Genomic DNA, 220,398 nt, shown 5'->3' on the forward strand with positions numbered 1-220,398 from the left:
GCACCGATCACGCGCATCAGGTCGCGCAGCGCGGCGAAGCGCAGATATTGCTGCGGCAGGCGCAGCGGCAGGCCGGCCAGCAGCACGGCCACGACCACCCCGGGCACGGCGGCCACCCACCAATGCGCCGGCGGCCAGGCGCCGGGCGCTGCCGCCCAGACCGCGACCGGCAGGGACAACCCGGCCAGCAGCGCGTCGAGGCCGAGATTCATCAGGATGCGTTGCGGGGCCATGGGCGTGGCGTATAGGCGCGCCGCGAGCAGAGGTGAAGCGGCGGGGCGGCGGGGCGTGCGATGGCCGGTCTCCGCCGCCCGCGCGGCAGGCCGCGAAGCCCGGGAAACGACGCCCCCGGGCCGGGTTCCGCCGCGGGTACGGCTTCCGCAGGCGGCGGCGAACAGCCAAGGCGGGCCGGGGGCATTCCGCTCCGCGACCCGCGTCAACCGCCGGGACAGCGGAAGGCCCGTCATTCCGACGCGATCAACGGTGCCGGCAGCGGCGCCAGCCGGCGATACAATGCCACCAGCCGCGCCGCCTCGCCCGCCCAGCCGAAGCGGCCCAGCGCGGCCGCCCGGCCCCGCGCGCCCATCTCCGCCCGGAGCGCCGGGTCGGCCAGCCGCGCCACCGCACCGGCCACGGCGCCGGCGTCGGCGCTGTCCACCAGCAGGCCGCAGCCGGCCTCACGGATGATGGCGGCCACCTCCTCGGCAAAGGCGGGGGCGATCACCGGCAGGCCCGCCAGCATGCAGTCGAACAGCTTGTGCGGCAGCGCCAGGCGGTGGTTCTCCACGCCCGGCTGGAACAGCACCAGGCCGATGTCGGCCTGCGCGGCGGCGGCCAGCGCTTCGGCATGCGGCATCCAGCCATGGTGCTCCACCGCGCCGGCCAGCCGCAGCGCGGCGGCGCGGGCCATGAACTCCGGCTCGCTGCCATCCGTGAAGCGGCCGATCAGCCGCAGCCGCGTGCCGGCGGGGCACAGGGACAGCGCGTCCAGCATCTCGCCCGCGCCGCGCGCGCGGCCCAGGGCGCCGAGATGCAGCAGCGTGACCGGCCCCGGCCGGTGCTGGCGCGGCGCCACCGGCACGGCGGCGGCGTAGTTGCGCACCGCCACGGTGCGCGCCGGCACGCCGAAATCGGCGTCCAGCCCGTCCTTGGCCACCACCACCGCGTCGGCCGCCCGGCCCGCCAGCCGGCACACCAGGCGCAGCGCCGCCCGGCCCAGCGGGCGCAGCCGGGGCGGCAGGCGCGAATCCAGGCGGGACGGGTAGTGCTCGTGCACGTCCAGCACCACGCGGGCGCCGCTCCGGCGGGCGGCCAGCAGCGCGGCCAGCCAGGCATCCGGCTCGCTGGCGTGCAGCACGCCGGCGCCGGTGGCGGCGGCGCGGCGGGCCAGCGGCGGGATGTTGCGCAGCCTGCCGCGCCAGCCGGGAGCCCGGGCATAGGTCTGGATGGCGACGCCGGCATGGCTGGCGGGCACGCCGGCCGCCGGTGCCGCGCCCGCCGCCTCCCGCAGCGGGGCCGAGGCGTCCTGCCCCGCGGGGCGGGGGCACAGGTGCAGCACCGCCCAGCCGGCATCGGCCAGCGCAGCACCTTCCTTGCCCACCACGCGCACGTCGGCCGGGGGATGCGCGGCGGACAGCATGCACACCAGCGGGCCCTTCACGCCGCGGCCTCCAGCACGGCGGTGGCGAGGAAATCCCGCAGATGCGCCACCATGCGCGCGCCCACCGCGTTGTCCCACAGCGGAATGGGCCGGGCGGGCGGCCAGCCGGCCAGCACGCCGCGCAGGTCGGCGGCCAACCCGGCGGCGGTGCTCAGCCGGTTGGCGCCGCTGTGCAGCGTCACCGGCCGTTCCGTGGAAGGGCGCAACGTCAGGCACGGCACGCCCAGCGCCGCCGCCTCCTCCTGCACGCCGCCGCTGTCCGTGGCGGCCACGCGCGCCGCGGCCAGCAGTGCCAGAAAGTCCAGGTAGCCCAGCGGCGGCAACGGCAGCACGCCTGGCGGCATCGCCAGTCCGAATTCGTCCAGCCGCAGGCGCGTGCGCGGGTGCAGCGGCCAGGCCAGCGGCAGCAACCGCGCGGCCTCCGCCACGCCCGCCAGCAGCGCGGCCAGCGCCGCGCGGCCGTCCACGTTGGCGGCGCGGTGCAGGGTCAGCACGCCGAAGCCGCCCGGCGCCAGCCCGGCCGGCAGCGGCCGTGCCCGGGCTGCGGGCAGGCGGCGCAACAGCGTGTCCACCATGCTGTTGCCCACCGCGCGCACGGCGCCGGCGTGGTGCCCCTCGGCCAGCAACCGCGCCGCCGTGTCGTGGTCCGGCGCCCACAGCAGGTCGCTGATGGCGTCCACCGCGCGGCGGTTGATCTCCTCCGGCATGTCGCGGTCGCCGCAGCGCAGCCCGGCTTCCAGGTGCGCCACGGGAATGCCCAGCTTGCGCGCGGCTAGCGCCGCGGCCAGCGTGCCATCCACGTCGCCCGCCACCACCACCAGCGCCGGCCGCCGCGCCTGCCACAAACCGGCGCAGGCCATCAGCGTGCGGCCGGTCAACCCGGCATGGCCGCCGCCGGTGACGCCCAGCGCCACTTCCGGCGCCGGCAGGCCGAGATCCTCCAGGTGGCCGGCGAACATCGCCGCGTCGTGGTGCTGGCCGGTGTGCACCAGCACCGGGCGGCAGAAGGGGGCGTCCTCCGCCAGGGCGTGCCACAGCGCGGCCAGCTTCGGCAGGTTGGGGCGCGCGGCGGCGACCAGGTGGATCTCGGGCAGCATCACGGGAGGTCCTTGCCGGGCGAAACGAAGAAAGGGCGGGGGAACGAATTCCCCCGGACCCCCATGCTTCTTCTGTCTGTTTCCAGGGACCGGCCGTGGTGGCGGAGCGCCTGGCCGGCGGGCGGGCGCGGGCCACGGGCGGCGTCTTCCAGAAGGCCGACACGGAAGATGGGGTCCGGGGAAGCGTCCATTCGTCCCCGGTCCCGGGCCCTGACGGAGCGGAGCATCCTCAGGCCAGCGCCATCTCGGCCGCCGCCGCCGGCGCATGCGCCGCGGTTTCCACGGCGCGCACGAAGTCGGCCGCCAGCAGCCGGCGGTCCCAGCGGCGCTGCGCCTGGGCACGGCCGGCGTGGCCCATCGCCTCGCGCAGCGCGGTGTTGTCGGCCATCCAGACCAGCGCGTCGGCCAGGCCTGCGGCATCGCCCGGGGGCGTGGCGATGCCGCAGGGGCCGTGGCCATCCCCCGCCGCCAGCAGGCGCGCGGCCCGCCCGGGGAGGTTGGCCACAACGGGAAGGCCGGCCGCGAGGTAGTCCATCAGCTTGTTGGGGGCGGTCCATTCGGCGAATTCCGGCACGGGCGCCAGGCACTGCACGCCCGCCTGCGCGCCGGCCAGCAGGGCGGCCAGTCGCAGCTTCGGCAGCCCGTCCATGAAGGTGACGTTGGACAGGCCCCGCGCGGCGGCCTCGGCCCGCAGGCGTGGCTTCTCGGCACCCTCGCCCACCAGCAGCAGGCGGATGCGGCGGTCGCCGCGGCGCAGCAGCGCCTCGGCGGCATCCAGCAGCTGGTCCAGGCCGTTGGCGCGGCCATGCGCGCCGGCATAGACGGCCAGCATCTCCCACGCCGCCACGCCGTCCGGCCGCCAGGGAGAAACCTGTGGGCCGAACAGGTCCAGGTCGCAGCCATTGGGCACCACCGAAACCCGGGCGGGATCGGCGCCGCGTGCCAGGGCGGTCTCGGCCATGCCTTCGCTCAGGGCCACCACGCCGGCGGCCTGGCGGCAGGCGGCGGTGGCCAGCGGCTCCATGGCGGCCAGCGCCAGCGGTGGGGCGGCCCCCATGGCGCGCGGCAGTTCCGGCCAGGGGTCGCGGATCTCGAACACAAAGGGCGTGCCGCGCATGCGCCGGGCCACCAGCGCCGGCACCACGACGGTCAGCGGCGTGGACGAGGCGATGACCAGGTCCCAGCGGCTGCCCAGCGCCAGCCGGGTGGTGGCGGCGGCAAAGCGGCCGAAGGCCAGGGTGCGGGCGGCGAAGTCCTGGTGGTTGCCGCAGGGGATGGCGAATTCCACCAGCCGGATGCCGTGCAGCACGCCGTCCCGCCGGCCGTGGCGAAAGCCGCCGGCCAGCCCGGTCACCGCGCCGGCGTATTGCCCGCAGGCGATGGTGACGTGGTGCCCGGCGGCGACCAGGGCACGGGCCATGGCATGGCTGCGCGTGGCGGTGGCGCCGAGCGGGCCGGAATAATGCTGGTGCAGGTAGAGAATACGCACGGGGCGGCCTTTCAGGCGCGGCAGCAGGCGCGGATGGTGTCGATCACGTGGTCCTGCTCGGCCGGCGTCATGGCGCCCGACGGCAGGCACAGCCCGCCATCGAACAACCGCCCGGCGACGCCGCTGCCGTGGAAGGGCGCGCCGCGAAAGGCCGGCTGCAGGTGCAGCGGCTTCCACACGGGGCGGCTTTCCACCCCGGCCGCGTCCAGCGCCTGGCGCACCTGCTCGCGCGTCGCGCCGAAGCGGGCGGCGTCGATGGTCAGCGCGGTGAGCCAGCGGGAAGAGCGGCCCCAGCCGGGCTCGGGCATCATCACCAGCCCCGGCAGGTCGGACAGCCGCAGCGCGTAGCGGGCGAACACGGCGCGGCGGGCCGCCACCCGGTCGGCCAGCGCGCCGATCTGCGCCAGGCCCACGGCCGCCAGCACGGAGGACAGGCCGTAGGAATAGCCCGTCGTTTCATGCTGGTAGTGCGGCGCGACCTCCTTGGCCTGGCTGGCCAGGTGCCGCGCGCGGCTGATCAGCACCGCGTCGTCCGACACCAGCGCGCCGCCGCCGCCGGCGGTGACGATCTTGTTGCCGTTGAAGGAAAAGGCGGTCAGCGCCGCGCCCTTGCCGGCCGGGCGGCCACGGTACTCGGCGCCCAGTGCCTCGGCGCTGTCGGACAGCACGGGCACGCCCCAGCGGCCGCACAGCGCGATGATGGCGTCCAGGTCCGCGCATTGCCCGTACAGGTCCACCGGCACCACGGCGCGCGGCAGGCGGCCCTTGGTGGCGGCCTGGGCCAGGCGGTCTTCCAGCAGGTTGGGGTCCAGGGTCCAGCTTTCCGGCGCCACGTCCAGAAAGCGCGGGCGCGCACCCATCTGCACGGCGGGCGCCAGCGTGGCCACGAAGGTCAAGGTCGAGGTCCAGACCTCGTCCCCCCGCTCCACGCCCAGCACCCGGAAGCCGAGATGCAGGGCGGCAGTGCCGGACGAGGTCGCCAGCCCGTAATCGGTGCCGGCGGCGGCGCGCACCGCCTGCTCGAAGGCTTCCGGCACCGGGCCCGCGGGGGCGATCCAGCCGGCGGCCAGGGTGTGGTCCAGCGATGCCAGTTCACCGCCCGCCAGTTGCGGCGGGGACAGCAGGATGCGGCTGCGCGGCCGCGTTGCTGCGGCGGGACGCCCGGGGAAGAGGCAGACATTTTCGCCCAGCGCGCCGTTTCCGGTTGCATCGAGCCGCAGCGCCAAGGCCATCTGGAAGCTCACCGTTTTGTGAACAGAGCCACAACCAAACAGACAAGGCAGAGGTAATCAAGGAGTTTTGTCGTCAAACTTTACATATCACGACGAAATAAATCACCCTGTGGTTGAAACTTTTTCCTGAAGAACTGGCATGGTGGCGTGACCAGGGGCACTGACCCCCTGCCCGCGCAGCAGCACCGCCACCGTGCCCGCCACCGCCCGGGCGTCCCGCGCCAGGGTCGCGCGCGGTGCCTCGGCATAAGCGGCATCGAGTTCCAGCCGCTGGTCCCAGGGCACGCTGTTGCGGCCCGCCGCCTGCGCCACGCCGGCCAAACCCGGGCGCACCCGCAGCCGCAGCCCTTGGCGCGCGGAATACCGCGACAGGTAGGCCACCGGCAGCGGCCGCGGGCCGACCAGGCTCATCTCGCCGCGCAGCACGTTGAGCAATTGGGGCAACTCGTCCAGCGCGCTGGCCCGCAAGGCCCGGCCGAAGCGCGTCAGCCGCTCCGCGTCCTCGCCCGGGCCTTCGCGCATGCTGCGGAACTTCACCAGCGTGAAGGGCACGCCGCCGCGCCCGGCGCGTTCCTGAAAAAACAGCACCGGGCGGCCCAGCGCCGCCGCCACCGCCAGCGCGGTCAGCAGCAGCAATGGCAGCAGGAGCAGCAGCGCCAGCCCGGCGCCCAGGATATCCAGGCCACGCTTGCCGAAAGCCTCATACATCAGGCCGATCCTCGCCTTGTTTGATCGGCGGGCGGCAGCCATCCGCGCCGCCGCCGCGCCACCACGCCGCAGGACAGCACCAGCCCCAGGGCGAACCACACCATGCGGTTGCCCAGGTCGGTGGACACCATGGCCGCTAGCAGCACCGGCAGCGCCAGGGCCAGCATCCGCGCCAGCCGCCCCGGCGCCATGCGCCGCAGCCGCCCCAGCGGCACCAGCACGGCGCCGCCGAAGCACAGCAGCCAGCCCAGAAGCCCCGGCACGCCGCCTTCCGCCCAGGCTTCCAGCAGGTGGTTGTGCGGGTACAGGCCGCGCCGCTCGCCATAGCCCGCCGCCAGCGTGAAGCCGCCGGTGCCGAGCCCCCAGGGCAGCGCCGCGCTGCCCCATTCCATGGCCGCCCGCCACAGGGCCGGCCGGGCGGAGCTTTCCACGTCGCCCTGGGTGAAGCGCTCCAGCGTGCGCAACCCGTCCGCCCGCGCCGGGTCCAGCAGCAGCGCGCCCAGGGCCAGCAGGCCGCCCGCCGCCACCAGCGCCACCCAGCCCAGCGCCGCCGCCGGCCGCGCCGCAGACCACAGCCGCGCCGCCGGCGCCAGCGCCACGCACAACCCGAGCGACAGCAGCGCCGTGCGCCCCCCCGGCAACAGCACCGCCACGCCCATGGCAGCCACGTAGCCCAGCCAGAACAGCCGGCCCCGCCAGCCCGCCGCTTCCACCGCCCGCACGCCGCCCAGCCCCGCGGCACAGGCGATCACCAGCCCGGCCAGCTGGTACTGCACCCGCACCAGATCCGGATTGGCACCCACGGCACCGCCCAGCACCACCGCCCCGCTGGCCAGCCCCCAGGCGACCGAGGCGCCCACGAACGGCCCGGCCAGCAGCACCACCGCCACCATGGCGCGCCGCGCGCCGGCATCGGCACCCGCCATGGCGCCGGCCAGCAGCATGGGCGGCGCCAGCAGCACCACCTCCGGAAGCTTGGCGGACAGGATGTCGTGGCTGACGCTCCAGGTGCCGGCCACGACCAGCCACAGCCACAGCAGCCCCGCCCCCGCCAGGGCGGGCGCCAGCAGCGGATGCACCCACCAGCGCCGCGTCAGCCCGAGCAGCACCAGCAACGGCCCCAGGGACAGCAGGGACAACACCGTGATGTCGAAGGGCAAGGCCGCCACCAGCGGCGCGCCCTTCAAGGCGCCGGCGAACTGCAGCACGGCGGCGGCGAGCCCGGCGGCGGAAGCGATGGCGGCGGTGTCGATGCGGATGGCGCGGGCAAGGCCAGGGGCGCTGCCCCTGGACCCCGCCGGGGTGGCTGAGCCACCCCGGACCCCGGCATCAACGGCCGCTGTCATGTTGCGCGCCGGGGGTCGTGGACCCCCGGCGACTGCCGGCGGGGGGGCTGTGACAATTCAAGAAATGGCAGGCTGCAGGCGGGGTCCGGGGAAACACGGTCCCCCGGCGGGGAAGTCCAGAAGGGGCGGCGCCCCTTTTGGCCACGGCCGCCTTCACGCCCGCCCGCCCCGCAACAGCACAACGCAGGCGCCGCCGAACAGGCAGGCCATCGGCGCCGCCACCAGCAGCAGCACCAGCAGCAACGGGCGGTTGGGCACGGAAGGCTTCAGCTCCACCCCCGGGCCGGACACCAGCCGCGCCGCCACCGCCTCATCCGCCGCCAGCACCATGGCGGCGCGCTGGTGCTGGGCCAGCAGCTCGAAGATCGGCGTGCGGAGGTAGATGTCGCGCTCCGTCGCCAGGCGGGATTCCAGCACCTTGACGCGGCGGGTCACCAGCTCCTGCAGGTCGCCGCGCACCTTGGCCTCGGCGAAGGCATGCAGGCGGGCCAGCACCTCCTGCGCCAGCAGCCGGTCCGGCAAGGAAACCTCCAGCGTCCAGGTGACGGAGGCCAGCGACTGCGTGACGGCGAGGCCGCGTTCCAGCCAGCCTTCCGCGTCGTCCTGGTCCTGGTCCATGCGCAGGCCCAGCGTGTCGCGCAGCCAGCCGGCGGGGCCGTCGGCGCGGCGGGCGGCGAGGCCGGCCATCAGCCCGGTGTCGCGCGCCAGCATGGCCGCGGCCTCGGGGCTGCGCAGGGCCGCGAGATACACGGCGAAGTTGCCGCTGGGCCGCGTGTCCAAAAGGCTGCCGGGCGACAGCGCGCTGGCGGAGATCAGGGTGGAGATGGCCAGCCCGGTGGTTTCCGCCGGGGCAATCACGGCCTGCGCCAGATAGGCGCGCGGCCAGCTCAGGATCAGGCTGCCGCCGGCCAGCACCAGCAGCAGCGACAGCGCCGCCAGCCAGAGCTTCAGCCGCCAAACGCCGCGCAGCAGCACGTCCAGCGGCATCAGGGCAGCCCGACGCGTGTCAGCAGGTTGCGGACCGGCGCCCGCGCGCGGGCCACCAGGACCTCGCAGGGGTGAGCCACGCCGTAGGCCGGGCTGTGCCAGCCGGGCTCCAGGGTGATCGACAGGGGCGCATCCGCCTCCATGACGATGCGGGCCGGGCCGGCGGCGCCGTCCGGCGTGACGCGCCAATCGCCGGGGCCAAGGTGCCAGCGCAGCGACAGCGCGCTGAAGTGGCCGCCCACCGCGTCGGCGACCTGCCATTCGCGGCCCGCCACGGCCACGCGGCGGCTGTGGCGGTGGCCGTTGGCGTCGCGCATCGCGGCGCCGTCCGGCAGGGCGCGCAGGCGCGGCCAGCGGGCCAGCAGAAAGCGGCCGGCGCGCGGCATCGGCTCGCGCTCGTCGAAGGTGATGGTGTTGTGGGCCCGGGCGGCGGAAAAATGCTCCAGCCACCAGCGGTCGGCGGGCGGCGGGTTGTAGGCGCCGGTGCCGGCATCGGCCAGCAGAGGCCGGCCGCCGTCCCACAGCTCGAAATGCAGCAGGTCCGCCTGGCCGGGGCGGAAGCGCAGTGGGCCGCAGCGCAACAGGCCCCGCGCGCCCGCGGCCTCCCACCCCATGCTGCCGCCGGCGCGCCACCGCGCCGGGCGCGGCAGGGGCGGCGGGGCGGGCAGCCCGAGCCAGTCGCAGCCCGGCTCCTCCGCGAAGCCGGCCGAAGCCCCTGCGAACAGCCGCATGGCGCGTTCGGCGCTGCCGCGCGCATCCGCCGCGCCACCGAGCGACAGGTCCGCGAAGGCCGAGCCATCCTGATGGCCGAGCCGGGGCATGGCGCCATCCGCCGCCACCAGCCGGCCCAGCCACCGCGCGGCGGCGGCGGCCCGCTCCGCGAAGGGTGGCGGCAGGGGGGGGGCGCCATGCCGCCGGCGCAGCCATTCCACCAGCGACAGCACGTCCAGCAACAGGCGGTGATAACCGGTCGAGACCTGCGCGAAGCCGCCATCCGGCGCCACCAGCCGTTCCACCGCCGCCGCCAGCGCGCGCCCCGCCGGCCGCGCATCCTCCCCCAGCAGCAGGGCGATCACGTAAAGCCCGGCGGGCTCGCTGACCGCGTGGTTGTTGTCCTGCGCCTGGGCATACAACGCGGTGGCGCGGATGCGCCGGGCATGCAGCGCCAGCAACGCCCGCGCCCCCGGCGCCGGGGGCCGGTCCAGCAACGCCAGCGCCAGCGCCAGGTGCATGGCTCGCAGCGCCGCCTCCTGCCCGCAGGCCCAGTGGGGGCCGAGAAAGGGCGGGTTGGCGGCGCACCACGCGGCCAGCCGGGCATCCAAGGCCGCGGCATGCCCCTCGCCCGGCCATAGCCGCGCGGCCTGGGCCAGCGCGGGCAGGCAAGCCAGCCGCCCGGATTCCCACACCGGCCGGACGTCGCCGGGAGTGAACAGGTCCATGCCCAGCGCGGGGGCCGTGGCACTGAAGGGGCCATGGTGGCCGGCGGGCGGCAGGGTGGCGAGGCGGGCGCGCAGCGCGTTTGTCCAGCCCGAGGGCATGGGGCGGGCAGGGGGAAAGGTCGGGGGAAGGAATTCCCCCGAATCCCCTTCTTTCCTATGGCCGTTTTGCGGGCCCGGCTGAGGTGGCGTGGCGCATCCGGCTGCTGACGCGGCGCAGATTTCGCCGGGGCGGGACATGGAATCAGACAAACAAAAGAAGGGGGTTCGGGGGAATTCCTTTCCCTGGCCTTCTTCCGCCTCTCGATACCGCCGCTCGGCCCCCCGCAACCGCCGCGCCGGCACACCGCCCGCCATGAGCAACCGGTGGCCGCCGTAGCGGACCAGCACGCGCGGGCCGAGCCGACGGGCGGCGTCGGCCCGCAGCATCAACCGGAAGATGCGCGCTTGGATCGGCATGCGCGCGATGATAAGTGTTCATTCACGTTTTAGCGAGCGGCAACGCCGCCAGTCTGTTTCGCCTGGAAGGATTCCGGCCCGCCGTGTCGCTGAAGCATCGCAAGCTGAAGGCCGCCGGCTGGCCGCTCGCTGTGATCGCCGTCCTGGCGCAGCCGGCGGCGGCCGTGGCGCAATACGCACCGGTGCCGGGCGGCACCACGCCGAGTCCCCTGTTGTCGCCGCCGTCCCTGCCCTCGGTGCTGCCGGGCGGCATTCCCGTGCCGGCGCTGCCGCCGGCGGTGCAGCAGGACATCCTGCAACGCATCCTGGATGCCTCGGGCAGCGGCGGGGGCGGCATGGCCCCGGTGCCCGCCCGCCCGCCGATACCGCAGCCCCTGCCCGCCCCCGCCGCCGCGCCGCCCGCCGCCCTGGCCGCCGCGCCGGAAGCGCCCCTCTCGCATACCGAGGCCTTCTATGCCGCGCGGCTGGACGTGGCCCTGCGGCAGTTCGGCTACGACACCTTCCGCGACATGCCGCCCGGCGGCCCGGCGGCGGTGGGTGCCCTGCCCGACAGCTACGTGCTGGGCCGCGACGACGAGGTGATGATCGCCATCCGCGGCCGCACGCGCCAAAGCGTGACGCTGCGCATCAGCCGCGACGGCACGCTGCTGCTGCCCGACCTGCCGCCCTTCATGGCCGCCGGCCGCACGCTGGGCGCGCTGCGGGCCGAGATCGAGGCGCGGGTGGCGCAGGAGCTGGGCGGCTCGGAGGCTTTCGTGTCCGTGGGCCAGCTGCGGCAGATCGGCGTGCTGGTGGCGGGCGAGGTGGCGCGGCCCGGCATGCAGTCGCTGCCCGCCATGGCCTCCGTGCTGGACGCGCTGGCCATGGCCGGCGGCGCGCGCAAGACCGGCTCGCTGCGCGGCATCCGCGTGGAAGGGCCGCATGGCCGCCGCGTGGTGGACCTTTACGCCGTGATCACCGGGGAAGGCGCCACGCCCGACCTGCAGCTGCGCGAAGGCGAGCGGGTGGTGGTGCCGCCGCTGGGCGCCACCGTGGCGGTGGGCGGCGAGGTGACGCGGCCGGGCATCTACGAGCTGCCGGCGGGCGCGGCGCAGGCGCCGCTCAACGCGCTGCTGCGGCTGGCCGGGCAGCCGCTGCGCCCGGCGGGCAACCGCTTTCTGCTGCAGGGCACCGATGCGGGGGGCCGCCGCTCCTTCAGCGAGACGGGACCCGCCGCCGCCGTGCGGCGGGGCGATGCCGTGCTGGTGCAGCCGGGCGCCGACGTCGCCGCCGGTCAGGTGCGGCTGGCCGGCCACGTGACGGCGCCGCTGCTGCGGGCGCCGCGCGCCGGCGGGCTGCGCGACATGCTGCACGACCCGCGCCTGGTGAAGCCCGACCCTTACGTCCGCATGGGCGTGGTGTGGCGCGTGGACCCGCAAACCCGCGTGCGGCACTTCGTGGGCTTCGACCTGGGGCGGTTGCTGTCCGGCGGCGGCGACCTCCGCCTGGCCGAGAACGACGAGATCCTGCTGCTGTCCCAGGCGGACGTGCTGTGGCTGGCCAGCCCCCCCGTGCAGCGTGCCCTGCGCGGCGAGGTGCCCCCGGCCGCCGCCGCAGGCCAGCCCGCCCTGGACTGCCCGGCGCTGCAATCCCTGGCGGTCGCCGCCCGCTCCTCCCCCGCGCGCTTCGCCCATGCGCGCGGCGCGGGCTTTCCCGACCTCGGCGCGCCGCCCTGCCCGCAGGTGTTCCTGGACTACCCCGCCCTTCTGCCCTGGCTGCTGGACCAGTCGGTGCTGCTGTCCGGCGAGGCGCGGATGCCCGGCCTGTATCCCATCCTGGACGACACGGGGCTGGATCAGGTGCTGGCCGCCGCCGGCGGCGCCACGGACACGGTGGACCTGTCGGCCGTGGAAATGTCGCGCGAGCCGGCGGAGCAGGCCGGGGCCATTCCGCTGTCGCGCACGCTGCTGGACCTGCGCAGCCGCAACTTCGCCGCCATCCGCCTTTCCCCGCGCGACGCGGTGCGGCTGCCGCGCGGCTTTGGCGACCGCGACAGCGGGCCTGTCACCGCCATGGGCGAGTTTCTGCGGCCCGGCACCTACGACATCCGCCGCGGCGAGCGGTTTTCCGAGCTGATCGCCCGCGCCGGCGGCCTGTCACCCCAGGCCTATCCCTATGGCGCCGTGTTCACGCGCGAAAGCGTGCGACAGCGGCAGCAGGAGGGCTTCAGCCGCACGGCGCGCGAGCTGGAGCAAAGCCTGATCCAGGTGGCGGCGGGGCAGGCCATGGCCGGCAGCCGGGCCGGCGGCATGGACCTTGGCGGCGCCATCACGGCGGGGCGGGAGCTGGCCGGCGCGTTGCGCGACGCCCGCGCCGCCGGCCGCATGGTGGTGGAAGCCAACCCCGTGGTGCTGGCCGCGCGGCCGGAGCTGGACGTGCTGCTGGAGCCGGGCGACCTGATCGCCATCCCCAAGCGCCCCAACGAGGTGACGGTGGTGGGCGCCGTGCTGAACCCGGGCAGCCTGCAGTTCACCACCGGCTGGCGCAGCATCGACTACGTGCGTGCCTCCGGCGGGCAGCAGCGCTTCGCCGACGGCAGCCGCGCCTTTCTGGTGCTGCCCAACGGTCAAAGCGCGCCGGCGGGCCTGGGCTCCTGGCAATCCGGCGGCCCGCCGGTGCCGCCGGGCAGCCTGGTGGTGGTGCCGCAGGACCCAAGCCCCTACGAGACCTGGGGCTTCATCCGCGACATCACCCAGGTGCTCGGCCAGGTCAGCATCAGCGCGGCGGCGCTGTCGGTGATCGCCAAGTCGGCGCGTTAGCGCCGGCGGCGGCGCGTCACCATGCCAAGGCCGGCGAGGCCCATGCCGAACAGGGCGAGGGAGGCGGGCTCGGGGACGGCGGTGACGACGGCGGCGGCGGTGCTGGCCCGCACGACGGTGGCATTGGCCAGCGCGAAGAAGGCGCTGCCGTCCACGCCGTTCGGCGCATTGCTGTCCCAGGACACCGTGAGGCTGCTGGTGGGCTGGTCCAGCATCAGGCCATAGAAGGTGGAGGTGCCGGGCTGCCAGCCCGTGGTGTTGATGTAGCTGGCGATCTGCAGCTCGGTCATGTTGGTGGCATCCAGAAACGGAAAGCCACCCAGGCTGAGCTGGCCCGAAACGCCGACGATCTCATAGGGAAAGGTGAAGGTGACGCGAAGGGCGCCCAGGCACTGCTGCGTGTAGGAATCGCAGGTGAACTGGCTGCCCCAGGTGGAACCGCCATACGAACCTACGAACGGCCGGGACTGCACCAAGGTCGGGTCGGTGTAGGGATAGCCGGAAGTGCCGACCAGAACGGCATTGGGCTCGCCCGGACGCCAGGTGCCGAAGCTGTCCTGGTACTCGACCTTGTAGGTGGGCAGCTGCGACAGCGTGATGTTGCCGTATTGCGCCACCGCCTCGCCCAGGGCGCCATACCACCCCGCCGCCGTCAGATAGGCCGCGGCCTCGGCCCGTGGCGCGGCGGCGGCGATGCCTGCCGCCAAACACAGCGCCGTCACGCCAGTCTTGAAGATGGTACGCATCGTCCTTATCCCCCCGGATGTCCCAACCCACGCTTTCCTGCAAAATCCTTGCCAAAAAGAAATATTATTTGAATTCAATTCATTAATCGCGATTCCGTGAGCGGGGTGCCGGGCATCGTCAAATCCACCGACACGCCGCGCCGCTCGACAGCCTGCCCTGCCACGCCGATGCTGGGGGCCGCACCGCCAGAAGGCCCGCCGCCATGAGCGACCCAGCCCCCCTCCGCATCGGCATCCTCGGCGCCGCCAACATCGCCCGCGCCTTTTGCCGGGGTGTCGCCGGCTCCCCCCTGGTGGAGGTTGCCGCCGTAGCGAGCCGCACGCCGGACAAGGCCGGTGCCTTTGCCGCGGAATGCGCCATCCCGCGCGCCCACGGCAGCTACCAGGCCTTGCTGGCGGACCCGGAGATCGAGGCCGTCTACATTCCGCTGCCCAACCACCTGCATGCCGAATGGGCGATCCGCGCGGCCGAGGCCGGCAAGCACGTCCTGTGCGAGAAGCCGGTGGCGATCGGCGGCGCCGAGGCCCAGGCGATGTTCGATGCCGCCCGCGCCCACGGCGTGCAATTGGTCGAGGCCTATCCCTACATGGCCCAGCCGCAAACGCTGCGGCTGCGCGCGTTGATCGCGCAAGGGGCCGTCGGCCGGGTGCAGATGGTGTCGGCCAGCTTCGGCTTCGCCTTCTGCGCGCCCGACGGCACGGTGCTGCGCGATCCGGACGACATTCGCCTGGACCCGGCCCGCGGCGGCGGCGCCCTGCTGGATGCCGGAACCTATTCCATGAGTCTGATCCGCATCGCCACCGGCGAGCGCCCGGCGCGGGTGCATGCGGTGGGGCGCACCGGCCCCAGCGGCGTGGACCTGACGGTGGCCGCGACGCTGTGCTTTCCGTCCGGCGCCATCGCCCAGCTGGGTTGCAGCATGGCCACCGCCGGGCACCGCCATGCCACCATCACCGGCGACCTCGGCGTGATCGAAACCAGCTACGGCAACCACGCGCCGCAGGGTGCCGCGACGCTGCCGCTGCGGGTGAAGCGAGGCGCCGCCAACCCGGTGCCGTTCGAGGAGCTCACCGTTCCCGCCACCGACGGCTTTCGGGCGGAGGCGGAGTCCTTTGCCCGCATGATCCGCCTGGGGCCGCAACACTGGAGCGGCGCGAGCGAGGCGGAATCAGTCGACGTGGCGCTGGCGCTCGAAGCGATCGCGCTCAGCGCCCGTGAGGATCGCTGGGTGACGCTGCCGTCCGCGGAATAGACGGCCGGGCAAGGAAATTCCCCGACCCCGGATTGTCCTGTTCCAAGGCACGCCGATCATCGCGCCGGGCCGGTGGCTGCGGCGCCCCCGGAAACAGACAGAAAAAAAGAAGGGGGTCGAAAAGAGTCCCCTGCCCCCAGTCTTCGCTTCCGCACCGGCGCGGAAACAGCCCCCCGCGTTGTTTCTTGCTTCCGGCAAGCCAAGCGTGACCGTGGCGGAAAATGTCTTTTCGCCGGTTTTGCCGCTCCGCCACCTGTCCCGCGAATGAACTCGCCAATACTTCAACCCGACTCTGCTGGCGGCCCCGCCGGTGATGCTGCTACATCGGCCCCGCGTTCCTTTGCCTTGAAAGCGCCTCGCCATGCGGCTCCCTCGCGCTCTTGTTGTTTCCGTCCTGCTCGGCACCCTGGCGGCGGCCCCGCTGCGCGCCGAGCCCGCGCCGCCCAACGGCCTCGTCTACGTGCTCAATTCCGGCGAAGCCAACATCCTGGTGCTGGACGCCGCGACACGCGAGGAGGTGCGCCGCATCCCCGTGCTGCGCGAGGTGCACCACCTGACCCTGACGCCCGACGGCAAGCGGCTGATGGTGGGCGATTCCGGCGCCAACGAGATGCTGTTCATCGACCCCAAGACCGGCGAGATGTCCAGCCGCGAGGCCTTGTCCAACCCCTACCACCTGGGCTTCAGCCCGGATGGCAAGACGCTGGTCATCACCAGCCTGCGCCGCGACCAGGTGGATATCTATGCCTGGGACGGCGACAAGCTTTCGCTGTCCGCCCGCCTGCGGCTGCCGGACATGCCGAGCCACATCGCCTTCAGCCCCGACAGCAAGATCGCCTACGTGACGCTGCAGGGCACCAACGACATCACGGCCATCGACCTCGGCACCAACAAGCCGGTGTGGAACCTCAAGGTCGGGCCGCAGCCGGCCGGCATTATCTGGCACAACGACCGGCTGCTGGTCGGCATCATGGGCAGCGACCACGTGGCGGTGGTCAACCCGCAGACCCAGCAGGTGGAGCGCCGGGTCAAGGTCGGCCGCGGCGCGCATGCGCTGTTTCCCGGCCCGGCGCGCGGCACGCAGCCGGGGCTGCTCTACGTCACCAGCCGCGTGGACAGCCGCATCACGGTGCTGGACCCCGCCTCGCTCGACATCGTCCGCGTGCTGGACGTGCCGGGCGGGCCGGACTGCGTGAGCTTCGACCCCACCGGCCGCATGTGGGTGACGCAGCGCTGGCTCGGCCGCATCGCGCTGGTGGACCCGGAAACGGGCGTGGTGGCCAGCCAGCATGTCGGCCGCTCGCCGCACGGCATCCTGTTCGAGCCGACCGGCGGCGTGACGCCGGTGGCCATGGGCCCCACCGTGCCGGTGGCCGCCATGCCGCTGGCACCCGCCCCGACAGGCGCCACCGGCCAGGCCGAGGCGATGCCCGCCAGCAACAGCGACGTGACCGAGGACGAGCGCCCGCCCACCCCGCCGCCCGCCGGGCGCCGCCTGTTCACGCCGCGCTCGCAGCGGTAGGCCGTGGCGGGAAGGCCGGGGAATGAATGCCCCCCGCACCCCCTCTTTCTTGTGATCCATCATCGCGTCCGCCGCCTTCGCGCGGTCGCCAGAATTTCAAGGCGGCTTCCATGAACCGTCAAAGCGCGACGCCTCCTCGACCACGCCTGAAAACAGACCAGAAAGAAGATGGGGGTTCGGGAGAATTCCTTTCCCCGACCTCTTCTTCCCGCCGCGCCCTGCTCGCCACCGGCCTCGGCCTGCTGGCCGCCCGCCCCGCCCTGGCGCAGCCCGCCATTCCGCAATGCCGCGCCGGCACGCTGTATCTCACCATCGACACCGGCTGGGGCCGCGAGGCGGAACAGATCGCCGCCGTGCTGCGGGCGCGCGAGGTGCGCGCCACGCTGTTCCTGGCCGACGAGCCCGACTTCCGCGGCGGCCGCACGCTGGATGCCAGCTGGGCACCGTTCTGGCGGGCGCGCGCGGCGGAGGGCCACGCTTTCGCCAGCCACACCTGGCGGCACTGGTATTTTGGCGCCGACCCTGGCTCGGGGCGGGTGCGCTACAGCAGCCGCCGTGCCGGCGAGGGTGCCGAGGTGCTGGACGGCCCCGCGCTCTGCGCCGAGCTGGCCAAGCCGATGGACGCGCTGCGCGCCGTGGCGCCGGCGGCCCGCGTGCTGCCGCTGTGGCGGGCGCCCGGCGGGCGCACCACGCCGAATGCCCTGGCGCTGGCCGCCGCTTGCGGCCTGCGGCACCAGGGCTGGACCGCGCGCGGCTTTCTGGGCGACGAGCTGGATGCCAAGGCCAGCCCCAACGCGGCCCTGCTGCGCCAGGCGCTGGCCCGCACCCGCGATGGCGAGGTGCTGATCATGCACTGGGGCGTGCGCAGCCGGACGGAGCCCTTCGCGGAGGTCTTCGCACCGTTGATCGAGGGGCTGCAGGCCAAGGGCTTCTGCTTTTCCCTGCTGCCCGACAAGGGGGTTGCCTGATGTTCGACACCGTTCAGGACTGGTGGAACGCCTTGAACGGCTGGCTGTTCGAAGGGGTTGTGCAGCCGGCCCTCTACAGCCTGGGCCTGATGGCCTGGGCGGAAGACGCCTTCGACTGGATGGACTTCTTTCTGTTCGGGCTGGTGCAGGTGGCGATCGTCTATGCCGTCTGCCGCCCGCTGGAAGCCTGGAAGCCGGTGGAGCGCTGGGACGACCGCCGCGTGGTGCGCACGGATGTGCTCTACACCCTGCTGGCGCGCCTCGGCATCCTGCCGCTGATCGCCTTTATCGCCTTCTCCGCGCTGGAATCGCGGCTGGCGGGCCTTGTGGCCGACAGCGGCTGGGTGCCGCCGACGCTGGAAACCCTGATCCCGGCATTGCGCGATTCCCCGTTGCTGGCGCTGGCCGCCTATGTGGTGGTGCTGGATTTCGGCGAATACTGGCGCCACAGGCTGCAGCACACCTTTCCCTGGTGGTGGGCACTGCATTCCGTGCACCACGCGCAAACCCAGATGACCTTCTGGACCGACGACCGCAACCACATCATCGACGACATCATCGGCGCCGTGTGGTTCGGCGGCCTCGCCCTGCTGATCGGCGTGCCGCCAGGGCAGTTCCCCATCGTGGTCGTCATCCTGCGGCTGGCCGAGAGCATGAGCCACGCCAATATCCGCCTGTCCTTCGGCGCCATCGGCGAGCGGATCTTCGTGTCGCCGCGCTTCCACCGGCTGCACCACGGCATCCTGGAGCCGGGCATGGATGGCAAGAACTTCGCCGTGCTGCTGCCGGTCTGGGACTGGATCTTCGGCACGGCCGACTTCCGCCGCCACCACTTCCCGCCCACCGGCGACACCGACCTGCCGGACTCGCTGGTGCATGGCGGCTGGCTGAAGCAGCAGGCGGTGGGGGCCAGGCAATTCGCCCGCGCCCTGATCGGCCGGTCCCCGGCCCCGCCGGAACAGCCGGCAGCACCGGGCAAGGCGTCCGGCGCCGTGTGAACGAAAGGCCGGGGACGGAATTCCCCGGCCTTTCTTTTTGTCTATTCCGCGAGCACTCGCGCGCCGCGAGCGGACCCGAGAATCAATCAAAAACAGTAGGGGGCTCGGGGGAGTTCTCTTCCCCGGCCTTTTTTCCCGACGGCAGCGCCAGAATGGCCGGCAGCGGCAGCGCCGGCCATGGCCGCACCACCCCCGGCAAAGCCAGCTCCGTCCACAGCCCCGCCGGAATACCACGGGCCAGCGCCACGGCCGCCGGCACGCCGTGGCCCGCGCCGAGATCCGCCAGGGCCCGCACGCTGTCCGGCCCGGCCGCCGCCAGCCCTTGCGGCCAGACGGGCAGCACCTCTTCCGGCAGGTCGAGCCGGGCGCGCAGCCGGGCCAGGGGTTCCAGCGGCGGCGCGTCCACCACCACGGCCAGCTGCAGCCCGGCCCTGGCCGCCACCGGCAGCGCGGCGGCGATGGCGCGTGCCAGCAGGTCCGGCGGGGCGCCGATGCCGTCCAGCGCCAGCACGGGGGCCGTGGCGGACAGCGCCGGGTCCGGCACCGCCGGCACGCTCTCGGCCAGGGCCAGCCCGCCGGCGCGGTGGGCCCAGGCGGCGGCCTCGGCTTCCGTGAAGGGCAGCAGGGCGATGCCGGCTTCGGGCGGCAGGATGCGAAGCTGGTCCAGAAGGGCCGGGTCGTCCGCCAGCACCGCGCGCAGCCCGGGCACCCGAGCGGCGAGGCCCGCCGCCACCGCCTGCAGCCCATTGGCGACGCCGAACACCGCCGGGCCTGGCCGGTGCCGCCCGGGGCGGGGCGGCCAGCCCACCAGCAGGTCCAGCGCCACATGGCCCTCGCCCAGCAGCAGCAGGCGCGCCTGGTCCGGCTCGTCCTGCGGCTCCGGGCGGTATTCCAGCACGAAGCCGGTGGCCCCGCCCGCCGCGGGCAGCAGGGTGGCGTCCAGCCAGCGCTGGCCATCCGGGCTGAAGCGCAGGGCGGCCAGGGGGGCGGCGGCCCGGGCCTCGCCATGCAGCAGGCGCCAGCCATCGGCGATCGTGTCGGCGTGCAGGGTGCAGCCGGCCGCGGCCGCGGGCGGCGGCGGCGGGTTGTCCAGCCGCATCTGTTGCCGGAGCTGGCCGAATTCCCCGATGGCCCGCAGCACCACCGGGTGGCGGTCCAGGCCCGGCGGGGCGATCACCACGGCATCCACCACGTCATCCCCGGCCTGTGTCCAAAGCAGCGGCAGCACCGGGCCGCCGGGGCTGTGTGCCCGCAGCTCCCGCACCGGCCCGGGCCAAACGGCACGCAGGCTCAGCAACAGGTCGCCGCCGCTGGAACGGTGGGCGGCGCCCAGCCGCAGCGGCATCAGCGCGTTTTCCGACGATGATGCGGTGGCGGTGCCGGGGCGGGGCGCCACGGCCTCCGCGCCGCGCAGCAGGATGTCGGCCAGCAGGGCCGGGGCCGCGTCCGGCGGCCAGAGTTCCACGCGCCAGCCGGGGAGCGAGGCCACTACGGCCGTACCGCCCAGCAGCATCCCGCCCCCCGGTGCCAGGGCGGCGGGCCATGCCGGGGGCCAGTCATCCGGCTCCAGAAGGCAAAGCCGCGTGCCGGGCGCGCGGGCCAAGGCGGCGGCGATCATGTTATCGCCCTGCTCCGCCGGCGCGGCCAGCAGGAGCCAGTCGGGTGGCCCGGGCGGCAGGGCGGCCAGTGTCCTGAGCCCGCCCGGCGTCTCGGGCGGCAGATGCTCGGCCACCAGCAGCACGTCGCAGCCGCAGGCGGCCAGCGCCCCGGCCACGCGCAGCGCGTGCCGGCGTCCGGCCGCCCCATGGCGGGGCAGCGAAGGCACGACCACGGCGATGCAGAGGGCGGGGGGCATGGCGGCGATAGTGTCGCACGCGGGCGGCGGGGGGGGCCAGCCGGGGGGGGATCAAGCTCGGGGGAAACAATTCCCCCGAGCCGCCATCTCGTGTTCGGCGTGTCGGATCTGCCCCGGGTGAGCCGGGGCGCGGAGGCTCCCGTCCTCGGGGCGCTTACACCACGTAGCCCAGGGCGCGGTCGCGGGCCTGCTGCGCCTCGGGCCGCGCGTCCGGGGGGCCGAAGCCGCCGCCGCCGGAGGTTTCCAGGCGGATCACGTCGCCCCGTTGCAGGCGCAGGTTGTTGACCTTGGAGCCGAGCAAACGGGTTTCACCGTCGCGCAGCAGCGTCAGGCGGCCGGTGCTGCCGGGTTCGCCGCCATCCAGGCCGTAGGGGCGGAACTTGAAGCGCTCGCCATTGGCGGTGAAGACCGCCGCCGGGCAGTCCACCCGCCATTCGCGCACCAGGCCGAGGCCGCCGCGGTGCCGCCCGGCGCCGCCGGTACCGGGCAACAGGGCGTAGCGGGTGATGATCAGCGGCAGCTCGCTTTCGATCATCTCGACCGGGATGTTGGAATTGTTGTGCATGCCGGAGGTGAAGGCATGCAGCCCATCCTGTTCCGGGTGGCCGCCGCTGCCGCCGACCTCGATCTCCACCAGCACGCCGCGCGAGCCGTCTTCCCTCAGCGCCTGAAAGGAGCAGACGTAGGACACGCCGTAATAGGCCGCCGGCACCCGCCCCGGCACCGCCTGGTGCAGCGCGCCGAGCAGCGTGGTGGCGAGGCGGTGCGTGGCGGCGATGCGGTTGGCCACCGGCGCCGGGTGACGGGCGTGGACGATGCTGCCTTCCCGCGCCTCCACCGTGATGGGGCGGTAGCAGCCGGCATTGGCGGGGATCGGCTCGTCCGCCACCGCCATGACGGCGTAGGACACGGCGGAGGCGGAGGAAGCCAGGGTGGCGTTGACCGGCCCCAGCGCCTGGTCGCCGCAGCCGGAAAGGTCCACCAGCATCTCCTCGCCGCGCACGGTGATGGCGGCGTGGATGCGGATGGGGCGGTCCTCGATGCCGTCGTCGTCGAGAAAGTCCTCGAACTCATAGCGGCCATCGGGGATGCGGCCGATCATGGCGCGCATGGCGCGTTCGGAGCCGTCCAGCATCTGCGCGCAGGCCTGCACGATGGTGGCGCCGCCGAAGCGCGCGGCGAGCTTTTGCAGGTTAGCGACGCCAACAGCCAGCGAGGCCATCTGCGCCTGCAGGTCGCCCCACAGGATCTCGGGCTGGCGGACGTTCTGGCGCATCATCGCCAAAAGGTCCTCGTTCAGCGCGCCGCGCTTGTAGAGCTTCAGCGGCGGGATGCGCAGGCCTTCCTGGAACACCTCGGTGGCCGTGGCGGCGTAGGAGCCGGCGGCCATGCCGCCCATATCCAGGTGGTGGCACAGCGTGCCGACGATGGCGATGCGCGCGCCGTCCACGAAGACGGGGCGGAAGGCCAGGATGTCCGGCATGTGCTGGCCGCCGCAATAGGGGTCGTTGGTGACGACGACGTCGCCCTCTTCCCAGAGGTCCAGCGAAAGGTGGTCGCGCACCACGGAAAGCAGCCCGGCGCTCATGGAGTTCAGGTGCTGCGGGATGCGGGCGGATTGCGCGACGTTGTAGCCGTCGCGGTCGAAGATGGCGGTGGAATAATCCAGCAGCTCGCGCACCACCGTTGAGCGGCTGGTGCGCCACACCGTCACGTCCATCTCGGCGGCGGCGGCGGTCAGGCCGTTGCGCAGGATCTCCAGCTCGACAGGTCCGAGGGGGCTCATGCGGCATCCTTTCGCGCGACCAGCGTGGCGTCGGGGCCCGGCGCGCAGCGCCAGCCGGGGGCGACGTAGATGGTGGTGTATTCCTCCTCGATCAGCGCCGGGCCGGCGATGGCGGCGGTGACCTGCTCGCGCTGGTGCACCTCCGCCTGTTGCCATTGTCCGTCGAGGAAGATGCGCCGCGCCTCCGGCACCCGCGTGGCGCCGAGATGCTCGCCCCGTGCGGCGGCGACCTGCGGCAGCAGCCCCGTGGCGGTCAGGCGCAGCGCCACCATCTCCACCGGCGCGGCCTCGTTGCTGTAGGAGAAGCGGCGCTCATGCAGCGCGTGGAAACCATCGATGAGGGTGGCGAGGCTGTCCTCCTCCACCGCCACATCGCCCCAGGGCACCACCAGCTCGAAGGCCTGGCCGCGGTAGCGCATGTCGGCGGCCAGCGAGAAGCGGCGGTCGGCCTCCAGCACGCCGTCCTCGGCCAGCAGCGCCGCGCCTTGCGCGCGCAGCGTGGCGGCACCCTCGCGCAGTGCCGGCAGGCTGGCGGCGGTGGCCGGCTGCACACGGGACAGCGCCAGGTCGTGCACGATGTTGGAATGGAGGATGCCGAAGGCGGAAAAGGTGCTGGCGTCGGCGGGAAAGATCACTTCCGTTACGCCCAGCTCCTCGGCCAGCGGGATGGCGTGCAGCCCGCCGGCGCCGCCAAAGGACAGCAGGCTGAAGGCGCGCGGGTCCAGCCCCTTCTCGAACAGGCTGAGCCGGGTGGCGGAGGCCAGCGCCGCGTTGACCACGGTGAGGATGCCCTCCGCCGCCGCATCCGCGCCCAGCCCCAGCGACCGCGCCACGCGGGTGTCGATGGCCGCGCGCGCCCCCTCCTCGTCTAGCGCCATGGCGCCGCCCAGGAAGAAGCGCCCGTCCAGCCGGCCCAGCGCGAGGTTCACGTCCGTCACCGCCGGTTCCGTGCCGCCGCGCCGGTAGCAGACCGGGCCGGGGCGCGAGCCCGCCGAGCGCGGCCCGACGGTCAGCCGCCCGCCGCTGTCCACCGCCGCGATCGAGCCGCCGCCGGAGCCGATGGTGCGGATCTCGATCATCGGCAGCCGCACCGGCAGCCCGTCGATCTCGCCCTGGGTCTTCAGCGTCACCTGCCCGTCCTGCACCACGCAGATGTCGAAGCTGGTGCCGCCCATGTCGACGCCGACGAGGTTGGGCCGGCGCAAAAGCCCCGCCGCCCGCTGCGTCGCCAGCGCGCCGCCGCTGGGGCCAGACAAAAGCAGCCGCACCGGCTGGCGCGCCGCCATGGCGGGCGAGCAGACGCCGCCGTTGGACTGCACCAGCAGCAGCCGCGCTGAAAGCCCCGCCTCCGCCATGCGCTCCGCCAGGCGGGCCAGGTAGCGGCCCACCACCGGCATCAGCAGCGCGTTCAGCACGGTGGTCGAGCTCCGCTCGTATTCGCGGATTTCCGGGCTGACCTCGGAAGACACGCTGACCGGCAGGCCCGGGAAAGCGGCCTGCACCCGCTCGGCCAGCAGCGCCTCATGCGCGCGGCTGGCGTTGGCGTTCAGCAGCGTGATGGCGATGGCCTCCGGCTCGCAGCGCCGCGCGGCCGCGATGGCCTCGGCGATGGCGGCTTCCTCCAGCGCGGTTTCCACGCTGCCATCGGCGCGCATCCGCTCGCGCACGCCAAGCCGCCGGTCGCGCGGGATCAGGGGCGGCTCCTGGTGCTGCTTCAGCCCGTAGACATCGCGCCGCGTGTGGCGGCCAATCTCCAGCACGTCCTCGAACCCCGCCGTGGTCAGCAGCACGCCGCGTGCGAGGCGCCGCTCCAGCACCGCATTGGTGGCGATGGTGGTGCCATGCAGCAGCAGGCGGATGTCCGGCAGCGTGAAGCCGAAGCGTGCCGCGGCCTCCGCGATGCCGGTCATCAGCCCGATGGAGGGATCCTCCGGCGTGGTGGGCGTCTTCAGGCTGTGCAGGGTGCCGTTGCGCTCGTCGAGGATCTGCAGGTCGGTGAAGGTGCCACCGATGTCGATGCCGATGCGGATGTGCATTCAGGGCCTGTCCGGGAAAGATGGTGTCACGTGGCTCTCGAGAGGGGCGCTGCCCCTCTCGAACTCTCCCCGCCAGGGGCCTGAGGCCCCTGGACCCCCATTCTTTCAAAAGGGGGTGCAGGGGATTCAATCCCCTGCCGGGGGCGTTTGAGGGGGCAGCGCCCCCCCAAGGGCCACGAGCGCGTCAGATGCCAAGATAAGCGCGCCGCACATCGGCATGCCCTGCGATCTCCGCCGCCGGGCCGGACATGACGATGCGTCCGGTCTGCAACACATAGGCACGGTCGGCGATGGCCAGGGCCTCGACCAGCCGCTGCTCCACCAGCAGCACCGTGACGCCGAGGTCGCGGATGCGTGTCACGGCGGCCAGGATGTCGTCCACCAGCTTGGGCATGATGCCCTGGCTGGGCTCGTCCAGCATCAGCAGGCGGGGCTGGGTCATCAGCGCGCGGCCGATCGCCAGCATTTGCTGCTCGCCGCCCGACAGCGTGCCGGCCTGCTGCGGCAGGCGCTCCTTCAGCCGGGGGAACAGCTCAAAGACCAGCTCCAGCGGCTTGAAGCGGTCGGCGGTGCCGCGCTTGGCATAGGCGCCGAGGCGTAGGTTGTCCTCCACCGACAGGCGCGGGAACAGCCGCCGCCCTTCCGGCACCAGGTTGACGCCGAGGCGGGCGATCTGGTGCGAGGGCAGGCGCTTGAGGTCGGTGTCCTCGAAGCGGATGCTGCCCTCCGTCGCCACCTGCCCGGCGATGGCCTTCAGCAGCGTCGACTTGCCGGCGCCGTTGGCACCCACCACGGCGACGATCTCGCCATGGCCCACCGCCACGTCGATGCCCTGCAGCGCCTTCAGCCCGCGATAGCTGGCGGAGAGTCCCTCAAGCCGCAGCATAGCGGTCTCCCAGATAGGCGCGGATCATCTCGGGGTTCTTCACCACCTCCTGCGGCGCGCCGGTGGTCAGCACCTTGCCCAGGTTCAGCACCACGGCGCGGTCGATCAGCGGCAGCAGCACCTCCATCACGTGCTCAACCATGATGATGGTGACGCCCTGATCCCGCACGTCGCGGATCAGTTGCACGCCGGACTGCGCCTCGGCGGGCGTGAGGCCGGTCAGCATCTCGTCCAGCAGCAAGAGGCGGGACTTGGTGGCCAGCGCGCGCGCCACCTCTAGCTTGCGCTTCTCGGGCGGGGTCAGGGAGATGGCGGGGGTGTCGATGCGCCCGGTGAGGCCAGCGAAGTCTATCACCTTTTCCGCCTCCGCCATCGCCGCGGCGGCGCGGCGGGTGCGGGTGAAGGCGCCGACCATGACGTTCTCCAGCACCGTCATGGAATCGAAGGAGCGCACCACCTGGAAGGTGCGGGCGATGCCGCGCTTGGTCGCCTCCACCGGGCCGAGGCCGGAGATGCGCTGGCCGTCCAGCCGGATCTCACCGCTGTCCGGCGTGACCTCGCCCGAGATGGAGTTGAACAGCGAGGTCTTGCCCGCGCCGTTGGGCCCGATCAGCCCGAGGATCTCACCCTGGATGACATCGAAGCTGATGTCGCTGTTGGCCTGCACGCCGCCGAAGCGCTTGCTGACGTTGCGGACCTCAAGCAGCGCGGCCATGGGCGCCTCCCCCGGCTTGGCTCTTCACGCCGAGTAGGCTGACCAGCCCCTGCGGCCGGGCCAGCGCCACCAGCATGATCAGCGCGCCGTAGATCATCAGGTCCACGCCACTGCCCGACCCGCCGAGATAGGAGCGCGACAGCTCCGACACCGGGATCAGCACCGCCGCCCCCAGCACCGGCCCCCACAACGTGCCGACACCGCCCAGCACCGCGGGCAAGGCGATCAGGATGGAGAAGTGCCCGGCCAGGATGCTGTCCGGATCGATGTAGCCGACATACTGCGCGTAGATCGCGCCGCCCATGCCGGTGAGGAAGCCGCTGATCGCGGCCGCCGCCATCTTGGAGGGAAAGATGCGCACGGCGAGCGAACGCGCCGCCGTCACATCGTCCTTCACCGCGCGCCAGGAATAGCCCCAGCGCGAGCCCTCGATCACCCAGGCGACGATCCAGGCCAATGTCGCGAAGGCCAGCGTGATGTAGTGCCAGGGCAGTTTGGAGATGCGGAACTGCATGGTCACCCAGCTGTCCGGCCCCAGTGGCACATAGATGCCCGAGGCACCCCCCACCCAGTCCCAGTTGAGGAATAAGAGGTAGCCGATCTCGCCCACCACCACGGTCGCGATGGCGTAGTAGTGCCCGGACAGCCGGAAGCACGGCCAGCCGACCAGCAGCGCGCCCAGCCCGCCCACCGCACCGCCGAGGAACATGCCCAGCAGCGGCGGCACGCCGGCATAGACGAAGAGCATGGTGGAGACGTAGCCGCCGAGGCCGAAATACAGCGCGTGGCCCAGCGAGATCTGCCCGCAATAGCCGCCGAGGATGTTCCAGGCCTGGCTCAGCCCGGCGTAGAGCAGCGTCAGAATGATCAGGTTCTGCGCGTAGACGTCCGACACGCCGAGCGGCAGCGCGGCGAGCACCGCCAGCAGAACGGCGCCGACCAGCAGCTCCCGCCGCCGGCGCTTGACGATGGCGTTGGCGCGAATGGCGATGGTCATCACATCTTCCCGAACAGGCCGCGCGGGCGGACCGTGAGCACCAGCATGTACAGCACGAACATGCCGACCTGCTTCAAGGAGGGTTCCAGCACCAGCGCCGTCAGTGCCTCGACCAGCCCGACCAGCAGCCCGGCCGCCAGCGCGCCGGCCAGACTGCCGAAGCCGCCCAGCGCCACGGTGACATAGGCGATGGTCGCGAAGTTCAGCCCGACATTGGGCGAGATGTAGTAGAAGTTGGCGAGCATCACGCCCGCCACGCCCACCGCCGCCGCCCCCATGCCCCAGCCGATCGCGAAGATGCGGTCGCGGTCGATGCCGATCAGCGCCACCGCGTCCCGGTCCTCCCGCGTCGCTTCCAGCGCGCGGCCGAACTCGGTGCGGGACACCAGCATCATCGCGGCGAACGCCGCCAGGCACACCACCGAGGCGACCAGCTGCGGCAGCGGCAGAAAGATGCCGGCGAGGTTGACGGTCTTGTCGCTCAGCCAGGTGCCCGTGACGGAATGGAATTCCGAGCCGAAGACGAACTGCGCGGCGCCGCGCAGAAAGATCGCCAGCCCGAAGGTGACGAAGATCTGCGACATGCCGCGGTTGAAGGTGACCGACAGCGCCCGGCCGATCAGCCCGCGATAGATCGCGACGCCGACGCCGAACAGGATGACGCCCACCACCGGCAGCAGCAGCAGCGGGTCCAGCCCGCTGACCTGCGTCAGCACCAGGGTCGCGAACATCGCCAGCATCAGCAGCTCGCCATGCGCGAAGTTCACCACGTCCATCAGGCCGAAGATCAGCGACAGGCCGGCGGCCACCAGCGCGTAGATCATGCCCATCAGCAGGCCGCTGGCGACGGCCTGCAGCACCAGTTCAGCGGTCATGCGCCGGTTACTGACCGACGTTCCAGACCACCGGCGTCGAGGCCACGTCGAACGGCCAGACGGTGCGGTAGGCGCCGCTGGTGATCTGCTGGATCACCGGCGTGCCCAGCAGGTTGTTGCCGGCGGCATCGAACTTCACGCCCTTCCAGGGCATCAGCGTCTGGTCGCCGGGGATGTCGGTGGCCTGCAGCGCCTTCTGCAGATCGGTGGCCTTGGTGGAACCCGCGCGGTTGATCGCGTCGGCCGCCACCTGGAAGGCGGTGAACTCGCGCGAGGTGTTGTCGTTCAGGTCCTTGTTCTGCCTCGCCTTGTACAGCGCGTTGATCGCCGGGATCGCCGGGCGCATCGCCACCGCGTCGCCCGCGAAGGAGGAACGGCTCATCACCCCTTCCGCCAGCGCGCCGACGCCGTTGATGAAGGCGCTTTCCTGGAAGCCCGCCGCCTGCGCCATGATCGCCTTCGGCTTGTAGCCGATCTCGTTCATCGCCCGCAGGATCAGGATGGCGTCGGTGGTGTAGGAAGACGGCATCAGCACGTCGGCATTGGCCGCCTTCAGCCGCTGCGCCTCGGAGGACAGCGTCGGTGAATTGGCGCGGTACTTGATGTCGGCCAGGATCTTCATGCCCGCATCCGTCGCCATCTTGCGCTGCACGTTGCTGCTGTCGATGCCGAAGATGCTGTCCTCGTAGAACAGCGAGACGGTCTGCGGCGCGCGGCCGGTCTTGGCGCCGACTTCCTTGTAGAAGTTGAACATCGCCTCGGTGAAAGTGACGTCGTTGGGCGAGGGGCGGAAGAACCACTTCAGCCCGCGCTGCGTCAGCGTCGGCGAGGAGTTGTCCGCCGAGATATAGGGAATCTCGTAACGCTCGGTCACCTGGCTGATGGTCGCGGCCGTGGCGCTGCTGAAGCTGCCAATGATCATCGCCACCTTGTCCTGCGTGATCAGGCGCTCCGCCTCGGCACGCGCCTTCTGCGGGTCGTTCTGATGATCGGCGAAGACCAGGCGCAGCTTGGCGCCACCGAGCTTCGGCAGCCCGCCGCCCTCGCCCAGCAGCAGCGGCATGCGGTCATGCGTGCCGTTGATGATCTCGGCCGCCAGCTCCATCACCGCCTTGGCGTCCTGCCCCACCTGGGCGCTGTTGCCGGTCAGCGGGTAGACCGCGCCGATCACCACCTCCTCGGCCGCGCTGGCCCGGCGGATGGAAAACAGCGGCAGGCTGGCGGCGCCCAGAAGAGCAGTGCGGCGGCTGAACATGCGGAACCTCATGGAGAAAGGATCGATGCAGGCACGTCTCGGCCCCGGCTTGGCGCGCGGGTCCTCTCGCTTCCAGTCAAGCAACTATCGGACCAGTGCCGCCGGCGCGCGGCCACGGGCGGCGCGGCGACAGCAATGCCCAAGGATGGTGCAACACTCCGCGCCCGACTGGCCAGAACCGTTTGCGGCCACGCCACGCGCGGCGGGCCCGCCGCCCGTGGGGGCGGCAGGCGCGGTGGCCGGCGGACGATGCGGCGCGTCAGGTCAGCGCGCGCAGGCTCCGCTGCATGCAGGCCTGCCAGGCGGCACCGGGCACGCCGTTGTCCAGCGCCGTGGCTTCCGTCACCGGCAGGCCGCGCGTGTTGAACACCGGCACGCGCGGCGAGGCGATGCCGCCCCAGGCCGCCAGCTCGCCATCCGTGAAGACGCGGCTGACCAAGCGGTTGAAGCCGCCCACCCGCAGCCCGAGATCGGCCACCGACACGCTGCAGCGGCTGGCCATCTGCGTCAGCGGGTCGATCTCCGGCGCGCAGGCGGGCAAGGCCAGCGCCGCCAGCAGCGGCAGAAGGGCAAGACGCGGCGACATCGGGGCTGCTCCATGCGAAACCAGCCGCCACGGTGGCACCGCCCCGCCCCATCGCGCAACCTGGGGTTGTGCCTCATTGGCGGGACTGGCCAGCCGTGACAGACTCGGCGCTCACGGCAGGGAGCGACCAGATGCGCGCAGCAATCCGCGGCACCGAGATCTTCTTCGACGTCGAGGGCATGGGGCTGGTGCCCGACGGCCCGGCCATGCGGGAACGCCCGGTGGCCATGGTGCTGCATGGCGGCCCGGGCGGCGACCACAGCGGCTTCAAGCCCGGCTTCTCGCCGCTGGCGGAGCGGATGCAGCTCGTCTACGTGGACCATCGCGGCCAGGGCCGCTCGGCCAAGGGAGACCCCGCCACCTACACGCTGGACCAGAATGTCGAGGACCTGGAGGCGCTGCGCCGGCATCTCGGCCTCGGCCCCGTCGTCTCGATCGGTACCAGCTACGGCGGCATGGTGGCGCTGGCGCATGCGGCGCGCTACCCGGACTCGGTGTCCCATCTCGTCGCCGTGGTCACCGCCGCCCATTCCGGCTTCAACGAACGAGCGCAGCAGATCGTGCGGGAACGTGGCACGCCGGAACAGCAGCGTGTCGCCGCCATGCTGTGGAACGGCGAGCTGACGACGCTGGATGCCGTGCAGACCTATTACGCCGTGATGGCGCCGCTATATTCCGTGTCCCACACCCCGGGCGGCGGCGCCGATGCCCGCGCCCGCACGCTGCACGAGCCCGCCGCGCTGAACGCCGCCTTCCGCCCCGGCGGCTTTCTGCGGGAACACTTCGACCTGCGGCCGGAACTGTCGCGCATCACGGCCAAGACGCTGATCCTGGCCGGGCGGCACGACTGGATCTGCGCACCGGAATTTTCCGAGGAGATCCACGCACTGATCCCGGGCTCCGACCTGCGGATCTTCGAGCGCAGCAGCCACTCGATCCGTGCGGATGAGCCGGAAGCGATGATGGACGCGATCAAGGGGTTCATCGTGTATTGAAGCAAGGCTGGGGGAAGGAATTCCCCCAGGCCCCCATCTTTTTTTTGGTATACTTGCCTGTGTAGCGGCTCGGAAGTTCCGCCTCCGAACTCCACGAAAAGCGCCCCGATCCCACGAGCCGCATCCGAAAACGGATCGGAAAAAAGAAGGGGTTTCAGGGGAATTCATTCCCCTGACCTTTCTCCCCGCTTTCAGTAATGCGTATGTCCCCAGAATGTCGGCGGCAGCGCTTCAAAGGCCGCCTGCGTTCCCGTCCGGCGGATCGCTGCCTCGGCTTCCGCCTGCACCGCGCGCAGCATGTCGCGCCAGCCGGTGTCGAGGATCTGGCTGTTTTCCACGAGCAGCTTGCCATCCACCATGACCTCCGACACGTCGGAGCCCTGGGCGAAGCAGACCACGCGGTGCACCGGCATGTGCAGGGGCATCATGTGCGGCTTGAACAGGTCCACCGTGATGATGTCCGCTTTCTTGCCCACCTCCAGCGAGCCGATCTCGTGGTCCAGGTGCAATGCCTTCGCGGCGTCGATCGTCACCATCTCCAGCACCTTGCCGACCGGCATCACCTTGTCGTCGCGGAAGTGGCGGCGGTGGTAGTGCATGCACTGCCACATGTTGCGGAACTGGTCGGCCGAGCGGTCGGGCGCCGTGGCATCGGTGCTGAGCATCACCAGCACGCCCATGTCGATCAGCTCGGGCGCCGGGCAGCGGCCGCGGATGGAGAAGTTGGCGGACGCGTTGTGCGCCACGCGCGTGCCGCTGTCCGCCAGCAGCCGCATCTCGTGGTCCGTGATGTCGATGCAGTGGGACAGCCACACATCCTCGCCCAGCGCGCCGGTCTGCTCCTGCAGCGTGGCGATGGAGCCGGTGCGGTGGCCATCCTGATGGAACATCACGCCCTTGGCGCGGGACAGCTCGCGCATCGCGCGGGTGTGGGCGAAGGTCTCCTCCGCCAGCTCGGGCGGCGATCCGGCGTGGTGCACGGGGGACAGCAGCGCGATGCGCAGCCGGCCTTCCGCGCCGCCGTGCCACGTGTCCACGGCGGCGGCGCAGACATCGCGGAAGGTTTCGAACGGCACCGCCTTTCGGTGGCGCGTTTCGCCTTCCCAGATCGAGTAATCCGCCGGAAAAGGGCCGCGCGGGTGGCCGACCACCACGATCTCGCGCACGCCCACGGATTCGACCGCCTGGCAATGCACGTCGACAAAGCGCAGGTCGTCGCAGCGCATGGCGGAATCGCCGCCGCCCATCAGCGCGACCGCGGTGGTGGTGCCGAAGCGCAGCCGCTCCGTCGCCGCCATGGCCGCTTCCAGCCGCCAGAACTCGGGGCCGGAGCCGTGGTTGTAGATGGCGTGCACCGTGTCGTACCACGCCTTGCTGTCGCCGCCGCCGGCGGTGCGGACCATGGCGTGGCCGGCATGGGTGTGGCCGTCGATGAAGCCGGGCAGCACCGCCTTGTGCCGGGCGTCGATCCGCCGGGCGGCGTGCGGGTGGCTGGCCGCCACCTCGGCGGTGGTGCCGACGGCGACGATGCGCCCGCCTTGCACCGCGACCGCGCCATCCTCGATCACCCGCCGCGCGGGGTCCATGGTGATGACGGTGCCGTGCTCGATGATCGTGTCGGCCATGCTGCCCCTGCCCTGTTGCGCGCGCAGCACCGGCCAGGATGCGGGCGAACTGCATCCCACGAGGCAGCAGCTGCGTCCTTCGCAGGCAGCCGCCATCCGGCCCGGCGCTCCGGCACTGTTGCGGATGGTTGCGGGGCGCGGCGGGCGGCGCCTAGCATGACATCCCTGTCATTGAGCATGTGCGGAGAGATGGTGATGCGCAAGGCCCCGTTCCTGTCCCTGGCGCTGATGCTGATCGGGGGCGCGGCGCAAGCGCAGGGCCCCGCGCTGCGCATCGCGGTCGGTGGTGCCTTCACCTCCATGGACCCGCACTACCACACGCTGACGCCCAACAACGCCATGAACAAGCACGTGTTCGACCGGCTGGTGGACACGGACGAGAACTTCCGCCTCCGCCCCGGGCTCGCGGAGTCCTGGGCGCCGGTGGGCGACACGGCGTGGGAATTCAAGCTGCGCCGCAACGTGCTGTGGCACGACGGCGCGCCCTTCACGGCGGCGGACGTGGTGGCGACCTTCGCGCGCGTGCCGGAGGTGCGCAACAGCCCCGGCAGCTTCGTGCTCTACATCCGTTCCGTGCAGCGGCTGGAGGTTGTGGACGACCACACCATCCGCCTGCACACCGCGGCCCCCTTTCCGCTGATGCCCAACCTGATGTCCGGCCTGCCCATCACCAGCCGCAAGGCGTTGCCCGCCACCGACACGGCCGAGTTCAACAGCGGCCGCGCCGCCATCGGCACCGGCCCCTACCGGCTGGTGTCGTATTCCCCTGGCAGCCAGGCGGTCTTCACCCGCAACCCGGACTGGTACGGTGCGCCGCAGCCGTGGTCGCGCGTCGATTACCGCGTGATCCCCAACGACGGCGCGCGCATCGCGGCGCTGCGCGCCGGCGACGTGGACGTGATCGACACCGTGCCGACGCGGGACGTGGAAACGCTGCGCGCCATCCCGAACCTGGCGATCGCCAGCAAGCCAGGGCTGCGCAACATCTTTCTCTACCTGGACCACGCGCGCGAGCACCCCCCCGGCGTCAGCGGCCCGAACGGCGAGGCGCTGGCGAACAACCCGCTGCGCGACAACCGCGTGCGGGAAGCGCTGTCGGTTGCCATCAACCGCCCGGCCATCGCGCGGCAGGTGATGAGCGGGCTGGCCACGCCGTCCGGGCAGTTCCTGGCCGCCGGCGTAATGGGCCACGACCCGCAAACCACCGCGCCCGCCTTTGACATGGCGCGCGCGCAGAAGCTGCTGGCGGAGGCGGGCTATCCCAATGGCTTCCGCATCGTGCTGGCCGGCCCCAACAACCGCTACATCAACGACGAGCAGGTGCTGCAGGCCGTGGCGCAGATGTGGTCGCGCATCGGCGTCAAGGCGGACGTGCAGGCGATGCCCTCCAACGTCTACTTCGCCCGTTCGGCGCGAGACGAGTTTCCCGTCGGCCTGTCCGGCTGGGGCACCAGCAGCGGCGAGCCGGACAGCCCCATGGTGGCGCTGATCGCCAGCAAGGACCCGGCGCGCGGGCGAGGCACCTCCAACCGCTCGGGCTATTCCAGCGCGGAATTCGACGGGCTGCTGGACCGCGCGCTGGAAACCATCGACCCCGCGGCGCGCGAGGAATTCTACCGCCAGGCCACGCGCGTCGCGATGCGCGACCACGCCATCATCCCGCTGCACCACCAGGTCAACGTCTGGGCCTCGCGCCGCGCGGTGAAGGTGATCGCCCGCAACGACGAGGAAACCTACGCCATGTCGATGTCGCCCGCCGAATAAGGCGGTGGCCGCCTAGCCGCCGGGCAGCAGCGGCACGAAGCCCGCGATCAGCGCCGGCATCTCCGCCGGGGGCGCCGGCAGGCGCTCGGCCGGCAGCTCCAGGCTGTCCAGCACCTGCCCGGCGCGCGTCAGCACCGTCAGGCGCAGGGCGGCGGGCAGCACCTCCGCCCGGCACACCACCTCGGCCTCCGGCGCTTCCTGGCGCGCCATGTCCACGAAGTCGCGGATCTCCTGCAGCCCGCCGGTCTGCTCCCCCGCTTCTTCCAGGAAGTCCTCGATCTCGTCTGCGGTTTCCGAGAAGGGCACCAGCGCCAGCGGCACGCAGTCGCCGGCTTCGAAGGCCTTCGCGCGCCAGCGCTCGAACACCGCGCTGCTGGCGGCCTGCTCGGGCGTCTCGGGCGCGTCCTCGGCCGGCGGCTCGGGCAGGCCGTCGGCGACGATCTGTTCCCAGCCCGGCGTGTCCCAGTCCAGTTGCAGCCCGACCAGCGCACCGAAGCCGGCCTCGGACAGCGCGGCCTCGGCCGCCACCGGCAGATCCGCCGGCTCGCGCCCCGCCAGCAGGTCCAGCAGCACGCGGCGCACGGCGCCGGGGGCCAGCGCTTCCAGCGCCGCCGGGTTGCGCCATTCAGGCAGGAAGCGCAACTCCAGGCCTTCCGGCAACGCGCCGGACGCGACCAGGCTGTGGCCCAGCGACACGGCGTCCGGCACCGCGCCCGGCGGCAGGGCCACCGGCAGCGCCACCAGCTCCGCCCAGCCGGACGGGCCGAGGCGCGCGCCTTCCGCCACCACCTGCAGGTCGCGCGCCAAGTCGCCGGCGGCATCCTCGCCGTAGCGCTGGGCAACCTTGCGCATCGCCTGTTCCAGCACGCCGTCGCGCCCGGCGGCCACCAGCTCCTCGGCCAGACGGTCGAAGGCGCTGCCGTCCTCGTCCGCGAAGGCGCGCATCAGCCGGTCGGCGGGCGTGCCGGCCGCCCGGTCGCGCGGCGGCGGCGGCGCGGGCGGCAGGCCCAGCGCCGCCATGGCGGCATCGCCCTGCAGCAACCCGGCGCGGTCGCGCCATGCGCGGCGGGTGGCGGGGGTGTCGTCCCGCCCTTCCATCCAGCGTCGAAAGGCGCCGCGGCCGGCCCGCTGCACCAGCACCGCCACGCCGTGCTCCGCCAGCGCCGCCGCCACGGCGCGGTTGATGGCGGCCACCGTTTCCAGCGGCGGCGCGCCGGGGTGCATCAGGTCCAGCGTGTCGGCATCCGGGTATTCGGTCAGCACCACGGCGCCCAGCCGGTCGGCAATGCTGTGCGCCAGCGCCACGGCCTCGGCGACCGCATCGTCTTCAGCTTGGGTCATGGGAAAGACTGTCTCCAGATTGAATGGCGGGGGCCGCGGCGGCGGTGCGGCCTACCCCGCCGCCCGCCGCGGCGCGTTGATCAATTCGCGGATGCGCGCGCCCAGCGCATCCAGCGTGAAGGGCTTGGTCATCACCTGCATGCCCGGGTCGGGCCTGACGCCGGGGGCGGGCTGGCTCATCACCGCGCTTTCCGCGTAGCCGGTGATGAACAGCACCCGCAGGTCCGGCCGCAGGCTGCGCCCGGCATCGGCCAGCTGGCGCCCGTTCATGCCGCCAGGCAGCCCGACATCGCTGATCATCAGGTCGATGCGCGCGTCGGAGCGCAGCACGGCCAGGCCGCTCGGCCCGTCCACCGCCTCGATCGCGGCATAGCCGAGGTCCTGCAGAACCTCGGCCACCAGCATCCGCACGCTGGCCTCGTCATCCACCACCAGCACCGTCTCGCCCGCCTGCGCGGGCGGGGCGGGCGGCACGGCGGCCAGCGCGGCGTCGTCCACGGCGCCGTCGTGGCGCGGCAGGAACAGGCAGATGCGGGTGCCCTGGCCCGGGGCCGACTCGATATGCGCCTGGCCGCCCGACTGCCGCGCGAAGCCGTAGATCATGGACAGGCCGAGCCCGGTGCCGGCGCCCACCGGCTTGGTGGTGAAAAAGGGATCAAAGGCGCGCGCCATCACTTCCGGCGTCATGCCGGTGCCGGTGTCCTGCACGCACAGCGTCACAAAGGCACCGGGCGGCAGTTCCAGCAGGGCGGCCTCCGCCGCGTCCAGGTGGCGGTTGGCGGTGGTGATCCGCAGGCTGCCGCCGTCGGGCATCGCGTCGCGCGCGTTGATGCACAGGTTGAGCAGCGCGTTTTCCAGCTGGTTGGGATCGACCAGCGTGTTCCACAGCCCCTCGCCGCCCGCCGTTTCCAGGGCGATGCCGGGGCCCACCGTGCGGGCGATCAGCTCCTCCATGCCGGCCACCAGCCGGTTCAGCGCGGTGGGCTTGGGGTCCAGCGTTTGGCGGCGCGAAAAGGCCAGCAGCCGGTGCGTCAGCGAGGCCGCGCGCGCCGCCGCCGCCTGCGCGGCCGTGATAAAGCGGTCCAGCTCGCCGATGCGCCCCTGGCGCGCGCGGGCGGCAAGCAGCTCCAGGTTGCCGCTGATGCCGGCGAGCAGGTTGTTGAAGTCATGCGCCAGCCCGCCGGTGAGCTGCCCCACGGCTTCCATCTTCTGTGCCTGGCGCAGCAGCTCCTCCGCATGCTCGCGCTGCCCGATCTCGGCCAGCATGGCGTCGTGCGCCTGCTTCAATGCGGCGGTGCGCTCGGCCACGCGCTCCTCCAACGTCTCGTTCAGCCGGCGCATGGCGTCCTCGGCGGCGCGGCGGTCGGTGATGTCGGAACACACGCCGACCAGCCGGACCCCGCGCCGGTCGCGCACCGAGCGGGCGCGCACCTCCGCCCAGTGCAGCCCGCCGTCGGGCCACACGGTGCGGTATTCCAAGGTGAAGTCGGTGCCCGCGTGCAGGGCGGCATCCACGACGGCCACCATCGCCGGGCGGTCCTGCGGGTGAATGGCGGCCAGCATGGCGCTGAAGTCCAGCGCGGCCTCTGGCGGAAAGCCGAACACCGCCTTGCCAGCGGCGGAAATGTCCAGCGTGCCGTTGGCCATGTCCAGCTCCCAGGAGCCGAGCCGCCCGGCGGCCAGCGCGGTGCGCAGCCGCTCCTCGCTTTCATGCAGCTGCTCGATGCGCATGCGCGCCTCGAACTGCCGCGCGCGGGCCTTCAGCGCGCTGCGGGCGATGCTGGCAAAGGTGGTGGGGTGGAAGGGCCGTTCCAGAAAGGTGGCGTTGCCCAGCAGCTCGGACAGCCGCGCCGCCGCGGGGTTGCGTTCCGGCCCGCCGCCCGAGCGGGTCAGCACGATGAAGGGCAGGTCGGACCAGGCGGGCTGCCCGGCCACGAAGCCGGCCAGCGGCCGCAGGTCGGCGTCGTTCAGCGCTTCCTCGGTCACCACCGCGAAGCAGGCATCCTCGTTCAGCGCCGCGATAAAGCCGCCGAGGTCGGGGCAGATGCGCGGATGCGCGCCGACTTCCGACAGCAGGGCCGCGGCGATCGCCGCATCGCGGCCCAGCGGGGCGTACACCAGGGTCGGCGGCCGGTGCGACAGCGGAATCGAGCCTACTCCTCGGGCTCTGCGGTCAGCAGCGGGCCGCCCGTGCCCACGAACTGCGGAACGCCGCGCAACACGCCCTGGAACTGTTCCAGCGGCTCGCCCAGGCCCAGCCCGCCCCGCCCGATGCGGTATTCGCGGATGGTGTCCTCATGCAGGCCGGTGCGCTTCTTGATCACGGAAACGGCGCGCCGTACCCGCCCCATCGCCTCGAAATAGCGCAGCAGGATCACGGTGTCGGCCAAGTAGGTGATGTCCACGGGGGACTTCATGTCCCCCACCAGCCCGTGCTGCGCCACCGTCAGAAAGGTCGTGGTGCCCTGCCGGTTCAGGTACTGCAGCAGCTCGTGGATGTGCAGGATCAGGGCATTCTCCTGCGGCATCGCCGCCTGGTAGCCGTTCAGGCTGTCGATCACCACCGTCCGCGCGCCGGACCGCATGACGCATTCGCGCACCCGGTCGGCGAACTCGCCGGGCGACAGCTCGGCGGCGTCCACCTGCTCGATATGCAGCAGGCCGCGGTCCTGCATCGCCGCCAGGTCGAAGCCGATCGCCCGGGCGCGCCGGAACAGCAGGCCCAGTTCCTCGTCGAACACGAACACCGCCGCGCGCTCGCCGCGCGCCACGGCGCTGGCGACGAACTGCAAACCGAAGATGGTCTTGCCGGTGCCGGCCGGCCCCAGGACCAGCGTGCTGGAGCCCTGCTCCACGCCGCCGCCCAGCAGCGTGTCCAGCGAGGGCAGCCCGCTGGTGACCGGCGCGCGCATCCCCTCGCCGCGGTGCTCGGCGGCCACCAGGCGGGGAAACACCACCACGCCGCCGGTGCGGATGGCGAAGTCGTGGTAGCCGCCGCGGAACTTCTGGCCGCGGTACTTCAGCACCCGCATCCGCCGCCGCTCGGCCCCGTACACCGGCGCCAGCTCCTCCAGCCGGATGACGCCGTGCACGACGCTGTGCACCGTCTTGTCCAGCATGTCGGAGGTCAGGTCGTCCAGCAGCAGCACCGTGGCGCCGAAGCGCACGAAGTAATGCTTCAGCGCCAGGATCTGCCGGCGGTAGCGCAGCGAGTTCTGTGCCAGCAGGCGGATCTCGGACAGGCTGTCCAGCACCACGCGGCTTGGCCGCACGCGCTCGAACATCTCGAAGATCCGCCGGGTCGCCTCGCCCAGTTCCAGGTCCGAGGAATACAGCAGGCTTTGCTGCTGGTCGGCGTCCAGCAGGCTTTCCGGCGGCACCAGCTCGAACACCGTGATGCCGGGGCCGAGGGTCCAGCCATGCGAGGCCGCGCCCGCGCGCAGCTCCGCCTCGGTTTCCGACAGGGTGATGTAGAGGGTGGATTCGCCCCGTGCCTCGCCTTCCAGCAGAAAGCGCAGCGCCACGGTGGTCTTGCCGGTGCCGGGGTTGCCTTCCAGCAGAAACAGGTGGCCGGTGGCCAGCCCGCCGGCCAGGATGTCGTCAAGCCCCGGCACGCCGGTCGCCGCCTTGGCGGAATGCGGAGTTCCGTTCATCTCAGCATCCATCGGCGGCTCCGATCCAGAACATCGCTCGGCCAGGGCAGCGGAACGCGGGCCGGCCCTGTTGCGCTGTAACGCCGGGGGCGGCGGCGGGCAACGGCCAAGCGTGGCACCGCCCTCACCATGCCGCGGCATCCCGCCCCAGCGGCACCGAGGGCCGGGCATAGCGCGCCGGCGTCGCCGCCAGCATTCCCGCCGGGCGCGTCGCGCAAAGCCGCCCGAAGCCGGACTCCGTGTTTTCCAGAAAGCCCAGCAGCGCGTCCCGCGACGGGTCCGCCACCGCCAGCCCCCGCGGCACCCGCCCCAGCCCGCGCAGCCATCGCCCGGTGCCCGCCAGTGACACCTCGACAGACCAGGAACCGCCTTGCAGCAGCCGCCGCCGCAGCGCCGCCAGGATGCCGAAGGCCAGCAGATAGCCGCTGGCATGGTCCAGCGCCTGCGCCGGCAGGGGGCGCGGCGCGGCCTGCCCGGCGGCCTCGGCTTCCGCCATGTTGAAGCCGCTGGCCGTCTGCACCAGCGAGTCGAAGCCGCGCCGCCCCGCCCACGGCCCCGCCGTGCCATAGGCCGACAGGCTGGCGCAGACGATGCCCGGCCGCAGCGCCGCCAGGGCCTGCGGCGCCACGCCATGCGCGGCCAGCGCGCCGGGGCGGTAGCCCTGCAGCACCACGTCCGCTGCCGCCGCCAGGGCCTGGAACCGCTGCCGCCCCGCCGCCGCGCGCAGGTCCAGCTGCGCCGAGCGCTTGCCGCGCCCTGTGTCGATCACCAGTGGCAGCACCGCCGGCAGGTGCGGCGCCGTGATCAGCAGGACATCCGCCCCGTGCGACGCCAGCGCCCGCCCCGCCACCGGCCCGGCGATGATGCGCGTCAGCTCCAGCACCCGGACGCCTTGCAGCGGCTGCGCCCCCGCCGGCAGCGGTTGCGGCGGCGCGTCGCCAATGCGCGTGATGCGCAGCGGCCAGTCCGCCACCGCGCGGCCCTGCGGGCTGGCATCCCAGTCCGCGAAGCTGCGCAGCGCCGCGACCACCATGCCGGCGTCCGCCGCCGCCTGCTCGAACTCCAGCGCCCCCCAGCCGAGCAGCGCGCCCGCCACCGCCGCCCTGTCGTTCGCCACTCCCAGCAACCGCAGCACGCCGTCCCGGTGGTGCGGGAAGTTGGTGTGCAGCCGCACCCAGCCATCGGCCGTGGGATAAAGCCCGGCGATGCTGTCCCACAGCTCCGGCGCCGGCTGCCCGTCCACCCGCAGCAGCCGCTCGGAGCGGAACTCCGCGCAGGCGTGGCGCATGTCCACCGACACCGCCTGCCGGGGCGCGCCGCGCGCGTGGTGCAGCTCCGCCGCCGCCAGCGCCATGGCGGCGATGCTGGCCTGCGCCGCCGTGCCCACCGCGAAGGAAGAGGGCAGCACCGGGTCCGCGCCGGTCAGGGTGAGCTGCGCCAAGGCTTCGGGCGGAAGCGCGGCGTGCTGCCAAAGGGCCTCGGTGGGGGTCATGGCGGGCGTCCTGTTGCAGGCTTGGCGGGAAGGTCGGGGGAAAGAAATCCCCCGAGCCCCCATCTTCTTTTACCGGCTTTTCGCGGGCCGCTTCGTCACCGGAGCGCGACAGGACCGGTGGCGTTGTGACAGTCAGACAGAAGATGGGGTCCGGAGGGAATTCATTCCCCCTGCCTTTCCGCCTCATCAGCCGAAGAACCGCGCCACCCCCACTGCCTCGGCTTCCGCCAGCGTCGGCGGCGTCCAGCGCGGCGCGTTGTCCTTGTCCACCAGCAGGGCGCGGACGCCTTCGGCGAAGTCCGGGTGCGCGGTCATGCCACGCGCCAGGGCGGTGTCCATGGCCAGGCAGGCGGGCAGGTCCAGGTCGCGGGCGCGGCGCAGCATCTCGTGCGTCACCAGCAGGCTGGTGGGGGACACGCGGTCCAGCACCGACAGTTGCTCGCGCGCCCAGTCGCTGTTCTCGGCACGCAGCGCCGCCAGGATGGCCGCGACGGAGCCGGCGCCGAAGCAGCGGTCGATGGCCGGGCGCAGCGCCGCCAGCGCACCGGGCCCGGCCCGCCGCGCCATGCGGTCGATGGCGCCGGCATCGCCCGCCAGCAGCGCGCCGCGCAGGGCGGGCAGGTCCTGGCGGGCGATGAAGTGGGTGGCGAAGCCCGCTTCCACCGCGGCCTCGCCCTGTAGCCGCGCGCCCGTCAGGCCGAGCCAGACGCCCAGTGCGCCGGGCATGCGCGACAGCACGAAGCTGGTGCCGACATCGGGAAACAGGCCGATGGTGGTTTCCGGCATCGCGAAGACCGCCGCCTCGGTCGCCACGCGGTGGCTGCCATGCACCGAAACGCCGATGCCGCCACCCATGCACACGCCGTCGATCAGGCTGACCCAGGGCTTGGGCAGCGCCGCGATGGCGCCGTTCATGCGGTATTCCTCGGCCAGAAAAGCGTTCACGCCCTCGGCGTCGCCGTCCAGCAGCATGCGCCGCGCGGCACGCACGTCGCCGCCGGCGCAAAAGGCGCGGCCGCCCTCGCCCTCCACCAGCACCATGGACACCGCCGGGTCGCTTCGCCAGGATTCCAGGTGGCGGGCGATGCCGGTGATCATCGCCGGGTCCAACGCGTTCAGCGCCCCGGGACGGTTGAGCCGCAGGTTCGCCACGCCGTTCCCCTGCTCGACGATCAGGCTGTCCGCTTCCGTCATCCGCGTTCCTCCGATGGAGCCACGAGGGTCGCGGCCGATGGCACGGTTGACAAGGGGGCGCCGCCGCCCCTGCATGGCGGCCAGGATGCGGGGGGCTGGCATGGCAGAGGCGCTGGTACGGTTCGAGGGCGTGCGCAAGGCCTATGGCCCGGCCAGCGGCGGCTATGCCGTGCGGCAGCTGGACCTGGAGGTGCGGCGCGGCGAGCTGCTGACGCTGCTCGGCCCTTCCGGCTCCGGCAAGACCACGACGCTGATGATGCTGGCGGGCTTCGAGCAGCCGAGCGAGGGCCGCATCCTGCTGCAGGGCCGCGACATCGCGCGGCTGCCGCCGCACAAGCGCGGCATCGGCGTGGTGTTCCAGTCCTACGCGCTGTTTCCGCACATGTCGGTGGCCGAGAACGTTGCCTTTCCGCTGGAAGTGCGCGGCGTGTCCAAGGTGGAACGCAAGGCGCGCGTGGCCAAGGCGCTGGCCGCCGTGCGGCTGGACAGCTTCGGCGACCGCCGCCCGGCGCAGCTTTCCGGCGGCCAGCAGCAGCGCGTGGCACTGGCCCGCGCCATGGTGTTCGAGCCGCCGATCGTGCTGCTGGATGAGCCGCTGGGCGCGCTGGACAAGGCGCTGCGCGAGGAGATGCAGTTCGAGATCCGCGACATCCACCAGCGCCTCGGCGTGACCATGATGTACGTCACCCACGACCAGCAGGAGGCGCTGACGCTGTCTGACCGCATCGCGGTGTTCGAGGGCGGGCTGGTGCGCCAGCTGGCCACGCCGCGCGAGATCTACGACCGCCCGGCCAACGCCTTCGTGGCCGGCTTCGTGGGCGAGAACAACCGCCTGCCTGGCCGCGTGGTGGCGGTCGAGGACGGCGAGGCGCGCGTTTCGCTGGATTGCGGCCCCGAGGTACCGGCCCGCCCCGTCGGCACGCTGGCCGCGGGCGGCCGCTGCGTGGTCACCATCCGGCCGGAACGCGTGGGCGTGGTGCCCGTGCTGGCCGCCGACATCGGCGACGACGCCATGGCCGGCATCCTGCGCGAGGCGATCTTCCAGGGCGACCACGTGCGGCTGAAGCTGGCGCTGGGCGACAACGGCGACATGGTGGTCAAGCGCATGGTGGCGGGCGGTCGGCTGCCGGAGCCGGGCAGCATGGTGTCCGTGGCGTGGAACCCGGAGCATGCGCTGGCTTTTCCGTCGGAGTGAAGCAAAGCCGGGGAAAGGAATTCCCCCAGGCGCCAGCCCGCAGCAGCAATCCATGTGATTCTTCGGGCACACCGCCGCCACGGCCCCCCCGGAAAATCAACCAAAACGAAGATGGGGGCTTGGAAGATTCCTTCCCCCGACCTTGCCCCCGTCAGGACGCCGAAGGTGGCCGCCGCCCCACCTGCACCGCGATCTCCTGCTGCCGCCCGTCGCGCAGCAGTGTCAGGCGGATGGTCTGCCCTGGCGGCACGATGGATACGGAGCGGATCAGCGTGCGCGAGGTTTCCATGCGTTCGCCATTCAGCGCCAGCAGCACGTCGCCCTGGCGCAGGCCGGCCCGCGCGGCGGGGCTGTTGCGCTCCACCCCCTGCACCTGCGCGCCGCGCCGCGCGCCGGGCTCGGTGCCATAGTCCAGCACCGCGATGCCCAGCCACCCGCGCTCCACGCGCCCGTCGCGCCGCAGCTGGTCGATCACGCCGCGCGCCAGGTCGGATGGCGTCGCGAAGCCGATGCCGGCGGAGGCATTGGTGGGGGAGAAGATGGCGGTGTTGATGCCGATCACCTCGCCCGCCACGTTGAACAGCGGGCCGCCGGAATTGCCGGGGTTGATGGCCGCATCGGTCTGGATGAAGTCGTCAAAGGGCCCCGCGCCGATCTCGCGCCCGCGGGCCGAGACGATGCCGCTGGTGACGGTGCCGCCCAGCCCGAAGGGGTTGCCGCAGGCCAGCACCCACTGGCCCACGCGGGTGGAGGCGCTGCTGCCCCACGGCACGGCGGGCAGCGCCGCGCGCGGCTCCACCCGCAGGAGTGCCAGATCCGTCAGGTCGTCGGTGCCGACCACGCGGGCCGGCAGCTCCGTGCCGTCCTGCAGCGACACCACCACGCGCGTGGCGTTGCCGACGACGTGGTTGTTGGTGACCACGTAGCCCGCCGGGTCGACGATGAAGCCCGACCCCGCGCCCTGCACCTGCTGGCGGCCGCGCCGCTCGCGGAAATACCGCTCGAACGGCGTGCCGCGCAGCTCGGGCGGCACCTGCGTCGTGGTCTGCTCGCTCAGCACCGCGATGTTGACGACGGCGGGCATGACACGCTCGGCGAGGTCGGCGAAGTCGGGCAGCGCGCCGCGCTGCGCGGCGGCGGGGCGGGGCAGCAGCGGCAGGGCGGCGGATGCCAGCAGGCCACCCAGCACCAGGCGGCGGGACGCGGCAAAGGATCGGGCAGTCGGCATGGTGGCATATCCTGGCGAAGGCCCTGGAGTGTGGGGCGGGACGCGGTAGCGCTTCAACGGGGGGGTTCGCCGGCGAGTTGCGTTTCGGGCGGGGTGTGTCTTTCGGGGAAAGACAGGCCGCGCAGCCTTCAGCCGGTGCGCGACGGGTCCTCCGGCCAGTCGTGCCGCGGGTAGCGCCCGCGCATGTCCTTGCGCACGTCCGCCCAGGCCCCGCGCCAAAAGCCCGGCAGGTCCGCCGTCACCGCGATGGGCCGGCCGGCCGGCGACAGCAGCGCCACCTGCAGGGGAATGCGCCCGCCGGCCAGCGCCGGCAGCGACGCCAGCCCGAACAGCCATTGCGCGCGGGCTTCCAGGCGGGGGATCTCGCCTTCGTAGTCGATCAGGGCGGAACGGCCGCCGGGCAGGTCGGCGCGGGTGGGCAGGGCGATGTCCAGCGCGCGGGGCTGCGGCAGCAGCGCCCGCAGCAAGGCCACCGCATCCAGCCCCCGCAGCTCGGACAGCTTGCTCAGGCCGGACAGCCAGGGGGCGAGCCAGGCGGCGCCGTCGGCCGCCAGCGCGTCGTCCGACACGTCGGGCCAATGCTCCGGGTCCAGGGCGTGCATGCGGGCCATGCGGGCGCGGAACTGCTTGGCGGCCGTGGTCCAGTTCAGGTCGCGCAGCGCGCGGCCGGCGGCGGCGCGCGCCAGCTCGGCGGCCACGGCGGCGGGGTCGGCATGCGGGATGGTGCTTTCCTCCAGCACCAGGGGTCCGAGGCGCAGCCGCCGGCGCGCCACCACGGCGCCGAGTCGCGGGTCGAAGGCCGCCCCTTCCTCCCGCACCAGCCGGTCGGGGAAGCGGGCTTCCAGCGCGGCGCGGCCCAGCGGCGCGGCCATGCGGATGCGCGCCTCGGTGCCCGCCAGCTCCAGGTCCGCCACCGCCAGCAAAGGAGATTTCGCCAGCTTGTCCGTGGGCGGCAGGCGGGCGCCCTGGCCGCCCCCGGCGGCACCGGACAAGCCGGCCAGGCGGAAGGCGCCGTCCATCACCCCGCGCTTGGCGGCGATGCGGTCGGGAAAGCCGGCGGCCAGCAGCAGCCCGGCATCGCCCGCCGCCTCGGTGCCGCCCGGCACGTTCAGGCGGCGGCGGTGCAGCGACACGGCGCGCCGCACCCGCCCCAGCGCGGCGCGGTCGGCATTGGGGTCGTCGGCGCCGGCCAGCAGGTCCAGGCGGAGCTGGATGTCGGCCGGTGCTTCCCGCCCCCGGATGGGGTCGCGCTCCTCCAGCAGCGCCGCCAGCTCGGCGGCGAGCGCCGCCTCGGCGGGGGTTTCGGCCGCCACCATCATGCGGGCAAGGCGCGGGTGGGTGCCGAGCCGGGCCATGCGCCGGCCGGTGGAGGTCACGCGCCCCTCGCCATCCAGCGCGTCCAGGTCCCGCAGCAGGGCGCGGGCGGCCGCCATCTGCCCGGCGGGCGGCGGGTCCAGAAAAGGCAGCGCGGCGGGCTCGGCGCCCCAGGCGGCGCAATCCAGCGCCAGCCCCGACAGCTCGCTTTCCAGGATCTCCGGCCGGTCGGCCAGCGGCAGGCCGCGGTGCAGCGCTTCCGTCCAGAGGCGAATGGCGACGCCGGGCTCCGTGCGCCCGGCGCGGCCCGCGCGCTGCTCGGCGGCGGCGCGGGAAATGCGCAGGGTGGCGAGGCGCGCCAAACCCGTCGCCGGGTCCAGCCGCGGCGCCCGGCGAAAGCCGCCATCCACCACGATGCGCACCCCCGGCACGGTGAGCGAGGTTTCCGCGATGGAGGTCGCCAGCACGACCTTGCGACGCGGCCCGGGGTTCAGCGCGCGGTCCTGCTCGGCGGGCGGCATCTCGCCGTGCAGCGGCAGCACGTCGGCGTCCAGGCCGCCCAGCCGGTCGGCCGTGCGGCGGATCTCGCCCCAGCCGGGCAGAAAGGCCAGCACGTCGCCGGGGTGGGCGCGCAACGCCTCGCGGATCGCACTCGCCATCGCCTCCGGCAGTTCCCTGGCGTCCTTCAGCTCCCGCGCGCGGTAGTGCACCGCCACGGGAAAGGCGCGGCCCAGGCTTTCCACCACCGGCGCCCCGCCCAGCAGCTCGGCGAAGCCCCTGGCTTCCAACGTGGCGGACATGGCCAAAAGCCGCAGCTCCGGCCGCAGGGCACGCTGCAGGTCCAGGCAAAAGGCCAGGGCCAGGTCGGTGTCCAGGTTGCGCTCGTGCGCCTCGTCGAACAGCACGGCGGCCACGCCGTCCAGTCCCGGGTCGGATTGCAGGCGGCGCACCAGCAACCCTTCCGTGATCACCTCCACCCGCGTTTGGGCGGAGGTCGCGCGCTCCAGCCGCGTCACCAGCCCGACGGTGCCGCCCACCGCCTCGCCCAGCAGGTCGGCCATGCGCCGTGCGGCGGCGCGGGCGGCCACCCGGCGCGGCTCCAGCACCAGGATCTTGCCCTGCGCCGCCCAGGGCTCGTCGCGCAGCATCAACGGCACCAGCGTGGTCTTGCCGGCACCGGGCGGGGCGACCAGCACGGCGTTGGAGCCATCGCGCAGCACCTGCGCCAGGCGGGGCAGCGCCTCGGACACGGGAAGTTCGGGGAGAAGCGTCATGGGCGCGGGTTGTACAGGCAATGGCGGGGGTTGGGCATCGCCCGCAACGCCGTCGTGTTCCCCGCCCCCCTTGCCCGCGCCGCCCGCCGGCGTCTTGATCCCGGCGTCCCACACGGAAAAGGAAACAGTCCCCATGGATTACGCAAAGGACATGGCCGGCAAGCGGGTGCTGGTCACGGGCGCCTGCGGCGTCATCGGCCAATGGCTGGCGCAGACCTTCGGCGAGGCGGGCGCCAAGCTGTGCCTGACCGATGCGCGGGCGGATGCGCTGGACGCCCTGGCGCGCCAGCCCTGGTTCACGCCCGGCAGCTTCACCATGCCGGCCGACCTGCGCGACGCCGCCGCGATCGAGGCGCTGGCCGCGGCGGTGGGCGATCGGTGGGGCGCGGTGGACGTGCTGATCAACAACGCCGGCGTCTACCCCAGCGGCTTTCTGCTCGACATCGACGCGGAGGAATGGGACCGCATCTTCGACATCAACCTGCGCGCGCCGTTCCTGACGGGCCGGGCCTTCGCGCGGCAAATGGTGGCGCAGGGCGTGCGCGGCTCGATCATCAACATCTCCTCCGGCGCCGCGCGCAAGATGCGCCGCACCTCCTGCCCCTACAGCACCAGCAAGACGGCGCTGGACCGCCTGACCAAGGGCTTCGCCATCGAGCTGGCGGAATACGGCATCCGCGCCAACGCGCTGGAGCCCGGCTTCACCCCGGGCAGCGAGGTCAGCCGCGTCAGCCAGGCGCATGTGGACAACGTCCTGGCCAACATCCCGGCCGGGCGCGGCACCTCCATGCAGGATGTCGGCAACGCCGCGTTGTTCCTGGCCAGCCCCGCCAGCGGGTACATCACCGGCGCCTCGCTGCCGGTGGACGGCGGCAACTCCATCGGGTCGCTGGCGGTGTACCAGGACAAGAAGAGCGCGCTGTGAGCGGCCCCACCCCGCACCCCTGGCCCGCCTACCGCTGGCCGGACGGCCAGCGCAGCGCCTTCTGCTTCACCGTGGACGTGGATGCCACCGGCCCCTACCTGTGGGGCCAGCGCGCGCCGGACGCGCCGCGCCGCCTGGGGCAGCTGGAACAGCGCCACTTCGGCCAGCGCAGCGGCGTGTGGCGGCTGATGGACCTGCTGGACCGCTTCGGCATCAAGGGCACGCTGTTCGTGCCCGGCGCCATCGCGGAACAGAACCCGGGGCTGCTGCCCGCCATCCTGCAGCGTGGCCATCAGGCCGGGCTGCACGGCTGGTTTCACGAGCTGGTGGCCGACAGCACGGACAGCGAGTTCACGGCGGCGCTGGAGGCCTCGGTGGAGCTGTTCCGCCGGCAAACCGGCACCGCCCCGCAGGGCTTCCGCTCGCCCGCCTGGGAAATGACGCCGCACATGCTGGCGGAGCTGCAGCGCCTCGGGCTGTGGGACAGCTCGCTGATGGGGGCCGACCACCCCTACGAGATCGCGGGCGTCACGGAAGTGCCGGTGCAATGGGCGCTGGACGACGCCATCCTCTACAAGTTCAGCGCCCTGCCCGGCGACCGCACGCCGGTCACGCCCGGCGCCGTGCTGGACAGCTGGTCGGAGGAATGGGAAGGCCAGCACCAGTATGGCGGGCTGACGATGTTGACCGTGCATGACTGGATCTCCGGCCGCGTGCAGCGGCTGCGCGTGCTGGAAAAGCTGCTGGCCCGCGTCACCGCCGCGCCCGACTGCTGGGTGGCCACGGTGGGCGAGGTCGCGGCCTGGCACGCCGCCGGCAACAGCGGGCGCTTCGTGGCGGAGGCGACCATCCCGGAACCGATCGAGCCGCGCCGCTTCCGGTGACGGGGCGCGGGCGGGGGAATTCCACTCCCCCGCCCTTCCCCACCCCTCCCGTTCGGGCATCATGGCGGTTCGCGCAGCAAAGGCCCGCCGCATGACCACCGCCCCACCCCCCACCTGCCGGCAATTGTTCACCGGCTTTCTGACCCTGGGGCTGATCGGCTTCGGCGGCGTGCTGCCGCTGGCGCGCTCCATGCTGGTGGAGCACCGGCGCTGGCTGTCGCCGGAAGCCTTCACGGAGCTGCTGGGGCTGTGCCAGTTCCTGCCGGGCGGCAACATCATCAACCTGTCCGTCGCGGTGGGGCTGGAATTCCGCGGCGTGGCGGGGGCGGTCTCGGCGCTGCTGGGGCTGATCCTGGGGCCGACGGCGGTGGTGGTGGGACTCGGCGTCATCTACGAGCGGTACCAGGACGACCCGGTGCTGCAGCACTTCTTCGCGGGGCTGGCCGCCGCCGCCGCCGGGCTGCTGGTCGCCACCGCCATCAAGATGCTGCTGCCGCTGGGGCGCAAGGCCCTCGCCCTCGGCGTCGTGGTGCTCTGCGTGCTGGCCATCGCGGTGCTGCGGACGCCGCTGCTGCCGACCATGCTGCTGCTGGCACCGCTCAGCATCGCGGCCGTGTGGTGGAGCGGCCGATGGGCACGCTGATCACGCTGGGGCTGCTCTTCGCGCAGCTTTCGGTGCTCGCCTTCGGCGGCGGCAACACCATCCTGCCGGAAATGCAGCGCCAGGTGGTGCAGGTGCAGGGCTGGATGTCGGCGCAGGAGTTCAGCGCGCTCTACGCCCTGGCCCAGGCGGCGCCGGGGCCGAACATGATGGTGGTGCCGCTGATCGGCTGGCACGTGGCGGGGTGGAGCGGGCTGCTGGTTTCCGCCCTGGCGAAGTTCGGCCCGTCCTCGCTGCTGACGGGGGTGGTGCTGGGGCTGTGGCGGCGCTTCCGCGACCGGCCCTGGCGCAAGCTGGTGCAGGCCGGGCTGGTGCCGATGACGGTGGGGCTGGTGGCCGCCAGCGCCATCCTGATCGCGGAAAGTACCACCACCGGCTGGATCACCGGGGCCATCACGGCAGCCAGCGCGCTGGGGATGCTGCGTACGAAACTGCATCCGCTGTGGCTGCTGGGGGGCGGCGCGGTGCTGGGGGCGGTGGGGCTGGGGTTGTCCTGATCGAAGGGAAAGGTCGGGGGAAGGAATTCCCCCGAGCCCCCATCTTCTTTTTGTGTGTTTAAAAATCCTGCTGGTCAGCGCTGGTACTTTTTGCCCGGCCTTCGAAATTCACGGCGTGCCGGTCCCACCAACCTTCCCGGAAACCAGACAAAAAAAGAGGGGGCTCGGGGGAGTTCACTCCCCCGGCCTTTGCAGTATCACCCGCAGCGGCGCCGCCGCGTCCTCGATGCTCACCGGCAGCCCGCCGCAGCAATCGCCATCCGCCTGTGCCGGCACGCCGGCACCGTCCAGCGCCACATGCGACGCCGGGCGCAGCACCAGCCCCGGCAGACGCGGCAGCAGCCCAAGCGGCAGCAGCGCGCCCGCCAGCGCCGCCCGCGCCGCGCCGCCGCGGATCAGCGCCACCTGGAAGCCCGGCCGCAGCGGCGTGGCGCCCGGGGCCAGCAGGAACGGCCCGGCGTAAAGCCGCCCCTTGGTCACCACCACCGCGCCGGCGGCCAGCGGCGCGCCGCCGTCCAGCCGCGCCGTAACGGGCGGAAAGCCGTAGCGCGGCAGGGTGGCCAGGGTCTGCCACACATAGGCGGCGCGGCCGGTGGCACGCTTCAGCCGGGGGTCCAGCCGCCGCACCACCTCGGCATCGAAGCCGGCGCCGAGCATCTGCACGAAGAGCCGGCTGCCGCCATCGGCGAAGCGCGCGATGCCGGGCCACAGCGGCATCGCATGGCCGGCCAGCAGCAAGCGTGCCGCCGCCTCCGGCGCATGCGGCAGGCCAAGTTCCAGCGACAGCACGTTGGCGGTGCCCAGCGGCAGGATGCCGAGCGCGGTGGCATGGCCCAGCAGCCCGGCCGCGACCTCCGCGATGGTGCCGTCGCCGCCGGCGGCCACCACGCAGTCCTCGCCCGCCTGCGCCGCGGCGCGCGCCAGAGCCTCGGCATGGCCGGGGCCGGCGGTCTCGGCCAGGCGGGCCGCCGGCAGCAGCGCCATGGCGCGCAACAGGCGGGAACGGCGGCGCGAGCCGGCGACGGGATTGAAGACGATCAGCATGCGCGCGGGTGTAGAGCACACCGCCGCCGCGCGCGGCAGGTCGTTTCACGGTGTCGCCAAAGCTTCATGCCCTTTCGCGCGCCGCGCGCGGTATCCAGGCGACGCAGCATCGCGGGACCTGCCGGCATGACCATGAACGGCCCGATTGCCACCAAGCGCCGCTACCGGGCGGTGTTCCTGTCCGACATCCACCTCGGCACGCGCGGCAGCCGCGCGGATTTCCTGGCGGATTTCCTGAAACAGATCGAATGCGAGCAGCTCTACCTGGTGGGCGACATCGTCGACGGCTGGCGGCTCAAGAAGACCTGGTACTGGGACGCGCACCATGACGAGGTGCTGCGGCTGATCCTGCGCCACGCCCGCGCCGGCACCGCCGTCACCTACATCCCCGGCAACCACGACGAGATGTTCCGCGCCTGGCTGGGGCTGGAGGTCGCCGGCGTGAAGCTGGCGATGGACGCGGTGCATGAATCGGCCGACGGCCGCCGCTTTCTGGTGATGCATGGCGACGAATTCGACAGCGTCGTGCGCTACTACCGCTTTCTGGCCCTGCTAGGCGACAGCGCCTACACCCTGGCGCTGGCGCTGAACCGGCACTTCAACACGGTGCGGCGCCGGCTGGGCTACTCCTACTGGTCGCTCAGCCAGTGGCTGAAGCGGCAGGTCAAGGGCGCCGTCATGGCGATCGACCGCTTCGAAACGGCGCTGGCGGCGGAAGCCCGCAAGGGCGGCCACCACGGCGTCATCTGCGGCCACATCCACCACGCCGAGATGCGCGAGATCGGCGGCGTGCTCTACATGAACGACGGCGACTGGGTGGAAAGCTGCACCGCGCTGGCCGAACATGCCGACGGGCGCTTCGAACTCATCGACTGGGCCGCCGAGCAGCGGCTGTCCGCCACCGCCCTGCCGGTGCCGCTGCCGGCATGACGCCGGGCCAGCCGTCGCGCATCCTGATCGTCTCCGATGCCTGGATGCCGCAGGTCAACGGCGTGGTCCGCACGCTGTCCGTCGTCGTCAGCCTGCTGCGCGCCGGCGGCGACACGGTGGAGGTGATCGGCCCCGACCGCTTCCCGACCATCCCCACCCCCGGCTACGCCGAGATCCGGCTGGCATTGGCACCGCGCCGCAGGCTGCGCCGGATGATCGAGGCCTTCCGGCCCGACGCCATCCACATCGCCACCGAAGGCCCGCTTGGCTGGGCGGCGCGCGGGCTGTGCCTGAAGCACGGCTGGCGCTTCACCACCTCCTTCCACACGCGCTTTCCGGACTACGTGCACGCCCGCACGCGCATTCCCCGCGCCTGGAGCTGGGCCCTGATGCGCCACTTCCACCGCCCCTCGGCGGCGGTGCTGGTCGCCACGCCATCGCTGGCGGCCGAGATGACGGCGCGCGGCTTCCGCAACCTCGCCGCCTGGTCCCGCGGCGTGGACCTGGCGCGCTTCCGCCCCGAGCCGCGCGCGCCGTGGGAGGGGCTGCCCCGCCCGGTCTTCCTGTATGCCGGGCGCATCGCGGTCGAGAAGAACATCGAGGCCTTCCTCGCCCTCGACCTGCCCGGCAGCAAGGCCGTGGTCGGCGACGGCCCGCAGCGCGCCGCCCTGCAGGCGCGCTTCCCCGAGGCCCACTTCACCGGGCGGCTGGAGAACGGCAAGCTGGCGGCGGCCTATGCCGGCGCCGACGCCTTTGTCTTCCCTTCCCGCACCGACACCTTCGGCCTGGTGCTGCTGGAAGCGCTGGCTTCCGGCACCCCCGTCGCCGCCTTCCCCGTCACCGGCCCGCTCGACGTCATCGGCCCGGCGCCCGAGCCGGTCGGCGCGCTGTCCGAAAACCTGCGCGACGCCTGCCTCGGCGCGCTGGACGCCGACCGCGCCACCTGCCGCCACTACGCGGAACGCTGGTCCTGGGACGCCTGCGCCGCCCGCTTCCGCGAGACCCTGACCCCCGCCATCGCTTGACAGGCGGCGTTGGCCAGGGGGCGCCGCCCCCTGGACCCCCGCTGGGGTGGCAGTGCCACCCCAGACCCCGCCATCTGTTTTCAGCGCCCCGAGGGCCGGTGGCGCTCGACGACTGACCATTCCGCGCGAGCGCCTATTTTAAAACATCACGTTGTACAGCACGTGACTCGCCTGACCCTGAAAGCCCCGAATGCTGTCTGATGGCGGGGTCTGGGGGGACACTGTCCCCCCAGCGGGGAAGTCCAGAAGGGGCGGAGCCCCTTTTGGCCCACCGCTACGGCAGTTCCCGCAACTGCTGTTCCAGCATCCCCCGCCACGGCGCATCCGCCGGCGTATCCGCCAGCAACCCCTGCCACACCACGCGGGCATTCGCCGGCCGCCCGGCACGGGCTTCCACCATGCCGGCCAGGAAGCGCAGGCGTGGGTCGGTGGGGGCGGCTTGCAGCGACTGCGCCAGCAGCGCGGCGGCCGGCTCCAGCGCGTTGCGCTGCACCTGCAATTCAGCGAGCTCGGCGGCGATGCCGGGGTCGAAGCGGATGGCCAGCACGCGGGCGAAGGCCTCAGCGGCGGGGTCCAGGCGGCCACGGGCGCGCTCGGCGTTGCCGAGCAGCAGCCAGCCCTGGCGGGCGCCTTCGCTGGCGGGCGGTACCTGGGCAATGCGGGCGCGGAGCTGGGCCAGCAGGGCGTCGTCGCGCGCGGCCTCGGCGGCGCGTTCCACAAAGGGGGCGGCGGGCACGTCCGGCGTGCCGTTCCACAGGTAAAGGCCGATGCCCAGCGCCGGGATCAGGAACAGTCCGGCGGCAAGCGTGGCGGCGCCGCGCGGGTGGGGGGCGGGGGCATCGGCGGGGGCGGCCAGCAGGCGGCGCTGCACCTCGGTGCGGGCGGCGGCGAAGGCGGCCTCGTCCAGCCGGCCGGCGGCACGCTCGCGGTCCAGCTCCGCGAGCTGGGCGCGGTACAGGGCGAGGTCGGCATCGTGCCGGCCCCGGGCGGCGCGGGGGCGGGCCAGCGACCAGCCAAGCGGCGCCAGGGCCAGGGCGGCAAGCGCCAGGAACAGCAGCCAGATCATCGGGCGGCGTCTTGCTCCAGCGCGGCCAGGCGGGCCTGCTCGTCGGGGGACAGCGGCGCCACGGCCAGCGGGTCGGGGCGGCGGCGGCGCAGCATCAGGATGGCGAGCAGCCCGCCGCCCAGCGCCACGAAGGGCGCGCCCCAGAGCAGGGCGGTCGCGGCGGTGAAGGGGGGGCGCAGCAAGACGAAGTCGCCGTAGCGGTCGTGGACGTAGGACACCACCTGGGCGTTGTCCTCGCCCATCGCGACGCGCTCGCGCACGATGCGGCGCAGGTCGCGGGCGAGGTCGGCCTCGCTTTCCTCGATGGACTGGTTCTGGCAGACCAGGCAGCGCAGCTCGTGGCCGATGTCGCGGGCGCGCTGCTCCAGCGCCGGGTCGCGCAGCATCTCGGACGGCAGGCCGACGGCCAGCGCCGGGCCGGCCAGCAGGCACAGCGCGAGGGCAAGCCTGCGCATCAGCTGTAGCGCTTCAGCAGGGGGCGGATGTCCTGCTCCAGCACCTCGGGCGTCACCGGGCCGGGCCAGCGCCAGCGGACGATGCCCTGGCGGTCCAGCAGGTAGGTCTCGGGCACGCCATAGACGCCCCAGTCGATCGCGACGCGCCCGGGCTCGTCGCGGCCCAGGCGCCGAAAGGGGTTGCCATGGCGGGCCAGGAAGCCGGCGGCGTCGGCCGGCTTGTCCTTGTAGTTGATGCCGAGCACCGGCACGCCCTCGCGCGACAGGCGCATCAGCTGCGGGTGCTCGACAATGCAAGGCACGCACCAGGAGGCCCAGAAGTTGACCAGCACCGGCGCGGGCAGGTCCGTCAGGTCGGTATTCGCCAGGGCGGGCTGGCCTTCCAGCGGCGGCAGGCTGAAGGCGGGCGCCGGCTTGCCCACCAGCACGGAGGGCACGCCGCGCGGGTCGTAGCTGCCGGAGCCGAGGCCGCGCAGCATGGCATAGAAGCCGGCACCGCCGGCCACCGCCACGCCCAGCGGCGCCAGCATCAGCCACCGCCGCTTCATGCCGGCGCCCCCGCCGCGCCGGCGGCGCGCTTGCCGCCGGGGGCGGAGACGCGGATGCGCCGGTCGCTGAGCGAGATGCCGCCGCCGAGCGCCATCACCGCAGCGCCCAGCCAGATCCAGGGCGCCAGCGGGTTGTGGTGGATGCGCAGCACGGCGCGGCCGGCCTCCTCCTCGCCCAGCACGACGTAGAGGTCGGCGGACCAGACGGGGTGGATGGCGGCTTCCGTGGTGGTTTGGCGGGCCAGCGGAAAGAAGCGGCGCTCCGGGTGCATCACCGTGACCGGCGCACCGCCATGGGTGATGGTGACGGTGGCGCGGCGCGCGGTCCAGTTGGGACCGACCGCGTCCACGATGCCGTCCAGCCGGTATTCATAGCCGGCGAGGTCCGTGCGGCCGCCGGGGGTCAGCGCCACCAGCTTGTCGCTGGCCAGCCCCATGCCCGCCATGCCAGCGATGGAAAGCCCCAGCCCGGCATGAGCGATGGCGGCGCCCCAGGCGGCGCGGGGCAGGCCGCGGGCGCGGGCAAAGGCAGCGGACGGGCGGCGAAACAGCGCCGTGCGGTCCGCGAGGTCGGTGAGCGCGCCGGCGACCAGCCAGATGGCGGCGGCAAAGCCCAGCGCCGGGCCGACGCGCACGCCGGCGAAAGCGAGGCACAGCGCGGCGGCGGCGGCGGCCAGCAACAGCGCGGCCCAAAGGCGCTGCAGCACCGGCCACAGCGCCGCGCGCTTCCAGGGCAGCAATGGGCCGGCGGCCATGACCAGCACCAGCGGCACCGCCAGCGGCAGGATGGCGGTGTTGAAGAAGGGCGGGCCGACGGAGATCTTCTGCCCGAACAGCAGGTCGGCGAACATCGGCCACAGCGTGCCGGTCAGCACCACGGCGGCCATGGAGCAGAGCAAGAGGTTGTTCAGCACCAGCCCGCCTTCGCGCGACACGGGGGCGAAGATCCCCGTCGGCGCCATGGCCGGCGCGCGCCAGGCGAAGAGCGCGAAGGCACCGCCGATGTAGATGGCGAGCAGGCCAAGAATGAAGACGCCGCGCTCCGGGTCATTGGCGAAGGCGTGCACCGAGTTCAGCACGCCCGACCGCACCAGAAAGGTGCCGAGCAGCGACATGGCGAAGGCCAGCAAGGCGAGCAGCACGGTCCAGATCTTCAGCGCCTCGCGCTTCTCGACCACCGCCGCCGAATGCAGCAGCGCGGTGCCCGCCAGCCAGGGCAGCAGCGACGCGTTCTCCACCGGGTCCCAGAACCAGTAGCCGCCCCAGCCCAGCTCGTAATAGGCCCACCAGGAGCCGAGCGCGATGCCGAGCGTCAGGAAGCTCCAGGCCGCCAGCGCCCAGGGGCGCACCCAGCGGCCCCAGGCGGCGTCCACCCGCCCCTCCAGCAACGCGGCCACCGCGAAGGCGAAGGTGACGGCGTAGCCGACATAGCCGAGGTAGAGCAGCGGCGGATGGAAGGCGAGGCCGGGGTCCTGCAGCACCGGGTTCAGCCCCTGCCCGTCCGGCGCCGGCGGCCAGACGCGGCCAAAGGGGTTGGAGGTGGCCAGGATGAAGGCCAGGAAGCCCAGCGCGATCAGCCCCAGCACCGCCAGCACGCGGGCCTGCAGGGCGGTGGGCAGCCGCCGGCCGAAGCCCGCCACCGCGCCGCCGCAGAGCGCCAGGATCAGCACCCAGAGCACCATCGAGCCCTCGTGATTGCCCCAGGCGCCGGCCAGCTTGTAGAGCATCGGCTTGGCCGAGTGGCTGTTCTGCACGACGTTCTGCACGCTGGTGTCGTTCACCGCGAAGACATACAGCAGCGCACCGAAGGCCGTGGCGCAGGCCAGCAGCGTGCCCGCCGCCAGCGGGCTGCCTGCCGCCATCAGCCGCGTGTCACCCTTGGTCGCGCCCCACAGCGGCAGCACCGCCTGGGCCAGCGACAGCGCCATGGCCAATGCCAGCGCGAAGTGGCCAAGCTCCGCGATCATCCGCCCTGCCCCGCGTTGCTGGCGTTCAACGTGTTCCAGGTGGCGGCCGGCGGCGGCGCGCCCTTGGAAGGTTCCCAATGGCCGCTGCGCTTCAGCGCGTCGGCGACCTCGGGGGGCATGTAGGTCTCGTCGTGGCGGGCCAGCACCTCGCTGGCGCGGAAGGTGCCGTCGGCACCGAGCTTGCCCAGCGTCACCACGCCCTGCCCCTCGCGGAACAGGTCCGGCAGCACGCCAACATAGACGACCGGCACCGTGGCCGGGCCGTCCGTCACGCGGAAGCGCGCCTCGGGCCGGCCGGCGGCGGTGATCTCGCGCTGCACGCTGCCGGCCTCGACCAGCCCGCCCAGGCGGAAGGCGCGCTCGGGGCCGGGGTGCTTGGCGGCGATCTCGCTGGGGGCCAGAAAGAACACCAGGTTGTCCTGAAAGGCGGTCAGCGCCAGCGCCGCGGCGCTGCCGAGGCCGAGACCGCCCAGCAGCAGCATCCACATCCGCCGCTTCTTGCGCGACAGGCTCATGGCGAGGTCCTCCCGGAGGGGCGGCGGGTTTCCAGCAGGGCCAGGCGTCGGCGGGCGGCGGACTGGCGGCGCAGCGTGTCGGCCAGCAGCGCGCCGAACAGCACGGCCCCCAGCCCCCAGGCGACGGACACGAACCACCAGTGCTGGCTCATGCCGCGCTTTCCTGCCGCCGGGCCTGGGCCAGCTGCAGCTGGCGAATGCGCTTTTCCATCACCGCCGCCCGGGTGCGCCCCAGCACCAGCGCGGCGAACAGCGCCGTGAAGCCGGCGGCGCAAACCAGCAGGGGATAGAGGATATCCACGTGCAGGCTGGGCCCGCCCAGCCGCGCCACGGAGGCCGGCTGGTGCAGCGTGTTGAAGAAGTCGACGGAGAACTTGACCACCGGCACGTTGACCGCGCCCACCAGCGCCAGGATGGCGCCGGCCCGCGCGCCGCGCTCGTCCTCGTCAAAGGCGCGCACCAGCGCGGCATGGCCGACCCACAGAAAGAACAGCACCAGCACGGAGGTCAGCCGCGCGTCCCACACCCACCAGGTGCCCCACATCGGCCGCCCCCACAGGCTGCCGGTGGCCAGGCACAGCGCGGTGACGGCGGCGCCCACCGGCGACAGTTCCCGCGCGAAAAGGTCGGCCAGCGGGTGGCGCCAGATCAGCGCGGCGGCCGAGGCCAGGGCCAGCGTCACGTAGCCGGACATGGCGAGCCAGGCCATGGGCACGTGGATGTACATGATGCGCACCGTCTCGCCCTGCTGCCAGTCGGGCGGCGACAGCAGCAGCGCCCAGGGCACCCCCACCCCCAGCAGCAGCGCCGACAGCGCCCAAAGCCAGGGCTGCACGCGGCCGGACAGCCGCAAAAAGCGGCCCGGATTGGCGAAGCGGTGCAGCACGCCGGCGCCGCGCGGCACCGTGGCGGGCGAGGAGGACAAGGACGGGGGCAGGGTCACGGCTGGCAAACTAATCCGAAAGCCGGGCCGCGGAAACGGCCTGCCGCGTAACCCCGTGTTGCGCTGCGCGCGCGCGGCCGGGGCGCCGCCCCTTGAAGCCGCGCCCGCGCAGCGGTAGGCCGGAAGCCGCACAGGCCGGCCACGGCCGCGACACAAGGAAGGACGCCCCATGCTCTTCGCCATCTCCTGCCAGGACAAGCCCGGCGCGCTGGACCTGCGGCTGGCCACCCGCCCGGTGCACCTGGAATACCTGGACAGCCAGGCCGAGGTGATCGTGGAAGGCGGGCCGGTGCTGGATGCCGAGGGCAAGCCCTGCGGCAGCCTGCTGCTGGTCAACCTGCCCGACCAGGTGGCCGCCGAGCAGATGGCCGCCAACGACCCCTACGCCAAGGCCGGGCTGTTCGAGACCGTGACCATCCGGCCCTTCCGCTCCGTGTTCAAGGACGGCAAGCGCATCGGCTGACAGCATGGCGCAATGGCTGGTGAAGTCCGAGCCCGACGCCTTTTCCTGGCAGCAGCAGGTGGAAAACGGCGTCGAGCCCTGGACCGGCGTGCGCAACGCCCAGGCGGCGAAGTTCCTGCGCGCCATGGCGGTGGGGGAGCGCGCCTTCTTCTACCATTCCAACATCGGCAAGGAGATCGTCGGCGTGGTCGAGGTCGCCCGCGCCGCCTATCCCGACCCGACGGAGGACACCGGGCCCAAGGGCATTCAACGCTGGGCCTGCGTGGACATGCGGGCCGTGGGCCCCATGCCGCGCCCGGTGACGCTGGCCACCATCAAGGCCACGCCGGGGCTGGAGGAGATCGGGCTGATCCGCCAGTCCCGCCTGTCGGTCATGCCGGTGTCGGACGCGCATTGGGCGATGCTGTGCGAGATGGGCGGCTGGCCAGGGCGGTGACGCCGCTGCGCCCCCTGTGCCGGCTGGAGGAGATCCCAGACGGCGCCGCGCGCGGCTTCGGGCCGCTTTTCGCCATCCGCCGGGGGGAGGCGGTCTTCGTCTACGTCAACGCTTGCCCGCATCTGGGCGTGTCGCTGGACCTGATCCCGGACCGTTTCCTGGACCACCGCGGCACTGCCATCGTGTGTGCGCTGCACGGCGCGCTGTTCCGGATCGAGGACGGCTTCTGCACCCAGGGCCCGTGCTGGGGGGACAGCCTGGAGCCCGTTTCGGCGGAGATCGACGGCGCCGGCACCGTGATGGTGCCGGTGGATGCGGGGTTGTGACACGGCGGCGGGCGCCGGAGGCTCACAGAAAAAAGATGACGCCCCGGTAAATTCCTTCCCCCCGACCGCCGCCTTGCCGCGTTCCCCCCGCATCGCCACACGCGGCAAGGGGAGCCCCGCCATGACCAAGAGCCTGTCCGACCTGTCCCAGAAGATGCGCGAGATCGACATCTGCACCCTGGCCACCCACACGGAAGGCGGCGCCATCGCCTGCCGGCCGATGAGCAACAACGGCGAGGTGAACCAGCAGGGCGACTCCTACTACTTCACCTGGGAACAGTCGCTGATGGTGTCGGACATCGAGGCCAACCCCAAGGTCACCCTGTCCTTCCAGGGCAGCAAGCACTTCCTGGTGGCGGTGGAAGGCGAGGCGGAGCTGGTGCGCGACAAGTCGCGCTTCCAGCAGCACTGGACGCCGGAGCTGGACCACTGGTTCAAGGACGGCATGGAAACGCCGGGCGTGGTGATGATCAAGGTGCACGCCACCCGCGTCCACTACTGGGACGGCGAGGAGGATGGCGAGGTCAAGCTGCCCTACTGAGCGGCCACCTGGCCGGGGCGCGAAGCCCCGGCCACCCGCCCGCTACCGCACCGGCAGGTCCCAGACCTCGTCGGCATATTCGCGGATCGTGCGGTCGGACGAGAACCACGCGACGTTGGCGGTGTTCAGCACCGCCGAGCGCCACCATTCCACCGGCCGTGCCCAGCGCCCCATCACCTGCCGCTGGGCCGCCACGTAGCTGTCGAAGTCGGCGGTGACCAGGAAGTGGTCGTGCGCCAGCAGCCCTTCCACCAGCCCGCGGTAGCGGTCCGGCTCCTCCGGCGAGAACACGCCGTTGCTGATGGCGTCCAGCACCGCGCCGAGGTCGGGCGAGGCTTCCACCACCGCCCGCGCGTCGAAGCCATCGCGCCGCATGGGGCCGGCCTGGTGCGCCTTCAGGCCGAAGATGAAGATGTTCTCCAGCCCCACGCGCTCGCTGATCTCGACATTGGCGCCGTCCAGCGTGCCGATGGTGATGGCGCCGTTCAGCGCGAACTTCATGTTGCCGGTGCCGGAAGCCTCCAGCCCGGCGGTGGAGATCTGTTCCGACAGGTCGGCGGCCGGGATGATGCTTTCGGCCAGCGTGACGTTGTAGTTGGGCAGGAACGCCACCTGCAGCAGCCCGCGCACCGTGGGGTCGCTGTTGATGACGCGCGACACGTCATTGGCCAGGCGGATGATCAGCTTGGCCTGGTGGTAGCTCGGCGCCGCCTTGCCCGCGAAGATCTTCACCTGCGGCGCCCAGGGGGCCATCGGCCGGGCGCGCATGGCGTTGTACAGCGCCACCGTGTGCAGGATGTTCAGCAGCTGGCGCTTGTATTCGTGGATGCGCTTGATCTGCACGTCGAACAGCGCGTCCGGGTTCAGTGTCACGCCGATGCGCTCGCGCACCACTTTGGCCAGATGCTCCTTGGCGGTGCGGCGCTGCCGGGCGAAAGCCTGCTGGAAGGCGGCGTCGCGCGCATGGGGCGCGAGGTCGGCCAGCCGCTCGGCATCGTCCAGCACGCGGGGGCCGATGGTGTCCACGATCAGCCGGGTCAGCGCCGGGTTGGCGCGCATCAGCCAGCGGCGGAAGGTGATGCCGTTGGTCTTGTTGCAGATGCGCCCGGGCAGCGCCCGGTCCAGCTCGGCGAAGACGGTGGTCTTCATCAGCCCGGTGTGCAGGGCGGACACGCCGTTGATCTTGTGCGAGCCGGCGAAGGCGAGGTGCCCCATCCGCACCCGGCGGCCATGCTGCTCGTCGATCAGCGAAATGGCGGAAAGCTGCGTGTCGGTGGCGCCGTGGGCGCGCGCCGCTTCCAGGTGCCGGGCGTTGATCAGGTAGATGATCTGCATGTTGCGCGGCAGCAGGCGCTCCATCAGCGGCACCGGCCAGCTTTCCAGCGCCTCGGGCATCAGCGTGTGGTTGGTGTAGGAGAAGGTGGCGCGGCTGATCTCCCACGCCTGCTCCCAGTCCAGCCCGTGCACGTCCACCAGCAGCCGCATCAGCTCCGCCACGCCGATCGCGGGGTGGGTGTCGTTGAGCTGCACCGAGGTCTTCTCGGCCAGGGTCAGGATGTCCCCGTGCAGGCGCAGGTGGCGGCGGATCAGGTCGTGCAGCGAGGCGCTGGCGAAGAAGTATTCCTGCCGCAGCCGCAGCTCCTGCCCCGCGGCGCTCTCGTCGCCCGGGTACAGCACGCGGGAGATCGCCTCGGCCCGCACGCGGTTGGCCTGGGCGCCCACGTGGTCGCCGCTGTTGAAGGCATCGAGGTGCAGCGGGTCCGTGGCGCGGGCGGACCACAGGCGCAGCGTGTTCACCCACTGCCCCCGCCAGCCCACCACGGGCGTGTCGTAGGCGATGGCGCGCACCGTCTCGCCCGGGTGCCAGACCATGCGGGCATCGCCGTCCGCGGTCACGTAGCCGCCGAAGCCGATGTCGTAGCCGATGCCGGCGCGCTCGAACTCCCAGGGATTGCCGAGGCTCAGCCAGTCCTCCGGCACCTCGCGCTGGCGCCCGTCCTGGATCAGCTGGCGGAACAGCCCGTGCTCGTAGCGGATGCCGTAGCCGATGGCGGGGACGCCGATGCTCGCCATGCTTTCCATGAAGCAGGCGGCCAGCCGGCCCAGCCCGCCATTGCCCAGCGCCGCGTCCGGCTCCTGCGCGAAGGTTTCCTCCAGCTCGACGCCGAGGCCATCCAGCGCCTGCCGCATGGTGTCGGTCAGGCCGAGGTTGCCCAGGGCGTCGGACAGCAGGCGCCCGATCAGGAATTCCATGGACAGGTAGCAGACCTGCTTGTGGCCCTGCGCCGCCGCCTCGTCGTTGGAAGCGCGCCAGCGGTCGACGATGCGGTCGCGCACGGCCAGGGTGGCGGCCAGAAACCAGTCGCGCGGGCTGGCGCGCTCATCGCGGCCGCCGACCTCGTACATCAGCTTGTTCAGCACCGCCTGGCGCAGCGCCACCACTTCGGCTTCAACCGTCACGCTGTCATCGGTCACGCGTTGGAATCCCCAAGGTCGTCGGACGTCACCATGGCCTTTGCAAACCATGCATGTCGAGAGGGCGGTGGATTACGCCTTGCGTAAAAAGTAGCTGAGGCCCCCGCCTCAGCCCTGCGCCACGTCCCGGTACAGCGCGGCATAGTGCCGCGCCGGGCGAGTCCAGCTCACGTCGCTGCCCATGGCATTGCGCTGCAGCCGGCGCCACGCGTCCTGGTCCTGCCACAGCGTGGCGACGCGGCCCAGCGCGCCTTGCAGCGCCTCGGCCGAGGCCTCGTTGAACACGAAGCCGGTGCCCCAGCCCTCGGCCAGCGCCATCTCGTTGGCGTCCACCACCGTGTCGGCCAGCCCGCCGGAGCGGGCCACCACCGGCAGGGCGCCGTAGCGCAGGGCGCACAGCTGGGTCAGGCCGCAGGGCTCGAAGCGCGACGGCACCAGCAGGGCGTCGCACCCGGCCTGGATGCGGTGGGCCAGGGCCTCGTCATAGCCCAGGAACAGGCCCACCTGCCCGGGGTGGGCCTCGGCGGCCGCGCGGAAGCCGGCTTCCAGGTCACGGTCGCCCGCGCCCAGCACGGCCAGCCGCATGCCGAGCGACAGCAGGGTGGGCAGCGCCGCCAGCACCGCGTCCATGCCCTTCTGCCAGGACAGCCGGGACACGATGCCAAGCACCGGCGCGCGCGGGTCGTCGGCCAGGCCGAGCGCTGCCCGCAGCGCGGCGCGGTTGGCGGCGCGGGCATCCAGCGTGGCGGCGGAAAACGCGGCGGCCAGCGCCGGATCGTCGGCGGGATTCCAGACGGCGGTGTCGATGCCGTTGAGGATGCCGGCCATGGCGCCCGCGCGGTCGCGCAGCAGGCCGGCCAGCCCCATGCCGCCGGCTTCCGTGCGGATCTCGGCGGCGTAGGAAGGGGAAACGGTGGTGATGCGGTCGGCCAGCTTCAGCCCCGCCTTCAGAAAGCCGATGGACTGGTAGTATTCCACGCCGTGGATGGACAGCGCTTCCGGCGGCAGGCCCAGTTCGGCCAGCAGCGATACGTCGCACTGCCCCTGGAAGGCCAGGTTGTGCACGGTCATCACGGTGCCGGGGCGGCGGCGGCCGCCAGCCCAGTAATGCAGATAGGCCGGCGCCAGCCCGGCCTGCCAGTCATGCGCGTGCACCACCGCCGGCTGGAAGCCGGGTAGCTCGCCGAAGCCGAGCCGCGCCGCCGCCTGGGCCAGCGCCGCGAAGCGCTGCGGGTTGTCCGCCCAGTCGCCGTCCGGCCCCGCGTAAGGGGTGCCGGGGCGGTCGTAGAGATGCGGCGCGTCGAGCACCAGCAGGTCCAGGCCATGGGCCTCGGCGGCCAGCAGGCGGGCCGGGCCGCCGAACATCCAGCCGAGTTCCAGCACCGGCCGGGCGCCCTGCAGCGCCGCCAGCACGCGGGGATAGCCGGGCAGCAGGCTGCGCATCGCGACGCCCTCGGCCGCCAGCGCCACGGGAAGCGCGCCGGCCACGTCCGCCAGCCCGCCGGTCTTGACGAGCGGGTAAAGCTCGGAGGCGACCGAAAGGACCGGCAGGCTCATGCGCCGAGGGCTGCGATCATCGGCTGGGTGATCAGCGTCACGCCCTTGGCGCTGGTGCGGAAGCGCCGGGCATCGGCCTCGGCGTCCTCGCCCACCACCAGCCCGTCGGGCAGGTGCACGCCACTGTCCACCACCACGTTGCGCAGCCGCACGTTGCGGTTGACGATGACGCCGGGCAGCAGCACCGCCCCCTGCACGTCGCAGAAGGAATGCACCCGCACGTTGTTGGACAGCACCGAGCGCATGACGCGCGAGCCGGACACGATGGTGCCGCCGGCCACCAGCGAGTCCACCGCCGTGCCGCGCCGGCCGTCGTCGTCGAACACGAACTTCGCCGGCGGCGTCAGCTCGCTGTAGGTCCAGATCGGCCAGTCGCGGTCGTACAGGTTGAGCGAGGGCACCACGTCCGTCAGGTCGATGTTGGCCTGCCAATAGGCGTCCACCGTGCCGACATCGCGCCAATAGGCTTCCTCCTCCACGCCGGAGGTGACGCAGGAGGTGGTGAAGCGGTGCGCCACAGCATGGCCGTGCTTGACGATGTAGGGCACGAGGTCGGAGCCGAAGTCGTGGCTGGAATGGCTGTCCGCCGCGTCGCGCCGCAGCTCGCGCGCCAGGAAGTCGGTGTTGAACACGTAGATGCCCATGGACGCCAGCGCGGTGTCCGGCTTGTCCGGCATGCCGGGCGGGTCCTTGGGCTTTTCCAGAAAGGCGGTGATGCGGTCCTCGGCGTCCACGTGCATGACGCCGAAGCCGGTGGCCTCCATGCGCGGCACCTCGATGCAGCCGACCGTGACGTCGGCGCCGGACTGCTCGTGCTGCGCCAGCATCACCTCGTAGTCCATCTTGTAGACGTGGTCGCCCGCCAGCACGACCATGTAGCGCGGGTTGTAGGACTCGATGATGTCGAGGTTCTGGTACACCGCGTCCGCCGTGCCGGAATACCAGCCGGCTTCCGACACGCGCTGGCTGGCGGGCAGGATGTCGAAGCTCTCGTTGCGTTCCGCCCGCATGAAGCCCCAGCCGCGCTGCATGTGGCGGATCAGGCTGTGCGCCTTGTACTGGGTGGCGACGCCGATGCGCTTGATGCCCGAGTTCATCGCGTTGGACAGGGCGAAGTCGATGATGCGCGACTTGGCGCCGAAATGCACCGCGGGCTTTACCCGCCGCTCGGTCAGCTCCATCAGCCGGGTGCCGCGCCCGCCGGCGAGGACATACGCCATGGCATGACGGGCAAGAGGCGACGGGCTCGGCAAGGGTGACATGCGGGCGTTCCTGGCGGACGGTCTTCTGGGCCGCCAGGGCGCCGTTTTCCGGGCCTGCGCGGATGCGCATCTTAGGCCGAGCCGGGCTCCCGACGTAGAGGGGATGCCGAGCATAAATTTTTTTGCCGCCATGAAACTTTGGATGAACTCGACAATACTTGTGTGAAAGGCAACAATTTTTCAGAAATGGATTTTCGGCAGCTGGCTTGCGCCAGTTTCGCGGAATGGCGGCCCCGCCGGACCACTGAACATTTCTCCGCCGGCCTGGCGCGCCCGGCCGGAACCCCGGGCCACGAGAGACAGGCCGCCGGGGCCATGTTGAATTCCCCCGCCCATCCGTCACCGGCCGTGGCGCCCTTGACGCCGCCCGGTCATGCTTGCCCCAATACAGGCAAGAGTATCCGCCCCAGGGAGGCGCAGCATGACGGACGACACCCGGATTCCGGTCCGGCCGGAGATCGCCACGACCACGCAGGTGGACGCGGCACGGTTCCAGGCGATGAGCGAGGAGGCACGGCGCGACCCCGACGGCTTTTGGCGCCGTGAAGCGCAGCGCGTGGCCTGGATGACGCCCCCCACCCGCATCAAGAACACCTCCTTCGAGGGCGATGTCCAAATCAAGTGGTTCGAGGACGGGGTGCTGAACGCCTCCGCCTCCTGCCTGGACCGGCACCTCGCCGAGCGCGGCGACCAGGTGGCGATCATCTGGGAAGGCGACGACCCGGCCAGCGACGTGAAGGTGACCTATCGCGACCTGTACGGGCGCGTCTGCCGCATGGCCAATGCCATGAAGGCGCTGGGCGTGCGCAAGGGCGACCGCGTGACGCTGTACCTGCCAATGATCGTCGAGGCCGCCGTCGCCATGCTCGCCTGCGCGCGCATCGGCGCGGTGCATTCCATCGTCTTCGGCGGCTTCTCGCCGGACAGCCTCGCCTCGCGGCTGGTGGACTGCGACAGCACCCTGCTGATCACCGCCGATGAGGGCCGCCGCGGCGGCCGCCGCGTGCCGCTGAAGACCAATGCCGACGAGGCGCTGAAGGCGGCGCCCGGCGTGCGCGGCGTCATCGTGGTGCGCAACACCGGCGGCGCGGTGCCGATGCAGGCCGGGCGCGACCACTGGTACCATGAGGTCACCGAGGCAGCCGACAGCACCTGCGAGCCGGAGCCGATGAACGCCGAGGACCCGCTGTTCATCCTTTATACCAGCGGCTCCACCGGCAAGCCGAAGGGCGTGCTGCACACCACCGGCGGCTACCTGGTCTGGGCCGGCTTCACGCACCAGCACGTCTTCGACTACCGCCCCGGCGAGATCTACTGGTGCACCGCCGACGTGGGCTGGGTGACGGGCCACAGCTACATCGTCTACGGCCCGCTCGCCAACGGCGCGACCACGCTGATGTTCGAGGGCGTGCCCAACTACCCGGACAACAGCCGCTTCTGGCAGGTGATCGACAAGCACCAGGTCAACATCTTCTACACCGCCCCCACCGCCATCCGCGCGCTGATGCGCGACGGCGACGCGCCGGTGAAGAAGACCTCGCGCAAGTCGCTGCGCGTGCTCGGCTCCGTCGGCGAGCCGATCAACCCGGAAGCATGGCTCTGGTACCACCGCGTGGTGGGCGAGGAGCGCTGCCCGATCGTCGATACCTGGTGGCAGACCGAGACGGGCGGCATCCTGATCTCCCCCCTGCCCGGCGCCACGGAACTGAAGCCCGGCTCGGCCACCCTGCCCCTGCCCGGCGTGCAGCCAGCGCTGGTGGACGGCGAGGGCAACATCCTGGACGGCGCCACTGAGGGCAACCTGGTGATCCTCGACTCCTGGCCCGGCCAGATGCGCACCGTCTACAAGGACCACGAACGCTTCATCCAGACCTACTTCGCCACCTTCCCCGGCAAGTACTTTTCCGGCGATGGCGCGCGGCGGGACGAGGACGGCTACTACTGGATCACCGGGCGCGTGGACGACGTGCTCAACGTGTCCGGCCACCGCATGGGCACCGCCGAGATCGAGAGCGCGCTGGTGGCCCACCCCAAGGTGGCGGAAGCCGCCGTCGTCGGCATGCCGCACGACATCAAGGGCCAGGGCATCTATGCCTATGTGACGCTGAATGCCGGCGAGGAGCCGACCGACGCGCTGAAGAAGGAGCTCGTCACCTGGGTCCGCAAGGAGATCGGCCCCATCGCCGCGCCGGACGCCATCCAATGGGCGCCGGGCCTGCCCAAGACCCGATCCGGCAAGATCATGCGCCGCATCCTGCGCAAGATCGCGGCCAACGAGACGGGGGGCCTGGGAGATACCTCGACGCTGGCGGACCCGACGGTGGTGGAGGAGCTGATCGAGAACCGGGTCAGGTAGGAAGCAAGGCTGGGGGAAGGAATTCTCCCAGACCCCCATCTTCTTTTTATCCGATGTTCGGTTGCAGGCATGACACGCGGCCGCCGTGTCATTCAGGTGCACCGGCGCCGCAGCCACACGCGAAAATAGAACAGAAAAAGGGAGGGGGTTCGGGGGAATTCTTTCCCCCGACCTTCACGCCGCTTCCGACCGCCCCTCCCCTGGTCCAGACTGGGTGGCATCCCGGCTCAGGAACCGATGCCATGACCCCACCCGACGACGCACCCCGCTTCAACTCCGCCGCCGCGCGCGACATCGAATACGCGCTGCACCCCTACACCAACCACAAGGCGTTCCGTGAAACGGGGCCGCTGATCATCGACCATGGCGAGGGCGTGCGGGTCTTCGACGATGCAGGCCGCAGCTACATCGAATCCGTCGCCGGCCTGTGGTGCGCTTCGCTCGGCTTCGCCAACCAGCGGCTGGCGGACGCGGCCTATGCGCAGATGAAGAAGCTGCCCTTCTACCATGCCTTCGGCGGACGCAGCCACGACCCGCTGATCGACCTGTCGGAGATGCTGATCCAGCGCGCGCCGCTTTCCGCCGGCGACCGGCCCTTCAGCAAGGTGTTCTTCGCCAACTCGGGTTCCGAGGCGAATGACAGCGCCATCAAGATGATCTGGTTCTACAACAACGCCATCGGGCGCCCGGCCAAGAAGAAGATCATCGGCCGCATCCGTGGCTACCACGGCATCACCGTCGCTTCCGGCTCGGCCACCGGGCAGCCGGTGAACCACAAGATGTTCGACCTGCCGATCGCGGGCTTCCACCACGTCTCCTGCCCGCACCACTACGGCTACGGCCTGCCTGGCGAAAGCGAGGAGGACTTCGCCACCCGCATGGCGCAGGAGCTGGAGGACCTCATCCTGCGCGAGGGGCCGGACACGGTAGCCGCCTTCTTCGCCGAACCCATCCAGGGCGCCGGCGGCGTCATCCTGCCGCCCGCCACCTATTTCGAGAAGGTGCAGGCCGTCCTGAAGCGCCACGACGTGCTGCTGGTGGCCGACGAGGTGATCTGTGGCTTTGGCCGGACCGGGCGCTACTGGGGCAGCCAGACCTTCGAAATGCGGCCGGACATCCTGACCTGCGCCAAGCAGCTTTCCTCCGCCTTTCTGCCCATCTCGGCCGTGATGATCAGCGAGCAGCTTTACCAGGGCATTGCCCAGGGCTCGGACGCCGCCGGCACCTGGGGTCATGGCTTCACCTATTCCGGCCACCCGGTCCCCGCCGCTGTCGCCATCGAGACGCTGAAGATCTATGACGAGCTGGACCTGCCCAACCTGGTCGCCACGCGCGGCGCCTATCTGCAGAAGGCGATGCGCGCCCGCTTCGCCGACCACCCGCTGGTGGGCGAGGTGCGCGGCACCGGCATGATCGGCGCCATCGAGCTGGTGGCCGACAAGACCACCCGCGCCAAATTCGACGCCACCCGCAAGCTGGGCGCGCGCTGGCAGGCGCTGGGCCAGGAACACGGCGTGATGATGCGCGTGATGCTGGGCGAGATCGCCGCCGTCTCGCCGCCGCTGGTCATCAGCGAAAGCGAGATCGACGAGATGCTGGATGGCATGCACCGGGCCCTGGAAGCGCTCGGCGCCGAGATCTGAGAAGTGGGCCAGGGGGGCGCCGCCCCCTTAGGTCTCCAGCCGGGGTGGCTCAGCCACCCCGGCGGGGTCCAGGGGCAGCGCCCCTGGCCTGCTACTTTTCCGGCGCCAGCAACCGGATCAGCCCATCCAACTGGTCCAGATCCTTGTACCCGATGGTGATCTGCCCGCCGCGCGCGCCGTGGCGGATCGCCACCTTCAACCCGAGCTTGCCGGTCAGGTCGCGTTCCAGGGCGCGGCTGTCCGGGTCCTCGGCGCGCCCGGCGGGGCGGTTGCGTTCGGCGGCGGCGGCAAGCGCTTCGGTCTGGCGCACGTTCAGGCCGCGCGTCACCACCAGATCGGCCAGTTTCAGCGGGTCCTGCGCCGTCAGCAGGGCACGCGCATGGCCGGCGGACAGGCTGCCGCGGCCCAGCAGCTCGCGCACCCTGTCCGGCAGGCCCAGCAGGCGCAGCGTGTTCGCCACATGGCTGCGGCTCTTGCCGACGGCGCGGCCGAGATGCTCCTGCGTCAGGCCGAACTCGTCGGTCAGGCGGCGGTAGCCCTGGGCCTCCTCCAGCGCATTCAGGTCCTCGCGCTGCAGGTTCTCGACCAGGGAGGCGGCCATGGCGGCACGGTCGTCCAGCTCATGGATGACCACCGGCACCTCGTGCTTCTGCGCCAGCTGGGAGGCACGCCAGCGGCGCTCGCCACCGATGATCTGGTAGTGGCCGGCCTTTCCAGGCTTGGGCCGCACCAGGATCGGCTGCAGCACGCCGTGCTCGCGGATCGAGGCGGCAAGCTCCGCCAGCCCGGATTGGTCGATCGGGCCGCGCGGCTGGAAGGGGCCGGGTTCCAGCACCTCCACCGGCAGGGTGCGGGGGATGGTGGCGCTGGCCTGGGCTTTGTCATCACCCAGCAGGGCGGAAAGGCCCATGCCGAGGCGGGGGGTCTTGCGGCCACTCATGCCCTGGCTCCAGCGAAGCGGTTGGCGGCGCGTTCGCGCCGCAGCAGTTCGGCGGCCAGTTGGATATAGGCCTGGGCGCCGGTGGACTTCATGTCGTAGAGCAGCACCGGCAGACCGTGCGAAGGCGCCTCGCTGACCCGGATGTTGCGCGGGATGACCGTGTCGTAGACCTTGTCCCGGAAAAAGGCGCGCACATCGTTAGCCACCAGCTCCGACAGGTTGTTGCGGCGGTCGAACATGGTCAGCACGATGCCGTCCAGCCCCAGCCCGGGGTTGAGCGCGCGCTTCACCCGCTCGATGGTGCGGGTGATCTGCGACACCCCTTCCAACGCGAAGAATTCCGTCTGCAAGGGAATCATCACCGACTGCACGGCCACCAGCGCATTCAGCGTCAGCAGGCCGAGCGAGGGCGGGCAATCCACCAGGATGAAGTCGAACCCGGCCAGGACCTCGGCACCGGCGTCCAGCGCGCGTTTCAGGCGGTGCTCCCGGTCGTCCATGCCCACCAGTTCCACCTCGGCGCCGGCCAGATCATTGTCGGCGGCCAGCAGAAAGAGGTTGGGCACGGGCGTCTTCTGCATCAGCTCGGCCAGCGGGCGCTCGCCCAGCAGCAGGGCATAGGTCCCCGCGCCGCGCTCGGCGCGCGGCAAGCCAAGTCCGGTGGAAGCATTGCCCTGCGGGTCGAGGTCAATGACCAGGACGCGCTTCTTGGAAGCCAGGGCGGTGGCCAGGTTGATGGCGGTGGTGGTTTTGCCCACGCCGCCCTTCTGGTTGGCCAGCGCGATGCGGCGTGGTTGCTTGGAGTCAGGCCCCGGCACGGTGGATCCCGGAAAGGCGGAGGATGGAGGCATCGGTGTCGGTGCTGCTCTTGAACCGCTCCACCGCCATTGTCCAGCCCGGGGCGGCGGCAAGTTCGTCCAAGGCATTGCGACCCTTGGGGAAAATCGCGATCCCGTCGGGTGCCAGCAGGCGTGCCGCCCAGTCCAGCATTTTATCCAAAGGCGCCAGCGCGCGCGCTGTCACCACGGCGATGGGCGGCAGGCGCACGGCCTCGATCCGCTCGGCATGCACCGTGACGTGGGTGAGGTTCAGCTCGCCGGCCACGGTCTGCAGGAAGGCGGCCTTGCGGCGGTCGGATTCCACCAGATGCACCGGTCGGGTCACCGCCATGGCCAGCACCAGCCCGGGAAAGCCGCCGCCGGTGCCGAGGTCGGCCAGCGGCCCCTCGCCCGCCGGCAGCAGCGGCAGCAACTGCAAGGAATCCGCGATATGGCGCTGGCGCAGCACGAATTCGGATAGCGGCGCGATCAGGTTGATCTTCGCGTTCCACTTCAGCAGCAGCGGGATGAAGGCCTCGATCTGCTCCTCTGTTTCACGTGAAACGGTCAGGGGTGGCAGCGGCTGGGCCGTGTCGTGTTTCACGTGAAACGCTCCTTGCGCAGATGCACCGCCAGCGCGGCCAGTGCCGCCGGGGTGACGCCGGCCACCCGCCCCGCTCCGCCCAGCGTGGCCGGGCGGGCGGCACCCAGGCGCTGGCGCATCTCGTTGGACAGGCCGGGAATGGCGGCGAAGTCGAGGCCTTCAGGAATGCTGGCGCGCTCCTCCTTTTCGATCAGGCGAAGCTCGGCGGCTTGGCGCGAAAGATAGGGGGCGTAGAGCGCCTCGGCCTCCACCTGGGTGCGGATGCCGGCGGGCAACGCCGCCAGCCAGGGAAAGGCGCGGTCCAGCGCGGCGGCATCGGTTTCCGGCAGGGCCAGCACCTCCAGCAGGCTGCGCCAGCGGCCGTCTTGGTTGATGGCGATGCCGGCGGCCTGCAGGGCGGCGGGGGTGCCACCCTCGGCCCGGGCACGGGCCAGCGCCTCGGCCACGCCCTGCGCGAAGGCCCGATGCCGCGCCGCCCGCTCGGGTCCGACGCAGCCCCAGGCGATGCCCTGCTCGGTCAGCCGCAGCCCGGCATTGTCGGCGCGCAGCAGCAGCCGGTGCTCGGCGCGCGCCGTCAGCATGCGGTAGGGCTCGCTGACGCCTTGCAAGGTCAGGTCGTCCACCATGACACCGAGATAAGCCTGGGTCCGCCCCAGGCTCCGCGGCGGGGCGCCCCCGGCCAGAGCCGCCGCGTTCAGCCCGGCCAGCAATCCCTGCGCGGCCGCCTCCTCGTAGCCCGTGGTGCCGTTGACCTGCCCGGCCAGGAACAGTCCCGGCGCGGCACGCACCTCCAACGAGGGCTTCAGCGCCCGCGGGTCCACGTGGTCATATTCGATGGCGTAGCCGGGCCGCAGGATCACGGCGCGCGCCAGCCCGGGGATGGAAGCGATGAAGGCGCGCTGCACGTCTTCCGGCAGGCTGGTGGAAATGCCGTTGGGGTAGACGGTCGGGTCATCCAGCCCCTCGGGCTCCAGGAAGATCTGGTGCCGCTCCCGGTCCGCGAAGCGCACGACCTTGTCCTCGATCGAGGGGCAGTAGCGCGGTCCCACGCCCTGGATCTGGCCGGAATGAATGGGCGCGCGGTGCAGGTTGGCGCGGATCAGCGCGTGGCCTTCCGGCGTCGTGCTGGTGATGCCGCATTCCACCTGGCGGTTGCCGATGCGCTCCGTCATCCAGGACAGCGGCTCCGGCTGCGCGTCGCCCGGCTGCATCTCCAGCGCCGCCCAGTCGATGGTGCGGCCGTCCAGCCGCGGCGGCGTGCCGGTCTTCAGCCGCCGCATGGGCAGCCCCAGCGCCTCCATCGCAACCGCCAGCCCGACCGAGGGCGCGTCGCCCACCCGGCCCGCCGGCAGGCGCGTCTCGCCGATGTGGATCTCGCCGCGCAGAAAGGTGCCGGTGGTGATCACCACGGCCCCGGCGCCGATGCGCGTGCCATCGGCGGCCAGCACCGCCACCACCCGGCCGGCGGCATCGCGTTCCAGCCCCTCGGCCGCCAGCGGCAGGATGGTCAGGTCCGGTTGCGCCGCCAGCAGCGCCTGTACCGCCTGGCGGTAGAGCTTGCGGTCGGCCTGCGCGCGGGGGCCGCGCACCGCCGGGCCCTTGGAGCGGTTCAGCAGCTTGAAGTGGATGCCCGCCGCATCCGCCGCCCGCGCCATGATGCCATCCAGCGCATCGATCTCGCGCACCAGGTGGCCCTTGCCCACCCCGCCGATGGCGGGGTTGCAGGACATCTCGCCCAGCGTGTCCAGCCGGTGGGTCAGCAGCAGGGTGCGGGCGCCGCAGCGGGCGGCGGCGGCGGCGGCCTCGGTGCCGGCATGCCCGCCGCCCACCACCACCACGTCGAAATTCATGTCGCGCATGGCGCGGGGTATAGCGCCCCCGTGGTATTTTCCCCCGCGCTATTTTCCAATGCAGAAATCCCCGAACACCACGTCCAGCACTTCCTCGACGCCCACCCGCCCGGTCAGCCGCCCCAGGGCGCGCAGCGCCGCCCGCAGCGCTTCCGCCCCCAGTTCCGGCAGGGGTGCTGCCCCGGCTTCCGCCAGCCAGCCCGCCGCTTCGCGCAACGCGGCACGGTGCCGGGGGCGGGTCAGCGGTGCCTCGCCGGAGTGCCCAGCGCGTGCCGCCACCGCCGCTTCCAGCGCCGCCCGCAGCGCATCCAGCCCCGCTCCCGTGCGGGCCGAGACCGGTAGCGGCGCGACGCCGCCGAGTTCGGCCGGCGCCGCCGCGAGGTCCATCTTGTTCGCCAGCACCAGCACACCTGGGGCGAGCAGCTCCAGCGTCGCCGCGTCGGGCGCCTGATCCGCGGCGAAGACGGCGACCACGAGGTCCGCTTCCGCCGCCCGCCGCCGCGCGCGGCGCACGCCCTCCGCCTCGATCGCGTCCGATGCCTCGCGCAGCCCCGCCGTATCGGCCAGCCAGACCGGCACGCCGGCCAGCTCCAGCCGCACCTCCACCACGTCCCGCGTAGTGCCCGCCTGGGCCGAGACGATCGCCGCTTCCCGCCCCGCCAGGGCATTGAGCAGCGAGCTCTTGCCGGCATTGGGGGCGCCGACGATCGCCACCCATACCCCGTCCCGCAGCCGCTCCCCGCGCCCGCCATCGTCCAGGTGCGCGCCGATCTCGGCCGCCAGCGCCGCCGCCCCGGCGCGCATCCGGTCTTCCAAATCGTTGGGCAGCCCGTCCTCGGCGAACTCGATCGCCGCCTCCTGGTGCGCCAGCAGGCGGGTCAGACGTTCGGCCCAGCCGGCATACCGCTCCGCCAGCGCGCCGCCCGCCTGCCGCAGCGCTTGACGCCGCTGCGCCGCCGTCTCGGCCTCGATCAGGTCGGCCACGCCTTCCGCCGCGGTCAGGTCCATCCGGCCGTTAAGAAAGGCCCGGCGCGTGAATTCGCCCGGCTCGGCCGGGCGCGCGCCCGCCCCCAGCAGCGCGGCGCTCACACCCGCCAGCACGGCGGGGCCGCCATGCAGGTGCAGCTCCGCCGAATCCTCGCCGGTGTAGGAGCGCGGGCCGGGGAACCACAGCACCAGCGCCTCATCCAGCACCTCGCCCGCCGCATCGCGCAGCGGTCGCAGGCTGGCATGGCGGGGCGGCGGCAGGCGCCCGGCCAGGGCAGCGACGATGAGGGCGGTGTCGCTTCCCGTCAGGCGCAGCACGGCGATGGCGGCACGGCCGGCGCCGGAAGCCAGGGCGAAGATGGTGTCGGTCATGGAGAGCATATCTAGCGCGGCGGAGAGCATGGCCAGAGAGGGCGCTGCCCTCTCCGGACCTTTCCGCCGGGGTGGCTGAGCCACCCCGGACCCCGGCATCGGAAAGCGAAGGGTGCTTTCGGGGCGGAAGCCAGTGCCGTGAGTTTATTACTGCAGCAAGAGCTGCGGCTTCAGCCGCTGGGGGTTCAGGGGGCAGCGCTTCCTGGCCTTTACCCCTTGGGGGGCGGCACGTCCTTTTCCGTCAGCATCAGCCGCGTGGCGCGCCCGCCCTGCACCAGATGCGCGGACAGGATCTCGTCCACGTCGTCCCGCGTTTCGGCACGGTACCAGATGCCGTCCGGATAGACCACGATGGCGGGGCCGAACTCGCAGCGGTCCAGGCAGCCGGCGGTGTTCACGCGCACGCCCTTCAGGCCGAGCTCCTTGGCGCGCGCCTTCATGTAGTCCTTCAGCGCCTCGCTGCCGCGCGCGGCGCAGGAGCCGCGGCGGTGGCCGTCCGGGCGCCGGTTGCAGCACACGAACACATGGGCCTGGAAGAAGGGGGGTGGGTCGTTCTCAAGCATGGGGCAAAGCCTTGCGCGGGGGTCGGGCGGGTTTAGCACGCGCCCGGCCACTTGGCCCACGCAGCTGGGGGGAAAGCAGGCTCCCCCCGGCCGGCCGGTGTCAGCGCATCGGCGGGGCGTATTGCACGCCACCCTTGCTCCACAGGTTGTTGATGCCGCGGGGGATGCCCAGTGGCGCCAGGTTGCGGTCCCACACCTCGCCGTAGTTGCCGACCGCCTTGATGACGCGCACGGCCCAGTCCGGCTGCAGACCCAGCATCTTGCCGAGGTCGCCGGTCTTGCCCAGGAAGCGCTGGATGTCGGGGTTGGTGCTGTCGGCGAAGCTGTCGATGTTGGCCGCCGTCAGGCCCAGCTCCTCGGCCGTCAGCAGCGCGAAATGCGTCCAGCGGACGATGTCGAAGAACTTCCAGTCGCCCTTGCGGATGGCGATGCCGAGCGGCTCCTTCGAGATGATTTCCGGCAGCACCATGTATTGCGACGCGTTGTCGCCCTGGTTGTAGCGCATGGCGGCCAGCGCGGTGGAATCCGTGCTGTAGGCGTCGCAGCGGCCGGAGAAGAAGGCCTTGCGGGCTTCCTCGATGTCCTCGATCAGCACCGGCGTCATGCGCAGGTTGTTGGTGCGGAACCAGTCCGCGGCGTTCAGCTCGGTGGTGGAGCCGGGCTGCATGCAGATGGTGGCGCCGTCCAGCTGCTTGGCGGAAGTGATGCCGAGCGAGGTCTTCACGATGAAGCCCTGCCCGTCGTAGACGTTGACCCCCGCGAAGGCGAGGCCGAGCGAGCCTTCGCGCGACAGCGTCCAGGTGGTGATGCGCGACAGCACGTCGATCTCGCCCGACTGCAGCTGCGTGAAGCGCTGCTGCGTGGTGGTCGGCACGATGCGCGCCTTTTCCCCGTCCCCCAGCAGGGCGGCGGCGACCGCGCGGCAGTAGTCGGCGTCCAGCCCGCGGAAGCGGCCGGCGGAATCCGGCGTCGCGAAGCCGACGGTGGAGGGCGCGGTGCCGCAGACCAGCGCGCCGCGGGCGCGGATGGCGCCCACGGCATCCGTCGCGGGCTGCGCGGCGGCGGGGGTGGCGAGGCCGGCGGCCAAGGCCAGGGCGAGGCCGCCCAGCAGGGCGGGAACGGGCAGGCGCATGATGATGTTTCCTCCGGAAGCGTGCGGATTAAGCGGGCGCCGGAGCGGCCCGGCAAGGGCGTCGTGCGAGAATCGTGACAATCCCCGCCCCGGTCCCGCGGCCACCCCGTCCGGCCTTGTGGCGGCGGGGCGCGGCGGGGCAGATTGGCGGGGCATGCTCACCGATCCGCTGATCCTCCACCTGCCCGATCTCGCCGCCACGGAGGCCCTGGCGGGCCGCGCCGCGCGGCTGGCCCGGGCCGGCGACGCGCTGCTGCTGGAAGGGCCGCTTGGCGCCGGCAAATCGGCCTTCGCGCGGGCCTTTCTGCGCGCGGCGGCGGGCGATGCGACGCTGGAGGTCCCCTCGCCTTCCTTCACGCTGGTGCAGGCCTATGCGCTGCCGGCCGGCCCCGCGCATCATTTCGACCTGTATCGCCTGTCCGGCCCGGACGAGCTGGAGGAGCTGGGGTGGGAGGAGGCGCGCGATGGCATCGTGCTGGTGGAATGGCCGCAGCGGCTGGAGCATCTGGCGCCGCCGGACGCCCTGCGGCTGCGCCTGACGCCCGGCGAAGGCGACGCCCGCAGCGCCGAGATGTCCGGCTGGGGCGCGCGGCTGGCACGGCTGGCCCCATGACGTGCCCCCTTGGCAAACCCCGCCTGGCCCGGCAGGAACCGGCCGCAGCATGACCACCGAACCCTTTCTCCGGGCTGCCGGCTTCGGCGCCGCCACCCGCACCCCGCTGCCGCAGGATGCCGGCCACCGCCGCTACACCCGCCTGTCCGGCGCCGTGCCCCGCCCGGCGCTGCTGATGGACTGCGCCGATGCCCCCCGCGTCGGCCTGACGCCGGAGCGCGACCTGCTGCCCTTTCTGGCGGTCGGCGCGCATCTGCGCACGCTCGGCCTGTCGGCGCCCGAGGTGCTGGCGGAAGACCGCGCCGCCGGGTTGCTGCTGGTCGAGGATCTGGGGCCCGACACCCATGCCTCGCTGCTGGACGCCGGCGCCGACCCGCTGCCGCTTTACGTCGCGGCGGCCGAGGCCCTGGCGGCGATCCACGCGGCGCCGCCCCCGGCCGGCCTGCCGGACTACGAGGCCCCGCGCATGACCGAGATGGCGGGTCTGACCTTTCTGGACTGGTGGTGGCCCGCCGCCTTCGGCACCCCGCCGGCCGATGCCGTGCGCGCCGAGTTCACGCAGGCCATGCGGGCCATGCTGGACCCCTTCCAGGGCGCCCACGGCTTTGTGCACCGCGACTACTTTCCGGCCAACCTGATCCCGCTGCCGGATCGCGCCGGGCCGCGCCGGGTCGGCATCATCGACTTCCAGGATGCCGGATACGGCCACCCGTCCTACGACCTGGTGAGCCTGACGCAGGACGCGCGGCGCGACGTCGCGCCGGATGTCCGGCAGGCGGCGGTCGCGGCCTATCTGGCCGCGCGGCCGGGGCTGGATGCCGCTGCCTTCGCGGCGGCGACCGCCGCCATGGCGGCGCAGCGCCACCTGCGCATCGCCTCGCTCTGGGTGCGCCTCGCGCGGCGCGACGGCAAGCCGCGCTACCTGCAGCACGGCCCGCGCTGCTGGGCCCTGCTGGACGAGGCCCTGCGGCACGAAGCCACGGCGCCGCTGCGGCGCTTCCTGGACCGCCACGTGCCGCCGGACCTCCGCCGAAACCCCGCCGTGCTGAAGGATGCCGCCGCGTGATCACCCTTTCCTCCGCGATGGTGCTGGCCGCCGGCTTCGGCACCCGCATGCGGCCGCTGACCGAGGCCCGCCCCAAGCCGCTGCTGCCGCTCGCCGGCCGCACCCTGCTGGACCACGCGCTGGACCGCATCGACGAGGCCGGCATCGGCCATGTGGTGGTCAATGCCCACTGGTTCCCGGACCTGATCGACGAGGTCTGCGCCGCCCGCCCGCATCCGCCCACCGTGCTGCACGAGGAGCCGGTGCAGGAAACCGGCGGCGGCGTGCGCGACGCCCTGCCGCTTTTGGGCGACGACCCGTTCCTGGTGGTCAATGGCGACGCCTTCTGGCTGGATGGCCCGGCCTCCACCATCGCGCGCCTGGCCGCGCGCTTCGACCCCGAGACGATGGACGGGCTGCTGCTGATGGTGCGCGCCGCGCAGGTGGACAGCGATGTCGGCCAGGGCGACTTCCTCCTGGACCCGGTGGGGCGCGTGCGGCGGCCAAAGGAGAAAGAGGTTTCCCCCTACGTGTATGGCGGCATCCAGATCCTGCATCCGCGGCTGATGCGGGACAGCCCGGAGGGACCCTTCTCCATGAACCGCCATTGGAACCGTGCGATCGCGGACGGGCGGCTGTTCGGCACGGTGCATGACGGCGCGTGGTTCCACCTGTCCCGCCCCATCGACCTGCGCCGCGCGGAAACCGCGCTGGCCACCGGCCTGGTGCGGGCGATGTTCTGATGGACCTGTTCGCGGACCAGGCCACCCCGCTGCCGTCGCCGCCGGCGCGGCCGCGCCGCGACCTGGGGCTGTACAACATCCCCGCCCACCTGCCCTTCCTGGACACGCTGGCCCGCGGCGTGATCGAGGAGATGGGGGTGGCCGACGGCAACTGGGCCACCGACCCGCTGGCGCTGGCGCGCGTCACCATCCTGTTGCCCACGCGCCGCGCCGCCATGGCGCTGCGCGAGGCCTTTCTGCGCGCCGTCGATGGCCGCACCCTGCTGCTGCCCACCATGCGGGCGCTGACCGGCCTGTCGGTGGAGGATGCCGACGAGCTGGCGCTGCCCGGCCTCCTGGACCTGCCGCCCGCCGTGGACGCGCCCCGCCGCCAGGCGGTGCTGACCGCGCTGGTGCTGCGCCTGCCGCCCCGCTACGGCGGCCCCAACGGCCCCGAGCAGGCCTGGCGCCTGGCCACCGCCCTGGCCGAGCTGCTGGACGAGATGGCGCTGGAAGGCTGCGACCCGCAGAAGCTGCCCGACCTGGTGCCCGAGGAGTTCGCCACCCACTGGCAGGTCACCATCGCCTTTCTGCACGGCGTGCTGGACGCCTGGAACGCGTGGCTCGCCGAGCAGGGGCTGATGGACATCGGCCCCCGCCGCGTGGAAGCCCTGAAGGCCCAGGCCGCCAAGTGGCGGGCCGAGCCGCCGCGCGACCCGGTCTTCGCCGCCGGCATCGGCGCGGGCGGCACCATTCCCGCCGCCGCCGACCTTTTGCGCGTGGTGGCCAGCCTGCCGCGCGGCGCCGTGATCCTGCATGACGGCGTGGAGCCGATGACGCAGGAGCTGTGGGACAGCATCCACGACAATCCGGCCCACCCGCTGTCCGGCCAGTGCCGCCTGTTGAAGCGCATGGGCGCCACCCAGGCCGACGTGCGCCCGTGGCACGGGCTGTCCGGCCCGGACCTGGAGCCCAAGGGCGTGGCGCCCTCCGGCGACCTCGGGCTGGCGCGGCGCACGGAGCTGCTGGCCCGCGCTCTGCGCCCCGCCGCAGGCCTCGCTGACTGGCTGCACCGCGACCCGGAGCACTGGACCCCCGGCCTGCGCGGCCTGTCGCTGCTGGAAGCGCCGGACGTGCAGGCCGAGGCCGTGGCCATCGCCCTGCTGCTGCGCGGCGCGCTGGAAACCCCCGGCACCCGCGCCGCGCTGATCACGCCCGACCGCGACCTCGGCCGCCGCGTCGCCGCCGAGCTGACCCGCCACGGCGTGCTGGCCGACGATTCCGCCGGCCAGCCGCTGGGCGACACGCCGGCCGGCGCGTTCCTGCGCCTGTTGTCCCGCGCCGTGGCCGAGGACTTCGCCCCCGTGCCGTTGCTGGCGCTGATCAAGCACCCGATGGCCGCCGGCGGCATGGCGCGCGCCGCCTGGATGGAGGCGGTGCGGCTGATCGAGCGGCGGGCCCTGCGCGGCCCCCGCCCCGCCCCCGGCTTGGCCGGGCTGCGCGCCCGGGTGCTGGAAGCCTTCCGGCGGGAAAAGGATGCCGGCCTGCTGGCCCGCGCCACCACCCTGCTGGACGCGCTGGAAAACGCGCTGGACGGGTTTTCCGAACTGCCCGACAGCCCTGCCCGCCCGCCGGCCGACCTGCTGGACGCGCATCTGGCCGCCGCCGAGGCACTCGCCGCCACCGACGCCCGCCCCGGCGGCCTGCGCCTGTATGCCGGCGAGGAAGGCGAGCCGCTGGCCGTGCACCTCGCCAGCCTGCCGCCCGCCTTTCGCGAGCTGGCGCCGATGTCCCCCGCCTCCTGGCCCGCGCTGTTCGACGTGGCGCTGGAAGGGCCGCTGGCGCCCAGCGTGCGCATCGGCCGCGGGCGGGAAGGCGGGCGGCACCCACGCGTCGCCATCCTCGGCCTGCTGGAAGCGCGGCTGCAGCACTACGACCTCGCCATCCTCGGCGCGCTGGAGGAAGGCGTCTGGCCGCAGGCCACCGACCCCGGGCCCTGGATGAGCCGGCCGATGCGCGCCGATTTCGGCCTGCCGGAGCCGGAAGCGCGCATCGGCCGCGTCGCCGCCGACTTCCTGCTGGCGGCCGCCTCCGCCCCCCAGGCCGTGCTGGCGCGGGCCCGCAAGCGCGCGGGCTCCCCCACCGTGCCGTCCCGCTGGCTGACGCGGCTGGACACCTTTCTGGGTGGCCAGAAGGACGGGCATGGCCAGGGCCTGGCCCTGCCGCGCGACCCCGCCGTGGGCTGGGCCGCGCAGATGGACCTGCCAGAGCATGTCCGCCCCTGCCCCCGCCCCGCCCCCGCGCCGCCTTCCGAGGCCCGCCCGCGCGAGATCAGCGTCACCGAGGTGGCCGACCTCGTGGCGGACCCTTACGGCTTCTACGCCCGCCGCATCCTGCGCCTGACACCGCTGGACCCGCTGGATGCCGAGGTCGGCGCCAGCGACTACGGCAACCTGGTGCACGACACCATGGCCGGCTGGCTGAAGCGCCTGGACGGCCAGCCCTGGGACCCCGTGCAGGCCTCCGCCTGGTTCGGGGAAGCGATGGAGGAGCAGCTCGCCGCCGCCGCCGCCCGCCCCGGCCTGCTGGCCTTCTGGCGGCCACGCCTGGCCCGCATCGGCGCCTTCGCCATCGCGCAGGAGGAAGCGGGCGGCCACCGCGTCCTGCACCGCCATGCCGAGGTGGCGGGCCGGCTGGAGCTGCGCGGCACCGGCCTGACGCTGAAGGTGCGCGCCGACCGCATCGACCGGCTGGCGGACCGCAGCCTGTCCATCATCGACTACAAGACCGGCACACCCCCCAGCTCCGCCGAGGTGGCCGATGGCCGCGCGCCGCAGCTGCCGCTGGAAGCCGCCATCCTGGAGCATGGCGGGTTCGAGGGCGTCGCCCCCGGCCCCGTTTCCGCCCTGACCTACTGGCGCCTGTCCGGTGGCAGCACGCCGGGCGAGGTGAAGCCGGTGAAGGGCGACGCCGCGACCCTGGCTGCCGACGCGCTGGACAACACCGAGGCGCTGCTGCGCGGCTTCTTGCTCGGCTCCCGCCGCTTCATGGCCCGGCCGCATCCACGCCGCAGCCCGGTGCGGCGGGACCACGACCACCTGGCCCGGGTGGCGGAATGGGGAAACGCGGAAGAGGAGTGAGCGGCTTTCCCGAGCCGTGGTCCAGAAGGCACCGCCCCCTGAGCCCTCCCCCGGCATCCGACAGCATGCCGGGCCCCGAGGCCCCGCGTGGTGTGGATGGCGGCCGCTGATGCTGCCGACCGGAACGGCGGCATGCTGGTTTTGTCAGGGGCCGGTGCTGGCGGGACACCGTTTGCCCAGTGGGGGTCCGGGGGCGGCGTCCCCGGGGCTGTTTTCCCAGCAAATCCCTCAAAAACGCGACCGATGCAGATTTTTGCCGGAGGTCGCTTGACGGGTCGCCCGCCCCCCCATAAAAGCCCCTCCACGCCGCTGAGGCGTATTCGACCCCTTGCCCAGGTGGTGGAATTGGTAGACGCGCTGGCTTCAGGTGCCAGTACTCGCAAGGGTGTGAAGGTTCGAGTCCTTTCCTGGGCATATTACCCTCCCGCAGTACGGCGGGTGCGGACGCGGCAGCCGGGATCGCGGAAATGGCAAAGACCCTTTTCGCTGCCCCCCTCTCCTCTCCCCGGCGACAATCCGACAGCATGATCAAGCTCCATCGCCATGACCTGCCCGATGGTCTGGACCTTGGCCCCGTGGTGGCCATCGACACCGAAACCATGGGCCTGGACCCGCGGCGCGACCGGCTGTGTTTGGTGCAGCTCTCGGCCGGCGACGGCAACGCGCATTGCGTGCAGATCGTGCCGGAGCGCCTGGGCGGCCGCGGCGCCGATTGTCCCAACCTGAAGCGCCTGCTGGCCAACCCGGCGCAAACCAAGCTGTTCCACTTCGCACGGTTCGACGTCGCCATCCTGCGCGCGGCCCTGGGTGTGGAGGTGGCGCCGGTCCGCTGCACCAAGATCGCCGCCAAGCTGGTGCGCACCTTCACGGAGCGGCACGGCCTGCAGGCCCTGTGCCGCGACCTGCTGGGCGTGGAAATCTCCAAGCAGCAGCAGACCTCCGACTGGGGCGCCGCCGACCTGACCCCGGAGCAGCTGGCCTATGCCGCCTCCGACGTGCTGCACCTGCATGCGCTGTGGGCCCGGCTGGAAGGGCTGCTGCTGCGCGAAGGGCGGCTGGAGCTGGCCGAGGCCTGCTTCCGCTTTCTGCCCACCCGGGGCGCCCTGGACCTGATGGGTTACGACGAGCCGGATATCTTCGCGCACTAGCGGCCTTGCGGCACGCGTTGCCGCGCCGAATGTGTCAAAGTGTTGGCACGATTCTTGAAGGGGCATTGCACTCCGGCGTTGACCGGCCGGGGGCGCCACCCCATACAAGGCGCGTGAGGTTGTCCCTTTTCCAGCCCGGCTTCCTGTGCTGCCGTGCTTCCGGTCGTCCTGCCCTTGCGGGCGCGGCGCCGGTCGCGGCGTTGGCGCGTGGCCCGGCGCAGCCCCTTGGCCCTGCCGCATGACGTTGCCCTTTCCGCCCCGCGACACGCTGGCCGCATCCACGGTCACCCCGATCGTCGCCGGCCCCGACCGTGCCGCCGCGGCCCGCCGGGCGATCCTGCCGTCGCGCTCGCGCGTGCAGGTCAGCTCCGGTTCCATTATCCGCCGCCGGGTGGCGGTGCGGCTGGCCAAGCTGCTGCTGCCGGTCGGCGCGCTGACGCTGCTGGCAGCCATCGCCCTGTGGCCGGAGATCGACGGCGCCGCCGACCGCGGCCGCATGGCCTTTCGCCGCGCCACCCAGGCGACCGCCGATGCCATGCGCATTTCCGGCGCCCGCTTCCAGGGGGTGGACGAGCAGAACCGCCCCTACAACCTCACCGCCACCTCCGCCGTGCAGCGGGACCAGACCGGGATGATCGACTTGGCCAAGCCGCGTGCCGACATCCTGCTGACCAACGGCGCCTGGATGCTGCTGGAATCGCAGGACGGCCAGTACAACCGCCCGGACTCCCTGCTGGACCTGCAGGGCAATGTGACGCTGTGGCACGACAACGGCACCACGTTGAAGACCGAGGCCGCGCATATCGACGTGCATGCCGGCGAGGCCGAGAGCGACGTGGCGACCGCCGCCCAGGGCCCCTTTGGCACGCTGCAAAGCGAGGGCTTCAAGCTGCGTGAGCGCGGGCAGGTGGTGTTCTTCACCGGCCGCAGCCACGCGGTGCTGGAGGGCCGGCAATGAGACGCCGCCTCGCGCTGCTGCTGCTGGCGCCGCTGGCGCTGGCCACGCCCGCCTTTGGCCAGGCGCTGGACATGACCAAGGGTGGCCCGGTGGACGTCACCTCCACCAACGGCATCGAATGGCGGCAGGCGGAGCAGGTGGTGATCGCCACCGGCAACGCGCGCGCCATCCGCGAGGGCGTGACGCTGGAAGGCGACCGGCTGATCGCCCGCTACCGCCCGCGCGCCGGCGCCGCGCCGGCGCCCGCCCCCAGCTCGCCGGCCGCCGCCGCCGAGGGGCCGAGCGGCGGCAACGAGATCTGGCGGCTGGAAGCGGAAGGCAACGTCCGCATCAGCACCGCGACCGACACCGCCGTGGGCGACCGCGCCGTCTATGACATGGACCAGGGCGTGATGGTGCTGACCGGGCGCAACCTGAAGCTGACCACCCCGACCGACGTGCTGACGGCGCGCGACAGCATGGAATACTGGCCGGCCAAGCGCATGTCGGTCGCGCGCGGCGCCGCCGTGGTGGTGACCAGCGACCAGCGCCGCATCGCGGCCGACACGCTGGTGGGCTACTTCCTGGAACAGGGCGCGGCGCCGGCGGCCCCCCCGCCGCCCCGGCCGGCCGCCAACGGCGCGCCCCGCCAGGTGCCTGGCGCCGGCAGCCAGCTGGAGCGCGTGGAAGCCTTCGGCAATGTCGAGATCCGCACGCCGGCCGAGGTGGTGCGAGGCGACCGTGGCGTCTACAGCGCCGTCACGGGCATGGCGCGGCTGCTCGGCGGCGTGCGCATTACCCGCGGCGAGAACCAGTTGAATGGTCAGGAATCCATCGTGAACATGCGGACCGGCGTGGCCCGGCTGGTCAACACCCCGGGCCAGCGCGTGCAGGGGCTGATCGTGCCGAATTCCCAGAGCCAGGACGCGGTGCGCCCGCGCGGCAACCCCGCCCCCGGCGGAGCCGCCCGGTGAACGACCTTCCCCGCCCTGCCCCGGGCCTGAAGGTCGTCCCTGGCGAGGGCGGGCTGGTCGCCGTCGGCCTCGGCAAGCGCTTCAAGAAGCGGCCGGTGGTGCGCAACGTATCGCTCAGCGTCCGGCGCGGCGAGGCGGTGGGGTTGCTCGGCCCCAACGGCGCCGGCAAGACCACCTCCTTCTACATGATCACCGGGCTGGTGCGGCCGGACGAGGGCCGCGTCTTCATGGACGGCCACGACGTCACCATGCTGCCGATGTACCGGCGCGCGCGCATGGGCCTCGGCTACCTGCCGCAGGAGGCCTCGATCTTCCGGGGCCTCAGCCTGGAGGACAACATCCGCGCGGCGCTGGAGGTGGTGGAGCCGGTGCGGGCGCGCCGCGAGCAGATGCTGGATTCGCTGCTGACGGAGTTCGGCATCTCCCACCTGCGGCGCGCGCCGGCGCTGGCGCTGTCGGGCGGCGAGCGGCGGCGCTGCGAGATCGCCCGCGCCCTGGCGACGCACCCCGCCTACATCCTGCTGGACGAGCCGCTGGCCGGCATCGACCCCATCGCGGTCGGCGAGATCCGTGATCTGGTCAAGCATCTCAAGAACCGCGGCATCGGCGTGCTGATCACCGACCACAACGTGCGCGAAACGCTGGAGATCATCGACCGCGCCTACATCCTGCATGACGGGCAGGTGCTGATGGAGGGCACGCCGGAGGATATCGTGGCGCATGAGGGCGTGCGCCGCGTTTATCTCGGCGAGCGGTTCAGCCTCTAGGCAATGGCTGGCGTGGGGTTGGAGGACAGCAAGGTCGGGGAAAAGAATTCCCCTGAGCTTCCATCTTTTTCCCGGCTTTCTTCGCATTCGCCCGCTGAGAAGCGGTGCTTCACGGCCGAGGTCGCCGGCGCCGCGTCGCCAGGGCCGCTGCCGGATGGTGGACATAAAGAAGACGGGGGTTCGGGGGAATTCTTTTCCCCGACCTTTCCCGCCTAGCCATGGCCCTCGGCCCCCGCCTCGACCTGCGGCAAACCCAGTCGCTGGTCATGACGCCGCAGCTGCGGCAGGCGATCAAGCTGCTGCAATCCTCCAACGTCGAGGTCACCGCCTTTATCGACGAGGAGCTGGAGCGCAATCCGCTCCTGGAGCGTGACGAGGGCATCGAGGTGCCGGTACAGGCGCCAGAGGCCGTGGCCCCCGCCCCGGCCCCCGCCGACAGCTTCGACACCACCACCGCCACCACGCTGCCGGCCGAGGCGGAGGCGCCGCTCGACATCGGCGACTGGAGCAACGTCTACGACGCGGAGGCGCCCTCGCGTGGCGGCCGCGCCGACTTCGAGACGGACGATCGCGGCATCGACGAGATGGCCGCCGGCCGGCCCCGCAGCCTGCGCGAGGAGATCGGCGAGCAGTTGCGCCTGACCTTCGCGGACCCGGGCGACCGGCTGATCGCGGCGCAGCTCGTGGCGCTGCTGGATGGTGCCGGCCGGCTGGCGGTGGAGGATGCGCGCATCGCCGCCGCGCTGGGCTGCGAGGAAGCGCGCGTCGCCGCCATCCGTGCCCGCATGCAGCGCTTCGAGCCGGTGGGCATGTTCTGCCGCGACCTGGCCGAATGCCTGTCCGTGCAGCTGGCCGAGCGCAACCGGCTGGACCCCGCCATGGTGGCGCTGCTGGCGAACCTGGAGCTGCTGGCGCGGCGCGAGATGCGCGTGCTGATGCGGCTGTGCGAGGTGGACGCCGAGGACCTGGCCGACATGGTGGCCGAGCTGAAGCGGCTGGACCCCAAGCCCGGCGCCGGCTTCGACGACGACCCCACCCCCGCGCTGGTGCCCGACGTGCTGATGCGCCCCGCCCCGCTGGCTTTGGAGCCGGAAGAGGGCATGGAAGCCGAGTGGATCCTGGAGCTGAACCCCGAGACGCTGCCGCGCGTGCTGGTCAACCGCGGCTTCCACGCCCGCGCGCAGGTCGGCGCCAACCGCGAAGTGCGCGCCTTCCTGGCCGAGCAGATGCAGGCCGCCAACTGGCTGGTGAAGAGCCTGGAGCAGCGCGCCAGCACCATCCTGAAGGTTTCGGCCGAGATCGTGCGGCGGCAGGACGGCTTTTTCCGCCACGGCGTCGCGCATCTGCGGCCGCTGATCCTGCGCGACGTGGCGGAGGCGGTGGAGATGCACGAATCGACCGTCTCGCGCGTCACGGCCAACAAGTACATCGCGACGCCGCGGGGCAATTTCGAGCTGAAATACTTCTTCACCACGGCGATCGGCGGCACCGGCGGTGAAACCTTCAGCGCAGAGGCGATCCGCCATCGCATCCGCAGCATGGTGGATGCGGAATCCGCGGCGGACATCCTGTCAGACGACGCCATCGTCGCCATCTTGAAGCGAGAAGGGGTGGACATCGCCCGCAGGACGGTGGCCAAATATCGCGAGGCGCTGCGCATTCCTTCTTCGGTGCAGCGCAAACGGGAGAAGGCCGTCCCGGCCTGATTCAGGGGTGGGTTGCACCCCCACCTCGCCGTCCCCCGGGACGGCCCCTCCCCTGAACAGGGAAAGGGGATCGCTCACCATGCACATCACCGTGGCCGGCAAGCAGGTCGAGACCGGCGATGCACTGAAGGTCCATGTGGCCGACGGGCTGAAGATCGTCACCAAGAAGTACTTCGACCATGCGCTGGAAGCGCGCGTCACCTTCGCCAAGAACCGGTCCTTCTTCACCTGCGCCATCGACGTCCATGCCGGGCGGGGCCTGAGCGTGCGCGGCGAGGGCGAGGGCGCCGATGCCCACCGCGCCTTCGACGAGGCGGCCGCGCATATCGCCAAGCGGCTGCGGCGCTATCGCCGCCGGGTGAACGAGCATTCCCGCGACATGGCGGAGGAGCGCCTGCCCGCCACGGCGGAAACCGCGCGCCAGGTGATCCTGGCCGGCCCCGTGGACGTGCCGGAGGATGACGAGGGCGAGGCCCTGGTGCCCGCCAACCCGGATGACGGCACGGTGGCCGACGGCCTGACGGCCAAGGAACACGACGACCTGCTGCACAAGCACGACGGCGAGGGCGCGATCATCGCTGAAACGCCGACCGAGATTTCCCGCCTGACGGTGAGCGAGGCGGTGATGCGGCTGGATCTCGGCCAGATGCCGGTGATGATGTTCCGCAACCGCGCCAGCGGCCAGCTGAACGTCGTGTACCGCCGGCCGGACGGCCATGTCGGCTGGATCGACACCACGGCCGCGCAATAGCCGCGCCAAGGGCCGCCGCCGGTCAGGACCGGCGGCGGCGGTGCCTCAGCGGCACATCAGGACCGGGATGTCCGCGTTTTCCAGCACGTGGCGGGTGACGCCGCCCAGGATCAGCTGCCGCAGCCGGGAATGGCTGTAGGCGCCCATGCACAGCAGGTCGGCGTTGAAGTCGCGCACGGCGCCGAGCAGGCCGGCACCGACCTCGCGCGTTTGCGGCTTGAAGGCCTCGATCTCCGCCTGGATCTCGTGCCAGCGCAGATAGGCGCGGATGCCTTCCACCGCCGGCCCGCGCCGCTGGTAGTCGGTGGAATGCAAGAGGCGCACGGCCTCCGCCCGGTGCAGCCAGGGCAGCGCGGCGTTGACGGCGGCGGCGCTTTCCGCCGTGCCGTTCCAGGCGCAGGCGACGCGGGTGCCGATGGTCGGCGGCGCGACGCGCGGCGCGATCAGCACCGGGCGGCCGGAATCGAACAGCACGGCGTGCAGCGCGTCGGACGAGGACACGTCGTCATCGGCTTCCGGATGCGGCACCACCGCCATGTCGTACAGGCGCGACTGCTGCGCCACCACGTCCTCCTCGCGCCCGGCGATGCTTTCAAAGGACAGCGTCGGGCCTTCGGTCTTCAGGGCGCTTTCGGCGTTCAGCGCGATGGTGACGTCGCGGCCCTGCACGAAGCGCTCGAACAACGCATGCACGCGGCCGGCACGTTCGCCGCTTTCGCGTTCCGTGGCCGCCATCATCTCCTCGATCATGGCGCCCGACAGGCCCTCGCCCGCCAGCGGCGCGACGTCGCGCGCATCGACGCGCACATGCAGGCAATGCACATGCGCGTTCCAGATGCGGGCGACCATCAGCGCGGTATGCAGGGCGGCCTCGCCCGCGGCGGTTCCGGTCAGCGGCAGCAACAACCGACGATAGGCCATGAATCGGACCTCCTCATGCGGCCCGGGTCCCGGGCCTCTCCGGCGGCAGGCTACCATAGAGGCGGCGGCGGAGTCTGCCCTTGGGCAGCAGCTTGAGCCTGACGGACACGATCAGGCCAGGAGCGCCGCTTTCCAGCCCCGGGACGCCTGGCCGTCGATGCCCCGGCGGCCGGAAGCTTCATGATGGCTCCCGGGGGCCGCGCCTTCAGTTTCCGGCCACCGTCGCTTCCAGTCCCACGGGCTGCGAAACATCCCCCGCGGTGGTGGCGATGCCGCTGTCGCGCGTGGCCAGGATGCGCTCCATGCGCAGCTTCAGGTCCGGTGCCTCGTGCAGCAGGCGGTTCAGGTCCGCGACATCGAGCTCCAGCAGGTGGCAGAAGCTGCCGGCACGGGCGCGCGCCGCACGGCGGTCCAGCCCCGCCAGCAGCTCCGCCTCGCCAAAGAACTCGCCCGTGCCCAGCACCTGCTCGCCACCGCTGCGCCCGCTCTTGAGCGTCACCATGCCGCGGCTGATCAGAAACAGCGACCCCGCCTTGGCGCCCACGCGGTAGATGCGCTCGCCCGGCACCGCGAAGCGGGTGGTCACGCTCATGGCCAGGTCGTGCAACAGGGCTTCCTGCAGGTCGGCGAAGATCTCGAACTCGCGGATGCGGCGGTCGATGCCGGACTGGATGTTGAACTGCAGCGGGCGCGCCACCTGCTGGCGCAGCGTTTCCAGGCCGCGCAGCAGCTCGTCGTGCAGTTCCTCGCCGATCAGGGATTCGCGCCGCAACCCGGCGTATTCCTCCGATTCCAGGCGCAGCCCGATCTGGCGCAGCATGCGCGCCTCCAGCGCCTCGGCGTAGCCGGGGTATTGCAGGCGCAGCACGTCCATCGCGTCCTGCAACAGGTCCTCGCGCCGCGCCACGATGTCGCCCACCACCTCCGTCACGCGGCGGCCCAGCACGGGTTCCATGCGGCGGCGCATGAAGCGGCTCATGGACACGGCGACGAGGTGGGTCAGCAGCAGCGTCTCGAACCGCTCGGCCATGCAGTGCATCAGCGGCGTGTCGATGCGGAAGCGGCGGTGCAGCCACTGGGCGGCGGAAAAGCGCAGCGTCGGCTGCAGGCGGCGGCGGGCGGCCTGGATGTAGCCGTAGCGGCCTTCCGCCCGCGCGCCGTCGATCATGCTTTCCGCGCTCCACAGCAGGCTTTCCATGACGCGGCGGGTCAGCACCTGGTCCTCGAACATCGCCAGCAGCACGGAGCGCTCCTGGCTGGCGAAGGTGATCAGGCCGAGGGTGACGCGCTCGCGGTCGCCGATCGCGCTGTCAAAGGTGTTGGCCGCCGTCTCGGCCCGCATGCGGCGGTCGTAGCTGTCCAGCACGTGGGAGCTGGCGGGGGCGGAAAAGCCGAACTCGGCGGCGGTGTGGCGCAGCTTGTCGCGCACCTCGCCCAGGCCGATGGCGACCACCTGGTTGCGCAGCGCCTGATCGGAAGCGGACAGGTGGTCGAGCTTCAGCCAGCGCACGAGGTAGCGCAGCGTGGTGCCGTTCACCAGCAGGGTGAACAGCACGTAGCCCGTGGCCAGGATGGCGACAAAGCGCTGCACGGGCGCCGGCACGCCGCCATGCTCGGTGACGGACAGCGCCAGCGCCAGGGTGATGGCGCCGCGCAGCCCGCCCCACAGCATGGTGGCCTTCACCGCCGAGGGCACGCGGGGCGAAAGCTTGCTGCGCTCCAGCAGCGGCAGGATGCCGAACAGCACGCTGGCGCGCGCCGCCATGGCGGCCAGCATGACGACGGCCACCAGCACCATGTCCCATTGCGTGGCGCCCAGCAGCAGCTTGGGCACCAGCATGGAGGCCAGCACGAAGACCATGGAGCTGGCCCAGAAGGACAGCTGCGCCCAGACATCCTGCAGGAACTGCCAGCTTTGCGGCCGGAAGGTCGACGGACCCATGGCGCTGACCGTCAGCCCCGCCACGGCGGCGGCGACCACGCCCGACACATGCAGGAACTGGTGGCAGACGATGTAGGCGACATAGGGCAGGGCCAGCGTCAGCGTCACCTCCGCCGTGCGGTTGCCGCCGAGCCACGGTACCGCCGCGACCATCAACCGCGCAAAGGCGAAGCCCACCGCGATGCCGCCCGCGAAGGAGCCCGCGAAGGCGATGGCGGCCGGGAGCCACTGCACCGGCTGGTTGCCCGTGACCTGTGCCAGCAGGATGGTGAAGATGGAGATGGCGGCTGCATCGTTGAGCAGGCTTTCGCCTTCTACCAGCCGCGTCAGCCGGCTGTTGGCGCCGATCTCGCGGAAGATGGCGACCACGGCGGACGGGTCCGTGGTGGCGACGATCGCGCCCAGCATCAGGCACACGGTGAGCGACATACCGGCGATCGGCGCCAGGGCGAAGCCCACCGCCGCGGTGGTCACCAGCACCGCCACCACCGCCATGACCAGCACCGGCGTCGCGTCCCGCGCCAGGCGCCGCACGTCGATCTGCAGCGAGCCGTGGAACACCAGCAGCGGCAGGAAGATGTAGAGAAAGACGTCCGCGTTGATCGGGAAATCGAGCATCGCGCGCGCCGCGTCGTCGAAGGCCTTGGTGTGGGAAGTGTTGAGCAGCAGGGTGGCGCCGCCGCCGATCACCACGCCGACGCCGGCCAGCAGCACGGTGCTGGACAACTCCAGCCAGCGTGCGAGGGGCTGGATGGCGCTGATGACGATCAGCAGCACCGCCGTGGCCAGGAGCGTTTCGGGGAGGCTGGTCAACATCGGGGATCGGTCCGCACTGTCCTGGCCCTGCGGGAAGCACGCCCCGGCACGGCATTGCAAGCCGCCACGCGGCGCCGGCGGCGCGCATGGCATGGCATAGCAACGCCCGAACGGCGCGAGGCTTCAGAACATGGAGGTTTTGTCAGAACAGCGGGGGGGCCGTGCGCCCCCCTCCGGTCAGCGCAACCGCGCTTCCACCACCGCCAGCGCGCGGGCGAAGGCGGCATCGGCATCCAGTTCCGTGGTGTCGATCAGCGTCGCGTCTTCGGCTGGCTTCATCGGCGCCACGGCGCGGGCGGCATCCTGCGCGTCGCGGGCGACCAGGGCGGCGAGCACCGCCTCGCGGTCGCCGGTGCCGCCCTGCTCCAGCCAGCGGCGGCGGGCCCGTTCCTCGGCGCTGGCGGTGACGAACAGCTTCACCCGGGCATCGGGAAACACCACGGTGCCGATGTCGCGCCCGTCCAGCACCGCGCCGTGGGTGCGGCCGAAATCGCGCTGCCAGTCCAGCAGGGCGGCGCGCACCGCCGGCTGGGCGGCGACGGCGCTGGCGGCGCGGTCGGCTTCAGGGCCGCGCAGGTCGCCCCGCGCCAGGTCGGCCGGGGTCAGGCCCCGGGCGGCGGCCTCGGCGGCGGCGGCATCGGCGGGGTCGGCGGCGCTGTCCAGCACGCGCCGGCCGGTCGCGCGGTACAACAGGCCGGTGTCCAGGTAGGCGAGGCCCAGATGCGCGGCCAGCCGCCGCGCCAGCGTGCCCTTGCCGGCGGCGGCCGGGCCGTCCACCGCGATCACCACCGCGCTCATGCGCCGAGCCCGAGCAGGACGGGGGGAAGAAGGCCGTCGATGCCGGCCCCCCCCGGGGCGGCGAGGCCGATGACCCAGGCGCTCATCATGATGCCGTGCTCCTTTAACGTGGTGTGGCCGCCGCCGGGGGGCGGGGCGGTGCCGGACAGTATCAGGTCGTCGCCATCCTGCCGCGCCGTGGCACCCTGGGTCGCGAGCAGCGCCAGGGTTGCGGCGGCGGCAGGATCGGCGGCGGCGCCGCAAAGGCGGCTGGGGCCACGGGCAAAGGCGCAGGCCGTGGCCAGCAGCGGCAGCGCGCCTTCCGGCAGCGCCCCGGCGTGCAGCACGGCGCCGCGCAGCGGGGCGTGGCGCGCGGTGCCGTCGCCGATGTCGGCGCCCAGCGCGCGCAAGGCGGCCAGCAGGCCCGGGTCGGCGCCGGGCGCGCGGAGCTCGGACCCCGGCACCAGCGACGCGGCCAGCAGCGCCGCCGCCGCCGCCAGCGGGTCGGGCGGCAGGGCATGGGTGACGGCGTGCAGTTCCGGCTGGCCGCGCAGCGTGAGGTGGCGCCCGGCCGCCACGGTGCCGGCATCCAGCACGGCGCCGAAGCAGCGCAGCAACGCCTCGGCCGGGTGGGGCGCGGGGCCGGGCAGCCGCAGGTGGGTGTGGCCCCGCGCGGCGAGGCCGGCCAGCAACAGCGGCGGCGCCAGGTCGCGGGACACCGGGCCTTCCGCCGGCAAGGGATCGGCCGCGCCCTGGATGGCCAGGGGCGGGCGGTGCCCGGCACGGCCGGCCACCCGGGCCCCGACGGCGGAAAGCGACTGGGCCAGGGTTCCGAAGCAGAGTCCGGGCAGGGCCTCCAGCACGGCGAAGACCGGATGGCCGGCCGCCAAGCCGCCGAGCAGCCCGGCGACCATGGCGCTGCCGCCCGCCCGCAGCACCGCCGCCGGCTCCACCAGCCCGCCGATGCCACGGCCGGCGATGCGCCAAACGCCGGGCGCGAGCGAAACGACCTCGGCGCCCAGCGCCCGCAGCCCGGCGGCGAGATGCTGGGTTTCGGGGCCGTCCGGCAGGTTGGACAGGGTGCTGCGCCCGGCGGACAGGGCGGCGAGCGCCATGGCGAGGCAGGCGGCCTCGGGCGCCGCCGGCAGCGCCGCATGGCCGCGCAACCCGTGGGCCGGCGGCATGATGCGGCATGCCGGCGCGGCCGGCTCGGGTTCCGCGGCAGCGGGCTGGGACATGGCCACGGGGTTTGACATGACCCCATGTGCGTGGCAATGCGCGCCCTTGCCCGGCCGCCAGCACCGTTCGCGCGGCGGCCACCCCCCTATGTCTGCGGGAATTCCACGCCGATGGCCAAGCCCGAACTGGGTATGAAGCGCACCTGTGTCGCCTGCGGCGCCAAGTTCTACGACCTGGGCAAGCAGCCGGCCGTGTGCCCGAAATGCGGCACCGAGCAGCCCGCCGAACAGCCCCGCGCCCGCCGCGCGCCGCTGCCGGTGGAGGACAAGGTGAAGAAGCGCGCCGCCCCGGTGGATGCCGATGCGGACGAGGTGGAGATCGAGGACGTCGAGGCCGACGAGTCCCTGGAGGACGCGGAAGAGCTGGACGACGCCGAGGACGACATCGAGGTCGAGGTCGAACAGGACCGCGACGACGACAACTGAGTTGCCGGGGGCGCCGCCCCCGGAACCCATGCGCCGGTGACCGAGAAAGGGGCTGAGCCCCTTTCTCGGTCACCCCGCCGCCAGGGAATCGCATTCCCTGGACCGCCCGCCGTCGTCAGGGCCGCCGCCCGCTCGGTGCCCCCTTCGCCCGGTGTCCCGGGCAGGCGGGGGTGCGCGGCCTTCCGCCGGGAAAGCCCGAGGGGGCAGAGCCCCCTTCGGACGTCATGAAGACCGCCGTTTCGCGCTAGCGGCGCGCCGGTGCCCCCACCCCATCTTCCGCGAAGATGTCGCGATTCTTGGTTTCGGGGATGAAGAGGGCGCCGATCACCACCGTCGCGGCGGCGATCACCACCGGGTACCAGAGGCCGTAATACACGTCGCCCGTTTGCGCGATCATGGCAAAGGAGGTGGCCGGCAGCAGCCCGCCGAACCAGCCGTTGCCGATGTGGTAGGGCAGCGACATGGAGGTGTAGCGGATGCGGGTCGGGAACAGCTCCACCAGGGCCGCCGCGATCGGGCCGTAGACCATGGTGACGTAGATCACCAGGATGGTCAGCACCAGGATGCTGACAAAGGGCTGTTCCCGGAACACGTCGAACGGATGCGCCATCTTGACGACGGACGGGTTGGACGCCGCGGGGTAGCCCGCCGCCGTCACCGCGGCGCCCAGTGCCTGCGCGAAGTTGGGGGCGTTGGCCGGGATGCTGGCTTGGCCGATCCGCACCGTGGCCACGCTGCCGGCGGGCGCGTTCTCGACCTTGTAGTTGACCGACAGGCGGGCCAGCGCGGACTTGGCGATGTCGCAGCTGTTGGTGAAGCGCGCGGTGCCGACCGGGTTGAACTGGAAGGAGCAGTCCGCCGGGTCCGCCTGCACCACCACCGCGATGTTCTGGTGCGCGGCGTGCAGCGCGGGGTTGGCTTCCGCGCTCAGCAGCTTGAACAGGGGAAAGTAGGTCAGCGCCGCCAGCAGGCAGCCGCCCAGGATAATCGGCTTGCGGCCGATCTTGTCCGACAGCCAGCCGAACAGCACAAAGCCGCCGGAGCCGAGAAGCAGCCCCCAGGCGATCAGCAGGTTGGAGGTGTAGCCGTCCACCTTGAGGATCGAGCTGATAAAGAACAGCGCGTAGAACTGGCCGGTATACCAGACCACCGCCTGCCCGGCGACCAGGCCGAGCAGCGCCAGGATGGCGACCTTGGCGTTCTTCCACTGGCCGAAGGCTTCCGACAGCGGCGCCTTGGAGCCGGTGCCTTCCGCCTTCATCTTCTTGAAGGCCGGGCTCTCGTCGAGCTGCGTGCGGATCCAGACGGACACGGCCAGCAGCAGGATCGACACCAGAAAGGGCACGCGCCAGCCCCAATCCAGAAAGGCTTCCTCGCCCATCGCGCCGCGAGTGAACAGGATGACCAGCAGCGACAGGAACAGCCCGCCCGTGGCGGTGATCTGGATGAAGCTGGTGTAGAAGCCGCGCCGGCCCTGGGGGGCATGCTCGGCCACGTAGGTGGCGGCGCCGCCGTATTCGCCGCCAAGCGCCAGCCCCTGCAGGCAGCGCAGGATGATCAGGATGACGGCGGCGGTGATGCCGATCTGGTCCGAGGTCGGCAGGACGCCGACGATGAAGGTCGAGGCGCCCATGATCAGGATGGTGATCAGGAAGGTGTATTTGCGCCCGACCAGGTCGCCCAGGCGCCCGAACACCAGCGCGCCGAAGGGCCGCACCAGAAAGCCCGCCGCGAAGGCCAGCAGCGCGAAGATGTTGCGCGTGCCCTCCGGGAACTGGCTGAAGAACTTGGCGCCGATGATGGTGGCCAGCGAGCCGTAGAGATAAAAGTCGTACCACTCAAAGACGGTGCCGAGCGAGGAGGCGAGGATCACCTTCCTTTCGCCCGCGGTCATGGGCCGTTTCCCGGCCGTGGTGGTGGCGATGGCCATTGGTTGGAAGAATCCCTGCCCCTGTCCCGGCAAAGCCGCCGGGCGTTTGTTGACGGTGCCTGTCGTCCCCGCGTCTGTGGCGGGGTTTGCGCGGCGGGCTGCCCGATGCCGGGGCAACCGCCTGTGCCGGAGTGTGACGAGGCCCGGCGGGGGGTGGAATCATGGAAGCGTGGACCGGTCCGTTTTCACGAAAAAGTGATTTCTGGTGCCAATCCAGGCGCCAGAAGGCTTCCACCCGCCGAAGGGAAAAACGCCGGCGGAATCGCCTTGCGGCCCCTGCAACGCTTCCCCCGCCGCCAAGTTGGCCCATATGATCATCTGAACTGATTGCCCGCCTGCGGCGCGGCAGCCCGGGGCATCGTCCCGGTCCGGCCGGCAGGATGGAAAGGGGGCCTCTGATGGATACGCTCCGTGACATCGCCGACTACGCCATCCGGCGCGGCATGGGCTATGCCGCGCTCGGCATCGGCCTGGTGATGCTTGTCCTGGCAGCCAATCCGTTGCTGGCCCTGCAAAGCGGCGCATTGATGACCGCGGCGCTGTGGCTGGCCATGTGGGGCATGGCGTTGCGGCTGCCGCGCATCGACCTGCGGCATACTCGCCTGTGGAATGCCTTCGCCCCGGCCGTGGCCGGGGAAGCCGGGCGCCGGCTTCGGGAACGCGAAACTCGCCGCCAGCTTTCCGTCGTCCTGGCCGAGCGGCTGATGTGGCATGCCGACCGCGCCGGCATGGTGGCCCTGGGGCTGGGCGGGCTGACGCTGGCCATGCTCGGCTACCGCGCCCTGCCGGGCTGACCCGCGCCCGGTTGACGCTGCGCCCCCGCGTGCCGATGCTGCACCCGCGCTGTGGGGCGCCGGGCTGAACCGGCGCCGGGCGGCATCGCAATAGGGGCATGGGCATGGGCCAGACGCAATTCTCGATCGTCGTGGCCGAAGCGGCGGAGCCTCCGCCGGCGGTGGTGCCCTATCGCCTCGATGAATCGGTCGGCCATCTGCTGCGCCGCGCGCACCAGCGCCATGCCGCGCTGTTCCAGGACCGCGGCGCCGTGGGCGGCCTGACCTCCACCCAGTTCGCCACGCTGCTGCGGCTGGCGGAACTGGGCCGTGCCACGCAGAACGCCCTGGGCCGCGCCGTGGCGCTGGACCCCGCCACCATCCAGGGCGTCGTCGCCCGGCTGCGAGACCGCGGGCTGGTGGATGCCGGCCGCGACCCGCTGGACCGCCGCACCGTGGTGTTGTCCGTGTCCGCGGCCGGGGAAACCGCGCTGGCCGACGCCGTGCGCCAGGGCCAGCAGGCCAACGAGCGCCTGCTGGCGCCGCTCAGCGCGGAGGAGCGGCGCGTGCTGATCCGGCTGCTGCGGCGCGTGCTCGGCTAGCGCTGGACCCTTCTGCTGGGCTCCCGGCTGATCTAGGATCGCCCGCATGACCCAGACCACGGATTTCGGCTTCCGCACCGTCGAGCGCGAGGCCAAGGCCTCCATGGTGCGCGACGTGTTCGACAGCGTCGCGCCCAAATACGACGTGATGAACGACCTGATGTCGCTCGGCCTGCACCGCGCCTGGAAGCAGGCCTTTGTCGCCGCCATCGGCGCCGGCACGGGCGACACGCTGCTGGACCTCGCCGCCGGCACCGGGGACGTGGCGTTCCTGGCCAAGAAGCGCGGTGCGAAGAAAGTGATCCTGGCGGACATCAACGCCGCCATGCTGGGCGTCGGCCAGGGCCGCGCGCTGCAGAAGGGCATGGTCGAGGGCCTCGACTTCATCTGCTGCGACGCGGAGAAGATCCCGCTGCCGTCCGGCAGCGTGGAGCGCGTGTCCATGGCCTTCGGCCTGCGCAACTGCACGGACAAGGATGCGGTGCTGCGCGAAGGCTTCCGCGTGCTGCGCCCGGGCGGGCGGATGTGCGTGCTGGAGTTCTCCAGCCTGGAGGTCGAGGCGCTGAAGCCGGTCTACGACACCTGGTCCTTCAAGGTGCTGCCCGCCATCGGCGCGCGCATCGCTAACGATGCGGACAGCTACCAGTACCTGGCCGAAAGCATCCGCATGTTCCCGGACCAGCCGACCCTGGCGGGGATGATGGAGCGCGCCGGCTTCGAGCGCGTGAAGTGGCAGAACCTGACGGGCGGGATCGTGGCGATCCATACCGGGTGGAAGTTCTGAAGCTGCTTTGACAGGCGTCGGCCAGGGGGGCAGCGCCTCCTGGTCACCATCTCAGTCCAGCGCCCGCCAGATCGGCTCCTTGAGCTTCCCCAGAAATGCCGCATGCGCGTCCAGTTCATCGGCCGAGGGCGTGATCGGCCGTGGCGTGCGGACCACCGGCGCGGCGTCCAGCAGCACCGGGGCGTGGCTGGCGGCGGCGCGGTTGCCGGCCAGTTCCAGGCCGGGCTGCTTGCCGCCCATCAGCTCCAAGTAGACCTGCGCCAGCAGCTGCACGTCCAGGAGCGCGTTGTGCGAGGTGCGCATAGAGTTATCGATGCCGTAGCGCCGGCACAGCGCGTCCAGGCTGTTGGGCAGGCCAGGAAAGCGCTTCTTGGCCATCACCAGCGTATCGACCATGCGGGTGCGGGGGATGGGCGCCTGCCCAGCGCGCTTGAACTCGTGGTCCAGGAAGTTGAAGTCGAACACCGCGTTGTGGGCGATCACCGGGTCCTCGGCCAGGAAGGCCAGCAGGCCCGGCAGGATCTCGGCGAATTTCGGCTTGCCGAGCAGCATCTCCCGCGTGAAGCCGTGGATGCGGCTGGCTTCCTCCGGCACGTCGCGCTCGGGGTCGATGAGCACGTGGAAGCTGCGGCCGGTGGGCACCAGGTTCATCAGCTCCACCGCCGCCACTTCCAGCACGCGGTCGCCAGTCGCGGGGTCGAGGCCGGTGGTTTCGGTGTCCAGGATGATGGAGCGTTCGGTGCGGGGCTGCATGCGGGTGATCTAGGGTGCGCGGGCCAGCAGCGCCAGCAGTTGCCGGCGCGTGGCGTGGCGGGACAGCCCGGTGCGGATCAGGTGGTCCGCTCTGCGCTGGCGCAGCGGGTCGGGCGTTTGGCGCTTCAGGATGGCGGCCAAGCGCTCCGGCGTCATGCCGGGGCGGGCCAGCACGCGGGCGCGCTGCGTGGCGGCGGGGGCGGACACCACCAGCACGGCGTCGCAGCGCCGCTCGCCGCCGGTTTCCATCAACAGCGGGATGTCCAGCACCGCGAGCGGCCGGCGGCGGCGGCGCGCGGCGGCCAGGAAGCGGCGTTCCTCGGCGCGCACCAGCGGGTGCATCAGCCGTTCCAGCCGGCGCAGCGCGGCGGGGTGGCCCAGCACGGCGCGGCGCAGCGCCTCGCGGTCCACGGCGCCGTCGCGGGTGGTGCCGGGAAAGGCGGCGGCGATGCGGGGCACGGCGCGGCCGCCGCGCCCTTGCAGGGCATGCACCGTGGCATCGGCGTCGAACACCGGCACATGGCGGCGGCGCAGCAGGGCGGTGGCCGTGGACTTGCCCATGCCGATGCCGCCGGTGAGGCCCCAGACGATCATGTTGTCTTCTCTGGAGGGCAGCGGAAGGTTGGGGGAGTGAACTCCCTCAAACCCACTCCTTTTTTCTGTCTGTTCTTCGGTTCCGGCCATGGGGGCGGGGCGCCAGGGCGGAAGCGTGCCAATGGCGCAACCGAAGATGAATCAGAAAAAAGAAGGGGCTCGGGGGATTCTTTCCCCAACCTTCCTGCAACGCGACCCGTCGGGGGACAGCCCTTCATGCCGTGCGGGGAATATCGGCGGCGACGACCTCGCGCAGCGCCGCGTCCACCTCGGGCATCGTGCCGAACCAGCGGGCGAAGCCGGGGCGCGCCTGGTGCAGCAGCATGCCCAGCCCATCCACCGCGCGCAGCCCGCGCGCCCGGGCGGCGGCCAGCAGCGGCGTTTCCAGTGGCACGTAGACGGCATCCGCCACCACGGCATGGCCGGGCAGGGGAGCGAGGTCGATCGCCAGCGGCGGCTGGCCGACCATGCCGAGGCTGGTGGCGTTGACCAGAAGGGCCGCGCCCGCCAGCGGCGGCGTGGCCGCGACCGAGACGGGGCCGCCCAGCGCCTTCGCCAGCGCCTCGGCCCGCGCCACGTTGCGGTTGACCAGGATCAGCCGGGGGCAGCCGGCATCCAGCAACGCGCTGCCGATGGCCCGCGCGGCGCCGCCGGCGCCCAACAGCACGGCCGGGCCGTCCGCCGCAGCCCAGCCCGGGGCCTGCTCGGCGATGCTTTGCAGAAAGCCGAAGCCGTCCGTGTTGGAGCCGAGGATGCGGCCCTCCTCGAACACCAGGGTGTTGACCGCGCCCATGCGGCGGGCGGCCTCGTCCACCGCGTCGCACAGCGCGAAGGCGGCCTCCTTGTGCGGGATGGTGACATTGGCGCCGCGGAAGCCCAGCGCCACCAGCCCGCGCACCGCCGCCTCGAACCCTTCCGGCGCCACGGGCAGCGGCAGGTAGGCGCCGTCGATGCCGTGCCGCCGCAGCCAGAAGCCGTGCAGGCGGGGGGAGCGGGAATGCGACACCGGCCAGCCCAGCACGCCGGCCAGCCGCGCCTTGCCGGTGATCAGCCCAAGGGAGGTCGTCGCATCGTCGGTCATGCCTGCCTGCATGCCGCCGGCGGGCGGCGCCGGTCAACGCCCAGCAGTAACGGCCCCCCTGGTCATCCGGCCCCCGCGATGCCACCACTACCAGCGACGCGCTACCCCGAACCAAGGACTTCCCATGACACGTGCCTTGCAGGTCGCGGTCCAGATGGACCCGATCCAGAGCATCAACATCGACGGCGACAGCACCTTCGTGCTGATGCTGGAGGCGCAAAGCCGCGGCCACAGCCTGTGGCACTACCACGTGCGCGACCTGACCCTGCATTCCGGCACCGTGCGCGCCCGCGTGCAGCCGGTGGAGGTGCGCCGCGAGAAGGGCAACCACTTCACGCTCGGCGAGGCGCGGGAGGTCGACCTGTCCACCATGGACGTGGTGCTGATGCGCCAGGACCCGCCCTTCGACATGGCCTACATCACCGCCACGCACATCCTGGAGATGATCCACCCCAAGACCCTGGTGGTGAACGACCCCGCCAGCGTGCGCAACGCGCCCGAAAAGCTATTCGTCATGGAATTCCCGGAGCTGATGCCGGACACCATGATCACCCACGACCCGGCCGAGGTGCGGCGCTTCCGCGAGAAGCACGGCGACATCATCGTCAAGCCGCTGTTCGGCAACGGCGGCGCCGGCGTGTTCCACCTGCGGCCCGACGACAGCAACGTCAACTCCCTGCTGGAGCTCTTCGCCGAACGCTCGCGCGAGCCGCTGATGATCCAGCAATACGTCCCCGCCGTGCGGCTGGGCGACAAGCGCATCATCCTGATCGACGGCGAGCCGCTGGGCGCCATCAACCGCGTGCCGGCGGCGGGCGAAAGCCGCTCCAACATGCATGTCGGCGGCCGCCCGGAACAGGTGGCGCTGACGCCGCGCGACCGCGAGATCTGCGCCCGCATCGGGCCGGAACTCAAGAAACGGGGCATGATCTTCGTCGGCATCGACGTGATCGGGGATTACCTGACGGAGATCAACGTCACCTCGCCCACCGGCCTGCAGGAAGTGGCGCGCTTCGACGGCGTGCACTTGGAGAAGGCGATCTGGGACGCGATCGAGCGGAAGCGCGCGGGCTGAGGCGTTGGCCAGGGGGGCGCTGCCCCCTGGACCCCCGCTGGGGTGGCTGAGCTACCCCAGACCCCGGCATCAGAAAGCATTCTGGAGCTTTCAGCCGCAGTGGGCACCGGGCCGCAGGCGGAAATTTTTATGAAATCCCGGTTTGCCGTCGCGTCGCGCCCAATCCCCGAGGCCCGAATGCTTTCTCCCGGCGGGGTCCGGGGTGGCACTGCCACCCCAGCGGGGGGTCCAGGGGGGCGGCGCCCCCCCTGGCCACGGCCGGCCATCTCAGCGCACCACCACCCCATGTTGCCGCAGGAAGTCGATCAGCGGCAGCATGGGCAGCCCCAGGATCGCCGCGTGTTCCCCGGTGACATTCCGGAACAGGTGCATCCCCAGCCCTTCCAGCCGGTAGACGCCGACCGAGTGGGTCACCGCCTCGCCCTCGGCCGCCAAGTAGGCGTCGAGGAAGTCATCGGAGAACTCGCGCATCGTCAGGCGGCAAGTGGCGGCGTGGTGCCAGATGCGCGCGCCGTGGCGCCAGCAGACCACGGCCGAGATCAGCTCGTGGGTGCGGCCGCGCAGGGCCTGGAGCTGGGCGCGTGCGCCGCGCAGCCCCTCGGGCTTGTCGAACCACCGGCCTTCGCAGACCAGCAGGGAGTCGGCACCGATCACCAGGGCATCCGTGTTGTCGCGCAGCAGGCGGCGGGCGATGCGCTCGGCCTTGGCGTCGGCCAGCAGCACGGCGGCATCGGCGGGGGGGATATCCTCCGCCTGGGCGGCCTGCTTCAGGCTGTCTTCGTCCACCGCGGCGGGCTGCGCCGCGAAGGGCAGGCCGGCGGCCCGCAGCAAGGCGGCGCGGGTCGTGGAAGAGGAAGCCAGCACCAGGGGCGGGGCGCCGGGGGTGATCAGGCTCATACGCCGATGCTGCCGGGGGTGGGGGCGTGGCCGCCGCGGCGGGCGTGCCAGGCTTCCATCAGTTGCAGCACGGTGGCCGCCGTTTCCTCGATGGAGCGGCGGGTGACGTCGATGACGGGCCAGCCGCGCGCGGTGCAAAGGCGGCGGGCGGCCAGGATCTCGGCCTTCACCGCCTCGTGGTCGATGTAGTCGTTGGTGTCCTGCCGCACGCCGCCGGCGCCGATGATCTTGAGCCGGTGCCGGCGGATGTCGATCAGCGCGCCCACGTCGATGGTCAGGCCGATCACGGGGCAGGGGGGGTCCTCCAGCTCCGTGGGCAGGGTGGCGCCGGGGACGATGGGCACGTTGGCGGCCTTGATGCCGCGGTTGGCCAGGTAGAAGCAGGTGGGCGTCTTGGAGGAGCGGGACACGCCGACCATCACGCAGTCGGCTTCCTCGATGCCGGCCACGCCCTGGCCGTCGTCATGCGCCAGCACGTAGTGCATGGCGTCGATGCGGCGGAAGTAGTCGGCGTCCATGACATGCTGGGCGGCGCGCTTCTCGCGCGCCTGCTCGCCCAGCTGGGCCTGCAGCAGGTCGATCACCGGGTCCAGCACCGACAGGCAGGCGACGTCCATCTGCTTGCAGACCTCTTCCAGCGAATGGCGCAGCGAGCGGTCGACCAGCGTGAACATCACCGGCCCCGGCTCCGCCTTGATGCCTTCCAGCACCTGTTCCAGCTGAAAGCGGGAGCGCACCAGGGACCAGCGGTGGTGGATGACGTGCGAGTCGGGAAAGCGCGACAGCACGGCGCGCGCCATGGAATTCAGCGTTTCCCCGGTGCTGTCCGAGACAAGGTGCAGGTTGATCGTGCGGTGCGGCATCGGTCCCCGGTTTCCGCCACTGGGCGGGCTATGGGCGGCTGTGGGAAGAGCGGGGATGGAGGTGGAAATTGGGGACAACCGCAAGCCCCGGATCGCACCCCTGGGTGAATCGGGGAGCGAATCCACATTTGATGCCCCTGGGGGAAAAAACATGGGAACGGTCGGTTCGAATCAACCATAACCCCCTCAACCCTAAGGAATGTCTCGCTTTTCCTTCCGAGTCGCGCTGTGGAGGAAGCTGTGGATGAAAAGCGCCGCCGAATGCGTCCTACTTATCCACAGGGCCTATCTACCCCCCCACTTTTCTTAAAGACTCTTTTTCTATGAAAGAGGGCCCATGGACCCTGTGCAAAAGCCCCTCCTGCGCGCCCTGGCCGGCGAGGCCGTCTGGCCGCCCCCCTTCTGGCTGATGCGCCAGGCCGGGCGCTACCTGCCGGAATACCGGCAGCTCCGCGCCCAGGCCGGCGACTTCATCTCGCTGTGCAACAACCCGCCACTGGCGGCGGAGGTGACGCTGCAGCCGCTGCGCCGCTTTGGCATGGACGGCGCCATCCTGTTCAGCGACATCCTGATGGTGCCCTGGGCGCTGGGGCAGGGGCTGCGCTATGCCGAGGGTGAGGGCCCACTGCTGGAGCCGGTCCGCGATGCCGAGGCCTTTGCGCGGCTCGACCCCTCCATGCTCAGGGGGAAGATCGCCTCGATCATCGAGACGGTATCCCGCGTCAGCGCCGGCCTGGCGGCCGAGGCGCCCAAGGCCGCGTTGATCGGTTTCGCCGGCAGCCCCTTCACGGTCGCCTGCTACATGGTCGAAGGCAAAGGCGGGGGCGAGTTCGCCCATGCGCGCCGCATGGCCTATGGCGACCCGGTGCTGTTCGGCAAGCTGATCCGGCTGCTGGTGGATGCGACGGTGGAATACCTGCTCGCCCAGGCCGATGCCGGGGCCGAGGCGCTGATGCTGTTCGACAGCTGGGCCGGCTTGCTGCCCCCCAACCAGTTCCGCCGCTGGAGCATCGAGCCCAGCGCCGCCATCGTGCGCGCCATCCGCAAGGTGCGGCCCGACATCCCCTTGATCGGCTTTCCGCGCCTGGCGGGGCCGCTGCTGCCGGAATACGCCGCGCGCGTGGGCGTCGGCACGGTCGCCATGGACACGGGCATGGACCCCCGCTGGGCCGTGGCCAACGTGCCCCCCGGCATCACCCTGCAGGGTAACCTGGACCCGCAGGTGGTGGTCGCCGGCGGCGAGGCCATGGAGGCCGAGGCGCGCGCCCTGCTGGCGGCGATGCGCGGGCGGCCCTTCGTGTTCAATCTGGGACACGGCATTGTGCCGCCGACGCCGCCGGAGCATGTGGGGGCGCTGGCGCGGATCATCCGGATGGGGTGAGGGAGCAAGGCTGGGGGAAGGAATTCCCCCAGACCCCGTCTTCTTTTTCCATGAAAGCCCCCCGCCCCGCGGAGAATATCTCCAGTAAAATCAGTATTCTAATATCTCCGACAGGTGGGGCACTCCGCCTTCACGGCCACCCCCAGATACCAGACAGAAAAAAGAAGGGGGCTTGGGGGAATTCCTTCCCCCAACCTTCCTCCCCGCCCCGAAAGCCGGCGATCCCCATGACCACCATGCTCCTGATCACCACCGGCGCGCTGCTGCTCGAAGCCCTGGCGGGCTATCCGCCGTGGCTGTTCCGGCTGGTCCGCCACCCCGTGGTCTGGATCGGCGCGCTGATCGGCCGGCTGGACCGCACCCTGAACCGCGAGGCGGCCTTGCCGGCCGCCAGGCGCGCCTGGGGGGTGGTGGCGCTGCTGGGGCTGCTGGCGGTGGTCGTGCTGCCCGCCGTGGCGTTGCAGGCGGCGCTGTTGCCGCTGGGGTGGGCCGGCATCGGCGTGCTGGCGGTGCTGGCGGCCAGCCTGCCGGCGCAGCGCAGCCTGCACGAGCACGTGGCGGCCGTGGCCACCGGGTTGGAGGAAGGCGGGCTGGACGGCGGCCGGGCGGCGGTGAGCCTGATCGTCGGCCGCAACCCGGCCAGCCTGGACGAGGCCGGCGTGGTGCGCGCGGCAACGGAAAGCCTGGCGGAGAATTTTTCCGATGGCATCGTGGCGCCCGTGTTCTGGGGCCTGCTGGGCGGGCTGCCGGGGATGCTGTTCTACAAGGCGGTCAATACCGCCGACAGCATGATCGGCCACCGCACCCCGCGGCACGCGGCCTTTGGCTGGGCGGCGGCGCGGCTGGACGACGTGATCAACCTGCCGGCGTCGCGGCTGTCCGCGCTGTGGATCGGGCTGGCGGCGGCGATGACGCCGGGGGCCAGCGTGGGCGATGCGGCGCGGGCGGTGTGGCGCGACGCCGGGCGGCACCGCTCGCCCAATGCCGGCTGGCCGGAAGCGGCGATGGCCGGGGCGCTGGGGCTGCGGCTGGCCGGCCCCCGCATGTATGGCGAGGCGGTGGTGGATGATGGCTGGATGGGCCATGGCCGCGCGGCGGCGACGGTGGAGGACCTGCGCCGCGCCCTGGCGTTGTTTCGCCTGGCCTGCCGGATGCAGCTGATCGCCCTGGCCTGGGGAGCGGCGCTGCTGCTCGGCTGAGGCCGCCCGGCGCATCGGAATTTCGGCCCGCCACGGGGGGCCTTCGCTTTGTTCCGGCTTTCGGAACTGTGCTGTTGCCAGCGCTGCGAAGGAATGCCTAGGCTCCTGGCACAAGCCTGCGCGAAGCAGGCGGCTGAGGGAGTTCAGGACAGATGCGCCATTGCGCAAACGGGCGCGCATGCCCGCATGGGGTCGTGTGAATGGCGACCGTCCAGATTCGTGACGTTCGCAAGAGCTTCGGCAGCACCGCCATCCTGCATGGCGTGAATGTCGGCATCGAGGATGGCGAGTTCGTGGTGCTGGTCGGGCCGTCCGGCTGCGGCAAGTCCACGCTGCTGCGCATGATCGCGGGGCTGGAGAACATCTCGGGCGGCGACGTTTCCATCGGCGGGCGGGTGGTGAACGACGTGCCGCCCAAGGACCGTGACATCGCGATGGTCTTCCAGAACTACGCGCTGTACCCGCACATGACGGTGCGCGACAACATGGCCTTCTCCATGAAGCTGGCCAAGGCACCCAAGGACGTCATGGACAGCGAGGTGCTGCGCGCCGCGCGTATCCTGGGGCTGGAAGCGATGCTGGACCGCTATCCGCGCCAGCTTTCGGGCGGCCAGCGGCAGCGCGTGGCGATGGGCCGCGCCATCGTGCGCCACCCCCAGGTGTTCCTGTTCGACGAGCCGCTGAGCAACCTGGACGCCAAGCTGCGCGTGCAGATGCGCGCGGAGATCAAGGACCTGCACCAGCGGCTGAAGACTACCACGATCTACGTCACGCACGACCAGATCGAGGCCATGACCATGGCCGACAAGATCGTGGTGATGCATGGCGGCCACGTGGAGCAGATCGGCGCGCCGCTGGAGCTCTACGACCGCCCGGCCAACGTGTTTGTTGCGGGGTTTATTGGCTCGCCGGCCATGAACCTGTTGAAGGGCGTGGTGACGCAAGGTGCCTTTCAGCCCGATGGCGGCGCCGCGAGCTGGCCCCTGCCGGCCGGTGCCAAGGCCACCGAGGGGCAGCGCGCCACCTATGGTTTCCGCCCGGAGCACCTGCTGCTGACCGACAATGGCGTGCCGGTCACCATCACGCTGATCGAGCCGACGGGGTCGGAAACCCAGGTCACCGGCCGCAGCGGCGAGGCCGTGGTGGTGGGTGCCTTCCGTGAGCGCATCGGCGCCCGTGTCGGCGAGCGGATCCATGTGATGCCGGACCCGGCGCAGGCGCATCTGTTCCATGGTGAAACGGGGCAGCGGCTGCACTGATCCAACCGAGAATGGGCGCACCAGAAAAACCCGCGCCCCAGCAGGAGGAATGACGAGCATGTTTGACCTGACCCGCCGTGGCGCATTGGGGCTCGGTGCCGGGGCGCTGGCCGCCGGGCTGCTGCCCGGCGCCGCCCGCGCCGCCATCCCGATGGCCGATGTGCAGCCGCCGCGCCAGCCGATCGAGCAGGGGGCGACGCTGCGCGTGCTGCGCCCCACCAAGTTCGTCGATGCCGACGAGACGGTGTTCCGTGCCAACACCGCGAAGTTCACGCAGGAAACCGGCGTGCAGGTGCGCGTCGACTTCGCGGGGTGGGAGGATTTACGGCCGCAGACGGCGGTGGCCGCCAACACCGGCGCGGGGCCGGACGTGGTGGTGGCCTGGGCGGACGACCCGCACATTTATTCCGACAAGGTGCTGGACCTCACGGAGCTCGCCAGCTACCTCGGCCAGAAATACGGCGGCTGGCTGGCGCTGCCGCAGCGCTTCGGCAAGAAGTGGGGCACGGAACAGTGGATCGCGCTGCCGATGGGCGGCTCAGGCGGTCCCTGCGTGTATCGCACGTCGTGGCTCAAGGAAGCGGGCTTCGACACGCTGCCGACCGACCATGCCGGCTTTCTCAAGGCCTGCCAGGGATTGAAGAAGAACGGCCACCCGGTCGGCTTCGCGCTGGGCAACGCGGTGGGCGACGGCAACGCCTATTGCAACTGGCTCTTGTGGAGCCACGGCGGCATGGTGGTCGACGAAGCCGGCAAGGTCGCGATCAACACCCCGCAGACCATCGCCGCGCTGAACTATGCCAAGGAGCTGTACCAGACCTTTATTCCGGGCACGCTGGGCTGGGGCGACATCAACAACAACCGCGCCTATGCGGCGGGCGAGATCGGGCTGACGCAGAACGGCGTCTCCATGTACTTCTCGCTGAAGAACGACCCCAAGACCGCCGCCATCGCGGAAGACACCACCATGGCGCGCATGCCGCTCGCGCCCGGCGGCAAGATGGCGGAGAACGTGCTGCTGCTGAACGCGCTGGTGTTCAAGCATTCGCGCTATCCCAACGCCGCCAAGGAATACCTGCGCTACATGATGGAGGCGCCGCAGTATGACGCCTGGCTGACCGGCTGCGGCGGCTACTGGTCGCACCCGCTGGCCGCTTACGCCGAAAGCGAGGTGTGGAAGGGCGACCCGAAGCTGGCGGTCTACCGCGACACCAACACGGTGGAGTTCTGGTCCGGCTACAAGGGGCCGATCAGCCAGGCCTCGGGTTCCGTCGCGGCCGACTACGTGGTGGTGCAGATGTTCGCCGCCGCTTCCTCCGGCCAATCGACGCCGGAGGAAGCGGTGCGCGAGGCCGAGCGCCGCGCCCGCCGCTATTATCGCTGACGCCGTGCCGGCCGTGGGAAATCTCCCACGGCCTGGCTGCAGGAATCCTGAATCATGTCCGTAAGTTCCGCTGGGACCACGACCACTGGACCCGTGACCAACTGGCGGCGCCCGCAGGTGAAGCAGGGCTGGCTGGCACGGCTGTTCGACAACAAGGCCTTTCTGGTCGTCGCCTGCCTGACACCGGCGCTGGGGCTGCTGGCGGTGTTCCTCACTTATCCGCTGGGACTTGGCATCTGGCTGGCTTTCACCGACACGCATATCGGCCGCGGCGGCGTGTTCATCGGCCTGGAGAACTTCGAATCCCTTTGGTACGACAGGGTGTTCTGGGGCGCGGTGTTCTATACCGTGTTCTACACCGGCGTGGCCACGGCACTGAAGTTCGCGCTCGGCCTGTGGCTGGCGCTGCTGCTGAACGAGAACCTGCCGTTCAAGTCGCTTCTGCGCGCCATCATCCTGTTGCCCTGGATCGTGCCGACGGTGCTGTCCGCCATCGCCTTCTGGTGGATCTTCGACGCGCAATTCTCCATCATCTCCTATGTGCTGGTGGACAAGCTCGGGCTGCTGGACCACTACATCGACTTCCTCGGCACGCCCTGGGCGGCGCGGTGGTCGCTGGTCTTCGCCAATGTCTGGCGCGGCATTCCCTTTGTCGCCATCAGCCTGCTCGCCGGGCTGCAAACCATCTCGCCCTCGCTCTACGAGGCCGCGCTGCTGGATGGCGCCTCGTCCTGGCAGCGCTTCACGCGCATCACGGCGCCGCTGCTGATGCCGATCCTGGCGGTGGTGCTGACCTTCTCCGTGCTCTTCACCTTCACGGACTTCCAGCTGGTCTACGCCATCACCCGCGGTGGGCCGATCAACTCCACGCATCTGATGGCGACGCTGGCCTTCCAGCGCGGCATCCCCGGCGGGCAGTTGGGCGAGGGCGCCGCGATCGCCGTGTCGATGATCCCGTTCCTGATCCTGGCCACGCTGTTCAGCTACTTCGCGCTGTCGCGCCGCAAGTGGCAGCAGGGGGAAGACAATGAGTAAAGCCGCCTCCACCGACGACGGCGCCGCGCTGTCCTGGCAATCCGGCCAGCGGCGGGTGGTGACTGTCTACCTGCCCATGCTGTGCTTCGTCTTCATCCTGCTGTTTCCTTTTTACTGGATGACGATCACGACGTTCAAACCGAACGCGGAGCTCTACGACTACAAGACCTACAGCCCGTTCTGGGTGGTGAACCCGACGCTCGACAACATCCGCAAGCTGCTGTTCGAGACCAGCTACCCGCACTGGCTGTTCAACACGATGCTGATCGCGATCTGCGCGACGGTCATCTCGCTGTTCGCATCCGTGCTGGCGGCCTATGCCATCCAGCGGCTGCGCTTCAAGGGCTCCGCCTATGTGGGGCTCGCCATCTACATCGCCTACCTGGTGCCGCCGTCGATCCTGTTCATCCCGCTGGCGACGCTGGTCTTCCAGGTCGGGCTGTTCGACAGCCCCTTCGCGCTGATCCTGACCTATCCGACCTTCCTGATCCCGTTCTGCACCTGGCTGCTGATCGGCTACTTCAAGTCGATCCCCTACGAGCTGGAGGAATGCGCGCTGATCGACGGCGCGTCCCGCCTGCAGATCCTGCGGCAGATCACGCTGCCGCTGGCCGTGCCGGGGCTGATCAGCGCGGGCATCTTTTCCTTCACGCTGTCCTGGAACGAGTTCATCTACGCGCTGGCTTTCATCTCGTCGTCCGAGAACAAGACCGTGCCGGTCGCGATCCTGACGGAGCTGGTGCAGGGCGACGTCTACCAGTGGGGCGCGCTGATGGCGGGCTCGCTGCTCGGCTCGCTGCCGGTCGCGATCTTCTATTCCTTCTTCGTGGATTACTACGTCTCGTCGCTTACCGGGGCGGTGAAGGAATAGCGGCGGCGGGGGAGAAGGTCGGGGGAAAGAATTCCCCCGAGCCCCCAACTTCTTTTTGCTGAGTCTTCGGATGCACGGCCTTCCAGCGTGTCGCGCAACGTCCACGTCCAATCTTTCGAGGGCGTGGGGGGCGTAAACGCGAAGGGTCGTGAAGGGGCATGTTCACCGGGCCTCTGCTGCCTCGTCATGACAAGCCATCGCTCATACTGGCGATTGAGACTAATTCTCAGTCATTTTGAAGTTGAGAATTAGTATCACTTAGAGAAATCGTGAAATAATACTTGGCTTCGGGAACTTCCGGCGGCATTGTGGGCTTACATCGTCAGTCTATCGACACAGGAGCTTCAATATGTCCCTCGCGCAGCACACCGATGTCGCCTGCACCAAGTGCAAGTTCTTTGACAGCCACGCCAACAAGCCGCAGGCCGAGGACGGCCTGTGCCGTTACAACCCGCCGGTGACGCAGCCGAGCGCCGAGGCGCATGGCCTGTGGCCGGTGGTGTCTTCCGACGACTGGTGCGGCCACTTCAGCAACGATGTCAGTGGCGGCACCGCCGATTGATGGCCAACCGGGCGGGGCAGCGATGCCCCGCCCGTCTTGCACTTAGCCTGCCAGTGCCAGCAGCGCATCGATATCGACATGCTGCTCCAGATGCGCCGCCAGCGCGTCCAGCACCGCTTCCACCTCCGCATCGTGGTTCCGTGGTGCCGCATCCGCACCCAGTCGCGCCAGCCATGCCGCGCGCTGCGCATCGTGGCCGAACAGCCCATGCGCATACGTGCCACTGACCAGCCCGTCGGCCGATGCCGCGCCGTCCAGCCGGCCATCCGTCAACCGCAGCACCGGGCGCGCCGTGTCCGGCCCCGCCGTGCGGCCGATATGCATCTCGTAGCCACTGAAGGCCACGCCGTCGGCGATGCTTTCGCCGGTCACCGCCTCCAGCCGCTTGTCGCCGGCCAGCATCGTCTCGATCTCCAGCAGTCCCAGGCCTTGCACCGCGCCGGGGGGGCCCTCGATGCCCTCGGGGTCGTCGATCCGCTGGCCGAGCATCTGGAACCCGCCGCACAGCCCCAGCACCGCGCCGCCGCGCCGGCGATGGGCCAGGATGTCGGTATCCCAGCCTTCCCGCCGCAGGGCCGCCAAGTCGGCGATGGTGGCTTTCGATCCTGGCAGGATCACCAGCGCCGCCTCGGCCGGCACTGGCTGGCCGGGGCGCAGCAGCCGCAGGTCCAGGCCCGGTTCGGCCGCCAGCGGGTCCAGGTCGTCGAAGTTGGAGATGCGTGGCAAGAGCGGCACGGCGACGCAGGGCTTGCCCGGCCGGCGCGGCGGCAGCGCGTCGCGCAGGTCCTCGGCATCCTCGGCCGGCAGGCGGCGGGCGTTTTCGAAGAACGGCACCAGCCCCAGTGGCGCCCAGCCGGTCCGTTCGGTGATGCCGGTCATGCCATCGGCAAACAGCGACAGGTCGCCGCGCATGCGGTTGACGATGAAGCCGCGGATCATCGCGCGGTCTTCCGGCGCCACCACGGTGTGGGTGCCGACCAGGCTGGCGATCACGCCGCCGCGGTCGATATCCCCCACCAGCACCACCGGCACCCCCGCCGCGCGGGCGAAGCCCATGTTGGCGATGTCGCCGGCCCGCAGGTTGATCTCGGAGGCCGAGCCGGCGCCTTCCACCAGCACGATGTCGGCCTCGGCCCGCATTCGCGCGAAGCTTTCCAGCACGAAGGGCATCAGCGAGGGCTTCATCGCCTGGTATTCGCGCGCCCGCGCCGTGGCATGCACGCGGCCCTGCACCACCACCTGGGCGCCGGTCTCGCTTTGCGGCTTCAGCAGCACCGGGTTCATGTGCACCGAGGGCGCCACGCGGGCGGCACGGGCCTGCAACGCCTGCGCCCGGCCGATCTCGCCGCCGCCGGGTGTCACGGCGGCGTTGTTGGACATGTTCTGCGGCTTGAACGGCCGCACCCGCAGCCCGCGCAGCACCAGCGCCCGCGCCAGCCCCGCCACCAGCAGGGATTTGCCGACGCTGCTGCCGGTGCCTTGCAGCATGATGGCGCGTGCGGTCAGAACTCGATCCCTTCCTGCGCCTTCACGCCCTGCGCGAAGTGGTGTTTCACCAGCGCCATCTCGGTCACCAGGTCGGCGGCCTCGACCAGCGCCGGCGGCGCGTTGCGCCCCGTCGCCACCACGTGCAGCCCTGGCGGCCGCGCCTGTAGCGCCGCCACCACCGCGGCGGTGTCGAGGTAGTCGTAGCGCAGGGCGATGCACACCTCGTCCAGCACCAGCAGGCCCAGCCCCGGGCGCGCCATCAGCGCCATGGCCTTCTCCCAGGCGCGCTGCGCCGCGGCGACGTCGCGCTCCCGGTCCTGCGTTTCCCAGGTGAAGCCCTCGCCCATGCTGTGCCATTCCAGGCCCGGCATGGCTTCCAGCGGCGCGCGCTCGCCGGTGCTCCAGGCGCCCTTGATGAACTGCACCACCCCCACCGGCCGGCCGCGCCCCAGCATGCGCAACGCCAGCCCGAAGGCCGCCGTGCTCTTGCCCTTGCCCTTGCCGGTGTGGACCATCAGCAGGCCCTTCTCGATGGTTTTGCCCGCCACCTCCGCATCCTGCACCGTCTTGCGCCTGGCCATCTTCTCGCGATGGCGCGCGGCTTCCTCCTCGCTCACGGCAGCTTTCCCTTCAGCAGCAGCGGCAGCCCGGCCGCGATGAAATGCACATGGTCCGCCCGCGCCGCGATGCGCTGGTTCAGCACCCCCGCCGCATCGCGGAAGGCCCGCCCCAGCTTGGTATCGGGCACGATGCCCAGCCCCACCTCGTTGGCCACCAGCACCGTGGGCGCCAGGCGCGCGGCTAGAGCACTCTCCAGCGCCGTTGTCGCCGCCGCCACGTCGTGCCCGCCCAGCATCAGGTTGGTCAGCCACAAGGTCAGGCAATCCACCAGGGCCGGCCCCGCGCCGGCCAGCGCCGCCGGCAGGTCCAGCTGCGCCGCGACGGTGCGCCAGCGCGCGTCCCGCCGTGCCTGGTGCTCGGCGATGCGGGCGCGCATCTCGTCGTCCCAGGCCTCGGCCGTGGCGATGTAGGTCCAGGGCGTGGGGTGCGGGGCCAGCAGCGCCTCGGCATGGCGCGACTTGCCGGAACGCGCGCCGCCGAGGACCAGGGTGATGCTCATGCCAGCCAGGACTAGCCGAAAGCCGCCCCGGCTGGCTATCACCCCCGCAGACAGCCCAGGAGCCCCCGCCATGTCCGACGCCACCACCCCGCCCGACCGCCTTTCCAACGACCCCGCCAGCCCGTTCTTCAACGAGGCGATCCTGGAGCGCGGCATCGGCATCCGCTTCAAGGGCGTGGAAAAGACCAACGTCGAGGAATACTGCGTCAGCGAAGGCTGGGTGCGGCTGGCGGTGGGCAAGGCCATGGACCGCAAGGGCCGCCCGCTGACGATGAAGGTGACGGGCACCGTGGAGCCCTATTTTCGCGATACGGCGGCCTGAGATTGCGGGCGTGGCCAGGGGGCACTGCCCCCTGGACCCCCGCTGGGGTGGCAGTGCCACCCCAGACCCCGCCCTCTGTTTGCCGCCCCGAGGGCCGCTGGCCCTCGGCGACTCATGGTGCAGCGCTGGTGGCCTTTCCATAAAAATCTAGGCTTTCGGCCCCGCGCCCGTGTTGTCGTTCAAGCCCCCCAATGCTTCCTGACGGCGGGGTCTGGGGTGGCACTGCCACCCCGGCGGGGGGTCCAGGGCGGCGGCGCCCCCCTGGCCAAGGCCGGGCCGGAAGCGTTTGACAACCCCCCCGCGCACCCCTAACCCAGCCCCACGATGGTCTCCCCGAAAGGGGGGTGAAAAGGGAACTGCGGTGTTCAAGCCGCGGCTGCCCCCGCAACTGTAGGCGGAAAGCAGGCTGCCGTTCGCGCCACTGGGGGCACCACCCCCGGGAAGGCCGTGCAGCCCGCGTTTGATCCGTGAGCCAGGAGACCTGCCATCGCCCATCGAGACCGAGCCGCCGGGCGGGGTGCCCCGGAGGGCTGAAGCGTGGGGCCGCCGTGCCCGGCGCTGACCCTGGCGGTTGCCCGGGCGGTCGGCACCTCGTTGGACGTGCGGAGGTGCGGCATGGCGAAAGCGGAAACAACGGGCGGGGCGGTGCTGCATGTCTGCGTGACCTGCCGGGCGGGGCGCGACCTGGCGCCGGAGGACCGCCGGCCGGGGCGCGACCTGCTGGACGCCGTGGCGGCCGCGCTGCCCGCCGGGGGCCCGGTGGAGCTGCGTGAGGTCACCTGCCTCGCGGTCTGCGAGCAGGGCTGCGCCGCCGCCATCACCGCGCCGGGCAAGTGGGGCTACCTGCTGGGCCGCCTGGGCGTGGAGCACGCCGCCGATCTCGTCACCTACGGCGCCACCTATGCGGCCAGTGCGCATGGCGCGGTGCTGCCGTCCCGCCGCCCGGCCTCGCTGCGGTCCGTCATGCTGGGCCGCATTCCTTCGTTGCAGGAGCTTCCATGAGCCAGTCCCTCGCCAAGGTCCCCGCCACCATCGTTTCCGGCTTTCTGGGTGCCGGGAAGACCACGCTGGTGCGGCACGTGATGTCCCAGGCGCGGGGGCGGCGGATCGCCATCATCGTCAACGAGTTCGGCTCGCTCGGCATTGATGGCGACCTGCTGGCCGCCTGCGGCATTCCGGGCTGCGAGGCGGAGAACATCGTGGAGCTGGCCAACGGCTGCATCTGCTGCACGGTGGCCGACGACTTCCTGCCCACCATGGCGGCGCTGCTGGACCGCGCCGAGCCGCCGGAGCACATCCTGATCGAGACCTCGGGCCTCGCCTTGCCCAAGCCGCTGATCAAGGCCTTCAACTGGCCCTCCATCCGCTCCCGCGTCACGGTCGATGGGGTGGTCACGGTGGTTGACGGGCCGGCGGTGGCCGAGGGCCGCTTCGCCGACGACCCGGAGGCCGTGGCCGCCCAGCGCGCGGCCGACGACAGCCTGGACCACGACAACCCGCTGGCCGAGGTGTTCGAGGACCAGCTCAGCGCCGCCGACCTCGTGGTGCTGAACAAGGCCGACCTGCTGGACGAGGCCGCGCTGGCGCGGCTGCGGACGGAGATCGCGGCACGGTTGCCGCGCGCGGTGAAGGTGGTGGCGGCGCGCGAGGGCGCGCTCGACATCGCCGTGCTGCTCGGCCTCGGCGCGGCGGCGGAGGACGACCTCGCCGCCCGCCCCTCGCACCATGATGGCTCCGACGACCACGAGCACGACGATTTCGACAGCTTCGTCGTGCCGATGCCGGAGGCGGCGAGCCCCGAGGCGCTGGTGGCCAAGCTGGCCGAGGTGGCGGCGCGCTTCGACGTGCTGCGCATGAAGGGTTTTGCGAGTCTGCCGGGCAAGCCGATGCGGCTGGCGGTGCAGGGCGTGGGCGCGCGCTTCCGCCACCATTTCGACCGCCCCTGGGCGGCGGGCGAGGCGCGCGACGGCCGGCTGGTGGTGATCGGCCAGAGCGGGCTGGACAAGGCGGCGATCGCCGCCGCCATCGCCGGGTAGCACGATGCACCTGCTGCCGCGCGAAACGCTGAGCCTGGACGCCGCCGGCGAGGCGGTCGATCTCGGCCACGCGCCGGCGGATCTGGTGCTGCTGTCCTTCACCGACAGCGACCTGGCGCAGGCGGCGGCGGGCTGGGCGATGCTGCCAGAGCCACGCCCGGCGCTGCGGCTGGCGAGCCTCGCCCAACTGCGTCACCCGATGTCGGTGGACCTTTATGCCACGCAGGTGCTGGGCCACGCGCGGGTCATCGTGCTGCGGCTGCTGGGCGGGCTGGACTACTGGCGCTACGGCGCCGAGGAAGTGGAAAGCCTGTGCCGCCAGCAGGGGATTCCGCTGGCAGTCCTGCCCGGCGATGGCCCCGACGACGCGCGCATGGCGGCGATGTCCACCATGGAGCCTGGCCTGCGCGCGCGGCTGCTGCGCTGCTTCCGCCATGGCGGCGCGGTGCAGATGGCGGCGGCGCTGCGCGTGGCGGCCGAGGCGGGCGGGCTCGGCGCCGCGCCGGCCGAGGACCCGCCGCCGCTGCCGGAGTTCGGCGACCACGACTTCGGCGTGACGGCCGCGGGCCCCGACGTGGCGCTGGTGTTCTACCGCTCCCACCTACTGGCCGACGACGTGGCGCCGCACCGCGACTTGGCGAAGGCCCTGGCGGCGCATGGCCTGAACCCGTGCGGGCTGTTCGCCGCCAGCCTGAAGCAGCCGGACGCGGCGCGCTTCGTGGCGGCGCGGCTGGCGGCGATGCGCCCGGCGGTGGTGCTGAACGCCACGGCCTTTTCCTCGGGCGCCGCGCCGCTGGATGCGGCCGGGGTGCCGGTGTTGCAACTGGTGCTGTCCGGCTCGCCGCAGGAAGCCTGGGCGGCCAGCACGCGCGGGCTGTCGCAGACCGACCTGGCGATGCAGGTGGTGCTGCCGGAACTGGACGGGCGGCTGCCCACGGCGGCGATCGGCTTCAAGGCGGAGGCCGCGCCGCTGCCGGGCCTGGACTTCCGCCCCACCGTGCTGCGCCCCTGCCGCTGCGGCATCCGCCTGGCCGCCGAGCGTGCCGCCGGCTGGGCGCGGCTGGGCGCCACGCCCGCCGCCGCGCGCCGCGTGGCGCTGGTGCTGTCGGACTATCCCGGCGTCGCCGGCAGCGGGCAGGTGGGCCACGCGGTGGGGCTGGACAGTTTCGCGAGTGCCGCCGCGCTGCTGCGGGACTGGCAGGAGGCCGGCTACGACACGCAACCGCAGGAGGCCGCCGCGCTGGTGCGGGCGTTGACCGTGGCGGAACCCGCGCCGTTGCTGAGCTTGCAGCGCTACAAAGCCTTGTTCGCCACCTTGCCGCTGTCCTTGCAGAACGCCGTGACCGAAGCCTGGGGCGAGCCGGACGCGGATTTTACGCTGCGCCACCTGCGCCTTGGCAACATCCTGCTGGCGGTGCAGCCGGACCGTGGCACCGCCGCCGACCGCCGCGCCAGCTACCACGACCCCAACCTGCCACCCTGCCACGCCTTTCTGGCGTTCTACCTGTGGCTGCGGGCGGAATTCGATGCGCATGCGCTGCTGCATCTCGGCACGCACGGCTCGCTGGAATGGCTGCCGGGCAAGGCGGCGGCACCCGGTCCCGGCTGCGCCCCCGCCGCGCTGCTGCGCGGCGTGCCGGTGATCAACCCCTTCATCGTCAACAACCCGGGCGAGGCCGCCGTGGCCCGCCGCCGCCTCGGCGCCGTCACCATCGGCCACCTGACGCCGCCGCTGCGCGCCGCCGGCAGCCATGGCGCGGCCGCCGAGCTGGAGCGGCTGATCGACGAATACGCCGCCGCCGACGGGCTGGACGCCCGCCGCACCGCGCTGCTGCGCGACGGCATCCTGGAGCGCGCGCGCGAAACGGGGTTGCTGGCGGAAAGCGCCATCCCCGACGGTCTTCCCGAGGATGAGACCCTCGCAAAACTCGATGCCTGGCTCTGCGACGTCAAGGAACTGCAGATCCGCGACGGGCTCCACGTGCTGGGCTGCGCCCCGGCCGGGCGGGACGCGCTGCTGGGGGCGCTGCACGCCGCCAGCCCCGGCGTGCCGGACCTCGCGGCGCGGCTGGATGCCAGCGCGGTCGCCGAACAGGCGGCGGTGCTGGCGGCGCTGGACGCGCGCTTCATCCCCCCCGGCCCCTCCGGCGCGCCGACGCGCGGCCGGGCGGACGTGCTGCCCACCGGGCGCAACCTGTATGCCGTCGACCCGCGCGCCGTGCCCAACCGATCCGCCCTGCTGCTGGCACGAAAAGCGGCCGACGAGCTGCGCCGCCGCCACCTCCAGGACCAGGGCGAGCCGCTGCGCCGCGTGGTGCTGGACCTTTGGGGCAGCGCCACGCTGCGCACCGGCGGCGAGGATTTCTGCCTGGCCCTGATGCTGATGGGCGCGCGGCCGGTGTGGGACGCGGGCTCGGCCCGCGTTTCGGGCATCGAGGTCCTGCCGCTGGCGGAGCTGGAGCATCCGCGCGTCGATGTCACGCTGCGCATCTCTGGCTTCTTTCGTGATGGCTTCGCGCAACAGATCGCGCTGTTCGATGCGGCGGTGCGCGCCATCGCGGAACGGGACGAGGCGGCGGACTGGAACCCGCTGGCGGCCGCCGCGCGCGGCCTGTCCGGTGCCGCGCTGCGCACCGCCACCACGCGCGTCTTCGGCGCCGTGCCCAGTGCCTATGGCGCGGGGCTGGATACCGACTTTGCCGCAAGGGGCTGGGAGAACGCCGCGCGGGCCTGGCTGGACGGCGCGGCGGCCGCATACGGCGAGGGGCTGGACGGCGCGCCGGATGCCGCCGGGCTGGCCGAGCGCCTGCGCGGCGCCGACGCCTTTCTGCACACCCAGGACCATGCCGAAACGGACCTGCTGGACAGCCCCGAATATGCCGCGCACGAAGGTGGCTTCGCCGCCGCCGCCCGCCTGCTGGGCGCCGCCCCCGCGCTGTACCACCTGGACACCAGCACCCCCGACGCCCCGCGTGCCCGGGCGCTGGCCGAGGAGGTAGCGCGCGTGGTGCGCGGCCGCGCCGCCAACCCCGCCTGGATCGCCGGCCAGATGCGGCACGGCTACCGCGGCGCTGCCGAGATCGCCCGGCCGCTGCACAGCCTGCACGCCTTCGCCGCCACCCTGCCCGCGCGGCTGGACCGGCAGTTCGAGCTGATCTTCGAGGCCACGCTGGGCACGCCGCCGGTGCGCGACTTCCTGGCACGCGAGAACCCGGCGGCGCTGGAGGGCATGCGCGCCGCCTTTGCCCAGGCGATCCGCGACGGGTTGTGGCACCCGCGCCGCAACGACGTGAAGCCATGACCGCCCCCGCGCCGCGCGGCTGGTGCCCCAGCCTGCACGAGCCGATGGAATCCGGCGATGGGCTGCTGCTGCGCGTCCGCCCGCCCGCGGCCGGCCTGCGCGCCGCCGATGCACGCTTGCTGGCCCGCATGGCGGCGCGCCACGGCAACGGGCGCATCGACCTGACGCAGCGCGCCAACTTCCAGCCGCGCGGCTTCTCGCCCGCCAGCGCCAGGGCTTTCGCCGGGGCGATGGTCGCCGCCGGGTTGGCGGCGGCCGACCCGGTGGTGGAGCGCGGCCGCAACCTGCTGGCCCCGCCCCTGCTGGGCGTCGACGCCACGCTACACCCCGGCACCGCCGCGCTGGTGGCGGCGATGGCGGCCGCGATGCGTGCATGGCCGGTTCTGCCCGCCAAGTTCGGCGTGGTGGTGGATGGCGGCGGGTTGCTGCCGCTGCCCATGCAGGCCGACATCGGTGCCCGCCCCGGCGAGATCCATGTCGGCGGCGCCATGGCGTCCTGCGACGACATCCCGGCCGCCGCCACGCGGCTGGCGCAGTGGTTCGCCGGGCGCAGCGAACCCCGCATGCGCCACGCCGTCACGGTGCTGGGGGCCGGGGCCATCCTGCGGGCGGTGGGTCTGGCGCCACGGCCCGCGCCGCCCGCGCCGCCGGCGCCGCGCAGCGTGGGCCGGCTGCCGGGCGCGCTGGGCGTCGCCCCCGCCTTCGGCGCGCTGGAGGCCGCGCAGCTGGAGATCCTGGCCGACTTGGCCGAAACAGGCGACGGCACGTTGCGCCTCACCCCCTGGCGCACGCTGCTGCTGCCCGGCGTCATCGCGCTGCCCGAGGGCCTGATCACCGACGCCGATGACCCGCGCCTGCGCATCCGCGCCTGCACCGGCGCGCCGGGATGCGCCAGCGGCTGGATCGAAACCCGCGCCGCCGCCGCCCAGGCCGCCACGCACGGCATTCCCGGCTTGCTGCATGTCTCGGGCTGCGGCAAAGGCTGCGCGCATCCAGGGCCGGCGCCACGCCTGCTGCTGGGCACCGCGCGGGGCTTCGCCGTGGCGCGCGATGCCCGCGCCGCCGCGCCGCCGGAACAGGATGGCCTGACCCTCGACGCCGCGCTGGAAGCCCTGTCATGACCGACCGCACCGACTACATCCGCGACGGCGCCGCCATCTACCGCCAGTCCTTCGCCACCATCCGCGCGGAGGCCGACCTGTCCCGCTTCACGCCCGAGGAAGCACGCGTCGCCGTGCGCGTCATCCACGCCTGCGGCATGGTGGAGGTGGCCCGCCACATCCGCTTCGACCCGCGCTTCGCCCAGGCCGCGCGCGATGCCCTGCTGGCCGGCGCGCCGATCCTTTGCGACGCCAAGATGGTCGCGCACGGCATCACCCGCCCGCGCCTGCCGGCCGGCAATGAGGTACTCTGCATGCTGGGCGACGAGGGCGTGCCGGAGCTGGCGCGGCGCATCGGCAACACCCGCTCGGCGGCGGCGCTGGAACTCTGGGGCGAGCGGATGCGCGGCGCTGTCGTCGCCATCGGCAACGCGCCCACCGCGCTGTTCCACCTGCTCGACCTGCTGGACCGCGGCGCGGCCCCGCCGGCCGCCATCATCGGCGTGCCGGTCGGCTTCGTGGGCGCCATGGAATCCAAGCAGGCGCTGGCGGAAGACGGCCGGCTTCCCTGGATGATCGTGGAAGGCCGGCTCGGCGGCAGCGCCATGGCCGTGGCCGCCGTCAACGCGCTGGCGAGCGAAGCGGAATGAGCGGCGCGCTGCACATCCTCGGCCTCGGCCCCGGTGACCCGGAGCTGGTGTCGCTGAAGGCTGCGCGGCTGCTGGGCAGCGCGCCGGTGTTCTGCTTCTTCGCCAAGCGCGGCCGCACCGGCCATGCCCGCGCCATCGCCACGCCGCACCTCAACCCGGCGGCCGAGGAACTGCGCTTCGACTACCCCTTCACCACCGACCTTTCGGTGGAGGACCCGCGCTACCTGATCGAGATGGGCGCCTTCTACGACCGCTGCGCCGAAACCATCGCCGCCCACCTGGATGCCGGCCGCGACGTCGCCCTGCTCTGCGAAGGCGATCCCTTCCTCTACGGCTCGGCGATGTATCCCTTCGACCGGCTGCGGCACCGCTACCGCGTCGAGGTCGTGCCCGGCATCACCGCCATGTCCGGCTGCTGGTCGCAGGCCCAGGCCCCCATGGTGCATGGCGACGACATCCTCACCGTCCTCCCCGCCACGCTGGACAGCGACAGCCTCGCCGCCCGGCTGCGCACGGCGGATGCCGCCGTCATCATGAAGCTCGGCCGCCACCTGCCCCGCCTGCGCGGCATCCTGAACACGCTCGGCCTCACCGGACGCGCCCTGTATGTCGAGCGCGGCACCATGCCCGGCGGCCAGGCCGTGCCGCTGGCGGCACGCGACGACAGCCCCGCCCCCTACTTCTCCCTCCTCCTCATCCCCGGCCGGCAGCGGCCGCGATGACCGGCTCCCTCGCCATCCTCGGCCTCGGCCCCGGCGGCCCCGCGCAGCGCACCCCGGAAGTCGACGCCGCCCTGGCCGGGGCCACCGACCTGATCGGCTACCTGCCCTATGTCGAGCGCATCCCCCCCCGCCCCGGGCTGCGCCGCCACCCCACCGACAACCGCGTGGAGCTCGACCGCGCCCGCCACGCGCTGAGCCTCGCGCAGTCCGGCGCGCGCGTCGCCGTCGTGTCCGGCGGCGACCCCGGCGTCTTCGCCATGGCCAGCGCCGTCTTCGAGGCCATCGACCACGGCGACCCCGCCTGGCGCGCCCTCGACATCCGCGTCCTCCCCGGCATCTCCGCGATGTTCGCCGCCGCCGCCCGCATCGGCGCGCCGCTCGGCCACGACTTCTGCGCCCTTTCGCTGTCCGACAACCTTAAGCCCTGGCCGCTGGTCGAGCAGCGCCTCGCCGCCGCCGCCACGGCCGGCTTCGTCATCGCCCTCTACAACCCCATCTCCCGCGCCCGCCCCTGGCAGCTCGGCGCGGCGCTGGACCTGTTGCGCCAGCACCTGCCCGGCACGGTGCCGGTGATCTTCGCGACCGCCGTGACGCGGCCTGACGAGCGCATCGCCATCACCGACCTGGCGAAGGCCGAGGCATCGTCTGCCGACATGCGGACGCTGGTGATGATCGGCACGGCGGCGACGCGGCTGGTGACGCGCGGTGAAGGGGTGGCGCCGTGGGTCTACGCGCCGCGGTCGGTGACGGCGTGAGGGTGGCGGGCGTGGCCAAAGGAGGCTCCGCCTCCTCTGGACTCCTCCGCCGGGGGGACAGTGTCCCCCCGGACCCCGCCATCGGAAAGCATTTTGGGCGTGAAGCCGAACGTGCCGCGCATGGGCAACAGGATTTGGAAAAGCCTTCTGCGCGGAACCGGCAGTCGCCGAAGGTCCACGACCCTCGGCGCACCCCATGCTTCCTGATGGAGGGGTCTGGGGTGACACTGTCACCCCAGCGGGGGGTCCAGGGGGGCAGCGCCCCCCTGGCCACGCTCCCCGCACCGCACCAGCCACTCCACCGCCGCCTCTACCGTCTCCACCCGCGTGCCCGCCACGCCCTCCGGCCGCCGCACCATGACCACCGGGATGCCGAGCACCCGCGCGGCCCGCAGCTTGGCGAAGGTCGCGCCGCCGCCGGAGTTCTTGGAAACGATCACCTGCACGTCATGCGCCCGCAACAGGGCCGTCTCGGCCTCCAGATGGAACGGTCCGGCATCGGTCAGCACCACCGCGCCGGGCGGCAGGCTGGCGGAATCAGGTGGGTCGATGCTGCGGACGACGTAGCGGTGCGCGACACCGTCGCGAAACGGCGCCAATTCCTTTTGGCCGACCGTCAGCAACACGCGGCGGGGGGTTTCGCCCAGGGCGCGCGCGGCGGCTGGCATGTCCGGCACGTCCAGCCAGTGGTCGCCTGCTTCCGCCACCCAGGCCGGGCGCTCCAGGCGCAGCAGGGGCACGCGGCCGGCGGCCTCGGCGGCGTGGCGGGTCATCTGCGCGGCGAAGGGGTGGGTGGCGTCGACCAGCGCGCCGATGCGCTGCTCGGCCAGAAAGCGGCGCAGGCCATCGACGCCGCCGAAGCCGCCGGTGCGGACCGGCACGGGCTGCGGGCGCGGGTGGCGGGTGGCGCCGGCCAACGACAGCGTCACGTCGAAGCGGCCGTCGCCGGCCAACGCGCGCGCCAGGGCCGAGGCTTCTGTGCTGCCGCCAAGCAGGAGCACGCGCAATGACACGGGATGGTTCTCCGCAGTGGCTCGCCGTGCTGGGCATCGGCGAGGACGGCGTAGAAGGCCTGTCGCCCGCCGCGCAAGCCCTGCTGCGCGGGGCGGCGGTGGTCTATGGCGGGCGGCGGCACCTGGCGCTGGCGGCGGGGCTGATCGGCGGCGAGGCACGCGCCTGGGCCAGCCCCATGGAGGACAGCTACGCGGCGCTGCTGGCCGAGGCGCCGCGCCCGGTGGTGGTGCTGGCTTCGGGCGACCCGTTCTGCTTCGGCGTGGGTTCGGTGCTGGCGCGGCTGGTGCCGGGGCTGCTCTGCATCCCGGCGCCGTCCGCCTTCGCGCTGGCCTGCGCGCGGCTGGGCTGGGCGATGCAGGACTGCGCGACGGTGAGCTTCTGCGGCCGGCCGTTGGCGGCGCTGCGGCCGCTGTTGCAGCCCGGCGCGCGCATCCTGGCGCTGTCGGCCGATGCGGCGACGCCCGCCGCCGTGGCCGCGCTGCTGCGCGACGGGGGCTTCGGGCCGACGCGGATGCATGTGCTGGAGGCGCTGGGCGGCGCGAACGAGCGCATCGGCAGCACCACGGCGGCCGAATTCGCCGCCACGCCGGGCGCGCTGAACATGCTGGCGCTGGAGGTCGTGGTGGCACCGGGCGCGCGCGTCATCCCGCTCGCCGCCGGGCTGCCGGATGCCTTCTTCGAACATGACGGGCAGATCACCCGTTCGGAAATCCGCGCCATGACCCTGGCGGCGCTGGCGCCGCGCCAGGGCGAACTGTTGTGGGACATCGGCTGCGGTTCCGGCTCGGTCTCCATCGAATGGCTGCTGCGCCACCCGGCCAACATGGCCATCGGGCTGGAGCGGAACGCGGCCCGCGCGGCCCGCGCGGCGCGCAACGCCCTGGCGCTGGGCGTGCCACGGCTGCAACTGGTGCAGGCGGCGGCGCCCGGGGGGCTGGCGGGACTGCCGCCGCCGGACGCGGTGTTCATCGGCGGCGGCTGCGACGGCGCGGTGCTGGACGCCGCCTGGGCCGCGCTGTCCCCCGGCGGGCGGCTGGTGGCCAATGCGGTGACGGTGGAAACGGAAGCCCTGTTCCTGGCGCGCCACGCCGGGTTCGGCGCGCGGCTGACGCGCATCGCGCTGTCCCGCATGGATGCGGTGGGCACGCGGCACGGCTTCCGGCCGGGAATGGCGGTGACGCAGTTCGTGGCGGTGAAGCCATGATCAGCAATGTTGCAGGAAGGTCAGGGAAAGAATTCCCCGAGCCCCTGCTTTTTTTTGCTTCCCTTTCGCGACGGGCCGTGGCGGCGGGGGGCGCCTGCGTGCCACCCGCGCACGCGGAAACAGGCCAAAAAAAAGATGGGGGTCCGGGGGAATTCTTTCCCCCGGCCTTGATCATCGCCGGCCTCGGCCTCCGCCCCTATGCCACGCCGGAGGCCCTGCTGGCATTGCTGGCCGAGGCGCAGCGCGGCCTGCCGCCCTTCACCCACCTCGCGGTGCCGGAGTTCCGCGCGGATGCGCCGGCCGCGCGGCAGGCGGCGGCGGCGCTGGGGCTGCCGCTGCTGGTGGTGCCGCGCGCGGCGCTGGAGGCGGCACAGCCGCGCTGCCCGACGCGCTCGGCCACGGCGCTGGCGGCCACCGGCCTCGCCTCGGTGGCCGAGGGCTGCGCGCTGGCGGCGGCGGGGGGCGTGCTGCTGCGGCCGCGCATGGCGGGCGAGGGGGTGACCTGCGCCGTTGCCTCTGGCGTAGCGGCCGCGCAGGCGGCAGGAAGCGCGGCATGACCGTGCATTTCATCGGCGCCGGGCCGGGCGCCGCCGACCTCATCACCCTGCGGGGGCGGGACCTGCTGGCGGCCTGTCCGGTGTGTTTGTTTGCCGGTTCCATCGTGCCCGCCGCGCTGCTGAGCCATTGCCCGCCCGGCGCCCGGCTGGTGGATACCGCCTCGCTCGACCTCGATGCGATCGAGGCGGAATACCTGCGGGCCGAGGCTTTGGGGCAGGACGTGGCGCGGCTGCATTCGGGGGACCTGTCGGTCTGGTCGGCGATGGCCGAGCAGGTGCGGCGGCTGAAGGCGCGCGGCATCCCCTATACCGTCACGCCCGGCGTGCCGTCCTTCGCCGCCGCGGCGGCGGCGCTGGGGCAGGAGCTGACGCTGCCGCGCGTGGCGCAGTCCCTGGTGCTGACGCGCATCGACGGCCGCGCCAGCGCCATGCCGCCGGGCGAGACGCTGGAGAATTTCGCGAGGTCCGGCGCCACGCTGGCGATCCATCTGGCGATCCACGCGCTGGAGCGGGTGGTGGAACGCGTGCTGCCATTCTACGGCGCGGACTGCCCCGTGGCGGTGGTGGTGCGCGCCTCCTGGCCGGACGAGCGCATCCTCCGTGGCACGCTCGCCGACATCGTGGCCCGCTTGGCCGAGGCGCCGGCCGAGCGCACCGCGCTGATCCTGCTCGGCCCCGGGCTGGGCGAGGCGACCACCGACAGCGCGCTCTACAGCACCGACTACGTGCGGCGGTTCCGCGGCGGCGATCCGGCATGACCGATCAGCGCGCCGTCCCGGTCGAAGATCGCGACATCCAGCGCCATGCCGGTGCCCTCCACCACCGCCTCCGCCACGCCCAGCGCGCGGGTGGCGACCGCGTCGCCCAGCGCCAGCCCGGCCGCCGTGGCGTGCGCGAAGGCCTCCGGCGTGGTGTTGGCTTGCGCGATGCGCCCGGCCAGCGCGTCGTCGCCGCCGAGGTCGCGCGCCAGCGCCGACAGCGCCGCCATGTCCACCACGCCGCGCCGCGAATGCAGGTCCAGCCGCCCCTGCGCCAGCTTGGTGATCTTGGCGATGCCGCCGGCCACCGTCACGCGCGGCACCGGGTGCGCGCGCAGGTATTTCAGCATGCCGCCGACGAAGTCGCCCATGTCGATCAGCGCCTGCTCGGGCAGCGCATGGAAGGCGGCGACCGCGCGCTCCGAGGCATCGCCCGTCGCACCCGCCACATGCGTGAGCCCGGTGCCGCGCGCCACGTCCACGCCCCGGTGGATGGAATGAATCCAGGCGGCGCAGGAATAGGGCACCACGACGCCCGTGGTGCCCAGCACCGACAGCCCGCCGAGAATGCCGAGCCGCCCGTTCATGGTGCGCAGCGCGATCCGCTCGCCATCGTCGATGCCGATGGTCACGGCGGCATCCACCGCGCCCAGCGCGGCGCGGATCATGCCGCGCGGCCCGGGATTGATGGCGGGCTCGCCCACCGGCAGCGGCAGGCCCGGCAGCGTCACGGTGCCCACCCCCGGCCCGGCCGCGAAGGTGATGCCCGCCCCCGGCGGGCCGCGCCGCACCCACACCCGCACCAGCGCGCCATGCGTCACGTCCGGGTCGTCGCCCGCATCCTTCACGATGGCCGCCATCGCCACGCCATCGGCCAGCCGGCTCTCAGCCAGCACGAAGGCCGGCCGCTCGCCGCCCGGCAGCAGGATCTCCACCGGGTCGGGGAAGTGGCCGTCCCGCAGCGCCAGCCAGGCGGCGCGCGCCGCCGCCGTGGCGCAGGCACCTGTGGTCCAGCCGCGCCGCAGCGTTTCCTTGGGGGGCAGGTCGGGGGCCATCACGCCGCCGATGCTACACCCGCGTCATGATGCCGGCCACCGAACGCCTCGCGCTGCTGGAGCAACTCACCGGCCTGCCCGCCCCGCGCCTCGCCCCCGGCCATGTCTGGCTGGTCGGCGCCGGCCCGGGCGACCCGGGCCAGCTCACCCTCGATGCCCTCGCCGGCCTCGCCCAGGCCGACTGCCTGGTGCATGACGACCTGATCGACCCCCGCGTGCTGGCGCTTGCTCCGCAGGCCGAGCGCATCTTCGCCGGCAAGCGCGGCGGCCGCCCCTCCGCCGACCAGGCCGACATCACCGCCACGCTGATCGAGCGCGCGCGTGCCGGCTACCGCGTGCTGCGCCTGAAGGGCGGCGACCCCTTTGTCTTCGGCCGCGGCGGCGAGGAGGCGCTGGCCCTGGCCGATGCCGGCATCTCCTGCCGCATCGTGCCGGGGCTCACCGCCGGCCTCGCCGCCCTGGCCCAGGCCGGCATCCCGGCCACCATGCGCGGCATCAACCACGCCGTGGTGCTGGCCACCGGCCACGGCGCGGGCGAGGGCGGCGGCGGGCTGGACTGGGCGGCGCTGGCCCGCCTCGGCCAACCGGTCGTGCTGTACATGGCGCTGCGCCGGCTGGACGCGATCTGCGACGCCCTGCTCGCCGCGGGACTGGACCCCGCGACACCCGCCGCCGCCGTACAATCCGGCACGCTGCCGGGGCAGCGCGTGGTGGTGGGAACGCTGGGCGGCTTTCCGGCCCTGGTGCGGGCGGAGGCGGTGGAATCGCCGGCCATGGTGGTGATCGGGGGGGTGGTGGCGATGCGCGGGAAGCTGGCGCCATGAGGGGCGGGTGCGGACCAGGGGGCGCCGCCCCCTGGACCCCCGCTGGGGTGGCAGTGCCACCCCAGACCCCGCCGTCAGACAGCATTCTGGGGCTTTGGGGCCGGAACGGGTGCCTAGCCGCTGCTGATGACTTTCATAAGAAGCCACCGCGTGCTGCGCCCTCAGTCGCCGAGGGTCACCGGCCCTCGGGGCGGCACCAAAACCGAATGGCGGGGTCTGGGGGGACACTGTCCCCCCAGCGGGGGTCCAGGGGGCAGCGCCCCCTGGCCGGACCATGACCACCAAGGCCCTCATCATCGCCGCCCCCCGCTCGGGTTCCGGCAAGACCACCGTGACGCTGGCGCTGCTGTCGGCGTTGCGGCGGCGCGGCGTTCCCGTGCAGGCGGCGAAGTCGGGTCCCGACTACATCGACCCGGCGTTTCATGCGGCGGCCACTGGCCACCCCAGCGTCAATCTCGATAGTTGGGCGATGCCGCCGGCGCTGCTGGACGTGCTGGCCGCGCCCGGCGGAGGTTTGAAGATCATCGAGGCCTCGATGGGCCTGTTCGACGGCGCGGGCGAGGCCGAGGGGCGGCAGGGCAGTGCCGCGGACCTGGCCGCGCGCTGGGGGGTGCCGGTGGTGCTGGTGCTGGATGTCTCAGGGCAGTCGCAGTCGGCCGCCGCCGTGGCGCGGGGCTTTGCCGCGCATCATCCGGGTGTGCGGGTGGCGGGGGTGGTGCTGAACAAGCTGGCCAGCCCGCGGCACCGCGCGGGGGCGGAGGGTGCGATGCGCGCGCTGGGCCTGCCGGTGCTGGGCGCGGTGCCGCGCGAGGCGGCGATCGCGCTGCCGGAGCGACACCTGGGGCTGGTGCAGGCGCGGGAACTGGACGGGCTGCCGGCGATGCTGGCGCGGCTGGCCGACCTGGGCGAGGCGCATCTGGACCTTGAAGCCATCGCGGCGCTGGCCACGCCGCTGCCGGCGGCGGGCGGCGCGCCGCCGGCAGCGCTGCGGCCGCCGGGGCAGCGCATCGCGCTGGCGTCGGACGCTGCCTTCGGCTTCGTGTACCCGCATGTGCTGGCGGGCTGGCGGGCGGCGGGGGCGGAGCTGGTCCCGTTTTCGCCGCTGGCGGACGAGCCGCCGCCGCCGGGCTGCGATGCCTGCTGGCTGCCGGGTGGCTACCCCGAGTTGCATGCCGGCGTGCTGGCCGGGGCCGGGCGTTTTCTGCGCGGGCTGCGCGGCTTCGCCGGGCGGGTGCATGGCGAGTGCGGCGGCTTCATGGTGCTGGGGGAAGGGCTGGAGGACGCAGCCGGCCAGCGCCACGCCATGGCGGGGATGCTGGGCCACGCCACCAGCTTCGCGAAGCGTCGCATGAACCTCGGCTACCGCGAGGCGACGCTGCTGGCCGATTGCGCGCTGGGGCCGGCCGGCACACGGCTGCGGGGGCACGAGTTCCATTATGCCAGCGTCACCGACCCCGGCCGGGACGCGCCGCTGGCCGCGCTGGTGGATGCCAACGAGGCCGCGCTGCCGCCCGGCGGCGGGGTGCGGGGCCGGGTGTCCGGCAGCTTTTTCCACGCCATCGCCCGCCAGGACATCGCATGACCCTTTCCGAGATCCGTGCCCTGTGCGCCGCGCCGCTGCCCGGGGACGAGGCCGCCGCCCAGGCCGTCGCCGCACGGCAGGCGAGCCTGACCAAGCCGCCCGGCAGCCTGGGGCGGCTGGAGGAGCTGGCCGCCTGGCTGGCCCGCTGGCAGGGGCGCGAGATGCCGCGGCTGGAGCGGGTGGCGGTGCTGGTCTTCGCCGGCAACCACGGCGTGGTGGCGCGCGGCGTGTCGCCTTATCCGCCGGCGGTGACGGCGCAGATGGTGGCGAACTTCGCGGCCGGCGGCGCGGCCATCAACCAGCTTTCCGCCGTGGCCGGCGCCACGCTGCGCGTGCTGCCCCTGCAGCTGGACCGGCCCACCGCCGACTTCACCACCGCCCCGGCGATGACGGAGGCGGAATTCGCCGCCGCCTTTGCCGCCGGGCACGATGCGGTGCTGCCGGACATGGACCTGCTGTGCCTGGGCGAGATGGGCATCGGCAACACCACCGCCGGCGCGGCGCTGGCGGCGGCGCTGTTCGGCGCGGATGGCGCGGCCAGCCTGGGGGCCTTCTGGGCCGGGCGCGGCACGGGGGTGGACGACGCCGGGCTGCGCCGCAAGCGCGCCGCCATCGACGCCGCCATCGCCTTGCACGGCGCGGCGCTGGGCGACCCGCTGGAAGCCGCGCGGCGCCTGGGCGGGCACGAGATGGCGGCGATCCTGGGTGCCACCCTGGCCGCCCGGCGGCACCGCGTGCCGGTGCTGCTGGACGGCTTCGTGTGCACCGCCGCCGCCGCGCCGCTGTTCCGCCTTTCGCCCCGGGGACATGACGGCGGGCTGGACCATGCCATGGTGGCGCATGTGTCGGCCGAGCACGGCCATCGCGCCTTGCTGGGCCGCCTGGGCATGGTTCCCCTGCTGGACCTCGGCCTGCGCCTGGGCGAGGGGTCCGGCGCCGCGCTGGCGGTGCCGCTGCTGCGCGCGGCGCTGGCCTGCCACGCGGGCATGGCCACCTTTGCCCAGGCGGGCATATCCGGCGCCGCGGAATGATCCGCCTGCTGCTGGCGGACGTATCGGCGGCGCTGGGGTTGCTGACGCGCCTGCCCGTCGGCTGGCTGCCGCAGCACGACGGCGCCGCCGGTTTCGCCCGCAGCGTCTGGGCTTATCCACTGGTGGGCTTCGGCGTTGGGGCCGCCGGGGGGGCGGTGCTGGCGGGCGGGCTGGCGCTCGGCCTGCCGCCGGGGGCGGCCGCCTTGTGGTCGCTCGCCGCCACGCTGCTGCTTTCCGGTGGCTTGCACGAGGATGGCTTGGCCGACACCGCCGACGGCTTTGGCGGAGGCCGGGGACGCGAGCGCAAGCTGGCCATCATGCGTGACAGCCGCATCGGCAGCTATGGGGTGCTGGCCCTGGTGCTGGCGCTGGGGCTGCGGGCCGCGCTGCTGCCGTCCCTGGCCCCTGGCCTGCCGGCCGCTGCGGCGGCCTGCGGCGCCGCGGCGGCACTGGGCCGCGGTGCGATCCTGCCTTTGCTGCGCTGGCTGCCGGCGGCCAGGCCGGATGGCCTCGCCGCCGGCCTGGCCCGCCCACCCGGCGCGGCATTGCTGGCCGGTGGTGCGCTGGCGCTGCTGCCGGCCTGGGCATTGCTGCCAAACCCCATGGCGCTGGCCGCGACACTGGCCGCCGGCGGCGCCCTGCTGCTGCTGGGCTGGCTGGCCCACCGTCAGATCGGCGGCCAGACGGGCGACGTGTTGGGCGCCGCCGTGGTGGTGGTGGATGTCGTCGCGCTGACCGTGCTGGCGAGCATGGGCGCCTGAGGGGCGGGCCGCCAGTAGTTTCGTGGCTGGCCCTTTCACTCCTGCGGGTTTTCCCGCCGTGACAGCTTCACCCTGATGCCGGCTGCATCCTCGGTCACGACGAAGTTCTGACCTTCCGCCAGAACCATGCCGCGTTCCCGCGCCACGGCGACAGCATGGTCCAGCACGGCTTGGTCCGTTGTCTGCAGCTCCATCTCCAGCAGCCCGGTCAGCCCGGCCGGCCGGCGGGATGCATCGCCGCCGGCCCAGGCGTTGGCCGCCACATGGTGGTGATAGCCGCCGGTGGCCAGAAACGCCGCCTGCGGCATGCGCTGCATCACCGCCATGCCAAGCGTGGCGTAGAAGGCCTCGGCCGCCGGGACGTCGTGGCACCGCAGGTGCACGTGGCCGATCACGGTTGCGGCGCCGGGCAGCGCCGGGCCGGCGGCCTCGGCCATCAGGGCGCGCAGGTCCAGGCGGCGGGTGAACATCGCCACGCCGCCGGCGGGGGCGGCCGGCCAGGCGGCGCGGGGGCGATCGGCATAAACCTCGATGCCGTTGCCTTCAGGGTCCGACAGGTAGATCGCCTCGCTGACGCCGTGGTCCGACGCGCCCTGCAGTGTGACGCCCAGCGCGGCGGCGGAATGCAGCCAGGCGGCCAGCGCCGCGCGGTCCGGAACCAGAAAGGCGGTGTGGAACAATCCCGGCTCGCGGCCATTGTCCGGCCGGGCCCCGGGCGCGTGCACCAGGTGCAGCAGCGGCCGCCCGCCCGCCGCCAGGGTCAGCCGCCCCGGCAAGGTGGCGGGCTGCCGCCGCAGGCCGAGCAACTGCTCATAGAAGGTGGCGATGCCTTCCAGGTCATGCACCGCGAGGGAAACGCTGGCCGCGTGCAGCGGCGCGCGCAGCGGGGATTCGGCAGGCAGGGCGGCGGGTGTGGTCATGCCGCCATGATGCGCCGGCCGCCCCCGGCGGGGGAAATGCGATCCGGCAACGCCGGTCATTGGCGCGGTCAATGAGCCGGCGTAGGGTCTGCGCCGATGACCCGCCCCAAGCCCCGCTGATGCCCGACGCCCCCCCGCCCCGGGGCGCCCGCGCCGCCGGGGCCGAGCCCGCGCCCACGCTGCTGTTGCTGCACGGCGCCGCCTGCGGCGCCTGGATCTGGCGACAGGGCTTCGCCGCCCGCTGCGAGGCGGCGGGCTTCGCGGTTCGGGACCTCGACTTCCAGCGCCTGGACCGGGACGGCCGCCCCGTCGGGATCGCCGGGTTCGTGGCCCAGGCGCGGACAGCGATCGCGGCGATCGGCGGCCCGGTGGTGCTGGTCGGCCATTCGCTGGGTGCGCTGGTGGCGCAGCTGCTGCTGCTGGACGCACCGGTGCGCGGCGCCGCCCTGCTGGCGCCCGTGCCGCCCGAGGGGCTGTGGTTCAGCAGCACCCGCCTGGCCTGGAGCGACCCCTCGCTGTGGTCCGAGGCCGCGCGCATGGATGCGCCGGTGGGCGGGGCCGACCCCGGGCTGGTCGCCAGCCTGTTCGGCCCCGCCATGCCGCTGGCCGAGGCACGGCGCTTTCTGGCGCTGATGGGCGGCGAATCCCGTACGGCGCTGCTGGAAGCGCAGTCGCCCCAGCCCGTGCCGCATGGCTGGCTGCACCACCGCCCCGTGCTGGTGCTGGGCGGCGGCGAGGACCGGCTGATCGCCGCCGATGCCGTGCAGCGTTGCGCCCTGTGGCACAACGTCGGCGCCACCCTGCTGCCGGGCATGGGCCACCTGCTGATGCTGGAGCCGGGCTGGCCAAAGGTCGCGGAACAGGTGCTGCGCTGGCTGGAACGGTTTTGAGCACGGCGGATCATTCCCGCCTCGCCCTGCGTCCCGCCCGCCGGCGGTCCTGACGCCGATCCCCTTTGCACCCAACCGGGGGGCGGTCTAGGAAGCCCGGATGCAACCCGCCCCCGCCCGCATCGCCGAGATTGCCCGCACGACCAGCGAAACCGAGATCCGCGTCCGTCTGGACCTGGACGGCGCCGGGCGGGCGGAGATCGCGACGGGCATCGGCTTTCTGGACCACATGCTGACGGCCCTGGCGCGGCACAGCCTGATCGACATGGCGGTGGCCGCCCGGGGCGACCTGCATATCGACGGCCACCACACCACCGAGGATGTCGGCATCGTGCTTGGCCAGGCGGTGCGGCAGGCGCTCGGCGAGAAGCGTGGCATCCGACGCTACGGTTCCGCGTTGGTGCCGATGGACGAGGCGCTGGTCGAGGCGGCGATCGATATCTCCGGCCGTCCCTTTCTCGCCTGGTCCGCGACCTTCACGCGCGACAAGGTGGGCGAGATGGACACCGAATTGTTCGAGGAATTCTTCCGGGCCTTCGCGGTCAATGCCGGCATCACGCTGCACGTGACGCAGAAGGCCGGCACCAACGCCCACCACATCGCCGAAGGCTGCTTCAAGGCGCTGGCCCGCGCGCTGCGGATGGCGGTGGAGCCGGACCCGCGCATGGCCGGCGCCATTCCTTCCACCAAGGGCTCGCTGGAAGGGTGATGCGTCTGCTCGTCCCCCAAGGCCGGCCGGAGCCGGCGCCATGAAGGTCGCGGTGGTCGACCCCGGCTCGGGCAACCTCGCCTCCGTGCTGCGAGCGCTGCGCCGTGCGGCCGCGGAAGGCGGCACCGGGGCGGAGATCACGGTGGAAACGCGGGCCGAGGCCGTGGCCGCGGCGGATGCCATCGTGATGCCCGGACAGGGCGCCTTCGCCGCCTGCCGCCGCGGGCTGGACGCCATGCCCGGCATGGTCGAGGCGGTGGACAGCGCCGTGCTGAAGCGCGGCATTCCGTTTCTCGGCATCTGCGTCGGCATGCAGCTGATGGTGGAGCGCGGGCTGGAGCACGGCATCACCCCCGGCCTCGGCTGGATCGGCGGCGAAATGGCGCCGATGGACCCGCGCGACGCGGCGGGCCACGCCCTGCCGCTGCCGCAGATGGGCTGGAACGCCTTGCGCTTCGAGCCCGGCCGCCACCCCGTGCTGGCCGGCATCGCCCCCGGCGACCACGCCTATTTCGTGCATTCCTTCGCGCTGTCCGGCGGCCGGGCGGGCGAAACGCTGGCCACCGCCGACTATGGCGGCCCGGTCGCCGCCGTGATCGGGCGCGACAACATGGTGGGCACGCAGTTCCACGTGGAAAAGAGCCAGTTTCTCGGCCTGCGGATGCTGGCCAACTTCCTGGAATGGCGCCCATGACCAGCGCCACCCACGCCCTGCTGGTCGAGCGCGTCGAGGCGCTGGACGATGCCGAGCTGGCCGACCTGTGCGAGGCCACGGACGCCGCCATCATCGAGGGCGGCGGTTTCGGCTGGGTGGAGCCGCAGGGGCGCGAGGCCCTGGCGCGGCATTTCCGCGGCGTGCTGCTGGTGCCGGCGATCGAGCTCTTCGTGGCGCGGCTGGACGGCGTGCCCGTGGGTTCCGCGCAGCTGCTGCGGCCGCCGCGCAACAACGAGGCGCAGTCCTTTTCCGCGCAGCTCACCCACGCCTACATCGCGCCCTACGCGCGCGGCCACGGCTTGGCGCGGCTGCTGGTCAGGCGCGTGGAGGAACGCGCCTCCGCCCTCGGCCACCGCGTGCTGAACCTGGACGTGCGCGACACCCAGACCACCGCCATCACCTTGTTCGAGGCGATGGGCTACACCCACTGGGGCACCCACCCGGCCTACGCCCGGGTGCGCGGTGCCACGGTGTCCGGCCGCTACTACCACAAGCTGCTGGAGCCGGCGCGCGGCCGCGCGCTGGACATCCGCGCCACCCACAACAAGGGCTAGAACCGCCGTGGCCTTCACGCTTTACCCCGCCATCGACCTCAAGGGCGGGCAGGTCGTGCGCCTGAAGCGCGGCGACATGGACCAGGCCACCACCTATGCCGAGGACCCGGGGCTGCAGGCCGCCGCCTTCGTCGAACAGGGCTTCGAATGGCTGCACGTGGTGGACCTGGACGGCGCCTTCGCCGGCAGGCCGGCCAATGCCACGGCCGTGGACCTCATCCTGGCCGCGACCAAGGCCCCCGTGCAGCTCGGCGGCGGCATCCGCGACATGGCCACCATCGAGAACTGGCTGTCGCGCGGCATCGCCCGCGTGATCCTGGGCTCGGCGGCGGTCAAGAACCCGGCCTTCGCGCGCGAGGCCTGCCGCGCCTTTCCCGGCCAGGTGGCCGTCGGCATCGACGCGCGCGACGGCATGGTGGCGACCGAGGGCTGGGCCGAAACCAGCGACGTTTCGGCGCTCGACCTCGCCCTGTCCTTCGAGGATGCGGGCGCCGCCGCCATCATCCACACCGATATCGACCGCGACGGCATGCTGGGCGGCGTCAACGTCGCCGCCACGGCGGCGCTCGGGGCAAAGCTGACCACGCCGGTGATCGCCTCGGGCGGCGTGGCGGGGGTGGGGGACATCACGGCGTTGATCGCGGCCGGGCACGTGGCGGGCACCATCATCGGGCGCGCACTGTATGACGGGCGGCTGCGTGCGGACGAAGCCATGGCGGCCGCCGCCCGGGGGTAGGACCAGGGGGGCGCTGCCCCCTGGTCTCAGCCGTCCAGCGAAAACGGCAACGCGCGCGTGTAGATCAGCGCCTGGTACAGCTTCAGCGCCATCAGCCGCGCCTGCACCGGAATGCGCCCCTGGGCCAGGGCCACGCGGCGCAGCGTGGGCGCCAGCCCAGGCTTGGTTTCCACCCGGCGAAAGCGGCGGATCAGCTTGAACAGCCGGTGGCGGCGCACGGCGTCCGGATGCAGGGCGAACAGCCGGCGGTAGTTGGTGGCCGAGCGTTCCAGCCGCCCCAGCCAGTCGGCGTCCCGGTGGTGCTCCATGTGGGACACGCTGTTGTCCACGTGGCGGATGGAGGCGACGCGCGCGATGCGCAGGGCCCATTCGGCGTCTTCCCATCCCCAGCCCTTGAAGGCGTCGTCGAAGGGATGGGCCAGGAACATGTCGCGCGACGCCATGAAGTTGGCGGACATGAAGGTGCCGGCGGGGTCCTGGTTGCGGGCAGCAGCCGGAATCCATTCGCGCTTGCGGCTGTGATGCTCGAACAGCTTGGCATCGGCCGGCGCGGGCGGGCAGCGCCGGCCGGTGCGGCCGCCGCACACGATCTCGCCGGGGTTGCCGGCCTCGGCCAGGGCACGGCCGACAAAGCCCGGGCGGTCGGGCATGCCGTCGGCATCCAGGAACAGCAGCGTCTCGCCGCGCGCCAGCCGGGCCAGGGTATTGCGCGCCTCGCCACGGCCCAGATTGTGCGAAAACGGCGCCAGCGTCGCATCCAGCACCATGCCGGGGCGGGTGGTGGAGGCGGCCTCGATCACCGCGCCCTGGCCTTCCAGCGTCGGGTTGCCGTCGATCAGCACCAGCAGCTCGACCGACAGGGGGTCGTCCAGCGTGGCGATGTCGGCCAGCAGCTCCTGGCACAACGGCACCACGTCACGGTCATAGGTGGGAACCAGGATGGACAGGCGCGGGACGGTGTTGCCGAGCGGGCGGCTGCGCAGCAGGTCATCAGGATGCATGGGGAGCGAAGCCTTCTTGGCAGGCGGGCAGCACCGGCGCCTGGGGCGGGGCCGCCATGGGGGCGGCGGCGACAAGCACGGCGAACAACGGGGCGGATCCGGCCGGGGCGGCGGCGGAAGGGGCCGGCTCCGGGGAAGCCCGGGCCGCCTGGCCGATGCGGGGGGCAGGCCCGCGGCCAGCGGGCGGCGCGCAGCCGGACGCGGGAAGGCGGAATCCGGCCGGCTGCGTCGCGCGGTGGCGGCGGTGCTGCGCGATGTCCGGCCGGTCGGTCAGATCCCAGGACTGCATGACACCAACATAGGGATGCGCCACGGCAGCATTGTGCGCATGCCATGTCCGCTGCATGGCACGGCGGCCGGCATTGCGGTCGGACCGGGGCGAGGGCGCGTGGCAGGGGCCGACGCGGCCGGGCGGCGGCCAGGCGCCGGCAACGGCTGGCGCCCCGGAGCCGGCAAAGGAATTCGCAGTGACGCTGAAGCTGGACATCGCCGGCCCTTTCGGAGGGCCCCTGCAGGCCTTGCGGCCTCCTTTAGCTCATGCGTGATGACCGCGAATACGCCTCGGAAAACTTAATTGCACCAGATGTAAATTTATCACGCAAAAGCGAGCATGGCCCTCAGTCTTCCCTTTGGACAAAGCCGGCGTGCCGGCCGCGACAGAAGCGGGGCGCGACGGAAACGCCCTGTCCTGCTGCCGCCCGGCCGGAAGCGGCAGCGGGGTGGGGAGCCGGTTCGAAGCCGTTTCCCCTCGCCGGTCTCTGGGTTTCTAGTAGAGGCCGCCCAGCCCGCTGTCCGCGCCGGCCGAGGAATTGACCATGCCGCCACCCTCGCCGCCGCCGCCGCCCCCGCCGCCGATCGGCGCGCGGGCGGCGTTTTCCGTACCGGGGCGGAAGGGCTCCAGGATGCTGTCGCCGTTGCTGGCCTGGGCGCGCACCAGGGCGATGCCCGGCGGCGCGCGGAACGGCACGGGCGGCGTGTCCTTCAGCGCGGCGGCCAGCACGTCGTGGAAGATCGGCGCGGCGTTGCCGCCACCCGTTTCGCCTTCGCCCAGGCTGTGCGGATCGTCGAAGCCGACCCACACGGCCACCACCACCTCCGGCGTGAAGCCGACGAACCAGTTGTCGAAATAGTCGTTGGTGGTGCCGCTCTTGCCGGCGATCGGGCGGTTCAGCCCCTTGCCCGCGGCGGTGCCGGTGCCGCGCTGCACCACGCCCTGCAGCATGGACACCATCTGATAGGCGGAGATCGGGTCGGTGATCTGCTTGCGCTCGTCCACCAGGCGCGGCGGCTCGGCATTGGCGGCGTTGCCGCAGCCTTCGCAGCGGCGGTTATCGGCGCGCCACACCAGCCGGCCGAAGCGGTCCTGCACGCTGTCGATCAGCGTCGGCGCCACGGCCTTGCCGCCGTTGACGAAGGAGGCATAGCCGGCGGCCATGCGCAGCACCGTGGTTTCGCCGGCGCCGAGCGACATGGCCAGCACCTTGGGCATGTGCGGGATGATGCCGAAGCGCGCCGCGGCATCGGCCACCTTGTCGATGCCGATTTCCTGCGCCAGGCGGATGGTGACGAGGTTGAGCGACTTTTCCAGCGCGGTGCGCATGGTCACCATGCCGTTGGTGCGGTTGGTGTAGTTGCCGGGGCGCCACAGGCCTTGCGGCGTCATGATCTCGATCGGCGCGTCCAGCAGCCGCTGGTTGGGCGGGATGCCCATCTCCAGCGCCGGCAGGTACACGAAGGGCTTGAAGGAGGAGCCGGGCTGGCGCATCGCCTGCGTCGCGCGGTTGAACCAGCTCTGCTCGAAACTGAAGCCGCCGGCCATGGACAGCACGCGGCCGGTGGCGGGGTCCAGCACCACCACGGCGCCCTGCACCACGGGGATCTGCCGCAGCGCCAGACGCTCGGCGCGCGGTGTGGCCGCGCGGGCGGCCTGGGGCTCGACCATCACCACGTCGCCGACATTGACCACGTCCTGCATGCGGCGCGGCGCGCCACCCATGCGGCCATCGCGCACCGGGCGGGCCCAGCCGGACACGTCCTCGAAGGCCAGGGTGCCCTGGCGCGGCTGGGCGGGGCGGCCATCGGCGGGCTTGTCCAGCCAGGACAGCTTGGCGCCGCGCGGGTCGACATCCAGCACCACCGCCAGCTTCCAGGCGGGCAGCGCGCCGGCGGGGCGGGCGGTGGCCTCCAGCGCCGGCATCCATTCCGTGGCGGCGGCGGAGATCTTGGCCACCGGCCCGCGCCAGCCGCCACGGCGGCGGTCATAGCTCATCAGCCCGTCGCGCAGCGCCTTCTCGGTGGAGGTCTGCAGGTCCGGCTCCATGGAAGTGCGGACCACCAGCCCGCCCATGGTGGTCTGGTCCTGGCCGAAGCGCGCCACCAGCTCGCGCCGCACCTCCTCCGTGAAGTACTGGCCGGTCGCCACCATGTCGGGGCGGGTGCGGCCGCGGATGACGATGGCATCCTGCTTGGCGGCCTGCGCCTCGGCGGCGGTCACCACCTTGTCGTCCACCATGCGGTCCAGCACGTAGTCGCGGCGGGCGCGCGCGGCCTCGGGGTAGCGGGCCGGGTTCAGGTTGTTGGGCGCCTTGGGGAGTGCGGCCAGAAAGGCCGTCTCGCTCAGCGTCAGCTCGTCCAGCCCCTTGTTGAAGTAGTTCATGGCGGCCGAGGCCACGCCGTAGGCCTGCTGCCCCAGGAAGATCTCGTTGAGGTAGATCTCCAGGATGCGCTGCTTGGACATCGCGCTTTCCAGGCGGAACGCCAGGATCGCCTCGCGCACCTTGCGCAGGATGGTGCGGTCGTTGCCGACCAGCATGTTCTTGGCGACCTGCTGCGTGATGGTCGAGGCGCCGATGGCCCGCCGCCCGGTGGCCATGCCCTCCACGTTGGTCACCACCGCGCGCGCCAGGCCCACGGGATCGACGCCGTGGTGTTCCCAGAAGCGCTGATCCTCGGCGGCGACGAAGGCCTCCTGCACACGCCTGGGGATGGCGTCGATCGGCAGGAAGACGCGCCGCTCCAGCGCCATCTCGGCCATCAGCTGGCTGTCGTTGGCGTACATGCGGCTCATCTGCGGCGGCTGGTAGTCGGCCAGCCAGGCGTGGTCCGGCAGGTCCCCCGCACCCTGGCGGTAGATGGCATAGGCGCCGATGCCGGCGATCACCGCCAGGGCCAGAGCCAGCGACAGGCCCCAGCCCATCAGCCGGCGCACCCAGCGGCCGAAGCCGCCGCCCCCGCCGCGCGGCGGGCGGGGCGGGCGGCCCGGCGGCGCGCCGCCGCCGGTCGTGGCATCGGCGGTGGCGGGAAGGGCGGTGCGGGCGCCGACCAGGGGGCGGTCCGCGCGGAGATCATTCAGTGCCATGGCACGTTCCCCTTACACCCGCGCGGCGCCGGGCGCGAAGGACAGTTTCGTTTGGTTGCGCCGCGCGGCACGCGGAACGGCCCCCGCCCGCGGCGGCACGGGCCTTGGCCCGCCCGGCCGCAGGCCCCATTGTGGGGGCGCGGCGGCCCGCCACCCTGACGGCCGGACGGAACGGGAACCTTGTTGATGATCCACAGGCGCCAACTGCTGCGGGCCACGGCCGTGCTGGCCGCGGCGCCGGCCCTCGCCCGCCCGGCCCTGGCGCAGGGGGCGCCGCTGAAGATCGGCATGATCACCACGCTGTCCGGCCCCGGCGCCTATCTGGGGCAGGACATCCGGGACGGCTTTCTGCTGGCCATGCAGATGGAAGGCGGCAAGCTGGGGGGGGCCGCCGTGCGGCTGCTGGTAGAGGACGACGAGCTGAAGCCCGCCCAGGGCAAGCAGATTGCCGAGCGCTTCACGGACACGGAAAAGGTCAGGCTGCTGACCGGCATCGCCTTTTCCAACGTGCTGGGCGCGACCGTGCCGGACGTGCTGGAGGACGGCAACATCTACGTGGGCACCAATGGCTCGCCGTCGTTCCTGGCGGGCAAGGACTGCGACCGCAACTACTGGTCCGTGGCGTGGCAGTTCGAGGGGCCGCACGAGGCGGCGGGGCAGGCGGCCAATACCCTGGGCTTCCGCCGCGTGTTCCTGCTGGCGCCCAACTACCAGAACGGCAAGGACGCTTTGGGCGGCTTCAAGCGGATGTTCCGCGGGCAGATCGCCGGCGAGGTTTATACCCGGCTGGACCAGACCGACTACGCGGCGGAGCTGGCGCAGATCCGCGCCGCGGCGCCGGACGCGGTGTACCAGTTCCACCCCGGCGCGCTGGGGCGCGCCTTTCTGGCGCAATACCTGGGGGCCGGCATGCTGGCCCGCCTGCCCATGGTGCTGCCCGCCCCGTCCATGGACGCGACCACCCTGGCGGCGGTGGGCGAGGCGGCGGTGGGCCTGCATGTCGCCGCGTGCTGGAACGGCGACTTCACCAACGCGGCCAACCGCACCTTCGTGACCGCCTTCATGAACAAGTACAACCGCGTGCCCACCCTCTACGCCCAGCAGGGCTACGACGCGGCGCTAGCCATCGCCGCCGCGCTGCGCGGCACCGGCGGCAAGCTGGACAGCACGGACGCCTTTCGCGCCGCCATGCAGCCGGCCCGGTTCGAAAGCACGCGCGGCAAGTTCAGCTTCGGGTCCAACCAGCATCCGGTGCAGGACTGGTTTCTGTTGAAGGCCGGGCTGGACAGCCAGAAGCAGCCGATCCTGGTGACCCAGCCCGGCAAGCTGCTGGAAAACCAGGGTGATGCCTATTCGGTGCAGTGCCGGCTCTAGGCCGCCCGGCCGTCAGCCGCCGCGATAGCCGCGCGGGTGCGCCACCCGCCATTCCCAGGCGGTGCGCACGATCTCGGACAGGGAAGAATGGCGCGGCCGCCAGCCGGTTTCCTCCCGCAGCAGGGCATTGGAGGCGACCAGCACCGGCGGGTCGCCCGGGCGGCGCGGACCGGTGCGGAAGGGCACGGGCCGGCCGCACACCCGGCTGACCTCGTCGATCACCTGCCGCACGGAATAGCCGTTGCCGTTGCCCACGTTGTAGCGGGCGCTGCGCCCCTGGCCGAGCACGTCCAGCACCCGCAGGTGGGCGTCCACCAGGTCGGTGACGTGCACGTAGTCGCGGATGCAGGTGCCGTCCGGCGTGTCGTAATCCGTGCCGAACACCGTGAGCGCGGGGCCCAGGCCCAGCGCCGCGTCGATCGCCAGCGGGATCAGGTGGGTTTCGGGGTTGTGGTCCTCGCCCAGCCGGCCGCCCGGGTCGGCGCCGGCGGCGTTGAAGTAGCGCAGGCTGGCCGAGCGCAGGCCGTGCACCCGGTCCGCCCAGTCCAGCCCCCGCTCGGCCATCAGCTTGCTTTCGCCGTAGGCGGACACGGGGTCGAGGCGCGAGCCCTCATGCATCAGCTCGCTGTCGGGGTAGCCGAACAAGGCGGCGGTGGAGGACAGCACGAAGCGCAGGCAGCCCGCCTGCACGGCCGCTTCCGCGAGGGTCAGGGTGTTGGACAGGTTCTCGGTGATGTAGCGCAGCGGCTGCGCCATGCTTTCCGCCACCAGGGACAGGGCGGCGAAGTGGAACACCGCGTCGAACCGCCAGGCGGCGAAGACCTCGGCCACCTGTCGGCGGTCGGCCACGTCGGCCACCACCAGCTCGGCCCCGGGCGCCACGGCGCCGCGGTGGCCCTGGCGCAGGTCGTCGATGACCACCACCTCGTCGCCCCGCTGCACCAGCGCCAGCACCGTGTGGCTGCCCACATAGCCGGCGCCGCCCGTAACCAGGTAGCGGGCCATCAACGGACCGTGGCGGAGTGGAAGTCAGGGGACAAGGGGCGGTGCGTCCAGGTTGCGACCCGGAGGCTGTAATATCACTGTGCCGCCGATGGCAACCCGGGGTGGGAGCGGCGGCCCGGCGGCCGGAGGACCGAATGCCCTCCGGCCGCAGGTTCCGCGCGCCCGCCGGACCGGGCGAAACGCTCCCCGGCCTAGCTTGCCAGCTCGGCGCCGAGCACCTTGTCGATGGTGATCGGCAGGCTGCGCACCCGCCGCCCGGTGGCGTGGTGGATGGCGTTGGCGATGGCCGCGGCCGTGCCGACGATGCCGATCTCGCCCAGGCCCTTGACCCCCATCGGGCTGGTCTTGCTGTCGTTCTCCTCGACGAAGATCACCTCGATGCCCTGGATGTCGGCGTTGGAGGGCACGTGATACTCGGCCAGGTTGTGGTTCATGAAGCGGCCCAGGGCGTGGTCCGCCATGGTTTCCTCGGTCAGCGCCATGCCGATGCCGAAGACCACGCCGCCGATGATCTGGCTGCGCGCCGTCAGCGGGTTGAGGATCCGGCCGGCCGCCACGGCGTCCACCACGCGGGTGACCCGCACCACGCCCAGTTCCTCGTCCACCCGCACTTCCACGAACACCGCCGAGTGGGTGTAGGAGGAAAAGGATTTCTGCACCTTGGGGTCGGGCTTGACCGTTTCCTCCACCGCCAGCGTGTCCAGGCCGGCGGCGCGCATGGCGTCCGCGTAGCTCACCGCGCGGGCCGCATCGTCGCGCAGCGTCATGCGGCCGTTGGCGAAGACGACTTGGTCCGCCGTGGCATCGGCCAGCGGCGAGCCGTCCATCTTCTGCGCCGCGTCGAGCAGGCTTTCGCGCGCCTTGAAGCAGGCCGCTTGCACCGCGGCGCCGGCCGAGGCAGCGGTCCAGGAGCCGCCCTGCACCGGCGAGGTCGGCAAGGAGGAATCGCCGATCTTGACCGACACCTGATCCATGCCGACGCCGAGCGAGTCGGCGGCGATCTGCGTCAGGATGGTGTAGGTGCCGGTGCCGATGTCGGCGGTGGCGCAGGCGACTTCCAGGCGGCCGTCCGGCCACAGGGTGGCGCGGGCGCTGGTCTGCTGCATCTGCGCTTCCCACATGCCGGTCGCCATGCCCCAGCCGACCAGCTCATGGCCTTCCTTCATGGAGCGGGGCGTGTGGTTGCGCCTGCTCCAGCCGAACTGCTCGGCCCCCTGGCGGTAGGCTTCGCGCAGCGCCTTGCTGGTGAAGGGGTTGCCGGTGTTCTCGTCGGTTTCCGCGTAGTTGCGCAGGCGGAATTCCAGCGGGTCGAGGTGCAGGGCCTCGGCCATCTCGTCCATCGCCGATTCCAGGGCGAACATGCCGAGCGGCGCGCCCGGCGCGCGCATGTCGGCCGGCGTGTAGGTGTCGAGCTTGGCGAGCTTGTAGTCGAACGACACGTTGTCGCAGTGGTAGGTCCCGCCGGACCAGTTCACCACCACTTCCTGGTAGTCCTCGAAATGCGAGGTGCCGGCCACCGCCTCATGGGTGATCGACTGCAAGGCGCCCTGCGCGTCGGCGCCGAGCGACAGGGTGTTGATGGTTCCCGGGCGGTAGCCGAAGGTGAACATCTGGTCGCGCGTCAGCACCACGCGCACGGAACGCTCCAGCGCCAGCGACGCCATGACGGCGAGGTAGAGCTGGTACTGCGGCCGCAGGCCGGACCCGAAGCCGCCGCCCACGAAGGGCGACACCACGCGCACCTTGTCCTTGGACAGGCCGAAGACGTTGGTGATGTAGGTCTGGCTGTTCTGCACGCCCTGGATCTTGTCGTGCACCGTGATGGCGCCGTCCCCGTCCCACACCACGGTGGTGGCGTGCGGCTCCATCGGGTTGTGGTGCTCCGGGCTGATCCGGTATTCCTGCCGCAGCTTGAAGGGGGCGGCGTCATAGGCCCCGGGCGCGTCGCCGCGCGGCTTGGGCGGCGGCTCGATGCCGCTGCGCTTCTTGGGCGGCACGTAGGCCTTGGCCCGTTCCTGGTCCAGGTCGGTGGCATGCGCCTCGGTATCGTAGGTGACGCGCACCAGGGCCGCGGCATCGCGCGCGGTGTCGAAGTCCTCGGCCACCACCAGGGCCACGGGCTGGCCGCTGTAGACGATGTGCTTGTCGTAGAGGGCGCGGAAAGGCGAGCCCGGGGGCGCCACCTCGTCGCGGAAGTTGCTGCTGAGCCACGCGGTGCGCGGCCGGTTCTCATGCGTGAAGACGTGCAGCACGCCGGGCATGGCCAGCGCCGCGCTGCTGTCGATCGCCGTGATGGTGCCCTTGGCGATGGCACCGGACACCACGTAGCCATAGGCCAGGTCGGGCGCGGTGAATTCGGCGGCATAGGTGGCGGCGCCGGTCACCTTGGCGCGGCCGTCCACGCGCTGGCGCGGCGTGCCGACATAGGTCTCGTTCGGGATGGTCATGATGCGGGTTTCCCTTACGCGATACGCTTGTCGGCCACGCCCTGCGGCGTGCCGGCGGCGGCCTGGGACAGCGCGCGGCGGATGGCGCGGCGGGCCAGCTCGATCTTGAAGTCGTTCTCGCCGAAGCCCTGCGCGCCCTGCAGCAGGCGGGTGGCGACGGCGTCGAAGGTGTCGCGGCCGGCCGGCTGGCCTTGCAGCAGCGCCTCGGCTTCCGGAACGCGCCAGGGCTTGTGGGCGACACCGCCGAGCGCGATGCGCGCGGTCTTCACCGTGCCGCCCTCGACCTCCAGCCCCACCGCGACGGACACCAGCGCAAAGGCATAGGACAGCCGGTCGCGCAGCTTCAGGTAGGTGTAGTGCGTCGCGAAACGCGGCTTCGGCAGCTCCACGGCGGTGACGATCTCGTCGCGCGCCAGGGTGGTGTCGATCTCGGGCGTGTCGCCGGGCAGGCGGTGGAACTCGCCCATCGGGATGGCGCGCGCACCGCGCGGGCCGGAGACATGCACGACGGCTTCCAGCGCCGCCAGCGCCACGCACATGTCGGAGGGATGCGTCGCGATGCAGCTGTCGCTGGTGCCGAGGATGGCGTGGATGCGGTTGACGCCACTCTTGGCCGGGCAGCCGCTGCCGGGCTCGCGCTTGTTGCAGGCGGTGGCGGTATCATAGAAATAGTAGCACCGCGTGCGCTGCAACAGGTTGCCGCCGGTGGTGGCCGCGTTGCGGAGCTGCGGGCTGGCACCGGACAGGATGGCGCGCGACAGCAGCGGGTAGTCGCGCTCGACGCGCTCGTCATGGGCGAGGGTGGAGTTGGTCACCATCGCGCCGATGCGCAGCCCGCCCTCCGGCGTTTCCTCGATCCGGTCGAGCCCGGCGACGCGCGCGACATCGACCAGCGCCGTCGGCGTTTCGACGTTGTACTTCAGCAGGTCGACGAGGTTGGTGCCGCCGGCGATGAACTTGGCGCCCTCGGCGCCGATCGCCTGCACGGCCTGGTCCACGCCCTCGGGGCGCGCATAGGAAAAGCGGATCATGCGCCGGCCCCCCCGTTGCGGACCTGCTGGATGGCGGCGACAATGTTGGGGTAGGCGCCGCAGCGGCAGATGTTGCCGCTCATCAGCTCGCGGATGTCCTCGTCGCTTTCCGCGCGGCCTTCCTTGAGAAGCCCGGCGGCGGAGCAGATCTGCCCGGGCGTGCAGTAGCCGCACTGGAAGGCATCGTGCTGCACGAAGGCTTCCTGCAGCGGATGCAGCGTGCCATCCGCGTCGGCCAGCCCCTCGATCGTGGTGATCTCCGCGCCGTCCTTGGTGACGGCGAGCATCAGGCAGGAATTCATCCGCACGCCGTCCAGCAGCACGGTGCAGGCGCCGCACTGGCCGTGGTCGCAGCCCTTCTTGGTGCCGGTCAGGCCCTCGCCCTCGCGCAGCAGATCCAGCAGCGTGGTCCAGGGCTGAACCGTCAGGGACCGGCGCGTACCGTTGATGGTGAGGGTGATCGGGATGCCGGCGGGGGCACTGTGCTGCGCAGGGCCGGCCTCGGCCTGGGTTGCTTGGGACATGGCGGAATCCTGCATGGGGTCGCCCGCCGGCCCGCATGACGGCGCGGCCGGCATGCCTTGGCGATGGATGGAAACCCGTGTGTTTTGCGAAACCCCGGCGCGGACGGGCAGGTCCGGCCGGAGCGATAGTCGGCGAGTCAACGCACCAAGCGTGACGAAGTTGACCGCACGGTCACATCGGCCCCCGCCGTCACACCATGAAGGCCCGGAAGCTGGTCCGCCCCGTGGCTTCGCGCAGCACGCCGGCCGCCACCAGCCGCTTGATGATCAGCAGCGCGCCCTGGGGCGTGGCGCCCAGCGCGGCGGCCAGCCCCGTCGCGGTCAGCACCGGCTGGCGCAGCGCGATCTCGGCCGCCTTGCCGGCCTGGCCATGGCTGCGCTCCCGCGCCGCCAGGGCGGCGGCCCGGGTGGCGGCGGCATTGAGCCATTCCAGCTCCGCCAGCCCGCGCCGGGCGGCCTCGGCCACCGCCAGCAGAAACAGGGCGGGCCAGTCCGGGTGCAGCGGGTCGGGGCGGCGGCGGGGCGGCTGCGCGAAGCCGGCCCAGAAGGGCAGCGGCACGTGCGGCGCCCGGCCGCGCTGCCGCAGCACGGCGGCGGCCAGCAGCAGTGCCTGGGCGGCGGCGGGGCGGGCGGGCTCAGCTTCCCCGGCCTGGCGCATCCAGCCGGCGGCGGCCAGCGCCGCGGCCAGCAAGGCCGGTGCCCCGGCCAAAGGATCGAGCAGCGCCCCGCGCCAAGCCGCGAACGCCGGCGCAGCCACGCCGGCCACCGACGATTCCGCGGGCCAGCGGGCGGCGCCCAGCGGGGCCAGTGCTGCGGAAAACGCGGCCGCCGAGGCGAAGGGGTCCACACGCCGCCGCAACGCGTCCACCAGCGGCAATGCCTGCTCGATCGCGGCATCGCCGGGTGCCTCGGCGTAAAGCGCCGCCTGCGCGGTGGCGGGCAGCGCGCTGTCCAGCCGGTCGCGCAGCAGCGCGGCGCTGGCCGAGCCGGTCAGCCGCGCTTCGCGCAGCGCCAGGTCGCGCGGGTCGATCCACAGGTCCTCCACCGCCAGCCAGCCGGCGCCCTCGGCCAGGGCCATGCGGGCCACCAGCCCCTCGCGCACCGCGCCGCCCGCCGCGCCGGCCAGGGCATCCAGGCGGGACAGCGCGTCTTCCGCCTCGGCCAGGGGGCGCAGCAAGGGGGCGGCCAGGGCAGGGTGCATCGGCGGACTCCGGCAGGGTGGCCCATGACAGGGGTGGCGCGGCGCCGGCGCAAGCCTCGCCGCGCGGCACGATCCGGCTTAGCCTTGGCGCATGCCGCGCCCCGACACCAGCCGCTTCGCCACCCGCACCGAAGGCCATGCCACGGTGATCGAGATCCGTCCGGCCCGTCCGGATACCGCCTTTCTCGCCGCATCGGTGTTGCTGGGGGGGCTGTTCGGCCTGCCGGCACTGGCGGTGCTGCTGAACCCGGCCCGGCACGACGCATTGTCGCTGTCCGCCGCTGGCTGCGCCGTGCTGATCCTGCTGCTGGCAGGCTGGGCCCTTCGGCGCGCCCTGCGCGGGCGCCGGCCGGTGACGCTGCGGCTGGACCCGGCCGGCCTTGCCGCGGGCGAGCAGCGCTGGGCCTGGCCGGCGCTGGCCGCCCGCACGGTGGAAGCGCCGCCCCCGGTGGTGGCGGTGGGCGGGGTGCACGGGCTGGCGGCCACCATCGCCACCCGCCAGCGCGCCGCCGAGGCACGGGTGATGCAGCATTTCACCGATGGCATGCCCCCGGTGGTGCTGGCGGGCGGGCTGGACGCGGGCGTGGCGGAACGGCTGCTGCAGGCACTGGCCGTGGCGGAAACAACCGCGAGGTCGGGGGAATAGCTCCCCCGCGGCCCCTTGTTCCTTCCGATGCGGGCCACTGCGGACAGGTAGACGGGAGCCCGGGGGGCTCCTGCCCACGGCCCTCAATAAGGCAGCACGCGGTCCATGACCTGTTGCCCCCAGCGCGGCCGCTGCAGGTCCGACGAGGTGCCGCGCCCGCCATAGGAGATGCGTGCCTCGGCGATCTTCTCGGAAGCGATGCGGTTGTTGGGCCGGATGTCCTCCGGCCGGACCAGGCCGCGCAGCTGCAGCTCGCGCAGCTCGTCGTTGACGCGGATTTCCTGCGAACCCGCGATCTCCAGGTTGCCGCTGGCCAGCACGCGCACCACGGTGGCCGCCACCTGCAGGCGGATCTTCTCGTTGCGCCGCACCTTGCCTTCGCCAACCGAGCTGCTGTTGGCGCCGACCGACAGCGCCGGGTCCAGCGCGCCGCCGAAGGCTTGGCTCAGAAAGCCTTGCAGGCCGAACAGGCCAGGCACCTTGACCCCCTGGGTGGAGGTGCGGTCCAGGTCGGTCTTGTTGTCGAACTGGGCGCTGTCGTCGATCTCGATCTCCACGGTCAGCAGGTCGCCCACCGTGCGGGCGCGCTGGTCGCGAAAGAAGGTGCGGCTGCCCGGGCGCCACAGCGAGCCGGGGGCGGTCGGCCCGGTGCCTTCCAGCCGGGGGCGGAGCGCGACAGCAAGCGGGCTATCCGGCTCGCCCGCCGGCGGAATGCCGCCCAGCGCGCCGGGGGCGGAGATGGAGGGCGGCCGCTGGATGTGGCCCAGCGTGTCGCAGCCGGCCAGGGCCAGCAGGCCGAGCATGGCGAGGCGCGGGAGGATCATGGGCTTCTGCCTTCGATTGTTTTTCGCATAACTATGGCGTGCCGCGTACCTCGGCCGTGCCCTCAGCCACCACGGAAGCGCGCAGGGTGCGGCCGCTGCCGGGGTTGTGGACGCGGATTTCCTGCCCCTCGGCGCCGCTTTCCAGCGCCTTGCCCTGCAACTCCAGCGTCATGCCACCGGACTTCCAGAACACCCGCACCGGCTGGGTGGCGCGCACCAGCGCGCGCTCGCCGATGTCGCGCAGCGGGATGGCGGCGCCGGCGCGGATGCGGCGCTTGACCTCCTGCCCCACGATGTCCTGCGCCGTCTCGATGAAGGCGGGGTTGTCGCGGCGGGGCTCGGCCGGGTCGATGTCCTGCGGCCGCAGCAGGTCGCCCGGCTGCAGGTCGCGCGTGGCGTGCCACACCTCGCGCGAATCCGCGGGCGGGATGTGACACAGCGAGGCGACCAGCAGAGCGGCGCCGATGGGGAGGGAGCGCATGGTCGGGAACCTTCCGGTCAGCGGATGTTGTTGGCGGTCTGCATCATCTGGTCGCTGGCCTCGATGACCTTGGAGTTCATCTCGTAGGCCCGCTGCGCCTGGATCAGCTGCGTGATTTCCTGCACCACGTTGACGTTGGAGGCTTCCAGGTAGCTTTGCCGCAGCTTGCCGTAGCCGACATCCGACGGCAGGCCACGGTTGGGCTGGCCGGAGGCCTCGGTTTCCGTGAACTTGTTGCCACCCGTCGCTTCCAGCCCCGCCTCGTTGGCGAAGAGGTACAGCGCGATGCGCCCGGCGTTCTGCTGCCGGCCATTGGCTTCCGTGACGATCACCTCGCCCGCCTGGTTGATCGTGACGTCCTTGGCATCCACGGGCACGTTGATGTTGGGCTCCAGCGGATAGCCTTCCGTGGTGACGAGCTGCCCCTCGGGCGACAGCTTGAAGGAGCCGTCACGCGTATAGGCGACGGTGCCGTCCGGCAGAGTGATGCCGAAGTAGCCGCGGCCTTCCAGCGCCAGGTCGTACTTGTTGCCCGTCTCGGTCAGCGTGCCCTGGGTGGTGATGCGGTTGACCGCCGAGCCGCGCGTGCCGAGGCCGATCTGCGTGCCCACCGGCAGCACCGTGCCCGCCTCGGAGGAGGAGGAGCCGACGCGCTCGGAGGACTGGTAGATCAGGTCCTGGAACTCCGCCTTGCGGCGCGAGAAGGCGGTGGTCGAGACGTTGGCGATGTTGTTGGCGATGACCTCGACATTGGTCTGCTGGGCCTGCATGCCGGTGGCGGCGATACTCATGGCGCGCATGATAGGTTCTCCTGTTTCTGGCTCAGTTGGGGCGCCCGAGCGCCTCGATCATCTTGCGGATTCGGCTGTCGTCGTCTGCGACGATGCGCTGCACGTTGTCGTAGGCACGCTGCAGCGCGGACAGGTTGGCGATCTCGGCGATCGGCTGCACGCCGGAGGATTCCAGCGCCCCTTGCACCAGCCGCACGTCGCGCGCGCCCGGCTCCACCGGGCGAAGGTCGGCGGGCGGGATCTCCATCAGCCCGTCGCCGCCCTTGCGGATGGCCCGCATGTCGCCGGCGCGGAACAGCCCGATGCGGCCCACCTGCTCGGCACGGCCCTCGCTGCTGGCCAGGATGGTGCCGTCGGCGCGGATCTCCAGGCTGCTGAAGCGTTCCGGCAACAGGATGCGGGCGCCGCCCTCGTCCAGCACGGGGCGTCCGCTGCTGTCGGACAGCGTGCCATCGGGCGCGATCTTCAGCCGGCCATCGCGCGTGTAGCCGCGCCCGGCGTTGCCCGGGCGGTCCACGGCCAGAAAGGCCTCGCCATCCACCGCCACGTCCAGCGGATTGCCGGTGGAGGCGATGCTGCCGGCGCGCTGATCCACGTAGGTCGCGCGGTCCTGCACAAAGGCCACCTCGCGCCCCGGCACCGCCAGGCGCGACACGTGCGATTGAAACAGCGTGCGGTCGCCGCGATAGGCCGTGGTGCTGGCGTTGGCGACGTTGTTGGCCACCACGTCCAGCTGCGCGCGCAGCGCCATCTGGCCGGACAGGCCGACCATGCTGGGCCCTTCCATGGGTCAGGTCCCCCCGACCGGCGGCAAGAGCGCCTCAATCTGCTTGCTGCGCTCGATGGCGTTGCGCACGTTGGCAATGCCGTTGCCCGGTGCCGCCGGCGTTTCGGTCAGCTGCAGCAGCGCGGCGGTGGATGCTTCCGGCGCCAGCAACTCGGGCGCCACGCCGGGGCGCTCGCGCGCCAGGGCGCTGGCATTGGCCAGCCGCGCCGTGGCTTCCGCCCGCGCGGGTGCCGGCAGGTCGGCATCGCGCAGCAGGGCACCATAGGCGGTGCCGGCGGCGCGCCAGGCGCGCCCTTCGAACAGCAGCTCGGCGCGGCGGGACAGGTCGGCGGTGCCCCGCAGCGGTTCCAGCTGGGCGGCGGCCTCTTCCTTGCGGCCGAGCCGGGCATAGGCCTCGGCGCTGGCGCGGCGGGTGTGCTCGTCCGGCGGCAGGCCGGCCAGCAGCGCCAGGGCGCGGCGTGGGTCGCCCTGCGCCGCCAGCGCCTCGGCGCGCGCCAGCAGCAGTACGGCGGCGGGCGCGCGGGCGCTGGCCGGGCTGACCTGCTGGCCGAGGTCGCGCGCCGCATCCGCCAGCCCCTGCTGCAGCAGCAGGCGCATGGCGGCCAGGCGGATGTCGTCGCCGCGCTCGCCCGGGGTGGCGTAGCCCTCGTACTGCCAGAACAGGCCGAGCTTCTCGTCGGCCGGCAGCGGCTGGTCCTCGGCCAGCAGGCGGCGCAGGGCACCGGCGGCCAGCACGGCGCCGCGGCTTTCCACCCGCCGGGCGGAAGCCTGGCTCGCCCCGTCGGCCACCGCCAGCGCCTGCGCCAGCGCCCCCTGGTCCAGCAGGCGGGTGGCATAGGCGACCGCCGCCTCCTCGCCCACCGTGTCGTGGCGGTAGGTGCGCAGGAGGTCGTTGATCTGCGCCTCGGCACGCCGCCCCTCGGCGCCGGGGCGGCCGAGGTTGACGGCGGCCAGCCGGGCGCGGGCGAAGATCTCCGGCAGCGTGCGGCCGGGGCCGCGCGCGGCCTGCTCCAGGTACTGCGCCTCGTCCGCGCGGTTGCCTTCCTGGCGGGCCAGCCGGGCGTATTGCCAGTTGCGCGCGGCGGCCTGCGCGGGCGTCAGCCCCGTGGCCGGGCGGATGGCGCCGAGCAGCGTGCGCAGCGTGGCGGGGTCGTTCTCCACCGCGTCCGCCAGGCGCTGCACGAAGGCCAGCCGCAATGGCTGAGGAATGTCGCGCAGCGCGGCGCGGGCGCGGGGCGCCAGCGCCGCCAGCATGGCGCTGTCGCCCGAGGCGGCGGCGGCCAGGGCGCGCCACAGGGGCAGGTCCTCCCGCGCGCAATCCGGCGTTTCCGCCAGCAGGGTGGAGCCGGGGGCGATGGGCCGGCCCAGCAGCAGGCGGGCGATGTCGCGCACGCGGTCCAGGCGCTCGCGCAGCGCGCCGGCGGGCAGTTCCGCCTGTGGCGCGTTCAGCACGTCCAGCGCTTCCCGGCTCAGCTCATGGCCGGCATAGAATTCGGCCAGGTCCGCCGCTTCCGCCGCACCCTGGTCGGATCGGGCCAGGGCGGTGCGCAGCGCCGGCAGCCGCTCGGCAAAGGCGTCGTCGCCCCGCCAGCCTTGCAGCGAGAAGGGCGCCGGGCAGGACGGGCGTTGTGCCACCGGAACTGGCGCCGGCACCGGCTCGGGCCCTGCCGCCGGGGCAGCGGGCTGGGGCGCCGCGGTGGCGGCCGGCAGCGGCGGCAGGGTGTCGGCCGGGCGCAGGCCGTTCAACACGGCCAGCTTGGCCAGCACCGCCTCGCGCAGGCCGGTCAGCTCGCCGGCCGGCGGCGGTGGCGCGGCGGGTGGCGGCGGGGCGGGGCGGCTGGCCAGGGCGGCGGCGTCATCCGCCGCCGGCGCGGCGGGATGCGGCGCGGGGACGGCGGCGGGGACGGGGGCGGGGGCGGGCGCCCCCCCCTGGGCCGCCTGCAGCATGAGTCGCGCCTGCTCGGGCTGCAGCAGACCGAGCTTCACGGCATCGTCCAGCGTGCGGCGCTGCGCCACTTCGCGGGTGGGCGGGGCCGGCGGCGCGGCGGGGCCGCGCAGGTCCACGTACAGCATGCCGCCGAAGGCCCCGGCCTCGGCCACCGCATCGGCGCTGGCGCGCAGCAGCAGCACCGTCTCGCCCGCCTCCTGCCGCGGCTCAATGGCGGACAGCTCGGCCAAACGGCGGATGCCGGAAAGGTCGAAGCCATATTGCCCGCGCAGCCGCAGCTCGACGCCGCCGGCTACCTTGCGCAGGCTGTAGCCGGGCACCTGTCCGAGATGCAGCACCACGCGGCCGCGGTCGGCATGCTGGCCGGTGCGCACGCGCACCGCGGCGGCCTCGGCGGCCGGCTGCGCCAGGGCGGGCAGGCCCAGCAGCAGCGGCGTCAGCAGCGTGGTGGCGAGCAGCGTGGCGCGGCGCACGGGGCTCACTCCCCGCCGCCGGCGGATTCAGTGGAAGCGCGGCCGGCATCGCGCAGCTGCTCCTCCATCTGGTCGAAGGAGGGCTGCAGCTTGGTCGGCACCGATTGGCGCCCGACCTCGACGCAGATCTGCGGCGACAGATTCTGCAGGTAGGAGGTGATCACGGCGCGCGCCACGTCCAGCATCTTGCGCTCCTCCTCGACGATGCCCTTGAGCCGCGCCGCCATGGGGCCCACCAGCCCGTAGGACAGGAACACGCCCAGAAAGGTACCGACCAGCGCGGAGCCGATCATGTGTCCCAGCACCTCGGGACTTTCCGAGATGGCGCCAAGCGCCTTGATGATTCCGAGCACGGCGGCGACGATGCCCAGCGCGGGAAAGGCATCGGCCACCGTTTGCAGCACCTTGGCGGGCTTGACGTTCTCGGCCGAGCGTTTCTCGGTGGTCGCCTCCATCATCTCGCCCACCAGGTGCGGGTCCTTGTTGTTGAGCGTGATGGTGCGCATGGTGTCGCACACCAGCCCGCTGACCGCCGCATCCTTCACGATGCGCGGGTAGCGCGAGAAGATCGGCGAGGTTTCGGGCTTCTCGATGTGCTTTTCCAGCTTGGCGGCACCCTCCTTCTGGTGCGTGCGCAGCAGCAGGTAGAGCAGGCTCAGCAGGTCGCTGTAGTCGGTCCGCTTCCAGCGGGACCCCTTGAACACGGTGCCGAGCGACTTCATCACCTTGCCGACGGTGGCGCCGTCATTGGCGATGAACATGGTCATCACGCCCGAGCCGCCGATGATGATCAGCTCCGGCCCGACGGCGCCGAGGATGACGCCGAGCTTGCCGCCGGCGATGAGGTAGCCGCCAAAGATGGCGACGAAGACTCCGACAATTCCGGCGATCTGGATCATCGATGCGGTGGCCTTGCGCTGTGGTGCGGGACTTCCCGGGGGAAGCGGTCGCGAAGCCCATACCATTTCGCATTGCCGTCTGCTACAAACATTTTTCGCATAACCATGCCCGGAACCCTTGCCATGCCCACCCCGGTCACTTTGCAGGATGGCCTGCGCCGCGCGTCTGGCCTGATGGACAGCCTGCCGCAGAACGAGATCATGGGTCGCTACAACGTGCCCGCGCCGGTGCACCGCGCGTTGCGCGGCGCGGCCGAGCGCACAGGCGTTGGCTTCGAGGTGCTGGCGGCCAAGGCGGCGATCGAAAGCGGCTTCCAGCCGGCGGCGCAGGCCGGCACCTCCTCGGCGCGCGGGCTGTTCCAGTTCATCGACCAGACCTGGCTGTCCGTGGTGCAGCAGCATGGCGCGGCGCACGGGCTGGCGGAGGAGGCGGCGCAGATCACCCGCGGCGCCGGCGGGCGGCTCGGCCTGTCGGACCCGGCGATGCGCGAGCGCATTCTGGCACTGCGCGACAACCCGGAAATCTCCGCCCGCATGGGCGCCGAGCACCTGAAGGATATTTCCGACCGGCTGGCCACCACCACCGGCAGCCGGCCCGATGTCGGCGGGCTGTATCTGGGGCATTTCCTCGGCACCGCCGGGGCCGGCAAGCTGTTGCGCGCGGCGGCCGAGGACCCGGGGCAATCCGCCGCCGCGCTGCTGCCCGAGGCCGCGCGCGCCAATGCCACGTTGTTTCGCGGTGCCGATGGCAAGCCGCTGTCGGCGGCGCAGTTCATCGACAACATCCGTGGCAAGGTCAGCAAGGTCTATGACCAGCTGGGCCTGCAGGCACCGACCGGGCCGGTGGCGTTCGGCCCTGTCGGCGCGGAAGCCAAGCCGGGCGAGGCGATCGCGAGCAGCGAGCCGTTCTGGTGGGGCAGCGGCGCCCCGGCGCGGGTGGCGCATGCGCCGGAGCGGATGATGGCCTCGGCACTGGTCGAGGTGTTCAACCGCATGGGGCGGGGCCAGGCGGCGCAGGACGCCGGCGCGGGCGATGGCAACGCGATGCCGGCGCCGTTGCTGGAAGCCTTGCGCGAGCCGGGCCTGCCGCCTGCGGCCCAGGCCGCGCGGCAGGCCTATGGCGGCGCGTGATCAGCCCCGGCGGCGGGACTTTTCCCGCCGCACGTCGCCGCCGTGGTGCAGCCCGGCGGCGTAGCACTGGCGCACCGCCGCCAGCATCAGCCGGGAATGCGTGATGCCAAGCGGCGCGCCCGGCATGGCCGCGCGCTGCACCGTGTCGATCACCGCCATGCCGCCCGGCGTTTCTTCCAGCGCGAAGTCCCGCACATGGCCGGCCAGCCCGTCGCGGCGGCCGAGAGCCGCGGCCTTGGCCATCGCGGCCTCGCTGATGGCGGGCCAGGGGGCGTCGGGAGTGGCGGGTTGGATTTGCATGATGGGCATATTCCAGCGGGTTGCGGGGCTTTCTTCGTCGCAGCCCGGAGGCGCCGCGTCAAACATTTTTCGCATTACCTGATCGATTCGAATTTCTTTGCGAAATATTTCCAAATCCTGGCGATGCTGCGTGTTCTCGAATCCATCCGCGGAGACTTTCGCCATGCCACGGCCACGCCAAAACGGCTTCAGCCTGCTCACCGCCACCGGCCTGGTCGGCCTTGCCGGGTGGGGCGTGGCACTGGGCGCCGTGCCGGAACTCGCCGGCACGCCGGACCCCTGGGGCGCCGCGCCGCTGGCGGTGCTGGGACTCGCCGCCTGGATGCGGCGGCGGCGGGAACAGCGCATCGCCGCCCGGCTGCGGGACCTGCGCATCAGCGTTTGCCTGCCTGCGGCCCCGGCCGCCGGGCTGCGTGACCAGGAGCTGGCCTTCTCCCTGGCCGGCCAGGGCTGCTGGCATGCCCGGCGCGCCGGCTGGCAGGTGGAACTGCGGCAGCAGGCGGCGACGGCCCCGGGCTGGCATCTCAGCCTGATCCGGCTGGACTGCACCGACCCGGCCTTGCCGCTGGCGGCGGCGGCTTCGCTGGATGCGCTATTGCGGCTGTCGCGCGGGCTGCTGGCGGGCATGGAGCAGCCGGGGCTGCGCGAGCTGCTGGACTGCGACCTCGCCTTTCCCCTGCCGGGGCTGGCGGCGGCTGGCATCACCGCCCTGGCGGAAGGTGGTTTCGCGCTGCACGAGGCCGAAGGCTGCCGTGCCATCGCCCCCGAGCAGGCGGAAGCCCTGCTGCTGCGCGGCAGCGTGGTGACCGCGTTCTGAAGTGGCGGCCGGGACGGGGAGGGGATTCCTTCTCCGTCCCGGAACCCGGGCCACGGGTCGCCATGCTGCCCGGTGGCCTCAAGCAGAAAGGGCCCGGGGAACCATTCCCCCGGGCCCTTTCTGCCTTCAGCGGCGGAACACGTCCCGCCGCCCGGCGATCTCTTGCGTCACGGCCAGGGCGGAAAGCTGCTCCATGTTGGCCAGGATCGGCCCCGCCTGGCGCTCCGGGATCTTCAGCAGGATGGTCGCGGCACGCGGTGCTTCCAGCTTGTCCAGCACCTTGGCGGCCTGCTGCGGGCGCATGTTGACGTAGAGCGCCACCAGCGCGTCCAGGTCGGCCTCGGCGGCGGAGCCTTCGCGCACCACCAGCCGCTCCACCTCTTCGCGCAGCCGGGTCAGCTCGCCGATCTGGCTGCGCGCCATGCCTTCGGCGGCCTGCACGCGTGCCTCGCGCAGGTCCAGCGCGCGTTCGCGGCGCTCCACCTCCGCCTGGCGGCGGCCGATCTCCAGCAACAGGCGCCCCTCGCCGGGGCGGTCCTCGCCCAGCGGGTTGGGGCGGGCGGGGCCGGCCAGGGTGTCGGACACCCGGGGCAGGGCCACCACGCCTTCACGCAGCGCCACGGGCCGCAATGCCGGCGGCGGCGGCGCGGGGGCGGCCGTCGCGGTGGCATCGGGCCAGGCGGGCAGCAGCGGCGCCAGCCCTTCCAACCGGCCGGGCAGCAGCGCCGCCAGCCCCAGCGCCATCAGCGGCAGGCCCATGCGAGGGCCCAGCAGGCGGTCGCGCCAGCGGGGCGGGGGTTTTTGCGGGCTCATGCGCGCATTCCTCAATCAAGCGTCAGGCGGAACACCCGCCGTTCGGCCGCCGCTGGCTGTTCCGCCGGCGGGGCGGGAAAGATCATCTCGGCCGCCAACAGGCGCTCCACCGCGGCTTCGGCCAGGCGCTCGGGCGAAAGCGCCGGCTCGGGCAGCACCAGCAAGGGCTCCGGCGGCGCGTGCTCCAGCACCGCGGCGGTGGCGGGGCGGCCGGCCAGGCGCTCGGCCAGTCCCAGCGGCTCGGCCAGGGCGCGCGGCGGGGCGGCGGCGCGGGCGGCCTGCAGCTTGCGGTTCTGCCGCAGCGCCTGGTCCAGCCGCGTGGCCACCTCCTCCGCCTGGCGGGATGCGGCGTTCAGCTCCTGCGCCACGCGGCGGCAGGCGGTGATCTTGCCGTCCACCTCGCCGATGCCGTCGCGCACCTTCTGCGCGATGCCGCCGGCCGAGGCGTCGAGCCGCTTGGAAGCGGCGTCGAGCTGGCCGATCACGTCGCCGGCGGAGTCGAGCGCGCTGCGCAGCCGCCCCATGCGGCGGTACAGCAGCCCGATCCAGCCGGACTGCGCGGCCAGCACCGCCAGGGCTGCCGCGTCCAGGATTTGCGTGGTGTTCACAAGGCTTCTCCTCAGTGCTCGGTGATGGCCGGCGTGTCGCCGGGCCAGTCCTTCTCGATCACGCACTCCTCGACGCGCAGCACGACGCGCTCGTCCTTGGCCGCCATGCGGGCGCGGCACACCAGCAGCCCCTGGCAAAAGACGTCGAGCGGCTCTTCCTGCCGGCGGTCCAGCTCCACCACCGTGCCGGGCTGCCAGCGCGCCACGTCGGCGAAGGACATCACCCGCTGCTCGATCACCGCCGTCAGGTCGGCGCTGGCGCGCGGCAGCTCCTCGGCCAGATGGGAGCGCCAGATGGTGTCGCCGCCGCTTTTCTTGCCCAGCACCTCCTGGCTCAGCAGGTCGCGCACCGGCTCGATGGAGGCGTAGGGCAACAGGAAGTCGATGTGCCCGCCGCGCCCTTCCATGGTGATCTCGGCACGGAAGGTCAGCGCGGCGGCGGTGGGCTTGGTGATCAGCGCGTAGCCGGGCGTGATCTCGAAGCGCTCCAGCCGGAAGGTGGCGGGCGAGACCGCCTCGAAGGCGCGGCTCATGTCCTGCGTCAGCAGGCCCACGAACTTTTCCACGAAGGCCCGCTCGATCGGCGTGTAGGGGCGGCCCTCGATCGGCTGCACGGCGTTGCGCCGGCCGCCCAGCAGGATGTCCACGATGGAGCCGATCAGCTGCGAATCGAGCGCCGCGAGGCAATAGCCGTCCCATTCCTCGATGCGAATGATGCCGATCATCGCGGGCAGGGTGATGGTGTCCAGAAAGGCACCGACGCGCACCGGGCGCATGCGGTCGATCACCGCGTCCGCGTTGTCGGCGGTGAACTTGCGGATGCTGGTGGTGAGCAGGCGGGCAAGCCGGTCCACCACGATGTCGAGCATCGGCAGCTTCTCGTAGCGCACCGCGCCGCCGACCAGGGCTTCCAGCCCGCTCCGGGGTGCTTCCGGCTCGGCCGATTCGCCGCCGCCGAACAGGTCGTCGATGTCGTTCTGGCCCATGGCGACGCCGGCGGCGCCCCAGTCGGCCATCATGTCATCCACCGGCGGCGGGGCGTCCGGCGGCGTGGGTTCGGTTCCGCTCATGGTGCTCAGGCCACCACGAAGCCGGTGACCAGCACGTCCCGCACCCGGCCCTCGCCGAGCAGCAGGTCCAGGCGGCGCAACAGGTCGCCGCGCAGCCGGTCCATCGCCAGCGCGCCTTCCATCTCGCCGTCGCGCAGCGTGCGCAGGTACAAGACCAAGCTGTCGTAGACGCGCGGATTGCCGATGTCGGGCACGGGCTGCGCCGGATCGGCGGCGACCTCCACCGCCAGCTTCAGGCGCAGCTGGCGTGGCCGGCCGCCATTGGGCAGCGTCACCGTCATTTCCGGCAGCTCGACAAAGACCGGCCGGGTCAGCGGCGCCACGGCGGGCGCAGCGTCGGATGCTTCGGCAGATTGGCCAGAGATAATTTTTCGCACGGCATCGGACACGCCGGGCACCAGCACAAAGGCGGCAGCGCCGCCACCGCCGAGCAGCAGCACGGCTGCCAGGCCCAGCACCAGGGCCTTGCCTCCCTTCTTTCTGGATTTTTTCGCAGAAGTCTCTGTGGTGGCCGACATAGCAGGGGATCTCCCGGCAAAAGCGATTTTTCGCGCGACAAGCGGTGTGCTGCTGGGTATAACCCGACGCGCTTTCGCATTCCATGCCAAAAACACTTGGTGCCGAAGACAGTTCGGTCCCGCCAGGACGGCGGGGGAGAATGCGAAAGATGGACGGCCAGAACGGGACGACAGTATCGATGCAGCAAGCCAGCACGCTCCGACCCGGCTTCGACCTGGGTGCCATGGGTCCCGCCCTGGCCCGCCTGGGGCCGACGAAGCTGGGCGCCATGGGGGTGGTCGCCGCCGCCGCCATTCTGGCCGTGGTGATGGTGGCGCGCGCGCCGCAATCGGCCAACGGCCTGCTTTATGCCGGGCTGGACCCGTCCGAGGCCGGGCGCATCGTCGCCCGGCTGGAAGAGATGAAGGTGCCGGTGGAAGCGCGCGGCGATGGCAGCGTGATGGTGCCGGCCGAGCAGGTGGCCCGCCTGCGCATGCAGATGGCGAGCGAGGGCCTGCCGCGGCAGACCGGCGCCGGCTACGAGCTGCTCGACCAAGCCAACCCCATGCAGATGACCTCCTTCATGCAGCGCATCCAGCGGGTGCGGGCGCTGGAAGGGGAGCTGGCGCGCACCATCATCACCATGCAGGGCGTGCGCACCGCCCGCGTGCACATCGTGCTGCCCGAGCGCGAGAGTTTTTCGCGCGATGCGCCGCCCCCCACCGCCTCGGTCACCGTCACCACCAGCATCGGCGCGCGGCTGGGCGCCGGGCAGGCGCAGGCGATCCGCCTGCTGGTGGCCGGTGCGGTGCCGCGGCTGCGGCAGGAAGACGTGTCCGTGGTCGACCCCACCGGCATCGTGCTGGCGGCCGATGGCGGCATGGGCGCCGCCGCCGGCCGCATCGGCGAGCTGCGCGCGGCGCAGGAGCATCTGCTGCAGAAGTCGGTCCTGGACCTGCTGGAGCCGATCGTCGGCCGCGGCAAGGTACGCGCCATCGCCTCGGTCGAGATCGAGGGCGCGCGCACCGTGGCGCGGGCCGAAACCTTCGATCCCATGGGCCAGGTGGAGCGCGGCCGGCAAAGCCAGACGGAAGCCGAAAGCAGCGAGGAAGGCCGCGGGCAGCAGCCGGTGACGGTGGGGCAGAACCTGCCCAACCAGCAGACCGGTGGCAACCAGGGCCGCAGCAGCAACAGCACCAGCCGCAACAACGAGACGGTGAACTACGAGATCTCCTCCAAGGTGGAGGAAACCACGCGCGAGCCGGGGGCGGTCAAGCGCGTCAGCGTCGCCGTCGTGGTGGACGGACTGACCGCCGCTGACGGCAGCGCGCAGCCCCGCCCCAAGGAGGATCTGGACCGGCTGGCGGCGCTGGTGCGCTCGGCGGTCGGCTTCAACCAGCAACGCGGCGACATCGTGACGGTGGACACCCTGCGCTTCATCCCCGACGAGGGCGCCGGCAGCCTGGCCAGCGTCGAGGCGGAGGGCGGCACGCGCGTCAGCACGACACAGCTGGTGGTGGCGGGGCTGCTGCTGCTGGCCACCCTTGGCACCGCCGGCGTGCTGATGCGCCGCCGCCGCACCCGCCTGCGCCGCCTGGCTGCCGACCTGGCCGCCGCGGAGGCCGCCGCCGCCGCCGAGGCCGCCATGGCGCTGGACCCGATGGAAGAGGCCATCGCCACTGTGGGCCAGGACATCCAGATCCGCATCTCCTCGCTCAATGCCTTGAACGAACTGGTCGACCAGCGGCCGGACGAGGCGCTGGCGGTGATCCGCACCTGGATCGAGGAAGGGGCGCCGGCATGAGCCTGCACCTCGCCCCCCGGCCCTATCTGCCCCCCTCGCTCGGCTTGCTGCTGGAAGACGAGCACGGCACCGCCGCCGGCCGCCGGCAGGAGGAGGAGCGGCTGCGCTCCGGCGCCTTTGACGCCGGCCGCCGCCGTGGCCTGGAGGACGGGCTGGCCCAGGGCCGCGCCGAAGGGGCCGCCGAGGCCGCCGCCGAAGCCGCCCGCGTGCTGGAGCAGGCGGTGGCCGAGCGGGCGGCGCAGGGCGCCGGCGCCGCGGTGGCCGCGCTGCACCGCCTGCTGGAGCGGCGGGCGGAAGACCGGCGCACGCTGGATACCGATGCCCGGGCCGCGCTGATCGCCGCCCTGCAGGCGGTGTTGCCGGCGCTGCTGGCGCGCGAAGCCGGTGGCGAGATCGCCGCCATGCTGGCCGAGGTGCTGTGCGAGCGGGGCGAGGACGTGATCCTGCTGTCCGCGCATCCCGACACGCTGGACGCGATGCGGCGCGAGGGCTTTCCCGCGCTGCAGGCGCAGCCCGCCCGCATCCGCCTGCTGCCCGAGCCCGCGATGCCCCCGGGCGCCGCCGAGGCGTCCTGGGTCAGCGGCGGCCTGATCCATCGCCCGGAGGCCCTGGTGGCCCGGGCCCTCGCCATCCTGGCGCCGCCCGTGGCGGTGCCGTCCGAAACCTTGCAGGAGCAAGCGCCATGAACGCCGAAGTCAACGCCGAGAACCCGTTCCTGACCGACCGCAAGCCGCGCATCATGGACATTCCGGTCAACGTGCAGGTGGTGCTGGGCAGCAAGCGCCTGCCGATGGCGGCGCTGTTCAACCTCAGCCGGGGCTCCGTCATCGAGTTCGACAAGAAGGTGGGCGAGCCGGTGGACCTGCTGGCCAACGAGCGGCTGATCGCCCGCGGCGAGATCCAGATCACCGACGACGGCCGGCTGTCGATCTCGATCACCGAGATCGTGTCCTCCGCCGCCTGACGCCGAACCTTTTGCTGAAAGCAGGCAGAATGCCGCTTCCGAGAAGCCTGGCCCTCCCCCTGGCGGGCGCGATGCTGCTGCTGGCCGGGCCCGCCCTGGCGCAGAGCGTGTCGCTCAGCCTCGGCCCGCAGGGCGCCAACGCGGTGGCCAGCGGCGGGCAAAGCCTGACCACCAACGTGGTCGGGTTGATCGTCGCCACCTCGCTGCTGGCCATCGCGCCCGGCATCCTGGTGGTGGCCACCGCCTTCACGCGCATCGTGGTGGTGCTGTCCATGCTGCGCACCGCGCTCGGCCTGCAGCAGTCGCCGCCCAACACCGTGATCGTCAGCCTGGCGCTGTTTCTGTCCGCCTTCGTGATGGCGCCGGTGCTGGAGCGCACCTGGAACGACGCGGCGCGGCCGCTGATCGAGGGTGCCATCACCGAGGAGCAGGCGGCGGAGCGCGCCATCCGCCCGTTCCGCGACTTCATGGAACTGAACGTGCGCGAGCGGGAGCTGGCGCTGTTCATCGACATCGCCAAGTGGCAGCCGCCCGCCGGCACGCCGGCCGGCCCGCTGCCGCGTGCCCAGCGCGCCGAGGTGCCGCTGCATATCCTGGCGGCGGCGTTCCTGGTGTCGGAGCTGACCAAGGCCTTTCAGATCGGCTTTCTGCTGTTCCTGCCCTTCCTGGCGATCGACATGGCCATCAGCTCCGTGCTGATGGGCATGGGCATGATGATGCTGCCGCCCGTGGTGGTCAGCCTGCCGTTCAAGCTGATCTTCTTTGTGCTGATCGATGGCTGGGCGCTGGTGGCCGGCGCGCTGGTGCGGGGCTTCTCCACGTGAGCGGCGGCCTCCGCATCCGCCGCAGGCGCCGGCTGGCCTCGGCGCTGCGCTGGTGCGCGGCGCAGGAGCCACCGCCGCCGGCCGCGGCGCTGGCATCGCTGGCCGAGCGGCTGGACGCGATGGGCGTGCCCGCCGAGGGCGCGAACCTGCCCGAGCGCCTGGCGCGGCTCGACCCCGGTGGCGCCGCGCCGCCCGAGGTGGTGGCGATGCTGGCTGCCATCCTGCAACCCCTGATGACCCTTTCTGCCCGGAGCAGCGACCCATGAGAGCCCCCGAGGCGCGCCGCGCCATCCGCCCGGTCGAGGCCGGCACCGCCAAGGTCGACCCGCTGGCCGATGTCGCCGTGCTGTTCATGACCCTGGACGAGGACCGCATCCAGTCGCTGTTCGGCCGGCTGGAGGAGCAGGAGATCCGCCGCGTGTCCCGCGCCATGGCCAATCTGGGCAAGGTGGACATCGACACGGTGGAGCGCGTGATCATGCGCTTTCGCGCCGAGGTCGGCCGCACCGGCACCGTGATCGGCACCGCCGAGACCACCGAGCGGCTGCTGAAGCGCCTGCTGCCCAACGAGAAGGTCAGCGAGATCATGGACGAGATCCGTGGTCCCGAGGGCAAGACCATGTGGGAAAAGCTGGCCAACATCTCGCCGGAAGTGCTGGCAACCTATCTGCGCACGGAGCTGGCGCAGACGGCCGCGGTGATCCTTGCGAAATTGCCTGCCATGCACGCGGCCCGCGTGCTGGCGCTGCTGCCGGCGACCTCGGTGGACGAGATCGTGCTGCGCATGGTGCGGATGGACAGCATTCAGAAGGGCGTGCTGCAGGACATCGAGCAGACGCTGCAGAAGGAGTTCATCACCAACCTCAGCCGTTCCTACGAGCGCGACAGCTCGCAGATCGTCGCCGAGATCATGAACCGCGCCGACAAGGGGCTGGTGGACCACCTGATGAAGCACATCGAGGCGCGCGAGCCGCACGCGGCCAGCCGCATCAAGCGTATCATGTTCACCTTCGACGACCTGATCCGCGTGGACCGCACCACCTTCGCGACGCTGGTGGCCGAATGCCCGGCCGACAAGCTGCAGGTGGCGCTGACGGCCGCCAGCATCGAGCTGCGCGACCTGTTCCTCGGCAGCATGTCCGAGCGCGCGGCCACCATGATGCGCGACGAGATCGAGAACATGCCCGCCCAGCGCAAGAAGGCCGTGGAGGAAGCGCAGACCGACATCATCACCATCGCCAAGCGCCTGGCCGACGAGGGCCGCATCTTCATCCTCGACGAGGATGAGATCGGTGCCGCCGAATAGCCATGACGGAGGGCGCGCCCAAGCTCACGCCCCTGGCTGGGCCGCCGCCGCAGGAAGCCGGCCTCGGCTATGCCGCGGCGGCGCGCGTGGTGGGCCATGTGCCGGCACGCGGCGCCTGGGTGGACGAGCCCGAGCTGCCGGACCCGATGCCGGTGCCGCCGGGGCTTGGACCGCTGCTGCCGGGCGGCGCGGCGGGGCTGGCGCTGCCGCTGGCGCTGGCGGCGCTGCGGCCCGACCTCCGGCGCTGGCTGGGCGAGCCCCGGCTGCTGGACATGGCGCGCCTGCTGGGCGTCGAGCCGAAGCTGCTGCTGGCGACGCTGGCCGCGGCACCCCCGCCGCCGGCTTCGCTGGGCGAGGCCGCGCTGTGGTCCGGCCAGCGGGTGCCGCTGGGCGGCGCCGGCTGGGTGGAGCTGTTCTGGCGGCCCGACCGCGGCATGGCGGGGCAGGGGCGGCACGCGGCGCGGGGGGCCTTCGCCATCCGCTTGGCCGTGCCGGCCGCCGGGCGCATCGAGCTGCGCGGCCGCCTGGAAGACCGGCGGCTGGACGCGGTGATGGAAAGCGCCCGCCCGCTGCCGCGCCTGGCCGCGCTGGCGGTGGAGGAGGCCTATGCGGCGGTGCTGTCGCGGCTTGGCCTGAGCGGCGACCTGACGCTGAGGCACACGCGGCAGGATCGTCGCTCTTGAATGCGAAAAATCATCAAGGTAGTATCCCCTCCATGAACCCTGGCAGCCCCGTGACATGAGCGCCGATCCCGACAAGCGCCCGATCATCATCAAGAAGATCCACGCCGCGCATGACGACGATCATGGCGGGCAGTGGAAGATCGCCTACGCCGACTTCGTGACGGCGATGATGGCGTTCTTTCTGGTGATGTGGCTGCTGTCCTCCACGACGGAAGCGCAGAAGGACGGCATCGCGCAGTTCTTCAACGCGTCCAGCGTGGTGGCGCTGCCGGCCGGCAACGGCGTGCTGAGCGGCGGCCCGTCCATGCAGATCGCGGGCGACAGCTCGCAGCAGACGCTGACGCCGGCCAGCGACGGCGGCCTGCGCCCCGACGCCGATGGCGGCGAAACCGCGCGCGACGGTGCCAGCGCCCAGGCCGCCGGCGCCAGCCAGGATGGCGGCGCATCGCGCGACCCGATCGAACGTCAGCGCATGGAGGCCATGAAGGCCGAGATCGAGCGGCAGATGGGCCCCGAGGGCGCGCTGCGCGACCACGCGCAGAACCTGCGCGTCGAGATGACGCCGGACGGCCTCCGGCTGCAGATCTTCGACCGCGACGGCGCCGCGATGTTCGCCCCCGGTGCCACCGAGCCGACGCCGCGGCTGGCGCGCATCCTGCAGGTGATCGGCGGCGTGCTGGCCACCGTGCCCAACGCCGTGGTGCTGTCCGGTCATACCGATGGGCAGTCGTTTTCCCGTGGCGCCTACGGCAACTGGGAGCTGTCCTCCGACCGCGCCAATGCCGCCCGGCGGGTGCTGGAACGCGACGGCGTGCAGGCCGCGCGGATGTTCCGCGTGGAAGGCAAGGCCTCGGTCGAGCCGCTGCTGGCGGAAGCACCCAACGATCCGCGCAACCGCCGCATCGCCATCACGGTGATGCGTGCTGACCGCACGGCCCCCCGTGCCCCGGAACCCCGGCGGTGAAACCGCCTTTCCATCCCGGCCCGCCGGCAGAAGCCGGCACCGGTCCCGCCCAAAACGGGCCGGGCTGCTGCAGCCCGACTGCGAACGCCTGACTTTCCTTCCGACCCCCAGACACAGCAGGGACCGCCATGACGGCCATCAACGCACTCCGCACCAGCGTCTCGGGCCTGAACGCCCAGGCCACCAAGCTTTCCGGTATCTCCAACAACATCGCCAATAGCTCCACCGTCGGATACAAGCGCGTCGACACGCAGTTCGAGAGCCTGGTGCTGGAAGGCTCCTCCAACGGTGGCTCGGCGCTGGCCGGAACCAGCTCGCAGAACCGGGTGGAGATCAGCAAGGTCGGCCAGCTGCAAAGCACCGGCATCGACACCGACATCGCGGTCAACGGCAACGGCTTTCTGGTGGTCAACGACGCCGCCGGCAGCACCGGCAAGTATCTGGCCACCCGCGCCGGCTCCTTCCGCTCGGATGCCAACGGCAACCTGGTGAATGCCGGCGGCTACTTCCTGCAGGGCGTCAAGCTGGGGGCGGACGGGCTGCCGGTCGGCAATGTCGGCGACAACAACGTGGACAGCCTGACCACGGTCAATGTCAACAACATCAGCGTCGCCTCGGCGCCGACCACCAACATGACCTTCTGGGCCAACCTTCCGGCCGGGCAGACCGCCTACACGGACACCCCCCAGAACGTGAACACCAACATCAGCAGCGTCGACTACTACGACGCGCTGGGCGCCACGCAAACGCTGACCTACCGCTTCATTCCGCAGACCGCCGCCGCGGCCGGCGACCCGAACACCAACACCTGGCTGGTGCAGGTGTTCGACAGCGCCACCGGCGGTGACCCGACCAAGGCCGCGACCGACGAATCCCGCTTGGTCGGGCAAGTGAAGATGCAATTCTGGGGTGCGGATTCGGGCGCCAACAAGGCCGGCACCATCAAGAGCCTGGCCAATGTCGCCGCGGGCGACACGACGGTCTACAGCGGCTACACCGCCGCCTCTGCCCCCGCCACGCCGGCGGCCTACGACCCGCTGCTGGGCAAGCTGACGCTGAAGCTCGGCACCATGGAGCTGCCGGTCAAGGTGGGCGTGCCGGAAAGCCCCTCGGGCATGACGCAGCTCAGCGGCCAGTACGTCGCCACCAAGATCGAGAAGGACGGCTCCGCCTTCGGCATGCTGGAGCGCGTGTCGGTCGAGGATGACGGCAAGGTGGTGGCCACCTTTTCCAACGGCCAGTCGCGGGCGATCTACCAGCTCAAGCTGGCGGTGTTCCCGAACGCCGACGGGCTGAACCCGGTCAGCGGCGATGCCTACGAGATGTCGCGCGCCGCCGGCGCCGTGCGGCTGCTGTCGGCCGGCGAGGGCTCGGCCGGCACCACCTCGGGTGGTGCGCTGGAATCCTCCAACGTCGACATCGGCACGGAGCTGACCAATCTGATCGAGACGCAGCGGGCCTACAGCTCCAACGCGTCCGTGGTGCGCACCGCCGACCAGATGCTGGAAGAAGCCACCAACCTGAAGCGCTGATCCGGGCAGGCGGGACGCCCCCAGGGCGCCCCGCCATTCGCGAAAATTCATGAACGGAAGCTGAGCCATGTCCCTCCAGGGCGCCATGTCGACCGCGCTGAGCTCGCTGGCCGCCGAGCAGCGGGCCTCGGCGGTCATCGCCAACAACATCGCCAATGCGCAGACGCCCGGCTACGTGCGGCGCGAGCTGCCGCGCAGCGAGAACCTTGTCGGTGGCACCGGCCAGGGCGTCGCGACCGGCGTCACGCAGCGCGCGGCGGACACCGTGCTGGCCGCGGCGTCGCGCACCGCGGGCGGCGCATCGGCTTTTGCCAGCCGCATGCAGGAGCTGTTGGGCAACTACACCAGCGTGATCGGCCAGCCGGCGGACGAGCGCTCGCTGTCGTCGCGCCTTGGTGCGCTGGAGGAGGCGATGACGGCGTTGTCCGTCACGCCGGAGAATGCCGTGGCGCAAAGCCAGGCGCTGGCCGCGGCGCAGGACCTGGTGGACAGCCTGCACGCCATGGACGGCGCCGTCTCCACCACGCGGACGGAAGCCGACCTCGGCGTGTCGCGCGACGTGGATGCCGTCAACACCGCGTTGCAGAACCTCAAGGAAGTGGACCGCCAGCTGGCGCAGGCCGCGGCGAGGGGCGGGTCCACCGCGGAATACGAGGACAAGCGCGACAGCATCCTCGCCGACGTGTCGGCCAAGCTGCCGATCCGCATCTATGACAATGGCCCGGGCCGGCTGATCGTCACCACCGATGGCGGCAACACGCTGTACGACAGCGGCACCGTGCACCCGCTGGCCTTCACGCACACGCCGTCCATCGCTTCCGACGTCCGCTTTGGCGGCGTGGCGCCCTACACGGCGGGCTTGTCGGGCGTGACGGTGGATGGCTTGGCGCTGCGCGTGTCGGACAGCGGCAGCATCAGTGCCAACCTGACGATCCGCGACCAGACCATGCCGAATTTCGCCGACATGCTGGACCAGGTGGCCGGCCGGCTGGCCGAGGCCTTCCAGGATGGCGACCCCACGGTCAGCGGCACGGTGCCGGGGCTGTTCACCCGCGGCGGCGCCGCTGCCTTCGACCCGGCGCAGCCGATGCTCGGCATGGCGCGCACCATCGCCATCAACAGCGCGGTGGATCCTGACCAGGGTGGCGCCATCTGGCGCATGCGCGACGGCATGGGGGCCGCCACGCAGGGCAACGCGTCCAGCAACAAGGTGGTGCTCGGCTGGCTGGACGCGATGGAACAGAACCGCGCCTTCAACCCCGCCACGGGCCTGCCATCCAGCATGGGCCTGTCGCAGGCGGCGGCGCAGACGGTCGGCCTGATGCAGGGCGAACGCGCCACCTGGGCGGACCGCGCCGCGACGCGCGCCAGCATCGCCACCCAGGCCAGCGAGGACCTGGTCAACAAGACCGCCGTCAGCGTCGACGAGGAGCTGCAGCGGATGATGATGGTGCAGCAGACCTACTCGGCGTCCGTGCAGGTGATCCAGGCGGCGGCGAAGATGCTCGAAGAACTCTCGGCCCTGCGGGCCTGAAGGAGATTGCCGCGATGATGGACCGCGTTTCCCCCGCCGGCGTCGCCATTGGCCGCCGCAGCAACCTGCAGGCGTTGCAGGCGCAGATCGCCCGCAGCACGGCCGAGATTTCTTCCGGCCGCAAAAGCGACCCGACGCGGGAGCTGGGCGTCGGCGCCGCGCTGCTGTACCGGCTGCACGACGACGTGCAGCAGGGCGGCGCGCTGAAGAACAGCGCCGGGCTGGCCGGCGAGCGCATGAAGACCATGCAGACCGCCATGACCTCTGTCGGCAAGGTCATGACCGACATCTCCGCGCAGATCCTGCAGGCGGACGTGTTGAAGCAGCAAAGCTTCCCCATGCTGGCCAATGACGCGCCGGACGTGATGGCCTCCATCGCCGACCTGCTGAACACCGACTTCCAGGGGCAGAAGGTGTTTGGCGGTACCGACAGCGCCGCGCGGCCGATCCAGAACATCGCGGCGCTGCCGGCGCAGATGCGATCCATGCTGGATGCCGCCGTCGCCGCCAATGGCGGCGCGGCCCTGGACGAGGCGCAGGCGGCCAGCCTGATGGCGGATATCGAGACAGCCGTGTTCGGCGGGCCGGCATCGGCCTTTCACGCCACATACTACGGGTCGGCCAGCACCACGGGGGACAGCGACCCCAACCTGGTGCGCATCGGCGAGGGGCAGACGCTGTCCTACGACGTGCGCGCCGACAACGCGGCCTTCAAGGACGCCTTCCATGCCCTGGCGCTGACCTCGCTTCTGGGCAGCGACAAGCTGCAGGAAGGCGCGAAGGTCGCGCTGGCTGACCGGGCCGGCGAGCTGATGCGCGGCGCGCAGTCCTCGCTGACCACGCTGGCGGGCTCGCTCGGCAGCAAGCAGGCGCGGCTGGAACGGGTGGCCGAGGTGCAGGCCCGCGCCATGGACGCCACCACCGCGCAGATCAACGACCTGGAGGCGGCGGACTATTACACGCTGTCCGACCAAGTCAGCGCGCTGCAGATCCAGCTGCAGGCCACCTACTCGATCACCGCCCAGCTGTCGAAGCTGAGCTTGGTGAACTACCTCTGACCCCATCTGCGAAACACGGAGAATCCGCCATGACCGCACAAGCCCATGCCATCGCCGCCACTCCCTATGTGCCTTTGGCGCTGGAGCCGGAGGACGTCGCCACCTATGCCGCGATGGCCGAGGCCCTCGGCTGCTCGGCCGAGGATTGCGGCGAGGCCTTCATGCTGGCGACGCCGCTGGCCCGCGATGCCGCGGTGCTGCTGTGGCGTGGTGCCGCGGCGATGCTGCCGGCCAGCACCGCGAACGCCGCGCTGCGCCTGCAGGACGCTTTGGGCACGCTGCGCACGCTGCTCGGCCTCGACCCCGCGATGCTGCCGCTGGACGCGCTGGTGGCGTCCGGCCTGCGCTACCACGCCTGAAGGGGGAGCGGACCAATGCCGCGCCTGCTTGTCTTCCTGTTCGCCTGCTTGCTGGCGCTGCCGGCCGCCGCCCAGGTGCGGCTCAAGGACATCGTGTCCATCGAGGGGGTGCGCGGCAACCAGCTGGTGGGCTACGGGCTGGTCATCGGGTTGCAGGGCACCGGCGACCAGCTGCGCAACACGCCCTTCACGCAGCAGAGCCTGACGGCGATGCTGGAGCGCATGGGCATCAACGTGGCGGATGCCCGGGTGCAGACGCGCAACACCGCCGCCGTGATCGTCACCGCCACGCTGCCGCCCTTTGCGCGGCAAGGTACGCCGATCGACGTGCAGGTGTCCTCGCTGGGTGACAGCCGCAGCCTGAACGGCGGTACGCTGATCGTCACGCCGCTGCTGGGCGCGGATGGCGAGGTCTATGCCGTGGCGCAGGGGCCGGTGGTGGTGGGCGGCTTCGCGGCCGCCGGGCAGGCGCAAAGCATCTCCTCCGGCGTCACCACCCAGGGGCGGGTGCCCGGCGGCGGGCTGGTGGAGCGCGAGGTGCCGCTCAGCCTGCGCAATGTCGATACCATCCGCCTGGCGCTGCGCTCGCCCGACTTCACCACCGCCAACCGGATCGAGGAGGTGCTGAACGCCAAGTTCGGCCCCGGCAGCGCCACGGCGCTGGACCTCGCCACGGTGGAGATGAAGATCCCCTTCGGTTTCCGCGACCGCCTGCCGGCGATGGTGGCGCAGATGGAGGCGCTGTCCGTGCGGCCCGAGACCACCGCCCGCGTGGTGGTGGACGAGCGCACCGGCACCATCGTGGTGGGGGCGCAGGTGCGGGTGGACCCGGTGGCGATCACCCACGGCAACCTGGTGATCCGCGTCACGGAAACGCCGGTGGCCAGCCAGCCCGGCCCGCTGTCCAACGGCGAGACGGTGGTGCTGCCACGCACCCAGGTAGAGGTGGACGACCAGCGCGGGCGACGCCTGGCGGTGCTGCCCCGCGCCAACACCCTGCAAGCGCTGGTGGACGGCCTGAACGCCCTGGGGCTGGCGCCGCGGGACCTGATCTCGGTGCTGAACGCATTGAAGGCCAGCGGCGCGCTGCATGCCGAGCTGCAGTTCATCTGACGCTTGGCCCTCGTTGCCTCAACACTGCCCGGGAGCGGCGCGCCAGCCTTGGTGCGCCAGTTCTCCCAGGTGCTCCCCCAACCCGGCGGCACGGATCGCCGTCAGGCTGGCCCAGCCATCCGGCAAATCCACCACCACCGGGTGCAAGCTCAGTCCGGCTCGGTCGTGGTCCTCTGGCCAGCCGCCTTCCCACAGGTCGACATGCCAGCGGGCCTTGGCCTCGGTGGGGAAGGTGGCGACGGCAACGCGTCCGGCGCCGTTCAGCTTGGACCAGTAGGACAGCGCCGGCGATCGCCCGACATACAGGCCCAGGCCCTGGTGCAGCAGCACCCATCCGGTTTGCGGCATCAACGCCACCCGCGCGGCTGGCCACCGAAGCCATCCCGCGTCCAGCCGTTGCTGAACATCGGGCGCTGCTGGGGCGGGGGCTCGGCCGGTGGCGGAGGCGGGGGTTCCAACAGGGCTGTGGCATCAAGCTGTATCAATGGGGGAAGGCGTTCGGCCGGGTTCGGCCGGTAGGTCGGCACGCCATAGACTGGCGCCGTCTGCTGCCATGGCGACGGCGTTTGAGACCATGCCGATGAGCACGGCGCGATTCCGATGCAGATCGTGCAAACAAAGAACTGATTGCGCATAGAGGCGACATCCATTCATCGGGATTTGTCTCAAAATACGTCAAAATCTGTCATTCGTCTCGATGATGGCACAGAAAACTTTGATGCACGCAGGACGTGTATCGGGGGAAATCTATGTGGCAATCTTCTAAAGCCATGATTTTCAACAAAAACCGTGTCTGAGGCCGCAATCACGAAGTGGTGTGACAGAACCAAAAAAGAGAGTTAGAAAAATCTTACACACGTAAGACGCGAGTTTGGGTGGCTTAAAACACCCGGCCGGTCGCTATGGCGGAGAGCAAGAATGCTGGGACTGACGCTGCTGCTGAACAACGCCGCCCAAGCGCTGGACCGCCTGTGCCTGCTGCGCATGGCAAGTGGGTCTGACATGCTGACCCCGGAATATCGTGACCTGTCTCTGGAGCTCCGCCTGGAAGCCCCGGCCTGTGCCATGCAGTCCGCCTTACAACAGCAGCTGGTTGCCACGGCCCAGCAGCTTCGGACCGTGGGCGCCGCCGCCAGCGTCGCCGCCATCCTGGCGCGTCCGGAAGCCACGCGTCGCCTGAATGCCTTGCTGGGCCTGGTTGTCGGTAGCGAATGGGAACTTGCCGGCGCGTTGCCGCGGGGCGGCCAGCTGCACCGCCGCATTGCCACCGATGGCCAGGTGTATCTGCTGGCCGGCCAGCCCGACCGTGGCGCCAAGCATGCCCCCCACGCCGCGCGGGGCTATGCCGAGCGGCTTTGGGTCCTGCCGCCGGGTCATTGCTGCGCCGATGGCAGTGCCCTGCCGGATGAGGCCCCGATGCTGTCGGGCGAAGGGCCGGACAGCCTTGGCCTGCAGGCCGCCCGGCGCGATCTCTGTGTGGAACTGGTGGCTGGTGGCCACGGCGCCCTGGCCGCGCGCCTGGCCGGCCTTGGCGAAGCCGCGGCGATGCCCGCGGCCGACGCTACGGACGCGCCAAACGAAAGGGCGGCGTTCGCCGCCTGAGCATCCTCAGCAGGTGATGCGTGCCACGCCCCGCGCGGCACCGTCTTCCAGCGCATCCCAATCCGTGGTGGCGGCATGGGACGGCGGTCGCAGCAGCGGCACCACGCCGGCACGGGCCAGCAGGGCGCGCAGGTCCTCCAACGGAATGGCCGCTGTCAGCCCGCGTCCACCGGCGTAGACCACGCCCACGACCTGTCCCGCAGCATCGAGCACCGGTCCGCCAGAGCTGCCGCCTGCGGCGGGCGCGCCGATTTCCAGCCGCCAGCGCAGCCGTTCGGCCTGCGCGGCGCCGAAGTAACGCAGGCCATCGTCCCAGCTGGGTGCCACCTCCTGCCCGTTCTGATCGGTGGCAACGAAGCTGACCGCCTGCCCGCCCGCCGGGTCGTGCACCGTCAGCGCCGCGCGCAGCACCATGCCGCGCGCGGCCCGCAGCATCCCGGCGCGGCGGGGCTCGTCCGTCATGGGAAAGCCCAGCGCCAGCACCGGCGTGCCGCGCGGCAAACGCAGCCCCGCCGACAGCGGCAGCACCGACATGCCGCCCGCAGGGCCGCGCAGCAGCGCAAGGTCCGCGTCTGCATCCAGCATGGCCAGCTGCCACGGCCCGCCTTGGCCTTCCACCCGCAACGGCCGGTCCTGCGCCTGGCAGCGCAGCGCCACATGGGCATTGGTCACCAACACCCCGGGTGCCACCGCGAAGGCGGATGCCGAGAACCCCCCCGCCACGGCGGGCAGGGGTGCCGGTACGGCCCGGCCGGTCCAGGCGGAAGCCCCGGCCCCCAGCGCCGCCAGCACCGCCCCCGCCACGATCAGGCCCAAGCCCCAGCGTCCTGCCTGCATCTTGCCCTTCATGCGAAAAACAAACATGCTATAACAGTGGCTCGCATCCGACACCAGCCTGCCATCCACGGAGCTTGCCGATTGCGCGGCCTTCCCATCCTCATCCGCCTGGCCCGTCAGCGCGCCGATTCGCACCGCACAGCGCTGGCCGAGGCGGAACGCAACGCCGGCCAGGCCGCCGAAGCACTGGCGGCGCATGACGCCCTGGCTGCGACCGAAGCCGCCCACGCGCGGGGCGACGCCGCGGACATGGCCGCATGGACCGACTGGGCCCGCCAGGCGCAACGCCGCCGCCGCGGCTTGGCGCAGGTGCTGGCACAGTGCCGCGCGGACGAGGAAGTCGTGCGCGCCACGCTGCGGGAGGCTTTCACCGAAACCAAGCGCCTGGAGATCGCGGCCGACAGCGCGGCGCGGGCGGCCCGGCTGGAGGCGGCGCGCCGGGTGGAGCGGGCGGCGGAGGATGCGGAACTGCTGCGGCGTCGCTGATCCCTCGGCGTTCCGCCGGTCAGCTTGCCCGCTTCAGCCGATCCAGATCCGGATGATCCTTGAAGCGCGCCCAGGCGCCGAGCATTTCCTTCAGCTGGTCTTCCTGGCTCACCCGCTCGCGCCGCAGGATCTGCATCCGCTTGCGCAGTTCCAAGATCAGGTGCCCGCGCGGCAGGTCGGCGCCGGTTTCGAAGCGTTCCAGAAACACGCGGCCGAGTTCAGGACTGTCACGCTCGATGCAATAGGCGGCGTAGGCCAGCACGGAGCCGCGGCCGAACTCGATCATCTTGCGGCCAAAGGTGCGTAGCTCCAGCAGACGCGGGTGCTGCTCGACGATCTTCATCACCTCGGACGGCGTCGGCTTGGCGTTGCGGATGCCGCTCGGCTTCAATTCCCGCTTCCACAGCAGCACGGCGGCGGCGGCCACCAATGGGCGGTCGCCGAAGTTCTCGAAGCCGGCACCAAGCTGCGGGCCCTTTTTGGCGTGGATGTCGTAGGTGGCATAGGCCGCCTCCGGCAGGCCGCGCATCACCGGCACCTCGATCGATTCGCCGGCCTGGATCACGGCGGACAGCCGATGCTGGCCATTCAGCAGCCGGCCGTCGCGCGCGAAGCAGATGGGCTGCGCGTTCATCATCCAGTTGCCGGCACGGATGTCGCGCGCGATGGCGTCCACGTGCGCGGCCACGATCTTGCGGTTCAGCGTGTTGTGCGTGAGGTAGCGCTTGGCCATCGCCGGCGTCACCGTCTCGATCGCCAGCGGAAACACGCCATCCTCGGCGGCGAGCTTTTCCACCGCCTCGCGCAGCTTGGTTTCGGTGGCCTCCGTCTCGTCGGCGTGGCCCGGGTCGGTCAGGCCCTTGTAGCCGTCGAGTGCCGGAAAGTCCTCGCCCTTGGTGGGGTTGGCGGTCTTGTCCAGCCAGGTATAGCTGCGCAGGTGCCGGCCGCTGAAGGTGGCGTTCAGCGCCTTGATGCAGACCGCGAACAGCGTCACCGGCTTCATGCGCGTGGTGGGATCGCCGCGCGTGATGTCGATCAGGTCGCGCACCCGGGCGCCGGGTTCCATCGGCGAATAGCGCTCCGGGTCGGCGACGGCGTCGAGAAAGCGCAGCGTCGCCTCGGCATCCACCCGCAGGCCCATGAACATCAGCGGCGTGCGCACCGCTTCGGACAGCGCGGTGGCGGGGCTGTCCAGCGATTGCCCCACCGCCGCCTCGAGATCGGGGTTGGCGCGCAGCACGCGGTCCATGCGCGACCAGGCGGCGGTGCCGGCGCCGCGCAGCATGGTGCCGTCGTCATAGCGGATCAGCTTGACCAGCGCCGACTGCAGCGCGTGGGCATGCAGGATGCCCCGCGTTTCCAGCACGCCCGCGAAGGAGCGGCGGCGCTGCTGGTCGATGGTGTGCAGCACGTCGTCGGGGATGTTCTGCGCCAGCACGGTCAGAAAGGGCACGCCCGCCTTGATGCAGGCACGCAGCCGCTGCACGCCGTCCAGCAGCACGCCGCCGCGCGACAGGATCAGCGGCATGCCGTTGAGGATCCAGCGGCCTTCGCGCATCGATTCGGCATAGGCATTGATGGCCACGGGATTGTCGCCGGCACCGGGCCGGCGGCTTTGCAGCAGCTTGGCCGCGCTGTCCGGCGTCACCAGCTCGATCGAGAAGCCCGGCATGTCAGCGCCGCCGCCCTGAACCTGCACGATGCGACCGGCCTGCTGGATGGCGGCGGCCCCTGTCTGCGCCCGCTGGGCGGCTTTCGCGCGTGCCATGGAGTGCCCCTTTCGATATCCCGCGCCAGGCCCGGTTGGCCTGCTGCGCCTTTCCGCCGTTTACTGTTTTTTCGCGTTCCTGGCTATAAGCAAAAATTGACGAATTCGTCAGCACCACGCTGCGGCTGCCCGGGTGAGCGAGGCCAGCGCCCTGTGAATACAGGGCCTTGGACCCGGCCGGCCATGCGGGTGGTCCGGGACAAGGCACTGCGGAAGGTTGGAATTGTTTCATCATTGTCTCGAAGCGAAATATGGCAGAACGGGCGCCGGTCTGCTAGAAACGCGGTGCCGCCAAATGCCGGCGCCGCATCACAGAAATGCGAAAACATATAGGAGAAGCCTGATGACCCGCCCCGCCCCCTTCTTCGTCAGCCACACCATCCGACTGAGCCGCGCCGAGGTTCTGGAAGCGCTGCGCGGCGCCGCCCTGGCCCAGGTGCGGGAAACGCTGCGCCTGGCCGACCCCGCCGCGCGGAGCGTGGAGCTGGAAACCCGCCTGCTGGCCGGTGGCGCGGTGGAGATCGATGGCGCCGCGGTGGCGATCGAGGCACGGCTGCCGGAAGAATTCGCGCCGCTGCTGCGCCAGGGCGCTGCCTGGCCCGTCGCCCCCACGGTGTTCGGCCCGCCGGCCCCGGTCACGGCCGAGCCGGCCCTGGCCTGAGCCTGCCCTGGCCTGAGCCTGCGCGACGGCTTGCCTTCGCCTGGGTCCCCGGCTTTGCTGCCGGGCCGCAGCGAAGAGGAGGCCGGCATGGCGGCGCGCCCGCTTCCCGATCCGCAAGGCGGCTGGATGGTGCGGCTGGGTTCGGGCCCGGCCGCCTTCAGCCGGGGCGGCTTCGCCAGCGCCGCTGCCGCCGATCACTGGGCGGAGCAGGCTGCCGAGGCCGCGCGGCGGTCCGCCATCCGCATCGGCCCGCGCCGCATCCCGGGCACGCTGGCGGAAGCGCTGCGGCGCTGGTGCATCGACCAGGGCACGCTGCCGGAAGCTGAGGGCGGCACGCATCTGGCACCCGTCCGCCGTTTTGAATCCCTGTTGCAGGACATCGCCTGCGCCTGGCCCCTGGCGATCCTGTCGCCGGAAGACCTGTCCGCGCTGCGGGCCCGCCGCCGCCCCCTGGGCGTGGCGGCGATGCTGGTCGAGCAGGCGGCCCTGGCTGCCGCCGTGGATGCACTGCGCGAACTCCACCTGCCGCAGCTCGACAATCCTTTCCACGCACCGGCCGATGACGGCGTCTTCCTGCCAGAGCGGATGGCCGGGAGCCCACCCGCGGCGCGCTCGCTGGCTGCTTACGTCACTGCGTTGCGCGAAGGCCAGCACCTGGACGAGGTGCTGGTGCTGGCAGGGCTGCACGACCCCAAAGCCCATGGGGCGCGCCTGCACGCAGCTGGCTGAGGGCGGCACTTCGCATCAGGGCCTTGCCTGCCGTGCACCCCGGCCGCCTCGGCCCTTCTTCCAGGATGGCGTGTTCCCTGACCCCAGAGCGGGACGGCCCGCCGGCCACAGGTGAGGACAGAATCGCCGTTCACAGGAATCCGCGCGCCATACCATGCGAAACTGTTGCAATGGGAATGCGAAATACTTAGAACGGCTGCAGCGGTCCACGGCCGCCCCGGGCGTCGGGGCGGATGGCCCTCCTAGAACGGGACGGAAAGATGAGCTTCTTCGGCAAGCCCAGCGGCGCGGAGCCGCGCATCACCTATGAGCGCATCGACCTGACGGCGGATGGTGCGGTGCTGGCCCCCGCCGCCGCCCCGCGGCAGATGCCGGTGCTGACGCCGCCGCCGCGCCCGGCCCCTTCCGCTGCCACGGTGGTGCGGCCGGCCGTGCCGGAACCTGTGGCCATGCTGATCGCCGCCGACAGCGAAATGGAAGGCCGCCTGCGTTCGCGCGGCGCTGTGCGAATCGAGGGCGTGTTGCGGGGCGAGCTGCAGGCGGCCTCCGTGGTGATCGAGCCGGGCGGGCTGATCGAGGGGCTGGTGACGGTCGAGCACGCGGTCGTCAACGGCACGCTGCGCGGCACCCTGGTGGCGCGTGACATCGAGATCAGCCGCACCGCGATGGTCGATGCCGAGCTGGTGTACGAGGAGATCGGCATCGAGCGCGGCGCCCGCGTGCACGGCCTGCACCGGCGCCGCGAACCGGCGGTGCCGGAGGAAGCGGCCCCGCTGCCCGTCAGCGCGGCGGCCGAGGTGGTTGCGCCGGTGGATGCCGAACTGCAGACCGCCGCCCTGGTGGCCGCCGCCGAGGCCGCGCTGCAGGAACTGGCCGAGGTGGCTCAGGCCGCCGCCGGCGCGTCTGCCGCCCTGGCCGAGGACGGCGTGCAGGAGCTGGTGGCATTGGAAGACAGCCTGCGCGATACCGCCGCCACGCTGCCGGCCGAGACGGTGGCGCCACCGGTCGCCACCACGGCGCCGATCGCCGTCGCGGCGGCCTGAGCGCGGGCCGGGGCCGGCATCCATGGCCTGCCCCGGCAGCCTGCCGTCAGTTGTACAGCGGCGTCAGGCCCGGATACGGGATCTCGCTCTGCCCCCGCTCCCGCAGCAGGCGGTTGGCGGCGCGGGTGACTTCCTTCGGGCCGGCCTGCTGGCCGTCCAGCACGTAGTAGCCGTTGCGCAGCGGCCGCACGCGGGGACCCAGCAGGCGGCAGGCATATTGCAGCGGCGTCAGCTCTTCCTCGGCTTCGCAGGCGATGTTGAGAAAGGGGGAGATGTCCCGGTCGCGGCTGCGTTCCAGCACCCGCTTGGCACGGCGCTGCGCGTACCAGGGCTCGATGCCGAAGGCGCGCGACAGCGTCAGGATGTCCTCGCCCGACAACAGCCGGCGGTCGAATTCGCCGCGCAGCTCGGCGGCCAGGGCGCGGCGGCGCTGTTGTTGCCGGCGGCGGGGCATCGCGGGGCCGGGTGCCTCGTCGTCATCCTCGTCGAAGCTGCTCCACGCCTCGCCCATCGTCTCGCCCATGGCGGTCGATCCTGTCTGGCCGCGCTGTTTTGCGCGGCGGATGACTCCTTCTGGAGATCGGGATGGCCATCCGTTCTGGCGGGCCCAGTTGCGTGGCCATGATATGCGAAAAACAGTTGATGCCCCTTTAAGCCCGGGGCCATCAAATGCCAGGAATAACCACACGAATCCGTGAACACGGGAAAGGTCTCTTACGATGGATGCCGTCCAACCCGCGGGCCGCCGCCTGGCCCGCCAACTGGAAGCCAGCTTCGCGTCTGACATGCTCAGCGCCGCGCGGCCGGAAAAACGCCAGGGCCTGATGGATGGCGGGCCCGGCGCTGGCGCCTTCGACAGCTTCATGGACAATGCCCTGGGCGAGGCGATGGCGGCGCGCGGCAGCATCGGCTTGGCGCCGGCGATCGAGCGGGTCATTGCCGGACGGCCCAACCCCGTGGGGAACGGCCGGTGAGCGCGCTGATCGCCGCCGCCGCGCGCCTGCAGGCGGTGCTGTGGCGGGAAACCGAGGTCGCGGGCGCCGCACCCCTTCCGGTTCTGCGGGCCTTGATGGAAGAAAAGCGCGAGGCGATGGTCGCGCTGTCGCATCTTGGACCGCCGGACAGCGAGGTGGAGCGCGTGGCGCTGCGCCGCATGGCGGCGGCGGCCGAGGAAAACGCCCTGGTGCTGGGTGCGGTCGCCGATGCGCTGGATACGCTGCGGCAGAAGCTGCGGACCGACCTGTCGGAAGCGGCAAATCCTGGCGTCTACGGGCCGCAGGGCAGTGCCTTTCCAGGGCCCCGCAAGCGGCCGCTGCGCCACACGCTGGCGGCGAGCCTTGACCGCACCGCATGACGTGGTCGGCGGGGCCGGACAGGGCGTCCGGCCGTTTCGCGAAAAACATCGGATAGGCACACGCGGCGCTTGCGAAAAATAATTTGGCTCTGGTAGAAATCCTCATCGCGGTTGGACCGGTCGAACGGCCAGCACGCGATGACCGCGTCAGAAGGCGCTCCCAAAACCGGAACCCTCGAAGGGCGCAATCATGGTCAGCTCCATCCTCACGAACAACGGTGCAATGACGGCCCTGCAGTCGCTGAAGGCGACGCAGAAGAGCCTGCTGAGCACGCAGAACCGTATCTCCACCGGCCTGAAGGTTTCCACCGCCAAGGACAACGCGGCGACCTGGGCCGTGGCCACCTCGATGCGCTCGGACATCTCCAACTTCAAGCAGGTCAGCGAGAACCTGTCCCTGTCCTCCTCGGTGCTGAGCACGGCGCAGTCGGGCGGCGAGGCGGTGTCCAACCTGATCACGCAGATCAAGACCAAGATCACGGCCGCCCAGCAGGGCGTGCTGGACAGCCGCACGATCCAGGCTGACATCGACGAGCTCGTGAAGCAGGTTGAGTCGACGGTTCAGGGCTCGGCGCTGAAGGGCGTCAACCTGATGAACGGCGAAGGCCAGGAGCGGATCGTTGCCTCGGTCAACGTTGTCAACGGCGTCAGCGTCCCGTCCTATATCAACGTCGAGAAGGTCAACCTCAGCACCGCCGCCGGCGGCGACCTGAACGGCTTGTCCACCCTGTCCGTGGTGTCGCGCGGCGACCAGCTGTTCAACGACGCGTCGGTGGCCGACGTGACCGCCGATCAGAAGGCGATGGGCACCACCTTCTTCGCCACCACGGCCGGCACCTACAATGCGACCGCCACCCCCAACAGCAACATGATCACCAACACCGCCGGTGATCTGACGGTCGGCTACAAGGATGCCACGGGCGCCACGCGCAGCCTGACGGTCAAGAACATCGCCTCCACCGTGCAGACCGCGACCGACCTGGCCACCGCGCTGAACGCCGACAAGGACTTCGCCGCCACCTTCCACGCGACCACCGACACCGGCGAACTGCGCATCTCCGCCAAGGACCGCCTGACGCAGTCGGGCGACTTCGCGATCAGCAGCGTGTCCGGCACCAAGCTGACCGCCCGTACCGCGAGCACCACGTCGATCGAGAACTACAGCGGCAGCAGCTTCGCGTTCCAGGATGGCACCGCCCTGAAGGAAGGCGAGACCTTCACCTTCAAGTACAAGGTGGGCACCACCGAGAAGACCATGGTGCTGAAGGCGACCAACGATTTCGCGGCCGGCGCCGAGTACCAGTCCGCCGACACCGTCAACAACATCCAGTACCGTGCCATCAAGCTGGATGACGCCAACGTCAAGAACAATGCCGGCGAATACGATGGCGACAACATCGCCGCGGCGTTCCTGGCGGCGATCAACCCCGCCTCCAACGCCGACTTCGCCGCTACCGCCTCGGCCACGGAGATGGGCGTCACCGTTGTTGGCAACACCCTGACCATCAAGGCGTACGGTGGTGATGAGCAGACGACGACCCCGGTTCCTGCCAACAAGTTCAGCTCCTTCCAGCCGGTGACCACCGACTACGGCACCATGCTGAGCAACGTCGACGAGCTGATGAAGACGGCGACCAACGCGGCCGCCGCCTTCGGCTCCGCCGGCGCGCGCGTCGACATGCAGAAGGAGTTCATGGACAAGCTGGTCGATACGCTGACCTCGGGCCTCGGCACCCTGGTGGACGCCGACATGTCGGAGGAAGCCGCCCGCCTGCAGGCCCTGCAGGTGCAGGAGCAGCTGGGCACCCAGGCTCTCTCGATCGCCAACCAGGCGCCGCAGAGCATCCTGCGCCTGTTCCAGTAACCGGCGGGCCGGGCGGGGCTTGGGCCCCGCCCGCTCACGGCTTCACCGGCCCGGCCGGCGGGCATGCCCGCCGGCCGGTTCCGGCCCTGCGATCGATCGCCGCGGCACGCCCCAGAGGGGCCGCCGCGTGACGAAGGAAGAATCCGATGTTGCATGCCACCGTCAGCCACGCTTCCAACATGCCGCTTCAGCGCCCGACCGGTGCCCTGTCCGCCTACGGTGCCGTCATCCGCACCACGGAAGACCCGCGTGCCATCGAGTACCGCCTGCTCGCCCGCATGGTCTCGTCGCTGGAGGCTGCCCACCTCGCTGCCTCGCCCGCGGCTTTGCCCGCTGCCATCCATGAGAACCGCATGGTCTGGACCGCCTTCACGGCCGACCTCGCCGACGATGGCAACGGTTGCGAGGAAACGCTGCGTGCCCGCCTGCTGTCGCTGGCCCGCTGGGTCTTCGCTGAAAGCGACCGCGTGCTGCGGGAGCGCAAAAGCCCGCAGGCGCTGATCGACGTCAACCGCGCGGTGATGCTGGGCCTGCAGCCTGGCGCCACGGCCCAGCCGGACCCCGTGTGATGTCCCTGATCCTGAAGCTTGCCCCGGGCGAGCGCCTGTTCATCAACGGCGCCGTGGTCATCAATGGCGACCGCCGCGCCTACCTGATGGTGGAAACCAAGGCCCAGATCGTCCGTGAAAAGGATGTGCTGCAGCCTGACGATGCGTCCACGCCCGTTCGCCGGGCCTATTTCGCGGCGCAGGGCGTGCTGCTGAACGCGCACCCCGTGCTCGGCAGTGCCGAGGCATTTCTGGAACAGGTCGCCCGGTTGCGTGGCGTGTTCCTGAAGTCCGAGCATATCGACCTGCTGGATGAGGCGGAGGCACAGATGCGCGATGGCAACACCTATCGCGTGCTGTCCTTGCTGCGGGAATTGGTGATGTACGAGGCCGCGCTGCTGGAACTGCCGCCCCCTGCGCGGTTCCGGCGCGATGCGGTGGCCCGGCCGGATGCCGCGCCGCAGCCGCCCCGTGTCCACCACGGCAGGACCGAGTTGCGGATGGCCCCTTCCCCCTGATCCTGGCGAGGCGATCTCGCCGCCCTCAAGGCAGAGCCGGAATTGATGCGATGATCGATCCAATCCAGGGCATGGCTTCCGGCGAGGCGCCGGCGGCCCCGCGCGCCGATCTGGCGCGGGGGGCTGCATCCACGGAAGCGACGCCGGCGGCGCCGGTACCGCCAGCCGGCCCCCCGCCGGTGGGCGACGCGGTGCTGAACGTCCTGCTCGATGGCGAAACCATGCGGCTTTATACCGAGCTGCGGGACCCGCAAACGGACCGCCTGCTGCTGCGCCTGCCCGCCGCCTATGACCCCGGGGAGGCGCGGCTGGACGAAGGGGCCTCGTTCGAAGCATGAGCATCGGCGCGATCAACCTGGGACTTCCCGCCGGCGTCGCCGGCTGGAAGATGCTGCAGGGCAAAAGTGTCGGCGACTTCAAGGCTTTCAGCAAGGATGCGCTGCTGCAGCGCGACATCGCTTATCTGCGGGAAAAGCTGCCGCAGAAGGCAACCGCCAAGGATTTGCTGGCCGACCGGCGCTTGCAGGAGATCGTGCTCAAGGCCTATGGGCTGGACGCGCAGGTCGGCATGGATGCGCTGATGCGCAAGGTGCTGGACAGCAATCCCACCGACACCGGCTCTGTCGCCGCGCGGATGGTCGATGCGCGCTACCAGAAGATCGCCGCCGCGCTGAACTATGGCGGGCTGGTGATCCCCGAGATCTCCGCCGTCCCGTCGGGCGCCACGGTGGTGGTGGAAGGGATCGGCAAAGGCGAGACCTTCGCCAGCTTCAGCGGCAGCTTCGGCGGCATCAAGGTCGATGGCGTGTCGCTCGACGGGTTGGGCAGCCGCCAGGGCGTCGCTGCCGCGCTGCAGGCGGCCTTTCGCAAGGCGGATGGCAAAAGCAGCAACATCTCCGTCACCACGCTTGGCGGCCAGCTGGTGTTCAGCGATGCCAGGGGCCGCGGCACGGCGGTGGATTTCGCCTTCAAGGCCGATCCCGGCAGCACGGCGCGTGCCAGCCTGCAGGCCACCAACACCGGCAGCATCGCGGTTGCCGCCATCGGTGGTCCCAAGGTGAAGGACGGCACAACCGTCGAAGCCGTGGTATCGCTCTACACGCAGGCGCGTTTCGAGGAATCGCTGGGTGAAAGCTCCGACACGCTGCGCAAGGCGGTCTATGCCAAGCGGACCCTGCCCGGCGTCACGAGCTGGTACAGCGTGATCGCCGATCGCAACCTGGCGGGCGTGGTGCAGCAGGTGCTGGGCCTGCCGGACAGCTTCGGCCGGCTGGACGTGGATCAGCAGAAGGCGACGCTGGAGCGCCGCATGAGCCTGTCCGACTTCAAGGACGGCACCAAGCTGTCCAAGTTGCTGGATCGCTACGTGGCGCAGTCCAGCGTGGCGGAGGCTCAGGCGCTGGCCAGCAGCGGCGCCGGCCTCGCGGGGCTGGTGCAGCCGGTCCCCTGGGGCGGCGACAGCTTTTCCGGCAGCAGCGCCGCCGCGCTGTTCTCGATCATGGGCGGTTGAGGGGCGGCGGCGTCATGCCGCCAGCACCTCCCGCAACCGCGCGAAAGCGGCCCCGGCCGCCGCGCGCTCTTCCACGGACTGTGCCAGAAAGGCTTCCAGTGCCGGCTGGTGGTGGATCGCCTGGTCCACCAGCGGGTCGCTGCCGCCGCGATAGGCGCCGAGGCGGATCATCTCCGCCATGTCGGCATAGGCGCCCAGCAGCCGGCGGGCGCTGGACAGCGCGGCGTTCTCCTCCTCCGAATGGCAGCGCGGCAGGCTGCGGCTGACGGAACGCAGGATGTCGATCGCCGGCCAGCGGCCCCGCTCGCCGATGCGGCGGTCCAGCACCAGGTGGCCGTCCAGGATGCCGCGCACGGCATCGGCGATCGGTTCGTCATGATCGTCGCCATCCACCAGCACGGTGAAGACGGCTGTGATGTCGCCCTCTCCCTCCGGCCCCGGGCCGGCGCGTTCCAGCAGCGCCGGCAGCTCGTTGAACACCGAGGGGGTGTAGGAGCGCGCGGTGGCGGGCTCGCCGGCGGCCAGGCCGATCTCGCGCTGGGCATGCGCCAGCCGCGTCACGGAATCGAGCAGCAGGAACACCTGCTTGCCTTCGGCGCGGAAGTGCTCGGCCACCGCCAGGGTCGCCTGCGCCGCGCGGCGCCGCGCCAGCGCCGGCTGGTCGGAGGTCGAGACCACGACGACGGACCGCGCACGCCCCGCCTCGCCCAGCGTGTGGTCCAGGAACTCGCGCACCTCGCGCCCCCGCTCGCCGATCAGCCCGACGACGATGACGTCCGCCTCCACGTTGCGCGCCAGCATGCCCATCAACGTCGACTTGCCGACGCCGGACGCCGCGAAGATGCCCATGCGCTGGCCGCGGCAGATCGGCACGAAGACATCCAGCGCCCGCAGTCCGGTTTCCAGGCGGGGCCCTACCATGCGGCGGCGCAGCGCGTCGGGCGCGGCGCGACGCAGCGGCACCGGGCGGCGGCCGGCGGGCAGCGGCCCGCCGCCGTCCAGCGGCCGTCCCTGGCCGTCGATCACCCGGCCCAGCCAGGCATCGGATGGGGACAGCGACAGCGGTTCCTCCAGCCAGATGCGCGCGCCCGGGGCCAGTCCCTCCGTGCCGCCTTCCGGCACGGCGACGGCGGTCTGGCCCTCGAAGGCCACGAATTCCCCCTGGATCGCCGGCTGGCCGGGGCGGCGCACCATCAGCCGGTCGCCGATCGCCACGCCGCCGCCAAGGCCTTCCACCGACAGGGCGCTGCCGCGGACGGCCGCTAGGCTGCCCCAGCGGGTGGCACGCGGCAGGGCACGCAAAAGGCTCGGTGCGTCGGCCAAGGTGGCGGCGGCGGCGGTGGCGGGGCGCGGCGCGCCCAGCTTGCGGAAGTGGTCCATGGTGGTCGTCGCCTTCTGCGGCAGGAACGGATGTTCCCCCGCATCATCGCCGCGCAGGCCGGACCTGTCTATGCGAAAAATACTGGACAGGATGGGGAACGAACGCCTATCCATCGGGCACAGGCAGCAGGGGCAGCCCATACCATGCTCGATGGCATCGACGTCTTCCGCATCACCGGCGCGCGCATGCGGCATCTGGCGGAGCGTCAGAACGTGCTCGCGCAGAACATCGCCAATGCCGACACGCCGCACTTCCGGGCGCGGGACGTGAAGGCCTTCCAGTTCGACAGCGCCTTGCTGCGCAGCCAGGGCGGCGTCGCGCCGCTGCGGCTGGCCGGCACGCAGGCGGGCCATCTCGGCGGCACGCGAAACGGAGCCGTGGTCACCACGGACCGCGCCAATGCCTATAGCGAGGACCCGGACGGCAACACCGTCAATCTGGAGGAGCAGATGGTCAAGCAGTCGGATGTTGCGAAAAACTATGATCTCGCAACCCTGGTCTACAAGCGCAGCGCCGCCCTGCTGCGCACGGCCGTGGGCCGCGGCGCATGATCCGCGTGGAGCCGATCGGCGGCGCCGGCCCGCTGACCCAGGCGATGGCGACGGCGGCCTCCGGCATGAGCACCCAGGCGGTGCGCATGCGCGTGGCGGCCGAGAACATCGCCAACGCCGCGTCCACCGCCGCCACGGCGGGGGGCGATCCCTACCGGCGCAAGCTGGTGTCGTTCCGCCAGCAGCTGGATCGCTCCACCGGCGCGCAGCTGGTGCGGACCGGCAGCATCAGTGGCGACCAGCGGGACTTCCGCACGCAATACGACCCCGCCCATCCGGCGGCGGACGAGCGCGGCTACGTGAAGATGCCCAACGTCGACACGCTGCTGGAACAGGCGGATCTGCGCACCGCGCAGCGCTCCTACGAGGCCGGCATCGCGGTGATGCAGCAGGCCAAGTCGCTTTACGGCAAAACCCTCGACATCCTGAGGTCCTGACCATGTCCAGCCCGATCCCGGCCATCGCGCCGGTGTCCGCCGCCCTGCGCGCCTATGGCGCCAGCGCCTCGCCCACCACAGACTTCGGCAGCATGGTGGGGGCGGCCGCGCGCAACTCGCTCGCCACGCTGCGCAATGCCGAGGTCACCAGCGCCCGCGGCGTCGCCGGCACCGCCGACGTGCAGGAGGTGGTGCAGGCCGCGACGGCGGCCGAGCTGACCGTGCAGACCATGACGCAGCTGCGCGACAAGGTGGTCGGTGCCTATACCGACGTGCTGCGCATGGCGGTCTGAGCGTCATGAACGAGGGCGATGTCGTCGAGGTGCTGCGCAACGGCTTCTTCGCCACCATGGTGGTGGCGGGGCCGCCGCTGCTGGCGGCGCTGGTCACCGGCGTCGTCGTCTCGCTTCTGCAGGCGCTGACGCAGATCCAGGAAGTCACGCTGTCCTACGTGCCCAAGATCGTCGTCACCATGGTGGTGGCGATGCTGTCCCTGCCGCTCGGCTTCGCGGCGCTGCGGTCCTACACGGAAGAGATCGCCCAGATGATCGTGGGGCTCTGACGCATGGACATGCTCGCCAAGCTGCGCCGTGCCATCGGCCACCAGGACCTGCTCTTCGCCGCCGGCCTGGTGCTGCTGCTGGCCGTGCTCGTGCTGCCGATGCCGAGCTGGCTGGTCGACCTCGGCCTCGCCACCTCCATCACCCTGTCCGTGCTGATCCTGATGGTCGCCATCTGGATCGAGCGGCCGCTGGACTTCTCCGTCTTTCCCACCGTGCTGCTGGTCGCCACGCTGCTGCGCCTGGCGCTGAACCTGGCCACCACGCGGCTGATCCTGACCAACGGGCACAAGGGGCTGGACGCGGCGGGCGGGGTCATCCATGGCTTCGCATCCTTTATCGTCGGTGGTGACTTCATCATCGGCGTGATCGTCTTCTCCATCCTGGTGATCGTGAATTTCATCGTCGTCACCAAGGGTGCCAGCCGCATCGCCGAGGTCGCGGCGCGCTTCAGCCTGGACGCCATGCCCGGCAAGCAGATGGCCATCGACGCCGACCTCGCCGCCGGCACCATCGACGACACCGAAAGCAAGCGCCGCCGCCGCGAGCTGGAAGACGAGAACGGCTTCTTCGGCGCCATGGACGGCGCGTCCAAGTTCGTGCGCGGCGACGCCGTCGCCTCCATCATCGTCACGGTGGTCAACGTGCTGGGCGGCATCGTCGTCGGCACGCTGCGGCATGGCATGAGCCTGGAATCGGCCGCCGGCAACTACGTCACGCTGGCCGTCGGCGACGGCATCGTCAGCCAGATCCCGGGCCTGATCGTCTCCATCGGCGCCGGCATGCTGGTGTCCAAGGGCAGCGTGCGCGGCTCCACGGACAAGGCCTTTGTCAGCCAGCTCGGCGCGCAGCCCAAGCCGCTGTACCTGGCGGCCGGCCTGTCGCTGCTGTTCGCGGTGCTGCCGGGCCTGCCCTTCCTGCCCTTCGTGATGCTGGCCGCGGTGGCGGCCGGCGGCGGCTTTCTCGCCCACCGCGCCGTGGAGCGCCGGGCCGCGGCCCTGGCCGCCGGCGAGCCGGAGATCGATGCGGCCCCGCGCGAGGAATCCATGGCCGAGCTGATCCGGGTGGACGATGTCCGTCTGGAGCTCGGCATGGGGCTCGTGTCGCTCACCTCGGGCCGCCAGGGCAGCCTGACGGAGAAGATCAAGAAGCTGCGCCGCGCCTTCGGGCTGGAGTTCGGCTTCATCCTCCCCGCCGTGCGCATCAAGGACAACATGGACCTGGGCTCGGGCGAGTATTCCGTGCAGGTGCAGGGCGTCGAGGTGGCGCGCGAGACGCTGATGCTCGGCAAGCTGCTGGCCTTCGCGCCCGGAGGCCAGGACATCACGGTGCCCGGCATCGATACGCAGGAGCCCTCCTTCAAGATCCGCGCCCGCTGGATCGAGCCCGCCATGCGCGAGATGGCGATGGCCCAGGGCCTGACGGTGGTGGACGCCGAAACAGTGCTGACCACCCACCTGTCCGAGGTGCTGAAGGGCTACATGTCGCAGCTGCAGGGCTATGCCGCCACGCAGAAGCTGCTGGACGGGCTGGAAAAGGACCAGCAGAAGTTGGTGGCGGATCTGATCCCCGCCGTGCTGCCGCTCGCCACCGTGCAGAAGGTGCTGGCCACCCTGCTGGCCGAGCGCGTGTCCATCCGCAACCTGCCGCTGATCCTGGAAGCGCTGCACGAGGCCGCCGGCTTCACTCGCAACGTGTCCATGCTGACCGAGCACGTGCGGCAGCGGCTGTGCCTGCAGATCTGCCGCGGCCTGTCGCAGGAGGACGGCTACATCACCGCCATTCTGCTGTCTCCCGAATGGGAGCAGGAGGTGGGCGGTGCGATCCACGAGGAAGGCGACCACCGCTCCTTCGCCATGGCGCCTTCCAAGATCCAGGAGCTGGTGACGGCCACGCGCGCGCGCATCGCGGAAGCCGCCTCCAAGGGCGACTGGCCGGCGGTGCTGACCTCGGCGCAGGTGCGGCCCTTCGTGCGCCACCTGGTGGAGCGCATCAACCCGACCATCGCCGTGATCAGCCATGCCGAGGTGCACCAGCGCGCCAAGCTGCGCACGGTGGGCCAGATCTAGGTGGACACCGCGCTGCCGCTGGCGACCTGGCTGCCGGCCGAGATCTTCCGCCTCGCCCTGGTATTCTGCCGCGTTTCGGCGGCGCTGATGGCGCTGCCGGGCTTCGGCGAGCACGCCGTGCCGGTGCGGGTCCGGCTGTTGGCGGGGCTTGCCGCGGCGCTGTGCATCGCGCCGCTGGCAGGGCCTGCGGTGCCGGTGCCGGGGGTGTGGAGCGTGCTCGGCGCCATGGTGGTGGAGGTGGCCACCGGCACGCTGCTGGGCACGCTGTCGCGCATCCTGCTGTCCGCCATCCAGACGGCGGGCCAGTTGATCGGACAAAGCATCGGGCTGAGCAACGCCTTCGTGTTCGGGCTGGGCAATGACAGTTCCGCCGTGGTGGGGGCGGCGATGTATGCCGGGGCCATCGCCGCACTGTTCACGGTGGAAGGCCACCATGTCGGGCTGCGCGCGCTGGCGGAAAGCTACAGCTTGGTGCCGCTCGGCGCGCCGCCGCCGCTGGCGGCCTCCGCCCAGGCGGTGACGGCGATGACGTCGCGCGCCTTCGGGCTGGCCATGCAGTTCGCTGTGCCGTTCCTGGCGCTGGCGCTGTTGTGCAACCTGGCGATGGCCGGCATCAACCGGGCGCTGCCGGCCATGCCGGTGTTCATGATCGGCGCGCCGGCGCTGCTGATGGCCGGGCTGCAGCTACTGGCGCTGGTGGCCCCCGGCATCGTCCATGAAAGTCTCGGCGCCTATGCCGAGGTCTTCGTGATGGCGCGCTGATGTCCGAGGACAGCGGCCAGGAAAAAACCCTCGACGCGTCGCAGCGCAAGCTGCAGCAGGCGCGCGAAAAGGGCGACGTCCCCGCCTCGCGCGAAGGGTCCTCCTTTGGCCTTTATGCCGCGATGTTGATGGCGGTCGGCCTGGCTGGCGGGCTGGCGGCGCGGCGCATGGGCGAGGTGCTGTTGCCGCTGATCGAGCAGCCGGACGCTTTTCTGGAACTGACCCAGCACGGGCTGCGCGAGGCCGGCCACGCCGCGTTGCAGGCGATGGGCCTGGCGCTGCTGCCGGTGTTCGGCCTGCTGGTGGCGGGCGCTCTGCTGCCACACCTTTTGCAGAACACCGTGGTGTTTTCCGGCGAGCGGCTGCGGCCGAAATGGTCGCATGTCTCTCCGATGGCAGGGCTGAAGCGGATCTTCGGCCTGAAGGCCCTGTTTGAGTTCGGCAAGAGCGTGGCCAAGGCCGCCGCCGTGGCGCTTGCCTGCTGGATCGTCGGCCGCCCGCTGTTCGAGGACAGCGCCGGCATGGTGGGGCTCGACCCCGCCGCGTTTCCCGGCATCGCCACCCACATGATCATCGCGGTGCTGGCCGCCGTGACGCTGGTGGCCGGCGTGATCGCCGCCGTCGACATCAGTTTCCAGCGCTTCGAATACGCCCGCCGCCAGCGCATGACATTGCAGGAAATGCGCGAGGAGATGCGCTCCACCGACGGCGACCCGCACGTCAAGGCGGCGCGGCGCAAGAAGCAGCGCCAGGGCTCGCAGCGCCGCATGATGGCGGACGTGCCGACCGCCACCGTGGTGCTCACCAACCCCACCCACTTCGCCGTGGCCCTGCGCTATGAGCGTGGACAGGACGATGCGCCGGTCTGCGTGGCCAAGGGTGTGGACGCGCTGGCCCTGCGCATCCGCGCGCTGGCGCATGACGCGGGCGTCGCGGTGATCGAGGACCGGCCGCTGGCGCGTGCCTTGTATGCCAGCGTCGATGTCGGCGGCATCATCCCGCCGGCGCATTTCGAGGCGGTGGCCAAGGTGATCGGCATTGTCTGGGCGCAAAAGGGCCTGGCCCGCCGCTGAGGCACAAGATCGAGACGATCCCGTTTGACCGGCGGGGTGTGGAATTGCGACACCGGGGCTGTCCTGAACCGGAGAATGCCATGCCGCCGCAGCCCCCCCACCGCCGCGCCCTGCTGGGCGGCCTCGCCACCCTGCTGCTGGCCGGGACCACGCCCGCGCTGGCGGCGTCCGAGGCACCGAAAAAGGAGTTCGAGTTTCTGCCGCTCGGTGACTTCACGGTGAACCTGCCCACCGCCGGGCGGCGGATGAGCTACGTGGTCGTCACTGTCACGCTTGAAACGCGCAGCGAGCAGGTGCAGAGCTTCAAGGATGTTTCGCCGCTGCTGCGCCAGGCGGTGTTGCGGCGCCTGATGGCGATGTCCGAGCGCAACGAGCTGCGCCCCGGGGCCACCGACCCGGGCCTGCTGCGGGACCGGCTCTACGACACCCTGGCGCAGGTGCGCGAGGAAGGCCTGAAGGATGTGGTGATCACCCGGCTGATCCATAGCTAGGCCGGGCGGGGGCCGCGTGGCCCCCGGGAAGCCTTACTGCGTCAGCCGCGCGATGTCGGCCATCGTGACGGTGTTGCCGTTTTCCAGCGCCAGCTGCATGGCGCCGGCCGAATCACGGCGCACCTCGGTGATCTTGCCGCTGCTGGTGATGCTGCCGGCCGACTGCCGCGTGTTGCTGGCATCCTCGCCCACCACGCGCACGGTGTAGTTGCCGGCGGCCAGGCGCGTGCCATTGCCGTTGTTGCCATCGAAGGCGAAGGTCGTGTCGCCCTTGTTGGCGGCGATGCTGCGGGCGACGGCATTGTTGCCGTCCAGCACCTCGATGCGCAGGTTGCGCAGCGTGCTGGCGCTGGGCACCGAGACCTTCACCGCCGCGGCCGCACCGCTGGCCGGCAGCGTCACGCTGCTGACGCTGGTTTGCACGCTCTTGCCGATCAACGCGGCATTCTGCGCCAGGCTGCCGCTCATCTCGCCGAGGATGGAGGTCAGCAGCGTGTTGCTCTTGGTCTGCTGCTCCACCTGGGAGAACTGCGCCAGCTGCGCCACGAACTGCGTGGGATCGGTCGGCTGCATGGGGTCCTGATACTTCATCTGCGCCGTCAGCAGCTTCAGAAAGCGGTCGAAGTCCTGGCTGCTGCTGCTCAGGCTGGTGGTCGGCGCCGGTGTGGCGCTCGTGCCGGCGGTGGCGCTCGTGCCGGCGGTGGCGGTCACGCCGCCGATGGCGGAAGGGCTGGTGGCCATGGGTTGTTCCGTGCGGATAGGGGGGGTCAGGCGATCAGGTCGATCAGGCTGTCTGATCGTGGCGGGCGGGTGGCCTCGATCTCCTCGGCGGAGTCGCCGGCCTCGGCTGTCCAGCGCGGCGTGGCGGGGGCATCCGGCGCCGGGCGCGGCAGGCGGCCGTGCTGCAGGTCCAGCCCGCCGGTGCCAAGCTGCAGCCCGGCCTGCTGCATCTGCTGCTCCAGGCTGGCGCGATCCTGCCGCAGCGCTTCAAAGGTGTCGCTGCGCTCTGCGGCCATCGCCACCTGCACGGTGCCGTCCTGAAAGGTCAGCCGCAGTTCGACCCGCCCCAGCTCCGGCGGGCGCAGGTCGACCGAGATGCTGTCCACGCCGTCGGTGGCGGCCGTCACGGCATGCTGCGCCACCTGCTGCGCCGCTTCGCTCATCGGCGCGCGGTGCAGCGGCGCGGACTGGGGCTGGGGCGCCTCGCCGCGGGCCGGGGCAGTGACGGCGGTTGCCACGGCTGGCGGCGGCGGCGGGGCGGCCACGGGGTCGGGCAGCGCCGCCGGCAGGATCGTGGCGCCGTCGGGCACCGCCGGCACCGCACCCTGCGGTGCCGCATCCGCGGGCGCCGGGGGTAGCGCTTCGGCGGCCCTGGGTGCCGCTGGCGCCGGCTCGATGGGCGCCGGCCGGGGCGTCGCCGCTTTGGCCGGCGCGGTCGGCGTGGCCATGGGGCGGGCCGGCATCGCGGCCGTGTCGGCCGGGCGCGGGGTAGCCAGCGTTTCAGTGGCGGCGGGCTCTGGCGTTGCCGTTGCCGCCGGCCTGGAAGCGGCGCGGCGGAGGGTGGGCGGCATCGCATCCGCAGCGGTCGTAACCGTGGCCTGCTGCAAGGCAGCGGGCGGGGATGCCGTGCCGCCAGGCATCGGCGATTGCTCGACAGGCGCGGCGGCGGGCGGCAGGAGCGGTTCCACCACCACCCCGTCGGCCGGTGCCTCGCTCGCCACGGCCTGCGCGAAAGCCACGGAAGGCATCGCCTGGGGCGGCTGGCCGGCCGTGCGGGCGGCACGATCCGCCACCACGGCCCCGGGTGCCGCTGCATCGGTCGGCGCTGGGGCCAGCGGCGCGGCTTCGGAAGGCATGGCCGGCGGCACGGCCGGTGGGGCGGCCAAGGGCATGGCCAAAGGGGTGGCCGGGGACGCGATCGGGGGGGCAGCCTGTGGCGAAACCGCCGGGAGCATCAGCGGCATGATGTCCGCCAGCCCGGGCTGTGGCGGCGCCACGGGTTCCGTCGACGGCTCCGGGGCGGCCGGGGCCGGCGGCTGCGGCGCGGTGGTCGCGGCCGGTGCCAGGGGGGGCTGCAACTGGTGCTGGCCGGCCAGGGCTTCTGTTTCCTCGGCCGCGGCGGCAAAGGCCGCCCAGGGCATCGCCGAGCCTGCCGCCAAGCCTTTGCGTGGTGGCGCCCCCTGCGGCGCCGCGGGCGCGGTGGCGGGCTGGGCAGGCGCCTTGATGGCCTCGCCGGCTGCCAGCAGCGCCGCGAAGTCCACGGGCAGGGCCGGCCCGTCCGCCGGGGCGGCGACGCCGGCCTCGGCCGCCTTGCCCGCCGCGGGGCGGCGGGGGCCGGCCTCGGGCGGGGCGGCCAACAGCAATGCGGCCAGATCCGGGCCCACCGAAAGCGCCATGACGTTCTTCCTGGCTGGAAAGGAATAGGCGGCCGGCCCCTGGGCGGGGCCGGCCGGTCAGTTGAACAGGTCGTCCACCGCCGTCTGGCCCAGCCCGCCCTCATGCGCGGCGCTGGGGCCGTTCAACAGCGCGGCGTCGGACCCCGCGGCGGCACCGTCCAGGCGGTCCGGCCGCTCTTCCTGGCCGATGCCCATCAGCGCCACCAGCGTGGCGACGCGGCCTTCCACATGGCGCATCGCGGACAGCACCTTGCGGATGCGCTGGCCGGTGATGTCCTGAAACGCGCAGGCCATCAGGATGCTCATGGCCGCGTCCGACACCTCGGCCAGATCGGCCTTGCTGTCGGTGGTGCTGCCGTCGGTCAGGCGGCCGGCGGCGGCCTGCGCCCGTTCCGCCTGCTGCATGATCTCCATGGCGGCGGTCTCGGTTTCCGCCACCACGGCGTCCAGCGTGTCGCCGATGCCGGTGGGCGGCGGCGACAGCCCGACGATCTCCGCCCGCGTTTCCGCCAGCAGCTTCGACATGGCGCGCATCTCGACCACCGCCTGTGCCAGGCGGTCGTCTTCCCCCGGCACGGGGATGCGCACGCCGAGCAGGCGGTCGACCTCGCCGGAGATCGCGGCGACATGGCCGGCGATGCGCGCCAGCCCCTGCTGCGGCCCGGCGGAAGGCAGGGAAGGCAGGGTCACCGCGACCCCCTCAGCCGACGACGGAGGCGATTTTCGCCTTCAGCGTTTCCGCCGTGAACGGCTTCACGATGTACTGCGAGGCGCCGGCCTGCTTGGCGGCCACGACGTTCTCGGTCTTGCTTTCGGCGGTGACCATGATGAACGGCGTCTTGGCCAGCGCGGCATCGGCCCGGACGTGCTTCAGCAGCTCCAGCCCGGTCATCGGCTCCATGTTCCAGTCGGAGATGACCATGTCGTAGCGCGACACCTTGATCTTCTCGAGCGCCTCGGCCCCGTTGCCGGCTTCCTCGACTTCCTTGAAGCCGATCTGGTCCAGCAAATTTCGCACGATGCGGCGCATCGTCGGATAATCGTCCACCACCAAGATCTTCATGCGCCTGTCCCCATGTTTTTGCGGGCGAAGCGCAGCATCGGCACATCGGAAGTTTTTCGCAAGAGTTTCCTGTGACCGGTGCGAAAAATATCGTCTGTCACCGTTCCGGCGACGTCCCGGTCACGCCGGATCCAACCTCACCCGGTCTTGCTGTGTTGAACGGCATGCTGGGCGCTACGGCGGTGCCAGGGCCGATCACCAGGCGCATCGCACCTTCGAACGGCCTGGCCACAATGCGCCAGCGCCGACTCAATCCTCGTCAAACAGTTCCAGCGCGGCACCCATGCCAAAGCCGGGGCCGTTGCCGCATCCGCCAGTACCGTCCAGCCATTGCCCCAGCCCCCAGGGGGGCGCCAGCAGCAGCAGCGGCGCGTCCAGCATCCGCGCCAGGGCGCCGGCCCGTTGCAGTAGCAGGCTTGGCGCCGCCGGCTCGCCCAGCGGCAAAAGTGCCACGCAGGCCCGGTTTTCCGTGCGCGCCAGCCGGTCGGCGGCCAGTCCCTCCAGCGGCAAAGGTGGCACCGCCCCGGATTCGCCCAGCAGCAGGGCCTCCGGCCATTGCGCCCGCAGTTGCTGCAGAAAGCGCTGGCGCAGCGCCGCGTCCCAGCGCCCCGCAGCTTCGGCGCCGGCGAGGCCGAGCAGCGCGTGCCCGTCCGGCAGGGCCGCGGCCGCCCGGGGAAAGGCCGCGGCCATGCCGCCGGCGGGGGGGCGGCCGGGATCGGGGCCGAAGCCGGCGGGCAGCAGCCCCAGCCCGTCCGCCAGGCGGCTGGCTTCGCTGGAATCGCCATCGGTCCAATGGCCGATCAGCGCAAAGCGCAACGCGTCGCTGATCTCGGCCGCCAGATGCTCGTCCAGGTGCTGCGCCAAGCCGGCGGACAGGTGCTGAAAGCGGTCGTCAGCGCCCATCGCCCAAAGGTGGCGGGGCAGGGCGGCGGAGTCGGGGATGGCCTCGCCGCACAGGCTGGCCGCCAGTGCCAGGGCCGGCGGGGCGGGCACCAGCTCCCACAGCACGGCCCCGCCGGGGTGGCTGTGCAGCAGGGCCGGGCCGCGCCATTCCACGACCGCCGGCAGCAATGGCGCCAGCACGGCGGCGGACGGCAGCACCACCGCGCATTGCACCGCGCCGGCGGCACCGAGCTGCAGGCCGTCCGCCGCGTGGTGCAGGGCGGTGGCGCCGGGCGCGGCCAGGGCCAGCCGCCGCAGCGCCGGGGCCAGTGTCGTGACGCCGATCGCCGAGCCCGGGTCGGGCAGCAGGATGCCGGTCTCGTCGCGCCATGCCAGCGCGCCGCCGGGCAGCACCAGCAGGCCATCCGCGCGTTCGGCCAAGGGCAGGCGCAGGGGCAGGCGGCGCGCTGCCTCGTCGCGGGCTTCGGGCGGCAGGCGGTGGAACTGGGCATCGAAGCGCCGCAGCAGCGCCAGGCAGCCCGGGGCGGAAAGGTCATAAGCGACGACGCCGGCGAGCGGGCCGTCCTGCGAGGGGTCATGCGGCATGGGTGGCGGCATTGTCGCGGGTGGCACCGGGGCGTCAACCGGTGCTTATGCGAAAAACTATTGCGTGAGGGCTACCCGGCGTGGCACCTCGGGCAACGGTTGACGACAGTTCAGGAGAAACCGAATGGACATCAGCCGCCGCGCCCCGGGCGAAGCCAGCCTGGTGCTGGACGGCCGGGAGCTGCTCGACCTGGTGCAGGCCGAGGCTTCGGACGAGGAGTTCGACGCGCTGCTGGCGCGGCTGGCCGCGCTGCTGCGACCGGCCGGGGCCGCGCCACGCGTCGTGGTGCGCTACCGGGAAGGGTTGTTCGACGCGCTGCAGGCCGACACCCCGCTCGACGCCGTGCTGATCGAGGACGACCCGTATGACGAGCCGCCCGTGGCGCTGCGCCGCCTGCCGGTGGCGGCGGATGCGGCGGCGGTGGATGCGCTGCTGTCGGCGGCGGAGCGACGGCTGCGGCTGGGGGCCACGCCATGAGCGGCCCCCGCGAATCGCGGCTGGAACTGGACGCACCGCTGCGCCACCCGTTGCCATTGGCCGAAGCACAGGCCTTGGTCGACCTGCTGAACGGCCACCTGCCGGCACGGCCGCCCAACCATCCGCTGTTCCGCCACCCGGATGCCACCAGCCTGCTGGCGGGCGAAAGCCTGGACCATGCCACCGGCGGCTCCCGCATTCTGCAGGACGCCATGGGCGGCGGGCTGCGGCTGGTGGCCTCGGCCAGCCTGCCGCCTTGCCCGGCCTTGCTGTCGGCCGGGCTGGACTGGCTGGGCCCGCTGCTGGCGCTGCAGCAGGGTGACGTGCCGGGCTTCATCGTGCCGCCTGGTGCCGGGCGGCACGACCTGCGGCTGCTGGCCTGGGACGGCACGCGGCTGCGGCCGCTGGATGCCTTGCCGGAGCCGGTGATGCCGGGCCGCGCCAGCTTCGCCGCGTTTCAGCTCGCCGCTGGCCTGCCCGACGCCGCCGCGCCGGAAGCCGAGCAGCGGCTTTGGCTGCGGCGGGTCGCCTTGGCGCAGTTGCAGGGCCGCAGCCTGCCGGTGGCGCAGGCCCGGCTGGACGGTGCGTGGCGTGACGGGGCCGGCTTGTTTCGCTGCTGGATGGCCGGCGTGCTGGCGCGGCTGGACGGGCTGACCACCGCTGCCACCCCCGCGCTGCACCCGGCGCCGCGCGGCTGGTGAAAATCTCTTGCGAAAAATTCTGGCAGGCCGTAAGCCGGTGAGGTCCGCGGTTGGCGGGCATCCTCTGGCTTTCATGTTGCGAAACGTGGCAGCCGGCACCGACAGAAGGCGGTTGCGCGCATGAACACCTCGATGCCCCACCCGGCGGCCCCGGCCGCGTCCATGGCTCCGCCGCTGCGCATGCGGGGCCGGGTGCATCCGTTTCTGACGGTCGAGATCGCCGACGTCGCGGTGCAGGAGCTGGACCACGCGCTGACCGCCCGCATGGCGGCGATGACCGGCATGTTCCGCCACGCGCCCACCATCCTGGACCTTTCCGCGTTGCCGGCCGCCTCGGCGCCGCGGGTGGCCGAGGCGGTGGCGCTGCTGCGCCGGCGCGGGCTGGTGCCCGCCGCCTTCCGGGCGCAGGACGGGGCGGTGGAACAGGCGGCGCTGGCCAGCGGCCTTGGCCGCGTGCTGGAAGCCGAGCCGCGGCAGAACCTGTCGGCCGAGCGCATGCGCCGCCCGCCGGTGATCGTCAGCGAGCCGGTGCGCTCCGGCCAGCGGATCTACGCGGCGGAAGCCGACCTGATCGTGCTGCAGTCGGTGTCCCCCGGCGCGGAGCTGCTGGCGGACGGCTGCATCCACGTCTACGGCACGCTGCGCGGCTCGGCCTCGGCGGGGCTGGGCGAGGATAGTTCCGCCCGCATTTTTGCGAAAATCTTTGATGCCGAAATGGTCTCGATCGCCGGGCTTTTCCTGGGCGCCGAGGACTTTCCGCAGGGCTGGGCCAAGCGCCCGGCCCAGATCAGCCTGACCGACGGCGCGCTGCGCTTCGGCGCGCTGTCCTGACCGCAACTTCCACGCTCGCTCCAGGGAGAATCCCGATGTCCGCGACCGTCATCACCGTCACCTCCGGCAAGGGTGGCGTCGGCAAGACCACCACCACCGCCGCCTTCGGCGCCGCCCTCGCGCTGGCCGGCCACCGCGTCTGCGTGGTCGACTTCGACATGGGCCTGCGCAACCTCGACCTCGTGATGGGGGTGGAGAAGCGCGTGGTCTACGACTTCCTGCACGTGGCCGACGGCACCGCCAGCCTCGGCCAGGCGCTGGTGCGCGACAAGCGGGTGCCCAACCTGTTTCTGCTGGCCACCTCGCAGACCGCGGACAAGGACGCGCTGACGCCCGCCGGCATCGACCATGTCATGAACCTGCTGCGCGCCGAATTCGACTACATCCTGTGCGACAGCCCGGCCGGCATCGAGCACGGCGCCATGATGGCGCTGCAGCACGCCGACCACGCTCTGGTGATCTGCAACCCCGAGGTCACCTCCGTGCGCGATGCCGACCGCATCATGGGCTACATCGCGGCCCGCTCGCGCCGCGCGCAGGCCGGCCTCGCCCCCGTGCGCGAGCACCTGGTGGTCACCCGCTTCAGCGAGGACCGTGCCCGGCGCGGCGAGATGCTGTCGCTGGCCGAGATCCAGGACATCCTGGCCATGCCGCTGCTGGGCGTCATTCCGGACAGCCCGCAGGTGCTGCGCGCCAGCAATGCCGGCCGCCCGGCCAGCCTGGATGCCGCCAGCGCGCCCGGCCGCGCCTACCGCGCCGCCTGCGCCCGCTTTCTGCAGGACACCCGGCCCGTGGCCGCCCGCGCCCCGCAGGCGCCGGGCTTTCTGGCCGCGCTGGCCGAAACGGCGCAGCGCGGCCTGCTGCGCCGGTTGTTCCGCACGGCCTGATCCGCCGCCCCGCCCACACCTTTCCCCTGGGACATCATTCATGGCAGCCGCCCTCATCAGCCTGATCCACCGGCGCAGCACGGCCAACATGGCCGCCGCCCGTCTGCGCCAGCAGATCGGCCGCGACCGCATGGCGCATCTCGGCGACGACATCGCCCAGCGCATCCAGGAAGCCTGCCTGCGCGAGATCCGCCGGCTGGCCCGCGGCGGGCAGGTCAAGGTGCGCCTCGGCACCTCGCCCACGCTGGAGGTGCGGGAAATCGAGATCGACCTGACACCGGGCCGGTGAGCGCATGTCCATGCTGATCACCGCCTCGCAGTGCCGCATGGCGCGCGCGGCCGTCGGGCTGACGCTGCGCGAGCTGTCGCAGGCGGCCGGCGTTTCGGTCAACACGCTGAGCCGCATCGAAGGGCAGGGCAACGTCACCAGCCGCACCCTGGCCAAGGTCCAGGACGTGCTGGTGCGGCAGGGCGCGGTGTTCCGGCGGGACGGCTCGGTCGGCGTCGGCGACCGGCCGGGAAACAGTTCGACCACAATGGCGGCCCTGATCGGGCCCGCGGCCTAGCAAGGAAGAAATCCATGCATCAGTTGCGTATTCTCGGCCCCCTCGCGCTGCTGGTCAGCGGCCTGATGCTGGCGGTGGCGGACCCGGCCGGCGAGGTCTGGCCCATGCTGCCGGCGCTGGCGGCCGGCGGGCTGCTGCTGGCCCTGGCGCTGTGGCGCGACGGCCCGGCCCTCGGGCGCAGCTGGCGCGGCACCGCCGCATGGCTGCAATCGGCCGCGCGTTTCACGCCCCCCCCTGCCCGTCGGGTCACAATCCGCATACGGTGCGCCCGCTGAGGACGACCCTGGCCGGCAGGGTGGCCGTCCGTGGCGAAAAAGGAGACGACGATGACCGATCCGCTTGAGAATCGGGAGATCTGGGTGGTGTGGGGCGGGATCTTCCGCGACACCTCCTTCCAGGAGCTGGAGCCCGGCACCGAGGAGTTGCTCGGTCCGTTCCACAGCGCGCAGGCGGCCGAGAAGGCTTGGCTGGAGCGCATGCGGCGGATGGTGGACATCGCGTCCCACCGGCTGTTCGTGCTGCGCGCCATGCCGGCGCCGCGGGTGCCGTGATGGCCCCGCAGGGCCGCGGCGGCGTGCTGGCGGCCTTGCGCGCCGCCTGGCCCGCGCTGCGGCGCCATGCGGGCGAACGGCACCGGGTGCGGGCGCTGGAGCTCGAGCTAGCGCTGATGGCCGATCGCGTGGCGCAGGCGGAGCTGGCGGAGCAGCGGCAGGCCAAGCGGGCCATCGCCGCCGAACACGCGCTGGTGCGGATGCAGGACAGCCTGGACCACGCCCGGCGCTGCCGCGCCGCCTGACAGCGGCCTACTGCTGAAACACGCTGGCGAAGCGGCGCGCTTTCTCGGGGTCCAGCCAGGGGCGCGGCGCGCATTCGCCGCTGCAAACCACGGCGCCCGGCGGGCTCGGCGCGGCGGCCAGGTGGCTGAGCGCCAGCACGGCCATGAACCCGCTCAACACCATCAGGGTGCCGAGCAACAGCAGGCGGGGGGAACGCGGCAGGTCCATCAGCGGCCTCGGTCGGTGTCTGAGATTTGTCTCAAATATGAGTATCCGGTTAACACGGGAGCCGCATGGTCAGATTGCGTTAACCAATCTGACGTTTGCGCGAAGCCATGGTGCCGCGCTGCGCTTTGAGGCACCGACGCCCGAGGCCGCGCCGGTGATCCATGCCACAACGGCCGGGTTGCCGAAGGACCCGCCGCCATGCGCATTGCCCGCGCCGCTTCCACCATCCCCCCGCGCCGGGCTGCCGTCCGGTGAGCGCCGCGTCACAGGCCCCCGCGCTGGCGATGCTGGCGCCGCAGTTGCTGGTGGTGGAGGGCGGCATCGGCCTGCCGGGCCCGGTGCGCTGGGTGGCTGGTTTCACCAGCGGCCCCGACGCGGCGCCCATGCTGCACCGTGCCACGCTGAGCACCCAAATCGATGCCCGCCGCCGGCCGGGCGCGGTGGAATGGCGGCTGGAAAGCCAGGCGCTCGGGTTGGCCGGCACCGCTCCCGCGCGCATCGTGCAGGGCGAGGCCTGCAGCCTCAGCATCGCGCTGGATGCGGCGGTGGCCGCCGCCGGGCGCGTCCCCGGCGGCCCGTCGCTGCCGCTCGGTCCCGCCTTCGTGCTGCTGCGCGACGAGCCGGGCCTGCCGCGCGTCTGGGGCTGCGCCGGCCTGATGGCCATGCCGGGCCCGATGCCCGGTGTGCTGGGCCGCGCCTGCTTTATCCGTGAGCGTTTGAACGGGCTCCGCCCGCGCTTCGAGGGCATGCTGGAAGGCGAGGCCGTGCGGCGCGGCCCCCCGCTGCTGTGGCGCTGGACCGCCGCCACCCTGGCGGAAGCCGCCGAACAAGGGCGCCAGGCGTTGCTCGGCGCCGCCCTGCCGCTGGCCCAGCCGTCACGCTCGGCCGGCTGACGCCGGCGGGCCGCCCTTCCACCGGCCCCGCCTGCGCGGCGGTGCCGGGCTTCCCCCGTGCCCCATGGCAGCCAACGGGGGTGCCGGCCTTTGCCCCCGACCTGCCATCCGTGATATCGGCCAGCCGCCGGTGCCGGCGGCGGCCTGTCCGGGCCGCCGCCCGGCGCGCCGCCACCGCACAGACGTGGAACATCGCATGGCCCCCCATCCCATCGTCGCCCTCGGCCCTGCCGGCCCGTCCCAGGTCCGCTTCGGAAGCACGCTGCCGGTTGCCGTGATCGCCGGCCCCTGCCAGCTGGAAAGCCGGGCGCATGCGCTGGAGGTCGCCTCGGCCCTGCGCGAGATCGCACAGCGCCTCGGCATCGGGATGGTGTTCAAGACGTCGTTCGACAAGGCCAACCGCAGCAGCGGCAATGCCGCGCGCGGCATCGGCCTGGAAGCCGCGCTGCCGATCTTCGCCGAGATCCGCGAAAGCCTTGGCCTGCCGGTGCTGACGGACGTGCACGACGCCGGGCAATGCGCCCCCGTGGCCGAGGCGGTGGACGTGCTGCAGATCCCCGCCTTTCTGTGCCGCCAAACCGACCTGCTGTTGGCCGCCGCGGCCACCGGGCGCGCGGTCAACGTCAAGAAGGGCCAGTTCCTGGCGCCGTGGGACATGCGCAACGTCGTCAGCAAGCTGGCCGGCGGCGGGGCCACCGACATTCTGCTGACCGACCGCGGCACCAGCTTCGGCTACAACACCCTGGTGTCCGACTTCCGTGGCCTGCCGATCATGGCGGGGTTCGGCGCGCCTGTGGTGTTCGACGCCACGCACTCCGTGCAGCAGCCGGGCGGCCTGGGCGACAGCTCGGGCGGCCAGCGCGAGTTCGTGCCGGTGCTGGCGCGCGCGGCGGTCGCCGTCGGCGTCGCCGGCCTGTTCATCGAAACCCATCCCGACCCGGACCACGCGCCTTCCGACGGCCCCAACATGGTGCCGCTCCGCCAGTTCGAGGGGCTGCTGCGCGAGTTGCAGGAGATCGATGCCCTGGCCAAGGCCCAGGCCGCCCGCCGCGCGGCGGTGGCGGCGTGAAGCGCCCGGTCATCCTGATCCCGGCGCGGCTCGCCGCCACGCGGCTGCCCGGCAAGCCCATGGCGGTGATCGCCGGCGAGCCGATGATCGTCGCCGTGTGGCGCCGCGCCATGGAGGCCGACGTGGCGCCCGTCTGGATCGCCACGGATTCCGAGGACATCGCGGAAGCCGTGCGCGCCGCCGGCGGCCAGGCGGTGATGACCGGCACGCACCACCCTTCCGGCTCCGACCGGGTGTTCGAGGCGGTGGGGCGCATCGACCCCGACGGGCAGTACGACGCCATCATCAACGTGCAGGGCGACCTGCCCACCGTATCGCCCGCCACCATCCGCGCCGCCGCCCTGCCGCTGGAGGACCCGGAGGTGGCGATCGGCACGCCTGTCGCGGTGATCAGGCGGGACGAGGAAAAGACCGCGTCCAGCGTGGTGAAGATGGTGGGCACGCCGCTGGGCGGCGGGCGCTTCCGCGCGCTGTACTTCACGCGCGCCACGGCGCCCTGGGGCGAGGGGCCGTTGCACCACCACATCGGCCTGTATGCCTGGCGCCGCGCCGCGCTGGCGCGCTTCGTGGCGCTGCCGCCCTCGCCGCTGGAACAGCGCGAAAAGCTGGAGCAGCTCCGCGCGCTGGAAGCCGGCATGCGGATCGACGCGGTGGAGGTGGGCGAGGTGCCGCTCGGCGTCGACACGCCGGCCGACCTGGAGCGGGCGCGGGCCATGCTGGGCGGGAGCGGCACGCGGTGACGGCCGCGCAAACGCAAGCGGCAGGCGACGCCGCCATGGCGGAAGCGGTCATGGCCTCCGCCCGCCGGACCGTGCTGGTCGAGGCGGAAGGCGTCCGCGCCCTGCATGCGGCGCTCGATGGCGAACTCGGCGAAAGGCTCGTCGAGGCGGTCGGCTGCATGCAATCCTCCGGTGGCCGCGTGATCGTCACCGGCATGGGCAAGTCGGGGCATGTGGCGCGCAAGATCGCCTCCACCCTGGCGTCCACCGGCACGCCCGCCCATTTCGTGCACCCGGCCGAGGCCAGCCACGGCGACCTCGGCATGATCCATGGCTCGGACGTGGTGCTGGCGCTGTCCTGGTCGGGCGAAGCGCCGGAGCTGGCGGATATCGTCGCCTATACCCGCCGCTTCGGGGTGAAGCTGGTGGCCATCACCTCGCGCGCCGCCAGTGCGCTGGGCAGCGCCGCCGACGTGCCCCTGGTGCTGCCGGCGATGCCCGAGGCCTGCCCCAACGGGCTGGCGCCCACCACCTCCACCACCATGCAGATGGCCATGGGCGACGTGCTGGCCGTGGCGCTGCTTTCGCTGAGGGGCTTTACCGCCTCGGACTTCCGGCAGTTCCATCCCGGCGGCAAGCTCGGCGCGCAGCTGCGGCGTGCGCGCGACCTGATGCATGCGGGCGAGGACCTGCCGGTGGTGCCGGCGGATGCCATGCTGTCGCACGCCATCGTGGAGATGACGGGCAAGCGGCTCGGCGTCACCGCCGTGGTGGACGGGGAAGGGCGGCTCGCCGGCGTGATCACGGATGGCGACGTGCGCTCGGCGATGGAAGGCGGCTTCGTGGACCGGCCAGTGAGCAGCATCATGACCCGCAACCCCCGGCGCATCGGGCCGGACATGCTGGTGCAGGAAGCGCTGGCGATGATGCACAAGGCGCGCATCACCAGCCTGTTCGTGGTGGAGGACACGCAGCTCTTGGGCGTGCTGCACATCCACGACCTGCTGCGCGAGGGCGTGGCCTAGAAACAAAAAGGCCGGGGAAGGAATTCCCCGGACCCCTTCTTTTATTTTTATCCGTTGTGCGGTTTCAGCCCGTCAGGCGCTGCGCCTTTTAGCACCAGGCGTCCAGTCGTAAGCGCCAGTCCCACCAGCAATCCCGAAGACAATTCAAAAAAAAAGGGCGTTCGGGGGGAATTCATTTCCCGACCTTCAGGCCACCGCGTATTCCGCCTGGCCCACCAGCATGTCCACCACCGTGGTCAGCCACACCATGTGGATGCCTTCCACCACGTTGTAGGCGCGCGAGCCGATCCAGAAGTCGATGTCGGACAGCGCGCGCAGCGGGTTGTCGGCGGCGGAGCCCGTGAAGCTCACCACCTTGATGCCGCGTGAGCGCGCATACTTCGCCGCCGCGAGCGCGTTGGGCGATTTGCCGGACACCGAGATCAGCACCAGGGCGTCGCCATCGTCGGCGTAGAATTCCACGGCCTTGGCCATGAAGTTCTCGTAGCCGAAGTCGTTGGACAGGCAGGTGATCAGGTTGGGCTCATTGAAGTCCACCGCGCGGGTGCGGCCCTGCTTGGTGAAGTCCACCGCGCCGTGCGAGGCGATGGAGGCGCTGGCGCCGTTGCCGGCGAACATCAGCTTGCCCTTGCGTTCGCGCACCTGCACCGCGAGGTCATGGAAGGCCACCAGCTTGTCCTGGATGCCGTCCGTCGCCAGGGCCTGGCGGTACAGGTCGAAATAGCCGTCGAGCCAGGGGCCCCAGTTCCTGCCGGACGCGCCCGTGCCTGCCATGTCGTTCATCAGCGCCGCTCCTTTTGCCACGAGGGTCGTTCCATCACCGGCACCCTGCCCGAGGATTATACCTGAATTGAAGAAGTTTCACCATTAGACGAGATATTTTTAACCGAAATGAAAAGACTGTCCGCCAAGGCTAAGAGGCTTGGACTGATGCTCGCGCCACGCCCCAGCCACAGCGCGGTGCAGGCGGGGTCAGGTGGCAGCAGCAGGGTGGGCAGGGGCACACGCAGCCGCTGGTCGCCCCGCATGGCATGGCTGCCGTCGTGGCGCAGCAACACCGTGCCGGGGGGCGGGGCTATCTCCGCCTCGCCCAGCAGCACCACGAAGGGCCTGTCCACGCCCAGGGCGGCGTGCTGCGCGGCGGCCAGGCGGATGGAGGGGGCCTCGTCCAACGCGGCCGCCAGCGCCTCAGCCGCGCCGGCGGCGGCGGGTGGCGGCGCCGGCGCGGTGGGCGGTGGTGCAAGCCGCGCGATGGCCTGGCGCGCGGCGGCCGCGGCCTGTGGCCAGCCCAACGCGGCCGCCGTGTCCCGCGCCGCGCGGGCCATCAGCCGCAGCCGCTGCGGCGAGCGCAGCAGCAACCGCAGCGCGGCCGGAAACTCGGCCAGCGGCACCACCTGCCCGGCACCCTCGGCCAGCACGGGAAAGCCGCGCGCGGCATGCGGCGTGCTGAGGCTGGGCAGGCCGTGCCCCAGGTAGTCCGACAGCTTCAGGCTGGCGCCGCCGCCGCCCTGCACCGGGTTCAGCGCCAGGGTCCAGCCCGCCATCACGGCGGACAGCGTGTCCGCCGGCAGCACGCCATGCAGCACAACGTTGGGCGCCGCCGTGTGCAGCCCGCCGCACACGCCGCCGGCGATCTCGAAGCACGCGTCCGGCAGCGCCGGCGCCAGTTCCTCCAGGATGAAGCGCGCGGCGAGCAGGTTGGGCGGATGCGCCGAGCCCAGAAAGCCAAGGCGCGGCGCCGCGCCCGCCTGCGGCGCCGGCGGCCCGGGCGGGGCGGCCGTCACGCCATGCGGCATCATCGCCACGGCGCGCGCCCGCGGGCGGAAGGCTTCCGCGTCGCCTTCGCTACAGGCCAGCACCAGCGCGGCCTCGGCCAGCAGCGCCTGCTCGACCGCTTCGGTGAAGTCTGCCAGCAGGTCGGCCGCCGGGTGGCCGCGCAGCAGCTCGCGTTTCAGGGCGGCCTCATGGTTGTGGGCATCGTAGACCACCGGCAGCGCGGGCGCGGCCCGGCGCAGCACCGGCAGCAGAGGGGCGAGAAAGCAGTGCTCGAACACCGCCAGCCCCGCCCGGGCGGCGAGATCGGCCGCCAGGGCCACCAGCGCCGGGTGCGTGGCGGCGTGCAGGGCGGCGGCGATGTCTTCCAGCGCGTCGCCCCCCAGCGCCTGCAGGTCGGCTTCCAGAGCACGCTGCGCGGCGGTCTTGGGCAGGGTGAGCTGCAGGATGCCGGGCGACAGCGGCACGCAGCCGGACACGGCGCCCAGCGTCAGCAGCACCGCCTCGCGCTCCAGAGCCGCCAGCCCTTCGCGCACCCGCACCGCGCCGCCGCTCGGGCGGCCCGCCACGGGGTAGTCGTTCAGCGCCAGGGTGAAGCCGGCGGGCGATACGTCATCGGGCGGCGGGAGGTCGGGGGCCAGCGCCAGCAGCTCCGGCAGCACGGCCGCCAGCGCTGCCGGCGGCACCATCCGCATCCGCGCCGGCGGAACGCCGTGCACCAGCCGCATGACCAGCGCGGCAAAGGTATCCGGCACCACCACCAGCCGGGCGCGGCGGGCCAGCGCGCCTTCCGCCCGCCAGGCGGCGGTCCAGGCTTCCGGCTCGGCCCATGGCTCGCACAGGGCGGAAGCGGCGGGGGCATAGACCTCCACCAGGCTGGACAGCCCTTCCAGGACCGGTGCGCCGTCGGCGGCGAGGTGCAGCACCAGCCCGGCCGCCGTGGCTGCCTCGCGCAGCGTGGCGGCGCTGGCCACGCCAGGCAGCAGCGTGGTGGTTTGCCAATGCGGGGCAAGGGCGCGCAGCAGCGCGAGCGCCTGCGGGCTGCCGGGGGCCGCCAGCAGCAGCAGCGGCGGCGAATTCACGCCGCGACCAGCCGCAGCGCCTCGCCCCGCGCGGCGGCCTCGGCGGAGGCGGCGATGTCGCGCAGCAGCACACCGGCCTGCAGCGCGCCGCTGTGCAGCGCGCGGGCATAGGCGGCGCGGTCGGCGGGGTCCGGCGCGCGGCCGAGCATGGCCCGGAAGGCGGCCTCCACCAGTGCCTCGGGCGGGGTGGCGGGCAGCACGGCGCGCAGCAGAAAAGGGGCGGCGGGGTCCAGCACGCGGCGGCCGTACAGGCGCCACGCGCGCGGCGCGGGGGCATCCCCCGGCACCGCGCCGGCGGCGAGCTCCGGCGGGTGGCCGGGCAGCGCCAGGGCGGGTGCCGCCAGCCAGTCGCGGGCGGGGGCGGCCAGCCGGCGCGCCAGCGCCAGCCGGGCCGCCAGCGCCAGGGCGGCGAGGTCGGCGGCCGGCGGCTCAGCCGCGGGCACGGACCATCTGCAGCTTCTCGTGCAGGTCGGGCGCCACCGCGTGCCCGTGGGTGTAGATGCGGTCGATCAGGCTCATCACGTTCAGCGCCTGCGCGGAATTGCCGTAGGTGACCGGCATGCCCAGCGCCACGGCGTCCATGAAGTGCTCCGCCTCGCGCGCCCAGGAGGTGTCGGTCGCGTAGTGCAGCCGCTCCTCGCTGGCGAAGTTGGCGGCGGGTGCCGTGGCGCGGTTGCGGGCGATGGTCAGCTCCTCCTCGCCATAGGAGCCGGAGGAGGTCTTCAGCCCGTTCAGCACCAGGTAGCCGCGCTCCATGAACACTTCCAGCGAGAACAGGTGCCGCCACTGCGTCATGGTGGAATGGAAGGAGACCTCGACGCCGTCGGCGTTGCGCATGATGGCGAAGACGTTGTCCTCGATGCCCGGGATCTTCCAGTAGCGGGACGACACGAAGGCATGCACGTCGTCGAAGGGCTTGCCGGTGATGTGCAGGAACAGGTCCAGCATGTGGATGCCCTGGTCCAGCAGGATGCCGCCGCCGGCGCGCTCGCGGTCGGCGCGCCAGGTCTTCAGGTAGTCGCCGTCCACGCTCTTGCCGTAGCGGCCGCGCATCCACAGCACGCGGCCATAGGCGCCGCTGTCTATCACCTGCTTCATCTTCATGACGCCGGCGTGGTGGCGGTGGTTGAAGCCGTACATCAGCACGCGGTCGGAAGCGCGCTCGGCTTCCATGATCTCGCGCACGTCGTCGCCCGTGAAGGCGGGCGGCTTCTCGCAGAACACGTGCTTGCCGGCGCGCAGCGCCGCGATGGTCAGCGGCTTGTTGACCTCGTTGGTGGCGCAGATGAAGACGATGTTGATGGCCGGGTTGTCGATGATCTCCTGCGCCGAGGCGGCGACGGGAAACTCACATTTCGGCGGCGGCGACACGTCGTAGACCTGCCGGACGGTGGCGCGCCCGTCTTCGGCCAGGCTTTGGGCGCGGATCTGGCCCATCTTGCCGAAGCCGATGATGCCGACATTGTAGGCCATGCGGGATTCCTTGAGCATGCGCGCCGGCGGCGCGGAAAAGGCTGCGGGCGGGCGGTCAGCCGGCGGGAACCAGCCCGCCACGCGTCACGCTGATATCCATGGCATCGCCCGCCAGCGGCGTGGCCTGGATGGCGGCGCCCTCGGCCGCCCCCACCAGCGCCAGCCCGGCGGCGACGTCCCACCACATGATGTTGGTTTCGGCGTAGCCGTCGAGCCGTCCCATCGCCACCCAGGCGAGCGACAGCGCGGCCGAGCCCAGCATGCGGATCTTCTTCCATTCCCGGGTTTGCGCGGCCAGCCGGTCGCACACCACCACAGGGTCGGCATAGGACGGAAAGCCGGTCGCGAGCAGCTGCTGCGGCGAGGGCGGCGGCCGCAGCGCCGTGCCGTTCAGGAACAGCCCGAGCCCCGGGCCGCCGGACAGCAGCTCGTCCCGCTCCGGGTCGTAGATGGCGCCCAGCAGCGGCGTGCGGCCGGCGCACAGCGCGACGGACACCGCGTAAAGCGGGATGCCGCGAAAGAAATTGAAGGAGCCGTCCAGCGGGTCCACCACCCAGTGCGGCGACGCGCTTTCGCCGCCGCTCCAGCCCTGTTCCTCGCCCAGCACCGGCAGGGCGGCGCGGCTGGCCAGGAACTCGCGGATGCGGCGCTCGGATTCGCCGTCCTCCGGCAGCTTGATGTCGCGGCCAAGCTGGGCGAGCGGATCGGCGCGGCGCTGCCGGCCTGTCACAAGAATGTCTCGCGTGCAGCGCGCGGCGTCCCCGGCGAGGGACAGCAGCGATGCAGCGGTGTGGCCTGCAATATCCTGCAAGGAAACATTCCGATGAGCGATTTCACCTGGCTTTACAAGGAAGACCCGAGCATGGCAATTCTAATGCTACCTTAAGATGTAGGAACACGATGGTTTCCCATCCCGCTTTGGCGGAGCGGCTGGCCGCAGCATTCGACACGGCAGCCGTGGTCGAGCCTGAAAAGGCTGATCTGCCAGTTGATTACGCCGCCGCCGCCGCCGTCCGCGACGCTCTTTCGGCCCGCACCGGGCGGCCCGAGGCGTTCAAGCTGGGGGCCACCATCGCGGAAGTCAGGGCCAACCTGGGGTTGCCGAGGGCATTTTTTGGCCCTTTGCCTGCTGCAAGAATATTTGCGGACAGCGCAACCGTCGCCGGCCCCGCGGCGCGGCAAACCGGCGTGGAAAGCGAGTACGGCTTCCGCCTGGCGGTGGCGGTCACAGCCGCGAGCCTGCCGGCCGACGTGGCGGCCCTGCTGCCGATGATCGATGCCGTGCATCCGGCGCTGGAGATCCCCGGCACGCGCTTCAGCAAGCTCGGCGGCCATGGCGGGCTGGCGCTGATGGCCGATGGCGGCGCCGCCGGCGCCCTGGTGCTGGGCCCGGCCGTGCCCTTCGACCCCGCCGCCGATTATGCCGCCGCACCGGTGCGGCTGGAGATCGGCGGCGTTCCCGCCGCCGAGGGACGGGGGGATATCATCGACGGCGGCCCGCTGGCGCCCATCCCCGGCTTTCTGCGCGACGCACTGGCCGCCGGCTACAGCCTGCCCGCCGGCACCGTGATCGTCACCGGCTCCTGTACCGGCTACATCGAGGCGCCGCGCGGCGCCGAGGTGGTGGCGCGCTTCGCGGCGCTGGGCGATGCCAGCGTGTCCATGCGCTTCGGCGCGGGGCCGGCGTGATGGCCGCCGCCGCCCCCCGCAGCGTGGCCGTGCTGTCGCGCTCCTTTTCCAAGCATCCCGTGTTGCGCGCCGAGCTGCAGGCGCGCCACCCGCAGGCGGTGTTCAACGACAGCGGCCGCACGCTGGCGGGCGAGGAGCTGCGCGACTTCCTGCGCGGCCACGACGCCGCCGTGGTGGCGCTGGAAACGATCGACGACGCAACGCTGGCCGCGCTGCCCGAGCTGCGCGTGATCAGCAAGTACGGCGTGGGCCTCGACAACGTTGACCTCGCCGCCGCCGCCCGGCGCGGCATCCGCGTCGGCTGGGAAGGCGGCGTCAACCGCCGCTCGGTGGCGGAGCTCGCCATCGGCTTCATGATCGCCGGGCTGCGCGGCGTGATCACCTCGCACGAGGAGATCAAGGCCGGCACCTGGCGGCAGTACCGCGGCCGGCAGCTCGGCGCCGTCACGGTGGGGCTGGTGGGCTTCGGGCATGTGGGGCGCGACGTGGCGGGGCTGCTGCGGGCCTTCGGCGCGCGCGTGCTGGCGCACGACATCCGCGACATCGCCGCGCCCGCCGCCGCGCTGGGCGCCGGGGTCGTGGACCTCGACACGCTGGTGGCGCAGTCGGACGTCGTGTCCTTGCACATTCCCAACACCCCCGCGACGCGCGAGCTGTTCGGCGCCGCGCGGCTGGCGGCCATGAAGCCCGGCGCCGTGCTGGTCAACACCGCGCGCGGCGGGCTGGTGGACGAGGCGGCGCTGAAGCACAGCCTGCGCGCTGGCCACCTGTCCGCCGCCTGCTTCGACGTCTTCGCCTTTGAGCCGCCGCGCGACATGGAGCTGTTCAACACGCCGGGCTTTCTCGGCACCGGCCATATCGGCGGCAGCGCGGAGGAGGCGGTGGTGGCCATGGGCCGCGCCGCCATCGCGGGCCTCGACAGCGCGACCGACCCGCTTTCCTTTATCCCGTCCTGGGCAGCCTGAGGCACGACCGCCATGACCAACATCGCCATGATCCCGGCGCGCCTGGGCAGCCAGCGCCTGAAGCAGAAGAACCTGGCACCGCTGGCGGGCGCGCCGCTGATCGCGCATGCCATCCGCAAATGCCTGGCCGCAGGCGTGTTCGACGAGGTGTGGGTGAATTCCGAGGCGGACGAGATCGGCCGCATCGCGCTCGCCGAGGGCGCGCGCTTTCACCCGCGGCCTGCCGAGCTCGCCAACAACGTCGCCACGAGCGAGCAGTTCGTCGCCGAGTTCCTGGAAGCGCACCCCTGCGAGCGGCTGTTCCAGGTGCATTCCATCGCGCCGCTGCTGACGGTCGATGACGTGCGCGGCTTCGTGCGGGCCATGGAGGCCGAGCAGGCCGACGTCATGTTGTCCGTGGTGGACGAGCCGCTGGAAGCGATGTGCCGCGGCGAGCCGGTGAACTTCACCTTCGCCGAGAAGACCAACAGCCAGGACCTGCCGCCGGTGCGGCGCATCACCTGGTCCGTCACCGGCTGGCGGCGGCAGGCCTATCTGGAGGCCTTCCGTGCCGGCGCCTGCGCCACCTATGCCGGCAAGGTGGCCTTGTCCCCCGTCAACCGCCTCGCCGGCCACGTCATCAAGACGGCCGAGGACCTGGCCATCGCCGAGGCGCTGTTCGCGCTGGTGCATGGCCAGGTTGCGCGCCAGCCGCAGGCGGTGTCCGCCTGACCTTTCCGGTCATCGTCGCCGGCGCCCGGGGCTCGGGCACCGGCACGCTGGCACGGGCCGTGGCGGCGCTGCTCGCGCGGCCGGTGCTGGACGCGGCGGCGGCGCTGCCGCCGCTGGGCGCGTGGCACCACGCCGCCGCCGGCCTGCCGCTCGATGGCTTCGCGCCGCCCCTGCCGTGGCCGCAGGACGCGCTGCTGCGCGTGGATGATGACAGCCCGGATGCCGCCGCGCTGCGGGCCCTGCCGGCGCTGCTGCACCGCTGGCCCCGGGCGCGCCTGCTGTGCCTGCGCGCCCCGGCGCTGGGTTTCGTGGCCGGCCGCCGGCGGCGCTGCCCGGAACGGCCCTTCGCCGAGCATTGCCTGGCCTGGAACGCGGCCGAGGCCGCCCTCGCCGCCCTGGCCCCACGCGCCCTGGTGCTCGAACCGTCGGAACTGGACGATGCCGCCGCTCTGGCCCGGCGCCTGGGCGAGGTCCTCGACGCGCCGCCCGCCGCCTTGCCGGAGCCACCGCCGGCCACGCCGCCCCTGTCCCTGGCCGGCATGCCCTGGACCCTGCCGGAGATCGAGCTGTTCGCCGGGCTGTGCGGCGCGGCGCCGGAAGACCTCGCCGCCGCTGCCCGCCGCCGCCCGCTGGACCTGCTGGCGGCGCTGCGCGACGGGCAGGGGCGGGCCGCCGGCGGGCTGTCGCTGCGCTGGCCGCCGCAGGGCGCGGGCCTCCATCTGCGCCTGCCCGCCGCCCCTTGCCGCCTGTCGGTGGCGATGCTGTGGCCGGGCGGGCGCGACCGGCTGTCGCTGTTCCTGGCCGGCGCCACGCGGCCGGTGGAGCTGGAGCTGCTGGTGGCCGGCAGCCTGACCCGCCGCCCGCTGCTGGCCCGCGCCCTGCGGCTGGAGCCGGGCGAGGATGCCGAGGTCGCCGCCACCCTGCCGGCGGCGGACGAGCTGCTGGACGTGACGCTGAGCGCCGCGCCGGCCGAGGGCACCGGGCTTGAGCTGCGGCAGGCCCGCCTGTACCGGCTGTGACGGGGAGAACGCGGAACATGGGGCAACCGGACGACTGGGCAAAGGCGCTGGCCGCCACGCTGGCTGCTCCCGGCGCCCTGGCCGGGGCGGACCATCCTGGCGCCGCCATCGACGCCACGCTGCAGGCCCGCGTGCTGGCGCTCTACGCCGACGAGTTGCGCGGCCTGACGCCCGATCAGGCGCTGCCCTGGCTGCTGCGCCGCACCGCCCTGCTGGAAGCCCGCCTGCTGGGCCTGCAGGCCGCCGCGCTGGGCGCCCCCGTGCTGCCCGCCGGGGTGGAGCCCGCCCGCCCGGGCGCCCTGGACCTTTCCTGCGACGCCGCGCTGGTGCAGGGCGGCTTCTACCCGGCCGAGCAGGCGGCGGACGGCACCGCCTTTCGCTGGATCGGCCCCGCGCCAGAGGCCTGCGTGTTTCTGCCCCGGCTGAGCGCGCCGCTGGAAATCCGCCTGCACGTGCATTCCGCCTTTCTGCCGGAGGTGATGGACGCGGTGCGCCTGTCCCTGGACGGCGGCGAACAGGTGCCCGCCACGCGGCAGGGCGACGTGCTGTCCGCCGTGCTGCGGCCCGGGCCGCTGGGCCACGGCGCGCTGCTGCGGCTCGACATCGACACGGCGCGCACCGAAAGCCCGGAAGCGCGCGGCGGCACCGACCGGCGGCGGCTGTCCCTGGCGCTGTCGCGCATCGAGGCGGCAAGCCGCTGAGCCGCCCGCGGCCGCGCATTGCCCTGCTGACCCGGGCCGCCGTGCTGCCGGCCGACACGCCGGCGCGCGCCCATGCCCAGGCGCTGTGGCAGGCGCTGGCCGCGCATGGCGCCGTGCTGCCCCTGGTGCTGGGCGACCGCCCGCCGCCGCCTGCCCGCGCCGTGGCGCGCGCCGCCGGCGCCGTGTTCCTGTCCCCGCGCCTGCCCCGCGTGCTGCTGCGCCTGCGGGCGCTGCGCCCGGCGCTGGTGGTGCTGGCCGATGCCCCGCCGGAGGACTGGGCGGCGGAGCTGCGGGTGCTGGGTTGCCCCGTGCTGCCTGTCCCGGCCGGCGCCGCGCTGCCCGATGCGGCGGCGCTGCGGAGCCTGGGCCTTTCGGTGGGCGCGCCGCGCGGCGCGCTGGTGCCTTCGCCGCACGGCGCCATCCTGAAGGAACGCGCGGGCTTCAACCCGCACACCCGGCTGCTGTGGTGGCGCGTCACGCTGCGCCTGGCGGTGCCCGCCACGCCCGCCGCCCGCTGGCTGGCACGGGGCGGGGCACCGCCGCCCAATGCCTTCGTGTCCCTGTTGCCCGGCGCTTCCGGCACCTGGATGCTGCAAGCCGACGCCGTGCTGCCGCCGGGCCTGCCGCCCGAGGCCATGGCGCTGCACCTGGAAGCGCCGGGCGTCCCGCCGCTGCTGCGCCGCCCGCCGCGCCCCTTGCCGGTCGAGACCGCCGGGCTGCTGACGCTGGAAGCCACCCCCGATGGCGGCGCCGCGGTGCGGGCTTGGGCGGATGACCCGCGAACCACGCTGTTTCCCCCCGCCCCGCTGCACGGCGCGGCGCCCGGGCTGCTGCGCGCCTGCCTGCCCGGCGCGGGCGACGACCGCCCACTGCGCCTGCTGCCCGGCCGGGGCATGGCGCCGGCGCTGAGCCATCCCGCCCATTGGCTGCTGCCGCGCCGGCCCGGCACCACGCGCCTCGCGGAACTGCGAAGCCGCCACGTGGGCGAAACCGCCTGGCTGGTGGGCAACGGGCCTTCCGTGCGCCCGGCCGATCTGGATGCCCTGGCCGGGCGCCTGACCTTCGCCTTCAACCGCTTCCACCTGGCGCATGACCGCACCGCGCTGCGCCCCACCTACACCGTCAGCGGCGACCGGCAGATGATCGAGGACTTCGGCGCGCGCATTGTCGCCGAAAGCGGCGGCACCGTGTTCCTGGCCGATGCCGTGCCGCCGCCGCTGGCGGGCGACTACATCTGGCTGCGCCAGCTGGCGACCGACCCGCCGCTGTTCAGCCTGTCGCCGGAGCAGCGGGTTTCGCCTGGCGGCTCCTCGGTCTTCGTGGCGCTGCAGCTCGCGCATTTCATGGGGGTGCGGCGCTGCAACCTGTATGGCGCCGACTTCCGCTTCGACTTCGCGCCCGCTCCCGCCTCGGCGGATCCGTTCCGCAGCGCCACCGGCGAGGGCAACCACTTCATCCCCGGCTACCGCGACGGCCGCCCCTGGTGCCCGCCCAGCCTGCGCGACATCGCCGGCGGCTTCGGCATCGCGCGCAGGGTGATGGAGGCGGAAGGCGGCTTTCTGCGCAACAGCACGCGCGGCGGGCTGCTGGAGATGCTGCCGCGGGTGGCGTTCGAGACGGCATTGGCGGAGGATCTGCGGACATGATCCCTCCTTTCTCTGCGGCGCCGCTGCGTGTGGCGATTTTTGTGACGAATGCGGCGGGGACGTACGGGGGAGGGCGCCTGGCGGCGTTTCTGCTGGCGCATTGCCTGGCGCGGGCGGGGGCGGCGGTGAGCTTCGTGACCAACGCCAAGCCGGTGTTCTTCGAGGAGCTGCGGGCCTTCGGCGCGCCGGGGCGGGTGGCGCTGCATCTGACGCGCGACTTCCATGCCGGCCTGCCGGAAGGTGGCTTCGACGCGGTGGTGATCATCCCCGGCCAGTCGCAGGAGCGGCAGTTCTACATGGGCGCGCGCGGCTTCGCGCGGCGCCGCGGCGCCCGGCTGGTGCTGTTCAACTTCGAAACGCCCAACTGGTTCAACAGCCATTCGCCCGCGGCCCGCAGCGAGGATTTGTGGCTGGAATGGCGCCGCTGCATCGAGGACGGCTGCCTGGTGCTGAGCAACTCGGCGCAGTCCATGCGCTTTGCCGAGCGCTACTACGTGTCGCACCCGGCCACCACGCGCTTTGGCTTCTGGCACCAGCCGGTGAACGTGCAGGCGCTGGCGGGCGTGGCGGCGCAATACCGCGAGGACCGGGTGGTGTGCTTTGTGCGGGCGCGCGACCCGCACAAGGGCGGGCAGGACCTGATCGACCTGCTGTCGGAGGACCTGCGGGGCTGGACGCTGTCGCTGATCGTGGGCAGCGCCAAGCTGGACGAGGAATACCGCGAGGCGATCGTGTCGCAGGCGCGGCGGTTCGGCATCGGGGTGGAGGTCAAGCCGCTCCTGACGGACACGGAAAAGTTCGTCGAGCTGAAGCGGGCGCGGATGCTGGTGTATCCGTCGCTGTTCGAGGGCTACGGCATTCCGCCGATCGAGGCCTTGTCGGCGGGGACGCCGTGCGTGTGCTACGACCTGCCGGTGTTTCGCGAGGTGTGCGGGGACGCGCTGATCGTGGCGGCGCCGGGGGATGTGGAAGGGCTGCGGGCGGGGGTGCGGCGGGTGATCGCCACCCGCCCGGAGGACTGGGCTCACCTGCCCCAGGCTGTCGCCGCCGTCCGCTCCATCGAACACTGCGGACAGCAGGCCCTCAACACTATCCACGACTATGTGGAACAGCCGCTTCCCACGCCGCCTGTCCCGCCGCCCCGGCGCGGTGGCCGGCTGCGGGTGTCGCCCCCGCGGCGCGACGCCGCCGGCTGGCTGCAGTTCCAGGCCACCCTCGCGCCCGGCCCCGAAACCCCCGGCTTTCCCGGCCGCCTGTTGTTGCTGCGCGACGGCACCGTGCTGGACGAGCAGCCCGCGCCCGGCGATGGCGCCCCCATCCTGCTGCTGCACCCCGATGCCACGCCCGGCGAGGTCCGGGTGCAACTGGTCGGCGCCGACGCGGAACCGGCCGACACCGTCTTGCGCGGCTGGGACATCCCGCCGCCCCGCGCCGAGCCCGCCCCACCCGCCGGCCTGCGGCATGGCGGGCTGTTGTTCCTGCGCGAGGCCGCCTCGGCCGTGGTCACCGGCTGGGCGGCGGCCGACCCGCCGCCACGGCTGCGGGCCTATGCCGGCACGCGGCGCCTGTGGCTGCAAGCGGGCCGCGCGCGGCCGGACGTGATGGCCAAGCTGGGCAGCCTGCCGCCCCAGGCGCCGGGCTTTTCCATCCATCTCGACGCCGCCGACCTGGCGGCGCTGGAGGCCGCCGGCACGCTGACGCTGCTGGCGGCGGGCCCGGCGGGTACCACGCGCCTGGAGTTGCGGCCGCAATGGCAGCCGGCGGCGCCAAGCCTGCCGGAGCTCTCCCCCGCCAGCGCACCCGCCTTGCCGCCACCCGCCGCCCGGCTCCGGCGGGCCGAGCACGACGAATACGGCGTCGCCGAGTTCGAGGGCTGGGTGCTGGCCAGCCCGCGCGTGGACGTCATCCAGGTCTGGCTGGACGAGGTGTTCCTGGGCGAGACGGTGCCCGACCGCCTGCTGTTGCATGTGTTCGAAAAGCACCGCGCTTATGGCGACGCCTTTTGCGGCTTTCAGTTCACCGGCCGCCTGCCGCGCGCGGCCGGCCGCGCCGCCCGCTACCGGATCGCGTTCTGCCAAGGCGAGCGGGTGGTGCTGGAACTGCATGGCGAGATGACGCCGACCCGTCGCGCCAACGGCCCGCTGGGCAGCGATGCCGCGCTGCTGCCCGAAGGCCTGCTGGACCAGCCGGGCGAGGCCGTGGCGGTGGTGGTGCAGGATGCCTCGCTGCTGGACCCCGTGGCCGGCGCCGCGCGCCGCGCGCTGTTGCGCCACCTGCGGGACGACGGCCAGCGCGTGGTGCTGGTGCTGCACGGCAACCCGCACCGCTTCAGCGACGACCTGCCGCGCTGGCGGGCGCTGGCCGACGGCGTGCTTCTGGTCAACCCGCTGAACCCCTGGACCGAGACACCGCCAGGGTTCGGAACCGGGGGAGAATGAATTCTCCCCCGGACCCCCACTTCCGTATTTTTATCCGAAAGAAGGCGTGGGCTGGTAGCGAGCCGCCGCCGCGGCCTGAAGCAAAAACAGACAGAAGGAAGATGGGGGTTCGGGGGAATTCATTCCCCCGACCTTCCCCGAAGCTTCAATCCGCCGCCTGCAGCGACTGCTTGCGCGCCGCGATCGCCTCGATCTGCCGGCGGATGGCGCTGACGTCGCCGGTGCCAAGGCGCAACGCCTCGAAGGCCGCGTCCTCGGCGGCGTCCAGCTCGCCCTGTTGCAGCAGCAGGCCGGCCAGGTGGTTATGCAACTGCGCGTCCATCGGCTCGGCATCCACCGCCTGGTGCGCCCAGTCCACCGCGCGGGGCAGGTCGCGCTGCCGCTGCGCCACCATGCTGCGCAGGCGGAACACGCGCGGGGCGTGGTGCGGGTCCAGCGCCAGGGCTTGGTCCAGCGCGGCCCCGGCCTCCTCGAAGGCATCCTGTTGCAGCAGTTGCGCGGCCAGGAAGCTATGCGCGGCGGCGTTGTCCGGTTCGGCCTGCACGGCGCGCCGTGCCCAGGCCACCGCCCCGGGGATGTCGCGGCGCTGCGCGGCGATCACGCTGCGCTGGCGCGCGGCGCGCATGGCGCTGCGCGGGTCGGCGGCCTCGGCCTCGGCCACCGCCGCCTCGGCGCCGTCCAACTCGCCACGCTGCGTCAGCAGGCCCGCGAGGTGCAGGAACGAGGCGGCATCGCCCTGGTCGGCGGCGATCGCCTGACGCGCCCATTCCAGCGCGGTGTCCCAGTTGCGCCGCTGCATCTCGATGGCGCTGACGCGGCGCAGGATGGGGGCGGCGTTGACCTCGGGCGTTTGCAGCGCGCGGCGCGCGGCCTGCTGCGCGTCCACCAGGTCGCTCGCCAGCCGGCGGTCGCGCAGGCTGAGAAAGGCGGTGTCCTGCACCGCCTCCGCCGCGCCCGGTGTTTCGATGCCCAGCATCTCGGCCATGCGGCGCCGCGCCGGTTCCAGCACCACGGCGAAGTCGTCGGCGGCGATGCTCAGCGCCTCGGGC

The 220,398-nt window shown here is 72.1% G+C and carries 215 protein-coding genes, 1 tRNA gene and 1 riboswitch (2 of these 217 only partly in view); of the genes, 120 read left to right on the plus strand and 96 right to left on the minus strand.

The features are described from left to right. The 9 genes from IAI59_RS03035 to IAI59_RS03075 form a co-directional block, all read right to left on the minus strand. Positions 1–233: the beginning of a polysaccharide biosynthesis protein gene (locus IAI59_RS03035; RefSeq protein WP_207418843.1), read on the minus strand. The gene continues 1,681 nt to the left of window position 1, outside the view; only the first 233 of its 1,914 coding nucleotides appear in the window; its start codon is at positions 231–233; its stop codon lies beyond the left edge, outside the window. Between the two features lie 230 nt (positions 234–463). Continuing rightward, positions 464–1,660 (minus strand): glycosyltransferase, encoded by a 1,197-nt coding sequence (locus IAI59_RS03040; protein WP_207418842.1) that lies wholly within the window; start codon positions 1,658–1,660, stop codon positions 464–466. Then, complete coding sequence (gene wecB, locus IAI59_RS03045) at positions 1,657–2,757, minus strand: non-hydrolyzing UDP-N-acetylglucosamine 2-epimerase (RefSeq protein WP_207418841.1); 1,101 nt, start codon at positions 2,755–2,757, stop codon at positions 1,657–1,659. The genes IAI59_RS03040 and wecB overlap by 4 nt, the downstream gene beginning before the upstream one ends. Positions 2,758–2,986: 229 nt before the next feature. Next, positions 2,987–4,246 carry a glycosyltransferase family 4 protein gene (locus IAI59_RS03050; RefSeq protein ID WP_207418839.1) on the minus strand — a complete coding sequence of 420 codons (1,260 nt, stop codon included), beginning with the start codon at positions 4,244–4,246 and terminating at the stop codon, positions 2,987–2,989. Between the two features lie 11 nt (positions 4,247–4,257). Next, on the minus strand, positions 4,258–5,478 hold the full coding sequence (locus tag IAI59_RS03055; RefSeq protein WP_207418837.1) for a DegT/DnrJ/EryC1/StrS family aminotransferase: 1,221 nt from the start codon (positions 5,476–5,478) through the stop codon (positions 4,258–4,260). A 102-nt stretch (positions 5,479–5,580) separates the two neighbouring features. Further along, complete coding sequence (locus IAI59_RS03060; RefSeq protein ID WP_207418833.1) at positions 5,581–6,186, minus strand: sugar transferase; 606 nt, start codon at positions 6,184–6,186, stop codon at positions 5,581–5,583. Beyond that, positions 6,186–7,532 (minus strand): O-antigen ligase family protein, encoded by a 1,347-nt coding sequence (locus IAI59_RS03065; protein ID WP_207418832.1) that lies wholly within the window; start codon positions 7,530–7,532, stop codon positions 6,186–6,188. Before IAI59_RS03065 ends, IAI59_RS03060 begins: the two co-directional genes overlap by 1 nt. Positions 7,533–7,685: 153 nt before the next feature. Then, the gene (locus IAI59_RS03070; RefSeq protein ID WP_207418830.1) at positions 7,686–8,519 is read right to left on the minus strand and encodes a hypothetical protein; all 834 of its coding nucleotides are present in this window, start codon (positions 8,517–8,519) and stop codon (positions 7,686–7,688) included. After that, a complete protein-coding gene (locus IAI59_RS03075; RefSeq protein WP_419556479.1) occupies positions 8,519–10,414 on the minus strand; it encodes a heparinase II/III family protein in 1,896 nt (631 codons plus the stop codon). Before IAI59_RS03075 ends, IAI59_RS03070 begins: the two co-directional genes overlap by 1 nt. An 83-nt stretch (positions 10,415–10,497) precedes the next feature. On the opposite strand from IAI59_RS03075, the gene IAI59_RS03080 reads away from it, so the two are divergent. Beyond that, positions 10,498–13,212 (plus strand): polysaccharide biosynthesis/export family protein, encoded by a 2,715-nt coding sequence (locus IAI59_RS03080; protein WP_237181185.1) that lies wholly within the window; start codon positions 10,498–10,500, stop codon positions 13,210–13,212. Here the strand turns inward: IAI59_RS03080 and IAI59_RS22955 are convergent. Continuing rightward, positions 13,209–13,958 (minus strand): PEP-CTERM sorting domain-containing protein, encoded by a 750-nt coding sequence (locus IAI59_RS22955; RefSeq protein ID WP_237180869.1) that lies wholly within the window; start codon positions 13,956–13,958, stop codon positions 13,209–13,211. The two genes, IAI59_RS03080 and IAI59_RS22955, sit on opposite strands and share 4 nt — an antisense overlap. Before the next feature lie 203 nt (positions 13,959–14,161). Between IAI59_RS22955 and IAI59_RS03090 the strand changes: the two genes are divergently transcribed. The 4 genes from IAI59_RS03090 (at position 14,162) to IAI59_RS03105 (ending at position 18,699) form a co-directional block, all read left to right on the plus strand. Beyond that, on the plus strand, positions 14,162–15,211 hold the full coding sequence (locus IAI59_RS03090; protein ID WP_207418828.1) for a Gfo/Idh/MocA family protein: 1,050 nt from the start codon (positions 14,162–14,164) through the stop codon (positions 15,209–15,211). 361 nt (positions 15,212–15,572) lie between these two features. Then, complete coding sequence (locus tag IAI59_RS03095; RefSeq protein WP_207418827.1) at positions 15,573–16,733, plus strand: YncE family protein; 1,161 nt, start codon at positions 15,573–15,575, stop codon at positions 16,731–16,733. A 110-nt stretch (positions 16,734–16,843) separates the two neighbouring features. Next, on the plus strand, positions 16,844–17,701 hold the full coding sequence (locus tag IAI59_RS03100; RefSeq protein ID WP_207418822.1) for a polysaccharide deacetylase family protein: 858 nt from the start codon (positions 16,844–16,846) through the stop codon (positions 17,699–17,701). Then, a complete protein-coding gene (locus tag IAI59_RS03105; protein ID WP_207418820.1) occupies positions 17,701–18,699 on the plus strand; it encodes a sterol desaturase family protein in 999 nt (332 codons plus the stop codon). The genes IAI59_RS03100 and IAI59_RS03105 overlap by 1 nt, the downstream gene beginning before the upstream one ends. Positions 18,700–18,781: 82 nt before the next feature. Here the strand turns inward: IAI59_RS03105 and IAI59_RS03110 are convergent, their stop codons facing one another. The 9 genes from IAI59_RS03110 to IAI59_RS03150 all read right to left on the minus strand — a co-directional run bounded on the left by IAI59_RS03110 (position 18,782) and on the right by IAI59_RS03150 (position 29,690). Continuing rightward, positions 18,782–20,554 (minus strand): hypothetical protein, encoded by a 1,773-nt coding sequence (locus tag IAI59_RS03110; protein ID WP_207418818.1) that lies wholly within the window; start codon positions 20,552–20,554, stop codon positions 18,782–18,784. 154 nt (positions 20,555–20,708) lie between these two features. Then, positions 20,709–22,340: a hydantoinase B/oxoprolinase family protein gene (locus tag IAI59_RS03115; protein ID WP_207418816.1), complete on the minus strand. Its 1,632-nt coding sequence runs from the start codon at positions 22,338–22,340 to the stop codon at positions 20,709–20,711. Further along, positions 22,337–24,376, minus strand: coding sequence for a hydantoinase/oxoprolinase family protein (locus tag IAI59_RS03120; RefSeq protein WP_207418814.1), 2,040 nt, complete (start codon positions 24,374–24,376; stop codon positions 22,337–22,339). Before IAI59_RS03120 ends, IAI59_RS03115 begins: the two co-directional genes overlap by 4 nt. A gap of 184 nt (positions 24,377–24,560) precedes the next feature. Then, positions 24,561–25,262: an ABC transporter ATP-binding protein gene (locus IAI59_RS03125; protein WP_207418812.1), complete on the minus strand. Its 702-nt coding sequence runs from the start codon at positions 25,260–25,262 to the stop codon at positions 24,561–24,563. Next, on the minus strand, positions 25,249–25,977 hold the full coding sequence (locus IAI59_RS03130; protein ID WP_207418810.1) for an ABC transporter ATP-binding protein: 729 nt from the start codon (positions 25,975–25,977) through the stop codon (positions 25,249–25,251). The genes IAI59_RS03125 and IAI59_RS03130 overlap by 14 nt, the downstream gene beginning before the upstream one ends. After that, positions 25,961–26,974 (minus strand): branched-chain amino acid ABC transporter permease, encoded by a 1,014-nt coding sequence (locus IAI59_RS03135; RefSeq protein ID WP_207418807.1) that lies wholly within the window; start codon positions 26,972–26,974, stop codon positions 25,961–25,963. The genes IAI59_RS03130 and IAI59_RS03135 overlap by 17 nt, the downstream gene beginning before the upstream one ends. Beyond that, complete coding sequence (locus IAI59_RS03140; protein ID WP_207418805.1) at positions 26,974–27,849, minus strand: branched-chain amino acid ABC transporter permease; 876 nt, start codon at positions 27,847–27,849, stop codon at positions 26,974–26,976. The genes IAI59_RS03135 and IAI59_RS03140 overlap by 1 nt, the downstream gene beginning before the upstream one ends. Positions 27,850–27,856: 7 nt before the next feature. After that, positions 27,857–29,104, minus strand: a complete 1,248-nt coding sequence (locus IAI59_RS03145) for an ABC transporter substrate-binding protein (protein WP_237180868.1) — start codon at positions 29,102–29,104, stop codon at positions 27,857–27,859. 259 nt (positions 29,105–29,363) lie between these two features. Next, positions 29,364–29,690, minus strand: a complete 327-nt coding sequence (locus tag IAI59_RS03150) for a hypothetical protein (protein WP_207418799.1) — start codon at positions 29,688–29,690, stop codon at positions 29,364–29,366. A 131-nt stretch (positions 29,691–29,821) separates the two neighbouring features. Here IAI59_RS03150 and IAI59_RS03155 point away from each other — a divergent pair, with 131 nt between their 5' ends. Next, the gene (locus tag IAI59_RS03155; RefSeq protein ID WP_207418798.1) at positions 29,822–30,685 is read left to right on the plus strand and encodes an alpha/beta fold hydrolase; all 864 of its coding nucleotides are present in this window, start codon (positions 29,822–29,824) and stop codon (positions 30,683–30,685) included. 191 nt (positions 30,686–30,876) lie between these two features. Here IAI59_RS03155 and IAI59_RS03160 read toward each other — a convergent pair whose 3' ends face one another. Further along, complete coding sequence (locus IAI59_RS03160; protein ID WP_207418797.1) at positions 30,877–32,310, minus strand: amidohydrolase family protein; 1,434 nt, start codon at positions 32,308–32,310, stop codon at positions 30,877–30,879. A 195-nt stretch (positions 32,311–32,505) separates the two neighbouring features. Between IAI59_RS03160 and IAI59_RS03165 the strand changes: the two genes are divergently transcribed. Next, positions 32,506–34,074 (plus strand): ABC transporter substrate-binding protein, encoded by a 1,569-nt coding sequence (locus tag IAI59_RS03165; protein ID WP_237180866.1) that lies wholly within the window; start codon positions 32,506–32,508, stop codon positions 34,072–34,074. 12 nt (positions 34,075–34,086) lie between these two features. On the opposite strand, the gene IAI59_RS03170 is transcribed toward IAI59_RS03165, so the two are convergent. From IAI59_RS03170 to IAI59_RS03190, 5 genes are all read right to left on the minus strand, one after another. Next, positions 34,087–35,415: a hypothetical protein gene (locus IAI59_RS03170; RefSeq protein ID WP_207418794.1), complete on the minus strand. Its 1,329-nt coding sequence runs from the start codon at positions 35,413–35,415 to the stop codon at positions 34,087–34,089. Between the two features lie 51 nt (positions 35,416–35,466). Next, positions 35,467–37,533 (minus strand): hybrid sensor histidine kinase/response regulator, encoded by a 2,067-nt coding sequence (locus tag IAI59_RS03175; protein ID WP_237181186.1) that lies wholly within the window; start codon positions 37,531–37,533, stop codon positions 35,467–35,469. A 35-nt stretch (positions 37,534–37,568) separates the two neighbouring features. Beyond that, a complete protein-coding gene (locus IAI59_RS03180; protein WP_207418792.1) occupies positions 37,569–39,068 on the minus strand; it encodes an ATPase domain-containing protein in 1,500 nt (499 codons plus the stop codon). 124 nt (positions 39,069–39,192) lie between these two features. Beyond that, positions 39,193–40,560 carry a CoA transferase gene (locus tag IAI59_RS03185; RefSeq protein WP_207418789.1) on the minus strand — a complete coding sequence of 456 codons (1,368 nt, stop codon included), beginning with the start codon at positions 40,558–40,560 and terminating at the stop codon, positions 39,193–39,195. Positions 40,561–40,746: 186 nt separating this feature from the next. Further along, complete coding sequence (locus IAI59_RS03190) at positions 40,747–41,856, minus strand: enoyl-CoA hydratase/isomerase family protein (RefSeq protein WP_237180865.1); 1,110 nt, start codon at positions 41,854–41,856, stop codon at positions 40,747–40,749. Between IAI59_RS03190 and IAI59_RS03195 the strand changes: the two genes are divergently transcribed. Beyond that, the gene (locus IAI59_RS03195) at positions 41,855–42,949 is read left to right on the plus strand and encodes an ABC transporter ATP-binding protein (RefSeq protein WP_207418788.1); all 1,095 of its coding nucleotides are present in this window, start codon (positions 41,855–41,857) and stop codon (positions 42,947–42,949) included. The two genes, IAI59_RS03190 and IAI59_RS03195, sit on opposite strands and share 2 nt — an antisense overlap. A gap of 151 nt (positions 42,950–43,100) precedes the next feature. On the opposite strand, the gene IAI59_RS03200 is transcribed toward IAI59_RS03195, so the two are convergent. Further along, a complete protein-coding gene (locus tag IAI59_RS03200; RefSeq protein ID WP_207418786.1) occupies positions 43,101–44,177 on the minus strand; it encodes a trypsin-like peptidase domain-containing protein in 1,077 nt (358 codons plus the stop codon). 128 nt (positions 44,178–44,305) lie between these two features. Continuing rightward, positions 44,306–46,765: an ATP-dependent helicase HrpB gene (gene hrpB / locus IAI59_RS03205; RefSeq protein ID WP_207418784.1), complete on the minus strand. Its 2,460-nt coding sequence runs from the start codon at positions 46,763–46,765 to the stop codon at positions 44,306–44,308. Positions 46,766–46,898: 133 nt separating this feature from the next. Between hrpB and IAI59_RS03210 the strand changes: the two genes are divergently transcribed. The 4 genes from IAI59_RS03210 to IAI59_RS03225 all read left to right on the plus strand — a co-directional run bounded on the left by IAI59_RS03210 (position 46,899) and on the right by IAI59_RS03225 (position 49,732). Further along, complete coding sequence (locus IAI59_RS03210; RefSeq protein WP_207418783.1) at positions 46,899–47,690, plus strand: SDR family NAD(P)-dependent oxidoreductase; 792 nt, start codon at positions 46,899–46,901, stop codon at positions 47,688–47,690. Then, positions 47,687–48,574: a polysaccharide deacetylase family protein gene (locus IAI59_RS03215; protein WP_207418782.1), complete on the plus strand. Its 888-nt coding sequence runs from the start codon at positions 47,687–47,689 to the stop codon at positions 48,572–48,574. The genes IAI59_RS03210 and IAI59_RS03215 overlap by 4 nt, the downstream gene beginning before the upstream one ends. 91 nt (positions 48,575–48,665) lie before the next feature. Continuing rightward, the gene (locus tag IAI59_RS03220) at positions 48,666–49,217 is read left to right on the plus strand and encodes a chromate transporter (RefSeq protein WP_237180864.1); all 552 of its coding nucleotides are present in this window, start codon (positions 48,666–48,668) and stop codon (positions 49,215–49,217) included. Then, positions 49,205–49,732 (plus strand): chromate transporter, encoded by a 528-nt coding sequence (locus IAI59_RS03225; RefSeq protein WP_207418779.1) that lies wholly within the window; start codon positions 49,205–49,207, stop codon positions 49,730–49,732. Before IAI59_RS03220 ends, IAI59_RS03225 begins: the two co-directional genes overlap by 13 nt. Before the next feature lie 174 nt (positions 49,733–49,906). Here the strand turns inward: IAI59_RS03225 and IAI59_RS03230 are convergent, their stop codons facing one another. Beyond that, positions 49,907–50,776, minus strand: a complete 870-nt coding sequence (locus IAI59_RS03230; protein ID WP_207418778.1) for a diacylglycerol/lipid kinase family protein — start codon at positions 50,774–50,776, stop codon at positions 49,907–49,909. A 126-nt stretch (positions 50,777–50,902) separates the two neighbouring features. Between IAI59_RS03230 and IAI59_RS03235 the strand changes: the two genes are divergently transcribed. Further along, complete coding sequence (locus IAI59_RS03235) at positions 50,903–51,706, plus strand: UDP-2,3-diacylglucosamine diphosphatase (protein WP_207418776.1); 804 nt, start codon at positions 50,903–50,905, stop codon at positions 51,704–51,706. After that, on the plus strand, positions 51,703–52,731 hold the full coding sequence (locus tag IAI59_RS03240; protein WP_207418773.1) for a glycosyltransferase family 4 protein: 1,029 nt from the start codon (positions 51,703–51,705) through the stop codon (positions 52,729–52,731). Before IAI59_RS03235 ends, IAI59_RS03240 begins: the two co-directional genes overlap by 4 nt. A gap of 274 nt (positions 52,732–53,005) precedes the next feature. On the opposite strand, the gene ccmI is transcribed toward IAI59_RS03240, so the two are convergent. The 7 genes from ccmI to IAI59_RS03275 are packed head-to-tail and all read right to left on the minus strand — an operon-like array spanning position 53,006 to position 58,225. Further along, positions 53,006–53,797 (minus strand): c-type cytochrome biogenesis protein CcmI, encoded by a 792-nt coding sequence (ccmI, locus tag IAI59_RS03245; protein WP_207418772.1) that lies wholly within the window; start codon positions 53,795–53,797, stop codon positions 53,006–53,008. Beyond that, positions 53,794–54,252, minus strand: coding sequence for a cytochrome c-type biogenesis protein (locus tag IAI59_RS03250; RefSeq protein WP_207418770.1), 459 nt, complete (start codon positions 54,250–54,252; stop codon positions 53,794–53,796). The genes ccmI and IAI59_RS03250 overlap by 4 nt, the downstream gene beginning before the upstream one ends. Next, positions 54,252–54,782 (minus strand): DsbE family thiol:disulfide interchange protein, encoded by a 531-nt coding sequence (locus IAI59_RS03255; protein ID WP_237181187.1) that lies wholly within the window; start codon positions 54,780–54,782, stop codon positions 54,252–54,254. Before IAI59_RS03255 ends, IAI59_RS03250 begins: the two co-directional genes overlap by 1 nt. Before the next feature lie 14 nt (positions 54,783–54,796). Continuing rightward, positions 54,797–56,767, minus strand: coding sequence for a heme lyase CcmF/NrfE family subunit (locus tag IAI59_RS03260; RefSeq protein WP_207418768.1), 1,971 nt, complete (start codon positions 56,765–56,767; stop codon positions 54,797–54,799). Further along, on the minus strand, positions 56,764–57,276 hold the full coding sequence (gene ccmE / locus IAI59_RS03265; RefSeq protein ID WP_207418874.1) for a cytochrome c maturation protein CcmE: 513 nt from the start codon (positions 57,274–57,276) through the stop codon (positions 56,764–56,766). Before ccmE ends, IAI59_RS03260 begins: the two co-directional genes overlap by 4 nt. Before the next feature lie 2 nt (positions 57,277–57,278). Further along, positions 57,279–57,434, minus strand: a complete 156-nt coding sequence (gene ccmD, locus IAI59_RS03270; protein ID WP_207418766.1) for a heme exporter protein CcmD — start codon at positions 57,432–57,434, stop codon at positions 57,279–57,281. Next, on the minus strand, positions 57,431–58,225 hold the full coding sequence (locus IAI59_RS03275; protein WP_408887620.1) for a heme ABC transporter permease: 795 nt from the start codon (positions 58,223–58,225) through the stop codon (positions 57,431–57,433). Before IAI59_RS03275 ends, ccmD begins: the two co-directional genes overlap by 4 nt. A gap of 169 nt (positions 58,226–58,394) precedes the next feature. Here IAI59_RS03275 and IAI59_RS03280 point away from each other — a divergent pair, with 169 nt between their 5' ends. The 4 genes from IAI59_RS03280 (at position 58,395) to IAI59_RS03295 (ending at position 59,991) form a co-directional block, all read left to right on the plus strand. Continuing rightward, positions 58,395–58,688: a YciI family protein gene (locus IAI59_RS03280; RefSeq protein ID WP_207418765.1), complete on the plus strand. Its 294-nt coding sequence runs from the start codon at positions 58,395–58,397 to the stop codon at positions 58,686–58,688. Between the two features lie 4 nt (positions 58,689–58,692). Continuing rightward, a complete protein-coding gene (locus tag IAI59_RS03285; RefSeq protein ID WP_207418764.1) occupies positions 58,693–59,124 on the plus strand; it encodes an EVE domain-containing protein in 432 nt (143 codons plus the stop codon). Further along, positions 59,121–59,450, plus strand: a complete 330-nt coding sequence (locus tag IAI59_RS03290; RefSeq protein ID WP_207418763.1) for a Rieske (2Fe-2S) protein — start codon at positions 59,121–59,123, stop codon at positions 59,448–59,450. Before IAI59_RS03285 ends, IAI59_RS03290 begins: the two co-directional genes overlap by 4 nt. A 121-nt stretch (positions 59,451–59,571) precedes the next feature. After that, on the plus strand, positions 59,572–59,991 hold the full coding sequence (locus IAI59_RS03295; RefSeq protein ID WP_207418760.1) for a pyridoxamine 5'-phosphate oxidase family protein: 420 nt from the start codon (positions 59,572–59,574) through the stop codon (positions 59,989–59,991). 42 nt (positions 59,992–60,033) lie between these two features. Here the strand turns inward: IAI59_RS03295 and IAI59_RS03300 are convergent, their stop codons facing one another. From IAI59_RS03300 to glgC, 3 genes are all read right to left on the minus strand, one after another. Beyond that, a complete protein-coding gene (locus IAI59_RS03300) occupies positions 60,034–62,466 on the minus strand; it encodes a glycogen/starch/alpha-glucan phosphorylase (protein ID WP_237181188.1) in 2,433 nt (810 codons plus the stop codon). Between the two features lie 108 nt (positions 62,467–62,574). After that, positions 62,575–64,017, minus strand: a complete 1,443-nt coding sequence (glgA, locus tag IAI59_RS03305; RefSeq protein ID WP_207418872.1) for a glycogen synthase GlgA — start codon at positions 64,015–64,017, stop codon at positions 62,575–62,577. Positions 64,018–64,019: 2 nt separating this feature from the next. After that, positions 64,020–65,285, minus strand: a complete 1,266-nt coding sequence (glgC, locus tag IAI59_RS03310) for a glucose-1-phosphate adenylyltransferase (protein WP_207418758.1) — start codon at positions 65,283–65,285, stop codon at positions 64,020–64,022. 421 nt (positions 65,286–65,706) lie between these two features. Here glgC and acs point away from each other — a divergent pair, with 421 nt between their 5' ends. Both acs and IAI59_RS03320 read left to right on the plus strand, forming a co-directional pair. Next, positions 65,707–67,641 carry an acetate--CoA ligase gene (gene acs, locus IAI59_RS03315; RefSeq protein ID WP_207418756.1) on the plus strand — a complete coding sequence of 645 codons (1,935 nt, stop codon included), beginning with the start codon at positions 65,707–65,709 and terminating at the stop codon, positions 67,639–67,641. Positions 67,642–67,883: 242 nt separating this feature from the next. Next, positions 67,884–69,284, plus strand: coding sequence for an aminotransferase (locus tag IAI59_RS03320; RefSeq protein WP_207418754.1), 1,401 nt, complete (start codon positions 67,884–67,886; stop codon positions 69,282–69,284). 91 nt (positions 69,285–69,375) lie between these two features. On the opposite strand, the gene IAI59_RS03325 is transcribed toward IAI59_RS03320, so the two are convergent. From IAI59_RS03325 to IAI59_RS03355, 7 genes are all read right to left on the minus strand, one after another. Next, positions 69,376–70,224, minus strand: a complete 849-nt coding sequence (locus IAI59_RS03325) for a ParB/RepB/Spo0J family partition protein (protein ID WP_207418745.1) — start codon at positions 70,222–70,224, stop codon at positions 69,376–69,378. Next, positions 70,221–71,075 (minus strand): ParA family protein, encoded by an 855-nt coding sequence (locus IAI59_RS03330; protein ID WP_207418744.1) that lies wholly within the window; start codon positions 71,073–71,075, stop codon positions 70,221–70,223. Before IAI59_RS03330 ends, IAI59_RS03325 begins: the two co-directional genes overlap by 4 nt. Continuing rightward, a complete protein-coding gene (gene rsmG, locus IAI59_RS03335) occupies positions 71,029–71,646 on the minus strand; it encodes a 16S rRNA (guanine(527)-N(7))-methyltransferase RsmG (protein WP_207418743.1) in 618 nt (205 codons plus the stop codon). Before rsmG ends, IAI59_RS03330 begins: the two co-directional genes overlap by 47 nt. Next, entirely contained in the window at positions 71,643–73,505 is a 1,863-nt protein-coding gene (gene mnmG / locus IAI59_RS03340; RefSeq protein ID WP_207418741.1) for a tRNA uridine-5-carboxymethylaminomethyl(34) synthesis enzyme MnmG, read from the minus strand. The genes rsmG and mnmG overlap by 4 nt, the downstream gene beginning before the upstream one ends. A 39-nt stretch (positions 73,506–73,544) precedes the next feature. After that, positions 73,545–74,864 (minus strand): tRNA uridine-5-carboxymethylaminomethyl(34) synthesis GTPase MnmE, encoded by a 1,320-nt coding sequence (gene mnmE / locus IAI59_RS03345; protein ID WP_408887619.1) that lies wholly within the window; start codon positions 74,862–74,864, stop codon positions 73,545–73,547. A gap of 200 nt (positions 74,865–75,064) precedes the next feature. Beyond that, positions 75,065–75,418 (minus strand): (2Fe-2S) ferredoxin domain-containing protein, encoded by a 354-nt coding sequence (locus IAI59_RS03350; RefSeq protein ID WP_207418738.1) that lies wholly within the window; start codon positions 75,416–75,418, stop codon positions 75,065–75,067. A 100-nt stretch (positions 75,419–75,518) separates the two neighbouring features. Next, positions 75,519–76,550 (minus strand): amino acid ABC transporter substrate-binding protein, encoded by a 1,032-nt coding sequence (locus IAI59_RS03355; protein WP_207418734.1) that lies wholly within the window; start codon positions 76,548–76,550, stop codon positions 75,519–75,521. 154 nt (positions 76,551–76,704) lie between these two features. Here IAI59_RS03355 and tsaE point away from each other — a divergent pair, with 154 nt between their 5' ends. The 11 genes from tsaE to hpf all read left to right on the plus strand — a co-directional run bounded on the left by tsaE (position 76,705) and on the right by hpf (position 88,353). Beyond that, a complete protein-coding gene (gene tsaE / locus IAI59_RS03360) occupies positions 76,705–77,163 on the plus strand; it encodes a tRNA (adenosine(37)-N6)-threonylcarbamoyltransferase complex ATPase subunit type 1 TsaE (protein WP_207418731.1) in 459 nt (152 codons plus the stop codon). Positions 77,164–77,212: 49 nt separating this feature from the next. After that, the gene (locus tag IAI59_RS03365) at positions 77,213–78,229 is read left to right on the plus strand and encodes an aminoglycoside phosphotransferase family protein (RefSeq protein WP_207418719.1); all 1,017 of its coding nucleotides are present in this window, start codon (positions 77,213–77,215) and stop codon (positions 78,227–78,229) included. Further along, entirely contained in the window at positions 78,226–78,951 is a 726-nt protein-coding gene (locus IAI59_RS03370) for a nucleotidyltransferase family protein (protein ID WP_207418710.1), read from the plus strand. The genes IAI59_RS03365 and IAI59_RS03370 overlap by 4 nt, the downstream gene beginning before the upstream one ends. Further along, complete coding sequence (gene addB, locus IAI59_RS03375) at positions 78,951–82,070, plus strand: double-strand break repair protein AddB (protein WP_207418707.1); 3,120 nt, start codon at positions 78,951–78,953, stop codon at positions 82,068–82,070. The genes IAI59_RS03370 and addB overlap by 1 nt, the downstream gene beginning before the upstream one ends. Before the next feature lie 330 nt (positions 82,071–82,400). Further along, positions 82,401–82,484: transfer RNA gene (locus IAI59_RS03380), tRNA-Leu, on the plus strand. A gap of 53 nt (positions 82,485–82,537) precedes the next feature. Then, positions 82,538–83,218 carry a ribonuclease D gene (locus IAI59_RS03385; protein WP_207418700.1) on the plus strand — a complete coding sequence of 227 codons (681 nt, stop codon included), beginning with the start codon at positions 82,538–82,540 and terminating at the stop codon, positions 83,216–83,218. A 238-nt stretch (positions 83,219–83,456) separates the two neighbouring features. After that, complete coding sequence (lptC, locus tag IAI59_RS03390; RefSeq protein ID WP_207418699.1) at positions 83,457–84,176, plus strand: LPS export ABC transporter periplasmic protein LptC; 720 nt, start codon at positions 83,457–83,459, stop codon at positions 84,174–84,176. Further along, positions 84,173–85,129 carry an LptA/OstA family protein gene (locus IAI59_RS03395; protein WP_207418698.1) on the plus strand — a complete coding sequence of 319 codons (957 nt, stop codon included), beginning with the start codon at positions 84,173–84,175 and terminating at the stop codon, positions 85,127–85,129. The genes lptC and IAI59_RS03395 overlap by 4 nt, the downstream gene beginning before the upstream one ends. Continuing rightward, positions 85,126–85,896: an LPS export ABC transporter ATP-binding protein gene (gene lptB / locus IAI59_RS03400; protein WP_207418697.1), complete on the plus strand. Its 771-nt coding sequence runs from the start codon at positions 85,126–85,128 to the stop codon at positions 85,894–85,896. The genes IAI59_RS03395 and lptB overlap by 4 nt, the downstream gene beginning before the upstream one ends. A gap of 218 nt (positions 85,897–86,114) precedes the next feature. Next, positions 86,115–87,602, plus strand: a complete 1,488-nt coding sequence (gene rpoN / locus IAI59_RS03405) for an RNA polymerase factor sigma-54 (RefSeq protein ID WP_207418695.1) — start codon at positions 86,115–86,117, stop codon at positions 87,600–87,602. A gap of 79 nt (positions 87,603–87,681) precedes the next feature. After that, positions 87,682–88,353, plus strand: coding sequence for a ribosome hibernation-promoting factor, HPF/YfiA family (gene hpf / locus IAI59_RS03410; protein ID WP_207418693.1), 672 nt, complete (start codon positions 87,682–87,684; stop codon positions 88,351–88,353). Positions 88,354–88,398: 45 nt separating this feature from the next. Here the strand turns inward: hpf and IAI59_RS03415 are convergent, their stop codons facing one another. The 4 genes from IAI59_RS03415 to IAI59_RS03430 all read right to left on the minus strand — a co-directional run bounded on the left by IAI59_RS03415 (position 88,399) and on the right by IAI59_RS03430 (position 93,993). After that, positions 88,399–89,274, minus strand: coding sequence for a universal stress protein (locus IAI59_RS03415; RefSeq protein WP_207418689.1), 876 nt, complete (start codon positions 89,272–89,274; stop codon positions 88,399–88,401). A 205-nt stretch (positions 89,275–89,479) separates the two neighbouring features. Further along, positions 89,480–92,032: a cation:proton antiporter domain-containing protein gene (locus IAI59_RS03420; RefSeq protein WP_207418687.1), complete on the minus strand. Its 2,553-nt coding sequence runs from the start codon at positions 92,030–92,032 to the stop codon at positions 89,480–89,482. Positions 92,033–92,209: 177 nt separating this feature from the next. Further along, positions 92,210–92,830 carry a (d)CMP kinase gene (gene cmk, locus IAI59_RS03425; protein ID WP_207418685.1) on the minus strand — a complete coding sequence of 207 codons (621 nt, stop codon included), beginning with the start codon at positions 92,828–92,830 and terminating at the stop codon, positions 92,210–92,212. After that, entirely contained in the window at positions 92,827–93,993 is a 1,167-nt protein-coding gene (locus IAI59_RS03430) for a 3-phosphoshikimate 1-carboxyvinyltransferase (RefSeq protein WP_207418683.1), read from the minus strand. The genes cmk and IAI59_RS03430 overlap by 4 nt, the downstream gene beginning before the upstream one ends. 165 nt (positions 93,994–94,158) lie before the next feature. Between IAI59_RS03430 and IAI59_RS03435 the strand changes: the two genes are divergently transcribed. Next, entirely contained in the window at positions 94,159–94,473 is a 315-nt protein-coding gene (locus IAI59_RS03435) for a TIGR02300 family protein (RefSeq protein WP_207418681.1), read from the plus strand. A gap of 244 nt (positions 94,474–94,717) precedes the next feature. On the opposite strand, the gene IAI59_RS03440 is transcribed toward IAI59_RS03435, so the two are convergent. Next, positions 94,718–96,367, minus strand: coding sequence for an MFS transporter (locus IAI59_RS03440; protein WP_237180862.1), 1,650 nt, complete (start codon positions 96,365–96,367; stop codon positions 94,718–94,720). A gap of 434 nt (positions 96,368–96,801) precedes the next feature. Here IAI59_RS03440 and IAI59_RS03445 point away from each other — a divergent pair, with 434 nt between their 5' ends. From IAI59_RS03445 to IAI59_RS03455, 3 genes are all read left to right on the plus strand, one after another. Beyond that, entirely contained in the window at positions 96,802–97,197 is a 396-nt protein-coding gene (locus IAI59_RS03445; RefSeq protein ID WP_207418678.1) for a hypothetical protein, read from the plus strand. A 104-nt stretch (positions 97,198–97,301) separates the two neighbouring features. Continuing rightward, positions 97,302–97,778 (plus strand): MarR family winged helix-turn-helix transcriptional regulator, encoded by a 477-nt coding sequence (locus IAI59_RS03450; RefSeq protein WP_207418677.1) that lies wholly within the window; start codon positions 97,302–97,304, stop codon positions 97,776–97,778. Between the two features lie 46 nt (positions 97,779–97,824). Next, complete coding sequence (locus IAI59_RS03455) at positions 97,825–98,562, plus strand: class I SAM-dependent methyltransferase (protein ID WP_207418675.1); 738 nt, start codon at positions 97,825–97,827, stop codon at positions 98,560–98,562. A 51-nt stretch (positions 98,563–98,613) separates the two neighbouring features. Here the strand turns inward: IAI59_RS03455 and dnaQ are convergent, their stop codons facing one another. The 3 genes from dnaQ to IAI59_RS03470 all read right to left on the minus strand — a co-directional run bounded on the left by dnaQ (position 98,614) and on the right by IAI59_RS03470 (position 100,990). Beyond that, positions 98,614–99,315, minus strand: coding sequence for a DNA polymerase III subunit epsilon (dnaQ, locus tag IAI59_RS03460; RefSeq protein WP_207418674.1), 702 nt, complete (start codon positions 99,313–99,315; stop codon positions 98,614–98,616). 9 nt (positions 99,316–99,324) lie between these two features. Then, complete coding sequence (coaE, locus tag IAI59_RS03465) at positions 99,325–99,909, minus strand: dephospho-CoA kinase (protein WP_207418673.1); 585 nt, start codon at positions 99,907–99,909, stop codon at positions 99,325–99,327. A gap of 214 nt (positions 99,910–100,123) precedes the next feature. Further along, positions 100,124–100,990 (minus strand): shikimate dehydrogenase, encoded by an 867-nt coding sequence (locus IAI59_RS03470; protein ID WP_419556481.1) that lies wholly within the window; start codon positions 100,988–100,990, stop codon positions 100,124–100,126. A 124-nt stretch (positions 100,991–101,114) separates the two neighbouring features. On the opposite strand from IAI59_RS03470, the gene gshB reads away from it, so the two are divergent. Further along, on the plus strand, positions 101,115–102,065 hold the full coding sequence (gshB, locus tag IAI59_RS03475; RefSeq protein WP_207418672.1) for a glutathione synthase: 951 nt from the start codon (positions 101,115–101,117) through the stop codon (positions 102,063–102,065). A 267-nt stretch (positions 102,066–102,332) separates the two neighbouring features. Here the strand turns inward: gshB and IAI59_RS03480 are convergent, their stop codons facing one another. Next, positions 102,333–102,962, minus strand: a complete 630-nt coding sequence (locus tag IAI59_RS03480; RefSeq protein ID WP_207418670.1) for a Maf family protein — start codon at positions 102,960–102,962, stop codon at positions 102,333–102,335. After that, positions 102,959–103,825, minus strand: coding sequence for a pyruvate, water dikinase regulatory protein (locus IAI59_RS03485; RefSeq protein ID WP_207418669.1), 867 nt, complete (start codon positions 103,823–103,825; stop codon positions 102,959–102,961). Before IAI59_RS03485 ends, IAI59_RS03480 begins: the two co-directional genes overlap by 4 nt. Positions 103,826–104,162: 337 nt before the next feature. On the opposite strand from IAI59_RS03485, the gene hemE reads away from it, so the two are divergent. The 7 genes from hemE (at position 104,163) to IAI59_RS03520 (ending at position 111,516) form a co-directional block, all read left to right on the plus strand. Further along, a complete protein-coding gene (hemE, locus tag IAI59_RS03490; RefSeq protein WP_207418668.1) occupies positions 104,163–105,206 on the plus strand; it encodes a uroporphyrinogen decarboxylase in 1,044 nt (347 codons plus the stop codon). A 227-nt stretch (positions 105,207–105,433) separates the two neighbouring features. Next, positions 105,434–106,405 (plus strand): adenosylcobinamide-phosphate synthase CbiB, encoded by a 972-nt coding sequence (cbiB, locus tag IAI59_RS03495; RefSeq protein ID WP_207418666.1) that lies wholly within the window; start codon positions 105,434–105,436, stop codon positions 106,403–106,405. 200 nt (positions 106,406–106,605) lie between these two features. Then, positions 106,606–107,664: an ABC transporter ATP-binding protein gene (locus tag IAI59_RS03500; protein ID WP_207418660.1), complete on the plus strand. Its 1,059-nt coding sequence runs from the start codon at positions 106,606–106,608 to the stop codon at positions 107,662–107,664. 58 nt (positions 107,665–107,722) lie between these two features. Then, positions 107,723–109,048 (plus strand): ABC transporter substrate-binding protein, encoded by a 1,326-nt coding sequence (locus IAI59_RS03505; RefSeq protein WP_207418659.1) that lies wholly within the window; start codon positions 107,723–107,725, stop codon positions 109,046–109,048. A gap of 54 nt (positions 109,049–109,102) precedes the next feature. Next, a complete protein-coding gene (locus IAI59_RS03510) occupies positions 109,103–110,083 on the plus strand; it encodes a carbohydrate ABC transporter permease (protein ID WP_207418658.1) in 981 nt (326 codons plus the stop codon). Beyond that, positions 110,076–110,954: a carbohydrate ABC transporter permease gene (locus IAI59_RS03515; protein WP_207418657.1), complete on the plus strand. Its 879-nt coding sequence runs from the start codon at positions 110,076–110,078 to the stop codon at positions 110,952–110,954. The genes IAI59_RS03510 and IAI59_RS03515 overlap by 8 nt, the downstream gene beginning before the upstream one ends. A 349-nt stretch (positions 110,955–111,303) precedes the next feature. After that, positions 111,304–111,516 carry a hypothetical protein gene (locus tag IAI59_RS03520; protein ID WP_207418656.1) on the plus strand — a complete coding sequence of 71 codons (213 nt, stop codon included), beginning with the start codon at positions 111,304–111,306 and terminating at the stop codon, positions 111,514–111,516. A 42-nt stretch (positions 111,517–111,558) separates the two neighbouring features. On the opposite strand, the gene IAI59_RS03525 is transcribed toward IAI59_RS03520, so the two are convergent. From IAI59_RS03525 to cobU, 3 genes are read right to left on the minus strand one after another with little or no spacing between them, the layout of a single operon-like run. Next, positions 111,559–113,004 carry a cobyric acid synthase gene (locus IAI59_RS03525; protein WP_207418654.1) on the minus strand — a complete coding sequence of 482 codons (1,446 nt, stop codon included), beginning with the start codon at positions 113,002–113,004 and terminating at the stop codon, positions 111,559–111,561. Between the two features lie 14 nt (positions 113,005–113,018). Then, positions 113,019–113,621 carry a cob(I)yrinic acid a,c-diamide adenosyltransferase gene (cobO, locus tag IAI59_RS03530; RefSeq protein ID WP_207418652.1) on the minus strand — a complete coding sequence of 201 codons (603 nt, stop codon included), beginning with the start codon at positions 113,619–113,621 and terminating at the stop codon, positions 113,019–113,021. Next, on the minus strand, positions 113,618–114,124 hold the full coding sequence (gene cobU, locus IAI59_RS03535) for a bifunctional adenosylcobinamide kinase/adenosylcobinamide-phosphate guanylyltransferase (RefSeq protein ID WP_207418650.1): 507 nt from the start codon (positions 114,122–114,124) through the stop codon (positions 113,618–113,620). Before cobU ends, cobO begins: the two co-directional genes overlap by 4 nt. 70 nt (positions 114,125–114,194) lie before the next feature. Between cobU and IAI59_RS03540 the strand changes: the two genes are divergently transcribed. The 8 genes from IAI59_RS03540 (at position 114,195) to cobJ (ending at position 123,010) form a co-directional block, all read left to right on the plus strand. After that, positions 114,195–114,446, plus strand: coding sequence for a DUF3297 family protein (locus tag IAI59_RS03540; RefSeq protein WP_207418648.1), 252 nt, complete (start codon positions 114,195–114,197; stop codon positions 114,444–114,446). A 308-nt stretch (positions 114,447–114,754) separates the two neighbouring features. Beyond that, positions 114,755–114,949, plus strand: a riboswitch (cobalamin riboswitch). A 112-nt stretch (positions 114,950–115,061) separates the two neighbouring features. Further along, entirely contained in the window at positions 115,062–115,448 is a 387-nt protein-coding gene (locus tag IAI59_RS03545) for a DUF1636 family protein (RefSeq protein WP_207418647.1), read from the plus strand. Then, a complete protein-coding gene (gene cobW / locus IAI59_RS03550; protein ID WP_207418645.1) occupies positions 115,445–116,482 on the plus strand; it encodes a cobalamin biosynthesis protein CobW in 1,038 nt (345 codons plus the stop codon). The genes IAI59_RS03545 and cobW overlap by 4 nt, the downstream gene beginning before the upstream one ends. A 4-nt stretch (positions 116,483–116,486) precedes the next feature. Continuing rightward, positions 116,487–119,783 carry a cobaltochelatase subunit CobN gene (cobN, locus tag IAI59_RS03555; protein WP_207418642.1) on the plus strand — a complete coding sequence of 1,099 codons (3,297 nt, stop codon included), beginning with the start codon at positions 116,487–116,489 and terminating at the stop codon, positions 119,781–119,783. Further along, positions 119,780–120,904 carry a precorrin-3B synthase gene (locus IAI59_RS03560; protein WP_207418640.1) on the plus strand — a complete coding sequence of 375 codons (1,125 nt, stop codon included), beginning with the start codon at positions 119,780–119,782 and terminating at the stop codon, positions 120,902–120,904. Before cobN ends, IAI59_RS03560 begins: the two co-directional genes overlap by 4 nt. Further along, a complete protein-coding gene (locus tag IAI59_RS03565; RefSeq protein WP_207418638.1) occupies positions 120,901–121,533 on the plus strand; it encodes a precorrin-8X methylmutase in 633 nt (210 codons plus the stop codon). Before IAI59_RS03560 ends, IAI59_RS03565 begins: the two co-directional genes overlap by 4 nt. Beyond that, complete coding sequence (locus IAI59_RS03570) at positions 121,530–122,255, plus strand: precorrin-2 C(20)-methyltransferase (RefSeq protein ID WP_207418633.1); 726 nt, start codon at positions 121,530–121,532, stop codon at positions 122,253–122,255. Before IAI59_RS03565 ends, IAI59_RS03570 begins: the two co-directional genes overlap by 4 nt. Then, complete coding sequence (gene cobJ / locus IAI59_RS03575) at positions 122,252–123,010, plus strand: precorrin-3B C(17)-methyltransferase (RefSeq protein WP_207418632.1); 759 nt, start codon at positions 122,252–122,254, stop codon at positions 123,008–123,010. Before IAI59_RS03570 ends, cobJ begins: the two co-directional genes overlap by 4 nt. 230 nt (positions 123,011–123,240) lie before the next feature. On the opposite strand, the gene IAI59_RS03580 is transcribed toward cobJ, so the two are convergent. After that, a complete protein-coding gene (locus IAI59_RS03580; protein WP_207418870.1) occupies positions 123,241–124,017 on the minus strand; it encodes a cobalt-precorrin-6A reductase in 777 nt (258 codons plus the stop codon). Here IAI59_RS03580 and cbiE point away from each other — a divergent pair. The 3 genes from cbiE to cobM all read left to right on the plus strand — a co-directional run bounded on the left by cbiE (position 124,017) and on the right by cobM (position 126,543). Beyond that, a complete protein-coding gene (gene cbiE, locus IAI59_RS03585; protein ID WP_207418631.1) occupies positions 124,017–125,228 on the plus strand; it encodes a precorrin-6y C5,15-methyltransferase (decarboxylating) subunit CbiE in 1,212 nt (403 codons plus the stop codon). The genes IAI59_RS03580 and cbiE overlap by 1 nt on opposite strands. Positions 125,229–125,395: 167 nt before the next feature. Next, on the plus strand, positions 125,396–125,785 hold the full coding sequence (locus IAI59_RS03590) for a cobalamin biosynthesis protein (protein WP_237180861.1): 390 nt from the start codon (positions 125,396–125,398) through the stop codon (positions 125,783–125,785). Beyond that, the gene (gene cobM, locus IAI59_RS03595; protein WP_207418627.1) at positions 125,782–126,543 is read left to right on the plus strand and encodes a precorrin-4 C(11)-methyltransferase; all 762 of its coding nucleotides are present in this window, start codon (positions 125,782–125,784) and stop codon (positions 126,541–126,543) included. The genes IAI59_RS03590 and cobM overlap by 4 nt, the downstream gene beginning before the upstream one ends. Here cobM and IAI59_RS03600 read toward each other — a convergent pair. Then, complete coding sequence (locus tag IAI59_RS03600) at positions 126,507–127,598, minus strand: cobalt-precorrin-5B (C(1))-methyltransferase (protein WP_207418626.1); 1,092 nt, start codon at positions 127,596–127,598, stop codon at positions 126,507–126,509. The genes cobM and IAI59_RS03600 overlap by 37 nt on opposite strands. 26 nt (positions 127,599–127,624) lie before the next feature. On the opposite strand from IAI59_RS03600, the gene cobA reads away from it, so the two are divergent. The 4 genes from cobA (at position 127,625) to IAI59_RS03620 (ending at position 131,796) form a co-directional block, all read left to right on the plus strand. After that, a complete protein-coding gene (cobA, locus tag IAI59_RS03605) occupies positions 127,625–128,422 on the plus strand; it encodes a uroporphyrinogen-III C-methyltransferase (protein ID WP_207418625.1) in 798 nt (265 codons plus the stop codon). A gap of 274 nt (positions 128,423–128,696) precedes the next feature. Next, complete coding sequence (locus tag IAI59_RS03610; RefSeq protein WP_207418624.1) at positions 128,697–130,004, plus strand: cobyrinic acid a,c-diamide synthase CobB; 1,308 nt, start codon at positions 128,697–128,699, stop codon at positions 130,002–130,004. Further along, positions 130,001–131,035: a nicotinate-nucleotide--dimethylbenzimidazole phosphoribosyltransferase gene (gene cobT, locus IAI59_RS03615; RefSeq protein WP_207418621.1), complete on the plus strand. Its 1,035-nt coding sequence runs from the start codon at positions 130,001–130,003 to the stop codon at positions 131,033–131,035. The genes IAI59_RS03610 and cobT overlap by 4 nt, the downstream gene beginning before the upstream one ends. Continuing rightward, the gene (locus IAI59_RS03620) at positions 131,032–131,796 is read left to right on the plus strand and encodes an adenosylcobinamide-GDP ribazoletransferase (protein ID WP_207418615.1); all 765 of its coding nucleotides are present in this window, start codon (positions 131,032–131,034) and stop codon (positions 131,794–131,796) included. Before cobT ends, IAI59_RS03620 begins: the two co-directional genes overlap by 4 nt. A gap of 35 nt (positions 131,797–131,831) precedes the next feature. On the opposite strand, the gene IAI59_RS03625 is transcribed toward IAI59_RS03620, so the two are convergent. Then, a complete protein-coding gene (locus IAI59_RS03625) occupies positions 131,832–132,716 on the minus strand; it encodes a VOC family protein (RefSeq protein WP_207418612.1) in 885 nt (294 codons plus the stop codon). A 119-nt stretch (positions 132,717–132,835) separates the two neighbouring features. Between IAI59_RS03625 and IAI59_RS03630 the strand changes: the two genes are divergently transcribed. From IAI59_RS03630 to hisA, 5 genes are all read left to right on the plus strand, one after another. Then, complete coding sequence (locus IAI59_RS03630; protein WP_207418611.1) at positions 132,836–133,606, plus strand: alpha/beta hydrolase; 771 nt, start codon at positions 132,836–132,838, stop codon at positions 133,604–133,606. A gap of 100 nt (positions 133,607–133,706) precedes the next feature. After that, entirely contained in the window at positions 133,707–134,315 is a 609-nt protein-coding gene (hisB, locus tag IAI59_RS03635; RefSeq protein WP_207418610.1) for an imidazoleglycerol-phosphate dehydratase HisB, read from the plus strand. A 40-nt stretch (positions 134,316–134,355) separates the two neighbouring features. Beyond that, the gene (gene hisH / locus IAI59_RS03640; protein ID WP_207418609.1) at positions 134,356–135,009 is read left to right on the plus strand and encodes an imidazole glycerol phosphate synthase subunit HisH; all 654 of its coding nucleotides are present in this window, start codon (positions 134,356–134,358) and stop codon (positions 135,007–135,009) included. Next, positions 135,006–135,584 carry a GNAT family N-acetyltransferase gene (locus tag IAI59_RS03645; protein WP_408887618.1) on the plus strand — a complete coding sequence of 193 codons (579 nt, stop codon included), beginning with the start codon at positions 135,006–135,008 and terminating at the stop codon, positions 135,582–135,584. Before hisH ends, IAI59_RS03645 begins: the two co-directional genes overlap by 4 nt. 7 nt (positions 135,585–135,591) lie before the next feature. Continuing rightward, positions 135,592–136,320 carry a 1-(5-phosphoribosyl)-5-[(5-phosphoribosylamino)methylideneamino]imidazole-4-carboxamide isomerase gene (gene hisA, locus IAI59_RS03650; protein ID WP_207418605.1) on the plus strand — a complete coding sequence of 243 codons (729 nt, stop codon included), beginning with the start codon at positions 135,592–135,594 and terminating at the stop codon, positions 136,318–136,320. Positions 136,321–136,346: 26 nt separating this feature from the next. Here hisA and IAI59_RS03655 read toward each other — a convergent pair whose 3' ends face one another. After that, positions 136,347–137,321: a glycosyltransferase family 2 protein gene (locus IAI59_RS03655; protein ID WP_207418603.1), complete on the minus strand. Its 975-nt coding sequence runs from the start codon at positions 137,319–137,321 to the stop codon at positions 136,347–136,349. 766 nt (positions 137,322–138,087) lie between these two features. Beyond that, positions 138,088–140,679, minus strand: a complete 2,592-nt coding sequence (locus tag IAI59_RS03660) for a penicillin-binding protein 1A (RefSeq protein WP_237180860.1) — start codon at positions 140,677–140,679, stop codon at positions 138,088–138,090. A 186-nt stretch (positions 140,680–140,865) separates the two neighbouring features. Between IAI59_RS03660 and IAI59_RS03665 the strand changes: the two genes are divergently transcribed. Further along, positions 140,866–142,053 carry an ABC transporter substrate-binding protein gene (locus IAI59_RS03665; RefSeq protein WP_207418599.1) on the plus strand — a complete coding sequence of 396 codons (1,188 nt, stop codon included), beginning with the start codon at positions 140,866–140,868 and terminating at the stop codon, positions 142,051–142,053. Positions 142,054–142,065: 12 nt separating this feature from the next. On the opposite strand, the gene galE is transcribed toward IAI59_RS03665, so the two are convergent. The 5 genes from galE to IAI59_RS03690 form a co-directional block, all read right to left on the minus strand. After that, entirely contained in the window at positions 142,066–143,058 is a 993-nt protein-coding gene (gene galE, locus IAI59_RS03670; protein ID WP_207418598.1) for a UDP-glucose 4-epimerase GalE, read from the minus strand. Positions 143,059–143,249: 191 nt separating this feature from the next. Continuing rightward, the gene (locus IAI59_RS03675; protein WP_207418597.1) at positions 143,250–145,505 is read right to left on the minus strand and encodes a xanthine dehydrogenase family protein molybdopterin-binding subunit; all 2,256 of its coding nucleotides are present in this window, start codon (positions 145,503–145,505) and stop codon (positions 143,250–143,252) included. Between the two features lie 14 nt (positions 145,506–145,519). Beyond that, entirely contained in the window at positions 145,520–146,536 is a 1,017-nt protein-coding gene (locus IAI59_RS03680; protein WP_207418596.1) for an FAD binding domain-containing protein, read from the minus strand. Next, entirely contained in the window at positions 146,533–147,060 is a 528-nt protein-coding gene (locus IAI59_RS03685; protein WP_207418595.1) for a (2Fe-2S)-binding protein, read from the minus strand. The genes IAI59_RS03680 and IAI59_RS03685 overlap by 4 nt, the downstream gene beginning before the upstream one ends. 190 nt (positions 147,061–147,250) lie before the next feature. Continuing rightward, the gene (locus IAI59_RS03690) at positions 147,251–148,261 is read right to left on the minus strand and encodes a helix-turn-helix domain-containing protein (RefSeq protein WP_207418594.1); all 1,011 of its coding nucleotides are present in this window, start codon (positions 148,259–148,261) and stop codon (positions 147,251–147,253) included. Positions 148,262–148,352: 91 nt separating this feature from the next. On the opposite strand from IAI59_RS03690, the gene IAI59_RS03695 reads away from it, so the two are divergent. After that, positions 148,353–148,907: a hypothetical protein gene (locus IAI59_RS03695; RefSeq protein WP_207418593.1), complete on the plus strand. Its 555-nt coding sequence runs from the start codon at positions 148,353–148,355 to the stop codon at positions 148,905–148,907. Between the two features lie 83 nt (positions 148,908–148,990). Here IAI59_RS03695 and flgH read toward each other — a convergent pair whose 3' ends face one another. Genes flgH through motA form a run of 6 tightly spaced genes read right to left on the minus strand, consistent with a single transcriptional unit; the run spans position 148,991 to position 155,110 of the window. Next, a complete protein-coding gene (gene flgH, locus IAI59_RS03700) occupies positions 148,991–149,731 on the minus strand; it encodes a flagellar basal body L-ring protein FlgH (RefSeq protein ID WP_207418592.1) in 741 nt (246 codons plus the stop codon). 31 nt (positions 149,732–149,762) lie between these two features. Further along, positions 149,763–150,212 carry a flagellar basal body P-ring formation chaperone FlgA gene (gene flgA, locus IAI59_RS03705; RefSeq protein WP_207418591.1) on the minus strand — a complete coding sequence of 150 codons (450 nt, stop codon included), beginning with the start codon at positions 150,210–150,212 and terminating at the stop codon, positions 149,763–149,765. A 17-nt stretch (positions 150,213–150,229) separates the two neighbouring features. Beyond that, positions 150,230–151,012, minus strand: a complete 783-nt coding sequence (flgG, locus tag IAI59_RS03710; protein ID WP_207418590.1) for a flagellar basal-body rod protein FlgG — start codon at positions 151,010–151,012, stop codon at positions 150,230–150,232. Positions 151,013–151,034: 22 nt separating this feature from the next. Beyond that, a complete protein-coding gene (locus tag IAI59_RS03715; protein ID WP_237180859.1) occupies positions 151,035–151,775 on the minus strand; it encodes a flagellar hook basal-body protein in 741 nt (246 codons plus the stop codon). Positions 151,776–151,793: 18 nt separating this feature from the next. Further along, a complete protein-coding gene (locus tag IAI59_RS03720) occupies positions 151,794–154,220 on the minus strand; it encodes a hypothetical protein (protein ID WP_207418587.1) in 2,427 nt (808 codons plus the stop codon). After that, on the minus strand, positions 154,217–155,110 hold the full coding sequence (gene motA / locus IAI59_RS03725; protein WP_207418585.1) for a flagellar motor stator protein MotA: 894 nt from the start codon (positions 155,108–155,110) through the stop codon (positions 154,217–154,219). The genes IAI59_RS03720 and motA overlap by 4 nt, the downstream gene beginning before the upstream one ends. Positions 155,111–155,233: 123 nt before the next feature. Here motA and IAI59_RS03730 point away from each other — a divergent pair, with 123 nt between their 5' ends. Then, positions 155,234–156,241, plus strand: coding sequence for a transglycosylase SLT domain-containing protein (locus IAI59_RS03730; protein ID WP_207418584.1), 1,008 nt, complete (start codon positions 155,234–155,236; stop codon positions 156,239–156,241). Here the strand turns inward: IAI59_RS03730 and IAI59_RS03735 are convergent, their stop codons facing one another. Next, a complete protein-coding gene (locus IAI59_RS03735; protein ID WP_207418581.1) occupies positions 156,242–156,541 on the minus strand; it encodes a hypothetical protein in 300 nt (99 codons plus the stop codon). It abuts the gene before it with no gap. A gap of 163 nt (positions 156,542–156,704) precedes the next feature. On the opposite strand from IAI59_RS03735, the gene IAI59_RS03740 reads away from it, so the two are divergent. Then, the gene (locus IAI59_RS03740; RefSeq protein ID WP_207418579.1) at positions 156,705–157,358 is read left to right on the plus strand and encodes an MYXO-CTERM sorting domain-containing protein; all 654 of its coding nucleotides are present in this window, start codon (positions 156,705–156,707) and stop codon (positions 157,356–157,358) included. 126 nt (positions 157,359–157,484) lie between these two features. On the opposite strand, the gene IAI59_RS03745 is transcribed toward IAI59_RS03740, so the two are convergent. From IAI59_RS03745 to IAI59_RS03760, 4 genes are read right to left on the minus strand one after another with little or no spacing between them, the layout of a single operon-like run. Next, positions 157,485–158,171: a MotE family protein gene (locus IAI59_RS03745; protein WP_207418577.1), complete on the minus strand. Its 687-nt coding sequence runs from the start codon at positions 158,169–158,171 to the stop codon at positions 157,485–157,487. Between the two features lie 11 nt (positions 158,172–158,182). Then, the gene (locus IAI59_RS03750; RefSeq protein WP_207418575.1) at positions 158,183–158,779 is read right to left on the minus strand and encodes a hypothetical protein; all 597 of its coding nucleotides are present in this window, start codon (positions 158,777–158,779) and stop codon (positions 158,183–158,185) included. An 11-nt stretch (positions 158,780–158,790) separates the two neighbouring features. Further along, a complete protein-coding gene (locus IAI59_RS03755) occupies positions 158,791–159,849 on the minus strand; it encodes a FliM/FliN family flagellar motor switch protein (protein WP_207418573.1) in 1,059 nt (352 codons plus the stop codon). A gap of 5 nt (positions 159,850–159,854) precedes the next feature. Beyond that, entirely contained in the window at positions 159,855–160,307 is a 453-nt protein-coding gene (locus tag IAI59_RS03760) for a flagellar basal body-associated FliL family protein (RefSeq protein WP_237181189.1), read from the minus strand. Between the two features lie 239 nt (positions 160,308–160,546). Here IAI59_RS03760 and fliF point away from each other — a divergent pair, with 239 nt between their 5' ends. The 13 genes from fliF to IAI59_RS03825 all read left to right on the plus strand — a co-directional run bounded on the left by fliF (position 160,547) and on the right by IAI59_RS03825 (position 172,488). Beyond that, on the plus strand, positions 160,547–162,151 hold the full coding sequence (fliF, locus tag IAI59_RS03765; RefSeq protein WP_207418569.1) for a flagellar basal-body MS-ring/collar protein FliF: 1,605 nt from the start codon (positions 160,547–160,549) through the stop codon (positions 162,149–162,151). After that, the gene (locus IAI59_RS03770) at positions 162,148–162,837 is read left to right on the plus strand and encodes a hypothetical protein (RefSeq protein WP_207418562.1); all 690 of its coding nucleotides are present in this window, start codon (positions 162,148–162,150) and stop codon (positions 162,835–162,837) included. The genes fliF and IAI59_RS03770 overlap by 4 nt, the downstream gene beginning before the upstream one ends. Beyond that, the gene (locus IAI59_RS03775; RefSeq protein WP_207418558.1) at positions 162,834–163,115 is read left to right on the plus strand and encodes a FliM/FliN family flagellar motor switch protein; all 282 of its coding nucleotides are present in this window, start codon (positions 162,834–162,836) and stop codon (positions 163,113–163,115) included. Before IAI59_RS03770 ends, IAI59_RS03775 begins: the two co-directional genes overlap by 4 nt. A gap of 29 nt (positions 163,116–163,144) precedes the next feature. After that, a complete protein-coding gene (gene fliP, locus IAI59_RS03780) occupies positions 163,145–163,939 on the plus strand; it encodes a flagellar type III secretion system pore protein FliP (RefSeq protein ID WP_207418557.1) in 795 nt (264 codons plus the stop codon). After that, positions 163,936–164,205 carry a hypothetical protein gene (locus tag IAI59_RS03785; RefSeq protein WP_207418555.1) on the plus strand — a complete coding sequence of 90 codons (270 nt, stop codon included), beginning with the start codon at positions 163,936–163,938 and terminating at the stop codon, positions 164,203–164,205. The genes fliP and IAI59_RS03785 overlap by 4 nt, the downstream gene beginning before the upstream one ends. Continuing rightward, positions 164,202–165,245, plus strand: a complete 1,044-nt coding sequence (locus IAI59_RS03790) for a flagellar motor switch protein FliG (RefSeq protein WP_207418553.1) — start codon at positions 164,202–164,204, stop codon at positions 165,243–165,245. The genes IAI59_RS03785 and IAI59_RS03790 overlap by 4 nt, the downstream gene beginning before the upstream one ends. A gap of 2 nt (positions 165,246–165,247) precedes the next feature. Continuing rightward, positions 165,248–165,928, plus strand: a complete 681-nt coding sequence (locus IAI59_RS03795) for a hypothetical protein (RefSeq protein WP_207418551.1) — start codon at positions 165,248–165,250, stop codon at positions 165,926–165,928. Positions 165,929–165,983: 55 nt separating this feature from the next. Then, entirely contained in the window at positions 165,984–166,892 is a 909-nt protein-coding gene (locus IAI59_RS03800; protein WP_207418548.1) for a flagellar motor protein MotB, read from the plus strand. Between the two features lie 128 nt (positions 166,893–167,020). Next, complete coding sequence (locus IAI59_RS03805; RefSeq protein ID WP_207418546.1) at positions 167,021–168,424, plus strand: flagellar hook protein FlgE; 1,404 nt, start codon at positions 167,021–167,023, stop codon at positions 168,422–168,424. A 67-nt stretch (positions 168,425–168,491) separates the two neighbouring features. Further along, positions 168,492–169,958, plus strand: coding sequence for a flagellar hook-associated protein FlgK (gene flgK / locus IAI59_RS03810; RefSeq protein ID WP_207418544.1), 1,467 nt, complete (start codon positions 168,492–168,494; stop codon positions 169,956–169,958). A gap of 14 nt (positions 169,959–169,972) precedes the next feature. After that, complete coding sequence (locus tag IAI59_RS03815; protein ID WP_207418542.1) at positions 169,973–171,016, plus strand: flagellin; 1,044 nt, start codon at positions 169,973–169,975, stop codon at positions 171,014–171,016. Between the two features lie 29 nt (positions 171,017–171,045). Further along, complete coding sequence (locus IAI59_RS03820; protein WP_207418541.1) at positions 171,046–171,375, plus strand: polysaccharide deacetylase; 330 nt, start codon at positions 171,046–171,048, stop codon at positions 171,373–171,375. A 15-nt stretch (positions 171,376–171,390) separates the two neighbouring features. After that, the gene (locus IAI59_RS03825) at positions 171,391–172,488 is read left to right on the plus strand and encodes a flagellar basal body P-ring protein FlgI (protein ID WP_207418540.1); all 1,098 of its coding nucleotides are present in this window, start codon (positions 171,391–171,393) and stop codon (positions 172,486–172,488) included. 18 nt (positions 172,489–172,506) lie between these two features. Here the strand turns inward: IAI59_RS03825 and IAI59_RS03830 are convergent, their stop codons facing one another. Then, positions 172,507–172,836 (minus strand): hypothetical protein, encoded by a 330-nt coding sequence (locus IAI59_RS03830; protein ID WP_207418538.1) that lies wholly within the window; start codon positions 172,834–172,836, stop codon positions 172,507–172,509. A 570-nt stretch (positions 172,837–173,406) separates the two neighbouring features. Between IAI59_RS03830 and IAI59_RS03835 the strand changes: the two genes are divergently transcribed. Then, positions 173,407–174,090 (plus strand): hypothetical protein, encoded by a 684-nt coding sequence (locus IAI59_RS03835; RefSeq protein ID WP_207418537.1) that lies wholly within the window; start codon positions 173,407–173,409, stop codon positions 174,088–174,090. 6 nt (positions 174,091–174,096) lie between these two features. Here IAI59_RS03835 and IAI59_RS03840 read toward each other — a convergent pair whose 3' ends face one another. Then, complete coding sequence (locus IAI59_RS03840) at positions 174,097–174,939, minus strand: trypsin-like peptidase domain-containing protein (protein WP_207418535.1); 843 nt, start codon at positions 174,937–174,939, stop codon at positions 174,097–174,099. Positions 174,940–175,008: 69 nt separating this feature from the next. Here IAI59_RS03840 and IAI59_RS03845 point away from each other — a divergent pair, with 69 nt between their 5' ends. Next, positions 175,009–175,413, plus strand: a complete 405-nt coding sequence (locus IAI59_RS03845) for a hypothetical protein (protein WP_207418534.1) — start codon at positions 175,009–175,011, stop codon at positions 175,411–175,413. A 19-nt stretch (positions 175,414–175,432) separates the two neighbouring features. Here the strand turns inward: IAI59_RS03845 and IAI59_RS03850 are convergent, their stop codons facing one another. Then, a complete protein-coding gene (locus IAI59_RS03850; RefSeq protein WP_207418533.1) occupies positions 175,433–177,181 on the minus strand; it encodes a ParB/RepB/Spo0J family partition protein in 1,749 nt (582 codons plus the stop codon). 343 nt (positions 177,182–177,524) lie between these two features. Between IAI59_RS03850 and IAI59_RS03855 the strand changes: the two genes are divergently transcribed. The 3 genes from IAI59_RS03855 (at position 177,525) to IAI59_RS03865 (ending at position 179,614) form a co-directional block, all read left to right on the plus strand. Further along, on the plus strand, positions 177,525–177,842 hold the full coding sequence (locus IAI59_RS03855; protein WP_207418532.1) for a methionyl-tRNA synthetase: 318 nt from the start codon (positions 177,525–177,527) through the stop codon (positions 177,840–177,842). Between the two features lie 87 nt (positions 177,843–177,929). Next, positions 177,930–178,571 carry a hypothetical protein gene (locus tag IAI59_RS03860; protein ID WP_207418530.1) on the plus strand — a complete coding sequence of 214 codons (642 nt, stop codon included), beginning with the start codon at positions 177,930–177,932 and terminating at the stop codon, positions 178,569–178,571. A 260-nt stretch (positions 178,572–178,831) separates the two neighbouring features. Then, positions 178,832–179,614 (plus strand): bactofilin family protein, encoded by a 783-nt coding sequence (locus IAI59_RS03865; RefSeq protein WP_207418527.1) that lies wholly within the window; start codon positions 178,832–178,834, stop codon positions 179,612–179,614. Positions 179,615–179,660: 46 nt separating this feature from the next. On the opposite strand, the gene IAI59_RS03870 is transcribed toward IAI59_RS03865, so the two are convergent. Further along, positions 179,661–180,137, minus strand: coding sequence for a hypothetical protein (locus IAI59_RS03870; protein ID WP_207418526.1), 477 nt, complete (start codon positions 180,135–180,137; stop codon positions 179,661–179,663). Positions 180,138–180,333: 196 nt separating this feature from the next. Here IAI59_RS03870 and IAI59_RS03875 point away from each other — a divergent pair, with 196 nt between their 5' ends. From IAI59_RS03875 to IAI59_RS03905, 7 genes are all read left to right on the plus strand, one after another. After that, complete coding sequence (locus IAI59_RS03875; RefSeq protein ID WP_207418524.1) at positions 180,334–180,588, plus strand: rod-binding protein; 255 nt, start codon at positions 180,334–180,336, stop codon at positions 180,586–180,588. After that, entirely contained in the window at positions 180,585–180,968 is a 384-nt protein-coding gene (locus tag IAI59_RS03880; RefSeq protein WP_207418523.1) for a hypothetical protein, read from the plus strand. Before IAI59_RS03875 ends, IAI59_RS03880 begins: the two co-directional genes overlap by 4 nt. 190 nt (positions 180,969–181,158) lie before the next feature. After that, positions 181,159–182,832 (plus strand): flagellin N-terminal helical domain-containing protein, encoded by a 1,674-nt coding sequence (locus IAI59_RS03885; protein WP_207418522.1) that lies wholly within the window; start codon positions 181,159–181,161, stop codon positions 182,830–182,832. 146 nt (positions 182,833–182,978) lie between these two features. Beyond that, positions 182,979–183,401 (plus strand): flagellar biosynthesis regulator FlaF, encoded by a 423-nt coding sequence (gene flaF, locus IAI59_RS03890; RefSeq protein WP_207418521.1) that lies wholly within the window; start codon positions 182,979–182,981, stop codon positions 183,399–183,401. Further along, positions 183,401–183,898, plus strand: coding sequence for a flagellar biosynthesis repressor FlbT (locus IAI59_RS03895; protein ID WP_207418518.1), 498 nt, complete (start codon positions 183,401–183,403; stop codon positions 183,896–183,898). The genes flaF and IAI59_RS03895 overlap by 1 nt, the downstream gene beginning before the upstream one ends. 50 nt (positions 183,899–183,948) lie before the next feature. Then, positions 183,949–184,236 carry a hypothetical protein gene (locus tag IAI59_RS03900; RefSeq protein WP_207418517.1) on the plus strand — a complete coding sequence of 96 codons (288 nt, stop codon included), beginning with the start codon at positions 183,949–183,951 and terminating at the stop codon, positions 184,234–184,236. Continuing rightward, complete coding sequence (locus tag IAI59_RS03905; RefSeq protein WP_207418516.1) at positions 184,233–185,408, plus strand: DUF1217 domain-containing protein; 1,176 nt, start codon at positions 184,233–184,235, stop codon at positions 185,406–185,408. The genes IAI59_RS03900 and IAI59_RS03905 overlap by 4 nt, the downstream gene beginning before the upstream one ends. A gap of 12 nt (positions 185,409–185,420) precedes the next feature. Here IAI59_RS03905 and IAI59_RS03910 read toward each other — a convergent pair whose 3' ends face one another. Next, entirely contained in the window at positions 185,421–186,788 is a 1,368-nt protein-coding gene (locus IAI59_RS03910) for a FliI/YscN family ATPase (protein ID WP_237180858.1), read from the minus strand. Positions 186,789–186,818: 30 nt separating this feature from the next. Here IAI59_RS03910 and IAI59_RS03915 point away from each other — a divergent pair, with 30 nt between their 5' ends. The 8 genes from IAI59_RS03915 (at position 186,819) to IAI59_RS03950 (ending at position 192,732) form a co-directional block, all read left to right on the plus strand. Further along, on the plus strand, positions 186,819–187,340 hold the full coding sequence (locus IAI59_RS03915) for a flagellar basal body protein (RefSeq protein ID WP_237180857.1): 522 nt from the start codon (positions 186,819–186,821) through the stop codon (positions 187,338–187,340). Continuing rightward, the gene (flgC, locus tag IAI59_RS03920; protein WP_207418514.1) at positions 187,337–187,777 is read left to right on the plus strand and encodes a flagellar basal body rod protein FlgC; all 441 of its coding nucleotides are present in this window, start codon (positions 187,337–187,339) and stop codon (positions 187,775–187,777) included. The genes IAI59_RS03915 and flgC overlap by 4 nt, the downstream gene beginning before the upstream one ends. Positions 187,778–187,779: 2 nt before the next feature. After that, the gene (fliE, locus tag IAI59_RS03925) at positions 187,780–188,070 is read left to right on the plus strand and encodes a flagellar hook-basal body complex protein FliE (RefSeq protein WP_207418513.1); all 291 of its coding nucleotides are present in this window, start codon (positions 187,780–187,782) and stop codon (positions 188,068–188,070) included. 5 nt (positions 188,071–188,075) lie between these two features. Continuing rightward, positions 188,076–188,339 carry a flagellar biosynthetic protein FliQ gene (locus IAI59_RS03930; protein ID WP_207418512.1) on the plus strand — a complete coding sequence of 88 codons (264 nt, stop codon included), beginning with the start codon at positions 188,076–188,078 and terminating at the stop codon, positions 188,337–188,339. 3 nt (positions 188,340–188,342) lie between these two features. Continuing rightward, positions 188,343–190,406 carry a flagellar biosynthesis protein FlhA gene (gene flhA / locus IAI59_RS03935; RefSeq protein WP_207418510.1) on the plus strand — a complete coding sequence of 688 codons (2,064 nt, stop codon included), beginning with the start codon at positions 188,343–188,345 and terminating at the stop codon, positions 190,404–190,406. After that, positions 190,407–191,168, plus strand: coding sequence for a flagellar biosynthetic protein FliR (locus IAI59_RS03940; RefSeq protein ID WP_207418508.1), 762 nt, complete (start codon positions 190,407–190,409; stop codon positions 191,166–191,168). Beyond that, positions 191,168–192,241, plus strand: coding sequence for an EscU/YscU/HrcU family type III secretion system export apparatus switch protein (locus IAI59_RS03945; protein WP_207418506.1), 1,074 nt, complete (start codon positions 191,168–191,170; stop codon positions 192,239–192,241). Before IAI59_RS03940 ends, IAI59_RS03945 begins: the two co-directional genes overlap by 1 nt. A gap of 80 nt (positions 192,242–192,321) precedes the next feature. After that, the gene (locus IAI59_RS03950; protein WP_207418505.1) at positions 192,322–192,732 is read left to right on the plus strand and encodes a flagellar basal body-associated FliL family protein; all 411 of its coding nucleotides are present in this window, start codon (positions 192,322–192,324) and stop codon (positions 192,730–192,732) included. Positions 192,733–192,765: 33 nt separating this feature from the next. On the opposite strand, the gene IAI59_RS03955 is transcribed toward IAI59_RS03950, so the two are convergent. The 5 genes from IAI59_RS03955 to IAI59_RS03975 all read right to left on the minus strand — a co-directional run bounded on the left by IAI59_RS03955 (position 192,766) and on the right by IAI59_RS03975 (position 197,679). Next, positions 192,766–193,473 carry a flagellar hook assembly protein FlgD gene (locus tag IAI59_RS03955; protein ID WP_207418504.1) on the minus strand — a complete coding sequence of 236 codons (708 nt, stop codon included), beginning with the start codon at positions 193,471–193,473 and terminating at the stop codon, positions 192,766–192,768. A 26-nt stretch (positions 193,474–193,499) separates the two neighbouring features. Then, positions 193,500–195,128: a flagellar hook-length control protein FliK gene (locus tag IAI59_RS03960; protein WP_207418503.1), complete on the minus strand. Its 1,629-nt coding sequence runs from the start codon at positions 195,126–195,128 to the stop codon at positions 193,500–193,502. Between the two features lie 57 nt (positions 195,129–195,185). Beyond that, positions 195,186–195,818: a protein phosphatase CheZ gene (locus tag IAI59_RS03965; protein WP_207418501.1), complete on the minus strand. Its 633-nt coding sequence runs from the start codon at positions 195,816–195,818 to the stop codon at positions 195,186–195,188. 10 nt (positions 195,819–195,828) lie between these two features. Next, on the minus strand, positions 195,829–196,191 hold the full coding sequence (locus tag IAI59_RS03970; RefSeq protein WP_207418499.1) for a response regulator: 363 nt from the start codon (positions 196,189–196,191) through the stop codon (positions 195,829–195,831). A gap of 249 nt (positions 196,192–196,440) precedes the next feature. Further along, positions 196,441–197,679 carry a hypothetical protein gene (locus IAI59_RS03975; RefSeq protein WP_207418497.1) on the minus strand — a complete coding sequence of 413 codons (1,239 nt, stop codon included), beginning with the start codon at positions 197,677–197,679 and terminating at the stop codon, positions 196,441–196,443. A gap of 124 nt (positions 197,680–197,803) precedes the next feature. Between IAI59_RS03975 and IAI59_RS03980 the strand changes: the two genes are divergently transcribed. From IAI59_RS03980 to IAI59_RS04020, 9 genes are all read left to right on the plus strand, one after another. After that, positions 197,804–198,157, plus strand: a complete 354-nt coding sequence (locus tag IAI59_RS03980; RefSeq protein WP_207418496.1) for a hypothetical protein — start codon at positions 197,804–197,806, stop codon at positions 198,155–198,157. After that, complete coding sequence (locus tag IAI59_RS03985; protein WP_207418495.1) at positions 198,154–198,858, plus strand: hypothetical protein; 705 nt, start codon at positions 198,154–198,156, stop codon at positions 198,856–198,858. Before IAI59_RS03980 ends, IAI59_RS03985 begins: the two co-directional genes overlap by 4 nt. 120 nt (positions 198,859–198,978) lie before the next feature. Continuing rightward, positions 198,979–199,689 (plus strand): septum site-determining protein MinC, encoded by a 711-nt coding sequence (gene minC / locus IAI59_RS03990; RefSeq protein WP_207418493.1) that lies wholly within the window; start codon positions 198,979–198,981, stop codon positions 199,687–199,689. A gap of 35 nt (positions 199,690–199,724) precedes the next feature. Beyond that, on the plus strand, positions 199,725–200,576 hold the full coding sequence (gene minD / locus IAI59_RS03995) for a septum site-determining protein MinD (RefSeq protein WP_207418491.1): 852 nt from the start codon (positions 199,725–199,727) through the stop codon (positions 200,574–200,576). Positions 200,577–200,616: 40 nt separating this feature from the next. Beyond that, on the plus strand, positions 200,617–200,865 hold the full coding sequence (locus tag IAI59_RS04000) for a hypothetical protein (protein WP_207418489.1): 249 nt from the start codon (positions 200,617–200,619) through the stop codon (positions 200,863–200,865). A gap of 4 nt (positions 200,866–200,869) precedes the next feature. After that, entirely contained in the window at positions 200,870–201,142 is a 273-nt protein-coding gene (locus tag IAI59_RS04005) for a helix-turn-helix domain-containing protein (protein WP_237180856.1), read from the plus strand. Positions 201,143–201,156: 14 nt separating this feature from the next. Continuing rightward, on the plus strand, positions 201,157–201,417 hold the full coding sequence (locus IAI59_RS04010; RefSeq protein ID WP_207418488.1) for a hypothetical protein: 261 nt from the start codon (positions 201,157–201,159) through the stop codon (positions 201,415–201,417). 51 nt (positions 201,418–201,468) lie between these two features. After that, positions 201,469–201,693, plus strand: a complete 225-nt coding sequence (locus tag IAI59_RS04015) for a DUF4170 domain-containing protein (RefSeq protein WP_207418486.1) — start codon at positions 201,469–201,471, stop codon at positions 201,691–201,693. Further along, the gene (locus IAI59_RS04020) at positions 201,693–201,938 is read left to right on the plus strand and encodes a hypothetical protein (protein WP_207418485.1); all 246 of its coding nucleotides are present in this window, start codon (positions 201,693–201,695) and stop codon (positions 201,936–201,938) included. Before IAI59_RS04015 ends, IAI59_RS04020 begins: the two co-directional genes overlap by 1 nt. A gap of 7 nt (positions 201,939–201,945) precedes the next feature. On the opposite strand, the gene IAI59_RS04025 is transcribed toward IAI59_RS04020, so the two are convergent. After that, on the minus strand, positions 201,946–202,146 hold the full coding sequence (locus tag IAI59_RS04025) for a hypothetical protein (RefSeq protein ID WP_207418484.1): 201 nt from the start codon (positions 202,144–202,146) through the stop codon (positions 201,946–201,948). A gap of 251 nt (positions 202,147–202,397) precedes the next feature. On the opposite strand from IAI59_RS04025, the gene IAI59_RS04030 reads away from it, so the two are divergent. From IAI59_RS04030 to IAI59_RS04045, 4 genes are all read left to right on the plus strand, one after another. Beyond that, positions 202,398–203,039, plus strand: coding sequence for a hypothetical protein (locus tag IAI59_RS04030; RefSeq protein WP_207418483.1), 642 nt, complete (start codon positions 202,398–202,400; stop codon positions 203,037–203,039). 196 nt (positions 203,040–203,235) lie between these two features. After that, on the plus strand, positions 203,236–204,108 hold the full coding sequence (kdsA, locus tag IAI59_RS04035) for a 3-deoxy-8-phosphooctulonate synthase (RefSeq protein ID WP_207418482.1): 873 nt from the start codon (positions 203,236–203,238) through the stop codon (positions 204,106–204,108). Beyond that, positions 204,105–204,848, plus strand: coding sequence for a 3-deoxy-manno-octulosonate cytidylyltransferase (locus tag IAI59_RS04040; protein ID WP_207418481.1), 744 nt, complete (start codon positions 204,105–204,107; stop codon positions 204,846–204,848). Before kdsA ends, IAI59_RS04040 begins: the two co-directional genes overlap by 4 nt. Beyond that, positions 204,845–205,852, plus strand: coding sequence for a KpsF/GutQ family sugar-phosphate isomerase (locus tag IAI59_RS04045; protein WP_419556488.1), 1,008 nt, complete (start codon positions 204,845–204,847; stop codon positions 205,850–205,852). The genes IAI59_RS04040 and IAI59_RS04045 overlap by 4 nt, the downstream gene beginning before the upstream one ends. A 186-nt stretch (positions 205,853–206,038) precedes the next feature. Here the strand turns inward: IAI59_RS04045 and IAI59_RS04050 are convergent, their stop codons facing one another. The 5 genes from IAI59_RS04050 to IAI59_RS04070 are packed head-to-tail and all read right to left on the minus strand — an operon-like array spanning position 206,039 to position 210,991. Beyond that, positions 206,039–206,635 (minus strand): D-sedoheptulose-7-phosphate isomerase, encoded by a 597-nt coding sequence (locus IAI59_RS04050; protein WP_207418480.1) that lies wholly within the window; start codon positions 206,633–206,635, stop codon positions 206,039–206,041. Between the two features lie 56 nt (positions 206,636–206,691). Beyond that, positions 206,692–208,707 (minus strand): glycosyltransferase family protein, encoded by a 2,016-nt coding sequence (locus IAI59_RS04055; RefSeq protein ID WP_207418479.1) that lies wholly within the window; start codon positions 208,705–208,707, stop codon positions 206,692–206,694. Next, complete coding sequence (locus IAI59_RS04060; protein ID WP_207418478.1) at positions 208,704–209,150, minus strand: hypothetical protein; 447 nt, start codon at positions 209,148–209,150, stop codon at positions 208,704–208,706. Before IAI59_RS04060 ends, IAI59_RS04055 begins: the two co-directional genes overlap by 4 nt. After that, positions 209,137–210,180, minus strand: coding sequence for a Gfo/Idh/MocA family protein (locus tag IAI59_RS04065; RefSeq protein WP_207418477.1), 1,044 nt, complete (start codon positions 210,178–210,180; stop codon positions 209,137–209,139). Before IAI59_RS04065 ends, IAI59_RS04060 begins: the two co-directional genes overlap by 14 nt. A 55-nt stretch (positions 210,181–210,235) precedes the next feature. Continuing rightward, positions 210,236–210,991 (minus strand): inositol monophosphatase family protein, encoded by a 756-nt coding sequence (locus tag IAI59_RS04070; protein ID WP_207418475.1) that lies wholly within the window; start codon positions 210,989–210,991, stop codon positions 210,236–210,238. Between the two features lie 89 nt (positions 210,992–211,080). On the opposite strand from IAI59_RS04070, the gene IAI59_RS04075 reads away from it, so the two are divergent. Genes IAI59_RS04075 through IAI59_RS04105 form a run of 7 tightly spaced genes read left to right on the plus strand, consistent with a single transcriptional unit; the run spans position 211,081 to position 219,349 of the window. Next, complete coding sequence (locus IAI59_RS04075) at positions 211,081–211,869, plus strand: hypothetical protein (RefSeq protein ID WP_207418474.1); 789 nt, start codon at positions 211,081–211,083, stop codon at positions 211,867–211,869. Further along, the gene (locus IAI59_RS04080) at positions 211,869–212,834 is read left to right on the plus strand and encodes a phosphoglycerate dehydrogenase (RefSeq protein ID WP_207418472.1); all 966 of its coding nucleotides are present in this window, start codon (positions 211,869–211,871) and stop codon (positions 212,832–212,834) included. Before IAI59_RS04075 ends, IAI59_RS04080 begins: the two co-directional genes overlap by 1 nt. Positions 212,835–212,846: 12 nt before the next feature. Then, positions 212,847–213,545 (plus strand): acylneuraminate cytidylyltransferase family protein, encoded by a 699-nt coding sequence (locus tag IAI59_RS04085; protein WP_207418471.1) that lies wholly within the window; start codon positions 212,847–212,849, stop codon positions 213,543–213,545. Between the two features lie 59 nt (positions 213,546–213,604). Then, positions 213,605–214,564: a hypothetical protein gene (locus tag IAI59_RS04090; protein ID WP_207418470.1), complete on the plus strand. Its 960-nt coding sequence runs from the start codon at positions 213,605–213,607 to the stop codon at positions 214,562–214,564. Positions 214,565–214,581: 17 nt separating this feature from the next. Further along, complete coding sequence (locus tag IAI59_RS04095) at positions 214,582–215,265, plus strand: hypothetical protein (RefSeq protein ID WP_207418469.1); 684 nt, start codon at positions 214,582–214,584, stop codon at positions 215,263–215,265. Positions 215,266–215,306: 41 nt separating this feature from the next. After that, positions 215,307–216,911, plus strand: coding sequence for a hypothetical protein (locus IAI59_RS04100; protein WP_207418467.1), 1,605 nt, complete (start codon positions 215,307–215,309; stop codon positions 216,909–216,911). After that, positions 216,908–219,349, plus strand: a complete 2,442-nt coding sequence (locus IAI59_RS04105; protein ID WP_207418466.1) for a glycosyltransferase — start codon at positions 216,908–216,910, stop codon at positions 219,347–219,349. The genes IAI59_RS04100 and IAI59_RS04105 overlap by 4 nt, the downstream gene beginning before the upstream one ends. Before the next feature lie 145 nt (positions 219,350–219,494). Here IAI59_RS04105 and IAI59_RS04110 read toward each other — a convergent pair whose 3' ends face one another. Next, positions 219,495–220,398: the final stretch of an ATP-binding protein gene (locus IAI59_RS04110; RefSeq protein WP_207418465.1), read on the minus strand. 1,586 nt of this gene lie beyond the right edge of the window; the window shows 904 of its 2,490 coding nt (coding positions 1,587–2,490); its start codon lies beyond the right edge, outside the window; its stop codon occupies positions 219,495–219,497.

The sequence above is a fragment of the Roseomonas haemaphysalidis genome, assembly GCF_017355405.1.
Lineage (GTDB): Bacteria > Pseudomonadota > Alphaproteobacteria > Acetobacterales > Acetobacteraceae > Pseudoroseomonas > Pseudoroseomonas haemaphysalidis.

Bases quoted from the DNA above. Each gene is read 5' to 3' on its own strand.
- wecB (WP_207418841.1), bottom strand. From the start codon at position 2,757: ATGCTGCCCGAGATCCACCTGGTCGCCGCCGCGCGCCCCAACCTGCCG.
- IAI59_RS03055 (WP_207418837.1), bottom strand. From the start codon at position 5,478: ATGGCCTTGGCGCTGCGGCTCGATGCAACCGGAAACGGCGCGCTGGGC.
- IAI59_RS03060 (WP_207418833.1), bottom strand. From the start codon at position 6,186: ATGTATGAGGCTTTCGGCAAGCGTGGCCTGGATATCCTGGGCGCCGGG.
- IAI59_RS03065 (WP_207418832.1), bottom strand. From the start codon at position 7,532: ATGACAGCGGCCGTTGATGCCGGGGTCCGGGGTGGCTCAGCCACCCCG.
- IAI59_RS03070 (WP_207418830.1), bottom strand. From the start codon at position 8,519: ATGCCGCTGGACGTGCTGCTGCGCGGCGTTTGGCGGCTGAAGCTCTGG.
- IAI59_RS03075 (WP_419556479.1), bottom strand. From the start codon at position 10,414: ATGCCGATCCAAGCGCGCATCTTCCGGTTGATGCTGCGGGCCGACGCC.
- IAI59_RS22955 (WP_237180869.1), bottom strand. From the start codon at position 13,958: ATGCGTACCATCTTCAAGACTGGCGTGACGGCGCTGTGTTTGGCGGCA.
- IAI59_RS03090 (WP_207418828.1), top strand. From the start codon at position 14,162: ATGAGCGACCCAGCCCCCCTCCGCATCGGCATCCTCGGCGCCGCCAAC.
- IAI59_RS03095 (WP_207418827.1), top strand. From the start codon at position 15,573: ATGCGGCTCCCTCGCGCTCTTGTTGTTTCCGTCCTGCTCGGCACCCTG.
- IAI59_RS03100 (WP_207418822.1), top strand. From the start codon at position 16,844: ATGAACCGTCAAAGCGCGACGCCTCCTCGACCACGCCTGAAAACAGAC.
- IAI59_RS03105 (WP_207418820.1), top strand. From the start codon at position 17,701: ATGTTCGACACCGTTCAGGACTGGTGGAACGCCTTGAACGGCTGGCTG.
- IAI59_RS03110 (WP_207418818.1), bottom strand. From the start codon at position 20,554: ATGCCCCCCGCCCTCTGCATCGCCGTGGTCGTGCCTTCGCTGCCCCGC.
- IAI59_RS03115 (WP_207418816.1), bottom strand. From the start codon at position 22,340: ATGAGCCCCCTCGGACCTGTCGAGCTGGAGATCCTGCGCAACGGCCTG.
- IAI59_RS03120 (WP_207418814.1), bottom strand. From the start codon at position 24,376: ATGCACATCCGCATCGGCATCGACATCGGTGGCACCTTCACCGACCTG.
- IAI59_RS03125 (WP_207418812.1), bottom strand. From the start codon at position 25,262: ATGCTGCGGCTTGAGGGACTCTCCGCCAGCTATCGCGGGCTGAAGGCG.
- IAI59_RS03130 (WP_207418810.1), bottom strand. From the start codon at position 25,977: ATGGCCGCGCTGCTTGAGGTCCGCAACGTCAGCAAGCGCTTCGGCGGC.
- IAI59_RS03135 (WP_207418807.1), bottom strand. From the start codon at position 26,974: ATGACCATCGCCATTCGCGCCAACGCCATCGTCAAGCGCCGGCGGCGG.
- IAI59_RS03140 (WP_207418805.1), bottom strand. From the start codon at position 27,849: ATGACCGCTGAACTGGTGCTGCAGGCCGTCGCCAGCGGCCTGCTGATG.
- IAI59_RS03145 (WP_237180868.1), bottom strand. From the start codon at position 29,104: ATGTTCAGCCGCCGCACTGCTCTTCTGGGCGCCGCCAGCCTGCCGCTG.
- IAI59_RS03150 (WP_207418799.1), bottom strand. From the start codon at position 29,690: ATGTCGCCGCGTCTTGCCCTTCTGCCGCTGCTGGCGGCGCTGGCCTTG.
- IAI59_RS03155 (WP_207418798.1), top strand. From the start codon at position 29,822: ATGCGCGCAGCAATCCGCGGCACCGAGATCTTCTTCGACGTCGAGGGC.
- IAI59_RS03160 (WP_207418797.1), bottom strand. From the start codon at position 32,310: ATGGCCGACACGATCATCGAGCACGGCACCGTCATCACCATGGACCCC.
- IAI59_RS03165 (WP_237180866.1), top strand. From the start codon at position 32,506: ATGCGCAAGGCCCCGTTCCTGTCCCTGGCGCTGATGCTGATCGGGGGC.
- IAI59_RS03170 (WP_207418794.1), bottom strand. From the start codon at position 35,415: ATGACCCAAGCTGAAGACGATGCGGTCGCCGAGGCCGTGGCGCTGGCG.
- IAI59_RS03180 (WP_207418792.1), bottom strand. From the start codon at position 39,068: ATGAACGGAACTCCGCATTCCGCCAAGGCGGCGACCGGCGTGCCGGGG.
- IAI59_RS03185 (WP_207418789.1), bottom strand. From the start codon at position 40,560: ATGACCCCCACCGAGGCCCTTTGGCAGCACGCCGCGCTTCCGCCCGAA.
- IAI59_RS03195 (WP_207418788.1), top strand. From the start codon at position 41,855: ATGGCAGAGGCGCTGGTACGGTTCGAGGGCGTGCGCAAGGCCTATGGC.
- IAI59_RS03190 (WP_237180865.1), bottom strand. From the start codon at position 41,856: ATGCCAGCCCCCCGCATCCTGGCCGCCATGCAGGGGCGGCGGCGCCCC.
- IAI59_RS03200 (WP_207418786.1), bottom strand. From the start codon at position 44,177: ATGCCGACTGCCCGATCCTTTGCCGCGTCCCGCCGCCTGGTGCTGGGT.
- hrpB (WP_207418784.1), bottom strand. From the start codon at position 46,765: ATGACGCTTCTCCCCGAACTTCCCGTGTCCGAGGCGCTGCCCCGCCTG.
- IAI59_RS03210 (WP_207418783.1), top strand. From the start codon at position 46,899: ATGGATTACGCAAAGGACATGGCCGGCAAGCGGGTGCTGGTCACGGGC.
- IAI59_RS03220 (WP_237180864.1), top strand. From the start codon at position 48,666: ATGACCACCGCCCCACCCCCCACCTGCCGGCAATTGTTCACCGGCTTT.
- IAI59_RS03225 (WP_207418779.1), top strand. From the start codon at position 49,205: ATGGGCACGCTGATCACGCTGGGGCTGCTCTTCGCGCAGCTTTCGGTG.
- IAI59_RS03230 (WP_207418778.1), bottom strand. From the start codon at position 50,776: ATGCTGATCGTCTTCAATCCCGTCGCCGGCTCGCGCCGCCGTTCCCGC.
- IAI59_RS03235 (WP_207418776.1), top strand. From the start codon at position 50,903: ATGACCATGAACGGCCCGATTGCCACCAAGCGCCGCTACCGGGCGGTG.
- IAI59_RS03240 (WP_207418773.1), top strand. From the start codon at position 51,703: ATGACGCCGGGCCAGCCGTCGCGCATCCTGATCGTCTCCGATGCCTGG.
- ccmI (WP_207418772.1), bottom strand. From the start codon at position 53,797: ATGATCTGGCTGCTGTTCCTGGCGCTTGCCGCCCTGGCCCTGGCGCCG.
- IAI59_RS03250 (WP_207418770.1), bottom strand. From the start codon at position 54,252: ATGCGCAGGCTTGCCCTCGCGCTGTGCCTGCTGGCCGGCCCGGCGCTG.
- IAI59_RS03255 (WP_237181187.1), bottom strand. From the start codon at position 54,782: ATGCTGGCGCCGCTGGGCGTGGCGGTGGCCGGCGGTGCCGGCTTCTAT.
- IAI59_RS03260 (WP_207418768.1), bottom strand. From the start codon at position 56,767: ATGATCGCGGAGCTTGGCCACTTCGCGCTGGCATTGGCCATGGCGCTG.
- ccmD (WP_207418766.1), bottom strand. From the start codon at position 57,434: ATGAGCCAGCACTGGTGGTTCGTGTCCGTCGCCTGGGGGCTGGGGGCC.
- IAI59_RS03280 (WP_207418765.1), top strand. From the start codon at position 58,395: ATGCTCTTCGCCATCTCCTGCCAGGACAAGCCCGGCGCGCTGGACCTG.
- IAI59_RS03285 (WP_207418764.1), top strand. From the start codon at position 58,693: ATGGCGCAATGGCTGGTGAAGTCCGAGCCCGACGCCTTTTCCTGGCAG.
- IAI59_RS03295 (WP_207418760.1), top strand. From the start codon at position 59,572: ATGACCAAGAGCCTGTCCGACCTGTCCCAGAAGATGCGCGAGATCGAC.
- glgC (WP_207418758.1), bottom strand. From the start codon at position 65,285: ATGTCACCCTTGCCGAGCCCGTCGCCTCTTGCCCGTCATGCCATGGCG.
- acs (WP_207418756.1), top strand. From the start codon at position 65,707: ATGACGGACGACACCCGGATTCCGGTCCGGCCGGAGATCGCCACGACC.
- IAI59_RS03320 (WP_207418754.1), top strand. From the start codon at position 67,884: ATGACCCCACCCGACGACGCACCCCGCTTCAACTCCGCCGCCGCGCGC.
- IAI59_RS03325 (WP_207418745.1), bottom strand. From the start codon at position 70,224: ATGAGTGGCCGCAAGACCCCCCGCCTCGGCATGGGCCTTTCCGCCCTG.
- IAI59_RS03330 (WP_207418744.1), bottom strand. From the start codon at position 71,075: ATGCCTCCATCCTCCGCCTTTCCGGGATCCACCGTGCCGGGGCCTGAC.
- mnmG (WP_207418741.1), bottom strand. From the start codon at position 73,505: ATGCGCGACATGAATTTCGACGTGGTGGTGGTGGGCGGCGGGCATGCC.
- mnmE (WP_408887619.1), bottom strand. From the start codon at position 74,864: ATGCTCTCCATGACCGACACCATCTTCGCCCTGGCTTCCGGCGCCGGC.
- IAI59_RS03350 (WP_207418738.1), bottom strand. From the start codon at position 75,418: ATGCTTGAGAACGACCCACCCCCCTTCTTCCAGGCCCATGTGTTCGTG.
- IAI59_RS03355 (WP_207418734.1), bottom strand. From the start codon at position 76,550: ATGCGCCTGCCCGTTCCCGCCCTGCTGGGCGGCCTCGCCCTGGCCTTG.
- tsaE (WP_207418731.1), top strand. From the start codon at position 76,705: ATGCTCACCGATCCGCTGATCCTCCACCTGCCCGATCTCGCCGCCACG.
- IAI59_RS03365 (WP_207418719.1), top strand. From the start codon at position 77,213: ATGACCACCGAACCCTTTCTCCGGGCTGCCGGCTTCGGCGCCGCCACC.
- addB (WP_207418707.1), top strand. From the start codon at position 78,951: ATGGACCTGTTCGCGGACCAGGCCACCCCGCTGCCGTCGCCGCCGGCG.
- IAI59_RS03385 (WP_207418700.1), top strand. From the start codon at position 82,538: ATGGCAAAGACCCTTTTCGCTGCCCCCCTCTCCTCTCCCCGGCGACAA.
- lptC (WP_207418699.1), top strand. From the start codon at position 83,457: ATGACGTTGCCCTTTCCGCCCCGCGACACGCTGGCCGCATCCACGGTC.
- IAI59_RS03395 (WP_207418698.1), top strand. From the start codon at position 84,173: ATGAGACGCCGCCTCGCGCTGCTGCTGCTGGCGCCGCTGGCGCTGGCC.
- rpoN (WP_207418695.1), top strand. From the start codon at position 86,115: ATGGCCCTCGGCCCCCGCCTCGACCTGCGGCAAACCCAGTCGCTGGTC.
- hpf (WP_207418693.1), top strand. From the start codon at position 87,682: ATGCACATCACCGTGGCCGGCAAGCAGGTCGAGACCGGCGATGCACTG.
- IAI59_RS03415 (WP_207418689.1), bottom strand. From the start codon at position 89,274: ATGGCCTATCGTCGGTTGTTGCTGCCGCTGACCGGAACCGCCGCGGGC.
- IAI59_RS03420 (WP_207418687.1), bottom strand. From the start codon at position 92,032: ATGTTGACCAGCCTCCCCGAAACGCTCCTGGCCACGGCGGTGCTGCTG.
- cmk (WP_207418685.1), bottom strand. From the start codon at position 92,830: ATGAGCGCGGTGGTGATCGCGGTGGACGGCCCGGCCGCCGCCGGCAAG.
- IAI59_RS03430 (WP_207418683.1), bottom strand. From the start codon at position 93,993: ATGCCGCCGGCCCACGGGTTGCGCGGCCATGCGGCGCTGCCGGCGGCG.
- IAI59_RS03435 (WP_207418681.1), top strand. From the start codon at position 94,159: ATGGCCAAGCCCGAACTGGGTATGAAGCGCACCTGTGTCGCCTGCGGC.
- IAI59_RS03440 (WP_237180862.1), bottom strand. From the start codon at position 96,367: ATGACCGCGGGCGAAAGGAAGGTGATCCTCGCCTCCTCGCTCGGCACC.
- IAI59_RS03445 (WP_207418678.1), top strand. From the start codon at position 96,802: ATGGATACGCTCCGTGACATCGCCGACTACGCCATCCGGCGCGGCATG.
- IAI59_RS03450 (WP_207418677.1), top strand. From the start codon at position 97,302: ATGGGCCAGACGCAATTCTCGATCGTCGTGGCCGAAGCGGCGGAGCCT.
- IAI59_RS03455 (WP_207418675.1), top strand. From the start codon at position 97,825: ATGACCCAGACCACGGATTTCGGCTTCCGCACCGTCGAGCGCGAGGCC.
- dnaQ (WP_207418674.1), bottom strand. From the start codon at position 99,315: ATGCAGCCCCGCACCGAACGCTCCATCATCCTGGACACCGAAACCACC.
- coaE (WP_207418673.1), bottom strand. From the start codon at position 99,909: ATGATCGTCTGGGGCCTCACCGGCGGCATCGGCATGGGCAAGTCCACG.
- IAI59_RS03470 (WP_419556481.1), bottom strand. From the start codon at position 100,990: ATGACCGACGATGCGACGACCTCCCTTGGGCTGATCACCGGCAAGGCG.
- gshB (WP_207418672.1), top strand. From the start codon at position 101,115: ATGACACGTGCCTTGCAGGTCGCGGTCCAGATGGACCCGATCCAGAGC.
- IAI59_RS03480 (WP_207418670.1), bottom strand. From the start codon at position 102,962: ATGAGCCTGATCACCCCCGGCGCCCCGCCCCTGGTGCTGGCTTCCTCT.
- IAI59_RS03485 (WP_207418669.1), bottom strand. From the start codon at position 103,825: ATGCCGCACCGCACGATCAACCTGCACCTTGTCTCGGACAGCACCGGG.
- hemE (WP_207418668.1), top strand. From the start codon at position 104,163: ATGGACCCTGTGCAAAAGCCCCTCCTGCGCGCCCTGGCCGGCGAGGCC.
- cbiB (WP_207418666.1), top strand. From the start codon at position 105,434: ATGACCACCATGCTCCTGATCACCACCGGCGCGCTGCTGCTCGAAGCC.
- IAI59_RS03500 (WP_207418660.1), top strand. From the start codon at position 106,606: ATGGCGACCGTCCAGATTCGTGACGTTCGCAAGAGCTTCGGCAGCACC.
- IAI59_RS03505 (WP_207418659.1), top strand. From the start codon at position 107,723: ATGTTTGACCTGACCCGCCGTGGCGCATTGGGGCTCGGTGCCGGGGCG.
- IAI59_RS03510 (WP_207418658.1), top strand. From the start codon at position 109,103: ATGTCCGTAAGTTCCGCTGGGACCACGACCACTGGACCCGTGACCAAC.
- IAI59_RS03515 (WP_207418657.1), top strand. From the start codon at position 110,076: ATGAGTAAAGCCGCCTCCACCGACGACGGCGCCGCGCTGTCCTGGCAA.
- IAI59_RS03520 (WP_207418656.1), top strand. From the start codon at position 111,304: ATGTCCCTCGCGCAGCACACCGATGTCGCCTGCACCAAGTGCAAGTTC.
- IAI59_RS03525 (WP_207418654.1), bottom strand. From the start codon at position 113,004: ATGCTGCAAGGCACCGGCAGCAGCGTCGGCAAATCCCTGCTGGTGGCG.
- cobU (WP_207418650.1), bottom strand. From the start codon at position 114,124: ATGAGCATCACCCTGGTCCTCGGCGGCGCGCGTTCCGGCAAGTCGCGC.
- IAI59_RS03540 (WP_207418648.1), top strand. From the start codon at position 114,195: ATGTCCGACGCCACCACCCCGCCCGACCGCCTTTCCAACGACCCCGCC.
- IAI59_RS03545 (WP_207418647.1), top strand. From the start codon at position 115,062: ATGGCGAAAGCGGAAACAACGGGCGGGGCGGTGCTGCATGTCTGCGTG.
- cobW (WP_207418645.1), top strand. From the start codon at position 115,445: ATGAGCCAGTCCCTCGCCAAGGTCCCCGCCACCATCGTTTCCGGCTTT.
- cobN (WP_207418642.1), top strand. From the start codon at position 116,487: ATGCACCTGCTGCCGCGCGAAACGCTGAGCCTGGACGCCGCCGGCGAG.
- IAI59_RS03560 (WP_207418640.1), top strand. From the start codon at position 119,780: ATGACCGCCCCCGCGCCGCGCGGCTGGTGCCCCAGCCTGCACGAGCCG.
- IAI59_RS03565 (WP_207418638.1), top strand. From the start codon at position 120,901: ATGACCGACCGCACCGACTACATCCGCGACGGCGCCGCCATCTACCGC.
- IAI59_RS03570 (WP_207418633.1), top strand. From the start codon at position 121,530: ATGAGCGGCGCGCTGCACATCCTCGGCCTCGGCCCCGGTGACCCGGAG.
- cobJ (WP_207418632.1), top strand. From the start codon at position 122,252: ATGACCGGCTCCCTCGCCATCCTCGGCCTCGGCCCCGGCGGCCCCGCG.
- cbiE (WP_207418631.1), top strand. From the start codon at position 124,017: ATGACACGGGATGGTTCTCCGCAGTGGCTCGCCGTGCTGGGCATCGGC.
- cobM (WP_207418627.1), top strand. From the start codon at position 125,782: ATGACCGTGCATTTCATCGGCGCCGGGCCGGGCGCCGCCGACCTCATC.
- IAI59_RS03600 (WP_207418626.1), bottom strand. From the start codon at position 127,598: ATGGCCCCCGACCTGCCCCCCAAGGAAACGCTGCGGCGCGGCTGGACC.
- cobA (WP_207418625.1), top strand. From the start codon at position 127,625: ATGATGCCGGCCACCGAACGCCTCGCGCTGCTGGAGCAACTCACCGGC.
- IAI59_RS03610 (WP_207418624.1), top strand. From the start codon at position 128,697: ATGACCACCAAGGCCCTCATCATCGCCGCCCCCCGCTCGGGTTCCGGC.
- cobT (WP_207418621.1), top strand. From the start codon at position 130,001: ATGACCCTTTCCGAGATCCGTGCCCTGTGCGCCGCGCCGCTGCCCGGG.
- IAI59_RS03620 (WP_207418615.1), top strand. From the start codon at position 131,032: ATGATCCGCCTGCTGCTGGCGGACGTATCGGCGGCGCTGGGGTTGCTG.
- IAI59_RS03625 (WP_207418612.1), bottom strand. From the start codon at position 132,716: ATGACCACACCCGCCGCCCTGCCTGCCGAATCCCCGCTGCGCGCGCCG.
- IAI59_RS03630 (WP_207418611.1), top strand. From the start codon at position 132,836: ATGCCCGACGCCCCCCCGCCCCGGGGCGCCCGCGCCGCCGGGGCCGAG.
- hisB (WP_207418610.1), top strand. From the start codon at position 133,707: ATGCAACCCGCCCCCGCCCGCATCGCCGAGATTGCCCGCACGACCAGC.
- hisH (WP_207418609.1), top strand. From the start codon at position 134,356: ATGAAGGTCGCGGTGGTCGACCCCGGCTCGGGCAACCTCGCCTCCGTG.
- IAI59_RS03645 (WP_408887618.1), top strand. From the start codon at position 135,006: ATGACCAGCGCCACCCACGCCCTGCTGGTCGAGCGCGTCGAGGCGCTG.
- IAI59_RS03655 (WP_207418603.1), bottom strand. From the start codon at position 137,321: ATGCATCCTGATGACCTGCTGCGCAGCCGCCCGCTCGGCAACACCGTC.
- IAI59_RS03660 (WP_237180860.1), bottom strand. From the start codon at position 140,679: ATGGCACTGAATGATCTCCGCGCGGACCGCCCCCTGGTCGGCGCCCGC.
- IAI59_RS03665 (WP_207418599.1), top strand. From the start codon at position 140,866: ATGATCCACAGGCGCCAACTGCTGCGGGCCACGGCCGTGCTGGCCGCG.
- galE (WP_207418598.1), bottom strand. From the start codon at position 143,058: ATGGCCCGCTACCTGGTTACGGGCGGCGCCGGCTATGTGGGCAGCCAC.
- IAI59_RS03675 (WP_207418597.1), bottom strand. From the start codon at position 145,505: ATGACCATCCCGAACGAGACCTATGTCGGCACGCCGCGCCAGCGCGTG.
- IAI59_RS03680 (WP_207418596.1), bottom strand. From the start codon at position 146,536: ATGATCCGCTTTTCCTATGCGCGCCCCGAGGGCGTGGACCAGGCCGTG.
- IAI59_RS03685 (WP_207418595.1), bottom strand. From the start codon at position 147,060: ATGTCCCAAGCAACCCAGGCCGAGGCCGGCCCTGCGCAGCACAGTGCC.
- IAI59_RS03690 (WP_207418594.1), bottom strand. From the start codon at position 148,261: ATGCACCCTGCCCTGGCCGCCCCCTTGCTGCGCCCCCTGGCCGAGGCG.
- IAI59_RS03695 (WP_207418593.1), top strand. From the start codon at position 148,353: ATGCCGCGCCCCGACACCAGCCGCTTCGCCACCCGCACCGAAGGCCAT.
- flgH (WP_207418592.1), bottom strand. From the start codon at position 149,731: ATGATCCTCCCGCGCCTCGCCATGCTCGGCCTGCTGGCCCTGGCCGGC.
- flgA (WP_207418591.1), bottom strand. From the start codon at position 150,212: ATGCGCTCCCTCCCCATCGGCGCCGCTCTGCTGGTCGCCTCGCTGTGT.
- flgG (WP_207418590.1), bottom strand. From the start codon at position 151,012: ATGCGCGCCATGAGTATCGCCGCCACCGGCATGCAGGCCCAGCAGACC.
- IAI59_RS03715 (WP_237180859.1), bottom strand. From the start codon at position 151,775: ATGGTCGGCCTGTCCGGCCAGATGGCGCTGCGCGCGCAGCTGGACGTG.
- motA (WP_207418585.1), bottom strand. From the start codon at position 155,110: ATGATCCAGATCGCCGGAATTGTCGGAGTCTTCGTCGCCATCTTTGGC.
- IAI59_RS03730 (WP_207418584.1), top strand. From the start codon at position 155,234: ATGCCCACCCCGGTCACTTTGCAGGATGGCCTGCGCCGCGCGTCTGGC.
- IAI59_RS03735 (WP_207418581.1), bottom strand. From the start codon at position 156,541: ATGCAAATCCAACCCGCCACTCCCGACGCCCCCTGGCCCGCCATCAGC.
- IAI59_RS03740 (WP_207418579.1), top strand. From the start codon at position 156,705: ATGCCACGGCCACGCCAAAACGGCTTCAGCCTGCTCACCGCCACCGGC.
- IAI59_RS03745 (WP_207418577.1), bottom strand. From the start codon at position 158,171: ATGAGCCCGCAAAAACCCCCGCCCCGCTGGCGCGACCGCCTGCTGGGC.
- IAI59_RS03755 (WP_207418573.1), bottom strand. From the start codon at position 159,849: ATGAGCGGAACCGAACCCACGCCGCCGGACGCCCCGCCGCCGGTGGAT.
- fliF (WP_207418569.1), top strand. From the start codon at position 160,547: ATGCAGCAAGCCAGCACGCTCCGACCCGGCTTCGACCTGGGTGCCATG.
- IAI59_RS03770 (WP_207418562.1), top strand. From the start codon at position 162,148: ATGAGCCTGCACCTCGCCCCCCGGCCCTATCTGCCCCCCTCGCTCGGC.
- IAI59_RS03775 (WP_207418558.1), top strand. From the start codon at position 162,834: ATGAACGCCGAAGTCAACGCCGAGAACCCGTTCCTGACCGACCGCAAG.
- fliP (WP_207418557.1), top strand. From the start codon at position 163,145: ATGCCGCTTCCGAGAAGCCTGGCCCTCCCCCTGGCGGGCGCGATGCTG.
- IAI59_RS03790 (WP_207418553.1), top strand. From the start codon at position 164,202: ATGAGAGCCCCCGAGGCGCGCCGCGCCATCCGCCCGGTCGAGGCCGGC.
- IAI59_RS03795 (WP_207418551.1), top strand. From the start codon at position 165,248: ATGACGGAGGGCGCGCCCAAGCTCACGCCCCTGGCTGGGCCGCCGCCG.
- IAI59_RS03800 (WP_207418548.1), top strand. From the start codon at position 165,984: ATGAGCGCCGATCCCGACAAGCGCCCGATCATCATCAAGAAGATCCAC.
- IAI59_RS03805 (WP_207418546.1), top strand. From the start codon at position 167,021: ATGACGGCCATCAACGCACTCCGCACCAGCGTCTCGGGCCTGAACGCC.
- flgK (WP_207418544.1), top strand. From the start codon at position 168,492: ATGTCCCTCCAGGGCGCCATGTCGACCGCGCTGAGCTCGCTGGCCGCC.
- IAI59_RS03815 (WP_207418542.1), top strand. From the start codon at position 169,973: ATGATGGACCGCGTTTCCCCCGCCGGCGTCGCCATTGGCCGCCGCAGC.
- IAI59_RS03820 (WP_207418541.1), top strand. From the start codon at position 171,046: ATGACCGCACAAGCCCATGCCATCGCCGCCACTCCCTATGTGCCTTTG.
- IAI59_RS03825 (WP_207418540.1), top strand. From the start codon at position 171,391: ATGCCGCGCCTGCTTGTCTTCCTGTTCGCCTGCTTGCTGGCGCTGCCG.
- IAI59_RS03830 (WP_207418538.1), bottom strand. From the start codon at position 172,836: ATGCCGCAAACCGGATGGGTGCTGCTGCACCAGGGCCTGGGCCTGTAT.
- IAI59_RS03835 (WP_207418537.1), top strand. From the start codon at position 173,407: ATGCTGGGACTGACGCTGCTGCTGAACAACGCCGCCCAAGCGCTGGAC.
- IAI59_RS03840 (WP_207418535.1), bottom strand. From the start codon at position 174,939: ATGAAGGGCAAGATGCAGGCAGGACGCTGGGGCTTGGGCCTGATCGTG.
- IAI59_RS03850 (WP_207418533.1), bottom strand. From the start codon at position 177,181: ATGGCACGCGCGAAAGCCGCCCAGCGGGCGCAGACAGGGGCCGCCGCC.
- IAI59_RS03855 (WP_207418532.1), top strand. From the start codon at position 177,525: ATGACCCGCCCCGCCCCCTTCTTCGTCAGCCACACCATCCGACTGAGC.
- IAI59_RS03860 (WP_207418530.1), top strand. From the start codon at position 177,930: ATGGCGGCGCGCCCGCTTCCCGATCCGCAAGGCGGCTGGATGGTGCGG.
- IAI59_RS03865 (WP_207418527.1), top strand. From the start codon at position 178,832: ATGAGCTTCTTCGGCAAGCCCAGCGGCGCGGAGCCGCGCATCACCTAT.
- IAI59_RS03870 (WP_207418526.1), bottom strand. From the start codon at position 180,137: ATGGGCGAGACGATGGGCGAGGCGTGGAGCAGCTTCGACGAGGATGAC.
- IAI59_RS03875 (WP_207418524.1), top strand. From the start codon at position 180,334: ATGGATGCCGTCCAACCCGCGGGCCGCCGCCTGGCCCGCCAACTGGAA.
- IAI59_RS03885 (WP_207418522.1), top strand. From the start codon at position 181,159: ATGGTCAGCTCCATCCTCACGAACAACGGTGCAATGACGGCCCTGCAG.
- flaF (WP_207418521.1), top strand. From the start codon at position 182,979: ATGTTGCATGCCACCGTCAGCCACGCTTCCAACATGCCGCTTCAGCGC.
- IAI59_RS03895 (WP_207418518.1), top strand. From the start codon at position 183,401: ATGTCCCTGATCCTGAAGCTTGCCCCGGGCGAGCGCCTGTTCATCAAC.
- IAI59_RS03900 (WP_207418517.1), top strand. From the start codon at position 183,949: ATGATCGATCCAATCCAGGGCATGGCTTCCGGCGAGGCGCCGGCGGCC.
- IAI59_RS03905 (WP_207418516.1), top strand. From the start codon at position 184,233: ATGAGCATCGGCGCGATCAACCTGGGACTTCCCGCCGGCGTCGCCGGC.
- IAI59_RS03910 (WP_237180858.1), bottom strand. From the start codon at position 186,788: ATGGACCACTTCCGCAAGCTGGGCGCGCCGCGCCCCGCCACCGCCGCC.
- IAI59_RS03915 (WP_237180857.1), top strand. From the start codon at position 186,819: ATGTTCCCCCGCATCATCGCCGCGCAGGCCGGACCTGTCTATGCGAAA.
- flgC (WP_207418514.1), top strand. From the start codon at position 187,337: ATGATCCGCGTGGAGCCGATCGGCGGCGCCGGCCCGCTGACCCAGGCG.
- fliE (WP_207418513.1), top strand. From the start codon at position 187,780: ATGTCCAGCCCGATCCCGGCCATCGCGCCGGTGTCCGCCGCCCTGCGC.
- IAI59_RS03930 (WP_207418512.1), top strand. From the start codon at position 188,076: ATGAACGAGGGCGATGTCGTCGAGGTGCTGCGCAACGGCTTCTTCGCC.
- flhA (WP_207418510.1), top strand. From the start codon at position 188,343: ATGGACATGCTCGCCAAGCTGCGCCGTGCCATCGGCCACCAGGACCTG.
- IAI59_RS03945 (WP_207418506.1), top strand. From the start codon at position 191,168: ATGTCCGAGGACAGCGGCCAGGAAAAAACCCTCGACGCGTCGCAGCGC.
- IAI59_RS03950 (WP_207418505.1), top strand. From the start codon at position 192,322: ATGCCGCCGCAGCCCCCCCACCGCCGCGCCCTGCTGGGCGGCCTCGCC.
- IAI59_RS03955 (WP_207418504.1), bottom strand. From the start codon at position 193,473: ATGGCCACCAGCCCTTCCGCCATCGGCGGCGTGACCGCCACCGCCGGC.
- IAI59_RS03960 (WP_207418503.1), bottom strand. From the start codon at position 195,128: ATGGCGCTTTCGGTGGGCCCGGATCTGGCCGCATTGCTGTTGGCCGCC.
- IAI59_RS03970 (WP_207418499.1), bottom strand. From the start codon at position 196,191: ATGAAGATCTTGGTGGTGGACGATTATCCGACGATGCGCCGCATCGTG.
- IAI59_RS03975 (WP_207418497.1), bottom strand. From the start codon at position 197,679: ATGCCGCATGACCCCTCGCAGGACGGCCCGCTCGCCGGCGTCGTCGCT.
- IAI59_RS03980 (WP_207418496.1), top strand. From the start codon at position 197,804: ATGGACATCAGCCGCCGCGCCCCGGGCGAAGCCAGCCTGGTGCTGGAC.
- IAI59_RS03985 (WP_207418495.1), top strand. From the start codon at position 198,154: ATGAGCGGCCCCCGCGAATCGCGGCTGGAACTGGACGCACCGCTGCGC.
- minC (WP_207418493.1), top strand. From the start codon at position 198,979: ATGAACACCTCGATGCCCCACCCGGCGGCCCCGGCCGCGTCCATGGCT.
- minD (WP_207418491.1), top strand. From the start codon at position 199,725: ATGTCCGCGACCGTCATCACCGTCACCTCCGGCAAGGGTGGCGTCGGC.
- IAI59_RS04000 (WP_207418489.1), top strand. From the start codon at position 200,617: ATGGCAGCCGCCCTCATCAGCCTGATCCACCGGCGCAGCACGGCCAAC.
- IAI59_RS04005 (WP_237180856.1), top strand. From the start codon at position 200,870: ATGTCCATGCTGATCACCGCCTCGCAGTGCCGCATGGCGCGCGCGGCC.
- IAI59_RS04010 (WP_207418488.1), top strand. From the start codon at position 201,157: ATGCATCAGTTGCGTATTCTCGGCCCCCTCGCGCTGCTGGTCAGCGGC.
- IAI59_RS04015 (WP_207418486.1), top strand. From the start codon at position 201,469: ATGACCGATCCGCTTGAGAATCGGGAGATCTGGGTGGTGTGGGGCGGG.
- IAI59_RS04020 (WP_207418485.1), top strand. From the start codon at position 201,693: ATGGCCCCGCAGGGCCGCGGCGGCGTGCTGGCGGCCTTGCGCGCCGCC.
- IAI59_RS04025 (WP_207418484.1), bottom strand. From the start codon at position 202,146: ATGGACCTGCCGCGTTCCCCCCGCCTGCTGTTGCTCGGCACCCTGATG.
- kdsA (WP_207418482.1), top strand. From the start codon at position 203,236: ATGGCCCCCCATCCCATCGTCGCCCTCGGCCCTGCCGGCCCGTCCCAG.
- IAI59_RS04050 (WP_207418480.1), bottom strand. From the start codon at position 206,635: ATGAACGACATGGCAGGCACGGGCGCGTCCGGCAGGAACTGGGGCCCC.
- IAI59_RS04065 (WP_207418477.1), bottom strand. From the start codon at position 210,180: ATGGCCTACAATGTCGGCATCATCGGCTTCGGCAAGATGGGCCAGATC.
- IAI59_RS04075 (WP_207418474.1), top strand. From the start codon at position 211,081: ATGGTTTCCCATCCCGCTTTGGCGGAGCGGCTGGCCGCAGCATTCGAC.
- IAI59_RS04080 (WP_207418472.1), top strand. From the start codon at position 211,869: ATGGCCGCCGCCGCCCCCCGCAGCGTGGCCGTGCTGTCGCGCTCCTTT.
- IAI59_RS04085 (WP_207418471.1), top strand. From the start codon at position 212,847: ATGACCAACATCGCCATGATCCCGGCGCGCCTGGGCAGCCAGCGCCTG.
- IAI59_RS04095 (WP_207418469.1), top strand. From the start codon at position 214,582: ATGGGGCAACCGGACGACTGGGCAAAGGCGCTGGCCGCCACGCTGGCT.
- IAI59_RS04105 (WP_207418466.1), top strand. From the start codon at position 216,908: ATGATCCCTCCTTTCTCTGCGGCGCCGCTGCGTGTGGCGATTTTTGTG.